At 72.3% G+C, this 174,267-nt stretch carries 175 protein-coding genes and 2 riboswitches; of the genes, 69 read left to right on the forward strand and 106 right to left on the reverse strand.

Going from position 1 to position 174,267, the window contains the following annotated elements; translation table 11 throughout:
* Nucleotides 1–181: 181 nt before the first annotated feature.
* From ACILRH_RS17925 to ACILRH_RS17935, 3 genes are read right to left on the reverse strand one after another with little or no spacing between them, the layout of a single operon-like run.
* Nucleotides 182–625, reverse strand: coding sequence for an SRPBCC domain-containing protein (locus ACILRH_RS17925; RefSeq protein WP_395695419.1), 444 nt, complete (start codon nt 623–625; stop codon nt 182–184).
* Nucleotides 626–639: 14 nt separating this feature from the next.
* A complete protein-coding gene (locus ACILRH_RS17930; RefSeq protein WP_395695420.1) occupies nt 640–987 on the reverse strand; it encodes an ArsR/SmtB family transcription factor in 348 nt (115 codons plus the stop codon).
* Entirely contained in the window at nt 984–1,442 is a 459-nt protein-coding gene (locus tag ACILRH_RS17935) for an SRPBCC domain-containing protein (RefSeq protein ID WP_395695421.1), read from the reverse strand. Before ACILRH_RS17935 ends, ACILRH_RS17930 begins: the two co-directional genes overlap by 4 nt.
* Nucleotides 1,443–1,627: 185 nt before the next feature.
* Here ACILRH_RS17935 and ACILRH_RS17940 point away from each other — a divergent pair, with 185 nt between their 5' ends.
* From ACILRH_RS17940 to ACILRH_RS17955, 4 genes are read left to right on the forward strand one after another with little or no spacing between them, the layout of a single operon-like run.
* On the forward strand, nt 1,628–4,681 hold the full coding sequence (locus tag ACILRH_RS17940) for a hypothetical protein (RefSeq protein ID WP_395695422.1): 3,054 nt from the start codon (nt 1,628–1,630) through the stop codon (nt 4,679–4,681).
* On the forward strand, nt 4,674–5,246 hold the full coding sequence (locus ACILRH_RS17945; RefSeq protein WP_395695423.1) for a copper resistance protein CopC: 573 nt from the start codon (nt 4,674–4,676) through the stop codon (nt 5,244–5,246). Before ACILRH_RS17940 ends, ACILRH_RS17945 begins: the two co-directional genes overlap by 8 nt.
* Before the next feature lie 10 nt (nt 5,247–5,256).
* Entirely contained in the window at nt 5,257–5,985 is a 729-nt protein-coding gene (gene lepB / locus ACILRH_RS17950; RefSeq protein WP_395695424.1) for a signal peptidase I, read from the forward strand.
* 22 nt (nt 5,986–6,007) lie between these two features.
* Nucleotides 6,008–6,529, forward strand: a complete 522-nt coding sequence (locus ACILRH_RS17955) for a VOC family protein (RefSeq protein ID WP_395695425.1) — start codon at nt 6,008–6,010, stop codon at nt 6,527–6,529.
* Between the two features lie 228 nt (nt 6,530–6,757).
* Here ACILRH_RS17955 and ACILRH_RS17960 read toward each other — a convergent pair whose 3' ends face one another.
* Together ACILRH_RS17960 and ACILRH_RS17965 are read right to left on the reverse strand one after the other, a co-directional pair.
* Nucleotides 6,758–7,636, reverse strand: a complete 879-nt coding sequence (locus ACILRH_RS17960; protein WP_395695426.1) for an LLM class F420-dependent oxidoreductase — start codon at nt 7,634–7,636, stop codon at nt 6,758–6,760.
* Between the two features lie 9 nt (nt 7,637–7,645).
* Entirely contained in the window at nt 7,646–8,350 is a 705-nt protein-coding gene (locus ACILRH_RS17965; RefSeq protein ID WP_395695427.1) for a M50 family metallopeptidase, read from the reverse strand.
* A 42-nt stretch (nt 8,351–8,392) separates the two neighbouring features.
* Here ACILRH_RS17965 and ACILRH_RS17970 point away from each other — a divergent pair, with 42 nt between their 5' ends.
* Genes ACILRH_RS17970 through ACILRH_RS17995 form a run of 6 tightly spaced genes read left to right on the forward strand, consistent with a single transcriptional unit; the run spans nt 8,393 to nt 12,388 of the window.
* Nucleotides 8,393–8,605 carry a hypothetical protein gene (locus ACILRH_RS17970; protein ID WP_395695428.1) on the forward strand — a complete coding sequence of 71 codons (213 nt, stop codon included), beginning with the start codon at nt 8,393–8,395 and terminating at the stop codon, nt 8,603–8,605.
* Nucleotides 8,602–9,033 (forward strand): hypothetical protein, encoded by a 432-nt coding sequence (locus ACILRH_RS17975; RefSeq protein ID WP_395695429.1) that lies wholly within the window; start codon nt 8,602–8,604, stop codon nt 9,031–9,033. The genes ACILRH_RS17970 and ACILRH_RS17975 overlap by 4 nt, the downstream gene beginning before the upstream one ends.
* Nucleotides 9,034–9,056: 23 nt before the next feature.
* Complete coding sequence (locus ACILRH_RS17980; protein ID WP_395695430.1) at nt 9,057–9,893, forward strand: aldo/keto reductase; 837 nt, start codon at nt 9,057–9,059, stop codon at nt 9,891–9,893.
* Nucleotides 9,890–10,954, forward strand: a complete 1,065-nt coding sequence (locus tag ACILRH_RS17985; protein ID WP_395695431.1) for an alanine racemase — start codon at nt 9,890–9,892, stop codon at nt 10,952–10,954. Before ACILRH_RS17980 ends, ACILRH_RS17985 begins: the two co-directional genes overlap by 4 nt.
* Before the next feature lie 23 nt (nt 10,955–10,977).
* Nucleotides 10,978–11,658 (forward strand): peptidylprolyl isomerase, encoded by a 681-nt coding sequence (locus tag ACILRH_RS17990; RefSeq protein ID WP_395695432.1) that lies wholly within the window; start codon nt 10,978–10,980, stop codon nt 11,656–11,658.
* Between the two features lie 34 nt (nt 11,659–11,692).
* The gene (locus ACILRH_RS17995) at nt 11,693–12,388 is read left to right on the forward strand and encodes a peptidylprolyl isomerase (RefSeq protein ID WP_395695433.1); all 696 of its coding nucleotides are present in this window, start codon (nt 11,693–11,695) and stop codon (nt 12,386–12,388) included.
* Nucleotides 12,389–12,404: 16 nt separating this feature from the next.
* Here the strand turns inward: ACILRH_RS17995 and ACILRH_RS18000 are convergent, their stop codons facing one another.
* Together ACILRH_RS18000 and ACILRH_RS18005 are read right to left on the reverse strand one after the other, a co-directional pair.
* On the reverse strand, nt 12,405–13,301 hold the full coding sequence (locus ACILRH_RS18000; protein ID WP_395695434.1) for an oxidoreductase: 897 nt from the start codon (nt 13,299–13,301) through the stop codon (nt 12,405–12,407).
* Between the two features lie 7 nt (nt 13,302–13,308).
* Nucleotides 13,309–13,770 (reverse strand): OsmC family protein, encoded by a 462-nt coding sequence (locus tag ACILRH_RS18005; protein WP_395695435.1) that lies wholly within the window; start codon nt 13,768–13,770, stop codon nt 13,309–13,311.
* 112 nt (nt 13,771–13,882) lie between these two features.
* Here ACILRH_RS18005 and ACILRH_RS18010 point away from each other — a divergent pair, with 112 nt between their 5' ends.
* Both ACILRH_RS18010 and ACILRH_RS18015 read left to right on the forward strand, forming a co-directional pair.
* Complete coding sequence (locus ACILRH_RS18010; protein ID WP_395695436.1) at nt 13,883–14,209, forward strand: Fe-S cluster assembly protein HesB; 327 nt, start codon at nt 13,883–13,885, stop codon at nt 14,207–14,209.
* A 171-nt stretch (nt 14,210–14,380) separates the two neighbouring features.
* The gene (locus tag ACILRH_RS18015; RefSeq protein ID WP_395695437.1) at nt 14,381–15,565 is read left to right on the forward strand and encodes a putative glycoside hydrolase; all 1,185 of its coding nucleotides are present in this window, start codon (nt 14,381–14,383) and stop codon (nt 15,563–15,565) included.
* 24 nt (nt 15,566–15,589) lie between these two features.
* On the opposite strand, the gene ACILRH_RS18020 is transcribed toward ACILRH_RS18015, so the two are convergent.
* Together ACILRH_RS18020 and ACILRH_RS18025 are read right to left on the reverse strand one after the other, a co-directional pair.
* Nucleotides 15,590–17,290, reverse strand: a complete 1,701-nt coding sequence (locus ACILRH_RS18020) for an aminotransferase class V-fold PLP-dependent enzyme (protein WP_395695438.1) — start codon at nt 17,288–17,290, stop codon at nt 15,590–15,592.
* Between the two features lie 42 nt (nt 17,291–17,332).
* A complete protein-coding gene (locus ACILRH_RS18025; RefSeq protein ID WP_395695439.1) occupies nt 17,333–19,111 on the reverse strand; it encodes a hypothetical protein in 1,779 nt (592 codons plus the stop codon).
* Nucleotides 19,112–19,255: 144 nt separating this feature from the next.
* Between ACILRH_RS18025 and pepN the strand changes: the two genes are divergently transcribed.
* The 4 genes from pepN to ACILRH_RS18045 all read left to right on the forward strand — a co-directional run bounded on the left by pepN (nt 19,256) and on the right by ACILRH_RS18045 (nt 26,777).
* Nucleotides 19,256–21,703 carry an aminopeptidase N gene (gene pepN, locus ACILRH_RS18030; RefSeq protein ID WP_395695440.1) on the forward strand — a complete coding sequence of 816 codons (2,448 nt, stop codon included), beginning with the start codon at nt 19,256–19,258 and terminating at the stop codon, nt 21,701–21,703.
* On the forward strand, nt 21,700–22,536 hold the full coding sequence (locus ACILRH_RS18035; protein WP_395695441.1) for a formate dehydrogenase accessory sulfurtransferase FdhD: 837 nt from the start codon (nt 21,700–21,702) through the stop codon (nt 22,534–22,536). Before pepN ends, ACILRH_RS18035 begins: the two co-directional genes overlap by 4 nt.
* A 426-nt stretch (nt 22,537–22,962) precedes the next feature.
* On the forward strand, nt 22,963–24,132 hold the full coding sequence (locus ACILRH_RS18040; protein ID WP_395695442.1) for an exonuclease SbcCD subunit D: 1,170 nt from the start codon (nt 22,963–22,965) through the stop codon (nt 24,130–24,132).
* Complete coding sequence (locus ACILRH_RS18045) at nt 24,129–26,777, forward strand: AAA family ATPase (RefSeq protein WP_395695443.1); 2,649 nt, start codon at nt 24,129–24,131, stop codon at nt 26,775–26,777. Before ACILRH_RS18040 ends, ACILRH_RS18045 begins: the two co-directional genes overlap by 4 nt.
* A gap of 33 nt (nt 26,778–26,810) precedes the next feature.
* Here ACILRH_RS18045 and ACILRH_RS18050 read toward each other — a convergent pair whose 3' ends face one another.
* The 4 genes from ACILRH_RS18050 to ACILRH_RS18065 form a co-directional block, all read right to left on the reverse strand.
* Nucleotides 26,811–27,335: an SRPBCC domain-containing protein gene (locus ACILRH_RS18050; RefSeq protein ID WP_395695444.1), complete on the reverse strand. Its 525-nt coding sequence runs from the start codon at nt 27,333–27,335 to the stop codon at nt 26,811–26,813.
* Entirely contained in the window at nt 27,332–27,649 is a 318-nt protein-coding gene (locus tag ACILRH_RS18055; RefSeq protein WP_395695445.1) for an ArsR/SmtB family transcription factor, read from the reverse strand. Before ACILRH_RS18055 ends, ACILRH_RS18050 begins: the two co-directional genes overlap by 4 nt.
* A 63-nt stretch (nt 27,650–27,712) precedes the next feature.
* Nucleotides 27,713–28,192, reverse strand: coding sequence for a pyridoxamine 5'-phosphate oxidase family protein (locus tag ACILRH_RS18060; RefSeq protein WP_395695446.1), 480 nt, complete (start codon nt 28,190–28,192; stop codon nt 27,713–27,715).
* 42 nt (nt 28,193–28,234) lie between these two features.
* Nucleotides 28,235–28,711, reverse strand: coding sequence for a CoA-binding protein (locus ACILRH_RS18065; protein WP_395695447.1), 477 nt, complete (start codon nt 28,709–28,711; stop codon nt 28,235–28,237).
* A 147-nt stretch (nt 28,712–28,858) separates the two neighbouring features.
* Here ACILRH_RS18065 and ACILRH_RS18070 point away from each other — a divergent pair, with 147 nt between their 5' ends.
* Together ACILRH_RS18070 and ACILRH_RS18075 are read left to right on the forward strand one after the other, a co-directional pair.
* Nucleotides 28,859–30,382: a TldD/PmbA family protein gene (locus ACILRH_RS18070; RefSeq protein ID WP_395695448.1), complete on the forward strand. Its 1,524-nt coding sequence runs from the start codon at nt 28,859–28,861 to the stop codon at nt 30,380–30,382.
* Entirely contained in the window at nt 30,382–31,770 is a 1,389-nt protein-coding gene (locus tag ACILRH_RS18075) for a metallopeptidase TldD-related protein (RefSeq protein WP_395695449.1), read from the forward strand. Before ACILRH_RS18070 ends, ACILRH_RS18075 begins: the two co-directional genes overlap by 1 nt.
* On the opposite strand, the gene ACILRH_RS18080 is transcribed toward ACILRH_RS18075, so the two are convergent.
* A complete protein-coding gene (locus ACILRH_RS18080) occupies nt 31,739–32,614 on the reverse strand; it encodes a CHAD domain-containing protein (RefSeq protein WP_395695450.1) in 876 nt (291 codons plus the stop codon). The two genes, ACILRH_RS18075 and ACILRH_RS18080, sit on opposite strands and share 32 nt — an antisense overlap.
* A 156-nt stretch (nt 32,615–32,770) precedes the next feature.
* Between ACILRH_RS18080 and ACILRH_RS18085 the strand changes: the two genes are divergently transcribed.
* Together ACILRH_RS18085 and ACILRH_RS18090 are read left to right on the forward strand one after the other, a co-directional pair.
* Nucleotides 32,771–33,298, forward strand: coding sequence for a hypothetical protein (locus ACILRH_RS18085; protein ID WP_395695451.1), 528 nt, complete (start codon nt 32,771–32,773; stop codon nt 33,296–33,298).
* 163 nt (nt 33,299–33,461) lie between these two features.
* Complete coding sequence (locus tag ACILRH_RS18090; RefSeq protein ID WP_395695452.1) at nt 33,462–34,253, forward strand: Ig-like domain-containing protein; 792 nt, start codon at nt 33,462–33,464, stop codon at nt 34,251–34,253.
* Here the strand turns inward: ACILRH_RS18090 and ACILRH_RS18095 are convergent.
* The 13 genes from ACILRH_RS18095 to ACILRH_RS18155 form a co-directional block, all read right to left on the reverse strand.
* Nucleotides 34,250–35,599, reverse strand: a complete 1,350-nt coding sequence (locus ACILRH_RS18095) for a serine hydrolase domain-containing protein (protein WP_395695453.1) — start codon at nt 35,597–35,599, stop codon at nt 34,250–34,252. The two genes, ACILRH_RS18090 and ACILRH_RS18095, sit on opposite strands and share 4 nt — an antisense overlap.
* Nucleotides 35,596–38,493, reverse strand: a complete 2,898-nt coding sequence (gcvP, locus tag ACILRH_RS18100) for an aminomethyl-transferring glycine dehydrogenase (RefSeq protein ID WP_395695454.1) — start codon at nt 38,491–38,493, stop codon at nt 35,596–35,598. The genes ACILRH_RS18095 and gcvP overlap by 4 nt, the downstream gene beginning before the upstream one ends.
* A gap of 83 nt (nt 38,494–38,576) precedes the next feature.
* A riboswitch (glycine riboswitch) is annotated at nt 38,577–38,672 on the reverse strand.
* 44 nt (nt 38,673–38,716) lie between these two features.
* Complete coding sequence (locus ACILRH_RS18105; protein WP_395695455.1) at nt 38,717–39,313, reverse strand: MerR family transcriptional regulator; 597 nt, start codon at nt 39,311–39,313, stop codon at nt 38,717–38,719.
* Between the two features lie 324 nt (nt 39,314–39,637).
* Nucleotides 39,638–40,105: a bifunctional nuclease family protein gene (locus tag ACILRH_RS18110; protein ID WP_395695456.1), complete on the reverse strand. Its 468-nt coding sequence runs from the start codon at nt 40,103–40,105 to the stop codon at nt 39,638–39,640.
* Between the two features lie 163 nt (nt 40,106–40,268).
* Entirely contained in the window at nt 40,269–41,024 is a 756-nt protein-coding gene (locus ACILRH_RS18115; protein ID WP_395695457.1) for a MerR family transcriptional regulator, read from the reverse strand.
* Nucleotides 41,025–41,031: 7 nt separating this feature from the next.
* Nucleotides 41,032–41,571, reverse strand: a complete 540-nt coding sequence (locus ACILRH_RS18120; protein ID WP_395695458.1) for an FHA domain-containing protein — start codon at nt 41,569–41,571, stop codon at nt 41,032–41,034.
* A gap of 142 nt (nt 41,572–41,713) precedes the next feature.
* Nucleotides 41,714–42,100: a glycine cleavage system protein GcvH gene (gcvH, locus tag ACILRH_RS18125; RefSeq protein WP_395695459.1), complete on the reverse strand. Its 387-nt coding sequence runs from the start codon at nt 42,098–42,100 to the stop codon at nt 41,714–41,716.
* A 69-nt stretch (nt 42,101–42,169) separates the two neighbouring features.
* The gene (locus tag ACILRH_RS18130) at nt 42,170–42,946 is read right to left on the reverse strand and encodes a DUF881 domain-containing protein (protein WP_395695460.1); all 777 of its coding nucleotides are present in this window, start codon (nt 42,944–42,946) and stop codon (nt 42,170–42,172) included.
* Complete coding sequence (locus tag ACILRH_RS18135) at nt 42,939–43,271, reverse strand: small basic family protein (RefSeq protein WP_395695461.1); 333 nt, start codon at nt 43,269–43,271, stop codon at nt 42,939–42,941. The genes ACILRH_RS18130 and ACILRH_RS18135 overlap by 8 nt, the downstream gene beginning before the upstream one ends.
* Complete coding sequence (locus ACILRH_RS18140) at nt 43,268–44,194, reverse strand: DUF881 domain-containing protein (protein ID WP_395695462.1); 927 nt, start codon at nt 44,192–44,194, stop codon at nt 43,268–43,270. Before ACILRH_RS18140 ends, ACILRH_RS18135 begins: the two co-directional genes overlap by 4 nt.
* Complete coding sequence (locus ACILRH_RS18145; protein WP_395695592.1) at nt 44,187–44,732, reverse strand: CDP-alcohol phosphatidyltransferase family protein; 546 nt, start codon at nt 44,730–44,732, stop codon at nt 44,187–44,189. Before ACILRH_RS18145 ends, ACILRH_RS18140 begins: the two co-directional genes overlap by 8 nt.
* A gap of 114 nt (nt 44,733–44,846) precedes the next feature.
* Entirely contained in the window at nt 44,847–45,908 is a 1,062-nt protein-coding gene (locus ACILRH_RS18150) for a hemolysin family protein (RefSeq protein WP_395695463.1), read from the reverse strand.
* Nucleotides 45,905–47,254: a hemolysin family protein gene (locus tag ACILRH_RS18155; RefSeq protein WP_395695464.1), complete on the reverse strand. Its 1,350-nt coding sequence runs from the start codon at nt 47,252–47,254 to the stop codon at nt 45,905–45,907. The genes ACILRH_RS18150 and ACILRH_RS18155 overlap by 4 nt, the downstream gene beginning before the upstream one ends.
* Before the next feature lie 225 nt (nt 47,255–47,479).
* On the opposite strand from ACILRH_RS18155, the gene ACILRH_RS18160 reads away from it, so the two are divergent.
* Genes ACILRH_RS18160 through ACILRH_RS18170 form a run of 3 tightly spaced genes read left to right on the forward strand, consistent with a single transcriptional unit; the run spans nt 47,480 to nt 51,315 of the window.
* Nucleotides 47,480–48,949 carry a DUF1800 domain-containing protein gene (locus ACILRH_RS18160; RefSeq protein WP_395695465.1) on the forward strand — a complete coding sequence of 490 codons (1,470 nt, stop codon included), beginning with the start codon at nt 47,480–47,482 and terminating at the stop codon, nt 48,947–48,949.
* Nucleotides 48,950–48,964: 15 nt separating this feature from the next.
* On the forward strand, nt 48,965–50,215 hold the full coding sequence (locus tag ACILRH_RS18165) for a DUF1501 domain-containing protein (protein ID WP_395695466.1): 1,251 nt from the start codon (nt 48,965–48,967) through the stop codon (nt 50,213–50,215).
* 47 nt (nt 50,216–50,262) lie between these two features.
* Nucleotides 50,263–51,315: a hypothetical protein gene (locus tag ACILRH_RS18170; RefSeq protein WP_395695467.1), complete on the forward strand. Its 1,053-nt coding sequence runs from the start codon at nt 50,263–50,265 to the stop codon at nt 51,313–51,315.
* On the opposite strand, the gene ACILRH_RS18175 is transcribed toward ACILRH_RS18170, so the two are convergent.
* From ACILRH_RS18175 to ACILRH_RS18195, 5 genes are all read right to left on the reverse strand, one after another.
* Complete coding sequence (locus ACILRH_RS18175) at nt 51,254–51,937, reverse strand: TetR/AcrR family transcriptional regulator (RefSeq protein WP_395695468.1); 684 nt, start codon at nt 51,935–51,937, stop codon at nt 51,254–51,256. The two genes, ACILRH_RS18170 and ACILRH_RS18175, sit on opposite strands and share 62 nt — an antisense overlap.
* A 41-nt stretch (nt 51,938–51,978) precedes the next feature.
* Nucleotides 51,979–52,833, reverse strand: coding sequence for an NAD(P)-dependent oxidoreductase (locus tag ACILRH_RS18180; protein ID WP_395695469.1), 855 nt, complete (start codon nt 52,831–52,833; stop codon nt 51,979–51,981).
* Nucleotides 52,834–52,869: 36 nt separating this feature from the next.
* Complete coding sequence (locus ACILRH_RS18185) at nt 52,870–53,076, reverse strand: hypothetical protein (RefSeq protein WP_395695470.1); 207 nt, start codon at nt 53,074–53,076, stop codon at nt 52,870–52,872.
* Nucleotides 53,077–53,217: 141 nt separating this feature from the next.
* Nucleotides 53,218–54,318, reverse strand: a complete 1,101-nt coding sequence (locus ACILRH_RS18190) for an NAD(P)H-dependent flavin oxidoreductase (RefSeq protein ID WP_395695471.1) — start codon at nt 54,316–54,318, stop codon at nt 53,218–53,220.
* A 50-nt stretch (nt 54,319–54,368) separates the two neighbouring features.
* Nucleotides 54,369–56,030, reverse strand: coding sequence for an acyl-CoA synthetase (locus ACILRH_RS18195; RefSeq protein WP_395695472.1), 1,662 nt, complete (start codon nt 56,028–56,030; stop codon nt 54,369–54,371).
* Between the two features lie 47 nt (nt 56,031–56,077).
* Between ACILRH_RS18195 and ACILRH_RS18200 the strand changes: the two genes are divergently transcribed.
* Both ACILRH_RS18200 and ACILRH_RS18205 read left to right on the forward strand, forming a co-directional pair.
* On the forward strand, nt 56,078–56,890 hold the full coding sequence (locus ACILRH_RS18200) for a crotonase/enoyl-CoA hydratase family protein (RefSeq protein WP_395695473.1): 813 nt from the start codon (nt 56,078–56,080) through the stop codon (nt 56,888–56,890).
* A 48-nt stretch (nt 56,891–56,938) separates the two neighbouring features.
* Nucleotides 56,939–57,796 carry a phosphatase PAP2 family protein gene (locus ACILRH_RS18205; RefSeq protein ID WP_395695474.1) on the forward strand — a complete coding sequence of 286 codons (858 nt, stop codon included), beginning with the start codon at nt 56,939–56,941 and terminating at the stop codon, nt 57,794–57,796.
* Between the two features lie 11 nt (nt 57,797–57,807).
* On the opposite strand, the gene fadD8 is transcribed toward ACILRH_RS18205, so the two are convergent.
* The 3 genes from fadD8 to ACILRH_RS18220 all read right to left on the reverse strand — a co-directional run bounded on the left by fadD8 (nt 57,808) and on the right by ACILRH_RS18220 (nt 61,154).
* Nucleotides 57,808–59,439, reverse strand: a complete 1,632-nt coding sequence (gene fadD8, locus ACILRH_RS18210; RefSeq protein ID WP_395695475.1) for a fatty-acid--CoA ligase FadD8 — start codon at nt 59,437–59,439, stop codon at nt 57,808–57,810.
* A 62-nt stretch (nt 59,440–59,501) separates the two neighbouring features.
* Nucleotides 59,502–59,840, reverse strand: coding sequence for a transglycosylase family protein (locus tag ACILRH_RS18215; RefSeq protein WP_395695476.1), 339 nt, complete (start codon nt 59,838–59,840; stop codon nt 59,502–59,504).
* A gap of 21 nt (nt 59,841–59,861) precedes the next feature.
* A riboswitch (cyclic di-AMP (ydaO/yuaA leader) is annotated at nt 59,862–59,983 on the reverse strand.
* A 127-nt stretch (nt 59,984–60,110) separates the two neighbouring features.
* A complete protein-coding gene (locus ACILRH_RS18220; protein ID WP_395695477.1) occupies nt 60,111–61,154 on the reverse strand; it encodes an LLM class F420-dependent oxidoreductase in 1,044 nt (347 codons plus the stop codon).
* 68 nt (nt 61,155–61,222) lie between these two features.
* Here ACILRH_RS18220 and ACILRH_RS18225 point away from each other — a divergent pair, with 68 nt between their 5' ends.
* From ACILRH_RS18225 to ACILRH_RS18245, 5 genes are all read left to right on the forward strand, one after another.
* Complete coding sequence (locus ACILRH_RS18225) at nt 61,223–62,179, forward strand: Zn-ribbon domain-containing OB-fold protein (RefSeq protein WP_395695478.1); 957 nt, start codon at nt 61,223–61,225, stop codon at nt 62,177–62,179.
* Between the two features lie 17 nt (nt 62,180–62,196).
* Complete coding sequence (locus ACILRH_RS18230) at nt 62,197–63,264, forward strand: thiolase domain-containing protein (RefSeq protein ID WP_395695479.1); 1,068 nt, start codon at nt 62,197–62,199, stop codon at nt 63,262–63,264.
* On the forward strand, nt 63,264–64,430 hold the full coding sequence (locus ACILRH_RS18235) for a thiolase domain-containing protein (protein WP_395695480.1): 1,167 nt from the start codon (nt 63,264–63,266) through the stop codon (nt 64,428–64,430). Before ACILRH_RS18230 ends, ACILRH_RS18235 begins: the two co-directional genes overlap by 1 nt.
* A gap of 23 nt (nt 64,431–64,453) precedes the next feature.
* The gene (locus ACILRH_RS18240; protein WP_395695481.1) at nt 64,454–64,675 is read left to right on the forward strand and encodes a DUF2007 domain-containing protein; all 222 of its coding nucleotides are present in this window, start codon (nt 64,454–64,456) and stop codon (nt 64,673–64,675) included.
* Between the two features lie 106 nt (nt 64,676–64,781).
* Nucleotides 64,782–65,108 carry a helix-turn-helix domain-containing protein gene (locus ACILRH_RS18245; RefSeq protein WP_395695482.1) on the forward strand — a complete coding sequence of 109 codons (327 nt, stop codon included), beginning with the start codon at nt 64,782–64,784 and terminating at the stop codon, nt 65,106–65,108.
* A 6-nt stretch (nt 65,109–65,114) separates the two neighbouring features.
* Here ACILRH_RS18245 and ACILRH_RS18250 read toward each other — a convergent pair whose 3' ends face one another.
* The 4 genes from ACILRH_RS18250 to ACILRH_RS18265 form a co-directional block, all read right to left on the reverse strand.
* Nucleotides 65,115–65,888 (reverse strand): maleylpyruvate isomerase family mycothiol-dependent enzyme, encoded by a 774-nt coding sequence (locus ACILRH_RS18250; protein WP_395695483.1) that lies wholly within the window; start codon nt 65,886–65,888, stop codon nt 65,115–65,117.
* A 41-nt stretch (nt 65,889–65,929) separates the two neighbouring features.
* The gene (locus tag ACILRH_RS18255; RefSeq protein ID WP_395695484.1) at nt 65,930–66,544 is read right to left on the reverse strand and encodes a ClpP family protease; all 615 of its coding nucleotides are present in this window, start codon (nt 66,542–66,544) and stop codon (nt 65,930–65,932) included.
* Nucleotides 66,541–67,137, reverse strand: coding sequence for a ClpP family protease (locus ACILRH_RS18260; protein ID WP_395695485.1), 597 nt, complete (start codon nt 67,135–67,137; stop codon nt 66,541–66,543). The genes ACILRH_RS18255 and ACILRH_RS18260 overlap by 4 nt, the downstream gene beginning before the upstream one ends.
* Before the next feature lie 62 nt (nt 67,138–67,199).
* A complete protein-coding gene (locus ACILRH_RS18265; RefSeq protein WP_395695486.1) occupies nt 67,200–68,093 on the reverse strand; it encodes an aldo/keto reductase in 894 nt (297 codons plus the stop codon).
* Between the two features lie 27 nt (nt 68,094–68,120).
* Between ACILRH_RS18265 and map the strand changes: the two genes are divergently transcribed.
* The gene (gene map / locus ACILRH_RS18270; protein ID WP_395695487.1) at nt 68,121–68,888 is read left to right on the forward strand and encodes a type I methionyl aminopeptidase; all 768 of its coding nucleotides are present in this window, start codon (nt 68,121–68,123) and stop codon (nt 68,886–68,888) included.
* 43 nt (nt 68,889–68,931) lie between these two features.
* Here the strand turns inward: map and ACILRH_RS18275 are convergent, their stop codons facing one another.
* A complete protein-coding gene (locus ACILRH_RS18275; protein WP_395695488.1) occupies nt 68,932–70,176 on the reverse strand; it encodes a cytochrome P450 in 1,245 nt (414 codons plus the stop codon).
* Between the two features lie 150 nt (nt 70,177–70,326).
* On the opposite strand from ACILRH_RS18275, the gene ACILRH_RS18280 reads away from it, so the two are divergent.
* Nucleotides 70,327–71,490: a steroid 3-ketoacyl-CoA thiolase gene (locus ACILRH_RS18280; protein ID WP_395695489.1), complete on the forward strand. Its 1,164-nt coding sequence runs from the start codon at nt 70,327–70,329 to the stop codon at nt 71,488–71,490.
* A 91-nt stretch (nt 71,491–71,581) separates the two neighbouring features.
* Nucleotides 71,582–73,855: a glycoside hydrolase family 31 protein gene (locus tag ACILRH_RS18285; RefSeq protein ID WP_395695490.1), complete on the forward strand. Its 2,274-nt coding sequence runs from the start codon at nt 71,582–71,584 to the stop codon at nt 73,853–73,855.
* A gap of 35 nt (nt 73,856–73,890) precedes the next feature.
* Here ACILRH_RS18285 and ACILRH_RS18290 read toward each other — a convergent pair whose 3' ends face one another.
* Together ACILRH_RS18290 and ACILRH_RS18295 are read right to left on the reverse strand one after the other, a co-directional pair.
* Nucleotides 73,891–74,772, reverse strand: coding sequence for an SDR family oxidoreductase (locus tag ACILRH_RS18290; protein WP_395695491.1), 882 nt, complete (start codon nt 74,770–74,772; stop codon nt 73,891–73,893).
* Nucleotides 74,769–75,530, reverse strand: a complete 762-nt coding sequence (locus ACILRH_RS18295; protein WP_395695492.1) for an SDR family oxidoreductase — start codon at nt 75,528–75,530, stop codon at nt 74,769–74,771. The genes ACILRH_RS18290 and ACILRH_RS18295 overlap by 4 nt, the downstream gene beginning before the upstream one ends.
* Nucleotides 75,531–75,577: 47 nt before the next feature.
* On the opposite strand from ACILRH_RS18295, the gene ACILRH_RS18300 reads away from it, so the two are divergent.
* Genes ACILRH_RS18300 through ACILRH_RS18315 form a run of 4 tightly spaced genes read left to right on the forward strand, consistent with a single transcriptional unit; the run spans nt 75,578 to nt 79,117 of the window.
* Nucleotides 75,578–76,348, forward strand: a complete 771-nt coding sequence (locus ACILRH_RS18300) for an enoyl-CoA hydratase family protein (RefSeq protein ID WP_395695493.1) — start codon at nt 75,578–75,580, stop codon at nt 76,346–76,348.
* Nucleotides 76,345–77,262 (forward strand): CoA transferase subunit A, encoded by a 918-nt coding sequence (locus tag ACILRH_RS18305; protein ID WP_395695494.1) that lies wholly within the window; start codon nt 76,345–76,347, stop codon nt 77,260–77,262. Before ACILRH_RS18300 ends, ACILRH_RS18305 begins: the two co-directional genes overlap by 4 nt.
* Nucleotides 77,259–78,029 carry a CoA-transferase subunit beta gene (locus ACILRH_RS18310; protein ID WP_395695495.1) on the forward strand — a complete coding sequence of 257 codons (771 nt, stop codon included), beginning with the start codon at nt 77,259–77,261 and terminating at the stop codon, nt 78,027–78,029. The genes ACILRH_RS18305 and ACILRH_RS18310 overlap by 4 nt, the downstream gene beginning before the upstream one ends.
* A complete protein-coding gene (locus ACILRH_RS18315; RefSeq protein WP_395695496.1) occupies nt 78,026–79,117 on the forward strand; it encodes an NAD(P)H-dependent flavin oxidoreductase in 1,092 nt (363 codons plus the stop codon). The genes ACILRH_RS18310 and ACILRH_RS18315 overlap by 4 nt, the downstream gene beginning before the upstream one ends.
* A 6-nt stretch (nt 79,118–79,123) precedes the next feature.
* On the opposite strand, the gene ACILRH_RS18320 is transcribed toward ACILRH_RS18315, so the two are convergent.
* The gene (locus tag ACILRH_RS18320) at nt 79,124–80,110 is read right to left on the reverse strand and encodes a GNAT family N-acetyltransferase (RefSeq protein ID WP_395695497.1); all 987 of its coding nucleotides are present in this window, start codon (nt 80,108–80,110) and stop codon (nt 79,124–79,126) included.
* A gap of 82 nt (nt 80,111–80,192) precedes the next feature.
* On the opposite strand from ACILRH_RS18320, the gene ACILRH_RS18325 reads away from it, so the two are divergent.
* Together ACILRH_RS18325 and ACILRH_RS18330 are read left to right on the forward strand one after the other, a co-directional pair.
* The gene (locus ACILRH_RS18325; RefSeq protein WP_395695498.1) at nt 80,193–80,684 is read left to right on the forward strand and encodes a hypothetical protein; all 492 of its coding nucleotides are present in this window, start codon (nt 80,193–80,195) and stop codon (nt 80,682–80,684) included.
* Nucleotides 80,685–80,697: 13 nt separating this feature from the next.
* Nucleotides 80,698–81,078, forward strand: coding sequence for a hypothetical protein (locus ACILRH_RS18330; protein WP_395695499.1), 381 nt, complete (start codon nt 80,698–80,700; stop codon nt 81,076–81,078).
* Between the two features lie 63 nt (nt 81,079–81,141).
* On the opposite strand, the gene ACILRH_RS18335 is transcribed toward ACILRH_RS18330, so the two are convergent.
* The 6 genes from ACILRH_RS18335 to ACILRH_RS18360 all read right to left on the reverse strand — a co-directional run bounded on the left by ACILRH_RS18335 (nt 81,142) and on the right by ACILRH_RS18360 (nt 89,264).
* Nucleotides 81,142–83,442, reverse strand: coding sequence for a M4 family metallopeptidase (locus tag ACILRH_RS18335; RefSeq protein WP_395695500.1), 2,301 nt, complete (start codon nt 83,440–83,442; stop codon nt 81,142–81,144).
* A 201-nt stretch (nt 83,443–83,643) separates the two neighbouring features.
* The gene (locus tag ACILRH_RS18340; RefSeq protein ID WP_395695501.1) at nt 83,644–85,482 is read right to left on the reverse strand and encodes a hypothetical protein; all 1,839 of its coding nucleotides are present in this window, start codon (nt 85,480–85,482) and stop codon (nt 83,644–83,646) included.
* 65 nt (nt 85,483–85,547) lie between these two features.
* Nucleotides 85,548–86,711 (reverse strand): acetyl-CoA C-acetyltransferase, encoded by a 1,164-nt coding sequence (locus tag ACILRH_RS18345; protein WP_395695502.1) that lies wholly within the window; start codon nt 86,709–86,711, stop codon nt 85,548–85,550.
* Nucleotides 86,704–87,288, reverse strand: a complete 585-nt coding sequence (locus tag ACILRH_RS18350; protein ID WP_395695503.1) for a TetR/AcrR family transcriptional regulator — start codon at nt 87,286–87,288, stop codon at nt 86,704–86,706. Before ACILRH_RS18350 ends, ACILRH_RS18345 begins: the two co-directional genes overlap by 8 nt.
* Nucleotides 87,281–88,063 (reverse strand): SDR family oxidoreductase, encoded by a 783-nt coding sequence (locus ACILRH_RS18355; protein WP_395695504.1) that lies wholly within the window; start codon nt 88,061–88,063, stop codon nt 87,281–87,283. The genes ACILRH_RS18350 and ACILRH_RS18355 overlap by 8 nt, the downstream gene beginning before the upstream one ends.
* A 16-nt stretch (nt 88,064–88,079) precedes the next feature.
* Complete coding sequence (locus ACILRH_RS18360) at nt 88,080–89,264, reverse strand: acyl-CoA dehydrogenase family protein (RefSeq protein ID WP_395695505.1); 1,185 nt, start codon at nt 89,262–89,264, stop codon at nt 88,080–88,082.
* A 30-nt stretch (nt 89,265–89,294) separates the two neighbouring features.
* Between ACILRH_RS18360 and ACILRH_RS18365 the strand changes: the two genes are divergently transcribed.
* From ACILRH_RS18365 to ACILRH_RS18395, 7 genes are all read left to right on the forward strand, one after another.
* Nucleotides 89,295–90,836, forward strand: coding sequence for a FadD3 family acyl-CoA ligase (locus tag ACILRH_RS18365; RefSeq protein ID WP_395695506.1), 1,542 nt, complete (start codon nt 89,295–89,297; stop codon nt 90,834–90,836).
* On the forward strand, nt 90,836–91,987 hold the full coding sequence (locus ACILRH_RS18370; RefSeq protein ID WP_395695507.1) for an acyl-CoA dehydrogenase family protein: 1,152 nt from the start codon (nt 90,836–90,838) through the stop codon (nt 91,985–91,987). Before ACILRH_RS18365 ends, ACILRH_RS18370 begins: the two co-directional genes overlap by 1 nt.
* Nucleotides 91,984–92,868, forward strand: a complete 885-nt coding sequence (locus tag ACILRH_RS18375) for an acyl-CoA dehydrogenase family protein (RefSeq protein WP_395695508.1) — start codon at nt 91,984–91,986, stop codon at nt 92,866–92,868. Before ACILRH_RS18370 ends, ACILRH_RS18375 begins: the two co-directional genes overlap by 4 nt.
* Nucleotides 92,868–93,827, forward strand: a complete 960-nt coding sequence (locus tag ACILRH_RS18380; RefSeq protein WP_395695509.1) for an acyl-CoA dehydrogenase family protein — start codon at nt 92,868–92,870, stop codon at nt 93,825–93,827. The genes ACILRH_RS18375 and ACILRH_RS18380 overlap by 1 nt, the downstream gene beginning before the upstream one ends.
* Nucleotides 93,828–93,867: 40 nt before the next feature.
* Nucleotides 93,868–94,272, forward strand: a complete 405-nt coding sequence (locus tag ACILRH_RS18385; protein WP_395695510.1) for a cupin domain-containing protein — start codon at nt 93,868–93,870, stop codon at nt 94,270–94,272.
* Nucleotides 94,273–94,361: 89 nt separating this feature from the next.
* Nucleotides 94,362–94,505 (forward strand): hypothetical protein, encoded by a 144-nt coding sequence (locus ACILRH_RS18390; RefSeq protein ID WP_395695511.1) that lies wholly within the window; start codon nt 94,362–94,364, stop codon nt 94,503–94,505.
* A gap of 18 nt (nt 94,506–94,523) precedes the next feature.
* The gene (locus ACILRH_RS18395) at nt 94,524–95,690 is read left to right on the forward strand and encodes an NAD(P)/FAD-dependent oxidoreductase (protein WP_395695512.1); all 1,167 of its coding nucleotides are present in this window, start codon (nt 94,524–94,526) and stop codon (nt 95,688–95,690) included.
* Nucleotides 95,691–96,034: 344 nt separating this feature from the next.
* Here the strand turns inward: ACILRH_RS18395 and ACILRH_RS18400 are convergent, their stop codons facing one another.
* From ACILRH_RS18400 to hsaA, 4 genes are all read right to left on the reverse strand, one after another.
* Nucleotides 96,035–96,697, reverse strand: a complete 663-nt coding sequence (locus tag ACILRH_RS18400; RefSeq protein ID WP_395695513.1) for a flavin reductase family protein — start codon at nt 96,695–96,697, stop codon at nt 96,035–96,037.
* A 61-nt stretch (nt 96,698–96,758) separates the two neighbouring features.
* Nucleotides 96,759–97,661, reverse strand: coding sequence for an iron-dependent extradiol dioxygenase HsaC (gene hsaC / locus ACILRH_RS18405; RefSeq protein ID WP_395695514.1), 903 nt, complete (start codon nt 97,659–97,661; stop codon nt 96,759–96,761).
* Nucleotides 97,658–98,557 carry a 4,5:9,10-diseco-3-hydroxy-5,9,17-trioxoandrosta-1(10),2-diene-4-oate hydrolase gene (gene hsaD, locus ACILRH_RS18410; RefSeq protein ID WP_395695515.1) on the reverse strand — a complete coding sequence of 300 codons (900 nt, stop codon included), beginning with the start codon at nt 98,555–98,557 and terminating at the stop codon, nt 97,658–97,660. Before hsaD ends, hsaC begins: the two co-directional genes overlap by 4 nt.
* A 3-nt stretch (nt 98,558–98,560) precedes the next feature.
* Complete coding sequence (gene hsaA, locus ACILRH_RS18415; protein ID WP_395695516.1) at nt 98,561–99,742, reverse strand: 3-hydroxy-9,10-secoandrosta-1,3,5(10)-triene-9,17-dione monooxygenase oxygenase subunit; 1,182 nt, start codon at nt 99,740–99,742, stop codon at nt 98,561–98,563.
* Nucleotides 99,743–99,876: 134 nt separating this feature from the next.
* On the opposite strand from hsaA, the gene modA reads away from it, so the two are divergent.
* Genes modA through ACILRH_RS18435 form a run of 4 tightly spaced genes read left to right on the forward strand, consistent with a single transcriptional unit; the run spans nt 99,877 to nt 102,938 of the window.
* Entirely contained in the window at nt 99,877–100,647 is a 771-nt protein-coding gene (gene modA, locus ACILRH_RS18420; RefSeq protein ID WP_395695517.1) for a molybdate ABC transporter substrate-binding protein, read from the forward strand.
* Between the two features lie 23 nt (nt 100,648–100,670).
* A complete protein-coding gene (locus tag ACILRH_RS18425) occupies nt 100,671–101,459 on the forward strand; it encodes an ABC transporter permease (protein ID WP_395695518.1) in 789 nt (262 codons plus the stop codon).
* Nucleotides 101,456–102,508, forward strand: coding sequence for a sulfate/molybdate ABC transporter ATP-binding protein (locus ACILRH_RS18430; RefSeq protein WP_395695519.1), 1,053 nt, complete (start codon nt 101,456–101,458; stop codon nt 102,506–102,508). Before ACILRH_RS18425 ends, ACILRH_RS18430 begins: the two co-directional genes overlap by 4 nt.
* Before the next feature lie 34 nt (nt 102,509–102,542).
* Nucleotides 102,543–102,938 (forward strand): molybdopterin-binding protein, encoded by a 396-nt coding sequence (locus ACILRH_RS18435; RefSeq protein ID WP_395695520.1) that lies wholly within the window; start codon nt 102,543–102,545, stop codon nt 102,936–102,938.
* Nucleotides 102,939–102,964: 26 nt separating this feature from the next.
* Here ACILRH_RS18435 and ACILRH_RS18440 read toward each other — a convergent pair whose 3' ends face one another.
* From ACILRH_RS18440 to ACILRH_RS18455, 4 genes are all read right to left on the reverse strand, one after another.
* A complete protein-coding gene (locus ACILRH_RS18440) occupies nt 102,965–104,509 on the reverse strand; it encodes an FAD-binding oxidoreductase (protein ID WP_395695521.1) in 1,545 nt (514 codons plus the stop codon).
* Nucleotides 104,510–104,536: 27 nt separating this feature from the next.
* Nucleotides 104,537–105,808, reverse strand: coding sequence for a DUF222 domain-containing protein (locus ACILRH_RS18445; RefSeq protein WP_395695522.1), 1,272 nt, complete (start codon nt 105,806–105,808; stop codon nt 104,537–104,539).
* Between the two features lie 204 nt (nt 105,809–106,012).
* Entirely contained in the window at nt 106,013–106,732 is a 720-nt protein-coding gene (locus ACILRH_RS18450) for a hypothetical protein (RefSeq protein WP_395695523.1), read from the reverse strand.
* Nucleotides 106,729–107,667, reverse strand: coding sequence for a PAS domain-containing protein (locus tag ACILRH_RS18455; protein ID WP_395695524.1), 939 nt, complete (start codon nt 107,665–107,667; stop codon nt 106,729–106,731). Before ACILRH_RS18455 ends, ACILRH_RS18450 begins: the two co-directional genes overlap by 4 nt.
* Before the next feature lie 175 nt (nt 107,668–107,842).
* Between ACILRH_RS18455 and ACILRH_RS18460 the strand changes: the two genes are divergently transcribed.
* Both ACILRH_RS18460 and ACILRH_RS18465 read left to right on the forward strand, forming a co-directional pair.
* Nucleotides 107,843–108,358: a SigE family RNA polymerase sigma factor gene (locus ACILRH_RS18460; RefSeq protein WP_395695525.1), complete on the forward strand. Its 516-nt coding sequence runs from the start codon at nt 107,843–107,845 to the stop codon at nt 108,356–108,358.
* Nucleotides 108,345–108,893 carry a hypothetical protein gene (locus ACILRH_RS18465; RefSeq protein ID WP_395695526.1) on the forward strand — a complete coding sequence of 183 codons (549 nt, stop codon included), beginning with the start codon at nt 108,345–108,347 and terminating at the stop codon, nt 108,891–108,893. The genes ACILRH_RS18460 and ACILRH_RS18465 overlap by 14 nt, the downstream gene beginning before the upstream one ends.
* Before the next feature lie 58 nt (nt 108,894–108,951).
* Here ACILRH_RS18465 and ACILRH_RS18470 read toward each other — a convergent pair whose 3' ends face one another.
* The 5 genes from ACILRH_RS18470 to ACILRH_RS18490 all read right to left on the reverse strand — a co-directional run bounded on the left by ACILRH_RS18470 (nt 108,952) and on the right by ACILRH_RS18490 (nt 113,800).
* Nucleotides 108,952–109,923, reverse strand: coding sequence for an AraC family transcriptional regulator ligand-binding domain-containing protein (locus tag ACILRH_RS18470; RefSeq protein WP_395695527.1), 972 nt, complete (start codon nt 109,921–109,923; stop codon nt 108,952–108,954).
* An 11-nt stretch (nt 109,924–109,934) separates the two neighbouring features.
* Nucleotides 109,935–110,873 (reverse strand): SDR family NAD(P)-dependent oxidoreductase, encoded by a 939-nt coding sequence (locus ACILRH_RS18475; protein ID WP_395695528.1) that lies wholly within the window; start codon nt 110,871–110,873, stop codon nt 109,935–109,937.
* A gap of 105 nt (nt 110,874–110,978) precedes the next feature.
* Entirely contained in the window at nt 110,979–112,076 is a 1,098-nt protein-coding gene (dmpG, locus tag ACILRH_RS18480) for a 4-hydroxy-2-oxovalerate aldolase (protein WP_395695529.1), read from the reverse strand.
* Complete coding sequence (locus tag ACILRH_RS18485) at nt 112,073–112,987, reverse strand: acetaldehyde dehydrogenase (acetylating) (RefSeq protein ID WP_395695530.1); 915 nt, start codon at nt 112,985–112,987, stop codon at nt 112,073–112,075. The genes dmpG and ACILRH_RS18485 overlap by 4 nt, the downstream gene beginning before the upstream one ends.
* A gap of 3 nt (nt 112,988–112,990) precedes the next feature.
* Nucleotides 112,991–113,800: a 2-keto-4-pentenoate hydratase gene (locus ACILRH_RS18490; protein ID WP_395695531.1), complete on the reverse strand. Its 810-nt coding sequence runs from the start codon at nt 113,798–113,800 to the stop codon at nt 112,991–112,993.
* A gap of 34 nt (nt 113,801–113,834) precedes the next feature.
* Here ACILRH_RS18490 and kstD point away from each other — a divergent pair, with 34 nt between their 5' ends.
* The 3 genes from kstD (at nt 113,835) to ACILRH_RS18505 (ending at nt 117,959) form a co-directional block, all read left to right on the forward strand.
* Complete coding sequence (gene kstD, locus ACILRH_RS18495) at nt 113,835–115,553, forward strand: 3-oxosteroid 1-dehydrogenase (RefSeq protein ID WP_395695532.1); 1,719 nt, start codon at nt 113,835–113,837, stop codon at nt 115,551–115,553.
* A complete protein-coding gene (locus ACILRH_RS18500) occupies nt 115,553–116,404 on the forward strand; it encodes a MaoC/PaaZ C-terminal domain-containing protein (protein WP_395695533.1) in 852 nt (283 codons plus the stop codon). Before kstD ends, ACILRH_RS18500 begins: the two co-directional genes overlap by 1 nt.
* A 97-nt stretch (nt 116,405–116,501) precedes the next feature.
* A complete protein-coding gene (locus tag ACILRH_RS18505) occupies nt 116,502–117,959 on the forward strand; it encodes a glycoside hydrolase family 5 protein (protein ID WP_395695534.1) in 1,458 nt (485 codons plus the stop codon).
* A gap of 18 nt (nt 117,960–117,977) precedes the next feature.
* Here ACILRH_RS18505 and ACILRH_RS18510 read toward each other — a convergent pair whose 3' ends face one another.
* From ACILRH_RS18510 to ACILRH_RS18540, 7 genes are all read right to left on the reverse strand, one after another.
* Nucleotides 117,978–118,682 (reverse strand): DUF6518 family protein, encoded by a 705-nt coding sequence (locus ACILRH_RS18510; RefSeq protein ID WP_395695535.1) that lies wholly within the window; start codon nt 118,680–118,682, stop codon nt 117,978–117,980.
* Between the two features lie 100 nt (nt 118,683–118,782).
* Nucleotides 118,783–119,139 carry a glutaredoxin domain-containing protein gene (locus ACILRH_RS18515; protein WP_395695536.1) on the reverse strand — a complete coding sequence of 119 codons (357 nt, stop codon included), beginning with the start codon at nt 119,137–119,139 and terminating at the stop codon, nt 118,783–118,785.
* Nucleotides 119,136–120,368, reverse strand: coding sequence for a DUF480 domain-containing protein (locus ACILRH_RS18520; RefSeq protein ID WP_395695537.1), 1,233 nt, complete (start codon nt 120,366–120,368; stop codon nt 119,136–119,138). The genes ACILRH_RS18515 and ACILRH_RS18520 overlap by 4 nt, the downstream gene beginning before the upstream one ends.
* A gap of 48 nt (nt 120,369–120,416) precedes the next feature.
* The gene (gene bglX, locus ACILRH_RS18525) at nt 120,417–122,732 is read right to left on the reverse strand and encodes a beta-glucosidase BglX (protein ID WP_395695538.1); all 2,316 of its coding nucleotides are present in this window, start codon (nt 122,730–122,732) and stop codon (nt 120,417–120,419) included.
* A 117-nt stretch (nt 122,733–122,849) separates the two neighbouring features.
* Nucleotides 122,850–123,482 (reverse strand): hypothetical protein, encoded by a 633-nt coding sequence (locus tag ACILRH_RS18530; protein WP_395695539.1) that lies wholly within the window; start codon nt 123,480–123,482, stop codon nt 122,850–122,852.
* 2 nt (nt 123,483–123,484) lie between these two features.
* Nucleotides 123,485–124,087, reverse strand: coding sequence for a hypothetical protein (locus ACILRH_RS18535; protein ID WP_395695540.1), 603 nt, complete (start codon nt 124,085–124,087; stop codon nt 123,485–123,487).
* Between the two features lie 148 nt (nt 124,088–124,235).
* Nucleotides 124,236–124,754, reverse strand: a complete 519-nt coding sequence (locus ACILRH_RS18540) for a hypothetical protein (RefSeq protein ID WP_395695541.1) — start codon at nt 124,752–124,754, stop codon at nt 124,236–124,238.
* A 16-nt stretch (nt 124,755–124,770) separates the two neighbouring features.
* Here ACILRH_RS18540 and ppk2 point away from each other — a divergent pair, with 16 nt between their 5' ends.
* Nucleotides 124,771–125,583, forward strand: coding sequence for a polyphosphate kinase 2 (gene ppk2, locus ACILRH_RS18545; protein WP_395695542.1), 813 nt, complete (start codon nt 124,771–124,773; stop codon nt 125,581–125,583).
* Nucleotides 125,584–125,801: 218 nt separating this feature from the next.
* Here ppk2 and ACILRH_RS18550 read toward each other — a convergent pair whose 3' ends face one another.
* The gene (locus ACILRH_RS18550) at nt 125,802–127,256 is read right to left on the reverse strand and encodes a cryptochrome/photolyase family protein (protein WP_395695543.1); all 1,455 of its coding nucleotides are present in this window, start codon (nt 127,254–127,256) and stop codon (nt 125,802–125,804) included.
* 52 nt (nt 127,257–127,308) lie between these two features.
* Nucleotides 127,309–127,743 carry a hypothetical protein gene (locus ACILRH_RS18555; RefSeq protein WP_395695544.1) on the reverse strand — a complete coding sequence of 145 codons (435 nt, stop codon included), beginning with the start codon at nt 127,741–127,743 and terminating at the stop codon, nt 127,309–127,311.
* A gap of 35 nt (nt 127,744–127,778) precedes the next feature.
* Between ACILRH_RS18555 and ACILRH_RS18560 the strand changes: the two genes are divergently transcribed.
* Entirely contained in the window at nt 127,779–128,516 is a 738-nt protein-coding gene (locus ACILRH_RS18560) for a dienelactone hydrolase family protein (RefSeq protein ID WP_395695545.1), read from the forward strand.
* Nucleotides 128,513–129,310 (forward strand): LLM class flavin-dependent oxidoreductase, encoded by a 798-nt coding sequence (locus ACILRH_RS18565; protein ID WP_395695546.1) that lies wholly within the window; start codon nt 128,513–128,515, stop codon nt 129,308–129,310. The genes ACILRH_RS18560 and ACILRH_RS18565 overlap by 4 nt, the downstream gene beginning before the upstream one ends.
* Nucleotides 129,311–129,534: 224 nt before the next feature.
* Here the strand turns inward: ACILRH_RS18565 and ACILRH_RS18570 are convergent, their stop codons facing one another.
* From ACILRH_RS18570 to ACILRH_RS18600, 7 genes are all read right to left on the reverse strand, one after another.
* Nucleotides 129,535–129,819 carry a hypothetical protein gene (locus ACILRH_RS18570; protein WP_395695547.1) on the reverse strand — a complete coding sequence of 95 codons (285 nt, stop codon included), beginning with the start codon at nt 129,817–129,819 and terminating at the stop codon, nt 129,535–129,537.
* A gap of 148 nt (nt 129,820–129,967) precedes the next feature.
* On the reverse strand, nt 129,968–130,843 hold the full coding sequence (locus ACILRH_RS18575; protein ID WP_395695548.1) for an alpha/beta hydrolase: 876 nt from the start codon (nt 130,841–130,843) through the stop codon (nt 129,968–129,970).
* Nucleotides 130,844–130,885: 42 nt separating this feature from the next.
* Nucleotides 130,886–132,049: a lipid-transfer protein gene (locus ACILRH_RS18580; RefSeq protein ID WP_395695549.1), complete on the reverse strand. Its 1,164-nt coding sequence runs from the start codon at nt 132,047–132,049 to the stop codon at nt 130,886–130,888.
* On the reverse strand, nt 132,046–132,480 hold the full coding sequence (locus ACILRH_RS18585) for a MaoC family dehydratase (RefSeq protein ID WP_395695550.1): 435 nt from the start codon (nt 132,478–132,480) through the stop codon (nt 132,046–132,048). The genes ACILRH_RS18580 and ACILRH_RS18585 overlap by 4 nt, the downstream gene beginning before the upstream one ends.
* Nucleotides 132,480–132,911 carry a Zn-ribbon domain-containing OB-fold protein gene (locus tag ACILRH_RS18590; protein ID WP_395695551.1) on the reverse strand — a complete coding sequence of 144 codons (432 nt, stop codon included), beginning with the start codon at nt 132,909–132,911 and terminating at the stop codon, nt 132,480–132,482. Before ACILRH_RS18590 ends, ACILRH_RS18585 begins: the two co-directional genes overlap by 1 nt.
* Entirely contained in the window at nt 132,908–133,420 is a 513-nt protein-coding gene (locus tag ACILRH_RS18595; protein WP_395695552.1) for a MaoC family dehydratase N-terminal domain-containing protein, read from the reverse strand. Before ACILRH_RS18595 ends, ACILRH_RS18590 begins: the two co-directional genes overlap by 4 nt.
* The gene (locus ACILRH_RS18600) at nt 133,417–135,618 is read right to left on the reverse strand and encodes an acyl-CoA dehydrogenase (RefSeq protein ID WP_395695553.1); all 2,202 of its coding nucleotides are present in this window, start codon (nt 135,616–135,618) and stop codon (nt 133,417–133,419) included. The genes ACILRH_RS18595 and ACILRH_RS18600 overlap by 4 nt, the downstream gene beginning before the upstream one ends.
* Before the next feature lie 102 nt (nt 135,619–135,720).
* Here ACILRH_RS18600 and ACILRH_RS18605 point away from each other — a divergent pair, with 102 nt between their 5' ends.
* Nucleotides 135,721–136,683 carry an alpha/beta fold hydrolase gene (locus tag ACILRH_RS18605; RefSeq protein ID WP_395695554.1) on the forward strand — a complete coding sequence of 321 codons (963 nt, stop codon included), beginning with the start codon at nt 135,721–135,723 and terminating at the stop codon, nt 136,681–136,683.
* Here ACILRH_RS18605 and ACILRH_RS18610 read toward each other — a convergent pair.
* Entirely contained in the window at nt 136,646–138,088 is a 1,443-nt protein-coding gene (locus ACILRH_RS18610; RefSeq protein WP_395695555.1) for a wax ester/triacylglycerol synthase family O-acyltransferase, read from the reverse strand. The two genes, ACILRH_RS18605 and ACILRH_RS18610, sit on opposite strands and share 38 nt — an antisense overlap.
* A gap of 130 nt (nt 138,089–138,218) precedes the next feature.
* On the opposite strand from ACILRH_RS18610, the gene ACILRH_RS18615 reads away from it, so the two are divergent.
* Nucleotides 138,219–139,529, forward strand: coding sequence for an alpha/beta hydrolase fold domain-containing protein (locus ACILRH_RS18615; RefSeq protein WP_395695556.1), 1,311 nt, complete (start codon nt 138,219–138,221; stop codon nt 139,527–139,529).
* Here ACILRH_RS18615 and ACILRH_RS18620 read toward each other — a convergent pair.
* The 3 genes from ACILRH_RS18620 to ACILRH_RS18630 form a co-directional block, all read right to left on the reverse strand.
* Nucleotides 139,507–140,328 (reverse strand): YwiC-like family protein, encoded by an 822-nt coding sequence (locus ACILRH_RS18620; protein WP_395695557.1) that lies wholly within the window; start codon nt 140,326–140,328, stop codon nt 139,507–139,509. The two genes, ACILRH_RS18615 and ACILRH_RS18620, sit on opposite strands and share 23 nt — an antisense overlap.
* Before the next feature lie 85 nt (nt 140,329–140,413).
* Nucleotides 140,414–141,763: a lytic transglycosylase domain-containing protein gene (locus ACILRH_RS18625; RefSeq protein ID WP_395695558.1), complete on the reverse strand. Its 1,350-nt coding sequence runs from the start codon at nt 141,761–141,763 to the stop codon at nt 140,414–140,416.
* 109 nt (nt 141,764–141,872) lie between these two features.
* A complete protein-coding gene (locus ACILRH_RS18630) occupies nt 141,873–143,948 on the reverse strand; it encodes an acyl-CoA dehydrogenase family protein (protein WP_395695559.1) in 2,076 nt (691 codons plus the stop codon).
* A gap of 111 nt (nt 143,949–144,059) precedes the next feature.
* Between ACILRH_RS18630 and ACILRH_RS18635 the strand changes: the two genes are divergently transcribed.
* On the forward strand, nt 144,060–144,725 hold the full coding sequence (locus ACILRH_RS18635) for a class I SAM-dependent methyltransferase (RefSeq protein ID WP_395695593.1): 666 nt from the start codon (nt 144,060–144,062) through the stop codon (nt 144,723–144,725).
* Here ACILRH_RS18635 and ACILRH_RS18640 read toward each other — a convergent pair.
* Genes ACILRH_RS18640 through ACILRH_RS18650 form a run of 3 tightly spaced genes read right to left on the reverse strand, consistent with a single transcriptional unit; the run spans nt 144,684 to nt 147,821 of the window.
* Nucleotides 144,684–145,829: a prenyltransferase gene (locus ACILRH_RS18640; protein ID WP_395695560.1), complete on the reverse strand. Its 1,146-nt coding sequence runs from the start codon at nt 145,827–145,829 to the stop codon at nt 144,684–144,686. The genes ACILRH_RS18635 and ACILRH_RS18640 overlap by 42 nt on opposite strands.
* Entirely contained in the window at nt 145,826–146,578 is a 753-nt protein-coding gene (locus ACILRH_RS18645; protein ID WP_395695561.1) for a class I SAM-dependent methyltransferase, read from the reverse strand. The genes ACILRH_RS18640 and ACILRH_RS18645 overlap by 4 nt, the downstream gene beginning before the upstream one ends.
* Nucleotides 146,565–147,821, reverse strand: a complete 1,257-nt coding sequence (locus ACILRH_RS18650) for a glycosyltransferase family 4 protein (protein ID WP_395695562.1) — start codon at nt 147,819–147,821, stop codon at nt 146,565–146,567. Before ACILRH_RS18650 ends, ACILRH_RS18645 begins: the two co-directional genes overlap by 14 nt.
* 197 nt (nt 147,822–148,018) lie before the next feature.
* On the opposite strand from ACILRH_RS18650, the gene ACILRH_RS18655 reads away from it, so the two are divergent.
* The gene (locus ACILRH_RS18655) at nt 148,019–148,642 is read left to right on the forward strand and encodes a TetR family transcriptional regulator (RefSeq protein WP_395695563.1); all 624 of its coding nucleotides are present in this window, start codon (nt 148,019–148,021) and stop codon (nt 148,640–148,642) included.
* Between the two features lie 2 nt (nt 148,643–148,644).
* On the opposite strand, the gene ACILRH_RS18660 is transcribed toward ACILRH_RS18655, so the two are convergent.
* Nucleotides 148,645–150,342 carry a SulP family inorganic anion transporter gene (locus ACILRH_RS18660; protein WP_395695564.1) on the reverse strand — a complete coding sequence of 566 codons (1,698 nt, stop codon included), beginning with the start codon at nt 150,340–150,342 and terminating at the stop codon, nt 148,645–148,647.
* Nucleotides 150,343–150,450: 108 nt separating this feature from the next.
* Between ACILRH_RS18660 and ACILRH_RS18665 the strand changes: the two genes are divergently transcribed.
* The 3 genes from ACILRH_RS18665 to ACILRH_RS18675 all read left to right on the forward strand — a co-directional run bounded on the left by ACILRH_RS18665 (nt 150,451) and on the right by ACILRH_RS18675 (nt 152,447).
* A complete protein-coding gene (locus ACILRH_RS18665; protein WP_395695565.1) occupies nt 150,451–151,293 on the forward strand; it encodes an SDR family NAD(P)-dependent oxidoreductase in 843 nt (280 codons plus the stop codon).
* Nucleotides 151,294–151,383: 90 nt separating this feature from the next.
* A complete protein-coding gene (locus tag ACILRH_RS18670) occupies nt 151,384–152,064 on the forward strand; it encodes a hypothetical protein (RefSeq protein ID WP_395695566.1) in 681 nt (226 codons plus the stop codon).
* On the forward strand, nt 152,061–152,447 hold the full coding sequence (locus tag ACILRH_RS18675) for a hypothetical protein (protein ID WP_395695567.1): 387 nt from the start codon (nt 152,061–152,063) through the stop codon (nt 152,445–152,447). Before ACILRH_RS18670 ends, ACILRH_RS18675 begins: the two co-directional genes overlap by 4 nt.
* 284 nt (nt 152,448–152,731) lie before the next feature.
* On the opposite strand, the gene ACILRH_RS18680 is transcribed toward ACILRH_RS18675, so the two are convergent.
* Entirely contained in the window at nt 152,732–153,523 is a 792-nt protein-coding gene (locus ACILRH_RS18680; protein ID WP_395695568.1) for an inositol monophosphatase family protein, read from the reverse strand.
* A 36-nt stretch (nt 153,524–153,559) separates the two neighbouring features.
* On the reverse strand, nt 153,560–154,324 hold the full coding sequence (locus ACILRH_RS18685; protein WP_395695569.1) for a hypothetical protein: 765 nt from the start codon (nt 154,322–154,324) through the stop codon (nt 153,560–153,562).
* Between the two features lie 240 nt (nt 154,325–154,564).
* Between ACILRH_RS18685 and ACILRH_RS18690 the strand changes: the two genes are divergently transcribed.
* Entirely contained in the window at nt 154,565–155,254 is a 690-nt protein-coding gene (locus ACILRH_RS18690; protein WP_395695570.1) for a DUF6416 domain-containing protein, read from the forward strand.
* Nucleotides 155,255–155,503: 249 nt separating this feature from the next.
* Nucleotides 155,504–156,286, forward strand: a complete 783-nt coding sequence (locus ACILRH_RS18695; RefSeq protein WP_395695571.1) for a hypothetical protein — start codon at nt 155,504–155,506, stop codon at nt 156,284–156,286.
* Between the two features lie 102 nt (nt 156,287–156,388).
* Here ACILRH_RS18695 and ACILRH_RS18700 read toward each other — a convergent pair whose 3' ends face one another.
* From ACILRH_RS18700 to ACILRH_RS18750, 11 genes are all read right to left on the reverse strand, one after another.
* Nucleotides 156,389–156,607: a hypothetical protein gene (locus tag ACILRH_RS18700; protein ID WP_395695572.1), complete on the reverse strand. Its 219-nt coding sequence runs from the start codon at nt 156,605–156,607 to the stop codon at nt 156,389–156,391.
* 206 nt (nt 156,608–156,813) lie between these two features.
* On the reverse strand, nt 156,814–157,329 hold the full coding sequence (locus ACILRH_RS18705; RefSeq protein WP_395695573.1) for a DUF6924 domain-containing protein: 516 nt from the start codon (nt 157,327–157,329) through the stop codon (nt 156,814–156,816).
* Nucleotides 157,330–157,361: 32 nt separating this feature from the next.
* Nucleotides 157,362–158,009 carry a Type 1 glutamine amidotransferase-like domain-containing protein gene (locus ACILRH_RS18710; RefSeq protein ID WP_395695574.1) on the reverse strand — a complete coding sequence of 216 codons (648 nt, stop codon included), beginning with the start codon at nt 158,007–158,009 and terminating at the stop codon, nt 157,362–157,364.
* A gap of 119 nt (nt 158,010–158,128) precedes the next feature.
* Nucleotides 158,129–158,263, reverse strand: coding sequence for a hypothetical protein (locus ACILRH_RS18715; protein WP_395695575.1), 135 nt, complete (start codon nt 158,261–158,263; stop codon nt 158,129–158,131).
* A 52-nt stretch (nt 158,264–158,315) separates the two neighbouring features.
* Nucleotides 158,316–158,711: a DUF3054 domain-containing protein gene (locus ACILRH_RS18720; RefSeq protein ID WP_395695576.1), complete on the reverse strand. Its 396-nt coding sequence runs from the start codon at nt 158,709–158,711 to the stop codon at nt 158,316–158,318.
* Between the two features lie 33 nt (nt 158,712–158,744).
* Nucleotides 158,745–160,058: a DUF222 domain-containing protein gene (locus tag ACILRH_RS18725; RefSeq protein WP_395695577.1), complete on the reverse strand. Its 1,314-nt coding sequence runs from the start codon at nt 160,056–160,058 to the stop codon at nt 158,745–158,747.
* 98 nt (nt 160,059–160,156) lie between these two features.
* Nucleotides 160,157–160,321, reverse strand: coding sequence for a hypothetical protein (locus ACILRH_RS18730; protein ID WP_395695578.1), 165 nt, complete (start codon nt 160,319–160,321; stop codon nt 160,157–160,159).
* A 234-nt stretch (nt 160,322–160,555) separates the two neighbouring features.
* A complete protein-coding gene (locus ACILRH_RS18735) occupies nt 160,556–161,014 on the reverse strand; it encodes a GNAT family N-acetyltransferase (protein ID WP_395695579.1) in 459 nt (152 codons plus the stop codon).
* 82 nt (nt 161,015–161,096) lie between these two features.
* A complete protein-coding gene (locus ACILRH_RS18740) occupies nt 161,097–161,333 on the reverse strand; it encodes a hypothetical protein (RefSeq protein WP_395695580.1) in 237 nt (78 codons plus the stop codon).
* A 135-nt stretch (nt 161,334–161,468) separates the two neighbouring features.
* On the reverse strand, nt 161,469–161,768 hold the full coding sequence (locus ACILRH_RS18745; protein WP_395695581.1) for a hypothetical protein: 300 nt from the start codon (nt 161,766–161,768) through the stop codon (nt 161,469–161,471).
* Nucleotides 161,769–161,863: 95 nt separating this feature from the next.
* Nucleotides 161,864–162,940 (reverse strand): NAD/NADP octopine/nopaline dehydrogenase family protein, encoded by a 1,077-nt coding sequence (locus ACILRH_RS18750; RefSeq protein WP_395695582.1) that lies wholly within the window; start codon nt 162,938–162,940, stop codon nt 161,864–161,866.
* A gap of 63 nt (nt 162,941–163,003) precedes the next feature.
* On the opposite strand from ACILRH_RS18750, the gene ACILRH_RS18755 reads away from it, so the two are divergent.
* Nucleotides 163,004–163,696: a DUF6989 domain-containing protein gene (locus ACILRH_RS18755; protein ID WP_395695583.1), complete on the forward strand. Its 693-nt coding sequence runs from the start codon at nt 163,004–163,006 to the stop codon at nt 163,694–163,696.
* An 8-nt stretch (nt 163,697–163,704) separates the two neighbouring features.
* Here ACILRH_RS18755 and ACILRH_RS18760 read toward each other — a convergent pair whose 3' ends face one another.
* From ACILRH_RS18760 to ACILRH_RS18770, 3 genes are all read right to left on the reverse strand, one after another.
* On the reverse strand, nt 163,705–164,166 hold the full coding sequence (locus ACILRH_RS18760; protein WP_395695584.1) for an SRPBCC family protein: 462 nt from the start codon (nt 164,164–164,166) through the stop codon (nt 163,705–163,707).
* A gap of 67 nt (nt 164,167–164,233) precedes the next feature.
* Nucleotides 164,234–164,461 carry a hypothetical protein gene (locus tag ACILRH_RS18765; RefSeq protein WP_395695585.1) on the reverse strand — a complete coding sequence of 76 codons (228 nt, stop codon included), beginning with the start codon at nt 164,459–164,461 and terminating at the stop codon, nt 164,234–164,236.
* Between the two features lie 101 nt (nt 164,462–164,562).
* The gene (locus ACILRH_RS18770) at nt 164,563–165,057 is read right to left on the reverse strand and encodes an HXXEE domain-containing protein (RefSeq protein ID WP_395695586.1); all 495 of its coding nucleotides are present in this window, start codon (nt 165,055–165,057) and stop codon (nt 164,563–164,565) included.
* Between the two features lie 521 nt (nt 165,058–165,578).
* Here ACILRH_RS18770 and ACILRH_RS18775 point away from each other — a divergent pair.
* Nucleotides 165,579–166,610 (forward strand): hypothetical protein, encoded by a 1,032-nt coding sequence (locus ACILRH_RS18775; RefSeq protein WP_395695587.1) that lies wholly within the window; start codon nt 165,579–165,581, stop codon nt 166,608–166,610.
* On the opposite strand, the gene ACILRH_RS18780 is transcribed toward ACILRH_RS18775, so the two are convergent.
* The 4 genes from ACILRH_RS18780 to ACILRH_RS18795 form a co-directional block, all read right to left on the reverse strand.
* A complete protein-coding gene (locus ACILRH_RS18780) occupies nt 166,607–168,049 on the reverse strand; it encodes a hypothetical protein (protein WP_395695588.1) in 1,443 nt (480 codons plus the stop codon). The two genes, ACILRH_RS18775 and ACILRH_RS18780, sit on opposite strands and share 4 nt — an antisense overlap.
* Before the next feature lie 637 nt (nt 168,050–168,686).
* Nucleotides 168,687–169,046: a hypothetical protein gene (locus ACILRH_RS18785; protein WP_395695589.1), complete on the reverse strand. Its 360-nt coding sequence runs from the start codon at nt 169,044–169,046 to the stop codon at nt 168,687–168,689.
* 901 nt (nt 169,047–169,947) lie between these two features.
* A complete protein-coding gene (locus ACILRH_RS18790) occupies nt 169,948–170,292 on the reverse strand; it encodes a nucleotidyltransferase family protein (RefSeq protein ID WP_395695590.1) in 345 nt (114 codons plus the stop codon).
* Nucleotides 170,293–171,076: 784 nt separating this feature from the next.
* Nucleotides 171,077–173,506, reverse strand: a complete 2,430-nt coding sequence (locus ACILRH_RS18795; RefSeq protein ID WP_395695591.1) for a hypothetical protein — start codon at nt 173,504–173,506, stop codon at nt 171,077–171,079.
* Between the last annotated feature and the right edge of the window lie 761 nt (nt 173,507–174,267).

The raw sequence follows: 174,267 nt of genomic DNA on the forward strand, positions 1-174,267 counted from the left end.
GCGCCTGCGCAGAGGACGCCTGGTTCACCGAGGGACCAGTGACACTGCCAAGAGCTGGTGCCGTGCAATTGCCCCCCGATGGCCACCACGGGCTCCAGGTTCAAAATACGTCGTGACTTGATACGCAGGGTGTCCACTAAAACGGATCCTAGCGGTCCCCTGTGCCCCTTGGTCCGGGCCCTCAGTCCGGGAAGGCGACGTGGACGTCGCGGGGCGCCGGTGCGCCGACGCCGGACTCCACCAGCGCCTTGAGGCTCATCAGGTAGGTCGCCCACTTGGTGCTGCAGTGGTGCATGAACTCCACCGGCTCGCGCCAGCCCTCGTGGCGGAACAGCACGATCGTCCAGTCGCCGTCCTGGCGCAGCTCCCAGTCGATCGTCGTGCCGACCCATTCGTCGGGGCCGTCGACGACCCGCCAGGCGACGCGCGAGGACGGGACGGCGTCCACGACCTCCATGTCGAAGCCGCCCGGCGGGAACCGGAACTCGATGACGTCGCCGACGGCTGTCGACCCGGTCGTCGTCTCGGTCCACCAGCCGCTCAGGCCGTGCACGGTCGTGAGTGCCTCGTAGACGCGATCCGGGGTGGCGTGCTCGACGCCGATGCGGTGCAGGATGTCCACCATCGCGAGTGCTCCTCTCAGTTCCCGGCCCGGTCGGCCGACTTCTCGATCGCCTCGGCGATCTGCTTGATCCGCCGCAGCCGGGCGTCCCAGGCGGACCCCACGGACTGCAGCTGCGCGACGGCGGCGCCCAGCCGCTCGTCGTCGACCCGGTAGCGACGCTCGCGTCCCCGCGCGGTCGACCGCACCAGGCCGGCCCGGTCCAGGACGCCGAGGTGCTTGGCCACTGCCTGCCGGGTCACCGGCAGCTGGGCGCTCAGCGAGGTCGCGGTCCCCTCGTCGGCGAGCAGCAGGTCGAGCATCCGGCGGCGCGTCGGATCGCCGATGGCCGACCACAGGGCGTCGTCGACGGCCGTGGCGCTCACCGCCGCACCTCCACCGAGGCGGCGTACGCCGGCAGCCGCGCCAGGAAGTGGTCCCAGCCGGCCACGTGGTCGGCGTGGTGTGCGGCGGCAGTCGCGTCGTCCCACCCGCGCTCGTCGAACCCGGTCTCGGTCATCCGCAGCAGCGACCCGTCCCCGTCGGGCTCGATCTCGAACACGACGAGGAACGAGTTGCCGGGCCCGGCCGCGCTGCCCTCGGGCTGCGTCCACCGGAAGGAGAACAGCCGCCCGGGCTGGGCGTCGACGACCTGGAACCGCTCCCAAATCGTCTCCTCGCCCTGACGGAACCCGATCCGGCCCGCTCCCCCGGGCTCCATCGGGTAGTCGGCCTCGTCCGGCCACCACCGGCGGACGTGCGCGGGGTCGCTGACGACGTCGAAGACGACGGCCGGCGAGGCATCGATGTGGAGCCGGCGTTCGATCGAGGTGTGGGACATGGCACTCCTTCGTGCAACGTTCGGTTGCACGTCACCTTAGAACACCAGGGGCGCACGCGCAACCATTAGTTGCGACTGTGGTCCAGTCCGACCGGCAGGCCGTAGCCCGGTGGCCATCCCTCTCGTTGCCTCGGCACCACAGGTCAGCTCGAGCGGCCCACGAGGCCCGGTGCAAGGCGGTCGACATGTTCTGGATCCAGCGACGCGTCGCTCTCGGCGCGAGCCTCGCCCTCGGCGCGGCACTCCTCCTCGTGCCCGCGGCGGGCACCCACGACGCGGCCCGAGCCGCTGACCCCGGGGAGTCGACGCTCGGCGCTCCCCCGAGCGACTCCGCGACCCCGGTCACGCAGCGGGCGACCTGGACGGGCACGATCGCCGGCACCGGTGCCGTCGACCCGTCGGTGTGCGTCGACGGCGTCACCTGTGACTCCGAGACCCTGCACCTGACGATCCCCGCGGACTTCTGGAAGACCCACAGTGGTTCGCTCGCGGCCAAGATCGCCTGGACCGACGCGACCGCCGACCTCGACCTCTACGTGTACGACGCCGGCGGGGCGCTGGTCGCGCAGTCCGCCACCAGCGGCAGCACGAGCGAGGAGGTGACGCTCGGCCAGCTCGCCCCTGGCGACTACACGGTCACCGCCCTCAGCTTCACGGCACCGCCCGCGACGTCGTACGACGGCTCGGTCTCCCTCACCAGCCAGCAGCTGGTCAAGGCGATGACGCTGCCGGAGGACCGCGACACGCTCATGGACGAGCTGACCGTCCGCTACCCGCTGCGGATCGTCTTCGTCGGCCGCCGGCCGAGCGCCGAGCAGGTCGCCGAGCTGAAGAAGTGGGTGCCGACGCAGTACCAGCCGACGGTCGCCAACGTCGCGGGCGCCCCGAGCCCCGACGGCGTCCTGGGGACCACCTCCGGGCTCCTGAACTGGAACCGCGGCGCGTTCGCTCCCGGGCAGGACCCCGCCTTCCTCGGCACCCGGTTCCGCTACGACGTGCACGTCTACTCCGCCACCAAGGCCTACAGCCAGGCCCTGTTCGCGGTTGCGAAGAGCCACACCGCGCAGGACCAGACCTTCCACGACCCGACCATGACCACCCAGCTGGTCAAGTACGACCAGAGCTTCGGCAAGTACCGCCTCGTCGGCAAGCAGGGCACCGACTACCAGGTCAGCGACCCGAGCAAGGTGGACATGGTCGACGCGTATGCCGTCGAGGACTGGATGTGGCGCTCGCGCACCCAGAAGCAGTGGCGGTGTGCGTTCGTCGACCTCGAGACGAAGAAGTGCGCCAGCGCCCGGATCCTGCAGGACACCCCCGGCTACCACGATCCCTTCTACGACCGGAAGGGGCTGGACCTCGACCGGATGCCCGAGGGCGTCAACAAGGGCACCACCTACCTGTTCCTCGACACCTTCACGCCCGCCTGGACGGCGCAGGACTTCCGGCCGAACGCCTACCACACGTGGACGACCGACAAGGTCGTCAAGGGTCAGATCATCGCCAAGCCGGTCGCCGACGGCGGCTCCTGGAGGGTCACCGACCCCGACACCGGCGACTGGGCCGGTGTCGACTTCGCCCGCACCTGGGGCGGCCGCTACCGCTGGCACTTCTTCGACCTCGGCGCGGCTCCCAACAACTACGAGAGCGCCGCCTGGCTGGGCAAGGGCGTGGACGCGATGTCCAGTGACTTCCCGATGGGCGACCCGCCGGTCTGGCAGTACGACAACGACCCGCAGTGGCAGCAGGACCCGTGCCCCGCGAGCGTCAACAGCTACGTCGGCGACCCGACGCCGTGCACGATGATGCCGCGGCTGGCCCGCGACGTCTCGTACGGCCTGTTCTTCCGGTCCACGGCCGGGTACCTCTACCGCCCGATCCCCCAGGGCGACGTCTACTGGCTCGCCACCACCAACTTCACCGACTTCTACTCCCGCCCGCAGTGGGTGAACGGCGTCCCGGTCTCCGGGCCGTACGGCAGCTGGTGGACCGACCCGTCGAAGCTCTACAAGATCGACTCGGTCAAGGCCAGGACGCACGACGACACGCTGCGCTGGCTCTCCTCGGCGATGCCCTACGTGCGCTGGGTCGGTCGCAAGGGCGAGGTGATCCCGCTCTACGACCCGCGCACCGGCAAGAAGACCGGCACCCTGGACACCTCGCCGAAGTACGCCGACCTCCCCGCACCGGAGTACCACGTCCACCAGGGCGCCGCCGGCGTCGACCTGGTGCCCGAGCCCCTCTACGGCGGCCAGCACGTGATCAAGCACAACGCCGACGGCTCGACGATCGACCTCACCGAGTTCCAGAACCAGATCGAGAAGGCCAAGGCGTCCGGCCTGACCGGCGCGACCTACGACGACTCCGTCAACACCGACATCGTCCGCGACTACATCGACGCCCACCGCAGGGGCATGGCCGACGTCGTGCCCGGCCTGGGCACGGTGCCGTCGCTGAACATGACGTTCGAGAAGGCCTACACCTGGGCGCTGCCCGCGATCGTCGGCGGCATCGCGCTCGCCGGCGCGGACGGCAACGCGTGGGGCGTCTTCAACAACGTCAACGACCGGTTCAAGGCGTGCTCGGCCAACTACCCGGTCTACGACCCGACCAGGAACAAGGACGGCGACAAGGTGTCGCTCCTCCCCTGCACGCCAACCCAGGAGTCCGGCACCGGGTTCAGCTACACGATCGAGCACGAGGCAGCACACAACCTGGGCCTCTCCCACCCGCACGACGGGTCGTACGGCGTCGAGCGCTGCCCCGACGGTGACCCGAACGCGGGCAGGTGGGCCTGCTACTGGGCCGGGCTGGGCTGGGTCATGGACATCTCGGCCGCGCCGACGACGTACGCGATGGACTACCGCCCCTACGAGGTGGAGGACCAGGACCAGCTCCAGCGCGGCCACGTCGCGGAGTACCTGCTCGCCGGCCAGGAGGCCCTGAGCCGGCTGCTGGCCTCGGAGAGCGCCGCCGGCCGCACCACCCCCGACCAGCGGTTCGTCCGCCGCTACGCGGCCTTCAAGGCGGCCAAGGCGGTCGCCGTGCGGCTGTTCCGTCGCGGCGACTACCTCCACGCCGAGTACGCCGCGCGCAACGCCGCCCTCGCCGCCCGCGGCGTCCCGCAGACGGCGGCCACCACGATCAGCCCGCGGCTGGTCCAGGCCGGCCAGGTCTTCTACTGGCGCATCGACCCGCAGTCCACCGCCGGGCTCACCTACGGGCGACGGGATGGGTGACCGGCGCCGGCTCCTCGCGGCGCTGGCCCTCGTGGTCGGGGCCCTGACGGCCCTGGCCCCGTGCGCGCCGGCCGACGCGCACGCCACCGCGGTCGCCGCGTGGCCGGCCCCCGGCCAGGTCCTGACGACGGCACCGGACCGGCTGACCGTCGAGTTCAGCACCGAGGTCGAGCCGCAGCTGCAGCTCGCCGTCGTGGGGCCTGACGGCCGGACCCTGGCGGTCGGGCCGCCGGTCGTCGACGGCCGCTTCGTCACCCAGGAGCTGCGCCCCACCCGCCAGACCGGGGCGTTCGTCGCGGCGGTCCATGCCGTCGGGGTCGACCTGCACCCGGTCATCGCGCGGGTCGACTTCCGCGTGGACCCCGCTGCGACCGCCACCGTCAACCCGGCCGGCGACCCTCCGTCGCTCACCGTCGCCGCCACGCCGCCGGTGGACCGTGACGCCGGCCGCTCCCCCGTCCCGTGGCTCGTCCTGGGCGCCGCGGTGCTCGGCGCCGTCGCCGTGCTGCACCGGGTGGCGGCCCGACACCGGGTCCGGGCCACCGGATTGGGGGGCACGCCCTAGGCTCGGGCGCGTGGCCGCCGAATCCGCCAAGAAGCACCGTCCCTGGTGGCAGGAGACCATCCTGCTCCTGGTCATCGCCGTCGTGCTCGCGGTCGTCATCAAGACCTTCTTCGTGCAGGCGTTCTACATCCCCTCCCCCTCGATGGTCCCCGGGCTGGTGAAGAACGACCGGATCCTGGTCGAGAAGCCGTCCTACTGGTTCGGCGGGTCACCGCAACGCGGCGACGTCGTCGTGTTCTCCGACCCGGGCGGCTGGCTCAGCCCCGAGGAGGACGCGGGCCCCACCAACCCCCTCGCCAAGGTGATGACCCGGATCGGGCTGTACCCCAGCGGCGGCCATCTGGTGAAGCGCGTCATCGGCGTGGCCGGCGACACGATCACCTGCTGTGACAAGCAGGGGCGGATCTCGGTCAACGGCCAGCCGCTGGACGAGGACGAGTACGTCAACGACCCCAAGCGCAACCACTGCCGGGGGCCGATGGGACCCGGCAGGTGCAGCTGGACCGCCGGCCCGGTCCCACCGGGGCACATCTTCGTCATGGGTGACAACCGCACCGAGTCCGCCGACAGCAGCTACCACCTGTGCAACGCCGACGATCCGGGGTGCGACCCGGAGGCGGCGTACGTCGACACCGACCTGGTCGTGGGCCGGGTCTTCGCCGTGGTCTGGCCGCGCGACCACTGGGACCGGCTGCACCGTCCGGCGACCTTCGCCGACGTGCCGGACCCGCAGGGCTGAGCGCTGGCGTAGCGTCACCCCCATGTCCGACCCGCTGCCCGCGCCCACCCCCGACCGGGACCTGGACCGGATCGCCGCCGAGCGCGACCGGATCCGGGCGACGTACCTCTCCCCCACCGCCGAGCGGCCGCCGTCGTCGGCCCGCGGCCTGCACCACGTGGCGATCGTCTGCGCCGATGTCGAGCGGACGGTGCGCTTCTACCAGGAGCTGCTGGAGTTCCCGCTCACCGAGATCGTGGAGAACCGGGACTACGCCGGCTCCAACCACTTCTTCTTCGACATCGGCAACGGCAACCTGATCGCGTTCTTCGACTTCCCCGGGCTGGACGTGGGGCCGTACGCCGAGGTGCTCGGCGGGCTGCACCACCTCGCCATCAGCGTCGCGCCCGAGCGCTGGGAGGCGCTGCGCGCCAAGCTCGACGAGGCGGGGGTGGAGTACCTGCTGGAGAGCGGCACCTCGATCTACCTGCGCGACCCCGACGGCACCCGGGTCGAGCTCATCGCCGACCCGCTCGGGGCGATGTACGGCCTCGAGGTCCTGTAGCCGGCTGCCGAAGTACGACGTTTGGTCACCAACCGCAGGTCTGCGGCCCGAAATCGTGCGGTTGGTGACCAAACCGCGGACCTGTGGGCCCGCGGTCAGCGGCCGGCGATGTACGGCCTCGAGGTCCTGTAGCCGGCTGCCGAAAGTACGACGTTTGGTCACCAACCGCAGGTCTGCGCCCCGAAATCGTGCGGTTTGTGACCAAACCGCGGACCCGTGGGCCCGCGGTCAGCGGCCGGCGAGGTGCGGGACGACGTGGTCGCAGACCTGCTCGGTCCACCCGACCGGGTCGTCGGTGGGCGGCATCAGGGTGACCAGCGAGATCCCCAGGGCGGCGTACTGCTCCATGTCGCGCACGAACCCGTCGGGGTCCGCGGCCGGGTCGGGGCCGTCGACCCCGTTGACCATCGTCTTCTCGATCTCGTCGTAGTCGCGGCCCACCTCGTCGCAGTGCCGGCGCAGCACGTCGAGCTTGTGGCGCACCCCATCGACGTCGCTTCGGAAGATGTTGCAGGCGTCGGCGTACTGCGCGACCAGCCGCAGCGTCTTCCGCTCTCCGCCGCCGCCGATGAGGATCGGCGGGCGCGGCTGCTGCACCGGCGGTGGGACGCAGATGGTCTCGGCGAGCTGGAAGTGCTTGCCCGCGAAGGGCCCCTCGTCGTCGCTCCACATCTGCCGCACGATCTGCAGCGTCTCCTCGAGCCGCTCGAAGCGCTCGGCGGTCGGCGGGAAGGGGACGCCCATGCCGGCGTGCTCGCGGTCGTACCAGGCCGCGCCGATCCCGAGCATCGCGCGCCCGCCGGAGAGCACGTCGAGGGTCGTCACGATCTTGGCCAGCAGCCCCGGCCAGCGGTAGGTCGTGCCGGTGACCAGGAGCCCCAGCCGCATCTTCTCGGTCTGCGCCGCGAGGTAGCCCAGCGTCGTGTAGCCCTCCAGCATCGGCATCGGCGGGCCGCCGATCGCCTCCATCTGGAAGTAGTGGTCCATCACCGTGAACATGGCCGCGCCGCCCTGGTCGGCGACCCGAGCCGTGTCGGTCAGCCGCTCGGTGAGGCGGTGCTCCCAGTCGGGGTGGGTGAAGTTGGCGTAGTGGATGCCGATGCGCACGAGGTGAACCTACGCCCCCAGCCACAGCCAGCGGGCGCCGACGACCAGACAGCCCACGGTCAGCAGGAGGAACAGCAGGACCCACACCAGGCCGGGCAGCCCCGTCAGCCGCGCCAGCGTGTCCGCGTCGGAGTCGCGGGCCCGGCCCCTGCGGCGCAGCGCCTGCAGCTCGAGCACCGGCCGGGGCGCGGCCAGGAGGAGGAACCACACGCCGGCGTACGCCGCCAGCGACTGCACCTGGTCGCTCCCCCACCACGAGACGGCGGCGACCGCGGCCCCGGCGACCAGGACGACGTAGAGCCCGTAGAAGTTGCGGACCAGCAGCAGCAGGAGGCCCAGCAGGAGGACCGCGAGCCAGAGCACCGCGAGGGCGTGCCGCTCACGCAGGAGGAGCGCCCCGGCGAGCCCGAGGAGCGCCGGCCCCGGGTAGCCGGCGGCCGCGGTGAGGACCATGCCGGGGCCGGTCGGGCGGCCCTTCGAGACGGTCAGGCCCGAGGTGTCGGAGTGCAGCCGGATCCCGGAGAGCCGCCGCCCGGCCAGCAGCGCGGCGACGCCGTGGGCGCCCTCGTGGGCGATGGTGACGGCGTGCCGGGCGACCTGCCACGCCCGCGGCACGAGGACCACGGCCAGCGCCAAGAGGGCCGTCAGGAGCACGCCGCGCTCCCCCGGCGGCGCCTGCGCCGCGAGGACGTCACCCCAGATCCGATCCAGCACGTCGCAAGCGTGCCGCACGCGCGTCGTGGGTACGACGCCGCCATGAGCGACGAGAAGATGGACGCGATCCAGGCGGTGGTGGACCGGGTGTCGTCCTGGCAGGACGGCGCCACCGAGAGCACCGTCGAGGGCGAGCTGCGCGACGGGTTCGGCGAGGTCGGCGTGGACGTCTCCGACGACGACGTCCGCAAGCTGGCCGACGCGATCCAGGACGAGCACGGGGCGGTGTCGGCGCGCGAGGTGCTCTCCGCGTGAGCACGACCGACGCCGACGGCCTGCGGGACGGCTTCGACGACGCGAGCGTCGAGGCCGTCGGCAAGCTGTCGGAGGCCTTCGAGGTCATCGAGGACGCCCGCGGCAGCCTCTACCGCTTCCACCGACTCTCCGGCACCGCCGACTTCACCCTCGGCGAGGCGGTCGACCTGCTCCGCGACGCCGGCCACGCCGAGCTCGCCGACCGCGTCGAGCGCGAGCTGCTCGGGCGCAACGTGCTGCCGGGCATGTGGACCTTCCAGGTGGTCGAGCGCTACGACGACGGCTACTACTCGACCTTCCGGCGCCTCGTGACCGAGGCGCGCGAGCGGCTGACCGGGGGCGAGCGGCACACCTACGAGGCCCGTCTCAAGGACCAGCGGCGCACGGACGGCGAGCCCGGCCACGAGGCGACGCCGGCCGACGTCTGACCGTTCCTGGGTACGTTGGCCGCATGGCGGTCCCCACCTACACCCTCAATGACGGCACCTCCCTGCCCGCGGTTGGCTTCGGCACCTACCCGCTGACCGGGCCCGAGGGCACCGAGGCGGTCCGCAGCGCGATCCGGGTCGGCTACCGGCTCATCGACACCGCGGTCAACTACGGCAACGAGACGGAGGTCGGCGAGGCCATCCGCAGCAGCGGCGTGCCGCGTGACGAGCTCTGGGTGACCAGCAAGATCCCGGGCCGCCACCACGCGTACGACGACGCCGTGCGCAGCACGCACGAGTCACTCGAGCGGCTCGGCCTGGACCACCTCGACCTGCACCTCATCCACTGGCCCAACCCGAGCGTCGGCAGGTACGCCGAGGCGTGGCGCGCGCTCGTCGACCTGCGCGAGCAGGGGCTGGTGCGCTCGATCGGCGTCTCGAACTTCACCGAGGAGCACCTGACCCGCATCATCGACGAGACCGGGGTGACGCCGGCGGTCAACCAGGTCGAGCTGCACCCCTACTTCCCGCAGGTGCAGATGCGCGAGGTCCACGAGCGGCTCGGGATCCGCACCGAGTCCTGGAGCCCGCTGGGCAAGCGGCAGGCGCCGTTCCACGAGGCTCCGGTCGCGGACGCGGCGCAGCGGCACGGGGTGTCCCCCGGCCAGGTGATCCTGCGCTGGCAGGTCCAGCTCGGCGCGGTCCCGATCCCCAAGTCGGCGACGCCCGAACGCCAGCGCCAGAACCTCGACCTCTTCGGCTTCGAGCTGGACGACGACGAGGTCGCCGCGATCACGGCGCTCGGCAGGCAGGACGGACGCCTCTTCGGGGGCGACCCGGACACCCACGAGGAGATGTGACGACACCGGGCAGCGTGCCCACGCCGTACCTCCGCGTCGACACCGCCAGGCTGCGGGCCAACGTCGCCCGGGCGGCAGAGCGAGCGGCCGCCGCCAGGGTGGGCCTGCGGCCGCACGCCAAGACGCACAAGTGCGTGGAGGTCGCCCGGCTCCAGCTGGCCGCCGGCGCGGCCGGCCTGACCGTCGCGACCACCGGTGAGGCCGAGGTGTTCGCCGAGCACGGCGTGGAGGACCTTTTCGTCGCCTACCCGCTGTGGCCCGACGCGGGCGTCGCCCGGCGGCTGCGCAACCTCGCCGGCCGGGTCGACCTCGCGGTCGGAGTCGACTCGGTCGAGGGCGCGCATCGCCTCGGGTCCACGCTGGCGGGCGCCGGGCTCGCCGTCCTCGTCGAGGTGGACAGCGGGCAGCACCGCACCGGCGTGCCGCCGGCCGACGCCGGTGCGGTCGCGGCGGCGGCGGCCGAGGCAGGGCTGGCGGTCCGCGGTGTCTTCACCTTCCCCGGGCACGCCTACGCACCGGCGGCCGGCGCCACGGGCGCCGCCGACGAGGCAGCCGCGCTGGCCACGGCGGTCGCGTCCTTCCGCGACGCCGGCCTCGAGCCCGACGTCGTCAGCGGTGGCTCGACGCCGACCCTCGAGTCCAGCCTCGCCGGCCCCGGGGTCCTCACCGAGCTGCGTCCCGGCGTGTACGTCTTCGGCGACGCCCAGCAGTGGGAGCTGGGCTCGACCGGCCCCGAGGACGTCGCGCTCACGTGCCGGTCCACCGTGGTGAGCCACACCGGTGGTCGCGTGGTCCTCGACGCCGGCAGCAAGGTGCTGGGTGCCGATCGGCCGCCGTGGGCCAGCGGCTGGGGGCGGCTGCCGGCGTACCCCGCGGCCCGCGTCGTGCAGCTCGCCGAGCACCACGCCGTGGTCGACCTCGCGGGTGCCCCCCTGCCCCCGCTGGGCGCCCGGGTCGACGTGGTGCCCAACCACGTCTGCGCCGCGGTCAACCTGGCCGACGTGCTGTGGGCCGACGACACCGAGCCGTGGCCGGTGGCGGCCCGCGGACGCAACGGGTGACGCGGCCCCCTACGATCAGCGCCATGCCGCGCCGTGTCGCCCTGCCGCTGCTCCTCGTCCCCGCCGTCGCCCTGCTCGCGTCGTGCGGCAGCGACGGCTCGGACACCGCGACCGACACCGGCCCGTCCACGGGCTCGTCGGTGCGGACCGTGTCGTGCGACTACCCGAGCGGCGGGCAGGCCGCCAAGGACGTCGACCCGCCGTCGGCCGACGCCCCGGCGGAGGGGACCGTCGACGTCACCCTGCAGACCAGCGCCGGTGACATCCCCCTGACCCTCGACGCCGCGGCGACGCCGTGCGCGGTCAACTCCTTCGTCTCGTTGGCCGATCAGGGCTACTTCGACGACACGCAGTGCCACCGCCTCACCACGGCCGGGATCTTCGTGCTGCAGTGCGGCGACCCCACCGGGTCGGGAGCAGGCGGGCCCGGCTACTCCTTCCCCGACGAGCTGACGGGCAAGGAGACCTACCCCGCGGGCACGGTCGCGATGGCCAACGCCGGACCCGACACCAACGGCTCGCAGTTCTTCCTCGTGTACGACGACACCCAGCTCAGCCCCGACTACGACGTGATCGGCCACCTGGACCCCAGCGGCACCGCCGTCGTGAAGGAGGTCGCCGCCGGCGGCACGGACGACGCGAACGGCCCCGGCGACGGCCACCCCACCACCCCGGTCACCATCGACTCGGTCACCGTTTCCTGATGTCCCGCTCGTGATCGCCCCTACGATCGGCGCCATGCTGCGCCGCGCGGTCCTGCTGCTGGTCGCCGGTGCCTTCCTCGGCGCGGCGACCGGGTGCTCGGGCGGCTCGTCGGAGGAGCCGAGCGCCGGATCCAGCACCAGCCCCGGCCTCGCGCCGCCGACGTCGGGGCGCACCGTCCCGTGCGCGTACGCCACCGCCGGTCCGGGGTCCAAACCGGTGGAGCCGCCGCCGTCGCGGGCCCCGGCCCAGGGTGAGGTCACGGTCACCCTGAGCACCAGCGCCGGCGAGGTCCCGATCACCCTCGAGCGCGACCGCACCCCGTGCGCGGTGAACTCCTTCGTCTCCCTGGCCCAGCAGGGCTTCTTCGACGACACGCCCTGCCACCGCCTCACCACCCAGAAGACCTTCTTCCTGCAGTGCGGCGACCCGTGGGGCTCGGGCTTCGGCGGCCCCGGCTACACCTTCCGCGACGAGCTCACCGGCAAGGAGAGCTACCCGGCCGGCACCGTCGCGATGGCCAACAACGGTCCCGACAGCAACGGCTCCCAGTTCTACCTCGTCTACGAGGACTCCCCGCTGCCCGCGGACTACGACGTGATCGGGCACATGGACCGCACCGGCGTCGAGACCGTCATCAAGGTGGCCTCCACCGGCACCGACAACGTCCTGGGGGCCGGCGACGGACACCCCACCACGCCGGTCACCATCGACTCGGTCACGGTCTCCTGACCGCGGCGCCGCTCTGCTAGAGCGGGAAGGACGCCCCGGTCAGCTCCTCCGAGCGCAGCCACAGGGCCTTGGCGAGCTCGGGGTCGGTCGCCTTCTGGCTCCGGCCGACGCCGGTGGGCCAGCCGCGCATCTCCAGGAACCCCCCGGGGCCGATGAAGGTGTTGCCGGGCACGTCCATGGTGGCCGCGTACAGCGTGGTCAGGGCCCCCTGCCACGGCGGCATGCCGAACAACGGGTGGCCCCAGGAGCCGACCCAGGTCTTGACCCGGCTGCCGGTGTTGGCGGTGATCCCGGTCGCGGTCGAGCCCGGGTGGGCCCCGGTCGCCCGCAGCGTCGAGCCGGCCGCGGTGAGCCGGCGCTGCAGCTCGGCCAGGAACAGTAGGTTCGCCAGCTTGGACGCGCCGTAGGCGGCGTACGGCTTGTAGGGCCGCCGCTCCCAGGCGAGGTCGGTGAGGTCGAGGTCCGCGTGCCGGTGTGAGTCGCTCGACACGACCACGACCCGGTCCGTCAGCCGGGGCAGCAGCAGGTTGGTGAGGGCGAAGTGACCCAGGTGGTTCGTCGCGAGGTGGGTCTCGAAGCCGTCGACCGTCAGCGCGCGCGGGACGGCCAGGACGCCGGCGTTGTTCACGAGCACGTCGACCGCACCGACCTCGTCGGCGAACTCCCGCACGCTGGACAGGTCGGCGACGTCGAGCCGCCGGACCTCGACCGGCGCGGACCTCGGGCCCGCGACGGCGGCGGCGGCGGCCGCACCCTTCTCGACGTTGCGGACCGCGAGGACGACCTCGGCCCCCGCCGCGGCCAGCGCCCTGGCGGTCTCGAGCCCGAGACCGCCGCTGGCGCCGGTGACGACGAACCGGCGCCCGTCCTGGCGAGGTACGGCGTCCCAGCGGTCCGGGCGGTGGCGCGGCATCGGCGGCTCAGGCCTCGACGTAGTCGACGGGCGCGCCCAGCTGGACCGTCCGGCCCACGGTGCACAGCCGGTCGCGGGACTGGGCGATCGATCGCGGCAGCGCCTCGCGGGCTCGGTCCCCGTCCTCGCCCTCGGGGAAGCGGACCTCGAAGGTGAGCCGCAGGTCGACGAGGTGGTTGCCGCCCTCGTCGCGCACCTTCTCGCCCTCTGCCACCACCGCGAAGGCCGTCGCCTCGGCTCGCTTGCCGGTGATCAGGTCGACGTCGATCGCGCTGCACCCGGCCAGGGCGGCCAGCAGCAGCTCGACCGGCGTGAAGTCGGGGTCGTCGCCGGAGCCGATCGCCACGACGCCGCCGCGCGCGTTGGTCGCCTTGTAGCGCCCGGCACCGATCTTGGTCAGGTCGATGCGGCGGTGCGCGTGGCCCTCGGCCGATCCGGCGGGCGTGACGGGCAGGTCGGGCGTGGTCATGGGCACAGCGTGCCAGACCCGCGACACGCCCGGGATCGGTGGCGGCCTTGTCTCGTCACCGGTCATCGGCAACGGTGGACAGGGTCCGCAACCGCAACCCGGAAGGCGAGCCATGCTCACCCTCACCGAGAACGCCAGCGCGATCGTCAACGAGATCACCGCCCAGCAAGGACTCGCCGACACGGCGGGCCTGCGCATCACCACCGAGTCCGCCGCGCCCGCCACCACCTCCGCCGGACCGGACGGGACCGCCGCAGCGGAGCCGGCCTTCGCCGTCTCCGCCGCGCTCCAGGGAGAGCCGGGCGACCAGGTCGTCGAGCAGGGTGGTGCGACGGTCTACCTCGACGCCGCGGCCGCGGAGCTGCTCGACGACAAGGTCCTCGACGCCGCCGTGGACCCGTCGGGGAAGGTGGAGTTCGCCCTCGGCCTCCAGGCCTGACCCGAGGGGCCGGCCGGTACCCGGCCGGGCACGGATCTGCCGAAATATCGGACTAGACCGGTCTTGCTGTGTGATCCTGCTCGCATGGCGAGTCCCCCGTTCGTCCCTCGGTCGTCCGTGCCCGGTCGGGTCCCCCACGGCCACGCACCGACGCCACGGGGCTAGCGCCCGATGCGCGCTCCGGTCGCCGTGCTCCTCGCCGTGGCGGCGCTGGTCGTCGCCCCAACCACGCCTGCGTCCGCCGCGGCTCGACCGCACGTGCCGGGCACCGGGGTCGTCGCCCTCGACTGGGGTGACCTGGACAAGACACCCGACGCGGCCGCCGGCGACTACGTCGTCATGCAGTCGTGGGAGTACCCCCGGATCCCGGCGTACCGCGCGGCCCACCCGCACGTCCGGATCCTCATGTACAAGGACGTGTCGGCGACCGTCGACCGGCCGCACGAGACGGGCCTCTACCCGACGGGGGTCTCCTACGCCGACGCCGACCAGCACCACCCGGAGTGGTTCCTCACCGACGCGCACGGGACCCGGCTGGAGTGGGCCGACTACCCCGGCCTCCACCCGATGGACGTCGGCAACCGTGGCTACCAGCGGGCGTGGCTGCGCGGGGTGCTGCGGGAGCTGCGCGCGCACGACTGGGACGGCGTGGTCCTCGACGACACCCTGACGTCGCTGAGCCACCCGGTGGTCGACGACCTGCGGTCCACCCGGATCCCCGACGACGCCACCATGTACCGCGCCACGCAGTCGTTCCTCTCGCGGGTCGGCCCGGGCCTGATGGCGGCCGGCTTCCTGGCCATCTCCAACGTCACCGTCCAGTGGAACACCTGGTCCTCGGTGCTGTCGGCCTGGGCGCCGTACGTCAGCGGCTGGGAGGACGAGTACTTCGTCAAGTGGGGCCAGGACACCGGCAGCCGGTTCGTCGGCGCGGACTGGGAGTGGAAGATGCGGCTCGCGGCCTGGTGTGCCGCGCACCGGGTGCCCCTGCTCGCGGTCACCTACAGCAGCGCGTCGGACGCCGCTGCCCAGACCTACCACCGGGCGACCTGGCTGCTCACGTGGAACGGCAGGACCGGCGCGAGCGTCTTCGTGCCCTCCGAGCTCCGGGCGAGCCACTGGCAGCCGCGGGCCACCGTCGACCTCGGCCGGCCGGCTGGGCCCCGGGTCCGGCACGCCGACGGCACCTGGACCCGCCGGTACGCCGGTGGGCTGGTCGTGGTGAACCCGGGGGCGACCAGCCGGTTGGTGGCCCTGGAGCGCGACTACGCCCGGCTGGACGGCACCCGCGTCCGCGAGCTCCGCCTCGGCCCGGCCTCGGCGGCCCTGCTGCGCCGACTTCCCCGCGCCGGCTGAGTTCACGCTCGCCGGGCGCCGGGCTCAGGGCAGCGTGCCCGGCACGCAGCACGCCGGCAGGTCGAACCAGCGCAGGTGCTCGAAGTCGGCGCTGACGTTGCCCGGGTGGGAGGCCAGGTCGGGTCCGTCGGCCGCCGCGAGGATCGCGGCACCGTCGCGGAGGTGCTCGGCGAGCAGCTCCTCTCCCCCGGTCGCGTCGTTGGCGGGCATCGAGACCCGCCCGCCGGCGTACGACACGTCGCGCAGACTCAGTGGCGGCGTCACCAACCCGTCGCGGTGCCGCCAGCGCCCGGTCGCCGGGTCGAACCGGTAGTCGCCGAGCAGCCGCCAGCCGTCCCGGGCGACGAGGCGGAGGGCCTCCACGAGGTAGTCGACCACCTGGTCGGAGACGAAGTAGTTGACGTTGACCCGCACCCAGCCGGGCTTGATGCCTTCACACCCGCCGGTGATCTCGCGCTCGAACTCGTGCGAGCGCTCGATGTCGATCCCGAGCAGCCGGTGGCCGTACGGCCCGGCGCACGAGCACCCGCCGCGCGACTGGATGCCGAACAGGTCGTTGAGCAGCGCCACGACGTAGTTGTGGTGCAGGTAGCGCCCGGACGGCGAGCGGACCACGAACGAGATGATCGACAGGCGCTGCGCGTCGAGGTTGCCGAGCAGCTCGATCGCCGGCTCCGACTGCCAGGCGCGGACGGCGTGGCGCAGGTGCCGCTCCTCCTGCTCGCGGATGGTGGCGGTGCCCACCGCCTGCTTGAGCTGGAAGACCAGGCCCGCCCGGATCGACTCGATGATCGCCGGGGTGCCACCCTCCTCGCGCTGGGTGGGGTCGGCCAGGTAGGAGTGGTCGTCGTCGTTGACGTAGGCGACGGTCCCGCCGCCGGGCACGTCGGGAACCCGGTTGGCGAACAGCTCGCGGCGCGCGACGAGCAGCCCCGGGGTCGAGGGACCGCCGATGAACTTGTGCGGGGAGATGAAGACCGCGTCCTTGTAGGACAGGGGCCGGCCCTCGAGCGCCGGCATCGTGACGTCGACGTACGGCGCCGCGGCCGCGAAGTCCCAGAAGCTCAGCGCGCCGTGCGCGTGCAGCAGCTCGGCGATCGCCGCGGTGTCGGAGACGATCCCGGTCACGTTCGACGCGGCCGAGAAGGAGCCGATCTTGAGCGGCCGCTCGGCGTGCTTCTCCAGCTGCTCGCGCAGGTCCTCCTGGTCGACGCCACCGTCCGCGTCCTGGCGGATCGTGACGACGTCGGCGACCGACTCGCGCCACGGGATCTCGTTGGAGTGGTGCTCATAGGGGCCGATGAACACCACCGGTCGCTGGACGGCCGGGATGTGCTCGGCAAGCGCGTAGGCATCGTCGAGGACGGACGGGATGCGCAGGCCCAGGACGCCGATCAGCTTCGCGATCGCGCCGGTCGACCCGGACCCGGCGAACAGCACGACCGTCTGGTCGTCGCCACCGACCGCGTCCCGGATGATCGCCCGCGCCTCCTCGCGCAGCCGGGTGGTCTGCAGCCCGGTGCCGCTGGACTCGGTGTGCGTGTTGGCGTAGCCGGGCAGGACCTGGTCGCGGATGAAGTCCTCGATGAACGTCAGGGCGCGGCCCGACGCCGTGTAGTCGGCGTACGTCACCCGGCGCCGCCCGTACGGCGTCACCATGACGTGGTCCTCGCCGATCACGGACGCCCGGATCAGCGCGAGCAGCCGCTGCTTGTCGTCCTCCACGGCCCCACCCTAGGCCCGCGCCGGGCGGGACGCTCGGGCGCGTCACCGCACGACGGCGCTGCCCATCACCCGGCCTCGCACCACGCCGTTGACCGGTCCCACCACGGTCTGGACGGTGCGCGGCACGCCCGCACCGCGACCCACGGCGCCGCCACCGGCGGCCCGGCCCTCCCGCGTGAGGGAGATCTGGAGCTGGTCGTTGCGGACCTGGGCGGCCAGCCACTCCTGCACCCCGGCCACGGTGCGCGGCATCCGGCCCGGGTCGACCTGCCGTCCACCGACCACCATGAGGCCCGCGACCTGGCCCGAGAAGCCGGCCGGCACCGCCAGGTGCGCCCCGACGATCCGGGTGGAGTCCGCGCTGGTGAGGGTCACCCGAGCGGTCAGGTTCGAGCCGGCGCGGGCCACCAGGGAGGACCGTCGCGTCACCTGGACCCAGGCGCCGCCCTGACGGACCTCGACCTTGCTGATGGCGTAGGAGCGCGCCGGGTCGGTCAGCGTGCCGTCGATCGAGATCGAGTCGATCGCGATGCCCGGGACGTGGGCGAGGCCGTAGACCAGGTCCCCGAGCGAGAAGCCCACCTCGCCGGCGAGGTCTGAGGACGTGTAGCGGTTGCCCGAGGAGAGCGTGAACGGCACGTCGTCCCCGTCGGTGCCGGCCACGGACCAGGCGACGACCTCGGTGCCCTTCGCCGCGCCGTCGACCACGGCGACGTGGTCGGCCGCGACGCCGAAGAGCGTGCTGTAGGCCATCGTGTCCGGGCTGCGGTCGGCGATGTGCGTGATGCCTGTGCGGGACCGGGCACCGTGGGTCAGGCCGACCGTCAGCTCAGCCGTGTCGGGAAGCGGACCGAGCGTGCCGGCGATGCCGGCGAGCCGGTCGTCGGTGATGGTGCCCACGGGCGGCGCCAGGTTGGCGACCTTGAACCCGGCGACCATGTCCTCCTGGATGTAGACCGCGTCGGCCGGGTGCAGGCCCAGCGTCGCGTCGCCGCTCCAGTTCATCGGGTGGCCGAAGCCGACGACCCGGTCACCGCAGACCGAGGTGACGGTCCCGATGCCTGCCATCGTCACGTCGCCGTAGGTCATCGAGGCGCCCAGGTTGCCGCCGGCGACGATGTCGGTCTCGTCGGCGACCGCGGCCGAGGCCCGTCCGGCCGCGTGCGCCGAGCGCGTCGCCCACCGGTGGTCGGCGGCGTGCCGGTCCAGCCGCGCCAGCGCGGCCGCGCCGACACCGGCGACGCCCACCGGCATCGGCAGCTCCTCGAAGCCCTGGGCCGCCTGTCGCACCGAGACGTCGCTGTGGCGCGCGATCTGCCGCGCCGCCACGGGCCCGACCGGGACGCGGGGGCGCGCTGCGCCCAGGAGGTCGTCCATCTTCTCGAACGGCGTCACTCCGGCGACCGGCGAGGGCCCGGTGGCCAGCCCGTAGGCGACCGCACCGATCAGCCGACCGTCCTCGGCATACACCGGGGACCCGGACATGCCCTGCCAGATGCCGACCTTGTCGATCTCGTCGGACTTCAGGCGCACCATCACCATGTCGACGTCCGGGGCGATGCCGTCCTCGACGACGCCGAGGACCTTGCCCGTGAACGGCTCGGGGTCGGTGCCGTGGGTGACCGTCGACCCGTGCACGAGGTCGTCGGCGTGCACCTCGGCCACGGGGAAGGCGACCGCGCAGTCGCCGCCGGGGTCGGCGGACGCCGCCGGCGCCGCACCGGTGCCGAGCGTGGCGGCGGCGAGCCCCGCGAGCGTCGTGGCCGCGAGCAGCGCGCGGACGCGCCGACTGGTGGTGACCGACCTGGTCGTGGCTGACATGGAGCTCCCCCGTTCCCGAGTGGGGCGGACCTCGCCCTCAGTCCTGGACGCTAGGACGCCGCACCGACGGTCGTCCTGCGACCCGGCGACCGTTACCGAACCGAGACCCCCAGGGGACCCCGCTCAGCGACATAGGGTGGCCGAGTGACCCATCCCTACCGGAGCCTCCAGCAGGCGGAGGCCGTCGCGCGCGCGGACCTCATCACCGTCGAGGAGTACGACGTCCGGCTCGACCTGGCCGCCGACGAGCGCACGTTCGGCTCGGTGACGACCATCCGGTTCCGCAGCGCGGGCGGACCGACGTTCGTGGACCTCAAGCCGGTCTCGGTCCGATCCATCCGCCTCGACGGTCGGCCCGTCGACCCGGGGCTGCTCGACCGCGGCCGGCTCCCGGTCGACACCGCCGAGGGCGAGCACGAGCTCGTCGTCGACGCCGTCATGCCGTTCCGCAACGACGGCGAGGGCCTGCACCGCAGCGTCGACCCGGCGGACGGGCGGCACTACGTCTACGGCATGAACTTCATGGAGGCCGCCCCCACGGTCTACGCGTGCTTCGACCAGCCGGACCTCAAGGCGCCGTACACCTTCCACGTGACGGCGCCGGCGGACTGGGTCGTCATCGGCAACGCCTCGGCCCGCAACCCCGAGCCCGGCGTGTGGGAGCTCGAGCGCACGAAGCCGCTGTCGACGTACTTCGTCACCCTGGTCGCCGGGCCGTACCACGTGCTCCGCGACGAGCACGACGGCATCCCCCTCGGCCTGTCCGCGCGGGCCAGCCTGGCGGCGGACCTCGACGCCGATGCCGACGAGCTGTTCACCCTCACCCGGCAGTGCTTCGACGAGATGCACCGGCTCTTCGGGATCCGGTACCCGTTCGGGGACTACCACCAGGCGTTCGTCCCGGAGTTCAACGCCGGGGCGATGGAGAACCCGGGCTGCGTGACCTTCCGCGACCCGCTGGTCTTCTCCAGCCGGGTCACCCGGGGCATGCGGATCCAGCGCGCCACCACCCTGGCGCACGAGATGGCGCACCAGTGGTTCGGTGACATCGTCACCCCGCGCTGGTGGGACGACCTGTGGCTCAACGAGTCGTTCGCGGAGTACCTCGGAGTCCGGGTGACCGCGGACGTCACGGAGTACGACGACGCCTGGACCGACAACGCCTACGACCGCCGGATGTGGGGTCTCGCGACCGACCAGGGCCCCAGCACGCACCCGGTCGCGGGCAACGGGGCGGCGAGCGCCGGGGCCGCGTTGCAGGACTTCGACGGCATCTCCTATTCCAAGGGGTCCAGCTGCCTCAAGCAGCTCGCCGCCGCGGTCGGCGACGACGTGTTCTTCGGCGGTGTCGTCGACCACCTGACCCGGCACCGGTTCGGCAACGCCACCATGCACGACCTCTTCGGGTCGTGGGAGCGTGCCGGGGCGGGCGACCTGTCGTCGTTCACGTCCCAGTGGCTGCGCACCGCCGGCGCCGACACGCTCGCGCTCGACCGCGCGGCGGGCGTGGTGCGCCGGAGCGCACCACCGGCCCACCCGGCCGACCGGGCCCATACGTTCCGCGCCGCTCTCGCCGTCGACGGCCGGTGGCTGGACCGGCCGGTCCGGGTCGACGGACCGGCGACGCCGTTCGACGTGCCGCCCGGCGCGGCGGTGGTGCTCGACGCGTACGACGAGTCGTGGGCCGTCGTCCACCCCGACGAGGTGACCGTCGCGGAGCTGCCGGCCCTGCTGCCGGCCGTGACGGACGACCGGTTGCGCGCGGGCATCTGGAACGGCCTGCGCGGCGCGCTGCACGACGCCGCCGTCGACCCCCGCGCGGTCCTCGACGCGGTGGTGGCGAGCCTCCCGGTCGAGGACACCGAGGACACCCGGCGCCGCACCCTGACCTGGGTGCTCGGGACCGTCGTGCCGCTGGCCGGTCCTGGCGCGCTGGACAGGGTCCACGGCGCCGCGCTCGCCAAGCTCGACGCGTTGGGCCCCGGCTCGGAGCGCCAGCTCGCCGCGTTCCGCACCGCGATCAGCTCCGCCTCCGAGCCCGAGCGCCTGCGGGACTGGCTCGTCGCGCCGCCGGACGGGATCGCGGTGGACCTCGACCTGCGCTGGCGGATCCTGGTGCGGCTGGCCACGCTCGGCGCCACCGACGCCGGCGAGCTCCAGGCCGCGCTGGACGCCGAGCCGACCGGCAGCTCGCGCGTCGAGCACACCCGCGCGGTCGCCTCGCTGCCCGACCCGGAGGCCAAGGAGTGGGCGTGGGACCGCTTCACCGGCAAGGCCGACGTCCCCAACTACGAGATCGAGGCCGCCGGGAACGGGATGTGGCGCGGCGGGCAGGACACGCTGACGGCGCCGTACGTCGACCGCTACTTCGCCGACCTCCCGGCGACGGTCTCGGTCCGCTCGGGCTGGGTGCTCGCCGACGCGACCGAGTTCTTCTTCCCGCGGACCTCGCTCACCGACGAGACGCTGCGCCGCACCCGCGAGCTCGCCACCGACGACGACCTCGACCCGGCGGTGCGGCGTCGGCTCGCCGACCAGGCGGACGTGCTGGCCCGCATGCTCGCCGTGCGCGCGAGGTACCCGCAGCCGTGACCCTGCTCCCGCCCGACCGCGCGCGCCGTCCCGGACCGACGGTCCGGACCCGGGTGCACGAGCTCGCCGCCGGCAGCGACCGGCAGCGCGAGGACCGGGTGGTGACCGAGGAGCCGCTGGAGATCCGGCTCGCCTGGCCGGGGGCCCCGGCCCGGCGGGTGTGGGTCACCATGCGGACCCCCGGCCACGACTTCGAGCTCGCGGCGGGCTGGCTCGTCCACGAGGGGCTCGCCGCCCCGGCCTCGGTCCACGGGGTGGCCTACTGCACCGACGCCGCCCTCACGCCAGAGCAGCAGTTCAACGTCGTCACCGTGACCCTGGACCGTCCGCCGCTGCGCGACCCGGGGCACCGGCACGACGGCGCCGGGTCGTCGGCCTGCGGCGTCTGCGGCAAGGACAGCGTCGCGGCCTCCCTCGACGCCCCCCGCGGTCCCCGCTGGGTCGGGCCGCTCCCGGACCCGGAGGTCGTGCGCAGCCTCCCGGGCCTGCTGCGCGCCGAGCAGCCGGTCTTCGCCCGCACCGGCGGCGTGCACGCCGCCGGCCTGGCGACGGCCGACGGCTGCCTCGTGGTCGTGCGCGAGGACGTCGGCCGGCACAACGCCGTCGACAAGGTCACCGGCGCCCGGGTCCTCTCCGGCACCGCACCGGCCGAGGCGTGCCTGGTCGTCAGCGGCCGGGCCGGGTTCGAGCTGGTGCAGAAGGCCGTCGCCGCCGGCACCGGCTCCCTGGTCGCCGTCGGCGCCCCCACCTCGCTCTCCGTCCGGCTGGCCGCCGACGCCGGCCTGGTCCTCTACGGCTTCACCTCGGCCGACCGCTGCGTCCGCTTCGCCTGAACCCGCCGGCTCCGCCAGCCCGCCCGCCGGCGCCGAAAAGTGTGTCGTTTGGTCACCAACCGCAGGTCCCGGGCCCGAAAACCTGCGGATTGTGACCAATCCCCGCACGTTCCGGCCAGCCGCCACCGATCCCCCGACCTGCCAGGCCGAGTGCGGGAGGATCACGTCGATTGGTCACCAACCGCAGGTCCCGGGCCCGAAAACCTGCGGATTGTGACCAATCCCCGCACGTTCCGGCCAGCCGCCGCCGATCCCCCGATCTGCCAGGCCGAGTGCGGGAGAATCACGTCGATTGGTCACCAACCGCAGGTCCCGGGCCCAAAAACATGCGGATTGTGACCAATCCCCGCATGTTCTGGGCCGACCGCGGCCGCTGCTCCGGCGTGCCGGGGCGGCGGTGTCGGTGCGGGCTCCTAGCGTTGCGGTGTGCGCATCCTCCACACCTCCGACTGGCACCTCGGGCGGTCCTTCCACCGCGAGGGCATGCTGGAGCACCAGGCTGCGTACGTCGACCACCTCGTCGAGGTGGTCGACAGCGAGCGGGTCGACCTGGTCGTCGTCGCCGGTGACGTCTACGACCGGGCCCTGCCCCAGGTCGACGCGGTGCGGCTGGCCGACGAGGCGCTCGCCCGTCTAGCCGGGAGCCGGGCCCAGGTGGTCATCACCAGCGGCAACCACGACTCGGCGCAGCGCCTGGGGTTCAGCTCCCGGCTGATCGACGCCGCGGGGGTGTTCATCCGCACCGATGCGGGCGGCGTCGGCACGCCGGTCCTGCTCGACGACGAGCACGGCACGGTGGCCGTCCACGGCCTGCCCTACCTCGACCCCGACGCGGTCCGCGAGCCGTGGGGGCTGCCGGCGCGCTCCCACGAGGCCGCCCTGACCGAGGCGATGCGGCGGGTCCGGGCCGACACCGCGCGGCGCCCCGGCGTGCGGACCGTGGTCCTGGCCCACGCGTTCGTCGCCGGTGCGGAGCCGAGCGACTCCGAGCGTGACATCAGCGTCGGCGGGGTCTCCCGGGTGCCGACCAAGGTCTTCGACGGAGTCGACTACGCGGCGCTGGGCCACCTGCACGGCCGGCAGGTCCTCACCGACACGGTGCGCTACTCCGGCTCGCCGCTCGCCTACTCGTTCTCCGAGGCCGGTCACGTCAAGGGGTCCTGGCTGGTGGAGCTCGGCGCCGACGGGTTCGAGCGTGCCGACTTCGTCGAGGCCCCGGTCCCCCGTCGGCTGGCGCGGATCCGCGGCACGCTCGACGACCTCCTCCACGACCTGACCCTCACCGAGCACGAGGACGCCTGGGTGCAGGCGACGCTCACCGACGCGGTCCGCCCGCTGCAGGCGATGGAGCGGCTGCGCTCGCGCTTCCCCCACACGCTCGTCATCGGGTTCGAGCCGGTCGGGGTCCGGCCCGCCCGCGTGCCGGTCGCTCTCCCGCGGGGCCGCTCCGACCACGCCATCGCGCTCGACTTCGTCGAGGCCATGCGCGGCGCCCCGGCGACCCCGGCGGAGGCGACCCTGCTGCAGACCGCCGTCGACGCCTGCTGCGAGGACCCCGACGTCGACGTCCTGGTGACCCGAGCGGGGGTGACGTGAGGCTCCACCGGCTCCAGATCACCGCCTTCGGGCCCTTCGCCGACACCGTCGAGGTCGACTTCGACGAGCTGTCCGACGCGGGGCTCTTCCTGCTGTCCGGGCCGACCGGGGCGGGCAAGACCAGCGTGCTGGACGCGGTCTGCTTCGCCTTGTACGGCGACGTCCCCGGCGACCGCGGCACCGCCAAGCGGCTCCGCTCCGACCAGGCCGCGCCGGGCACCCGCCCCCGCGTCGAGCTCGAGGCCACGCTGGCCGGCCGCAGGTTCCGGATCGTGCGCTCGCCGTCGTGGTCGCGACCCAAGCGGCGTGGGGACGGCCTGACCACGGAACAGGCGTCAGTGACCGTCGCCGAGCGGGTCGACGGCACCTGGACGACGCTGAGCACCCGCCTGGACGAGACCGGTCACCTGGTGACCCGCCTGGTCGGCATGAACGTCGGCCAGTTCACCCAGGTCGCGATGCTGCCGCAGGGACGGTTCCAGGCGTTTCTGCGGGCCCGGTCCGACGAGCGCCACCACCTCCTCCAGCAGCTGTTCCGCACGGGTCGGTTCGACGCGGTCGAGAAGTGGCTGCGCGACCACCGTCTCGCCCTGCGGCGGCGCTCGGAGGAGGCCGGGGCGGTCGTCGGCGAGCTCGTCAGCCGCATCAGCGAGGCGACCGGCGACCCGGCACCGGCCGACCCGCAGTCCCCCGAGTGCTCCACCTGGGCGCACCGCCACCTCGACCAGGCCACCGCCACGGCCGCGGCGAGCGCCGCGACGACCGCCACGTCCGCCGAGGTGGAGGCAGCGGCCCGCACCAGGCTGGAGGACGGGCGCCGGCTGACCGAGCGGCGAGCCCGCCTGGACGCCGCCGCGGCCGACCACGAGCGACTGCTCGCCGGCGCCGACGAGCACGAGGCCGCCCGCGCCCGCCTCGCCACCGCGCGCCGAGCCGCGGGCGTGGTCCCCCTGCACCGGGTCGCCCTGGCCGCCACGCGGGCGGGTGCCGCTGCCCGGGCGGACGCACCGACCGCCGACCGCGACGTGCTCGAGCAGCGGCTCGCGCACGCCGCCGAGGAGGCCACCCGCCTTCAGGCACTCCAGCCCCGCGCCGAGCGCCGGCGGACGGTGCAGGCGGAGGTCGTCCGCCTGGAACGGCGAGCGGCCGAGCTGTCCGCCGCGACCGACCAGGCCCGGCTGGAGGCTCGCGAGCTCGTCGCCTCGCTGACGGTCCGGCTCGACGACGCCCGCCGGGCGCACGCCGCCGCCCGCCAGCACACGCTCGACCTGCGCGAGCACGCCATCGCCCTGCGGGAGCGGCGGGTGAACGGGATGGCTGCGGAGATCGCGGCGGGTCTGGTCGTCGGCGGGTCCTGCCCCGTCTGCGGATCCTGCGATCACCCGCACCCCGCAGCACCGTCGTCCGACGCCCCGGACGAGGCCGCCGAGCGCGTCGCCCAGCGAGCCGCCGACGACGCCGCGGCGACCGAGTTCCTCCGCCACGCCGAGTCCCGTGACCTCGCGGCCGAGCTCGCGGCGGCGACCGAGCGCGTCGACACCGTGCCCGCACACCTCGCGACCGAGTCCGCCGCGGTGGCGTCCGCCCTGCAGGCGCTCGCAGCCGAGGCGAGCACTCTCGACGACGACCTCGCCGACCACGACGAGGCCAGGCTCGCACCCTGCCGACGGGACGAGCAGGAGGCACGGGCCGGGCTCGCGGCCCTGGACCGGCTCGCGGTCGCCGAGACCACCCTCCGCGACGCCGAACTGGCGCTCGCCACCGCGACCGCCGAGGCCGGGTTCGGCACGCCCGAGGAGGCGGTGGCGGCCGCGCTGGACCAGCAGACGTACGACGACCTGGCCCGCCGCCTCGCCGAGCACGACCGCCTGCTCGCGGTGGTGACGGCGGTGCTGGCCGAGCCCGGGGCCGAGGAGCTCGCGGCTGCCGAGCTGCCGGACCTCGCCGCCCTGGCGGACGACCACCGCGTCGCCCTCGACGCCCTCGGACGGGCCCGTTCCCACGAGACGCACTGGTGCGCCCTCGCCCGGCGGCTCGCTCTGCTCGTGGCCGAGCTCGACACCGCCCTGGCGACCTGGGCACCGCTGCGCGAGGAGCTCGACCTGGCCACGTCGCTCAGCGCCTTCGTCGAGGGCAAGTCCGCCGACAACCGGCTCCAGGTCCGGCTCTCGGCGTACGTCCTGGGCTACCGCCTGGGCCAGGTCGTCGATGCCGCCAACCTCCGGCTGGCCACGATGAGCGACCGGCGCTACTCCCTGGAGCACACGGGCCGGCGCGGCGCGGGCGAGACCCGCGGGGGCCTGAGCCTGCTGGTCCGCGACGACTGGTCGGGTGAGTCCCGCGACCCGGCGACCCTGTCCGGTGGCGAGACGTTCGTGGTCAGCCTCGCTCTCGCGCTGGGGCTGGCCGACGTCGTGACCCAGGAGGCGGGTGGCGCCGACCTGGACACCCTCTTCGTCGACGAGGGGTTCGGGTCCCTCGACGCGGAGACGCTCGACGACGTGATGGACACCCTCGACGCCCTGCGCGACGGCGGCCGGGTGGTCGGCGTGGTGAGCCACGTGGCCGAGATGCGCGACCGGATCCCGACCCGCCTGGTGGTCAGCAAGGACCGGCGCGGCTCGACGCTCGCGATCTGCCGCTGACGCCCAGACCACGCCGCTGCCACCGCCGGGCTCTCAGCCGGTGGCCGCCGCCTCGTAGCGGGGGGTGAGCTCGGTCCAGCGCGCCTTCCAGGCCGGGGCGGGTGCCTGGTCGGACCACCCGTCCGCGTGTGCCGGGCCGTCGACCGCCAGCGATCGCCCGAGGTCCTCCAGGTGCACCTGCCACCCGGCGCCGTGGAAGTGGAGCGCGTCGACCGGCAGGCCGCGCTCCTCCACCACCAGGGTGGTCCGCGCGCCGTCCGCGGTGAGCCAGGCCTCGAGCTGCGACTCGTCCTCGGAGCCCGGCAACGACGTCAGCAGCAGGTGGCGGGGTGCGTCGCAGACCTCGATCCGCACCGGTCCGCTCCAGGTGCTGGTGAACACCGCTTGCACGGTGCCGCCCTCGCGGAGGTCGCCGGAGACCTGCGCGATCCACCGGGCGAGACGCTCCGGCGTGGTGCACGCCTCCCACAGGTCGTCGATGTCAGTGTCATAGGTCTCCTCGACCCGGACAGCGCCGCGGCCGTCGGCCAGCGCTCGCATGGTGCCGGTGATCCTCATCTGGTGCTCCTCTTTCCTCGGGCGACCTCGGTGTGCAGTGCGTCGAGCCGGCCCCGCCACAGCCGGCGGTACCCCTCGAGCCAGTCGTCGACCTCGGCGAGGGGTCCGGGCCGGATGGTGTAGATCCGGCGCTGGGCCTCCTGGCGCACGTCGACGAGCCCGGCTTCCCGCAGCACCCGCAGGTGGCGGGACACGCCGGGCCGAGCGATCGGCAGGGCGTCGGCGAGCTCCCCGGCGGTCGCGGGGTGGTCGCGGAGGATCTCCAGGACCGTCCGACGGCTCCTGTCGGCCAACGCGTGCAGCACCGCATCCATGATCAGAGCGTAACCGATCAGTTACGTAACCACAAGGTTACGCAGTACGAGGCACCAGACGGCTCAGACGTCCACGCGGCCGTGGTCGGAGTCGTAGGTGTCCCCGGTCAGCTTCGCCTTCGCGAAGCTGAGCAGGGTGGCGATCCGGCCACCGGGGCTGTCCCAGTACTCCCCGCTGTGGACGTCGACGCGCAGCAGCACGGCGTTCGGGTCCTCGGGCCCACCCGGCAGCCAGGCCTCCGCGAACGTGTTCCAGAGCTCCGCGAGCCGGTCACCGTCGTCGACCACGGCGGCGGTGCCGTAGACGGCCACCCACGACTCGCGCGAGGAGAAGGTGAGCGACACCCGGGGTTCGGCCTGGACGGCCCGGGTGTGCGCGCTGTCGCGCGTGGTGATGAACCACAGCTCGGCCGTCGGCTCGACCTGCTGGCGGGCCATGGGGATGCTGCGCGGCCCATCGGGCCCGAAGGTCGTCAGCATCCCGATCGGGATGTCCTCCAGCAGCTCGAGGAGCAACTTCTCGTCACCGGTGTCATCAGCCATGGCGGTCGGGTACCCCGATGCCGCACCGACGACTCCCGGTCCTCAGACCTGGCGCGGGACGTGCCCGCTCAGGGCGAACATCGGTCGCATCACCTTGTGCCCGACGTCGGCGGTGGGCCCGAACATGCACGGGCAGCCACCCTCGATGACGGTGATGCCCGCGGCGCGGCCGGCCGCCGCGGCCTCCGGCGAGACGCTGCCCGCGCCGGGACCGCGGTGCATCCACACCTGGGTCACCCCGAGCTCGGCGCACTGCCGCACGGTCTCCGACGCGTGCTCCGGGCTGGTCGCGATCACGACGGCCTCGACCCCGCCCGGCACCGACGCGAGGTCGGGGTAGCAGGGGTCGCCCTCGACCTGCTCGGCGTTCGGGTTGATCGCGACGACCTCGTAGCCCCGGTCCCGCAGCCGCCGGTAGACGGCGTTGCTGCCGTGACCTCCCGGGTTGCGCGACACCCCGGTCACCGCGATCCGCCGGTGCGCCAGGAACTCCGACGCGGCCTGCTTGATGGTGGGCATGGAGGACTCCTCTCGACGGTCCCGTCACCGCCACGCTCGTCCCGCCTCGCGGCGTGCGCCAGGGCCGAACGCCGGGGAGCCGGGGAGTCCAACGACCTCACGGAAACCCAGGCAGGACGACCCGGTGGGGTCGGGTAGGTTCGGCGCATGTCCGGTCCGGCGATCGATGCGACCTTCACCGCACTCCCCTATCGCAGCCTCGGCGACGCCGCCCTCACCCGGGCTGGTCAGCTGGGCGCCAGTCACGCGGACTTCCGCTTCGAGCGGGTGCGCTACCAGGAGCTGACGGCACGCGACGGCGTCCTGCAGGGTGCGACCGACCAGGAGGACCTCGGGTTCTCGGTCCGCGTGATCCACGGCGGTGCCTGGGGGTTCGCCGCCGGCGTCGTGCTCACGACCGACGAGGCGGTGCGGGTCGCCGAGACCGCGGTCGCCGTCGCGCGGGTCGCGGCGGAGATGACCAGCTCCCCCGTCGAGATCGCGCCCGAGCCGGTGCACGAGGACGTCGAGTGGGTCTCGTCGTACCGCCTGGACCCCTTCGAGGTGCCGGTGCCGGAGAAGGCCGCGGTCCTGGTCGAGTGGACCGAGCGGTTGCGTACGGGCGCAGCGGTGGACCACGCGTCGGCCCACCTGCTGCAGGTCCACGAGTGCAAGTACTTCGCCGATCTCGCCGGCACCCGCACCACCCAACAGCGGGTGCGGCTCTTCCCCGGGTTCGAGGCGATGGGGGCCGGAGCCGACACCTTCGACTCGATGGCGAGCATCGCGCCGCCGGTCGGGCGCGGGTGGGAGTACCTCGTCGGTGGCCCCGACGAGGCCTGGGCCTGGGACGACGAGCTCGACGAGGTCCCCGAGCTGCTCGCCGAGAAGCTCAAGGCCCCCAGCGTGGAGGCCGGTGCCCACGACCTGGTCATCCATCCGTCGAACCTCTGGCTCACCATCCACGAGTCGATCGGGCACGCGACCGAGCTCGACCGCGCCCTGGGCTACGAGGCGAACTACGCCGGCACCTCGTTCGCCACCCCCGACCTGCTCGGCAACCTCCAGTACGGCTCCGGCGTCATGAACGTCACCGGCGACCGCACCGTGGAGCACGGGCTCGCGACCATCGGGTACGACGACGAGGGCGTCGCGACCCAGCGGTGGGACATCGTCCGGGACGGGGTGTTCGTCGGCTATCAGCTCGACCGGGCGATGGGGCAGCTGCACCCCGAGCTCAACGGTGGCCGCTCCAACGGCTGCGCCTACGCCGACTCGCCCGGGCACGTGCCCATCCAGCGGATGGCCAACGTCTCGCTCCAGCCGGCCGCCGACGGCCCCTCGACCGAGGAGCTGATCGGGCGGGTCGAGCGCGGCCTCTACGTCGTCGGCGACAAGTCGTGGAGCATCGACATGCAGCGCTTCAACTTCCAGTTCACCGGCCAGCGGTTCTACCGCATCACCGACGGCGAGCTGACCGGCCAGGTGCGTGACGCCGCCTATCAGGCCACCACGACCGACTTCTGGCGGTCGATGGAGGCCGTCGGGGGTCCGCAGACCTGGGTCCTCGGGGGCGCGTTCAACTGCGGCAAGGCCCAGCCGGGCCAGGTCGCGGCCGTGAGCCACGGCTGCCCGACCGCGCTGTTCCGTGGAGTCCGCATCCTCAACACGACCGAGGAGGCCGGTCGCTGATGACCACCGCTCCTGCACCCCGGGCCCAGGACCTCGTCGAGCACGCGCTCGCGTGCTCCACCGCCGACGACTGCGTCGTCGTCGTGCGCGAGACCAGCAGCGCCAACCTGCGCTGGGCCAACAACACGCTGACCACCAACGGGGTGATGACATCGGTCGACGTCACCGCCATCTCCTTCGTCGGGACCGCGACGGCCTCCGCCGCCGGCAGCGCCACCACCGCCCGTGACGTCGCCGAGCTGGTCCGCGTCGCCGACGGTGCCGCCCGCGATGCCGCCGCGGCGGAGGACGCGGCCGAGCTCGTGCGCGACGTCGTCTCGACCGACTGGGACGAACCGACCGTGCCCACCGGCATCTCCGTCTACGACGAGGTCGCGCCGGCACTCGGCGAGGCCTTCGGACGTGCCGGCAAAGCCGGACGGGTCCTCTACGGGTTCGTCAACCACGAGACCACCACGTCGTACCTCGGTTCGTCGACCGGGCTCCGGCTGCGGCACGTCCAGCCGACCGGTCACGTCGGGTGCACCGCCAAGTCGGCCGACCTGACCCGCAGCGCCTGGGTCGGGGCCGCGACGCGCGACTTCACCGACGTGGACCCGCTCGCGATCGACGCCGAGCTGGAACGCCGACTGGCCTGGGCCGAGCGCTCGGTCGACCTGCCCGCCGGCCGCTACGACACGATCCTGCCGCCCACCGCCGTCGCTGACCTGATGATCGACGCCTACTGGTCCGCCGGCGCCCGGGTCGCCCACGAGGGCCAGTCGGTCTACAGCAGCCGGGCCGGTGGGACCCGGATCGGGCAGCGCGTGGCTCGCGAGGGGGTGCACCTCTTCTCCGACCCCGCTCTCCCCGGCAGCGAGTGCCTGCCGTTCGTGCTGGCGACCCGGTCGGGCAACGAGACCTCGGTCTTCGACAACGGGCTCCCCCTGGGCCGCACCGACTGGGTCCGCGACGGGGAGCTGAGCGCCCTGGTGCAGACCCGGCACACCGCCGCGATGACGGCGCAGCCGGTCACGCCGTACGTCGACAACCTCGCCCTGTCGGTCGCGGGCGCCACCGGATCCGTCGACGACCTGGTCACCGGCACCGAGCGCGGCCTGCTGCTCACCTGCCTGTGGTACATCCGCGAGGTCGACCCGCAGACGCTGCTGCTGACCGGCCTGACCCGCGACGGTGTCTACCTCGTCGAGGACGGCGAGATCACCGGTGCGGTCAACAACTTCCGATTCAACGAGAGCCCGGTCGACCTGCTCAACCGGTTCACGCACGCCTCGGCCACGGTGCCGGCGTTCAGCCGGGAGTGGGGCGACGACTACTTCTCCAGGACCGCGATGCCGGCCCTGCGGGTCCCGGACTTCAACATGTCGAGCGTGTCGCAGGCTCGATGAACGCGTCCCACAGCGTGGGCAGGGCCGCGTCGAGGGACTCGGCGCGCTCTTGCTCGCGAGCGTGGAGGCGGCCGTAGGTGAACGTCTGCTCGCCGTCGGCCTCGGCCGCCCGCGCGAGCGCGGCGAGGTGGGCTCGGCTGACGATCGTGTCCTGCCGGTCCCCCAGGTGGCTGGTGAGCGTCTTGGCCGCCGCCACCACGCGCGCCGCGTCCGCACCACCCACCGGCTCCCAGGTCTCCGCGGCGTAGCGCAACCGCTTGGCCGCCTTGCGCAGGTCGTGCATCGCGAGGTCGTGGTCAGGGGCGACCGCGAGCGCGTCGTACCGGTCGTGCACGCGCGCGACCTCCCGCCGCACCCGCGCGCGCGCCACACCGTCCGCCGGCCGGTCCGCGCGTGTGGTCCACGGTGGCCGGTCGACCAGGTCCCCGAGGGCCACGCGCAGTGCCCGCCACCGGTCCGACGCCAACGCCCCGGGGACCTCGGTGGGGGCGAGGTACGTCGCGCGCACCCGGGCCTCGACCGGCCCGGCGACCAGACCCACCGGCTCCTCGGCGAGCAGCTGCAGCAACCGCTGGCCGACCACGTAGCGGTCCCGGGCGTCGCTCAGCGAGAGCCCCAGCCACCGCAGCTCCACGCGCAACGGATCGGTCGTCCGGGCGTGGAGCAGCGATCGGAAGGTGGCCAGCGCCGAGCGCAGCCGGCGACTCGCGATCCGCGCCTGGTGCACGCCCTCGGGATGCCCGGCACGGACGGCGACGAGCTCCCGGTCGAGCGCCTCGAGCTGGGCGGCCAAGCGGGCGTGCAGCAGGTCAGCGGCCGTCGTCGGCGGGGAGCTGCTGGCCATGGTCCTGTGTCTACACCCGGCCCGTGACGCGCGGGTGAACACCCGGAGGAACCGGTGTCGCCACCGGCGCTGCGATTTCCCGGCGATCCGTGCAACCGGGGCCACCGCTGCGGCGTACTCCCCCTGTCATCACACCGACCCACAGGAGAGAACGTCATGCGCAGCACCCAGCTGATCACGGGCGCCCTGGCCGTCGTCGCGACCACCGTCCCCCTCGGGATCGGCGGCGCGGCGCAGGCCGGAGAGCCCTCCGCCACGACCACCACCCACGAGCGCGGCATCGTCGTCGAGTGCACCGGCAGCGTCCGGGGCCGCGACGTCTTCGCGAGCCTCTACGAGAACAACCTGTTCGTGAACGAGATGCAGGTCCTCGTCGGCGACGGCGACCAGCAGGTCGGCGGCAACCGCCGCGACCCCGACGGCTTCCTCGACCGCGGCCGCGTGCGCGCGGCGATGAAGGTCGCCGGGCACCGTGTCGTCATCACCGGGACCGCCCGACGGGTCGGCGACCCGATCCCGGTGCAGGAGGAGCTCGACGACGCCGGCCAGCACGTCACCTCGACCGGCTTCCACCGCAGCCTGGACACCGGCCTGCGGCTCACCTGGCGCAAGCAGACCGTGCCGCTCACCTGCGGCACTGCCTTCGCCTACCGGCTGACCGTCACCAAGGTGCCGATCGCCTGACCGGCGCTCCGACCGGTGCTCGGAAACGGTGCAGGTTTGGTCACCAACCGCAGGTGGGAGCGCTCCCGATCTGCGGTTGGTGACCAAACGTCGCACTTCCCGACCGCTCGCCCGGTTCGGAGGAACCGGCCCGGCAGGTCGCTGGGTGCCCTACGGTGCCACCGTGACCCCTCGGCATCTCGGGCTCTCGGCCCTCCTCGCCACCCTGCTCCTCCTCCCGCTCTCGGTGACCGCACCCGCCGGCGCCCAGGGCTCCGACGACGCCCCCGTGGTGGTCGACGACGCTGTCACCATGTGGCCCGGCGGGGCGGCGACGGTCGACGTCCTGGCGAACGACAGCGACCCCGGCGGCGACGACCTCGCGGTGTGCCGGCTCCCGGTCGCCGACCTCACGTCGCCACGGCAGCCCCCGGTGCGCGTCGTCGACGCGTCGACGTGGGGCGGGCCCGCCGGCCAGCTCGTCGTCCTCACCAGCCTCCGCGCGCACGGCACGTACGTCGTGGACTACTACGTCTGCAACCACACCAGGCTCACCCCGGCCCGGCTGACGATCACCGTCCAGCCGACCGAGCCCGTCGACGTCGTCCCCGACCGTCGGGCAGGTCGGGTGCGGATCACGAACCACAACGACCGGACCATCGAGTTCGTCGCCGTCGCCCCCCGCTCCTGCGAGATCGACGCCGAGCGCAGGGTGGGGGCCGGTGCCACCGTGTCGGCCAAGGTCCACCACCGCTCGATCGAGTGGCTCGCCGTCATCCACGACCGGACGTCGTTCGGGATCGTCGCCCACGGCAAGGTCCAGGGGATCCGGCTCGGCCACCGGCCGCGGCACCACGGCTCGCCGCACCACGGGGACTGCAGCTCCGTCCTGCCGGCCATGTGGCCGAAGGCCGCGTCGACTGTCGGACTGCTTCCTGCTCGCTACACCCGCCTCGCGGCCCTCGCCCGCCGCTAGGAGCCCGGCACCCCGCCCGGGATCGGCGCGTCGGGGTCGTACGGCGTGCGCGTGTAGACGAACGTCGCCACCTCGAGGTGTCCGACCGTGCCGTCGGGGCGACGCACCACGTGCAGCTCCTCGCCCGCGTGGTAGCCGGACCGGCCGACCACGCGACCGGCCTCGGTGACCGCGAAGCGGTAGGCCTCGACCGTGCCACGGCGTGCGACCAGGTCACGGCCCTCGAGCGCGAACACGAACGGCGTGTTGCCCCAGTGCCAGACGCCGGGCACGCCGGCCAGGACCGACGGCACCTCCACCGTCGGCACCCACGCCTCCGGCACGGTGGGCTCGCACGCCTCGAGCTCGTCGAGCAGCTCGGTGGCCAGCGCCACCGGCGAGTAGCCGCTCGTCGCGTTGGCGAGCACGACCGCCCCGGTGCGCCGGGCGCGGTCGAGGAAGCAGGCGGCCAGGAAGCCCGGCATCGACCCGCTGTGGCCGACCAGGGTGCCCGATCCTCCGGCGACGAGCTGGAAGCCCAGGGCGTGCGCGGCACCGAGCCCGTCCTCGGGCGCGCCCGCCTGCGGCCCGAACGCGCGAGCGAGGAGCGAGTCGTCCAGCACGTCGGCGTGCCCGCGGCCGAGGAAGACGGCGTACGTCGCCAGGTCCGCCGCTGTCGACCACACCTGCCCCGCGGGGGCCATCGCCCCCGTGTCGGTCGACGGCTCGTCGGCGAGCGTTCCGTCGTAGGGGTGCACGGACCGGCCCTGGGCCGCGGCGCCCTCGGGCAGGTACGACGTGCGGCCCATGCCGAGCGGCTCGAGCACCCGGGAGCGGACCGCGTCCCACCACGTCGTCCCGTGGAGCCGGGCGACCAGCTCCCCGAGCACGGCGTACCCCAGGTTGGAGTAGTGGAAGCGCTCACCGGGCGCGAACACCGCGCCGGCGCCGTCGTTGGCCGCCAGCAGGTCGGCGAAGCTCACCCCCGCCGTCCGCTCCCACCAGGCGCCCGACGGCTCGGACTGCATGCCCGAGGAGTGGGCGAGCAGCGTCCGGACGGTCCGGTCGGCGTACGCACTGCCGCCCAGGTCGCCGAGCACCACCGACACCGGCTCGTCGAGCGACACCCGGCCGTCGCGCACCAGCTGGAGCACCAGGACCGCGGTCATCGTCTTGGTGATCGAGCCGATCCGGTACTGCACGTCGTGCGGGTCGTGGCCGATCGCCTCCGGGGTGCCCCGGAACCCCGACCACGCCGGCTCGCCGTCGCGGACGACGCGCGCCACCACCGACGGGTAGCGCCCGGTCGCCTGGGCGTGCGCCAGCCGCGCGAGCAGCCGGTGGGCGGTGTGGTCGGAGACCGTCACTCCGCGAATGCTTCCAGAGGCGGGCAGGCGCAGACCAGGTGCCGGTCGCCGTACGCCTGGTCGATCCGCGCCACCGGCGGCCAGTACTTGTCAGGGTCGATCCCGGTCGGGAAGACCGCGAGCTCACGCGAGTAGGACCGGTCCCACTCGCCGACGAGCGCACGCGAGGTGTGGGGGGCACCGCGCAGCGGCGACTCCTCCGGCGTCCACTCCCCCGCACCGACCCGGTCGATCTCGGCCTTGATCGCGATCATCGCGTCCACGAACCGGTCGATCTCGCCGAGGTCCTCGGACTCCGTCGGCTCGACCATCAGCGTGCCCGCGACCGGGAAGGACATGGTCGGCGCGTGGAAGCCGTAGTCGATCAGCCGCTTCGCCACGTCGTCGACGGTCACCCCGGTCTCCTTGGTGATGCCGCGCAGGTCGAGGATGCACTCGTGGGCGACCAGCCCACCGTGCCCGCGGTAGAGCACCGGGAAGTGCTCGCCGAGGCGCGCGGCGACGTAGTTGGCCGACAGCACCGCGGCCGCGGTGGCCCGGGTCAGACCCTCGGCGCCCATCAGCCGGATGTAGGCCCACGAGATCGGCAGGATGCCGGCCGAGCCGTACGGCGCCGCGCTGACCGGGCCGATGCCGGTGCGGCCGGACTCCTCGGGGTGCATCGGGTGCGAGGGCAGGTACGGCGCCAGGTGCTCGCGCACCGCGACCGGCCCGACGCCCGGACCGCCGCCGCCGTGCGGGATGCAGAACGTCTTGTGCAGGTTGAGGTGCGAGACGTCGCCGCCGAACTCACCGGGCCGGGCGTAGCCGAGCAGGGCGTTGAGGTTGGCGCCGTCGACGTACACCTGGCCGCCGTGCTCGTGGACGATCCGGCACAGCTCGGTGATCGAGTCCTCGTAGGCGCCGTGCGTCGAGGGGTAGGTGACCATGATCGCGGCCAGCCGGTCGGCGTGCTCGTCGCAGCGTGCGCGGAGGTCGTCGAGGTCCACCTCGCCACCGCGGCCGGACTTCACGACGACGACCCGCATGCCCGCCATCACCGCGGAGGCGGCATTGGTGCCGTGTGCCGACGACGGGATCAGGCAGACGTCGCGGTCGACGTCGCCACGGGCGTGGTGGTACGCGCGGATCGCCAGCAGGCCCGACAGCTCGCCCTGCGAGCCGGCGTTGGGCTGGATCGAGACCCGGTCGTAGCCGGTCACCTCGGCCAGCCAGCCCTCCAGGTCGGCGACCAGCTGCCGGTAGCCGGTGGCGTCCTCGGCCGGTGCGAACGGGTGCAGGTCGGCGAAGCCGGGCAGCGACACCGGCTCCATCTCGGTCGTCGCGTTGAGCTTCATGGTGCAGGAGCCGAGCGGGATCATCCCCCGGTCCAGGGCGTAGTCGCGCGCCGAGAGCCGGCGCAGGTAGCGCAGCATCTGCGTCTCGCTGCGGTGCTGGTGGAACACCTCGTGGGTGAGGTACGGCGTGCCGCGGCGCAGCGCCGCCGGCAGCGCGTCGGCCGGCTCGGTCTCGGCCGGCACCACCTCGAACGCGGCGTGCAGCGCGCGCAGCGTGTGCGGCCCGCTCACCTCCGAGAACGACAGCCCGACGGTGTCGGCGTCGACCAGCCGCAGCTGCAGCCCCTCCGTCCGGGCCGCGGCGACGATCTTCTCCGCGCGTCCGGGGGCCTGGACGGTGAAGGTGTCGAAGAACGCCGTGGTCGGCACGGTGTAGCCCGCGCGTCGCAACGACGCGGCCGCCCGGGCGGCCAGTGTGTGCGCGTGCGTCGCGATCCCCCGCAGACCCTCGGGCCCGTGGTAGACGGCGTACATGCTCGCCACCACGGCGAGGAGCACCTGCGCGGTGCAGATGTTGGAGGTGGCCTTGTCGCGGCGGATGTGCTGCTCGCGCGTCTGCAGGGCGAGGCGGTACGCCGGGCGGCCCTCCGCGTCGACGGACACGCCGACCAGGCGGCCCGGGAGGTGCCGCTCGAGCCCGGTCTGCACCGACATGTAGCCCGCGTGCGGGCCGCCGTAGAACAGCGGGACCCCGAACCGCTGGGTCGAGCCGACGGCGACGTCGGCACCGAGCTCGCCGGGCGACTCCAGCAGCGTCAGCGCCAGCAGGTCGGCGGCGACCACGGCGAGCGCGTCGCGCTCGTGGGCCTGCTCGATGACCCGGCGCGGGTCCCGCACCTGGCCCGACGCGCCGGGGTACTGCACCAGCACGCCGCACAGGCCCTGCTCGAGGATGGCGTCCGGCAACCCGTCGTCGAGGTCGGCGACGACCACCTCGATGCCGAGGCCCTCGGCGCGGGTGCGCACGACCTCGATGGTCTGGGGCAGCGCGTCGGCGTCGACGACGAAGGGGCCGCTCGCCTTGCCCCCCTTGGATCGGGGGAGCGCACGACGCACGAGCGTCATGGCCTCCGCGGCCGCGGTGCCCTCGTCGAGCAGCGACGCGTTCGCGGTCGGGAGCCCGGTGAGGTCGCCGACGACGGTCTGGAAGTTTAGCAGCGCCTCGAGCCGACCCTGGGAGATCTCGGGCTGGTACGGCGTGTAGGCGGTGTACCAGCTGGGGTCCTCGAGCACGTTGCGCCGGATGACGGGGGGCGTGATCGTCGCGTGGTAGCCCAGGCCGATCATGGCCTCGCCCGACAGGTTGGCCGCGGCCAGCGCCCGCAGCTCGCGGGCGGTCTCCTCCTCGCTCAGCGGCGCCGGGAGGTCGAGCTCGGCGCTCGATCGGATGCCGCCGGGCACCGCGGCCGCCATCAGCGCGTCGAGAGAGTCGAAGCCGAGGCGGTCCAGCATCGTGGCGACGTCGGCGTCGCGCAGTCCGATGTGCCGGTCGACGAACGGCAGGGCGCCGTCCGGTGCTGCCGCGTCGGGGTGGGAGGGGGTCAGGTGCTCGGCCATGCCTGGGGGCTCCTCGGAGTCGTCGGACGACGTACGGGTGCCTCCCCCTCTGTCACGTCCTGTCCTGCTCGCTCCAGAGCTGCCTGACCCACGCGGTCCGGGTGCCTGAGAGGTTCCGGGGAGGAATTGCCCCTTCGGCGTCCCCACCGGGCTCGTGGGGACTCTCCCGCGCGGGATAGTCGGCGCGGCCCAATCTACCCGACCGCGCCCCGGCGCCGAACCTTCAGCCGATCTTGCGGGCGGCGCGCCGCGCGGCGAGCTCGTCGCCGGGCGCCGGCGCCTCGTCGGCCTCGGCGGTGCGCTCGCTGGGCAGCTCGGCGAGGGTGCCCTCGATCTCCTGCCAGACGCCGCCGATCGCGATGCCGAACACGCCCTGGCCGCCCTGCAGGAGGTCGATGATCTCGTCGTTGCTGGTGCACTCGTAGACCGAGATGCCGTCGCTCATCAGCGTGACCCGAGTGAGGTCCTCGGTGCCACGGGCCCGCAGGTGCTGGACGGCGGTGCGGATCTGCTGCAGCGAGATGCCGGCGTCGAGCAGCCGCTTGACGACCTTGAGCAGCAAGATGTCCTGGAACGAGTAGAGCCGCTGCGAGCCCGACCCCTTGGCGCCGCGGACCGTGGGCTCGATCAGCCCGGTGCGCGCCCAGTAGTCGAGCTGGCGGTAGGTGATCCCGGCGGCGTTGCACGCCGTCGGCCCGCGGTAGCCGGTGTCGCTGGGCAGCGGCGAGACGTCGTCGGTGAAGAGCAGTCCCTGCTCCTCGGCCGCAGCGGTGGCCTCGGCGACCTCGGCGTTCTCGGTGTGCTGCTCGTTCTCGTTCACACGGTCCTCCGTGGGCTACTCCGTTGTGCGTAACTGCCGGGGGAAGGTGCCGCGCGACCCGAGACAGCCGGGCACCACAGCGGTGGAGTTACAACAGAGACACTTCAAGGTAGGCGCCGATCCCGGGGCCGTCAAAGAGGAGCCTCGGCGTGTCGCAACCCTCACCCTCAGGTTGAGGGTCAGAGTTCTGGCGTCCGTTTCACCGGTCGACCGGGGAAATGTGCAGACACGCCGAGGCGGCCCCCGGCGTGTCTGCACATTTCCCCTGACGACCCCAGGGCGGGGGTGCGTTCGGCCGGCGCGGAAGCTGGCCCGGACGGGCGGTCAGCGCGACTCGAAGTCCTCCGGCGTGACCTGGTCGAGGAACTCGCGGAACTTCTCGACCTCGTCCTCCTGCTCGGCGGGCACGGCGAGACCGGCCTCGTCGAGCACCTCCTCGGCGCACACGATGCGCGTGCCCGTGCGCAGGGCCAGCGCGATCGAGTCCGAGGGGCGGGCGCTGACCTCGGCGCCGGAGCCGAAGACCAGGGTGGCGAAGAAGACGCCGTCCTTGACCTCGGTGATCTGCACCTCGGCGAGCTCGTTGCCGGTCGCCTCCAGCACGTCCTTGAGCAGGTCGTGGGTCAGCGGGCGCGGTGGGACCACGCCCTGCTGGGCGAACGCGATGGCGGTCGCCTCGACGGCGCCGATCCAGATCGGGAGGTACCGCTCCCCCGCGACCTCGCGCAGCAGCACGATCGGCTGGTTCGAGGGCATCTCGACCCTGACTCCCATGACATCGACTTCGCGCACGTGCCCACAGTACCCCCGGGAGGTGGGCCTCGATCCCTGCCGAGCCGGTCAGGGAGAACCTGACGTTGTCAGGCGTTGCAACCCCCGACAACGTCATGAGAAGCCTGACAACCCCGGATGAATCCCCGGCTGACCGGGGATTCATCCACCCGGTCGATCGAGCTCAGCGGGACCGTAGGCCGATCTTGACCAGGGTGGCGTGCAGGCGCACGGAGAGCGCGGCGATCTCGGAGACGGTCTCCTCCGCGCGGGCGCGGGCAGCGGGGTCGCGGCCGGCCTTCTGGGGGGCGACCACCTGCTCGACGAGCCCGACCTCGCGGTCGGCCGCGGTCTTGAAGGCGCGCAGGTGCCGCGGCTCGAGACCGAAGTCGGCGAGCTCGCGCGCCGTCCGGGCGACGACGAGCGCGTCGCTGTCGAAGTGGCCGGTGCCCGGACGCGCCGAGATCAGCCCGAACCGCTCGAGCTCGCCGAGCAGCTCCTCGGAGATCTCGGCGATCTTCAGCAGCTCGCGACGCGAGATCCGCAGCTGGTCGCGCCGCTGGAAGGACTCGGCGCTCGGCAGCCCGTCGGCCGCCAGGGCCACCTGCGGGACGGTCGGCACGACCGGGTCGATCGGCGGCGGCTCGAGGCCGCGGTCGATGGCGTCGAGGTGCTCGCCGATCACCCGCAGCGGCAGGTAGTGGTCGCGCTGCATGCGGAGCACGTAGCGCAGCCGCTCCACGTCGTCGGCGCTGAACTTGCGGTAGCCGGCCGGGGTGCGCTCCGGCTTGATCAGGCCCTTGTCCTCGAGGAACCGGATCTTGGGGATCGTCACGCCGGGGAAGTCCGGGCGCAGCCGATCGAGCACCTCCCCGATGTTCATCCGGGCCCGGGAGGTCGATGACCCGGACGTGGCGGCGGACGCCGAGGCCTCGGTCATCGGGGGCTCACCCGGCCGCGTGCCCCGAGAAGAACACCAGCCGGTACTTGCCGATCTGCACCTCGTCGCCGTCGACCAGCTGGACCCGGTCGATCCGGTCGCGGTTGACGTAGGTGCCGTTCAGGCTGCCGACGTCGCCGACGGTGAAGGTGTCCCCGGTGCGGTGGAACTCCGCGTGCCGCCGCGACACCGTCACGTCGTCGAGGAAGATCTCGCTGTCGGGGTGGCGGCCCGCCGTCACCACGTCGGCGTCGAGGAGGAAGCGGCTGCCCGACCCCGGGCCGCGCTGGACGATGAGGAGGGCGTGCCCGGTCGGCAGCGCGTCCACCGCTGCGGCGTCGACCGGGTTGAGCTGCCGGTCGGAGGTCTCGACCTTGTCGGCGCTGCCGAGGTTGATCGTCGCGGTGGACTCGTCGGCACCCGGCGCCGGCGGGGTCCCTGCCCCGGCCGCGGAGCCGGAAGCCGACGGCACGAGGCGGGTCCCGCACTGGGAGCAGAACCGCGCGTCGTCGGGGTTCTGCTGGCCACACGCAGTGCAGAACGGCATCGCTTCAGTCCTTCGGTCCGGGCGTCCTGACGCACAACCCTCACGGTGACAACCCTCAACGCGGGGTTGAGGTTGATGGTTCTCCCGAACCTATCAGCCGGGCCGGGCCGATCAAGCCACCCCGCCGGGCGGTCGCGCCAGGTCAGGCGTCGAGCGAGGCCTCGTACGCCGCCGCGTCGAGCAGCGCGTCGAGCTGGCTGCGGTCGCTGGGGACGACCTCGAAGAGCCAGCCGCCGCCGTACGGGTCGTTGTTGACCAGCTCGGGGGTCGCGTCCAGGGTGTCGTTGCGTGCGACGACCTCGCCGGAGACCGGCGCGTAGACGTCGCTCACCGACTTCGTCGACTCCAGCTCGCCGCAGGTGCTGCCGCCCTCGACCGTGTCCCCGACCTCGGGCAGCGAGACGTAGACGATGTCGCCGAGGGCGTCCTGGGCGTAGTGGGTGATCCCGATCCGGACCGATCCGGCCTGCTCACCGGGCTCACGCACCCACTCGTGCTCGGTCGTGTACTTCAGGTCGTCGGGGTACAAGGCGTCTCCTCCGGGACGTGGGCTGACGGGCGTGAGGCTACCGGGCCTGCCGCCGATCCGCCGGACCGGTCACGAGGAGGGGGTGGCGAACTGCTGCTTGGCGGGGTCGACGACGCTCTCGATGTCCAGAGAGGTCAGCTGGTCGACGGTGGTGGAGGCGCCGTCGTCGGCGAACAGGTCCCGCGGACCGCCGGGGAAGTTGACGCCGGACTCGTCGAGGGTGTGCGGGTCGCCGATCGCATCGATGACGTACGGCGAGCTGACCAGCTGCCCCCCGACCAGCAGCCCGCCCGGGGCATCCTCGACGGCGGTGTCGGCCACCACTCGCACCTCGCCGTTGACCTGGATCGCCTCGGCTCCGGCGGTGCGCAGCTCCTGGATGGTGTCGACCATGCTCTGGACGTCGACCGCCCCGGTCTCCTCGGTGACGGTCAGCCGGATGCCGGGCCCGGTGACCGGGACCGTCCCGGCGAGGATCGCCAGACTGTCGGCCTGCTGCTGGGCCTGCGCCAGCGCCGCCTCCCGCGCCCCGGTGTCGGACTGGAGGTCGTCGCGGGTGCGCTGGAGCCGCGCGATCTCCGACTCCGCACGCTGGCTGGTGCCGGCGAGGCCGCTGAGGACCTCGACGAGGTCCTGCTCCCGCAGCCCGGCGTAGGTGTTGTCGACGTGGGTGAACCGCACCTGCGTCACCGCGGCGTAGCCCAGCACGGCCAGCAGCACGGCCACCACCAGCTGGCCCCGGGTGGGCCGCACCAGGGCGGTGCGGAGCCGCTCGCGTCCGGAGGGCTGCTGGCCGGTCGCCGGCTCGGCCGGCACCGGCTGGTCGTGCTGCGGCGCGTCAGGCATGGAACAGGTGGCGGCGGATCGCCGCGACGTTGGAGAAGATCCGGATGCCGAGCACGACGATGACGCCCGTGGAGAGCTGCCCGCCGACACCGAGCTTGTCGCCGAGGAAGACGATCGCCGCCGCGATCACCACGTTGCTGATGAACGAGACGACGAAGACCTTGTCGTCGAAGATCCCGTCGAGGTAGGCGCGCAGGCCGCCGAAGACGGCGTCGAGGGCGGCAACGACGGCGATCGGCAGGTAGGGCTCGAGTCCGAGCGGCACATCGGGCTGGAAGACGACGCCCAGGACGATGCCCACGAGCAGGCCGAGCGCCGCGATCACTGCGGTACCCCCTTCTCACGCTGTTGATCGTGCTGGTTCTGCTCGGCCGTACCCTTCACGGCGAAGCGCAGTCGCGCAACTCGGGCCGGAGCGGCCGGAAGCGTCTGCTGGTCCACATTCTCCATGCTCCAGGGGAATCCGAAGGTGTCGGCCGTGTCGCGGAACCGCAGTCCGGTCGTGGTCTCCATCAGGTCTGCCTGGAGCGTCTGCTCGTCGCCGATCGCCGTCACGACGTACGGCGGCGACAGCGACCGGTTGTTGACCCGGATCGCGTCCCCCGAGTTGCGGATGGCGGACCGCGCGGTGAGCCGCTGGCCGTTGACCGCGATCGCCTCAGCGCCGGCCCGCCAGAGCCCGTTGACCACCAGGCGCAGGTCTCGGTCGCGGACCAGCGTCCCGTCGGCGGCGTCGTCGACGGTGACGCGGACCCCCGGGCCCGAGACCGCACCGAAGCCGGTGGCCGCCCCCGCGCGCTGCAGTCGGGTGGCCGCGGCCTGCTGGTCGCTGGTCACCCGGTCGAGCCTGGTCTGCTGGGCGACGACCGCCTCGCGCAGGCGCACGATGCGCCGCTGCAGGTCGGCGAGCCGGTCCTGGCCGGCGGAGATCTGGGCGACCAGCGTGGTCCGGCTGGCGCTGCGGACGTCCTGCCCGGCCGAGGTCTGGACGGCGGCGATCGCGACCATGAGGCCGAAGACGGCGACGACGACGGCGGCGGTCCAGTGCGGGCGTGGCCGCGTGCTGCCCCGCTGGGCGCGCTCCCGGTGCGGCCGACCGGTGGACTCCCCCGGTGGCGCGGCGGACGCGCGGCGGTCGGCGACGACGCGGTAGTCCTCGTCGAGGGCCTGCTGGGTGATCAGCGTCAGCAGCGGGATGTTCGCCCGGTCGACCGGGGTTGCCGCCGGGACGGTCGGCGCCTCAGGCACCGGAGGCCGCCGGCCGTCGCTCGGTGGTGCGCAGCAGCGTCCGTACCTGCCAGGCGTAGAGGATGCCCGCCCACCAGTAGAGACCGATCCCCCAGATCGCGAAGGCCCAGCCGAACACGTCGGCCAGGGTCGCCAGCGTCCCGTCACCGTCGCCCAGCAGCAGCAGGGGGAAGGCGTAGAGGAGGTTGAAGGTCGCGGCCTTGCCCAGGAAGTGCACGGGCAGCGCGCTGTAGCCGCGCGTGCGCAGGAGTGGCACCAGGCCCCACAGCAGCAGGTCGCGCAGGGGCAGCGAGAGCGCGACCCACCACGGGATCACGTCGCGCAGCGCGAGCCCGACGACCACCGCGAGGATGTAGAGGCGGTCGGCCACCGGGTCCAGCACCTGGCCCAGCGCCGAGGTCTGGTCCAGGCGGCGGGCGAGGTAGCCGTCCAGGAAGTCGGTGACGCCCATGACCGCCAGCAGCACCAGCGCCCAGCCGTCGGCCTCGGGGCCGAGCACCAGCCACAGGAACACCGGCACGCCGGCCAGCCGCAGCATGCTGAGCAGGTTGGGCACCGTCCAGACGCGGCTGTCCCGTCCGCGCGTCGAGTCCTCCGCCACTGCCTGCCCGTCTGCTCTCCCGGCCGGTGCGCCCGGCCTGCCGACGCCACCTTAACGGCGGTCCGGGCCCACCGCGTCCTCGTGGTGGGCCGCGTCGCGGATCTCGCCCACCAGCTCCTCGATCACGTCCTCCAGCGTGGCGAGGCCGAGGGTGTGCCCCTCCTCGTCGACCACGCGGGCCATGTGGGCGCCGCGGCGCTGGAGCGTCTCGAGCACGTCGTGCAGCGGCTCGGCCTCGCCGACCGGTGCGAACGGACGGATCCACTTGTCCTCGACCGGCCGCTCACGGCGAGCGTCGTCGGTCTCGAGCACGTCCTTGATGTGCAGGTAGCCGAGCAGCTCGTCGCCGGCGGCCACCGGGAACCGGCTGAACCCGGTCGCCGCGCAGAGTGCCTCGATCTCGGCGCCCGTCGCGCCGCGCTCGACGGTCGTCAGCGAGGCCGGTGGCATCAGCACCGCGGCCGCGGTCTTCTCGGTGAAGCCGAGCGCCCCGGCCAGCCGGTCGTACTCGTCTGCCGCGAGCAGGCCCTCGCCCCGCGACTCCTCGACGAGGGCGGCCACCTCCTCGCGGGTGTACGTCGACGCCACCTCGTCGGTGAGCCGGGCACCGAGCAGCCGCAGCATGAGCGCGGCGATCGCGTTGATGACGACGACGACCGGGCGCAGCACGGTCACGATCGCCCAGATCGGGGGGCCCAGGACGAGCGCGGCGCGGTCGGGCGCCGCGAGCGCGATGTTCTTGGGGATCATCTCGCCGAGCACCACGTGCAGGTAGACGACCACGGACAGCGCGATCACGAACGAGACCGGGTGGAGCAGTCCCGGAGGCAGGTGGAGCGCGTGCAGCACCGGCTCGACGAGGTGGGCGACCGCCGGCTCGCCGACCGCGCCGAGCACGAGCGAGCACACGGTGATGCCGAGCTGGTTCACCCCGATGACGAGCGCGATGTTCTCCATCGCCTTGATCGTGGTCCGCGCCATCCGCGACCCGGCCTCGGCCCGGGGCTCGATCTGGGTGCGCCGCGCCGACACCAGGGCGAACTCGGCCCCGACGAAGAAGGCGTTGCCGAGCAGCAGCAGCACGGCGACGAGGACGGCGGTCGACGGGCTCACGGGGCACCGCCGTCCGCGTCGGGCACCCGCAGCCTCAGCCGGTCGATCCGCAGGCCGTCCATGCGTTCGACCGTGAGGACCGCGAGGCGCTCGCGGACCTCCTCCGGGTCGGTCCGGTCGGGCACGGCCACCTCGGCTCGGTCGCCGACCTCGGGGACCCGGCCGAGCAGCCGCAGCACCAGGCCCGCGATCGTGTCGTAGTCCTCGTTCTCGGGCAGCTCGACCCCGGTGACGTCGTCCACCTCGTCGGGCCGGAGCAGGCCGGACAGCGACCAGGAGCCGTCGCGGTGCCGGCGCGCGTTCGCACTGAGCCGGTCGTGCTCGTCGGAGATGTCGCCGACGATCTCCTCGACGACGTCCTCCAGGGTCACGATGCCGGCGAACCCGCCGTACTCGTCGAGGACGACCGCGAGCTGGAAGCTCTCGTCGCGCAGCTGGGCCAGCAGCGGGTCGAGTCGCAGGGAGTCCGGGACGACGATCGGCCGCGCGACCAGGTGCTTGACCCGCGTCGTCGCCCGCTCGCCGACCGGCAGCGCGACCGCGTTCTTCACGTGCACCGTGCCGACGACGTTCTCCTCGGCGTCGAGCACAGGGAAGCGCGAGTGACCGGTCTCCCGGGTCAGCTCGATGACCGCGGCGGCCCGGTCGTTGGCGTCCAGGCTGACGGTCCGCACCCGCGGCGTCATGATCTCGCCGGCGGTGCGCGCCCCGAACTCGACCGAGCGCTCCATCAGCTCCGCGGTCTCCGCGTCGAGGGTCCCGAGGTCGGCGGAGCGCTGCACCAGCGACGCCAGCTCGGTGGAGCTGCGCGCCGAGCGCAGCTCCTCCTGCGGCTCGATGCCGAGCCGGCGCACCACCGCGTTCGCCGACCCGTTGAGGACCTTGATCGGCCCGCGGACCGCCGCGGTGAAGGTGCGCTGGAACCGTTGGGTGGCCCGGGCGACCGCCATCGGCTTGGCCAGGGCGAGGTTCTTGGGGACCAGCTCGCCGAAGATCATCGTCAGCACGGTCCCGAGCGTCAGGCCTACGGCGACCGCGATGGGCGTCACCGCGTTCGGCGACACACCGGCGGCGAGCAGCGGCCCGTCGATGAGGTCGGCGATCGCCGGCTCCGCGAGGTAGCCGATGGCCAGGTTGGTGACCGTGATGCCGACCTGCGCCCCGGAGAGCTGGGTCGACAGCGACCGCAGGGCCTGCTGCAGCCCACGGGCACTGCTGTCACCGGAGGCCGCGGCCTGCTCGACCTGGCTGCGGTCGACGGTGACGAAGCTGAACTCGGCCGCGACGAAGACACCGCACGCGGCGATGAGGAGCAGTGCTGCCAGCAGCAGCAGCCAGGCGGTCATCGTGGCTCTCCTCGCCCGTCGGCAGGACGACGGCTGGAGAGCTGGGGACTGTGGGAGCCGTCCATGGGGCGGTCGTGGGGTCCTCACGGTGTGGGGTCGGTCCCCTGATCGTAGCGGTCGGGTGCGTCGGGCGCCCTTCCGGCCGAAACCGCCCGCGGCGCGCCCCACGGACCTAGCCTGGACCGACCGCGGTGTCACCGGCCCGCGGCCGACTCGGGAGCCAGCATGACGATCGCGCCAGCCCGCGACACGACCGTTCCGCTGCTGCCCGCCGCCGCCCGGCACCTGGTCGGCCGGTTCTCCTACGGCATCACCCCGGCGCTCGAGCGCGAGGTCACGGCCGCCGGGGGCGCCGGACCATGGTTCGAGCGCCAGCTGACGCCCGGGTCCATCCCCGATCCAGACGCCGACGCGCTGCGGGCCTGGTGGCCGAGCCTGTCGCGGACGCCCACCGACCTGTGGCAGCGCCAGCGGTCCGGAGTCGAGGGTGGGTGGGAGGTCATGCTCGACTACCAGCGCTGGGTGCTGCTGCGCCGGATGCGCTCCCGGCGACCGGTCCTGGAGATGCTCACCGAGCTGTGGGAGAACCACTTCAACGTCCCGGCGAGCGGCGACGCCCAGTGCTTCTGGCGCGTCGACTTCGGCGACACGGTCCGCGCCGGCGCCCTGGGCAGCTTCGAGGACCTGCTGCAGGCCGTGGTGACCCACCCCGCGATGCTCATCAACCTCGACAACGTGACCTCCGACCGCACCCACCCCAACGAGAACCTCGGCCGCGAGCTGCTCGAGCTGCACACCGTCGGCCGGGGCCACTACGGCGAGGACGACGTCAAGGACTCCGCCCGGATCCTCACCGGCTGGAGCGTCGACATGTGGGACACCTTCCGCCCGGAGTACCGCACCGCGTGGCACTGGCGCGGGCCGGTGCGGGTGATGGGGTTCTCCCACGCCAACGCCGACTCCGACGGCCGCGCGGTCACGGCCTCCTACCTGAGCTACCTGGCCCACCACCCCGCCACGGCCCGCCGGGTCGCCCGCAAGCTCGCGGTCAAGTTCGTCCGCGACGACCCCTCCGACGCCCTGGTCGGTCACCTCGCGGCGGTCTACCTCGCGAACGACACCGCCATCGTCCCGGTGCTGCGCGCCCTGGTCCGGACCGACGAGTTCCGCCGGTCCGTGGGCGCGAAGGTCCGCGACCCCGGCGAGGACCTGGTCGCGACGTACCGGGCCCTGGACCTGCGCGTGGCCGCGCCGCCGCCCACCGCCGCCGGCGAGCGGTACGCCGCCAACCAGCTGCTCTGGCAGGCCTCGAACATCGGGCAGATGCCGTTCGGCTGGCCGCGCCCGGACGGGCAGCCGCTCGACAACCGGTCCTGGGCGTCGCCCTCGCGGATGATGGCGTCGATGGAGACCCACGTCGGGCTCGCCGGCGGATGGTGGCCCGACCGCGGCATCACCTACCACCCCCCGGCGTGGTGGGCCCCGCGCCTGCCGGTGCGCTTCGACGTCCTGGTCGACCACGTGTCCCGCCGGATCCTGCACCGCCCCGCGACCGCCCAGCTGCTGCGCGCCTGCTGCCAGGCCACCGGCGCCGGGCCGCGCGAGCGGATCACCAGCGACCACCCCGTGGTGCGCTGGGACATGTTCCGCGTCCTGTCCACCTGCCTCGACTCCCCCGCCTTCCTGACCCGCTGACCCGTGGACCGACCCATGACTCCCACCACCCCGACGCCCTGCTGTGACGAGATGCTGCGGATCTCCCGCCGGACCCTGCTCGGTGGTGCCGCCGCCCTGGCCGGGGCGACCACCCTGATCGGCACCGCGGCGGTCACGACCTCGGCCGCCTCCCCGACGCCGGCCCCTGCCGTGCTGGTCGTGCTGTCCCTGCGGGGGGCCTGCGACGGGCTGTCCCTGGTGGTCCCCCACGGGGACCCGGTCTACTACTCCGCCCGCCCGACCATCGCCGTCCCGGCCGAGCGGCTCCTGGTCGCCGACGAGATGTTCGGCCTGCATCCCCAGCTCGCACCGCTGGTGCCCCTGTGGCAGGCCGGTCGGCTCGCTGCCGTCCACGCGACCGGGCTGCCCACGCCGAATCGGTCCCACTTCTCGGCGATGGAGGAGGTCGAGGACGCCGACCCGGGATCGACCGTGCGCACCGGCTGGCTCAACCGCCTCATCGGCACCGACGCCAGCAGGTCGCCGCTCCAGGGCTTCAACGTCGGCGGTGGTGTGGTCCCGACGTCCCTCTTCGGTCCGCAGGAGGTCATCTCGGCCTGGGGGGTCGACTCCCTCCAGATCTCCGGCGACGACGACGCGAGCACCACGCAGCGACGGCGCACGTCGCTGCACACCCTGTGGGACGGCGACCGCGGCCCCCTGGGCGACGCGATGCGGTCGCTGTTCGACGCGATCGACGACTTCGCCCCGGCGCGCGCGACCTCCGACCACCGCGACGCCTATCCGGACACCGACCTCGGCCGGGCGCTCTCGGAGGTCGCACGCGTGATCCGCGGCGACGTCGGGGTCGAGGTGATCACCGTCGACCAGGGCGACTGGGACATGCACTCCGACCTCGGCCGCGTCGACCACGGCCGGCTGCACGACAACGCCGGTGACCTGGCCACGTCGCTGGCGGCGTTCTTCGGTGACCTCGGCAGCCAGGCGTCGAAGGTGACCCTGGTGACCATCAGCGAGTTCGGCCGGCGCGTGGTCGAGAACGGCAGCGGTGGGCTCGACCACGGCTACGGCAACGTGATGCTGCTCGCCGGCGCCGGCGTCCGCGGCGGGCGCTACTACGGGAGCTGGGCCGGCCTCAGCGACGACGACGACGCCGACCTCCTGGTCACCACCGACTACCGCAGCGTGCTCTCGGAGGTCGTGACCAGCAGGTTCGACGCATCGACGGCCACCGTGTTCCCGGGCTTCTCCCCCGAGCCGGTCGGCGTGATGGCCTCGCGCTGACCGGCCACCCTGGACGAGAACACGTTCTACCTGGGACAGTGACGCCCGTGCGCGTCATCCAGTGGGCGACCGGCGGGGTCGGCAGGGCCGCGATCGAGGCGGTGCTCCAGCACCCCGAGCTCGAGCTGGTGGGCTGCTGGGTCCACTCCGCGACCAAGGACGGTCTGGACGTCGGCGAGATCATCGGCACCGGACCGCTCGGCGTCCGTGCGACCCAGAGCGTCGAGGACATCGTGGCGCTCGAGGCCGACGCGGTGGTCTACGCACCGCTGATCCCCGACCGGGACGAGGTGGCCGCGCTCCTGCGCTCGGGCAAGAACGTCGTCACGCCGGTCGGCTGGTTCTACCCGACCGAACGTGACGGCGCGCCACTCGCCGCTGCCTGCCTCGAGGGCGGCACCACCCTGCACGGCACGGGGATCAACCCCGGCGGCATCACCGAGCTGCACCCGCTGATGTTCTCCGCGCTCTCCTCGGCCGTGACGTTCGTGCGCGGTGAGGAGTTCTCCGACATCCGCACCTACGATGCCCCCGACGTGGTGCGCCACATCATGATGTTCGGCGGCCTGCCCGAGGACGCGATGGGCGGCCCGATGCTGGGCCTGCTCTCCGGCGGGTTCATCCAGTCCGCCCGGATGTGCGTCGACACACTCGGCTTCGCGGCCGACCCCGAGATCCGCACCTCGCAGGAGGTCGCGGTCGCGACGGCGCCCATCGACACGCCCATCGGCGTCATCGAGCCCGGCCACGTCGCGGCCCAGCGGTTCGTCTGGGAGGCCTACGTCGGCGACGCCTGCGTGGTCCGGATCGCGGTCAACTGGCTGATGGGCGAGGAGCACCTCGACCCGCCGTGGACCTTCGGCCCGGAGGGTGAGCGGTTCGAGGTCGAGGTGCAGGGTGACCCGGACTGCTTCGTCACGATCAAGGGCTGGCAGCCCGAGTCCGTCGAGGCCGGCCTGGCGCGCAACCCCGGCGTGGTCGCCACCGCCGTCCACTGCGTCAACTCGATCCCCTACGTCGTCGCCGCCGACCCGGGGATCAAGACCTACCTGGACCTCCCGCTCGTCGCCGGCCGCGCCCACCCCGACCTGCGTCGCTGACGTCGCGGTCCCCCTGCCGGCCCGGCGGGTCGCCCAGGTAGCCGCCCAGCAGGCGGCGCAGCAGCGCCGACGCCCGCTCCGGGTCGCCGGCGCCACCCGGGCCCTCCACGTGGTCGGCCCCGGTCGCGCGGGAGGCGTGCACGACCATGGCGTCGACCAGGTCGGCCACCGCGCCGGGGTCGGGTTCACCCAGGTCGGCCAGCGCCTCTCGCAGCGGGCCCTGGAGACGGACGTGGAACTCCTGCATCGGTCCCCGCAGGACCTGGGGGTCCACCACCCGGACCAGTGCCTGCGCGACCGCCTGCTCGGAGCCGGCGAAGAGCGCCAGGTTGGCTTCGACGTAGGCCCAGACCCGCTCCGCGGGCTCCTCGGCCGCCTCGACGCGAGCCCGCACCTGGGCAGCCCAGTCGGGGAGGACGTCACCGACGACCACCTCGAGGAGCGCCTCGGGCGAGTCGAAGTACTGGTACACGCTGGTGCGTGCCAGACCGGCGCGGCGCCCCACCGCCGCCATCGACGGAGCGGAACCGGTCTCCGCGAGCAGCGCGCGGGCCGCGTCCAGCAGGGACCGGCGCTGGCGGGCACGGTGCTCGGCGACCGTCGGTGCGTCGATCCGCGGCACCTGGCCTCCTGTCAGCTCGTGGACCCGCGACAGTGTGCCAGTCAGTGCGAGCGGTAGGTGGCTGCCATGTCCAGGTCGCCGTGCCCGTCGTCGACGGCGCGGGCGAAGTGGGCGCGGATGCCGGGCATCAGGGCCAGGTCGACCCCGGCGCCCTCGGCCGCGGCCAGGATCAGGTCGACGTCCTTGAGCGCGGTGGCGAGCGCGAACGCGGCCGGGAGCTCGTCGTCGAGCATCGCGGTGCCCTTGAGCTGGACGTACGGCGCGTCGAGCGCACCGCCGCGGACGACGTCGAGGAAGAGGCGTGGGTCGATCCCGAGGTCGCGCGCCAGCGCCAGTGACTCGGCGACGCCCTCGACGACCGTGAACACCCAGGCGTTCGCGGCGAGCTTGAGCCGGGACCCGGCGCCGGCCGGCCCCAGCCACACGGTCCGGGAGCCGATCGCGTCGAAGACGCCGGCGACCGCGTCCCGCGCGTCGTCGGGCCCGGAGGCGAGCACGAGGAGCGCCCCGTCCTCGGCCGGCTTCCTGGTGCCGAGCACGGGCGCGTCGACGTACACGAGACCGAGCTCGGCCGCGAGGCGTCCGAGCCGGTCGGCGCCGTCGACGCCGACCGTCGTGCTCTGTACCCAGACGACGCCGTCGGTGAGCGAGTCGCGGACGGCCGCCATCGTCTCGGCCACGGAGTCGGCGTCGAACAGCATGGTGACCACGATCCCGGCGCCTGCCACGGCGTCCGCGGCGGCGTCGGCGACGGTCGCCACGTCAGCGAGCGGTGCGGCCTTGTCGGGGGTGCGGTTCCAGACCCGGAGCGGGAGCCCGGCGGCGGCGATGTTGCGCGCCATGCCGGCGCCCATCGTGCCGGTCCCGAGCAGGGCCACGGTCGGTGCGTCGCTCATGCGCCCGACCGTACGTCGGCTCGCAAGCCGTCCCGGTCAGCGACCGGCGTGCTGCGTGGTCCGGGTGCCGTGCGGCGCGTGCGGAGCGCCGCCGGTGTCGCTGCTCACCTGCTGGACGACCGCCCGGTCGTCGTGGCTGATCCGGTCCAGTGCCCGGTTGACGTCGCTGACCTGCACGAGCAGGCACAGACCGGCGACGGCGAGCACCAGCACCATCGCCACGGCGTGCAGGATCTCACGCATCGAAGTTCCCCCCAGAAGCTTCGTCGTGCCGGGAGAAGCCCCCTTCTCCCTGTCTCCAGGCTGGCACACGAGGGGGGCGCGGACGAGGCCGAACCGCCGCCTTGCGCAAGTCTGGAGGAACTCCCTCTTGCGCCCTGTGGGTCAGACGATCCCGTCCAGGCGCGCCACGGCCGCCTCGAACTCCTCGACCAGCGAGGCGACCACGTCGGCGACGGGACGCACCTGGTTCATCCGGCCCACGATCTGGCCGACCGGCATCGAGATGACGTCGGGGTCGCCGGAGGCGTTGATCCGGTTGTGAGCGTCGGCCACCAGCAGGTTCTGCAGCGGCATCGGCAGTGGCGAGGGCGCGCCTTCCTCCGCCCAGGCCTCGGTCCACCTCGTCTTGAGCAGGCGCGCCGGCTTGCCGGTGTAGATGCGGGTGCGCACCGTGTCCGAGGAGGTCGCCCGCGTGAACGCCTCGGTCCAGCCCGCGTTCGACTGGAGGTTCTGGTACTCCTCGGTGCCGAGCCAGATCGATCCGGTCCACACCCCCTGGGCGCCGAGCGCCAGCGACGCGGCGATCTGGCGGCCCGAGCCGATGCCGCCGGCGCCCAGCACCGGGACGTCCGGTCCCACGGCGTCGACGACGTCGGGCTGCAGGACCATGCTCGCGATCTCACCGGTGTGACCGCCGGCCTCGTAGCCCTGGGCCACGATGATGTCGACCCCGTTCTCCACGTGGCGCTGCGCGTGTCCCGCGGTGCCGGCCAGGGCGGCGACCTTGATGCCCGCCGCGTGGCAGGTCTCGATGACGTCGACCGGCGGCGAGCCCAGCGCGTTCACGATGAGCACCGGCCGGTGCTTGAGCGCCACGTCGAGGTGCGAGCGGGCGACCGAGTGCAGCCACCCGAGCACCCCCTCACGCCCCTCGCCCTCGGGCAGCGGCGGCACCCCCAGCTTCTGCAGCGTGCGCTCGACGAAGTCGATGTTCTCCTGCGGGATCAGTGACCTCAGGTCCACCGACGTGCCCTCGGTCGGCATCTTCATCGGCATGACGATGTCGACGCCGTACGGCTTGCCGTCGGTGTTGTCGTCGAGCCAGGCCAGGGTCTCCTCGAGCTCGTCGGGGTCGTTGAAGCGCACGCAGCCGAGCACCCCGAGGCCCCCTGCCCGGGACACCGCGGCGGCGACGTGCTGGGACGGGGTGAACGCGAAGATCGGGAGCTCGATCCCGAACTCGTCGCAGATGGGGGTGCGCATGCGATGGCCTCTGCTTCCCGGGACTGGTGTGGCTGGCTGGTGGCGGTGCGTCAGACGGAGGTGGGGTCGACGGTCGGCGCCTTGGCGGCGAACCCGGCCATGGCGATCTCCTTGGCCGCGGGGTACTGCGCCTTGCCGGTGGCGTTGCGCGGGACCCGGTCGACGATCGTGAGCGAGCGCGGCAGCTTGTAGCCGGACAGGTGGGAGCGCAGGAACGTGCGCAGCTCCTCCAGCTCCAGCGTCTGGCCCTCGCGCAGCTCGACGACGGCCGCGACCGCCTGCCCGTACTTCTCGTCGGGGACGCCGACCACGAGGACGTCGTAGACGGCGTCGTGGTGCTTGATCGCCATCTCGACCTCCTCGGGGTAGACCTTCTCGCCGCCGGTGTTGACGCAGTTCGACCCGCGCCCCAGCAGCGTGACCCGGTTGCCCTCCTCGATGCGGGCGAAGTCCCCCGGCACGGAGTAGCGGGCCCCGTCGATCTCGATGAACGTCGCGGCCGACTTGGCCGGGTCCTTGTAGTAGCCGACCGGCACCGAGCCACCCCGGGCCAGCCGCCCGGTGCGGCCGACGTTGGTCTCCATGTCCAGGATCTTGTTGTCCTCGTCGAGGACCACGCTGCCGGGGCCGAGCCCCACGACCGGTCCGTCGGTCGAGATGTTGTTGGGGTCCTGCATGCCCATGCCGCCGAACCCGGTCTCGGTGGACCCGACCGAGTCGGTGAACACCGCGTTCGGGAACGCTGCCATCCAGCGCGCCTTCACCGGCGGGCTGAAGATGGCCGCGCTGCTGGAGATGGCGAACAGGCTGGAGCCGTCGTACGGCGTGCCGGTCGCGGCCTTCTCCTCGTAGGCATCGATGAGCGGGCGGGCCATCGCGTCGCCGGTCATGAAGATCAGCTGCACCTTCTCGCGCTCGATGATCTCCCAGGTGCGGACCGGGTCGAACTTCGGCTCGAGGATGGTCAGGTGGCCGGCGAACAGGTGCATGAGCAGCCCGGCCTGCGCGCCGCCGTGCATGAGGGGGCTGAGCGGGAAGGTGACCATGCGGGGGTCGTTGGCCTGGCTGGACTGGGTGTACTCCTCCAGCGGCTCGCCGGTGTAGAAGTCGATCCCGCCGCCGAGCACCCGCCAGAAGTCCTCGTGGCGCCACATGACGCCCTTGGGGAAGCCGGTGGTGCCGCCGGTGTAGATGATGTGGATGTCGTCGGGGCTGCGCTCGCCGAAGTCGCGCTCCGGGCTCTGGCCGGCGATCGCGTCGTCGTAGTGCACACCGCCGTAGGAGGAGTAGTCCGACTCGTCGGCGGGGTCGAGCGCGTCGTCGACGACGACCGCGACCCGCAGCTGGGCGTGCTTGGGCCAGCAGGCCGCCACGAGCGGCGCGTAGGAACGCTCGTGGATCAGCGCCACCACGTCGGCGTTCTCGAAGATGTAGTCGAGCTCGCTCTCGACGTAGCGGTAGTTCACGTTGATCGTGGTGGCGCGGATCTTGACGATCGCGAGCGTCGCGACGACGTGCTCGATGCTGTTCTTGGCATAGATCGCGACGTGGTCGCCGGGGCCCACGCCCTGGGACTGCAGGTAGTGCGCCAGCCGGTTGGCGTCGGCCTCCAGCTCGGCGTACGTCACGACGCGGTCCCCGACCTTGACCGCCAGGTTGTCGGGAGCGGCATCGACGGCGTGCTCGAAGAGGTCAGCGATGTTGTGAGCCACGGCGCGAGACTAGAACACGTTCTCGTTCTTGGCTAGCATCCCGACCCATGACCGACGCCCCGCCCGAGCAACCGCCCCACGAGCCGCACTGCCTCGTGGAGCAGGACGGGCACAAGCTCGTCGTCACGATGAACCGACCCGAGTCCCGCAACGCCCTGTCCGGCGAGATGCTCGCGATCATGGAGGACGCCTGGGACCGGGTGAACTCCGACGACGAGATCCGGGTCTGCATCCTCACCGGCGCGGGCGGCTACTTCTGCGCCGGCATGGACCTCAAGGCCGCGACCAAGCGCTCCCCCGACGACAGCTTCAAGGCCGGGTTCGACCCGTCGGTGCTCAAGGGACTGCTCAAGGGGTTCCGTCTCACCAAGCCGCTGATCGCCGCCGTCGAGGGCCCGGCCATCGCCGGCGGCACCGAGATCCTGCAGGGCACCGACATCAGGATCGCGGGCGAGTCGGCGCGCTTCGGCGTCGCGGAGGCCCGGTGGAGCCTCTACCCGATGGGCGGCTCGGCGGTGCGGCTCCCCCGCCAGATCCCCTACACCGTCGCCGTGGAGATGCTGCTCACCGGCCGCCAGGTCAAGGCCCCCGAGGCCAAGGAGATCGGGCTCATCGGCCACGTCGTGCCCGACGGCGAGGCGCTGACCAAGGCGCACGAGATCGCCGACCTGATCTGCGCCAACGGGCCGCTGGCCGTCCAGGCGATCCTGCGGACCGTGCGGGACTCCGAGGGCCGCCACGAGGACGACTGCTGGGCCGACGACGCACGGGTGGGCATGGCCGTGTTCGCCTCCGAGGACGCCAAGGAGGGCCCGCGCGCGTTCGCCGAGAAGCGCGCCCCGCAGTTCAAGGGCCGCTGAGCGGGTTCGGCGCACCGCGGGGCGACCCACCTGGCAGACTCGTCGGTGATGCCGTGGCCGACCTGGGACCAAGCCGCCGTGGCCGCACTGATCAGCATCCTGGTGTGGCTGGGGCTGCGAACCGTGCGCCCGGCCCGGCTCCCCCACCAGCAGTCCCACCTCGAGCCGTTCGCCCTCGAGTTCGCCTTCGTCGCCTCGCTGTACGCCGTGTGGCGGCTGGCCCGGATGCTGCCATTGGCGACCACGACCGGCGCGATGGGCCGAGGACGCGACATCGCGTCGCTCGAGCAGGCGATGCACCTGCCCAGCGAGCTCTCGGTGCAGCAGTTCGTGCTCAGCCGCGACTGGCTGGCGTCGGCGACCAGTTGGTACTACGCCACCGTCCACGTCCCGGCCCTGCTGGTCTTCCTCGCTTGGATGTTCTTCCGGCACCGGGACAAGTACCCCCACTGGCGCAACGGCCTGGTCGTCTGCACCGCCGGGTGCCTGGCGATCCGGTTCGTGCGCGTGGCTCCCCCACGGTTCTTCCCCGACCTGGGCTACGAGGACCTCGCCCAGCACTACGGGATCTCGGTCTACGGCCCCGACGTCCAGCGCGGCGTGTCCGACCAGTTCGCCGCGATGCCCTCGATCCACGTCGGCTGGGCCGCCGTCGTCTCGCTCGGCATCGTCGCGGCGAGCACGAGTATCTGGCGGTGGGTCTTCCTCCCCCACGTCATCCTCACCACGCTCGTCGTCGCCGCCACCGCCAACCACTGGTGGCTCGACGGTGCGGTCGCCGTGGTGCTGCTGCTCGTCGGCCTCGCGGTCGACACCGCCGTGCGCCGCTACCGCGCCGCTCGCCGCGTGGCGGCCGCCGAGGACCCGGTGCCCGCGCCGGTCGCGGCCGCCGAGCCGTCCGGCTAGCGCGGACCCGCTCAGCCGACCGCCCGGTCGCCCGTCCAGAACCGCGCGCGCAGCGCCTTCTTGTCCGGCTTGCCGAGACCGGTCAGCGGCAGCGCGTCGGTGACGATGACCTGCTTGGGCGACTGCACCGACCCCTTCCGCTCCTTCACCATCTCCTGGATCTCGGCGGTCATCCGGGCGATCGACTCCTCGTCGGCCGGTGCGTCCGGCCGCAGCACCACGATCGCGGTCACCGCCTCGCCGAACTTCTCGTGCGGCGTGCCGATCACCCCCACCTGCGCGACCGAGGGGTGCGTCGCGACGACGTCCTCGACCTCGCGGGGGAAGACGTTGAACCCGCCCGTGACGATCATGTCCTTGGTGCGGTCGACGATGTACCAGAAGCCGTGGTCGTCCTCCCGCGCGACGTCCCCGGTGTGCATCCAGCCGTCGCGGAAGGTCTCGGCCGTCTCGTCGGGCAGCTTCCAGTAGCCGCCCGCCAGGAGCGGTCCGGCCACGCAGATCTCCCCGGGCTCCCCGACCGGCACCGGCCGACCGTCCTCCCCGAGGAGCGCGGTCCGCAGGAACGCCGACGGCCGTCCGCAGGACGCGAGCCGGCCGACGTCCCCGCCCTCGGCCACGGCCGCGGCGTGGTCGGCGCGAGACATGTAGCTGATCGTCATCGGCGCCTCGGACTGACCGTAGTACTGGGCGAAGATCGGGCCGAACCGCTCGATCGCCTCCTTCAACCGGACCGGGTTGATCGCGGAGGCGCCGTAGTAGACGGTCTCCAGCGACGACAGGTCGCGGGTGTGCGAGTCGGGGTGGTCCATCAGGGCGTAGAGCATCGACGGGACCAGCATGGTCGCGGTGATCCGCTGCTCCTCGATGGTCCGCAGCACCTCGGCCGGGTCGAACTTGGCCAGGACGTAGAGGCAGCCGCCCTTGAGCACCGTCGGCACGAAGAACGCGGCACCGGCGTGCGACAGCGGGGTGCACATGAGGAACCGCGGCGCCTCCGGCCACTCCCACTCCGCCATCTGGATCTGGGTCATGGTGTTCATCTGGCGCGACAGCCCGATGACGCCCTTGGGCTTGCCCGTCGTGCCCCCGGTGTAGGTGATCGACACGACGTGGTCGGGGTCGAGGGTCACCGCCTCCAGCGGCACCGGCTCGAACGACGCGGCGGTCGCGACCAGGTCCTGCCCGACGTGGGCGAGCTCGTCGGGCACGGGGCCGATCGTGAGCACCTTCTCCAGGCGCGGGCAGCGCTCGAGCAGCCCGAGCACGCGCTCGACGAACATCGGCACCGGGTCGATGGTGATGCTGGTGATCTCGGCGTCGTTGATCACGTAGGCGTGGTCGTCCAGCGAGCCCAGCGGGTGCAGCGACGTGCGCCGCAGGCCCTGGGTCTGCCCCGCACCGAGGATGAAGAGCACCTCGGGGCGGTTGAGCGCCAGCAGGGCTCCCGCCGTCCCGCGCCCGGCGCCGAGCGCCTCGAAGGCCTGGACGTACTGGCTCATCCGCTCGGCGGCCTGGCCGCCGGTGATCGTGGTGTCGCCGAGGTGCATCACCGGCTCGTCGCGGTGCCGCTTGAGCGCGGCGACCATGAGATGGCCGTTGTGGGTCCCGAGGCGCAGGTCGTGGGTGTCGGCGTGCGTCATGGCCCTGAGACTAGAACGTGTTCTAGCCCAGGGCCAGCCCTCCGGCGACGTTCGTCAGGAGGTCAGCGCACGCCGGCGCGGGCCGAGCAGGTCGGCCAGGCGCCCCAGCCCTGCCCGCGGCGGATCCGCTCGGCGACCTTGATCTGCTGGCGCTTGGACGCCTTGCTCGGGAGCGAGGCGAACCGGCCGCCGCCGTACCCGCGCCAGGTGCTCCCGCTGATCTGGAGACCGCCGTAGTAGCCGTTGCCGGTGTTGATGTGCCAGTTCCCGCCGGACTCGCACTGGGCGATCCGGTTCCAGGTCCGCGTGGTCGCGGCGCCGGCCGGGGCGTCGAGCACCACGACGGGCGCGAGGGTGGCGGCAGCGAGGGCGGCCGCGGACGCGAGGGTGCGCATGCGCATGGTGAGGTCCTCCGGGGCGCCTGCGAGGTGAGCTGTCGGGTTCGGGCTGGAGCTGCCCGGCCACCGCCGCTGTCGACGGATGGCTTCACCCCGAGGGCCTGTGCGGCCCGTGGAACCTGTGGGTCCCCCGCTCCTGCCCGGAACGTACGTCGTGGGGCCACCCGCCCGGGCAGGACTCGGCGCTCGGATGGCCGTCCCGCGTGCGCGAGACGTCATCGAGGGTGGCCGATCACGCCCTCCCGCCGCAAACCGACGCGCCTGTGGCGCCGCTCACGCGAGCAGCTCGGCCACCGCCCTGACCTCGCCGGCGGACCGGCAGCTGAGCAGCAGCGTGGTCACACCGGTCTCCTCCCACTGGGCGACCCTCTCCTTGACCTCGCCGGCCGTGCCGATGATGTGCATGTCGTCGACCAGCTCGTCGGGGATCAGGGCCGTGGCCCGGTCCTTCTCGCCCCCCAGGTAGAGCTTCTGCACCTCGGCAGCGAGGTCCTCGTAGCCCATCCGGACGAACACCTGGTTGTGGAAGTTCGCCTCCTTGGCGCCCATCCCGCCCATGTAGAGCGACACGAAGGGGCGCATCGCGTCCAGGACCGCTGCCTTCTCCTCGGGTCCGCTCACGACCTGCAGGTGGCAGGTCGCGGCGATCTCGAAGTCCGCACGCGTGCGCCGCGCGCCGGGACGGGCGAAGCCCTCGTCGAGCCACGGCTGGTACATGCCGGCCGACCTCGGGGTGTAGAAGATCGGGATCCAGCCGTCGGCGATCTCGGCGGTCTGGGCGACGTTCTTGGGCCCCTCCGCCCCCAGCCAGATCGGCACGTCAGCACGCAGCGGGTGCACGATCGGCTTGAGCGGCTTCCCGAGCCCGACCGACCCCTCACCGTGGTAGGGCAGGGGGTAGTGCGGACCGTCGTTGGTGACCGGCGCCTCGCGGGCGAGGACCTTGCGGATGATGTCGACGACCTCGCGGGTGCGGGCCAGCGGCCGGCCGAACGGCTGCCCGTACCAGCCCTCCACGACCTGGGGCCCGCTCACGCCCATGCCGAGCACGACGCGGCCGCCCGAGAGGTGGTCGAGGGTCATCACGTGCATGGCGATCGAGGTCGGGGTGCGCCCCGACATCTGCACGATCGAGGTCCCCAGCCGCAACCGGGAGGTCTCGCGGCCCCACCACGCGAGCGGGGTGAAGGCGTCGCTCCCCCATGCCTCGGCGGTGAAGACGGCGTCGAAGCCGGCCTCCTCGGCCGCCGCCACGAGCTCGCCGACCCCCTGCGGGGGCTGCGCTCCCCAGTAGCCGAGCTGCAGTCCCAGCTTCATGTTGCTCTCCTTGTCCGGTGGCCGTCGGGTCTGTTGCCCGATCCTAGAACGTGTTCTACTTTCGGACCATGACACGAACACTGTCAGCACCGGTCACCGTAGCGTTCGACTACACCCGCTCGACGGGACCGGTCCTCGGCGCCTTCCTCACCGGGCTGCGCGACGGACGGGTCGTCGGCGGCCGGACCTCGGACGGCCGGGTCGTCGTCCCGCCGCCCGAGTTCGACCCGGTCACCCACGAGGCGCTGACCGACCTCGTCGACGTCGGCTCGACCGGGACGGTGACCTCGTGGACCTGGGTGCCCGAGCCCGTCAAGGGCCAGCCCTTCGACCGGCCGTTCGCGTTCGCGCTGGTGACGCTGGACGGCGCCGACGCGCCGTTCCTGCACGCGCTCGACGTGTCGTCGCCGGACGAGGTCAGCACCGGGATGCGGGTGCAGGTGCGCTGGGCGTCCGAGCGGGTCGGCGCGATCACCGACATCGCGTGCTTCGAGATGGCGAGCGCGGATGGCTCCGGGGTCTCGACAAGCTCGACCACCGGCGAGCCGGTCACGGGAGTCGTCGTGCCGGTCTCCCTGGACTACCTGTACGCCGCCTCCCCCGAGGAGAGCGCGTTCTACCGAGGCCTCAACGAGGGCCGGATCGTCGGTCAGCGCTGCCCCACCTGCCAGAAGGTCTACGTCCCGCCGCGCAGCGCCTGCCCGGCCGACGGCACCCCGACCGCGGAGGAGGTCGAGGTCTCGCAGACGGGCACCATCACGACGTTCTGCATCGTGAACGTGCCGTTCCTCGGTCAGAAGATCACCCCGCCGTACGTCTCCGCGTACGTCCTGCTCGACGGCGCCGACATCGCCGTGCTGCACCTCATCCTGGGCGTTCCTGCCGACGAGGTGCGGATGGGGATGCGGGTGAGGGCGGTGTGGAAGCCCCGCGAGGAGTGGACCTACTCGCTGGAGAACATCGACCACTTCGAGCCGACCGGCGACCCCGACGCCGACTACGACACCTACAAGCAGCACCTCTGAGCCAGGAGAGCCAGTCCATGAGAGACGTTGCCGTCGTCGGGTTCGCCCAGCGACAGATGGAGGAGTTCGACGGGTCGCCGACCTGTGTCGAGCTGCTCGTCCCGCTGTTCGCCGAGTGCTACGAGCAGACCGGCTGGACCCGCCACGACGTGGGGTTCTGGTGCTCCGGTTCGTCCGACTACCTGGCGGGCCGGTCGTTCTCCTTCGTCTCGGCGGTCGACGCGATCGGCGTCATGCCACCGGTGAACGAGTCCCACGTGGAGATGGACCTCGCGTGGGCGATGTACGAGGCCTGGATCAAGATCCAGACCGGCGAGGTCGACACCGCGCTGGTCTACGCCTTCGGCAAGAGCTCGGCCGGAGTGCTGCGCCGGACGCTCGCCCTGCAGCTCGAGCCGTACACGATGACGCCGCTGTGGGTGGACACCGTCTCCCTGGCGGGCCTGCAGGCCCGGGCCGGGATCGACGCCGGGACCTGGGACGAGCGGGCGATGGCGGAGGTGGCCAACCGGTCGCTCACGGACGCGGAGAAGAACGAGTACTCGATCCGCAAGGGGGGCTCGTCGGTGGAGGAGCTGCTCGCCCGACCTCTGTACGCCGACCCGCTGCGCAAGCACGACTGCTCCCCCGTGACCGACGGGGCGGCGGCGCTCGTCCTCGCGGCGGGAGACAGGGCCCGCGAGGTGCGGGACCGGCCGGCCTGGATCTCCGGGCTCGCGCACCACATCGACCCGATCAGCATGGGCACGCGCGACCTGACCCGCTCACCCTCCGCGGCGCGCGCTGCGGCCGCCGTCGACCTCGACGGCGTCGAGCTCGCCGAGCTCCATGCCCCCTTCAGCCACCAGGAGCTGATCCTGCGCCGCGAGCTCGGCCTGGCCGACGACGTCCGCATCAACCCGTCCGGCGGGGCGCTGACCAGCAACCCGATGTTCTCCGGCGGCGGCATCCGCGTCGGCGAGGCGGCGTCCCGGATCTGGTCCGGCGACGTGACGAAGGCCGTCGCCCACGCGACGTCCGGTCCGGCCCTGCAGCAGAACCTCCTGTGCGTCCTGGACGCCACTCCCGAAGGGGCGAGCAACTGATGGCCAAGCAGCCGGCAGCCGTGGTCGGGATCGGCCAGACGCACCACCGCGCCAAGCGCGAGGACGTCTCGATGGCCGGGTTGTGCCGCGAGGCGATCGACCGGGCCCTCGCGGACGCGGGGATGACCCTCGACGAGATCGACGCGATCGTCGTCGGCAAGGCACCCGACCTCTTCGAGGGCGTGATGATGCCCGAGCTCTTCCTCGCCGAGGCACTGGGCGCCGCCGGCAAGCCGCTGCTGCGGGTGCACACCGCCGGATCGGTCGGCGGGTCCACGGCGATCGTCGCGTCGTCGCTGGTGCAGGCCGGCGTGCACCGCAAGGTGCTGACCGTCGCCTACGAGAAGCAGTCCGAGTCCAACGCGATGTGGGCGCTCTCGGTGCCGCTTCCGTTCAACATGCCGGTGCACGCGGGCGCCGGGGGCTACTTCGCCCCGCACGTGCGGTCCTACATCCGGCGCTCGAACGCACCGACCCACGTCGGCGCGATCGTGGCCGCCAAGGATCGGCAGAACGCGCTCAAGAACCCCTACGCGCACCTGAAGAACCCGGACACGACGGTCGAGTCGGTGCTCGCCTCGCAGATGCTCTGGGACCCGATCCGCTACGACGAGACCTGCCCGTCGTCGGACGGCGCCTGCGCGCTGGTCATCGTCGACGAGGACACCGCGACGGCCTCGCCGAACCCGGCGTGGATCCACGGCACCGTGATGCGCTCGGAGGCGACCACCGCGGCCGAGCGTGACCAGGTCAACCCGCAGGCGTCCCGCGACGCGGCGGCGGCGCTGTGGAAGCAGGCCGGCATCACCAACCCGATCGAGGAGATCGACGCGGCCGAGATCTACGTGCCGTTCTCCTGGTTCGAGCCGATGTGGCTGGAGTCGCTCGGATTCGCCGAGGAGAACGGCGGCGGCTGGCGACTGAGCGAGTCGGGCGCCACCGCCATGGACGGGAGGATGCCGGTCAACTGCTCGGGCGGCGTGCTCTCGTCCAACCCGATCGGCGCCTCGGGGATGCTGCGGTTCGGCGAGGCGGCGCTGCAGGTGCGCGGCGCGGCCGGTGAGCACCAGGTCGACGGCGTCCGCCGGGCCCTGGGCCACGCCTACGGCGGCGGGTCGCAGTTCTTCGCGATGTGGGTGGTCGGGTCGGAGAAGCCCTCCAACTAGCGGCGCGTGCCTAGGCTGGCCGGGTGGCCGAGCTGATCCGCACCAACGACATCGCCCTGGTCGCCGTGGTCGAGGCACTGCTCCACGGCGAGGAGATCCCGGTGCACGTCGCCGATCGGCACTCGAGCGTGATGGAGGGCTCCTCCCGCTTCATCCAGATGCGGGTGCTGGTCCCCGACGACCGCGCCGCCGAGGCCCGCATCCTGCTCCGCGAGGCCGACCTCGGCGAGTGGCTGCGCGACTGAGGCCGGCCCCACCTGGGATCGGGCGGCTGCGGGTTCACCCGGTCGACGCGTTCGCCCTGAGCGAACCGTCGTCGACGCCGGGCCGACGGCGACCTATCGTCGCGCCATGGGTGACGTCCTGGCCTTCCCGTCCCGACCGGAGTCCCGGCCGGCGCCGGAGCCCCACCAGGCAGCAGAGCCGCTGTGGCGCGAGGCGGTGGGGCGCGAGCTGCGCGAGGAGCGTCGCGCGGCCGAGCGCACGCTGGCCGACGTGGCCGGGCGGGCCGGTGTCTCGACGCAGTACCTCTCCGAGGTGGAGCGTGGCCTGAAGGAGCCGAGCTCGGAGATCCTCGGCGCCGTCGCCGGCGCCCTCGGCCTGCGCCTGGTCGACCTCACCAGCCGCGTGACCAGGCGGCTCGCCCGGATCGCCGGCCCGGTCTGCCTCGCCGCCTGAGGACCCTCAGTAGCCCGGGAACACCGCGCGCAGGTCGTCCAGGCCGACGTTCCCCTCCACGGTGACGGCCTGGTCGTACGGCGCCTTGAGGCGACCGCTCAGCAGCCGGACCACCGACCCGGCGGGCCCGTGCAGCGTCGCCGTCGGGTCGGCGAGCGAGGTGACCACGCCGACCGAGTCCTCGACGACGACACCGCCGCCGGGCACCGCCAGTCGCACCGGCGACGCCACGGCGTCGGCCTTGCCCGAGAACCCGAGCAGGAACCCGATCGGACCCGCGAAGAGCTCGATCAGGACTCCCGCCGACTGCTCGGTGACCTCGGCACCCGGGTCGAGCGCGACGCGCACGTCCCAGGAGTGGTTGGCGACCTCGTTGAGACGCATGGCGAGGGCGACCTGCACGGGCACCGGCTCGGGCAGGAAGCCCAGGTCCACCGTCGTGGCGGCGCGCTGCTCCGGCGTGAGCGACTCGGCCGTCTCCAGGTAGCGCCGGTCGTGCTCGACGAAGCCGGCGACCTGGTCCACCGGCGTCGAGGAGTCCCACCGGGCCCACACGTCCTGGTTGTCCTCGTCGTCGACCGCCTCCCCGACGGCGCGGGCGATCGGCTTGCGGAGGATCTCGGCGGCGCTGCCCAGGTGCGACAGCACCTGGGCGACCGTCCAGCCATCGGCGCCGCTGGGCAGCGTCAGCTGGTCGTCGGCGAGGTTCGGGAGCAGCGTCACGAGCAGGTCGTGCTCGGCGCGGAGGGCCGCGACGGTGCGGTCGACGAGGTCGGTCATGTCGGCCCCAACCGCAGCTGCGCCCCCTTTCATCCCGGACGTCAGCCCGCGTGCGGTCCGAGTGGCCCCTTCCGGCTGTCCAGGATGGCGTCGACCAGGCCGTAGGCCACGGCCTGGTCGGCCGACAGCACCAGGTCGCGGTCGGTGTCGACGCGGACCTGCTCGACCGACCGGCCGGTGTGCAGCGACAGGATCCGCTCCATCTCCGAGCGCAGCCGGACGATCTCCTTGGCCTGCAGGGCGAGGTCGGGCAGCGTGCCCTGACCGCCGCCCGAGGGCTGGTGCAGCACCACCCGCGCATGCGGGAGCACCGTCCGGCTGCCGGGTGCGCCGCTGGCCAGCAGCACCGCCGCCGACGAGGCCGCCTGGCCGACGCAGGTCGTGCCGACCGGCGAGCGGACGAACTGCATCGTGTCGTAGATCGCGAGCATCGCGGTGACCGAGCCACCTGGGGAGTTCAGGTAGAGGTTGATCGGCGTGTCCGGGCTGTCCGACTCCAGGTGCAGCAGCTGGGCGATGACCACGTTCGCGACGCCGTCGTCGATCTCGGTGCCGACGTAGACGATCCGGTCGGTCAGCAGCCGGCTGTAGATGTCGACGGCGCGCTCCCCGCGCACCGTCTTCTCGACCACCGACGGGATCGTGTAGGTGCTCACGCCCGCACCCCGAACGTGACGGCCGGCCGGGCCGGCGTGACGGCGGCGACGTCGGTCAGCACCTGGTCGACGAAGCCGTAGTCCCGGGCCTGCTCGGCGGTGAACCAGCGGTCGCGCAGCGAGTCGCGCTCCACCACCTCCCGGGGCTGTCCCGTGTGCTCGGCGATCAGGGACAGCACGACCTCCTTGACGTGCTCGAGGTTCTCGGCCTGGATCTCGATGTCGACGGCGGTGCCGCCGATTCCGGCGGAGCCCTGGTGCATGAGGATGCGCGCGTGCGGCAGCGCGTAGCGCTTGCCGGGGGTGCCGGCGGAGAGCAGGAACTGGCCCATGCTGGCCGCCAGGCCCAGGGCGAGCGTGCTGACGTCGTTCGGGATCAGGCGCATGGTGTCGTAGATCGCGAGGCCCGCGCTCACCGAGCCGCCGGGCGAGTTGATGTAGAGGCTGATGTCGCGGTGGGGGTCCTCGGCGGAGAGGAGCAGGAGCTCCGCGCAGATCTTGTTGGCGATCTCGTCGTCGACCTCCTGTCCGAGGACGATGATCCGCTGGTGGAGCAGTCGTTCGGCCGCGGAGAGGCCGGGAGTCGGTGTCATGGCTCCAGCGTCGACGCCGGTCCGCCGCGGCTCCAGCCGATCCGCCCCGGGCGGATCCGCCGTCAGCGGATCCCGGCGACCAGGGACGCCGACGCGAGCGCCGAGTCCAGCTGCTCCAGCGAGCTCACGCCGACGATGGGGTGCCACCCCTGCGCGACCATCCAGGCCAGCACCAGCTGCGAGGCCGGCACGTCCCGGTCGTCGGCCTCGGCGCGCAGCGCCGCCAGCCGCTCGGTGGTGCCGGGGTGGTCGTAGGCCTCCGGGAACGGCCGGTCCGCACGGTCGAAGCTGCCCTGCACCAGCGGGCTGTAGACCCACAGGTTCAGCTCCGGGTGCTCTGCCAGGTAGTCCCTGGTCTCCTCGGTGACCCACCCGAAGCGGTGGTCCTTGCCCGGCACCTGGGCGCCCGGCCGCGGCTCGACGTACGACGTCGTCAACTGCAGCGCCGTCCAGGGCTCGATCCCGAGCCCCTGGGCCAGGGCGCGGCCGCGCTCGACCCGCCAGGTGGGGTGGTTGGACACCCCGAGCCGTCGCACCCGGCCCGAGGACACCAGCGCGCCGAACGCCGACACCGTCTCCTCCAGGTCGGTCGCGCGGTCCTCCCCGTGCGCCCAGTAGAGGTCGATGACGTCGGTGCCGAGCCGCTCCATGCTGCGCGCGCACTCCCGCTCGATGACCGCCGCCGAGAGACCCTCGGTGCCGCCGTCGTCGGTGGGCTCGACCCCGACCTTGGTCGCGACGACGAGCTCGTCGCGGAGCCCGGGGTTGGCGGCCAGCCACCGGCCGAGGACCGCCTCGCTCTGGCCACCGTGGCCGGTCGGCGAGGACCAGAAGGAGTAGCAGTTGGCGGTGTCGAGCAGTCGGCCGCCCGCCGCGACGAACCGGTCGAGCAGCGCGAACGACGTCGCCTCGTCGGTGCGTGTGCCGAAGTACATGGTGCCGAGAACGAGGTCCACACCAGCACCCTAGATAGGGTCGCTCTCGTGATCGAGCTCCGCACCCCCACCCAGATCGAGCAGATGCGCCCGGCCGGCCGCTTCGTCGCCGACGTCATCACCGCACTGGCCGCGAAGGCCGACGTGGGGGTGAACCTGCTCGAGCTCGACGAGCTCGCCCACCGGATGATCCGCGACCGCGGTGCGGAGTCCTGCTACATCGACTACCACCCCTCCTTCGGGGCGTCGCCGTTCGGCAAGGTGCTGTGCACCTCGGTCAACGACGCGGTGCTGCACGGACTCCCCCACGACTACGTGCTCGCGGACGGTGACCTGCTGAGCGTGGACTTCGCCGCGAACGTGGACGGCTGGGTCGCCGACTCGGCGCTCAGCGTGGTCGTCGGCACCCCCCGCCCGGAGGACCTGCACCTGATCGAGGTCACCGGCCGCGCCCTCGACGCCGGGATCGAGGCGGCGCGGCCGGGCAACCGCCTCGGCGACATCTCCGCGGCCATCGGCGAGGTCGCCCGGGCCGCCGGCCTCGGCATCAACCTCCAGTTCGGCGGCCACGGTGTCGGCCGCACCATGCACGGCGAGCCGCACGTGCCCAACGACGGTCGCGCCGGGCGCGGCCTGAAGCTGCGCCCGGGCCTCGTGATCGCGATCGAGCCGTGGTTCCTGCACACGACCGACGAGATCTTCACCGACGAGGACGGCTGGACGCTGCGCAGCGCGGACGGCTCCCGCGGCGCGCACATGGAGCACACCGTGGCGATCACGATCGACGGTCCACTGGTCCTGACCGCGCGGGACTGAGCCCCGCCCGGCGTCGACCGGCGTCGACCGGCGCGGACCTGCGTCAGCCGACGTAGCTGACCGGCAGCCTCTTGATGCCGTTGACCCAGGAGTGCCGCAGCCGGGTCGGCTCCTCCAGCTTCGTGATGTCGGGCGCGTGGTCGGCCAGGGCATCGAAGAGCACCCGGATCTCCTGGCGGGCCAGGTTCGCGCCGAGGCAGTAGTGCGCACCGTGGCCGCCGAAGCCGAGCTGCGGGTTGGGGTCGCGCAGGATGTCGAACGTGAAGGGGTCCTCGAAGACCTCGTCGTCGAAGTTCGCGCTGCCGTAGAACAGCGCCGCTCGCTGGCCCTTCTTGAACTCGACCCCGCCGACCTCGACGTCGTTGAGCGCGGTGCGCTGGAAGACGTTGACCGGCGTCGCCCACCGGACCACCTCGTCGACCATCGTCGCCGGCCGGTCCCGCTTCCAGATCTCCCACTGCTCGGGGTTGTCGAGGAACGCGTTCATGCCGTGGGTGATCGCGTTGCGGGTCGTCTCGTTGCCCGCGACGGCCAGCAGGATCACGAAGTAGCCGAACTCGTCGTCGTTGAGGCCGCGCTCGCCCTTGTGCGCGTTGATCAACTTGGTGATCAGGTCGTCACGCGGGTTGGCCTGCCGGTCGGCGGCCATCATCATCGCGTAGCCCAGGATCTCGGCCGCGGCGATGTCGTTGTTGCCGGCGTAGTCGGGGTCCTCCCCGGCGAGCATCTGGTTGGACCAGTCGAACAGCTTGTGCCGGTCCTCCTGCGGAACGCCGATGAGGTCGGCGATCGCCTGCAGCGGCAGCTCGGCCGCGACCTCCTCGACGAAGTCGCCGGTCCCGCGCTCGACCGCGCCCTGCACGATGGTCGCGGCGCGCTGGACCATCATGTCCTCGAGCTCGGCGATCGAGCGCGGGGTGAAGCCGCGGGAGATGATCTGCCGGGTCAGCGTGTGCTCGGGCGGGTCCTGGTTGATCAGGATGACCCGCTGCAGCTCGATCTGCTCGCGCAGCATCTCGTCGGGGAACCGGATGATCGCGCCGTTCTCGTAGGTCGACCAGTTCTTGCTGTCCTTGGAGATCGTGGAGACGTCCGCGTGGCGGGTCACGGCGTAGTAGCCGCTGCCCGACTCCGGCGCGAAGCCGGTGCGCAGCGCGGCGTCCTGCTCGATCCACACGATGGGCGCGTGCTGACGCGCGGCCCGGAACTCCTCGTGCGGGATCCCCGCCTGGATCAGGTCCGGGTCGGTGAAGTCGAAGCCCTCGGGCAGGACGTCGGATGCGGTCACGGTGGCTCCCTTGCACGCGGTGTCTGGAACACGTTCTAGTGACGCAGGATACATACCGGAGGTACGGCGGGGAAGGTTTCGAGACGCCTCGTCCCTCGGCTCCTCAACCCGAGGGTTGTTGCGGATGAGAACGTGTTCTAGTTTTGTCCCATGGGCACTCCCGTCATCATCGAGGCCGTCCGCACTCCCCTCGGCCGCCGCCGGGGCTGGCTGGCGGGCGTCCACCCGGCCGTCCTCCTCGGGTTCGCGCAGGCCGAGGTGCTGCGCCGCGCCGGCGTCGACTCCGAGCTCGTCGACCAGGTGGTCGGTGGGTGCGTGACCCAGGCCGGGGAGCAGTCGAACGGCATGGTGCGCCGGGCGTGGCTCCACGCAGGGCTGGCCCAGCGCACCGGGGCGACCGTCGTCGACGCCCAGTGCGGCTCCGGCCAGCAGTCCGCCCACCTGGTCCACGACATGATCGCGGCTGGCACCATCGACGTCGGGATCGCGTGCGGCGTCGAGTCGATGTCCCGCATCCCGCTGGGCGCCAACGTGCCGGCCGGCACCGGCGACCCCCGGCCGGACGACTGGACCATCGACATGCCCAACCAGTTCGAGGCCGCGGACCGGATCGCCCGCAACCGGGGCCTCACCCGTGCCGACCTCGAGGCGCTCGGCCTCGCCTCCCAGCAGAAGGCCCGGGTGGCGGTCGACGAGGGCCGGTTCAAGCGTGAGATCGCGCCGGTCACCGCTCCTGTGCTCGACCAGGAGGGTGCGCCGACGGGCGAGACGCGCGTCGTCGACACCGACCAGGGCCTGCGGGACACGACCCTGGAGGGACTCGCCGCGCTGAGGCCGGTGCTCCCCGACGGCCTGCACACGGCTGGCACGTCCTCCCAGATCAGCGACGGCGCCTCGGCCGTGCTGCTCATGGACGAGGACAAGGCACGGGCGCTGGGGCTGACGCCGCGTGCCCGGATCGTCTCGCACTGCCTGGTCGGCTCGGACCCCTACTACCACCTCGACGGGCCCATCGAGGCCACCCAGCGGGTCCTGGACCGCACCGGGATGGGCATCGACGACTTCGACCTGTTCGAGGTCAACGAGGCCTTCGCCTCGGTGGTCCTGTCGTGGGCCGGCCAGCACCACGTGGACCTGGACCGGGTCAACGTCAACGGCGGGGCGATCGCCCTGGGCCACCCGGTGGGGTCGACCGGGACCCGGCTGATCACCACTGCCCTGCACGAGCTCGAGCGCCGCGACGGCTCGACGGCGCTGCTCTCCATGTGTGCCGGTGGCGCCATGGCGACCGGGACGGTGCTCGAGCGCGTCTAGGCTGAGTCCGCCCTGAGAAGCGGCCCATTCTTTGCCGACGATCCATGTCTTCAACGGACGCGCCCGTCGGTGACCGCCTAGGTTGTGCGCCATGCTCCGTCGTCGTCGGGGCCGCACCGCCGCGGCCCTCACCTGCGCTGCCCTCGCGGTCGCCGTCGTCCCCCTGACCGTCTCCTCCCCGGCGTCCTCCGCCTCCCCGACCCGGGCCGACGGACCGCTGACCGTCGACGCGGGCGGCGCCCGGGTCGTCGTCGAGCAGGACCCGTTCCGGCTGACCGTGACCGACGGGTCCGGGGCGACCGTGCTGCGGGAGGTCGCCCACCCCGCGACCGACAGCCTGGTCGAGTCCCACACGACGGACCCCGTCATGCCCGGCGCGGACAACCAGGACACCCCGACGCTCTACTCCCCACTGTCGTTCCTCGTCGGCACCGAGACGCTCACGCAGTACCCCGACCAGGAGTGGATCGCCAACCTCAAGTCCGGCACGCGCAGCGGCACGTGGTACTCGGCGCAGGGCGTCGAGTCCGCCGTGCCCGACGGCGACGGCCTCGTGCTGACCCTCACCACCAACGACCCCAGCGGTCGCAAGCTCGTCGTCCACATCGGTCCCGAGGGCACCGACGCGGTCCGGGTCCGTGCCGAGGCGGTGCCCTCCGACGGCGTCGCGATGATCGGCGACTCGTTCACCACTCCCGCCAAGCGAGGCGCGCAGGACGGCTTCTTCGGCTTCGGCGGCCGTCACGACCACCTCGACCAGCGGGGTCGCGTCCTCTCCAGCTTCGTCAACCAGGAGAGCCTGGCCAGCAAGCCGGCCCTGACGCCCGGCGCGCCCGACAGCCTCGAGATGTTCCCCAACGGCTCGTCGGCCGCGTACTACCCCCAGGCGATGTTCTGGACGACCCACTACGGCTTCCTCGTGACGCAGCCGGAGCTGACCCGCTTCAAGCTCGCGGCCGGCCGCGCCGACGCCTGGAACGTCGCCGCCTCCACGTCCCACCTCGACTACGTCGTCGCCCCCGGCGAGCCGCGGCGCTCCGTCCGCACCCTGACCGCGCTCACCGGACGCCACCGGATCCCCCCGAGGTGGGCGCTGGGCCCGATGATGGACCGGCTGGTCAAGAACAGCGGCGAGACCTACGACCACTACCAGGCGATGCTCGTCGCCGACATCAAGAACATCGACCGCTACCAGCTGCCGCTCACCGCGTACCGGATCGAGGGCTGGGGCTTCCCCGGCGACGACAACCACGGGCTGGCGCTGCACTCCTGGGTGCACGCCGACGAGCAGGCCGCGATGATCACCGCCCTGCGCGAGCGCGGCATCCATCCCCTCGCCTACCTGCGGCCGTGGCTCGAGCCGGACTCCGCGCCGGTGGAGGCCGGCTACGCCGTCACCGACGCGGATGGTGACCCCTACTACGTGACCGGGTCGAGCGGGCGCAGGTTCGCGCTCGTCGACTTCACCAACCCCGACGCCGTCACGTGGTGGCGTCAGCAGGTCACCGACGTCCTCGACCTCGGCTTCGACGGGTTCATGCAGGACTACGGCGAGCAGGTGCTCTTCGACATGCACTTCTTCGACGGCACGACCGGCTACACCCGCCACAACGACTACTTCACGCTCTACGCCAAGTCGACCAAGCAGGCGATCAACGCCTACCGCGCCGAGCACCCCGACCGCCGTCCCTGGTACTTCACCCGGGCCGGCTACACCGGCCTGCCCGGGACGGCGAGGTACGAGTACGCGAACTTCCCCGGTGACGAGACCACCGACTGGGGACACGCCTCGGGCCTGCGGTCTCTCACGACCGACATGCTCAGCCGAGCGGTCGGCGGCGCGTACGGCTACGCCACCGACATCGGCGGCTACTTCGACTACAACACGCCCCCGACCTCGCGCGAGCTCTTCCTGCGCTGGGCTGAGTGGGCCGCGCTGAGCCCGGTGTTCCGCCTCCACGGGAGCGGCCACACCGGCACGCACACCCCGTGGGGCTACGACAAGCGGGCGGTCGCGATCTACACGACCTACTCCCGGCTGCACCTGCGGGCGCGGCCGCTGCTCGAGCAGCTCTGGAGGCAGGCCGACCGGACCGGCGCGCCGCCGACCCGGCCGCTGTGGTGGGCCGACCCCTCCGACCGCGCCGGCTGGCACCAGGACCAGGAGTGGCTGCTGGGGCCGGACCTGCTCGTCGCTCCGGTGGTCGAGCAGGGTGCACGGTCGCGCAAGGTCTACCTGCCGCAGGGGTGCTGGCAGCTGCACGGCACCGGCGCCCGTCTCGCCGGGCGGCACACGGTCACGGCCGCCGCTCCCCTGGACTCGCTGCCCTGGTTCAGCCGGTGCGGCACCGAGCCGCTGGGCTGAGCCCGCCGGCCCGGCACTGACCTCGCCCGCGGGCCTCAGGCGCCGTACACCGGCTCGGGGGCGGGGGCGGCGGCGAGCAGGTCGCGCAGGGCCGGCCCGACCTCGGCGGCCTCCCACCGGCGGCCGAGGTCGTGGGCCGGTCCGTGCGCCCAGCCGGTCTCGACGGTGATCGCGCCGCCGTCGATCTCGATCACCCGGCCGGTGACGTCGCCGGACTCCTCCGACGCCAGCCAGGCGACGACCGGCGAGTTGTCCTCGGGCAGCGCCATCGCCGAGGTGTCGAAGGCGCCCTCGGTCATCCGGGTCCGCGCCACCGGCGCGATCGCGTTGACGGTGACGCCGTAGCGGCCCATCTCCTGGGCGGCGACCAGGGTGAGGCCGGCGATGCCGGCCTTGGCCGCGGAGTACGTCGCCTGGCCGACCGAGCCCTGCAGCCCGGCACCGGAGGAGGTGTTGACGACCCGGGCCGCGCGCGTGCGGCCCGCCTTGGCCTCGGCCCGCCAGTAGGCGCCGGCGTGCCGCAGCGGAGCGAAGTGGCCCTTGAGGTGCACCCGGATGACGGCGTCCCACTCCTCCTCGGAGGTGTTGACCAGCATCCGGTCGCGCACGAACCCGGCGTTGTTGACCAGCACGTCGAGGGCGCCGAAGGTGTCGATCGCCTGCTGCACCATCGCGGCCGCCTGGTCGAAGTCGGCGACGTCGGCGGTGTTGACCACGGCTCGCCCGCCGCCGGCCTCGATCTCGGCGACGACCGCCTCGGCGGGGGTCTCGCCCGTGGCCTCGCCGGCCAGGGAGACGCCGACGTCGTTGACGACGACGGCCGCGCCGTGCCGGGCCAGCTCCAGGGCGTGCGCGCGGCCGATGCCGCGGCCCGCGCCGGTGACGATCGCGACGCGACCCTCGAGCAGTGCGCTCATGTCAGTCCCTTCGAGACGAGCAGGAAGGCGGGGGGCTCTCCTCCGCCGTGGCAGGCGACGGTCGCCCCGGAGACGTACGACGCCAGGTCGCTCGCCAGGAACGCGGCGACCGCCCCGACCTCCTCCGGGCGGGCCATCCGGCCCAGCGGGATGGTCCGTTCGATCGCGGCCACCGACGCGTCGTCCCCGTAGTGGTCGTCGGTCTGCTCGGTGCGGCACAGGCCGACGTCGATCGCGTTGACCCGCACCCGGGGCGCCCACTCCATCGCCAGCGACGTGGTCAGCGAGTCCAGGCCGGCCTTGGCGGCGGCGTACGCGGCGATCGTCGGAGCGGGTCGGGCGGCCGAGACCGAGGAGATGTTGACGATCGCGCCGCCGGCATCCTGCTGCTGCATGACGGCGTTGGCCGCCTGGGCGCAGGCGAGCGGCGCGAGCAGGTTCAGCCCGACCACCTTCTCGTGGAACCGCGGCGACGCGGTCGCCGCGTCAGCGGCGGGCGCTCCCCCGGCGTTGTTGACCAGCACGTCGAGGCGACCCCGCTCGTCGACCACCGAGCGCACCAGCGACCCGAACGCCTCCGGGTCGCGTACGTCGCAGACCACATGGCTGGAGCCCGGCACCGCCTCACCGTCGGAGCGCGAGCAGGTGACCACGGCGGCGCCTGCCTCGAGCAGGGCCAGGGTGATGCCGCGACCGATCCCCCGCGTGCCGCCCGTGACGAGGGCGACGCGTCCGGACAGGTCGACCGCGAGCGTCATGCTGCTACCCTACCAAGCACTTGCTTGGTTCGTCCCGAGGAGACCGCGTGTCCATCAGCACCGAGCTGCGCCCCGACGGCATCCGGGTCGTCACCATGGCCCACCCGCCGGTCAACGCGCTGACCGTCCAGGGCTGGTACGACGTCGCCGCCGCCCTCGACGAGGCGCGGCACGACCTGGACACCAAGGTCGTGGTGCTGCGGGCCGAGGGCCGGGGCTTCAACGCGGGCGTGGACATCAAGGAGATGCAGCACACCAGCGGCTTCGAGGCGCTGATCGGCGCCAACAAGGGCTGCTTCGCCGCCTTCAAGGCGGTCTACGAGTGCGCGGTCCCCGTCGTGGCTGCCGTGAACGGCTACTGCCTCGGAGGCGGCGTCGGCCTGGTCGGCAACGCGGACTGCGTCGTGGCCAGCGACGACGCCTACTTCGGCGTCCCGGAGGTCAACCAGGGCGCGCTGGGAGCCGCGACGCACATGGCCCGGCTGGTGCCCCAGCACCTGATGCGCACGCTCTACTTCACCGCCCGGACCGTCCCCGCGTCCCAGCTCGTGCAGTTCGGCTCGGTGCTGGAGGTGGTGCCGCGCGCGGACCTCGACGAGGCCGCCTTGAAAGTCGCCGGTGAGATCGCCACCAAGGACACCCGGGTGATCCGGGCGGCCAAGGAGGCCCTCAACGGCATCGACCCGGTCGACGTCAACAGGAGCTACCGCTTCGAGCAGGGCTTCACCTTCGAGCTCAACCTGGCCGGGGTCAGCGACGAGCTCCGGGACGCCTTCGCCGGCACCGACAAGGCGACGTCACGTGAGGGGGGGCGATGAGGGCCCCGCGCGACAAGCGGATGACCGTCGACGAGGTGGTCGCCGAGCTCGAGGACGGCATGACCATCGGCATCGGCGGCTGGGGACCGCGTCGGAAGCCGATGGCGCTGGTGCGCGGGATCCTGCGCTCGGACCTGCGGGACCTGACGATCGTCAGCTGGGGCGGGGCGGACGTCGGGCTGCTCGCCCGGGCGGGCAAGATCCGCAAGCTGGTGTTCGCGTTCGTGAGCCTCGACTCGGTGCCGCTGGAGCCGAGCTTCCAGCGCGCCCGGCAGCAGGGCACCATCCCCGAGGTCGTCGAGCTCGACGAGGGGATGTTCCAGACCGGGCTGCGCGCCGCCGCGCAGCGGCTGCCGTTCCTCCCGATGCGCGCCGGCCTCGGCTCCGACGTGCTGGTCAACCAGCCGTGGATCCGGACGGTCACCAGCCCGTACGCCGGCCCCGACGGCGTGGCCGAGGAGCTGGTCGCCGTGCCCGCGCTCGACCTCGACGTCGCCCTGGTGCACCTCAACCGCGCCGACCAGCACGGCAACGCGGCGTACCTCGGCCCGGACCCGTACTTCGACGACCTGTTCGCGATGGCTGCCGACCGGTGCTACCTGAGCACCGAGCAGGTGGTCGACACCGCGGGACTGACCGTCGACTCCCCCGTCCAGCGGCTGCTGCTCAGCCGGATGCTGGTCAGCGGCGTGGTCGAGACCCCGAACGGCGCGCACTTCACGACCTGCACGCCCGACTACGAGCGGGACGAGCCCTTCCAGCGTGCGTACGCCGCCGCGGCGTCCGGCAGCGACGAGGACTGGGACGCGTTCCGCGCCCGGTTCCTCGCGGGCGACGAGGAGGCCTACCAGGCAGCGGTCCGGACGTGGCACGAGGAGCGCAGGAGCCGGGAGCAGAGCGGGGAGCGGGCATGACGGACGTGACGAGGGCCGATGTCTGCGCCGCGGCCATCGCGGACGCGTTCAGCGAGGACGGTGAGATCTTCGCCAGCCCGATGGGCCTGCTGCCCACGCTGGGCGTCCGGCTGGCCAAGCTGACCAGCAACCCCGACCTGGTGATCTCCGACGGCGAGTCGCTCTTCCTCGCCGGGGTGCCGCCGCTCTTCGCGAAGGGAGACGTCGTGGAGGGGTGGATCCCGTTCCGCCGGGTCTTCGACGTCGTCGCCCACGGGAGGCGGCACGTGATGATGGGGGCCACCCAGGTCGACCGGCACGGCAACCAGAACATCTCGGCCATCGGTGACTGGCGGCAACCCACGCGGCAGCTGCTCGGGTCCCGGGGCGCGCCGGGCAACACGGTCAACAACCGCACGTCCTACTGGGTGCCCAAGCACTCGACCCGGGTCCTCGTCGAGCAGGTCGACGTCGTCTCCGGGGTCGGTCCCCAGCGGGCGAAGGAGGCCGGACCGGCCGCCGCGCGCTTCAACGACATCCATCGCGTCGTCACCAACCTCGCGGTGCTCGACGTCGGCGGTCCGGGCGACACGCTGCGGCTGCGGAGCGTCCACCCCGGGGTCACGGTCGACCAGGTGCGCGAGGCGACCGGCTTCGACCTCGACGTCCCGACCGACCTCCCGACCACACGCGACCCGAGTGCGGAGGAGCTGATCCTCATCAAAGAGATGCTCGACCCGAAGGGCCTGCGCTTCAAGGAGGTCCCACGAGACGAGGTCGCCCGGTGATCGAGCAGCTGCTGCGGACCCCGTTCACGGACCTCGTCGGGGTGCGCCACCCCGTCGTCCAGACCGGGATGGGCTGGGTGTCGGGACCCCGCCTGGTGACCGGGACGGCGAGCGCCGGTGGCCTCGGCATCCTGGCCAGCGCGACCATGACGTTCGAGGAGCTGGAGCGCGCCATCGTCGAGGTGAAGGGGCGCACCGACCAGCCGTTCGGCGTCAACCTGCGCGCCGACGCTGCCGACGCCCCGGCGCGGTGCGAGCTCCTGATCGAGTACGGGGTCAAGGTGGCCTCGTTCGCGCTCGCCCCCAAGCCCGAGCTGATCGCGCGCCTGAAGGACCACGGCGTCGTCGTGATGCCCTCGATCGGCGCGGCCAAGCACGCGGTGAAGGTGGCGTCCTGGGGCGCCGACGTGGTCATGGTCCAAGGTGGTGAGGGCGGGGGGCACACCGGCCCCGTGCCCACCACGCTGCTGCTCCCCTCGGTCCTCGACGCGTTGGCCGGCGCCGGCAGCGACATCCCCGTCGTCGCGGCGGGCGGCTTCTTCGACGGTCGCGGGCTCGCCGCCGCGCTGTCGTACGGCGCCGCCGGCATCGGCATGGGCACCCGGTTCCTGCTGACCCGGGACTCGGCCGTGCCCGACGCGGTCAAGCAGCTCTACCTCGACCGCGGCCTGACCGACACCGTCGTCACCGCCAAGGTCGACGGGATGCCGCACCGGATGCTACGCACCGAGCTGGTCGAGGAGCTCGAGGACTCCAGCGCGCTGCGGCGGCTGGGGCCCACCGCGCGGCGGACCCTGGAGTTCAAGCGCACCAGCGGGATGTCGTGGCCGGCGCTGCTCAAGGACGGCCGGGCGATGCGCAAGGCGCAGGGTCGCACCCTGGGCCAGATGGCCCTGGCCGCCAACACCCCGATGATGCTCAAGGCGGGCCTCGTCGACGGCGACACCGGCGCCGGCGTCCTCGCCAGCGGCCAGGTCGTCGGCATCATCGACGACCTGCCCAGCTGCGAGGAGCTGCTCGACCGGGTCGTCACCCGCGCCGCCGAGGAGCTGCGGCGAGCCGCGTCGTACACGCTCGGCCCGTCGTAGCGAGCGTCAGATCCGGCGCTGCCAGTGCAGCGCCCGGCCGAGCACCTGGTAGCCCAGCAGCTCGTTGACCCCGACCATGTGGCCGTTGGACTCGGCGTTCCAGGTGTCGATGGTCGAGACCTGAGGCTCGGCCTCGGCCAGCCAGCGCACCATCTCGGTCTTGAGCAGCAGGCCGAGCCGGTGTCCGCGGTGCGCCCGCGCGACCGACGTGTCGTGCTGCTCGGCGATCTCGGGCCGCTCGCCCTCGACCACGACCACGGTCTGCCCGGCCGGCTCGCCGGACGCCCGATGGCGGGCGACCACCCGCAGCAGGCGGTCGCCGCGGTCGAGCCAGGCGCGCTCGTACGCCGCCACCCGCTCGGGCGGGAACGCCTCGTCCTCCATGTCCAGGTCGCCGGCGGGCGCGTCGTTGATCGCGGCGGTCAGCTCGGCCAGGGCGGCCAGGTCGGCCGCGGGGGTGGCCCCGCTGCGCCGCTCCAGGAGGTAGTCGCCCGCGTGCCCGAGGGCGTCCGCGTGCAGCTGCTCGAGGACGCCCGGGTCGACCGCTGCGAGGACCTGGCGCCGGTTGACCTCCACGAGCCCGACCTCGAAACCGTGTGCCGCCGCGAACGCCCGGGCGGGGCCCGAGTCCCAGCTGGTCCCCCCGGCCGACGTCCGGCCCTCCGCGCGAGCACGGTCCAGCAGCGCCTCCACGATCGACGTCCCGTGACCGCGCCGCCGGTGCGCCGGGTGGACCTCGACCGTCAGCCAGGCCAGGTGCCGGTTGTCGTAGGTGGTCACCTCGTACTCGGCCGCGGCGACGTCGACGCCGTCCACGCTCGCCAGGAGCCCCAGCGCCGGCTCGCCGTCCCAGCCGTGGCGCAGCATCGCGGCCGTCCGGCTGGCGAGCACCGGATGGCCCCACGGCTGGTCCGAGGCACGGACGGACTCCCTGACCGCCGCGAACCGTCGCACCCGGTCCTCGTCGGTCCAGGCGACCTCGCTGATCTCCACGCGTCGAGGATGACCCGGCAGGCGCCGCGCCCGCACCCCGGTTTCCCGGCGACCGGCCACCGTGCTGCCCTACGGTTCACGCGTGCACACCCTGGGTCGCGTCACTCTTCTCGCGATGGTCCCCCTCAACGTCGTCCTGGTCCTGTGGGTGTGGATCGGTCGCATCGTCTTCGGGGTCGGCGGCTGGTTCTTCCTGATCTTCCTCGTGTCGGTCGTCCCCGTGCTGCTCGTCGCCCTGACCCTGACCACCGTGCTGGCCTACACCCAGCACGGCCGGCCACGATCCCTGACCGCCGTCCAGACCTGGGCGCAGCTGGCGACCTGGCTGTGCCTGCTGCTGCTCGGCGCGTTCACACCCGACTTCGGGGACGCTCCGGGCAGCGAGACGTCGCTGCTCACCCAGGCCCTCGGCTGGAGCCAGGAGCGCTACGACCTGAGCTTCGACCTGATGGTGGGCTTCGCCGTGGCGTCCTGCGCCGCCTACCTCGTGCTGCTGGTCGCCCTCGTGGTGGGCCGGCGGCCCGCCCCCACCGCGGTCGGAGGCACGCCGGTGTCGGCGCCGCCTCCCTCCTGAGGACAATGGAGGCGTGTCCTCCCCCACGACGCCCCCGTCCGGTGCCCCGCAGAAGAAGCGGCCACGGCACCTGATGGACCCCGCCAACCCGCGGCGCGAGGTGATCTCCACCCGCGACTCCGGCCCGATGCACCTCGAGCCCGTGCAGAAGTGGGTGCTGTCGGTGCTGGCGTTCGTGACGATCATCCACCTGTCGGGCGGCCTGGTGATCGGGGCGCTCTACATCGACGAGGACCGGCCGTCGGCCCGGATCGGGCTCACCGTGATCGCGGCGGCCTTCGGGGTCATCGCGGTGGCGGTGTTCCGCGCGATCCATCAGAAGAAGCTGGCCTCGCCCTGGCTGCTGGTCGGGCTGGTGCCCGCCGTCGTCGGACTCATCCTGGTCCTGCGCTGACGCGCCGGACCGGCGCGAGCCGTGCGGCCCGCGCCGGTCGGTGGTGTGGTCAGCCCGACCCGGTCAGCTCAGCGTGAGCGCCGTGTCGTCCACGACGAAGCTGGTCTGCAGGCTGCTGTCCTCGGTGCCGCTGAAGCTGATGGTGACCGTCTGGCCCGCCAGCGACGACACGTTGAACGACCGCAGGGTGTAGCCCGAGGCCTTGTTCAGGTTGGAGTAGGTCGCCAGCGTGGTCGAGCCCGCCTTCACGGTGAGCTTGTCGTACGCCGTCGACGTGGTCGTCTCCGCGCTGTCGATGTGCAGGTAGAACGACAGCGTGGCGCTGCAGCCGGCCGGGATGGTGACCGACTGGCTCAGCGTGTCGGTGTGCGTCGCGCCGTACCCGTCGAGCCAGGCCTTGTAGCTGCCGGCGTGGGCGGGCTGGCCGCTGTCGGTCGTGATCACCCCGGAGCTCGCGCTCCAGGACGTCGCACCCGACTCGAAGCCCGGGTTGAGCAGCTTCTGTCCCGAGCAGGACCCGCCGCCACCACCGCCGGAGATCGTCCACGTGAAGGTGGCCGAGCCGGTGGCGTTGGTGGTGTCCTTCGCCGTGACGGTCGTGGTGTAGGTGGCCGCCGTCTTCGGGGTGCCGGAGATCAGGCCGGTGGAGGCGTTGATCGAGAGCCCGGCCGGGAGCCCGGTGGCCGAGTAGGTCAGGGTCTGGCCCGAGGCGGAGTCGGAGGCCGAGATCTGCAGGCTCTTGGCGGTGCCGACGGTGCCGGTCTGGCTGCCCGGGTTGGTGACCGTCACCGTGTTGGTGCCGGTCGTCGAGCAGGTCGGGTCGGCGGTCTGTGCCGGCACACTGACGGCGTTCCAGGCGGCCTTCACGGCGTTGAACTCGGTGCAGGAGCCCGGGTAGAGGTTCTTCGCCGCGGTCAGCGTCCAGGTGCGGTACTTCAGGTAGGACGACGACGAGGTCTTCATCAGCATCGCGTTGTACATGATCTTGATGGCCTTCGAGATGCCGAGGCCGGTCAGGCTGGTGCTGTTGCACGTCGGGCTGGTCGGTTGGCCGTCGGACGGGCTGGTGCCCTCGGCGAGCAGGTAGAACCAGTGGTTGCCGGGGCCGGCGGCCGAGTGCACCTCGCTGGTCGGCGTGGACGACGAGTAGCAGTTGGCGTCACCGGCCAGGGACGGGTTGTACATGTAGCGGATCGGCCCGCTGCCGACCAGGTTCACCTGCTCACCGACGGTGTAGTCGGGGCGGTCGACGCCGTTGTTGGCGTACCACTCGGTCGCGGCGCCGAAGGTGTCGGCGACGAACTCCTGGGTGCCCCCACCCGAGATCCCGCCCGGCGTGTGGTCGTCGACGCCGTGGCCGAACTCATGGGCGACCACGTCGATCGAGCCGATCCACTTGCCGCCGGTCTGGGTGTGACCGATCTGCACCTGGGTGCCGTCGTAGTAGGCGTTGACGTCGTTGAGACCGACGCGGATCGGCACCCAGCCGCCCGAGCCGTCCATGCCGCTGCGACCTAGCCAGGTCGACAGCATCTGCCGCTCCTGCTCGGCGGAGTAGAACGCGTCGACGCAGCCGGTCTCGCGGTTCGCGGCGTCGCCGTTGCCCCAGCTGTCGTCGGTGCCGGTGAACGTCGTGTTGCCCGAGGCGTTCTGGCACTTCAGGGTCGGGGCGTTGGCGTTGGTCATCGAGTAGGACGACCTCGAGCCCGTGGTCGGGATCGAGACGGTGCCGGCCCACGCGGAGCTGCCGGTGCCCTCCATCACGTGCTCGCGGGTCGAGAGCACCCGACCGGTGCGGGCGTCCACCTCGACGGTCAGCCGCGAGGGCTCACCGGCGCGGGTGCCGACCACGGTGGTCTCCCACGCCAGCCGCGACGCGCGCTGCTGGAGCACCACCAGGCGGGACGGGCCGTCGTACCGGCCCTGGCGGACCTGTCCGAGGGCGGTACGCCGCGCGGCAGCCTGCGCCACCGTGGGGTGCACCGAGGCCAGGGCGACCGGCCGCGTCTGGGCGACCGTGGTGGTCAGCAGCCGCCCGGCGGCGTCGGTGACCACGACGAAGTCGCCGCCCACGACCGGGAGGCCCCGGTAGGTGCGGTCGTAGGGGACGTACTGCAGGCCGCGGGAGGAGACCACGGCGTGCCGCTGGAAGGCGTCGTGCGCGCTGGCGTGGAGCGCGGCCGGCGGGGTCGCCACCAGCTTGGCGGCCGTGGCGGCCGCCTCCTTCTTGGGCGATCCGTGGCCCGCGACGGGCTTGACGGACGGGGTGGACGGGGCTGCGGCACCGGCGCCGGTGGGCACCGAGACGACGGCCAGCGCCGAGACGAGGGCTGCGGTGAAGCCCCCCGCGACGAGTCGTTTCACTGGTCACTCCTGGGAGGTGGGGCGGTGGGAGGGAGGGCCCCGAGGACAGGAGGGACGAGGTGCGCCCGCCCGAGAAGGGAGCCTCGCGAACTCTCGCCCCGCCGCAAAGATCACGTCAACGGATGTGACCTGCGAAATGGTGCAGTGCGAACTTGTGCAGGAGTCGCACGATCTGCGGACGGGCGGGCCGGTCGCCGGACGTCACCTCGTGAAGACGTGCAGGTCCGACACGTCCCACCGGCCCGGCTCGAACGTGGCGACCCCGAGGTCGAGCGACTGCTGGAAGTCGGTCACCAGCGGGCCGGTGCCGGCGGCGACCAGGCCCTTGATCGAGTCGGCGTCCTGCTGCCACTGCCAGACCTCGTGGTGGTCGAGGAGGGCGGCGACGTCCAGGGTCTGCTCCAGCCCGAGCTCGTGCGCCTTCTGGGCCAGGCACCGGCCGAGCGCGGCGATGCTCTCGGGGTGCAGCCCGGTGAAGCTGCCCGGCGGGGTGAAGGTCGCGACGGCGTCGACCCGGGCCGTGGTCCCGACCGCGGGGTCGCTGGTCGACACCGACGCGGCCACCTCGATCGTGTAGGTCTCCCCCGGCTCGGAGAAGATCGCGAGCTCGCGGGTGGTCGGGTCGGTCGCGCAGGTGACCTGCCGGAGCACGCCGTCGACCGAGGGGACCTGCATGCCGGTCGACCCCACCGGGACGGGGACCCCACCGGCCGTCCAGTCGACCGCCACCACCGGCGCCGTGACGTCGGGCTCGAGGCCGGTCGTGGTGACCCGGCAGGTCCCCTTCGTCCTCGTGTACCAGGTTCCGGTGGTCACCGTGTCGTGGCACGGCGTCTGGCGGCGCGAGGTGATGGTGCCGTGGTCGATGGTGTCCTCGCTCTCGACCGTGACGGTGGCGGTCTGGCTCGTCGACGTCGTCACCGTCAGCTCCACCCAGTGCTCACCGTCCGCACCCCGGTCGCTCACAGTGACCACCAGCGGCCGGGTCGCCAGCCGCAGGTCGGCGTCCGGGTCGCCGTCCGCGATGGACCCGCGGTACCAGGTGCGCGGGCCGACGTTGGGCACGTCCTCGAGCGTGTGCACCACGACGCCGGCGCGGGCAAGGCCGGAGCCCGTCTGGCCGAGGCCGCGGTCCCAGCCGTCCGCGGTGCGGTACTCGACGTACACCCGGCCGGCGCCGGACGCGGCCTCGTCGGCGGGGTGCAGCACCAGCAGCGTATGGCCGGACGTCGACGTGGCCCGGGCGATCCGGTGCACGCTGCTGGTCCCGGGTGCGGGGAACGGCGCGTCGATCGTCGACGCCGCGATCGCGTCGGGCCACCACCGGTGCAGGTTCGCGCGCGAGAGCGCGGGACCCGCCTGGCTCGAGCCGACCCACGACGTGCCGACCGGACCGGCGAACGTCGGGTCGGCCGAGTACGCCGGGCCGCCGCCGACGCCGCTGCGGCTGCCGAACGTCGCCGAGGACATCAGGTCGTACGGCGACCCGTACTCCGGCCCGACGGCGCCGCTGTTGGCGTAGTCGATGCCGCTGCACTCCAGGCCGAACGAGTGGCCGAGCCCCAGCGTGTGCCCCAGCTCGTGGCAGGTGAAGGTGTGGTCGGACGGCATGGTCGGGACCAGCGAGAACGGGAACGAGCCGATCGAGCTCGACCCGCCGTCGAACCCGGTGTTGGTCAGGACCGCCGGCTGCCCGGGCTCGGCAGCGCGCGGGTTCGCCACGTCGCCGCGTCCCGGGTGCAGCAGGACCAGCGCCCCGTCGAAGCCGGCCAACGGGTCCTGGCCCGGGTTGGCAGCACGGACGGCGGCGATCGCGGCACTGGCGGTCGACACGCGGTCGGTGGCGTTCGGCGGCACGGTGATGCTGACCCACGGGAAGACGGCGCTGTCGGCGAAGTCGAGCCAGTCCCCGGTCACGTCGGACCAGTAGGAGAGCACCGACTGGGGGTCGGTCATCACGTAGTCGAGGAAGTCAGTGGGCGACCGGTAGCTGTTGTCGTGCACGGCGCGGAGGACGGCGAGCCGGAAGGGTCTGGTCATCTGTCGAGACTGCGATCCCGTCCCGGCACCCGGCAATGGCCGGTTCGGGCCATGCCAGGGTCAGGTCAGAGCCGCTCGATGATGGTCACGTTGGCCTGGCCCCCGCCCTCGCACATGGTCTGGAGGCCGTACCGTCCGCCGGTCCGCTCGAGCTCGGCGAGCAGGGTCGCCATGATCCGGGTGCCGGTCGCGCCGATCGGGTGACCCAGCGCGATGCCACCACCGTTGACGTTGACCCGGTCGTGGGGCGCGCCGGTCTCCCGCATCCACGCCAGCACGACCGACGCGAACGCCTCATTGCACTCGAAGAGGTCGATGTCGTCGACGGTGAGGCCGGTCCGCTCGAGCGCGTGGTGGGTCGCGCGGATCGGGCCGGTGAGCATCCACACGGGGTCGTCGCCCCGCACCGAGAGGTGGTGCACGCGCGCCCGCGGCGTCAGGCCGTGCGCGGCGACGGCCGCCTCCGAGGCGACCAGCACCGCGGAGGACGCGTCGCAGATCTGCGAGGCGACGGCCGCGGTGATCCGGCCACCGGGCGCCAGCGGCTGCAGGGCGGCCATCTTGTCCAGGCTGGTCTCGCGCGGGCACTGGTCGGTGTCGAGCACCGAGCCGTCCGGCAGGGTGACGGGCTCGATCTCCCCGGCGAACCGTCCCTCGGCGATCGCGGTGCGGGCCCGCTCGTGGGAGGCGAGGGCGAACTGCTCCATCTCCTCGCGGCTGATGTCCCACTTCTCGGCGATCATCTCGGCCGACCGGAACTGGCTGACCTCCTGGTCGCCGTACCTGGCCTGCCAGCCCGGTGACTCCGCGAACGGCGTGGAGAAGCCGTACTGCTGGCCGACCAGCATCGCGGCCGAGATCGGGATGGCGCTCATGTTCTGCACGCCGCCGGCGACCACGAGGTCCTGGGTCCCGGACATGACGCCCTGCGCGGCGAAGTGCACGGCCTGCTGGGACGAGCCGCACTGGCGGTCGATGGTCACGCCCGGCACGTGGTCGGGCAGCCCCGCCACCAGCCACGCGGTGCGCGCGACGTCGCCGGCCTGCGACCCGATCGTGTCGCAGCAGCCCAGGATGACGTCGTCGACGGCACCCGGGTCGACGCCGGTACGCCGGAGCAGCGCGCTGATCGTGTGGGCCGCGAGGTCGGCGGAGTGGACGCCCGCGAGCGCACCACCCCGCTTGCCGACCGGGGTGCGCACGGCGTCGACGAGGTAGGCCTCAGGCATGGTGGATCCCTTCGAGCAGGATGGACAGGTACTGCTGCGCGATCTCGGTCTGCGTGCGGCGGCCGCCGGGGCGGTACCACGCGACCGCGACCCAGACGGTGTCGCGGATGAACCGGTAGGTGAGCTCGAGGTCCAGGTCGTCGCGCAGGACTCCGGCGTCGATGCCGCGCCGCAGCAGGGTGAGCCAGACCTCCCGGGACTGCCGGTTGCGGTAGGCGAGGTAGGAGAACCGGTCGAACGTCAGCAGGTAGGCCGCGTCGTTCTGGAAGATGGCGACCTCGTCGTGGTGCCGGTCGATCGCGTCGAAGGAGACCAGCACCGCCTGCTCGAGCTGGGTGAGCGGGTCGTCGCCGCTCGCGAGGATCTCGTCGTACTGGCCGAAGAGCTCCTCCTGGAAGGTCCGCAGGATCTCGTCGACCATCGACTCCTTCGAGTCGAAGTGGTGGTAGAGGCTGCCCGAGAGGATGCCGGCCGCGTCGGCGATGTCGCGCACGGTCGTGTTCTTGAAGCCCTTGTCCGCGAACAGCCGGGCGGCGATGGCCAGCAGCTCGTCGCGCCTCGATCCCTCGTCAGGCATGCTGGCTGCTCACCGAGACGACCTCGCCGGTGAGGTACGACGAGTAGTCGCTCGCCAGGAACACCATCACGTTCGCGACCTCCCAGGGCTCGGCGGCGCGCTTGAACGCCTCCCTGCTGGTCAGCTCCTCCAGCAGCTCGTCGGAGGTGACCTTGGCCAGGAACGGGTGCATCGCCAGGCTCGGCGACACGGCGTTGACGCGGATCCCGTGCGGGGCCAGGTCCATCGCGGCGGACCGGGTCAGCGCCATCACCCCGGCCTTGGCCGCGGCGTAGTGCGCCTGGCCCTCCTGCGCCCGCCACCCGATGACCGAGGCGTTGTTGACGATCACGCCACCCTTGCCGGCCGCGACCATCCGCTGCCCGGCCGCCCGGATGCACCGGAACGTGCCGGTCAGGGTGATGTCGAGGACCCGGGACCACTGCTCGTCGGTCATGTCCAGGACGCTGGCGGTGCCCCCGAGGCCGGCGTTGTTGACCAGCACGTCCACGCCGCCCAGCTCGTCGGCGGCGTCGAGGAAGCGCTGCACCTGGGACTCGTCGGTCACGTCGCACACGAGCTGGCGGACCCGGTCGGCGCCGAACTCCGCGGCCAGCGTCTCCTCCGCCTCGGCGAGCCGGCGCGCGTGGGTGTCGCTGAACACGACGGCCCGCGCGCCCTCCTCCAGCGCCCGCCGCACGACGGAGGCGCCGATGCCGGCACCGGCGCCGGCGGTCACCGCGACGACCTTGCCGGCCAGCAGGTCGTGCCCGGGGACGTACTCCGGAGCGGTCATGGGCGTGCCTCTCTGCTCATGGGCTTCCCTTCGGTTCGCGGGGAAGGCCGAGCACCCGCTCGGCGAGGATGTTGCGCTGCACCTCGTCGCTGCCGCCGTAGATGGTGTCGGCGCGCGAGAAGAGGAAGAGCCGTTGCCAGCGGTCGAGCTCGTAGGAGCCATCGGCGGACGCGCCGGCGGCCAGCCCGTCGGGGCCGAGCACGTCCATCGCCACCTCGCCGAGCCGCTTGTGCCAGTTCGCCCACACGAGCTTGAAGACCGAGGGGCCGGCGGCGTCCTCGGTCGACAGGCCGCGCAGCGCCTGGAACCGCATCACCTCCAGCTCCACCTTCAGCCCGGCGAGCCGGTCGCGCAGGACCGGGTCGTCGAGGGCGCCGTTCTGCCTCGCGAGGTCGACGACGCCCTCGAGCTCGCGGGTGAAGCCGACCACCTGGGCGAGCACCGACACCCCGCGCTCGAAGCCGAGCAGGGCCATCGCCACCCGCCAGCCGTCCCCCGGCTCGCCGACGACCAGGTCCGCTGAGGTGCGGGCGCCGGTGAGGAACACCTCGTTGAACTCCGACCCACCGGTCAGCTGCTCGATCGGCCGGATCTCCACGCCCTCCTGGTCCAGCGGCATGAGCAGGAAGGACAGGCCGTGGTGGCGCTGCGACCCCGGCTCGCTGCGGCACAGCACGAAGGCCCACTGGCTCAGGTGGGCGTTGGACGTCCACACCTTCTGCCCGTCGACCACCCACTCGTCCGCCTCCCGGCGCGCCTTCGTCTGCACGTTGGCCAGGTCGGAGCCGGCGTCGGGCTCGGAGTAGCCCTGGGCCCACAGCTCCTCGACGGCGACGATGGGCGGCAGGAACCGGGCCTGCTGCTCCGGGGTGCCGAACGCCATCAGGGTCGGCCCGAGCAGCTCCTCGCCCAGGTGGTTGACCCGCACCGGCGCGTCGGCTCGCGCGTACTCCTCGTGGAAGATCACCTGCTGGACCAGGCTCAGCCCACGTCCGCCGTGCTCGACCGGCCAGCCGACGCAGGTCCAGCCGTGCTCGGCCAGCAGCCGGTTCCAGGCCAACCGCTCCTCGTGCGCCTCGTGGTCCCGCCCCGCGCCGCCGAGCCCGCGCAGCGCCGCCCACTCGCCGGTCAGGTGCTCGGCGAGCCACTCCCGGATCTCGGCCCGGAAGGCCTCGTCCTCGGTCGAGTAGCTCAGGTCCACGTGCGCTATGCTACCAAGCAAATGCTTGGTTTGTCCGACACCATCCCCGCCCTGCTCCGCGAGGCCGCGGAGCGCTTCGGCGACCACCCGGCGTACGTCGAGGGCGAGCACACGCTGTCCTACGCCGCACTGCGCATCCGAGTCGAGGCGGTCGCAGCGACGTACGCCGACCTCGGGGTAGCGCCGGGCGGCCGCGTCGTGGTCTGGGGACCCAACAGCATCGACTGGGCCGTCGCCGCGCTCGCGGTGTCCTACGCCGGCGGCGTGCTCGTGCCGGTCAACAGTCGCTACGTCGGGCCCGAGGTCGCCGACGTCGTCGAGCGCACCCGCGCCGCCGTGGTCGTCGTCCACGACGGGTTCCTCGGCCGCGACCAGGTCGGCGAGCTCGCGGCAGCAGGGGTCGCCGCACCCGTCGTCCGCCTGCAGGACCTCGTGACCCGCACGCCGCGCAGCGAGCCGTTCGCCCACGAGGACGTCTCCCCCGACGACGTCGCGGACATCCTGTTCACCTCGGGCACCACCGGCCGGTCGAAGGGCGCGATGTCGGCGCACCGCCAGTCCATCGGCGTGGCCCGCGCCTGGGCGGAGCTGGGCGGGGTCCGCCAGGACGACCGCTACCTGGTGGTCAACCCGTTCTTCCACTCGTTCGGCTACAAGATCGGCATCCTGGTCGGCCTGCTCACCGGCGCCACGCTCTACCCGGTGCCCACCTTCGACCTCGACGAGACGATGCGGATCATCGAGTCCGAGCGGATCACGGTGCTGCCGGGTGCGCCCACCATCTACCAGTCGCTGCTGACCGCGCCCGGCCGAGCCGAGCGCGACCTGTCGTCGCTGCGGCTGGCCGTGACCGGGGCAGCCGTCGTCCCGGTGGTCCTCATCGAGCGGATGCGCGCCCCGGCCCCCGAGGGGCTCGGCATCGACCAGGTCGTCACTGCGTTCGGGATGACCGAGGCGGTGGTGGTGACGATGTGTCGCGAGGGCGACTCCGCCGAGACCGTGGCCACGACCTGTGGCCGCGCGATCCCCGGGATGGAGACGCGGATCGGCGACCCCGACGACACGGGGGCGGGCGAGCTCCTGGTGCGCGGCGAGCACGTGATGCTCGGCTACCTCGACGACCCCGCCGCCACTGCCGAGGCCATCGACGAGGACGGCTGGCTGCACACCGGCGACGTCGGCGTCCTCGACGAGCAGGGCAACCTCTCGATCACCGACCGGCTCAAGGACATGTACATCTCGGGCGGCTTCAACGTCTACCCCGCCGAGGTCGAGCAGGTGCTCGCCCGGATGGACGGCGTGGCCGACGTCGCCGTGGTCGGCGTGCCGGACGAGCGGATGGGCGAGGTCGGCAAGGCGTTCGTCGTCGCCACGGACGAGCACGGCGTGGCCCCCGAGGACGTCATCGCGTTCGCCCGCGAGCGGCTCGCGAACTTCAAGGTGCCCCGGCACGTCGAGGTCGTCAGCGGCCTGCCGCGCAACCTGTCCGGCAAGGTGCTGAAGACCCAGCTGCGTCTCGATACGCCGCCTCGTCCCTCGGCGGCTACTCGACGACCGAACCCGGAGGACTGATGGACCTCGACCTGAGCGAGTCCGAGCTCGCGTTCCGCGACGAGGCGCGGGCCTGGCTGGCCGCCCACGTGCCCGCCGAGCCGCTGCCCTCGATGGACACCGCGGACGGCTTCGTCGCCCACCAGGAGTGGGAGCGCCGGCTGGCCGAGGCGCGCTGGTCGGTCGTCTCGTGGCCGCGTGGCTACCACGGCCGCGAGGCGTCGCTGGTCGAGTGGGTGCTCTTCGAGGAGGAGTACTACCGGGCCGGCGCCCCCGGCCGGGTCAGCCAGAACGGCATCTTCCTGCTCGCCCCGATCATCTTCGACCACGGCACGCCCGAGCAGCAGGACCGCTTCCTGCCGACGATGGCCACCGGCGAGCAGGTGTGGGCGCAGTGCTGGTCCGAGCCGGAGGCGGGGTCCGACCTGGCGTCGCTGCGGTCGACCGCGCGCCGCGACGAGGCTCGGGGCGGCTGGCTCCTCAACGGCCAGAAGACCTGGTCGTCGCGGGCGTCCTTCGCGCACTGGGGCTTCGGGTTGTTCCGGTCCGACCCGGCGGCCGAGCGGCACCACGGCCTGACCTACTTCCTCTTCCCGCTCGACGCCGACGGCGTCAGCGTGCGACCGATCGCCCAGCTCGACGGCGAGGCCGGGTTCGCCGAGATCTTCTTCGAGGACGTCTTCGTGCCCGACCGCGACGTACTCGGCGCCCCGGGCGACGGCTGGCGGGTCGCGATGTCGACGGCGGGCAACGAGCGCGGGCTGTCGCTGCGCTCCCCCGGACGCTTCTGCGCCGCCGCGGACCGGCTCCTCGACCTCTACCGGGCACACCCGGACCCGACGGCGTCGGCCCGCGTCGTCGACGCCTGGACGAAGGCGCAGGCCTACCGGCTCTACACGTGGGGCACCGTGACCCGACTGGCGGCCGGCGGCGACCTGGGCGCGGCGGGGTCGGTCAACAAGGTCTTCTGGTCCGAGCTCGACGTCGCCCTCCACGAGACCGCGCTCGACCTCCTCGGGCCCGATGCCGAGGTCGGCTCCGCCTGGCTGGACGGCTACACCTTCTCCCTCTCGGGCCCCATCTACGCCGGCACCAACGAGATCCAGCGCAACATCGTCGCGGAGCGGATCCTCGGCCTGCCGCGCGAGCCCCGAGGGGAGGTCCGGCGATGAGGTTCGAGCTCGACGCCGACCAGCGCGACCTCGCGGGAGCCCTCGACGCCCTGCTGTCGTCGGCAGGCACCGTGGCGGTCGCCCGCGCGTGGGCGGACGGCGACCACGCCCCGGGCCTGGCACTGTGGTCCCGGCTGACCGACCTCGGCGTCCTCTCCTTGGCCACGGAGGCGACGCCGGTCGAGGTGGTGGTGGCGTTCGAGGCGCTCGGGCGCCACGCGGTCCCCGGCCCGTGGGTCGAGTCGGCGGCCTACCTGCCGCTCGCCCTGGGCCGCGAGGTCACCGGCGTCGCGACGGTCGCGCTGCCGCCCCTGGTGCCCTACGCCCTGGACGCCGACGTCGCCGACGAGGTGTACGTCGGCAGCACGCCGGTCGCCTCGGTCGGCGACCGGGTGGGCTCGGTGGACCGGACCCGGCACCTGTTCCGGATCGGCGACGCAGGCGACGCCGAGGTGCACCCGGAGCTGCCCGGGGAGGCGTTCGACCTGGCGGTGCTCGCGACCGCGGCCCAGCTCCTGGGCGCCGGCGAGCGGATCCTGGCCGACTCGGTGTCCTACGTGAAGCAGCGCCGGCAGTTCGGCCGAGAGATCGGCTCGTACCAGGCGATCAAGCACCACCTCGCCGACGTGCGGATCGCCCTCGACTTCGCTCGGCCGCTCGTGCTCGGTGCGGCCCTGGGTGCGGTTCCCGCATCGGCGGCCAAGGTGGCGGCGGGCGACGCGGCGTACCTCTCCTCCCGCACCGGCCTGCAGGTGCACGGCGCGATCGGCTACACCCAGGAGCTCGACCTCAGCCTCTGGCTCACCAAGGTGCGTGCCCTGGTGACGGCGTGGGGCACGCCGGCGTACCACCGCGCCCGCGTGCTCGAGGGGCTGCTCTGATGGACTTCTCCCTGTCCGAGGAGCAGCAGGAGCTGGTCGCCACCGTCCGCGCGGTGCTGACCCGGCACGGTGACCCGCGCGCCGAGCGGTTCGACGAGACCCTGTGGCGGACGCTCTGCGACCAGGTCGGGGTGGCGGCCCTGGCCGTCCCCGAGGAGAACGACGGGTTCGGCGCCTCCCTGGTCGAGAGCTCGCTGGTGCTGGAGGAGCTCGGCCGGGCGCTGGTGCCCTCGCCGCTGCTGTCGAGCGTGGTGACCGCGGAGGCGCTGCTCGCGGGGGCCGACGAGGACGCCCGGGCGCGGCTGCTCCCCCGCATCGCGGCGGGCGAGGTCGCGGCGTTCGTCGACGGCGCCGGGCCGGTGCTGGACGGCGACCTGGCCGCCATCGTGGTGGTCGCGACCGACGACGGGCTCTTCGAGGTCACCGACACCGAGGCGGTGTGGGTCGCGAGCATGGACCAGACCATCCGCCTGGCGGAGATGACCGCCGACCTGGCGTCGGCCGTCCGGATCGGGGACGGCATCGCGGCCCGGGACCGGGCGCGCCTGGTCGGCGCGGTCGGCTGCGCGGCGCTCGCCACCGGTGGCGCCGCTCGCGCGCTGGAGATGACGGTGGCCTACAGCAAGCAGCGCGTGCAGTTCGGCCGGCCGATCGGCTCCTTCCAGGCGCTCAAGCACCGGATGGCCGACATGCTGGTGCTGGCCGAGATGTCCCGGTCGGCGTCGTGGGCGGCGTCGTACGCCGTCGCCATGGACGCCCCCGACGCAGCGGAGCTCGCCCACGTCGCGGCGTCCTACTGCGGCGAGGCGTTCGCGCGGATCGCCGCCGAGACCGTGCAGCTGCACGGCGGCATCGCGATCACCTGGGAGCACGACGCCCACCTGGTCCTCAAGCGCGCTCACGCGCTGCAGCACCTCTTCGGCTCGCCGCGCGAGCACCGCGCGCTCCTGACGCTCTGACCTGTTCCACTGCGTCCGCGGGCTGTGCCACCCTGGGGACGTGAGCCTGGAGCTGCCCCGCCCGGTCCGGGTCCTCGGACCTGCAGACCTGGTCCCCACCGACCCCACCCCGGGCATGAGCCGCGAGCGCGCCTTCGAGGTGCCGCTGCTGTGGGCCGGCCAGGTGGAGACCGCCCCGGGCGCCGTGTCGGGCTGGCACCACCACGAGCGCAACGAGACCAGCCTCTACGTCGTGCGCGGCGTGCTGCGCCTGGAGTTCGAGGGGTACGACGGGTGGCTCGACGCCGTCGCCGGTGACTTCGTGCACGTGCCGGCGTGGACCGTGCACCGCGAGAGCAACCCGACCGGGCAGCCGTCCCTGGCAGTCATCGCCCGGGCGGGCGGCGGTGTCCCGACGGTCAACGTCTCCCCACCGGGGGACCCGGCGCCGGACGACCGGGCCTAGGCACGTCGCCCGAGCCGTTGCCGAACTATGGACGACTCGTCACCGCGCTGTGGACGTCGTGTGTCCCACGGCCTCCTAGCGTCGTGGACATGACCAGGTTCCCGCCGCCGGTGCCCCGGCGCCCGACGCCGAAGCCGTACGACCCGGCGCGGGATCGCGCCGGCCGGGTCCGGGTCTCCGCGGGCGACCGCCGCCGTGCGCGCGTCGGCGAAGCTGCTGCGCGACCGCGCTGACGCCGCTAGCGTCCCTCCATGCGGGTCCTCATCCTGGGCGCTGGCTTCGGAGGACTGGAGCTGGCCACGGCCCTCGACGACGCGCTCGGGGCAGACGTCGAGGTGACCGTCGTCGACAAGGCGGACGGCTTCGTCTTCGGCTTCTCCAAGCTCGACGTGATGTTCGGGCGGACCACCGCCGACCACGTCGTCCACCGGTACGCCGACGCCGCGCCCTCACGGGTCCGCTTCCTGCAGAGCACCGTGCGCAGCATCGACCCGGTCGCCCGCCGGGTCGAGACCGACGCCGGGCCCGTGGACGGTGACGTGCTGGTCGTCGCGCTCGGCGCCGACCTGCACCCGGACGCGACCCCCGGCCTGGTGGAGGCGGGGCACGAGTTCTACACCGTCGCGGGCGCCTTCGCGCTGCGCGAGGTCCTCGACGCCTTCCCGGGGGGCGACGTCGTCGTGGCAGTGACGTCGACGCCGTTCAAGTGCCCACCCGCGCCGAGCGAGACGGCCCTGCTCGTGCACGACCACCTGCGCGACCGCGGGCTCCTGGACCGGTCGACCGTGTCGCTGGTGATGCCCCTGGGCTCCCCCATCCCGCCGTCGCCCCAGGCGTCCGCCGCGCTGCTGGCCGAGTTCGCCGAGCGGGGCATCGTCTGGCGGCCCGAGTCCCTCGTCCGCTCCCTGGACCCGGAGCGGAAGGTGGCCGCCCTGGCCGACGGGTCCGAGATCCCCTTCGACCTGCTGCTCGCCGTCCCCGTCCACCGGGCGCCGCAGGTCGTGGTGGACTCCGGGCTGACCGAGGACGGCTGGATCCCCGTGGACCCGTTGACCCTGCGCACCCGCTTCGAGGACGTGTACGCCGTCGGCGACGTCACCAGCGTCGGCACCCCCAAGGCCGGCGTCTTCGCCGAGGGCCAGGCCGCCGTCGTCGCCGCCCAGCTGGTCGCCCGCGCGCGCGGGGCGACCACGGCCGTGACCTACGACGGCCGCGGCATCTGCTACCTGGAGTTCGGCGACGGCGAGGTCGGCAAGGTCGACGTCACCTTCCGCAGCGGTCAGGCACCCACCGGCGACCTCGCGGGCCCGAGCCGTCAGCTCGCCGGCGACAAGGCCACGTTCGGCGCCGACCGGGTCGGTCGCTGGTTCGGCCGGGAGTGGACGCCGGTGCCTGAACGGGCCCTGAACGAAGACTGAGACGTCGTTGTCCGGCGCTTGAGGAAGACCTGAGGTTGGCGGTCCAGGCTGGTCACATCAGCCCGGGAGATCCCCGGACCAGCCGCCGAAGAACTTCTGTAGGAGACCGTGATGAACGCCAAGGCCACCGCCCCGAAGCCCGCCGCGACCACCCAGATGGTCGCGAACCCGCGTCGCACCCGGATCTCCTGACCCGCTCCCCCCACCACTCGGGCAGCCACGCTGCACCGACCCGTACCTGTCCTGTGGGGGGACACATCGGGGGAGGACACCGACCCGCCGGCCCGCCGGCGGGTCGGTGTCATTTCTGCAGGTCAGTTCCGCGGGTCCGCTCAGCCCGCACGTCAGCGGGCGTCGGTGGTGCGGTACTCGCCCCGGTAGAACAGCAGCGGGTCCTGGGGACCGTCGTCGCGGGTGATCAGGTCGACCACCCGACCGATCACGACGTAGTGGTCCCCGGCCTCGTGCACCGCGTGGATCGAGCAGTCGATGTGCGCCAGCGCCCCCTCCAGCACCGGCGACCCCGTCACCGGCGACGGGCTCCACTTCACGTCGGCGAACTTGTCGATCCCGCGGCTGGCCATCAGGTTGGACAGGCCGGCCTGGTCGGCGGCCAGGAAGTTGACGCAGAACTTGCCCGAGCGCTGGATCAGCGGCCAGGCGCGCGAGGTCTTCGCGGGGATGAACAGGACCAGCGGCGGGTCCAGCGACACGCTGGAGAAGGACTGGCAGGTCAGGCCCACCGGCTCGTCGTGGCTCGTGCCGGTGACGACGGTGACCCCGGACGCGAAGCGGCCCAGGACGTCGCGGAACCGGCGGGCCGCGGCGACGTGCTCGGGGTCGTCGTGGACCGGCAGGTCCTCCCCCGGCCGCCACTCGAAGTCGATGTCCTGGTCGCCCAGCCAGGAGCTGATCAGCTCCGGGCTCGGCCAGGTCTCCCGGGCGTCCGGGCTCATCCCCTCCGGGATCTCCCGGCTGGGTCCCTCGCCGCGCGGCTCCGAGCTCATGCCGACCAGTTTCCCACCGACGCGCCCGGCAACCGTGTCACCGTCCAGGTCACCGGCCAGGTCACCGGCCGGCAGCGCCGAAGTCGTGGCCCCAGTAGGACACCGCGGTCGACTCCCGGGCCACCCAGCGGGCGTCGTCGACGGTGAGGCCGTCGGTGCCGAACTCGACGTCGAACCCGCCGGGCGAGCGGACGTAGAACGAGATCATCTCGTCGTTCATGTGGCGCCCGAGGGTGGCCGACAGCGGCGCCTGGTGCCTGCGGACCCGCTCCAGCGCCCGGCCGACGTCGTCGAGCCGGTCGACCTCGAGCATGATGTGGACGCACTTGGCCGGGTTCGGCATCGGCAGGAACGCCAGCGAGTGGTGCCGCGGGTTCACCCCGAGGAAGCGCAGCCACACCTTCGAGCCGGGCTCCTTGCCGACGAACTCCCCCGGCATGCTCATCGAGTCCCGCAGCCGGAACCCGAGCACGTCGGCGTAGAAGCGCAGCGCCTCGACGTCGTCGCCCACCGGCACCACCACGTGGCCCATGCCCTGGTCGCCGGTGACGAACCGGGCGCCGTACGGCGGCACGACCGGTCGCGCCTCGTAGGTGATGCCGTGGAAGAGCTCGAAGACGTTGTCCCACGGGTCGCGGAAGCGCACCAGGTCCTGCACCCGGCGCTCGTCGAGCTCCTCGCGGGTGCCATCCTCGACGACGACCCCGGCCTTCTCGAGGTGCTCGCGGGCGTCCTGCAGCGCGCGGTGGTCGGCAACCTCCCACCCCACGCACTCGAGCTGGTCGACGTCGGCGGGCACGACCACGATCCGCGCCGACACCTCGTCGATGCGCCAGTACTGGTGGGTGGGGTCCGGGCCCCTCCCCTCGGCCAGCCCGAGCACCTTCCCGGCGAACGTGCGCCACTGCTCCGGGTCGGTGCTGGCCACGCGGACGTAGCCCATGGACCTGATCTCGATGGTCACGACCGGCTCCTCTCGACGTGGCGGGCCAGGAACGCCGTGGAGATCTCGGCGAACTCGTCGGCCGCCTCGATCTGGGCCCAGTGCCCGCAGTTGGGGAACACGTGCAGCTGGGCCCGCGGGATGAGCTTGAGTGCGGCGAACGCCCCGTCGAGAGGGTTGACCCGGTCCTCGCGACCCCAGGTCAGCAGCGTGTGCTTGCGCAGCCGGTGGGCCTCGCGCCACAGCATCCCGTCCTCGGCGGTCTCGGGGTTCCAGAAGGACATCCCCATCGACCGCATCGCCTCCTGCGCACCCGGTGCCGTCGCGTCGGCGAACCGCTCCTCGACCAGCTCGTCGGTGACCAGGGACTGGTCGACCACCATCGTGGAGATGAAGGCCCGCAGCCGCTCCCGCGTCGGGTCCGCGCCGAAGTCCATCAGCCGCTGCACGCCCTCGGTCGGGTCGGCGTGGAAGAGGTTGAGCGACAGCCCGCCCGGGCCCATCAGGATGAGCCGGCCGACCCGGTCCGGGTGCTCGAGGCTGAGCCGCATCGCCGTACCGCCGCCGAGGCTGTTGCCGAGCAGGTGGATCCGCTCGATGCCGAGGTGGTCGAGCAGTGCGACCACGTGGTCGGTCGCGTGCCGGTAGTAGTTGCCGACCACCGCGGGCTTGTCGGAGCCGCCGAAGCCGGGCTGGTCGACCAGCAGGGTGCGGAACGACGCCGCGAAGTGCGGCAGCGCGCGGCCGAAGTTCGACCACGCCGAGGCACCCGGCCCGCCGCCGTGCAGCATGACCAGCGGCAGCCCGCCGCCGGTCTCACCCGCGGTGCCGGCCTCGTAGTAGTTCAGGGTGGTCTCGCGAGCCCCGACGGCGACAGCGGCCGAGCGCCGGGTGCCCTCCTGCGAGAAGTCCGCCATCGATCAGTACATCCCCGGGTCGACCTTGTGGCCGAACTCGTGGGCACCGAACATCTGCAGGGCCCGCTCCGGGTCGTTGGCGGCGTGCACCCGCCCCGCGTGGGCGTCGCGCCAGGCGCGCTGGAGGTAGGTGCCGGTCGCGAGCGCCCGCCCGCCGGAGGCCTCGAACAGCTCGTCGATCGCGTCGATGGCGCGCTGGGTCCCGAGCACCTGATCGCGCCGCACCTTCAGTCGCAGCTTGAGCGGGATCTTCTCGCCGCGCTCGACGTGCGCCTGCTCCTCGCGGATGTTGTTGACCAGCAGCGCCCAGGCGGCGTCGATCTCCGAGGACGCCCTCGCGATGCGGACGGCGGCGAACGGGTCCAGCGACGCCTTCTCGCCCAGGTACGCCGCGCGCACCCGCTTCTGCTGCATCTCCACGTGCTCGGCGTACGCACCCATCGCCATCCCGATGATCGGCGTGGTGATGGTCCCGGTGAAGATCGAGTGGAACGGCAGCTTGTAGAGGTCGGAGGGGTTCTGCTCCTGGCCCGGCCCGTAGCAGCGGCCGGTGTCGCCCATCGACAGCGTGAACGCCTCGGGGACGAAGACGTCGTCGACCACGATGTCGTTGGAGCCGGTGCCGGACAGGCCCACGACGTTCCAGACGTCGACGATCGTGTAGCTCTCGCGGGGCACCATGAACGTCTTGAAGTCGACGACGTTGCCCTCCTCGTTGAACACCAGGCCGCCGAGCAGCACCCAGCTGCAGTGGTCGCATCCGGAGGAGAAGCTCCACTTGCCCGAGAGCGTGTACCCGCCCTCGGTGACGACGGCCTTGCCGGTCGGTGCGTAGGACGAGCTCAGGCGGGTGTTGGTGTCCGAGCCCCAGACGGCCTGCTGGGCCTCGTCGGGGAAGAGGGCGACCTGCCACGGGTGCACGCCGACGACGCTGGCCACCCAGGCCGTCGAGCCGCACGCGGTGGCCAGGTCGCGCACCGCGGTGTAGAAGTCGACCGGGTCGGCCTCGAAGCCGTCGAAGCGGCGCGGCTGCAGGAGCCGGAAGTAGCCGACCTCCTCCAGCTCCTTGATCGAGGCGTCGGGCACCACTCGCAGGCGCTCGGTCTCGTCGGCCCGCTCCCGGATCCCGGGAAGCAGGTCACGGACGCCCTCGAGAACGGCCTGGGATCCTGCGTTTCCTGTCACGGCATCTCCTGTCACCTGAACCGACCCCGCAATACTAGAACACGTTCTTGTTTTCGACCACAACGAGCCATCGCCGGGTGTCGTGCCGAGGTATTGCCTAGGAAATCCCGCGGCGCTCGGGCATGCTCTCCGACATGCGACTCCGAGTGACGGGCCTGGCCCTCTCCCTCTCGCTGGTCGCCGCGGCGGTGGCGGCGTGCGGCGACTCCGGCAGCGCGGGCGACGGCGGCGACACGACCCTCACCGTCTACGCCGCGTCGTCCCTGACCGCGACGTTCGAGCAGCTCGGCCAGGAGTTCGAGGCGCAGCACGACGGCGTGCAGGTCGAGTTCGCCTTCGGCGGCTCCTCCGACCTGGTCGCGCAGATCCAGCAGGGCGCCCCCGCCGACGTCTTCGCGTCGGCCGACACCGCGAACATGGACAAGCTGACCGCCGACGACCTCCAGGCCGGCGACCCGCGGGACTTCGCCACCAACACCCTCGAGATCGCCACCCCGCCCGACGACCCCGCCGGCATCGCGTCGTTCGCCGACCTGGCGAAGCCCGGCGTGAAGGTGGTCGTCTGCGCGCCGGAGGTGCCGTGCGGCGCCGCGACGGCCCAGATGGAGCAGGTGACCGGCGTGACGCTCGACCCGGTCAGCGAGGAGCAGTCGGTCACCGACGTGCTCGGCAAGGTCATGTCCGGCGAGGCCGACGCCGGCGTCGTCTACGTGACCGACGTCCGGGCCGCGGGCGACAAGGTCGCCGGAGTGCCCATCGCCCAGGCCGACCAGGTCGTGAACACCTACCCGATCGTGGCGGTCAAGGACTCGGAGAACGCCGACCTCGCGCAGGAGTTCGTCGACCTGGTGCTCGGCGCCCAGGGACAGGCGATCCTGGAGGACGCCGGGTTCGGCACACCCTGATCGCGGCTGGGTAGGGTCGCGGCGTGTCGACCGTCCGTACCGCCGGCGTCCCGCGCTGGGCGTACGTACCCGCCCTGCTCGGCGCGAGCTTCATCCTGCTGCCGCTCGTCGCCATCGTGACGCGCGTCGACTGGTCCCACTTCCTCACGCTGATCACCTCGGAGTCGGCGACCGACGCGCTGGTGCTGAGCCTGAAGACGTCGTCGGTCAGCACCCTGCTGTGCGTGCTCCTCGGCGTCCCGATGGCGCTCGTGCTCGCCCGGCGCGACTTCCCGGGGCTCGGGGTGCTCCGGTCGCTGGTGCTCCTGCCCCTCGTCCTCCCGCCGGTCGTCGGTGGCATCGCGCTGCTGTACACGTTCGGGCGTCGCGGCCTCCTCGGCGGCACGCTCGAGGCCGCCGGCATCGAGATCGCGTTCACGACGATCGCGGTGGTGATGGCGCAGACGTTCGTGGCGCTGCCCTTCATGGTCGTCTCGCTCGAGGGTGCCCTGCGCACCGCCGGCCAGCGGTACGACGTCGTCGCGGCGTCGCTCGGCGCCCGTCCGACCACGGTCTTCCGCCGGGTCACGCTGCCGCTGGTGCTGCCCGGGCTCGTCTCCGGCGCCGTCTTGGCCTTCGCCCGCTCGCTCGGCGAGTTCGGCGCCACGATCACCTTCGCCGGCAGCCTGCAGGGGCGCACCAGGACGCTGCCCCTGGAGATCTACCTGCAGCGCGAGACCGACCCCGACGCCGCCGTGGCCCTGGCCCTGGTCCTGGTCGTCGTCGCGGTGCTGGTCATCGGGCTGGCCCGGCAGAGCAGCGCCGCCCGATGACGCTGCAGGTGAGGGCGCGGGTGGACGCGCGCGACGTCGAGGTCTCCTTCGACGTCGCCGACGGCGAGACCCTGGCCCTGCTCGGCCCGAACGGCGCCGGGAAGTCGACCGTGCTCGACGTGGTCGCCGGCCTCCTCGTCCCCGACTCCGGCCGGGTGACCCTGGGCGACCGGGTGCTCACCGACGTCGGCGGCGGGTCGTCGGTGACGGTGGCCCCGCACGACCGACGGACCGCCCTCCTCGGCCAGGAGCCGCTGCTCTTCCCCCACCTCAGCGTCCTGGAGAACGTCGCGTTCGGGCCGCGCAGCCGCGGGGTCTCGCGCACCGACGCCCGGCGCGCCGCCCAGCAGTGGCTGGACGAGGTCGGGATCGGCGAGCTCGCCGCGCGACGCCCCTCGGAGGTGTCCGGAGGTCAGGCCCAGCGGGCTGCGGTGGCCCGGGCGCTCGCCGCCGAGCCCGACCTGCTGCTGCTCGACGAGCCGATGGCCGCCCTCGACGTCGCGGTGCAGCCGGCGCTGCGGCAGGTGCTGCGGCGCGTGCTGGCCGACCGCACCGTCGTGGTCGTCACCCACGACCCCCTCGACGCGCTCCTGCTCGCCGACCGGGTCGTCGTGCTCGAGTCGGGCCGGGTCCAGGAGACCGGTGCGAGCGGCGACGTCCTCGCCCGGCCACGCAGCGCCTTCGCCGCCCGGCTGGCCGGCCTCAACCTGGTCGCCGGCACCTGGCGCGACGGCCACGTCGACTCCCCCGACGGCCGGCGGGTCGCCGGCCAGGTCGAGGGCGAGCCGCCGGCGCCCGGCGCGCCCGTCGTCGCGACCTTCCGCCCGCACTCCGTGGCGGTCTTCCGGCAGCCGGTCGGCGGCAGCCCGCGCAACTCCTTCCAGGTCACGGTGAGCGAGGTCGAGCCGCGCGGCGACCTGGTCCGCGTCCGCGCGGACGAGCTGGCCGCCGACGTGACCGTGCAGGCCGCCGCCGAGCTCGGGCTCGAGGTCGGGCAGCCGGTCACGTTCTCCGTCAAGGCGACCGAGGTCGCGGTCTACGCGCTGTGAGCGCCCCGTGCCGACCGGCCTCTATGCTGGCGCCGTGGCGGAGTACCTGCGCATCGGTGAGGTCGCCCAGGCGCTCGGGGTCAGCGTCGACACGCTGCGCCGGTGGGAGTCCGCCGGCCGGGTCACCTTCGAGCGCCGCGGCAACCAGCGGGTGCTGCCGGCAGCCGACCTGGCGCCTCTGATCGCCTCGCTCGCGGGGCCGGACAAGGTGTCCAGCGCCCGCAACCGGTTCGCCGGCGTGGTCGTCTCCGTCGAGCGCGACGGCGTGATGGCCAAGGTGGAGCTCGCCTGCGGCGACTACCGCGTCGTCTCCCTGATGAGCCGCGAGGCCGCCGACGAGCTCGGCCTCGAGCCCGGCGTGCCGGCGACCGCCGTCGTCAAGGCGACGAACGTGGTCGTCGAGGCGGCCCCCCGGTCGGCGCACGGCTGATCCGCGGCCGCCGGGTCGTCCGGCGCTCAGAAGTCCTGGGGCTGGGTGAAGAACCCGTGCGGGTCGTAGGTGCTGCGTGCCTGCGCCAACCGGTCGGCGTTGGCGCCGAAGTAGGCCGGCAGGTAGTCCGTGATCGTCGGGTCCGCGTAGTTGACGTACGCGTGGCTGCCCCAGTGCGGCGTCATCGCAGCACGGAACCCCCGGACGTAGGCGTCCGCCGCCTTCGCGCTGCCGGGCGGGAACGTCGCGGTGTACTGCACGGTCGCGAGCGCCGTGCGGTGCACGAACGCGGTGTCGCCGGGGGCGAGATCCCGCACGCGCCCGCCGAGGGCGTCGATGGAGATGCCGGCCTCCTTCAGCCCCGAGGACTGCGCCGCCTGGACCTGGTCGACCAGGTCGCCGATGCCCGCGGAGTCCAGCGGGTCGTAGGCGACGTGCGAGGTCGCGCCGAACGCCTCGCGCTGCAGGTCCCCGCCGGGGCCGGTGTGGCACTTGTCGGCCGGGATCGAGGCGCAGCCGGCGTACGACATCATCGCGTCGCGGTAGCCGAGCACCTTCGTCGAGCGCGTCGACGGTGCGGGCACGTGGTCGAGGAGCCCGGCGAGCTGGCCGTCGAGCGCCGAGGACGGACCGGTCCACGTGCCGGAGAGCAGCAGGGTCGGGCCGGACGGGTGGCTCTGGCCGCCGAGCCCCTTGAGCGTCGACCACAGCCGGTGGTCGGCGGACGGTGCCCACCCCTGCCACGCGGCGACCACGTCCGGCGCCGCGTCGAGGGACCACGCGAGGTAGAAGGTGCTGAGCGTGGGTGCCTCCTGGGTGTCGAGCACGAACGACGTGACCACGCCGAGGTGCCCCCCGCCTCCGCCACGCAGGGCCCAGTAGAGGTCCGGCTCCTCGTCGGCGCTGGCGGTCCGGATGGTGCCGTCGGCGGTGACGACCTGCATCGACTGCACGGCGTCACAGGTCAGCCCCATCGCCCGGGTGAGCACGCCGACCCCGCCGCCCAGGGTGAGCCCGGCGATCCCGACCGTCGCGCACGACCCGCCGGCGATCGCGCGGCCGGACCCGCCCACGACGTCGTAGACGTGCGCCAGCGCCGCGCCGGCGCCGACCGTCGCGGTCGACCCGGTGACCTGCACCTGGTCGAGGGGCCGGACGTCGACCACCAGGGCCTTCGGCTTCCCCCCACCCGACCACCCGGGGTAGCTGTGCCCACCCGAGCGGATGGCCACCGGCAGCCCGTGGTCCTGGGCGAACGCGAACCCGGCCGCCACGTCCGCCGCGGACGCGACCGACAGCACGGCGAGCGGGTGCTCGCCGTCGTACCGCGGGTTCTCCAGCAGCCGGACCTGGTCGTAGTCCGGGTCTCCCGGCAGCGTGAGCGTGCCCTGGACGGAGCGCTGCAGCTGGCTCCACGGCGGCTTGCCCGACGGCGTCGGCGAGGTGGTGGCGGACGAGGCCGAGGACGGCGCCGGCGTGGGTGCGGACGACGAGCCGCCGTCGGACGTGCACGCGGTCAGGGCGCCGAGCGCCCCGGCACCCAGGACAGCCCGCCGGCTCCAGCTCGTCACGGGCACACCGTACGACCCCGCACCTCCTCACGTCCGCCGGTGGAAGGTGAGGCGTCCGTCGGCGTGGCGTTGAGTGCGGTAGCGGTGGTCGTGGGCGCGGTGGTGGTGGTGGGCGCAGAGCAGGGCGGCGTCGGTGAGGTCGGTGCGGCCGCCGGCGGCCCAGGGGTCACCGGCGTGGTGGGCCTCGCACCAGGCGGCGGGGATGTCGCAGCCCTCGGCGCGGCAGGTGGGTTGGGTCACGGCCAGCGCCTTGCGTTGGGTGGGTGAGTAGAGGCGGCGGGTCCGGCCCGCGTCGAGGACCACACCGGTCCCGCCGAGGACCACCGGGATGATCCCGGCGGTGCACGCGAGGCGCCGGGCCTCGCCTGCGGAGAGCGGCTGGTCGCCGGTGTGGGCGACCCCCAGGACCTGGCAGAGCTCGGCGAGGGTGACGGTGATGATCACGGTGGTCGCGTCGCCGCCGTGCAGCGGCAGCCGGGCCGGGTCGACGGCCTCGAGGAACGCCGCGAACGCGGCGCCCATCCGCTGGTCGTAGGGTCGCCGGTCTGGTGGCTGCTGCTGGTGGTCGGCGGGCTGGTCCGGTTGGTCTGGTTGGCGGTCAGGGCGGCGGGGGTTGGTGAGGGCTTCGAGGTAGGCCATCAGCCGGTCGCAGACATGGTCGGGGCCGCGGAAGACCAGCTCGCTGATCCCGGGGCCGACCCGGCGGCGGCGCAGGAAGGTGCCGCGGCGGGCGCGGGTCTCCTCGTCGGCCAGCAGCCGGCCCTCGTGGTCCTCGGCGACCTCGGGCGCGACCACCTCCAGCACCCGGCGGCCCAGCACCCGGAGCTGGCGGGGCCCGAACCGGGCCGCCTCGTCGACCAGCCGGTCCTCGGCGGCCGCCCGGACGCCGGCGTCGACCTCGTCCGGCAGGGCGTCGACCGCGGCGGTGAGGACCTCGGCCTGGGCCAGGTTCACCGCACCCGACCGCAGCCCAGCACTCACCTGGGGATGGTCGGCCAGCGCCTGGGCCAGCCGGAGCCGGCGGCGGCACTCGCCCCGGTCCCGGCGGCCGCGGTGCGCCAGCCACGCCGCGGCGTCCCGCGCCCCGTCCCGGTCCGCCACGTCGCCGGACGCGGCCAGGACCCGCACCCGCAGCTCCTCCAACCGGTCGATCCCGCGACTGAGCTCCAGCAGCGCCGCCGCCTTGTCCTCGACAGTCATGAACACCGGGTCCACCCCACCCACCGACGACACCGCCGACGCCACCGCGGCGGCAGCAGCCAGCACCGGGTGCGAGGAGACATCGGGAGCAGCAGACACGGACACACCAGAGGATCGACGGACGCCCGGGGACTGAGAACCACACGGGACTGCACGAACGTCGATGCCAGCGCGTCACCAGACGAGCAACGGATCCACCCACGAGCGGACCGCAGGACTACTGCATCTACGACTATTAGAACACACGTGCGATCCGGGGTCAAGCTTCTCCACACCCACGGCGAGGGCGTCACGGCCGGTGATTCAGCCCTCGACATCCTCGGGCAGCAGGGACTCGCCGGACCGCCATGCCCAGACCTGCCGGACCACGAGCGCCAGGACCTGCCAGGCGAGGTAGCAGGGTGTCCCGACGAGGAACCCGAAGAACACCGCCATCCACGCGGCGGCCGCCCAGCTCTGCCCCGGATCCGGGCTGAGGCCGCTGAGCAGGTCGGACCACAGCAGGCACGCCAGGAGCCACGGCCCCACCCAGGTGGCCAGCTCCTGCCGTCTGGTCAGATTGGCCCTGGCGTACATGAACGCGAAGAACACGCTGACGGCACCGACGTAGGCCGCACCGAGCAGGAACAGGCCCAGGCCGCCGAAGCCGTCCGACCACGGGGGCGTCAGCAGGAGCAACCATGCCGCCCCGGACGCCAGGTTGCTGATGAGGATCCGGCGGTCGAGGCGCCCGGTGCCGGGGTCCACCCTGCGGCCCGAGGGCTCGGCGGAGGGGGCAGGCATGCCGGCATTGTGCCGCATCCGAGCTCGCCACCAGGTCCTGCGCGCCACCCACTGGCAGGTGTCGTCGAAGTTCTGCATCCGCACGCCAATCTCCGGGTGCCAGTCGGCCACGTCTCGCGGATCCGACGTCTCGATCAGCGACCCGAGCTCGACGAAGCCCTGCTCGACGAAGGTGAGCGCCTTGATGGCGTCGGCATCGAGTCCATCCCCGTGCTCGTCACCATCGAGAGAGCCGATCACCCCCGGAGTGTCGCGCAGCCACCGGCCGCCGCCGGAGGCTTGACGACCTCGCGCAGCGTGCCGATCGCCCGGCCGACGGTCTCCCGGGCGGCCTCGAGCCGGGGCAGCAGCCCGGGTCCCGCGCGGAGGAGCACGCGGTCGAGCTCGAGGGAGGCGGCGAAGAGGTCCTGGAGCACCTCGGAGTGCACGGCATCGAGCAGCCGCTCGCGCTCCTCGAGGCGGGCCAGCCGCTCGCTGCGCCGGATGTTGCAGACCTGGGCGCGCACGTCCGGCGTCGTGTAGAGGTCGGTGACCGCCACCTCGACCCGGACCCAGTCGTCGTCATGACGCACCCGGAGGTCGTCGACGCGCTCGGCCCCGGGGGCGTCGTCGTCGACCAGCTCGACGAAGGCGACCCGGTCCTCGGGGTGGATCCGCTCGTCCAGACGCGCTCCGACGAGCTCGGCGACCGGCCAGCCGAAGATCGTGGTGACCGCCGGGCTCGCGTAGCTGACGACGTGGTCTTCGTTGAGCACGACCGCCGCGTCGCTGGAGCGCTCCATGAGGTGTCGCACGGCGGCGCCGAGGTTGAGCGACTCACCGACGATGCCGATCAGGACGCCGTCACGGTAGATACCCGCGTCCGTCACCAGCGCGTGCAGCACCTCCCCGTCGCGCCGCTGCACCGCGAAGCCGCCCGACCACGAGCTGCCGTGCCGCAGCGCGTCCATGATCTCGGCCCCGGCGGTCGCGGACATCTGCGGCACCGTCACCTCGGCGATGTCGCGACCGAGCACCTCCGCCGCCGTCCAGCCGTACATGTCCTCCGCCGCGGCGTTCCAGAACACGATCCGCCCCTCCGGGTCCGTGGCGATCACGGCCTGCCCGAGGCCGTGCAGCAGCTCAGCCTCGGAGGGAGGGGCGGCTGGACTTGGTGAGCCCTGGGTCACGGTCACGTGACCAGCATGGTGCGCAGCGGGCAGGGTCGGAGGAGTCCACGGACCCGAGCACGGGGTGCCGAGGTGCCCGGGTCCTCGCCTAGCATCGCCGGCGAGCACCCACGAGCCCACGGCATGACAACCCCGGAGCACGGTCCGGAGTTCTTCAGGGTGTGACGACACGGAGAGAGCGATGATCCCCGGCCGGGACCGACGGGCGTTCGAGGAGTTCGTCGCCGCCTCGGCTGACCGGCTGGTGCGGTCGGCGTACCTGCTGTGCGGTGACCGCGGTGACGCCGAGGACATCGTGCAGACGGCACTGCTGCGGACGGCGCGCCGGTGGCGGGTCGCCCGCCAAGCGCCCGAGGCCTACGCACGCCGCGTGGTCGTGAACCTGGCCAAGGACCGCTGGCGCAACCTCGCCCGCCGGCCCGTGGTCGCCCCGATCGACGACGTCGACCCGCCGGCGGCGGTCAGCGTCGTGGACGGGGTGCTCGACCGCGACGAGCTGCTCCGGGCCGCGGCCCAGCTCCCGCCGGGGCAGCGGGCGGTGCTCGTGCTGCGCTTCTTCGACGACCTCCCGGTCGACGAGACCGCCGCCGCGCTGGGCTGCTCGCCCGGCACCGTCAAGTCACAGACCTCACGCGCCCTGGAACGTCTCCGGGCCGCGCTCGTCCCCGAGAAGGAGAACGCCGATGTTGACCGATGACGACCTGACCCGCCAGCTGGGCGGCGCCTTCCGCGAGGCCGCCGCGGACCTCGCGTACGCCGGCCGGGTGCCCGCGCCGCGCAGCGCAGCAGCCACGTGGGGCGTGCCCCTCGCCTCGACCGCCGCCGTAGCCACGACCCTGGCGGTCGTGTGGACCGCCTCGACCGCACCGGAGGACGCCGGTGCCCCGCGTGCGGAGTCGCCGGCCACCTCCGCCGCGCCCGTCACCACCCCGCGGGTGGTCACCCGGACCGTCGAGGTCGCCGGCTTCACCTTCAGCTATCGCAGCGGGGCCCGGGCGGCCCACGTCGACGACCTCTACGTCCAGAGCCAGGTCAGTGTGCCGGCGGACGCGACGCGGATCGACTCCCCCGAGGGCACCCGCGCCTGGGTCGGGGTCGACCCGGCGAGCGGCGACCACGCGCTCTACGTGGAGGCGCCCACCCGCAACGACGGCCGGGTCTTCGCCGTGCTCTCGCCGACGTGGACGCGAGACCAGCTGGTCGACCTGTTCCGGCACGGCGACCGGCCGTGAGCGAGGGCGGCCGGCCGGCCGACGGCCGCGCTGGTCGCGGCCGCGACGTGCCCCGCGCTCAGCGGCTCGCGGCCCGCGGTGACGTGCCGGTCCAGGCCCGGTGCGCCCGGTAGAAGGATCCGGGGTCGTCGTACCCGAGGAGGAACGCGATCTCGGCCACCGAGTGCCGACCCTCCCGCAGGTAGTGGGCGGCGAGCTCGGCGCGGGTGCGGTCGAGGACGTCGCCGAAGGTGGTGCTCTCCTCGGCGAGGCGACGCTGGAGGGTGCGCGGACTGGTGCCGAGGCGCCGCGCGACCTCGGCCGTCACGGCCCGACCCGCGGGGAGCAGCTCCATCAGGGCAGCCGCCGTGGCGTCCGACGTCCGCCCACCACCCTGCTCGGCGAGCCTGCGCCGCAGGACGTCGTCGAGGGAGGACCTCAGGGCGTCGTCGGCCGTCACGAAGCGGCGCCGGGCATCGGCACGGGAGAACGTGACCGACGTGGTCGCACCGCGTCGCACCGGGGCGCCGAGCACCTCGACGAGCTCGTGGACGACACCCGCGGGCGGGAGCACCGGCGCAGTGAGCGCGACGGGCACGACCCGGGTGCGCGTGCCGGTCCGCGCCAGGCGCACCCAGAACGCGAGCTCGACGTGCAGCACGACCGGCGGTGGCGTCGGGACGTCGGGGAAGCCGACGGTCAGCCGGAGCCCGCGCTCGTCGTCCTCCACCGCGAGGGTCAGCGGACCGAGCAGGGCCTTGTGCGTCGCGATCCGGTGAGCAGCGGCGACCAGGTCCTCGCTGCACAGCGCGGCCAGCACCGCCGGGTCGACCGACTCCAGGCGCAGCAGCTCGGCGACCCGGACGACCAGGTCCGGACCCGTCTGGTCCTCCAGCGCCTGCCACAGCCGGTAGTAGTCGGCCAGCGGCATCGTCCCCGCCCCGGCCAGCGCCTCCGGTGGGAGACCGGCGCGCCGCAGCAGCACCCGGGGGTCGACTCCGAGGTCGGCCAGGAGTGTCCGGGCCGCCGGACCGACCGCGATCTCACGCACGCCCGGTCCGCTCAGCGGTGCGGTATGACGGCGCCGGGCTCGACCGCCAACCCGGTCTCGCGCTCCGCCACCTCCCACAGGCGCCGGATCGCCTCGGCTGAGCCCGGTCGCACCAGCGGCTTGGCGACCGGGGGGCCGCTGACGGTGAACAGCGGACCGTAGATCACACCCGGTCGCGCGTGCGGGTCGGTCGCGGCGCGCAGCTGGCTCAGGGCGCCCCGGGGGACACTCATCCCGACCAGGTCGGCCAGTCGGTCGTAGAACCGTCCCAGGCGGCCGCCCCCTCCGGCGTGCGCCGTCGTCGACTGCAGGTCGGAGTTCGTGTAGCCGGGGTGTGCCGGCACGGCGAGCGCGTCGATCCCGGCCGCCGCGAACCGTGCCTGGAGCCCCTGCGCGAGGTGCCGCATCGCCAGCTTGGTCGTGCCGTACTGCGTCCAGGGGTCGTAGCGGCCGGCCCGGTGCGGGTCGGCGGGGTCGATGCGACGGCCCTGGTGCTGGGCGATGCTCGAGAGGGTGACGACGCGAGCGCCGGGCGCGGCGACCACCGCCGGCAGCAGCCGCGAGAGCAGCGCCCAGTGCCCCAGCACGTTCACTCCCAGCTGGGTCTCGAAGCCGTCGACGGTGCGGCCCTCCGGCATCGCCATCACGCCGGCGTTGAGCATCAGGACGTCGATGCGGTCGTGGTCGGCCAGGATCACCCGGGCCGCCCCGGCGACCGACTCCAGCGAGCCGAGGTCCAGCGGCACGATCGCCAGGGACGCGCCCGGATGCGTGGCGAGGACGTCTCGCCGCGCCGCCTCGGCCTTCTCCTGGTTGCGCGCCGCCATCACCACGTGCGCCGCGGCGCCGGCCAGGGCCCGGGTGGACTCCAGGCCGAGGCCGCCGTTGGCGCCGGTCACGACCACGGTGCGACCGGTCTGGTCGGGGATGTCGTCGATGGTCCAGGTCACGGTCGGAGCTCCTGTGGGTCGGGGGTTCGTCCCTCGAACCTAACGACCCGCCGGCTCGACCGGTATGGCAGATCGCGCCAGCACAGTGCCGGATCGCGCCACGGCTCAGGCGCCGGCGTTCGCCGCCGCCTTGTCCTGCTCGCGCCTGAGCATCAAGGCGATGTCGATGAGCTGGTCCTCCTGGCCGCCGATCAGCTTGCGCCGGCCGGCCTCGAGCAGGATCGCGGCGCCCGAGACGCCGTAGCGGTCGGCGGCGTTGCCCGCGTGCTTGAGGAAGCTCGAGTAGACGCCGGCGTAGCCCATCATCAACGTCATCCGGTCCAGCTGGCACTCCTCGGGCATGGCGGGCTTGATGACGTCCTCGGAGGCGTCCACCACCTGCAGGAAGTCGACCCCGGTCACCCAGCCGAGCTTGTCGCAGACGCCGATGAAGGCCTCCAGCGGCGTGTTCCCCGCACCCGCGCCGAAGCGGCGCACGGAGCCGTCGATCTGGGTCGCACCGGCGCGAGCGGCGATGACGGTGTTGGCCACGCCGAGGCCGAGGTTCTCGTGGCCGTGGAACCCGACGTCGGCCTGCGACCCGATCTCCGCGACGAGCGCCGACACCCGGTCCGCTGTCTGCTCCATGATCAGGGCGCCGGCCGAGTCCACGACGTACACGCACTGGCAGCCGGCGTCGACCATGATCCGGGCCTGCCTCGCCAGCACCTCGGGCGGCTGCGTGTGGCTCATCATCAAGAACCCGACAGTCTCCAGGCCGAGGTCGCGGGCCAGGCCGAAGTGCTGGACCGACACGTCCGCCTCGGTGCAGTGCGTCGCGATCCGGCAGATCTGGCCGCCGTTGTCCTGCGCGGCACGGATGTCGTCCTTGGTCCCGACGCCCGGGAGCATCAGGAAGGCGATCCTCGCCCGCTTCGCGGTCTCCGCCGCGATCTTGATCAGCTCCTGCTCCCACGTCCTGGAGAACCCGTAGTTGAACGACGAGCCACCGAGCCCGTCGCCGTGGGTCACCTCGATGACGGGGACGCCGGCGCCGTCGAGGGCCTCGACGATGTCGTGGCACTCCTGGGCGGTGAACTGGTGTCGCTTGTGGTGCGACCCGTCGCGCAGGCACGTGTCGGTCAGCCGCAGGTCGAGGTGCCCCCACGGGTCGTCCCCGTGGGCGCCGGACCAGGTGCGGGCGAGCGCATTGATGTCCGTCACGAGAGGCTCCTTGCGATGTTCTCCGCGACCTGCGTGGCGGCGGCGGTCATGATGTCGAGGTTCCCGGAGTACGGCGGCAGGTAGTCGCCCGCGCCCTCGACCTCGACGAACACCGACACCTTGAGCTGCCCGCGGGTGGCCTCGGACGGCTCGTCGAGCTGGGGCTCCTGGAGCAGCCGGTAGCCGGGCACGTACTCCTGCACGGCCTTCTCCATGTCGAAGACCGACCGCACGATGGCGTCCCGGTCGGCGTCGGGCGAGACGGCGCAGAAGATCGTGTCGCGCATGATCATCGGCGGCTCGGCCGGGTTGAGGATGATGATCGCCTTGCCCTGCTCGGCCCCGCCGATCTCCTCGACCCCGCGTGCGGTGGTGCGGGTGAACTCGTCGATGTTGGCGCGCGTCCCGGGCCCCGCCGAGACCGACGAGACCGAGGCGACGATCTCGGCGTACGACACCCCGCCGAACGCAGCGGCGGCCCGCGAGACCGCGGCGACCATCGGGATGGTGGCCTGCCCGCCGCAGGTGATCATGTTGACGTTCATCGCGCCGAGGTGGTCGCGGCCGTTGACCGGCGGGATGACGGCCGGGCCGACCGCCGCGGGCGTGAGGTCGACCGCCCGGATGCCGGCCTCCTCGTAGCGCGGGGCGTACTCGCGGTGCACGTAGGCCGACGTCGCCTCGAAGATCAGGTCGGGCAGCTCGTCCTGCTTGAGCAGCCAGTCGACGCCCTCGTGGCTGGCGACCAGGCCCCGGTCGGCGGCCAGCCGCAGGCCTTCACTGCTCGGGTCGACGCCGATCATCCAGCGCGGCTCGATGCTCCCCCCGTCCTCGGCAGAGCGCAGCAGCTTGTACATCAGGTCGGTCCCGATGTTGCCCGGCCCCACGATGGCCGCGGTCAGCTTGGTCATGCGCTACTCCTCGAACTCGACGGACAGGGGCGCGAACCCGCTGATGGACGCCACGACCCGGTCGCCCGGCGCGAACGGCACGAAGGGTCCGAGCGCACCCGACAGCACGACCTGGCCGGCGCGCAGCGGGTCACCGAAGCGGTGGCACTGCACGGCGAGCCAGCGCAGCGCCTCCAGGGGGTCGCCCAGGCACGCGGCGCCGGTGCCGCTGGAGCGGACCTCGCCGTTGATCGTCAGCGACATCTCGACGTCGACCGGCTCGACCCCGTCCGGGTGCGGGGCCAGGGGACGGCCCTCGGCGCCCACCACGTAGAGGCCGCTCGAGGCGTTGTCGGCGACCGTGTCGGTGAAGGTGATCGCCCACTGGTCGATCCGGGAGTCGACGATCTCGAGCGCCGGCAGCGCCACCTCGACGGCGGCACGGACCGACTCGAGCGTGATGTCGTCCGCCGACGCCGGCGCGACGTCGCGGCCGAGCCGGAAGGCGACCTCCGCCTCGACCCGCGGCTGCAGCAGCCGGGCCATCGACACCGGATGCTGGGCGGAGACGTCCATGTCGTCGAGCAGGTAGCCGAAGTCGGGCTGGTCGACGCCGAGCTGGTCCTGCACGGCCTTCGAGGTGGCGCCGATCTTGCGTCCCACCACGGTCGCCCCGGCCTCGAGCCGGGCCCGGACCAGGCCCTGCTGCACGGCGTACGCCGCCGGGAGGTCCTCGGTGCCGATCAGGTCGCGCACGGGCGCGCACGGGACGCCGGTCGCGGCGGCCTCGGAGAGGCGCGCCACAGCGGCGTGGACGGAGTCGGGTGTGGCCACCGGACCACAGTAGAACCTGTTACAGTTTTGCGCCATGGCGACCCCCCTCCCCGGCCCGCCTCCGGCCGCCCTGCCCGAGAGCGTCGACGTCGTCGTCGTGGGCGCCGGCGGGGCCGGCATGACCGCGGCGCTGGCCGCGGCCGCCCGCGGGCTGGAGACCGTCGTGGTCGAGAAGAGCGCCTACTTCGGCGGCTCGACCGCACGCAGCGGCGGGGGCGTGTGGATCCCCAACAACTACGCGCTCGAGGCGGCGGGGCAGGGCGACGACCCCGCACAGTCGCGCCTCTACCTCGACTCGATCGTCGGCGACGTGGTGCCCAAGGTGCGCCGCGACACCTACCTGGACCGTGGCCCGGAGGTCATGGACTTCATCCGGGCCCGCACGCCGCTGCGGTTCGTCTGGGTGCCGCAGTACGCCGACTACCACCCCGAGGCGCCCGGTGGCCGCACCGCGGGGCGGTCGGCCGAGCCGGTCCCGATGGACGCCCGGTTCCTCGGCGACGAGCTGGCGCGGCTGCACCCGCAGTACACCAAGGCGCCGGCGAACATGATCGTCACCCAGGCCGACTTCCGGAAGATCAGCCTGGGCCTGCGCACGGTCCGCGGCCCGGTCACCATGGCCAAGGTGCTGCTGCGCCGCATCGTCAGCCTGCTGCGCGGCCAGAAGATGTACGCGATGGGCAACGCGATCGCGATCGGGCTGCGCAAGGGGCTGATGGACGCGGGGGTCCCGGTCCACTACGAGACCGAGCTGACCGACCTCGTGATCGAGGACGGCCGCGTGGTCGGCGTCCGGGTGCGGCAGGGCGACGAGGAACGCGTGGTCCGAGCCCGCCGAGGGGTCGTGCTCGGCAGCGGTGGCTTCGAGCGCAACCTGGAGATGCGGGAGAAGTTCCAGCCCCAGCCGACCTCGGTGGACTGGACGACGGGCTCGCAGTTCAACACCGGCGGCGGCATCCTCGCGGGCATCGCGGCCGGCGCCCAGACCGACCTGATGGACGACGCCTGGTGGGGCCCGACGATCCCGCTGCCCTCCGGGCCGTGGTTCTGCCTCGCCGAGCGCAACCTGCCGGGGTCGATCATCGTCAACCAGGCCGGCGAGCGGTTCATGAACGAGGCGCTGCCGTACGTCGAGGCGGTGCACGAGATCTACCGCGGCGAGGCGACCGGCGTCGGCCACGTGCCGGCCTGGATGGTCATCGACCAGCGCTACCGCAACCGCTACCTGTTCGCCGGGCTCTCGCCGCGCCAGCCCTTCCCGGGGCGCTGGTACAAGAACGGCACCGTCGTCAAGGCAGCGACCCTCGAGGAGCTCGCTGCCGAGATCGGCCTGCCGCCCGGAGCCCTGACCGAGACGGTCACGCGCTTCAACGGCTTCGCCCGCAGCGGCGTGGACGAGGACTTCCACCGCGGTGAGAGCGCCTACGACAAGTACTACTCCGACCCGACCGTGAAGCCGAACCCGTCGTTGCACACGATCGACCAGGCGCCGTTCTACGCCGTGAAGATCGTGCCCGGCGACCTCGGCACCAAGGGCGGGCTGGTCACCGACGAGCACGCCCGGGTGCTGCGTCCGGACGGCTCGGTGATCCCCGGCCTCTACGCCGCCGGCAACTGCTCCAGCGCCGTGATGGGCCGCACCTACGCCGGCCCGGGCGCCACGATCGGGCCGGCGCTGACCTTCGGCTACCTCGCGGCCGAGACGATCGCCGGCGAGGCCGCCGCTGCGGACACGAACCGGGAGACCGCCTGATGCCCATCGACCCCGACGTCGCGATCGGCGCCGAGCTCGGCTCGCTGGAGTTCACGTGGACCGAGAGCGACGTCCTGCTCTACCACCTCGCGATCGGCGCCACCGACCTGTCGTACACACTGGAGACCGCCGGCCTGCAGGTGCTGCCGTCGTTCGGCGTGGTCGCGCCGACCTTCCACGCCAGCGACCCGCCGCCGCTGGACCTGCCCGGCTGCGACATCGACCTCGCCCAGGTCGTGCACGGCTCGCAGTCGATCGCGGTCGAGGGCCCGCTCGCCACCTCGGGGTCCGCGACCGTGACGACCCGGATCAGCGAGATCTGGGACAAGGGCAAGGCCGCGGTGATCTGGCAGGAGGGCGTGGCCACCGCACCGGACGGCCGGCGGCTCTGGACCACCCGGTCCTCGATCTTCGTGCGCGGCGAGGGCGGCTGGGGCGGCGACCGTGGCTCGTCGGCGCCGGTGGAGCTGCCCGACCGGGCGCCCGACCTGGACGCGACCTACGACGTGCTGCCCCAGCAGGCGCTGCTCTACCGCCTCTGCGGCGACCGCAACCCGCTGCACGCGGACCCCGAGTTCGCGCGGCGGGCCGGGTTCCCGGCACCGATCCTGCACGGCCTGTGCTCCTACGGCATCGTGCTGCGCACCCTGACCGACGGGGTGCTCGACGGCGACGCCAGCCGGGTCGCCGGCTTCGGCGTGAGGTTCTCCGGCGTCGTCTTCCCCGGCGAGACGATCCGCACCCGCGCCTGGCGGGAGGGCGACCGGATCGTCGCCTCGGCGTCGGTCGCCGGCGGCGAGCGCGACGGGGCGCCGGTGCTCGGGGACGTGGTGCTCACGACGTCAGGCTGAGGACCCGTTAGCAGAGCCGGCAATCTCCAGACATCGCGCGTCCGGTATGGCTAGCATCACGCGACCTCCCGTCCCTAGGAGCCACGAGGAGCAGCCGATGTCCGGTACCGCACGCCTGGCGACCGCCGTCGCCGGCCTCACCGTCGCCATGATCGCGACCCTGGCCCCGGCGACGCCCGCGGTGGCCTCCACGCCGCAGCTCGAGACCCAGGTGTCCTTCCCGACCCGCACCGTCCGCGACGCCGCCGGCAATACGTTGCTCGCCGACTCGTCGGGGCGGGCCCTGCAGCTGCACGGGGCCAACCTGGGGAAGACCGACGACATCACCGAGGACGACGTCGCCGACCTCGGCGCGGCCGGCTTCACGCTGCTCCGGCTCCCGATCCAGTGGAGCAAGCTCGAGCCGGCGCAGGGCTTGTACGACGCGGCGTACCTGCAACACATCGAGGACGTGCTCGCCTGGGCGCACGAGTACGGGCTGCTCGTCCTGGTCGACTGGCACCAGGACGTCTTCGGGCCGGCGTTCCCCGGCTTCGACGGTGCCCCGACGTGGGCGACCCGCACCGACGGGCACGTCTTCACCCCGGACCCCGGCAACTGGTTCATCAACTACTTCGACCCCGCGGTGAAGGCCGCCTTCACCCACCTCTACGGCGATGCCGACCTCCGGCAGGCACAGGTGGACGCCTGGACCTACCTCGCCGACCAGCTGGCCGGCTCGCCGGCGCTGCTCGGCTACGACCTCTTCAACGAGCCGTTCTGGACCTCGCGCACGTTCGAGCAGGACGAGCTCCCGGCGATGTACGACCGACTCGTTGCCGGGATCCGCACCGTCGACCAGCGCTCGTGGCTCTGGATCGAGCCCACGGTCCTGGTCGGCGAGGGCATCTCGCCGGGACTCCCCGGCATCGACGACCCTCGCCACGGAGCCCCGCGCATCGGCTACGCGCCGCACGCGTACTCGACCGCGGTCGAGGGCGGCGACGACTGGGACCCCTCCAGCGGCTGGGTCGGTGCCTACGAGTCGATGATCACCCGCTACCCGCGCCGCCACCACCTCCCGGTGATCATCGGCGAGTGGGGTCCGAGCAACGCCGACGCCGCCCACCCCGGCAACGTCGCGCTCGTGAAGCAGCAGGTGGCCAGCTTCGCGCGGTTCGCCACGGGCTGGGCCATCTGGTACGGCTGCCGGTCGGCCACCGGCTCGGGCTACTGCCTGCTGTCGGACGACCAGGGTCACATCGGGTCCGGGCACGCGGCCGCCGGCCGGCCCTACCCGCTGGTCCTCGGGGGCGCCACGGTGTCCGAGCGCGCGACGCCGGCCGCCTACGACCTGCGCTACCGACCCCGGCGCAACCTCGCGACGCAGGTCGTGGTGCCGACCGGGTTCGGCGACCGGCTCCGGGTCCGCGTCACCGACACCCGGGGGCGGCCGGCCGCGGCCCGCGTCGTGGTGTCGCCACCGTCGCGCACCGGCGCCCGGACGGTGACGGTGACCCCGCGTGCTGCCACCCGGGCCACCTGGGAGCTGCGGATCACCCCCGGCCACCGTTGAGTCGGGAGCTGGGCACCGTCAGGCGGCCACGCCCGCCGCGGTGAAGGCAGCCGCGACGACAAGCGTGACCGGCACGCTGAGGAGCGCTGCTGTGGCAGCGACCGCAGGACGCCGTACCGAGGCGGCCAGCATGAGGACACCCAGCACGGCCAGGCAGGTCGCGATGCCGGGCGTGGCGCCGGGCGGCTGCGCGACCCAGACGTGCACCGCGTCCCCGAGGAGCACCGACACCCCGAGCGCGGTGGCGATCGACGCCGGCAGCCAGCGGCCGCGCACGGCCCACGTCCCGGCGGCCCCCAGCACGCCGCCCACGGCGACCGAGAGCTGCAGCCACGTCTGCGTCGACGCCGACGTGAGGACCGATCGGTCGTCCCCGGACCACCAGATCCCGGCCGCGTAGTACGCCTCGACCGCCACGACGAGCATCGCGGCGCCGGCCACCGCACCCGTGGCCGGACCCGTGCGGAGCACCACCGCGAGCACGGCGCCCAGCACGTAGGCCGCCCCTGCCCAGACCGCGCAGGAGTTGGCCGCGGCGGACCAGGCCGACGGGTCGGACAGGTTCCAGGCCAGGTCCACCACGCCGAGGAGCGCGCCCGTGACGAGCGCGAGGCCCAACGCGAGGGGCAGCGCGAGGGGCAGCGCCGCCCACGGCGGCGTGTCGGCAGGGGCCGACCGTGCAGCCGTGGCCGGCGGAGGAGTGGGGACCGCGGAGATCGTCATGCGTCCAGCCTGTCGCCGGGCCGGCGCGCACACCTCCGCCTGAAGTACCGGCGTGCTGGCGCCAGGTACCGCCCGGTCTCCCCATCTGGCGCGCCCGTGCCTAGCCCGCGAGGAGGCCCCGGACCCACCGGGGCGCGGGGTTGGTGTGGGCCTGCTGGCCGACGAAGACCGTCGGCACGGTCTCGTCGCCGTCGTTGACCGACCGGACGCGAGCAGCTGCGTCGGGGTCCCGGCGGATGTTCACCCACACCGCCCTGCCGCCCGCGGGTCCGAGAGCGAACCGCATGCGGAGGCAGAACACGCACCCGGGTCGCCAGTAGATCAGGGGGACGCCGTGCTCGTCCGCGCGCACTCGGCCGGCAGCGTCGCCGGGGGATCTCGGGAAGGCGACCGGCGTCAGCGTCACCACCAGGTAGAGGCCGGCGATGACGAGCAGGACCGCGGACAGCACGCTCACGCCCGGTGCCCCACCACGTAGAGCCGGTCGCTGACCTCACCGCGGGCACCGAGCCGGCCCCGGAGGTACCACTCGACGTCGACGAGCCCGGCGGCCTCGACCGCGGCGACGACCCGTTCCCGGTCGTGCTGGGCGAAGTCGAGGTCGACGGGGACGTCGAACCAGGTGTCGTGGTGGGCGGCCGGCAGCCCGGCGTGCAGGGCCAGCACCAGCCAGCCGCCGGGCAGCAGCGGCCGGGCGAGGGCGGCGACCGCGTCGGGGAGTTCGGCGGGCGCGAGGTGGATCAGGGAGTACCACGCCAGCACCGCCGACCACCCCGGCGCGCTCGTCGGGCGCATCAGCCGGCGCAGGTCGCCGACCTCGTAGGAGCCGGCGGGGAAGCGGCGCCGCGCCTCGGCCACCATGCCGGGCGACAGGTCGATGCCGGTGGCGTCGGCGCCCGCGTCCGCGAGGTACGCCGTCACGTGGCCGGGGCCGCACCCGACCTCCACGACCGCTCCCCCGCCGGCGTGGGCGGCGACCCGGTCGAGCAGCCACGTCTCGAACGGCAGCCCGTCGAGCTCGGTGAGCAGGCTGTCGGCGTACGCCGGCGCGACCGCGTCGTAGGACGCCCGCACCCGCTCGTCGCGCGCCGCAGCGCCCCCGGCCAGCACGTCGAGCACCGGGGCAGTCTCCGGAGCCGTCGCCTCGCCGGGTGCGTCGCCCAGCAGGTGCACCCAGCGGGCGTCGCGGTCGCCGCCACGTCGGGGCAGCTCGCGCACCAGACCCCGAGCGGCCATCGCCCGCAGCGTCACCTCGACCGCCGTCCGGTCGGCGAACACGTGGAGCCGGTCCGAGCGCGTGCGCAACTCCCCCGGCGCCTGCGGCCCGCGCAGCAGGAGCACGGTCAGCAGCGCCCGCTCGTCGTCGCCGAGCCGGAGCACCTCCCCGAGCGTCTGGTGGTACTTCAGGGTCCGGCGGCCGGAGTCGGACCACACGATCCGCACCAGCCCGCGGTCCTTGAGCCGACGGCCCACCTGCTCGACGGTCTGCTCGTCGTAGTCGGTCACCGGCTCGCGGCTGCTGGTCTGGTTGCAGGCGGCGCGCAGGGCATTCAGCGTCAACGGGTAGCTCGCGGGGACGGTCACCTGCTTCTCGAGCAGGCTGCCGAGCACCCGCCGCTCCTCGGCGTCCAGGGGCGCGTCCAGGGGTGCGTCCAGGGGCGGGTCGAGCGCAGGGAGGTCGGTCACGCTCCGACGGTACCGACCTCCCCGCGCCCCCTGGCCGTGACGCGTCGCTCAGCGGGTGACGCGGAAGGTCCTGCGCAGCGTGGCCGTCGAGTCGTCACCGGCATAGACCTCGATCGTCCCCGGCTCGACGACGAACTTCCCCCGGTTGTCGTAGAAGCCGACGTCACTCGCGTCCAGGGTGAACCGCACGACCTTCGACTCCCCCGGCTGCAGGGCGACCCGCTCGAACCCGCGCAGTCGCCGCACCGGCTGGGAGATGCTGGCGACCGGGTCGTGGAGGTAGAGCTGCGCGACGTCGGCGCCGGCCACGTCACCGGTGTTGGTCACCTTCATCGACGCGACGACGCGGCCCGTGCGCGGCATGGTGGTGCGGCTCAGCCGGAGGTCGGACACCGAGAACGTCGTGTAGCTCAGCCCGAACCCGAAGGGGAACAGCGGGTCGCAGCTGCGCAGGTCGCGGTAGCGCGAGACGTACTTCTGGGTGACGTCGCAGGGCCGGCCGGTCGGCTCGTGGTTGTAGTAGATCGGCACCTGGCCCAGCGTCTGCGGGAACGACACCGGCAGCTTGCCGCTCGGGTTCACCTTCCCGAACACGACGTCGGAGACCGCGTGCCCGGCCTCGGTGCCGGGGAACCAGGCCTCGAGCACCGCCGGTGCCGACGCCACGACGCCGGACAGCGTGAGCGGACGACCGTTGAGCAGCACGACCACCACGGGCTTGCCGGTCGCCGCGACCGCGTCGACCAGGTCCTCCTGCCGGCCGGGCAGGTCCAGGGTGCTCCGCGTGGTCGCCTCACCGCTCATCTCGCGGGTCTCCCCCACGACCAGCACGACCTGGTCGGCCGCCTGCGCCGTCGCCACCGCGTCGGCGAACCCGGAGTCCGAGGCGCAGTCGTCCGCCGGGTCGTACGCCGGCGGCTCCTCGTTGCTCAGGCTGCACCCCTTCGCGTACGTCGTCGTCCCGGTCGATCCGTCACGCACGCCCTGCAGCACGCTGACGGCGTCCTCGTCGCGGCCCTGGCCCCACCAGGGACCGAGGACGTCGTGCTGGTCGTCGGCCAGCGGGCCGATCACGGCGGTGTCGGCGGACGGGTCCAGCGGCAGCGTCGCGTCCTCGTTCTGGAGGAGCACCATCGAGCGCGCCGCCGCGGTGCGCGCCGTCCGCCGGTCGGCGGCGGTCAGGAAGCTCGCCGGGTCGGAGGCCTTGGACTGGTCGACGTACGGGTGCTCGAAGAGCCCGGCCCGGAACTTCACGCGCAGGATGCGACGCACGGCGTCGTCGAGCCGGGACTTCGTGATGCGGTGCTGGGCGAGCAGCTGCTTGCCGTAGTCGCGGATGTAGGTGCTGACCATCTCCGAGTCGGTGCCGGCCATCAGCGCGGCGGCGCCGGCACTCGGCCCGTCGGCCGCGGTCCCGTGGCCGCACGGGCCCTCGTCGGGGGTGCGAGGCGGGCACGCGCGGGTCTCCGCGACGGCGGTGTAGTCGCTCTCGATGAAGCCGTCGAAGCCCCACTGCTTCTTGAGGATCGTCGTCTCGGTGTAAGGGTTCGCGCATCCCGGGACGCCGTTGATCGAGTTGAAGGAGCACATCACGGTGTCCGCGCCGGCGTCGATCGCGGCCTTGAACGGCGGCAGGTAGAGGTTGCGCAGCCGCTGCTCGGACATGTCCGTGGTGTTGTAGTCCCGGCCGCCCTCGGGCTGCCCGTAGCCGACGTAGTGCTTGACGCTGGTGACGACCCGGTCGGGCGCGCGGTAGCTGCGCCCCTGCGCCCCCTTGACCCGGGCGGCGGCCATCACCGAGCCGAGGTAGGGGTCCTCGCCGTTGCCCTCGACGATCCGGCCCCACCGTGGCTCGTGGGAGACGTCGACCATCGGGCTGTAGACCTGCTTGATGCCGACGGTCGCGGACTCGCGGGCCCCGATCCGCGCGTCGGCGCGGGCGACGTCGGGGTCGAACGAGCTGGCGGCGCCCAGCGGCACCGGGAAGATCGTGCGGTAGCCGTGGATCGTGTCGTAGGCGAAGAGGATCGGGATGTGCAGCCTGGACTGCCGGACCGCGATCCGCTGGAGGCGGTTGATCTTGGCGGGGTCCGTCAGGCTGAAGACGCCACCGACGCCGGCCTTGGCGTCGGCGTCGGTGACCTGGCCGTCGGACAGCAGCTGGACCTGCTGCAGCTTCTCCGCCGTGGTCATCTTGCGCAGCAGCTGGTCGATCCGCTGCTCGATGGACCGGTCCGCCGGTCCGCGGGTGGGCGCCAGGGCCGCTTCGTCCGGCGCCCGGCCGGGCGCGAGGACCGTGCTGGCGGTCGCCGTGCCGGTCAGTGTCAGCGCCAGGACCGCGCCCGAGATCGCGAGTCGTCGCATGAGAGCTCCTCCGCGGGCACCGGTCGTGGCCGACCGGCGGGGGTGACGGTCGGGCCCGCGCGGCGACCACGTGCCCGCACCCGCGAGGGCATCACGTCCGTGCCCGCGTGACCGGTGTCACAAACCCCGCCCGGCCCCTCGGGATCGGTCACCACCTCCGGAGACCCAGTACTTCTGCTCGACCCGACCGAACCAGAACACCACCTCAGCGGTCTGGGTGAACGCCATCCGGTCGTAGAGGCGGTACATCCGGTGCCCCGCGGTGCCACCCACCCGGTAGCCGGGGTAGCCGATCACCGCGGCGACCTGGCGTGCCGTCATCCCCCGGTGGATCCGGGCGAACTCGGCCTGCGAGACGGTGCGGCGCGCCGTCTTCTCGGTGACCACCAGCGTCTGCGCCCGCTCGGCGAACGTGCCGGCGCACGCGGCACGGATCGTGCTCCAGTAGCGCCCCGGGTCGACCCGCGGGAAGCGGGTCCGATGGTCCGCCCCGGCCCAGTGCCAGCGGCGGCTGGCGCCGGTCCCGAGGTCGGTCAGCACCCAGGTGGCACTCGGCTGCGTCGAGTAGTCCGAACACGTGACGTACGGCGCGAGGATGCCGCCCTTGCCACCCTGCGGGGCGGCGTACGCCCTGGCCCGGTCGATGGTCGGGTGCACCGCGGCGCTCGCGCTCGGCGCGACCAGCAGGCTGCCGGCGAGGGCCAGAACCAGGGTCGGGCCGGTGAGCAGGGCTCCCAGCTTCGTCCGCACGACTACCCCCCGACGCCCTCGACGACCCACTCCTTGACGGTGACCCGGCCGTCCCGGTACTGGATCTGGCACCACTGCGCGAACGGCATCTTCTCGTAGGTGCGGTAGGTCGTCCCGTCGAAGGTGCCGATCAGGTCACCGCGGTAGCCGACGATGTCCGCGACCCGCGACTCGGTCATGCCCTTCCTGATCCGGTCGAACTCGGCCCGGTTGATCGTGGTGGCGTCCGACTTCTCACGCACGAGGATGGCGTCGGTCCGGGTGTCGGTCGACTCGCCGCACCGCGCCGTCGTCTCGCCGACGTAGCGTCCGGCGGGCACGCGGAGCATGTAGTAGGCACCGCCGGTCCAGTGCTTGCGGATCACGTCGTCCGTGCGCAGGTTGGTGACGCGCCAGGTCACGACCGGGCTCGTCTCCTCGTCGGAGCAGTAGACGTACGGCGAGCCGATGCCGCCCTTCGCGCCAGGCAGGGCCCCGTACACGCTCCCCCGGTGGATGACCGGGTGGACGGCGTCCTGAGCACTCGCCCCCACCGGGGCGAGGGCGAGCACCGTGCCGGCTGCCAGCGCGGACACCGCGATCCAGGTGGCGCTGCGTGGTCTCATGACGACCTCCTCCGTCGAGCCGCCGCGGTCTCGGACGAGAGCCGCGGCCGGGCCGAGGTGGACCGCCGAGCCGGAGCACGACTCGTGCCCCTGTGCCGACCGTAGACCCGGACTCACCGGCGGGCCGTGCGGTCGGGAGTGACGATCGTCACGCGCCAGGTCGCGCCTCGGCGACGACGGTGACCCGGTCCCGGTCGGGGTCCCAGCGACGCAGCGTCGTCAGGGACAGCTCGACGTCGGCGTGGCCCAGGACGTCCACGGCACGCTGCGCGATGGCCCGGTCCAGCCGGCGCGCCAGCGTGAGGTGCGGCAGCCAGCCCACGTGCTGGCGGTCGGGGACGTGCACGCGGACCGCGAGCACCCGGCGTACGACGTCGTCCTCGATGTCGACCGCGCGGGCGACCGTCAGCCGCTCGCCGCCGAGCAGCAACAGGCCGGCGGACCGGGCGCGGACCGGCAGCAGGCTGCCCAGCCGCACCCGCGCGAGGTCGACGACGTCCTCGGGGAGATGGGGTGCGGAGACGACGGTGACGTGCGGGGCGTTCGAGTGGCCGGTGTGGTCCAGCTGCGAGGGCAGCCCGGCGTCGCGCAGCGCCTGCCAGTCCCGGCGTACCGCCTCTTGGCCCTCCAGGTCGGGCACAAGGTCCAGCGCATGCAGCCTCACCACGTGCTTAGGCTGCCTCATGGTCAAGCCGCAGAAGCGCCTGGGGGCGCGTGAGTACGAGGCCGAGCTCTTCCGCCTGCAGGCCGAGCTGGTCAAGGTGCAGGAGTGGGTGCGCGCCAGCGGCACCCGCCTCGTCGTGGTCTTCGAGGGTCGCGACGCCGCCGGCAAGGGCGGCACGATCAAGCGGATCACGCAGTACCTCAACCCGCGCGTCGCGCGGATCGCCGCCCTGCCCCAGCCCAGCGAGCGTGAGCGCGGCCAGTGGTACTTCCAGCGCTACGTGGGCCAGCTGCCCAGCCGCGGCGAGGTCGTGCTCTTCGACCGCTCCTGGTACAACCGGGCCGGCGTCGAGCGGGTGATGGGGTTCTGCACGCCCGAGGAGCACCGGCGGTTCCTGCACCAGTGCCCGATCTTCGAGCGGATGCTGGTCGAGGACGGGATCCTGCTGCGCAAGTACTGGTTCTCGGTCAGCGACGAGGAGCAGCAGCGCCGCTTCCGCGACCGGCTCGACGACCCGATGCGGCGGTGGAAGCTCTCCACCATGGACCTGGAGTCGATCACGCGCTGGGAGGAGTACTCGCGCGCCAAGGACGACATGATGGTGCACACCGACATCCCCGAGGCGCCCTGGTACGTCGTCGAGAGCGACGTGAAGAAGGAGGCCCGGTTGAACATGATGGCCCACCTGCTCTCGACGATCCCCTACACCGACGTCGACGACGAGGCACCGACCTCGATCCCCGAGCGGCCGGCCGCGACCGGCTACCAGCGGCCGCCGCGCGAGCAGCTGACCTACGTCCCCGACCACGTCGCGAGCATGCTGGGCGGCTGACGCGGTCGGTCAGTCGGTGAGCACGATGCGCACGCTGTCCTCGCGGCCGGAGTTCTTGGTGGCGATCTGGAGCCCGCCGGCCCCCCGGGGACGTCATACGAACCGGTCACCCCGGCAGCCACCACGGATGACCTCCCGCCCGCGCCCCCAGGACGTCATACGAACAGGTCGCCCCAGCAGCCACCTCGGATGACCTCCCGGCGGCACGGCGGAGCCGGTCAGGCCAGCCACCCCTGGGCGCGCCGCGTGTGCGCCGCCTTGCGGGCCGGGTCGAGCCCGTCGTACAGACGGGCGACCTGGCGGCTGCGTGGGTTCCCGGCGAAGACGTCGTGGTGGTCGCGGACGAAGGTCCAGTAGAGCGCGTCCCAGTCGTCGCGCCACTCCCCCGGCCCGAAGTCGCTCATCCGGCGCAGGTAGTTGGAGCCGGAGACGTACGGCTTGGCCGTGATCGCGGAGCCGGCGCCGAACTGGCTCATCGCGTGCACGTTGGGCACCATCACCCAGTCGTAGGCGTCGACGAACATCTCCATGAACCACTCGTGCACGGCCTCGGGGTCGGTGCGCAGCAGGCACATCGCGTTGCCGAGCACCATCAGACGCTCGATGTGGTGGGCGTAGCCGGTGCGCAGCACGCGGCCCACGACGGTGTCGACGGGCAGCAGGCCCGTCTCGGCGGTCCACCAGCCGTCGGCCAGCGCCCGGGTGTGGCCGAGGTGGTTGCGCGAGCGCATCCGGCGGCCCCAGCGGACGTACGTCGCCCGCATGTACTCGCGCCAGCCGATCACCTGACGCACGAACCCCTCGAGCGACGCGAGCGGCACGCCGTCGGCGGCCAGCGCCCGGGCGAGCACGTCGCGGGGGTCGATGAGCCCGATGTTGAGCCCCGGCGTCAGCATGGAGTGGAAGAGCGTGCCGTGCGCCACGGAGATCGCGTCCTCGTAGGGTCCGAACTCGGCGAACCGATGGGCGAGGAAGTCGTCGTACGCCGCCGCGGCCTCCTCGTGGCTGGTCGGCCAGGCGAACTCGTCGACCTCCCCGGGGTTGTCGAGGAACGCCTCACGCACCCAGGCGATCGCCTCGTCCACGGCGGGGTGACGGGCGGGTCGCGCCACGGTGGGCACGGGGTGCCCGCGCGGCAGCTTCTTGCGGTTCTCCTCGTCGAACGACCAGCGTCCGCCGACCGGTCCCGCCTCCGGACCCGTCCCGTCGAGCAGGACGCCGAGGCGGCGGCGCTGCCAGGTGTAGAAGTGCTGCATCCGCACCTGCCGGCCGGCACCGGCGAACCAGCCGTCCACCTCGGCCCGGCTGGTGAGGAACCCCGGCGTCTCGAGCCACCGGTCCACCATCGGCAGGTCCCGTTCGAGCCAGTCGTCGACGACGTCGTAGGACTCGATGACCGTGGGGTCGAGGTGGCGCAGGACCCGGTCGAGCTGGTCGCGGGAGGCTCGCCCGGGGTCGGTGCGGACCACCTCGACGGCCCGGCCGGCCGCCCGCAGCCGATCGGCGAAGCGGTCCATCGAGGCGCGGTGCAGGACGAGCTTCTGGCGGTGGAACCGGTAGTGCCGGAAGAGCAGGTCGTGCTCGACCAGCACGAACGCGGTGCCCGCGGGCGCGTCGAGGTGCTCGGCGAAGAGCTGGTGCGGCAGCACCAGCCGGACCCGTCGTTCCCTCATGACCCGATCTGTCCCCGGGACCGGGGTGCGGCACTCCTCGTCCGGTCCACCCCTAGCTCTCCTCGCCGAGCAGCCGGCGCACGCCCGCCCGGGAGAGCAGCAGGCACACGACGAGCGCGGTGACCGAGACGAAGCCGCCGAGGCTGACCCGGTCGCCGAAGACCAGGTCGACCAGCCCCAGCACGACCAGCTTGCTGCCGGCGGCGACGACCCAGAGAGCCAGGAGCGCCAGGACCTTGCCCACGGCGGTCTCCGCGCTCCGGTGGCGGTCCAGCACCGCGGACTTGACCCGCAGCACGACCTCGAGCGCCAGCTTGAGCAGCACCGCGGTGAGCAGCGACAGCGTGAACGTCTCGCTGATGACCGCGGGGAAGTACTCCACCGCGAGGTTGAGCACGACCACGTAGACGAAGACGTCGACGACGTCGCCGGGCCGGGCGGCCAGCCACGCCCACGCCGGACGGCGTCGCCGCTCGCTCTGGGTCACGCCCCCGATGGTCGCGCATCCGCGATACTCGGCGCATGCCACTCCTCGACACCTGGACGCCCGGGCAGCACACGGCCGACGGCGTCACCCACCCGACGTACCGCAAGGGCAGCGGACCGGGCGTCATCGTCATCCACGAGATCCCCGGGCTGACCCCGACGGTGATCGGGTTCGGCGAGGAGGTCGTCGCGGCCGGCCACACTGTCGTGATGCCGCACCTGTTCGGCAAGCCCGAGGCTCCGCCGACCGGCGGCGCGATCGCGAAGGTGCTCCCGCGCGTGTGCATCAGCAAGGAGTTCACCACGATGGCGGTCGGTGAGACCTCGCCGGTCGCGACCTGGCTGCGCAGCCTGGCCCGGAGCCTGCACGACGAGCTCGGCGGCCCCGGTGTCGGCGCGCTCGGGATGTGCTTCACGGGCGGGTTCGCGCTGGCGATGATGGTCGACCCCTCAGTGGCCGCGCCCGTCCTCGCGCAGCCGTCGCTGCCCTTCCCCGTGGGCAAGAAGCGGGCCGCGGACCTCAACCTCTCCCCCGCCGACCTGGCGGCGGTCAAGGAGCGCGCCGCCGCCGGCTGCCAGGTGCTGGGCCTGCGCTACGCGAAGGACGTGGCGGTCGGGACCCGGTTCGAGACCCTCTCCCGCGAGCTCGGCGACGCCTTCCTGCGCGTCGACCTCGACGGCAAGGGACACTCCACGGTCACCGAGCAGCGGTCGCAGGAGGCGGTCGACCGGGTGCTGGCGTTCTTCGACGAGAAGCTGCGGCCGTCCGCGTGACCGCACCGCCCCCGACGTCCCGGCGGGGCCTCTTCGTCGCGCCCTTCGACGCCCTCGCCGACCCGCGCGTCATCGGCGACCTCGCGGCGCGCGCCGAGGACGCCGGGTGGGAGGGGTTCTTCCTCTGGGACCACCTGCAGTACGGCGACCGGGTGGCCGCGATCGCAGACGTGTGGACCTGCTGTGCCGCCGTGGCGATGCGGACGTCGCGGCTGTCCTTCGGCCCGATGGTCACCCCGCTGGCCCGCCGCCGGCCCCAGGTGCTGGCCCGCCAGGCCGCCTCGCTCGCGACGCTCTCGGAGGGGCGGTTCGTGCTCGGGCTGGGCCTCGGCGACGACTGGGTCGGCGAGTTCAGCGCGTTCGGCGACGAGCCCGACCCGAAGGTGCGCGGCGCGATGCTCGACGACGGGCTCGCGGTGCTGACCGGGCTGCTGTCGGGTGAGCGGGTCGACCACGACGGGCCGCACCACGCGGCGCGCGACGTCCGGTTCCTGCCCGCACCGCGGGTGCCGATCTGGCTCGGCGGGCGGTCCGGCAACGCCGCGCCCCTGCGGCGGGCGCTGCGCCACGACGGCTACTTCGTCATCGGCCTCGACGGGCCGGACGACCTGTCCGCGCTGGCCGCGCAGGTCCCCACCTCGGACTTCGACCTCGTCGTCGACCTGCGCGCCGACCAGGACCACGGCCCCTGGCTGGACCGCGGCGCCACCTGGGTGCTGACCCGCGTCGGCCCCTTCGACCTCGACCTCGCCGAGGTCCAGCGCCTCGTCGACCTGGGCCCCAGTCACCCATGAGTCGGGCCGGAATCACCCGCGAGCTGGGCCGTGGTTCGGTGGGTACGGTCGCTGGTGCGGTGTCGTGGTCGCTTCGACCGCGGTACACGTCTGCGAATGCGACCACAGCACCGCAGGGGCACCATGACCACGGCGGGCCGGTGAGCCGCGTCGCGCCATCCCGCGCGGGTCTGCGGGACCGGGTTGACGCGTCGGGGCGGGGGTCGCGCCGGGTGGAGCGAGGTCTACCCGAGCGACGAGCCGAGCGACGCCAGGGCCGCCAGCACCCACACTGACAGGACGACCGTGCTCACCACGAGCGAGAGCAGCACCGCTGCTCCCAGCCCACGCGTACCAGCGAAGAACAGCGGCGCGACTCCGAGGATCGCGGTGACCGCGGCGAGAGAGGCGACGTTCCAGAACGCCTCCTCCAGTCCGCCGAAGGCCAGTCCGTACGCGACCGCGACCTCGGCCGCCGACATGAGGACCACCAACAGCACGAAGTACCAGCGCTGCGCAGGCTCGTCCATGTGCACAGCCTCCCCGATCCACGACCGTCTGTGACGCGAACGAGGGCGGACGCCTCCATCGCCCAACTCGACGGGCAACAAGGCCCGACTCAACCGGCAACAACGCCCAACTCAACCGGCAACCAGGCCCAACTCAACGCGGGCGGGGTCAGCGGGTGACGTCGTGGAGGAAGGCGACGCTGCTGTCCAGGGCGGACCGGGCAGCCGGCAGCGTGAGCTTGAGCTGGTACTCGTGCATCAACGGCGGCTCGTGGTCGGCGGGGTAGAAGACCGGGGTGACCGGCACACCGAGGTCGGCCAGCCGCGTGGCGAAGGCCCGGCCCTGGTCGGTCAGCGGGTCGGCGTTGCCACCGGAGATCCAGGTCGGCGGGAAGCTCCGCGACACCTGGCGCGGCAGGTCGACCTCCTCGAAGACCGGCGCGTCGAAGTCGGTCGTGCCGAGGTAGGACATCGCGATGGTGCGCACCAGCCAGCCGCCGAGACCACGCGCGTCGCGCCCCAGCGACGGGGCATAGATGCCGCAGTGCAGCAGGACCCCGGCCGGACGCCCGGCCTGCGGGGACAGACCGACCCGCGCGGCGTACGCGGGCTCGGTCAGCAGCGTCGCGACCTGCGCGGCCAGGTGCGCCCCCGCCGAGTCGCCGGCCAGCACGTAGGGCCGCCCCGAGCCGGCCAGCACCACCTCGAGGGCCCGGCACACCTGGCGCAGCGCGAGCGGGTAGCGAGCCGCCGGCGACAGCGTGTAGTTGACGACCACCACCTCGAAGCCGCGGTCGGCGAGGATCTTCGCGTACGACGCCAGGTGCGCCTTGTCGCCGCCGATCCACCCGCCGCCGTGCACCCAGAACACGACCGGCCGGTCAGTACCCGAGCGCCAGACGTCGTAGCGCTCGTCCGGCCCGGACCCGTAGGACAGGTCGGTCTCGCCGGTGACGATGTCCGGGACGAGGTCGTGCAGGGCCGCGTCGGTGCGCACGCCGTCGCGGTCGAAGGCCTGCCTGACGAGCCACGCGGCGACGGACACGAGACGATCCTGCCAGCCGGCCCAGCTCGACGGGGGTGACCGTCAGGCCGACAGCACCAGCCCCGAGGTCGGCACCCCGGTGCCGGCGGTGACGAGCACGTGCTCGACGTCGGGGACCGGGTTGACCGACGTGCCGCGGACCTGCCGCACCGCCTCGGCGATGCCGTTCATGCCGTGGATGTACGCCTCGCCGAGCTGGCCGCCGTGGGTGTTCAACGGCAGCCGACCACCGAGCTCGATCGCGCCGTCGGCGACGAACCCCGGCGCCTCCCCGCGACCGCAGAAGCCCAGCTCCTCCAGCTGCATGAGGACGTACGGCGTGAAGTGGTCGTAGAGGATCGCCATCGCCATGTCGTCGGGACCCAGGCCGCTCTGGCGCCACAGCTCGCGCCCGACCACGCCCATCTCGGGGATGCCGATGTCGTCGCGGTAGTAGGACGTCATCACGAACTGGTCGACGCCGCTGCCCTGCGCGGCCGCTGCGACGTACGCCGGCCGCTGCGCCAGGTCGCGCGCCCGCTCGGCCGAGACGATGACGAGCGCGACCGCGCCGTCGCTCTCCTGGCAGCAGTCGAGCAGGTGCAGCGGGTCGACGATCATCCGCGACGCCTGGTGGTCCTCGAGGGTGATCGGCCGCTCGTAGAAGAACGCGTTGGGATTGGTCGCCGCGTGCCGCCGGTCGGCGACCGCGATCCGGCCGAAGTCCTCGGAGGTCGCGCCGTACTCGTGCATGTAGCGGCGCGCCTGCATCGCGACCGTCGCGGCCGGCGTGCCCAGGCCCATCGGGTAGGTCCAGGCGTTGTCGAGGCCATTGGTGTTCACCTGCGTCGCCGCGGCGACCGAGAACTGCCCGAACCGCGACCCCGACCGCTCGTTGAAGCCGCGGTAGGCCACGACGCAGTCGGCCACGCCGGTGGCGACCGCCATCGCGGCCTGCTGGACCGTCGCACAGGCACCGCCGCCGCCGAAGTTGATCCGACTGAAGAAGCGCAGCTCGCCACACCCCAGCTCACGTGCGACCGCGATCTCCGAGGAGGTGTCCATGGTGAAGGTCGTGAAGCCGTCGACGTCGGCGGGCGTCAGTCCGCAGTCGGCCAGCGCGTGCTGCACGGCCTCGACGGAGAGCTGGAGCTCGGACCGACCGGACTCCTTGGAGAACTCGGTCGCCCCGATGCCGGCGATGGCTGCCTTGCCCGACAGGGTCATGCGTCACTCCTGGGGTTTCGAGACGGTTGCTGCGCAACCTCCTCAACCACCGGGGGGGCGACCACCTTCACGGTGCCGGTGACGTGGTCGCCGAGCGACACCCGGCCGACCACCGAGATGGTGGCGATGCCGTCCTCGACCGACTCCACGGTCCCACTGAAGGTCAGCGTGTCGTAGGGGTGCGCGGGGGCGCCGAGCCGGATCGCGATCCCCTTCAGCTCGGTGTCCGGGCCGGCCCAGTCGACGACGTACTTCTCGACCAGCCCGTTGGTGGTCAGGATGTTCATGAAGATGTCCTTGGACCCGGCCGCCTGGGCGACGTCGCGGTCGTGGTGGACGTCCTGCCAGTCGCGCGTCGCGATCGCGGTGCTCACGATCGTGGTCGGCGTCATCGGCAGCGACCACTCCGGGATGGTGTCTCCCGCCTTCATCACACTTCCTTCGGTCGTCGAGTAGCCGAGGTACGAGGCGTATCGAGACGCCAGATGGGCAGGGTCAGCTCGTCGTCGACCCGGTTCCAGTCCACGCGCAACGGCATCCCGATCTCGATCTCGTCGTCTCCGACCCCGACGACCTCGCCGACCATCCGCACGCCCTCGTCGAGGTCGATCAGCGCGATCACGATCGGCAGCTCCTTGCCGGGCACCGGCGGGTGGCGGTGGACGACGTACGAGAAGACGGCGCCGGTGCCGGCGGCCACGACCCAGCCCCGGTCCAGCGCGTGGCAGACCGGGCAGGCCGGCCCGGGCGGGAACCGCAGGTCGCCGCAGGCGTTGCACCGCTGGATGCGCAGCTCCCCGGCCGCGGTGCCGTCCCAGAAGAACTGCGAGTCGCGCCCGATCATCGGGCGGATCACGGTCACGACCGCTCCCCCTCCTTCTGGCGAGGGATGAACTTCAGGACGCGGAACAGCATCGTCGCGACCCGCTCGGCGCGCCCATCGGGGTGGTCGACGTACCAGGTGTTGCGCGAGGTCACGAAGTAGCCCTCCCCCATCGCCGTGCTCTTCGGGCCGGCGACCGAGTCGAGGGCGGTCGTGACCCGCACCCGCTCGCCGACGCGCAGGTAGCGGTCGTAGGTCTGCTCGCAGTTGGTGCCGAGCACGGCGGTGTAGCCCGCCGCGGTCAGCACCTCCATCATCCGGCTCAGGGGGTCGTCCGACGGACGCCGCCGGCCGAGGCCGGGCATCGTCCACACCTGCGCCATCGAGGGCGGCGCCTCGCCGGTGCGGAACCGGTCGTTGTCGTAGCCCATCGCGTCCAGCCAGGTGCCGATGGTCGGCTGGTTCACCTCGTACGGCGCCAGCGACTCCGACGCCTCGCCGAGCGCCTGGATCCGCTCGGCCTCCGCCATGATCTGCTCGTGGGTCATCGCGGCACCCTCGGCAGGCCCATGCCGAACATCGCGATCAGCTCGCGCTGCACCTCCTGGACCCCGCCGCCGAAGGTGAGCACCAGGTTGCGCTTGGCCTGGCCGTCCAGGTAGCGCATCAAGGCGTCGGTCTCGGCGTCGGACGGGTCACCGTAGCGATGCACGATCCCGCCGAGATCGGCGGCGAGGTGCTGCACCTGGTCGGCGGCGAACACCTTGGAGGACGACGCGTCGCCGACCGAGATCTCGCCGACGGCCGCCGCCCGCGCCACCTCCCAGTTGAGGAGCTCGTTGACCCGGAAGGCCGCGGTCACCGCGCCCATCACCCGGCGTACGTCGGGCCGGTCGACCACCCCCGCCTTGGTGGCCCAGTCCGCGACCCGGTCGCGCAGGCCCTCCAGGCGGCCGGCGGGACCGAGCATCACGCGCTCGTGGTTGAGCTGCGTGGTGATCAGCTTCCAGCCCTGGTTCTCCTCGCCGACGAGCATGTCGACCGGGACCCGGACGTCGTTGTAGTAGGTGGCGTTGACGTGGTGGGACCCGTCGGCGGTGATGATCGGCGTGTGGCTGTAGCCCGGGTCCGTGGTGTCGACGATGAGGATCGAGATGCCCCGGTGCTTGGGGGCGTCGGGATCGGTGCGGACGGCCAGCCAGACGTAGTCGGCCTGGTGGCCGCCGGTCGTCCAGAGCTTCTGCCCGTTGACCACGTAGTGGTCGCCGTCGCGGCGCGCGGTGGTGCGCAGCGACGCCAGGTCGGTCCCGGCGTCCGGTTCGCTGTAGCCGATCGCGAAGTGCACCCGTCCCTCGAGGATCGGCTGGAGGAACATGTCCTTCTGCTTCTGGGTGCCGTAGCGGATCAGGGTGGGCCCGACCGTCTGCAGGGTCACCGCCGGCAGGTGCACGTCGGCGCGCTGGGCCTCGTTGGCGAAGATCGTCTGCTCGATCTCGCCGAGCCCGTGGCCGCCGTACTCCTGCGGCCACCCGACGCCCATCCAGCCGTCCTCGCCCATCTGGCGCACGACCCGCTGGTAGGTCTCGCCGTGCCGGTCCACCGCCATGTCGCGGTGCTCGTTGCTGTCCGCGAGGCCGGTGAAGTAGGTGCGCAGCTCGGCCTTGAGCGCCCGCTGCGACTCGGTGAGCTCGAGGTTCTTGGTGGTCGGGTCCTCGATCGCGACCTCCTCGGCCCGCCCGTCGAGAGCGTGCACGATGTCGGTGACCCAGGAGAAGTAGCGCGACATCGGGTAGGTGATGTCGACGCCCATCCCGCCGTGCAGGTGGTGGCAGGTGCGCATCGCGGGCGGCGCCTCGTGGCAGATCCAGTAGGAGGCGACGGCCAGGTCGTCGGTCACGTCCAGGCCGGCGGCGATCCGCCAGGCGGCGTTCTGGGCGGCGAGGTCGACGGTGCGGGAGGTGATGTAGACGTCGGCGATCTGCATGGCGACCGCCTGGAACTCCGCCAGCGCGCGGCCGAACTGCTCGCGCCCCTTGATGTAGGCGGCCGTCAGGTCCCGCGCACCCGCCACCAGCCCCGCCGCGGTCAGGCAGTGGCCGGCGACCGCGAGCTCGTGCAGCACCCGCGCCGCGTCCGGGCCGGGCAGCAGCTCGGCCGGGGCGGCGTCGAGCACCACCGTGTGCTGCACGGGTCCGAGGCTGGACATCGACTCGAGCAGCTCCACGCCGGGTCCCGCCGGGTCCACGAGAGCGACCACCGGCTGCCCGTCGGCCGACGCGGTGACCAGCAGCCGCGCCGCCCGGTCGGCACAGGTGACGCCGATCTTGCGCCCGGTGATCCGGCCGTCGGCGTACGCCGTCGCCGGGCGGTCGGTCAGCCCGGCGCCCACCTCCCGCAGGGCCGGTGAGAGCAGCACGTCGCCGGTCGCCACGCCGGGCAGCAGCGCGCCCTGCTGCTCGGCCGATCCGGCGGCCGCCAGGGTGAGCACGCCGCAGCACAGCGTCTCCCAGACCGGGAGCTGCTGGGCCCGCAGGCCGGTCTCGTGGAGGAGCACCGCGACCTCGGGCAGCCCGAGGCCCTCCCCGCCGTGCGCCTCCGGCACCGGCAGCGCGAGCAGCCCGGCGTCGGCCAGGGCCGCCCAGGTGGCATCCTGGTCGGCGTCGGGGCCACCGGACCGCTCGAGCACCTCGCGCACCACGGAGCGGACGGCCTCGGCCGCCTCGGCGGTCTGGACCTCGTCGATCACCTGCATCTCCCTGCGCCGTTGGGGTACCTGACGTGCGAAACTGTAACCTGTTCTAGTCTGATTGGACACGTCCCTCCGACTCACGGGACGGGAGGGAGCTCCATGCGTCCGGTCTCGCCACGCGCGCTGCTGCGGCAGCGGTTCCAGGTGCCCGACGTCACCATCCCGGCCGGCCGGATGGTGGAGCTGCCGGGCCGCGGCGCGACGTACGTGACCGACTCCCCCGGCCCGACCCCCGACGCACCGACCGTCGTGCTGCTGCACGCGGTCGGCTGCACGGGTCTGCTCACCTGGTTCCCGTCGATCGGGCCGCTGTCACAGCGCTTCCGCGTGGTGACCCTGGACCAGCGGTGGCACGGCCGTGGCATCCAGTCCGCCGAGTTCTCCCTGGCCGACTGCGCCGACGACGTCGCGGCGCTGCTCGACGCGCTGGGGATCGGCGAGGCGATCGTCGCCGGCTACTCGATGGGGTCGATCATCGCTCAGCGGGTCTGGCGCCAGCACCCGGACCGGCTCGCCGGGCTGGTGCTGTGCGCGACGACCGACCGGTTCCGGTCCACCGTCACCGAGCGCGTCTTCCACCAGGGCATGGAGGTCACCATGCTCGGTGCTCGGGAGATCTCACGCTCGCGGACGGCCGCGCGGGCGGCCCGGGCCGCCGGGCGCGCCACGAACGACGCGCTGGACATCGCACCCCGCGACATCCACGACTGGGCCGTCGAGGAGTTCCGCAGCACCTCGCCCTGGGCGGTGGCCCAGGCGGTCGCTGCGCTGGGCCGGCACCACTCCCGGCCCTGGCTGAACCGGATCGACGTCCCGACCGCGGTCGTCGTCACCCTCCGCGACCGGGTGCTGCCTCCCGACAACCAGCTCGCCCTGGCCCGCCGGATCCGCGGCGCCACGACGCACCCGGTCGACGCCGGCCACGCCGCGTGCGTGATGCAGGCCGACCGCTTCGTGCCGGCCTTCCTCGAGGCCGTCGGCACCGTGCACGCCCGGCGCCGCGACTTCCCGCCGCGCGGGCGGCTCAGCGAGCCGCCGAGGTCTTCCTCCGAGACCGCTTGATCGGCGTCGGCTCCTCCTGACCGGAGACGGCCGCCTTCAGCGCCGCGAGCTCGGCCGGGAACCGGCTCACCAGCCCGTGCGCGTCCGGGAGCGACTCGCGGCACGCGATCACGCCGACGTTCACGCGGCCGTTGTTCGACATCACCGTGATGTTGAGCCCCGCACCGTGGAAGACCGGACCGAGCGGGTAGAGCCCGTCGATGCGGGCGTCCATGAAGTAGAGCGGCACCGGCGGGCCCGGGACGTTCGAGATCACCAGGTTGTGCACGACCGGGTGCCGCTCGGGCAGCCGCAGGCCGGCGTACGCCCGCACGGCCAGCCCGAAGGTGCGCGGCGCCGCGAACTCCGCCCAGTCCTGCAGCGAGTCGGCGCTGATCGCCGCGTGGTGCTCCTTGGCGTGCCGGGTGTGCTCGGCCATCTCGTGGAGACGCTGCAGCGGGTCGGCGATGTCGGTGCCCAGCTTGGTGAAGAGCGCCGAGACCTTGTTGGCCCCGTCCGAGCGCTGGGACTTCTCGCGCACCGACACCGGCACGGTGGCCAGCAGCGAGCTCGAGGGCAGCTCCTCGCGCTCCTCGAGGTAGGCGCGCAGCGCGCCCCCGGCGACCGTGAGGACCACGTCGTTGACCGTGGTGCCGGTCGCGTTCTTGACGTGCCGCACGTCCTCGAGGTCCATGTCGGCCAGGGCGATGCTGCGGTGGCTGGTGATGGTGCCGTTGAACGACGTGCGCGGGGCCGAGAACGGCGCGGCCATCGCGGTGCCGGCCCGGGCCCGGCCGATCGTGCGGGTGACCATCTGCACCGACGGCGTCACCAGCCGGACCGCGTTGAGCGGCCGGCGCATCAGGTCGGCGACCGCGCGGCCGAACAGCTCGCCCTGACCGGGCTCGCGGCCCGAGCGCTGCGGGTCGGGCGGCACGATCGGGTCGGCACCGGGCTCCAGCGAGCACAGGTGGGAGATCAGGTTGGCGCCGGACACCCCGTCCACCGTGGCGTGGTGCATCTTGGAGAACACCACGACGCGGTCGCCGTACCCCTCGATCACCCACATCTCCCACAGCGGCCGGGAACGGTCCAGCGGCAGGCCGGCCAGGTGGCTGGTGAGCTCGACCAGCTCCTCGTAGCCCCCCGGCGAGGGCAGCGCGAGCCGGTGCACGTGACGGTCGATGTCGAAGTGCCTGTCCTGCACCCAGATCGGGTGGTCGATGCCCATCGGCACCTTGCGCAGCTTGCGGGTGAACTCGGGGACGTCGCGGACCCGGCGCTCCAGCTCGTCGCGCAGCCCGGAGAACGTGTACCCCTCCGGCATGGTCGACGGGTCGAGCAGGATCACGCCGCAGACGTGCATCAGCTGCGCGGGCGTCTCCAGGTAGAGGAAGCTCGCGTCCAGCCCGGACAGCCGCTCCATCGCCACCCCCTCGCTGTCGCGCTCAGCAAACTGCAACCTGTTGCAGTTCGTCAACGACAGGTCAGGACCAGGGCTACGCGTGACCCGCGTCTCGCCGCACGCCGCCCAGCGCGCGTTCTACATTTGTCATATGGGCCTCCTCCGCCGCCAGCTCGTCACCGCCGCGCTCACCGCCAATGCGATCCGCCCGGTGCCCGGCTTCCGGGCCGGCATCCCGGCGTTCCTCGCCGGCTGGCTGACCACCGAGCTGGCTCCGCACCTGATGGCGCTCACCGCGACCGACGCGACGCTGCATGCGGTGCGTCCTCGCGGCGGGCGGCGCAACCGGGCCGGCCTCGCGCTGGCCGCCGTCAACCTCGCCGGACAGGCCTACCTCGTCGACCAGGCGCGACGGGTGCAGAAGAACGCCGAGGACGCCCTGGTCGAGGGCATCGGCGCCGACTACCTCGAGCAGCTGGACGCGCTGCCGACGCCGGCGGACCTCGCGACGCCGTGGCGCCGGCTGGTCAACCCGTTCCGGATGCGCGACGTGGACGTGGTCGTCGAGCGCAACATCCCCTACGCGCCCGAGCACGGCAAGCGCGGACTGCTCGACGTCTACCGCCCGGCGCATGGCACGGTCCAGGACGCGCCGGTGCTGCTGCAGGTGCACGGCGGCGGCTGGACGATCGGGTCCAAGGACGAGCAGGGCATCCCGCTGATGCAGCACCTCGCCGCGAAGGGCTGGGTCTGCGTCGCGATCAACTACCGGCTGGCCCCGCGCGACCCGTTCCCGGCCCAGATCATCGACGTCAAGCGGGCCATCGCCTGGATCCGTGAGCACGTGGAGGAGTACGGCGGCGACCCGGACTACATCGCGATCACCGGCGGGTCGGCCGGCGGGCACCTGACCGCGCTCGCGGCCGTGACCCCGAACGACCCGGCGTACCAGCCCGGCTTCGAGGACGCCGACACCGGCGTCGCGGTGGCCGTGCCGCACTACGGCGTCTACGACTTCGCCGGGTGCACCGGCCTGCGCAGCGCGGTGCAGATGCGCGACCTCTTCCTCGCGCCGCGGGTGGTGCGCCGGACCTGGGCGGAGGACCCGGAGGTGTTCGAGGCCGGCACGCCGCTGCTGCGGGTCACCGAGGACGCGCCGGACTTCTTCGTGCTCCACGGTGCGCACGACTCGCTGGTCTCGGTCGAGCAGGCGCGCCTGTTCGTCAAGCGCCTGCGCGAGACCTCCGGCGCCACGGTCGTGTACGCCGAGCTGCCCGGCGCCCAGCACGCCTTCGACGTCTTCCCCTCGATCCGCAGCCAGCACGTGGTGCGCGCGATCGACCGCTACCTGCACTGGCACTGGAACGGCTGGCGGCGCGCGCGGGCGGCCGGCGCCGAGCCGGCGAGGGCGGAGACGGCGGAGACGGCAGAGCCGGCCGCTACAGGAACAGGAACGCCGTAGCCGCGACCACCACCAGGCCGCCGAGCTCGACCAGGCCGATCCGGGCGGGGCGCCAGGTCGGGTCGTGCCAGCGGACGGCGCGGGCGGCGAGCAGGACGAACGGCGCGGCGAGCCACGGTGACAGGCCGGTGCCGACGGCGACCAGCGCGACGACCACGGGGCAGGCCAGGGCGAACACCCGCGACCCCGTGGTGTAGGCGGGGTTGGCGCGCTCGCGGATGAGGGACTTCACGTGCAGCGTGGAGCCCACCAGGGTCAGGGCGGTCAGCAGGGCGGCGACGAGCACGTCGGTGCTCGTCATCGCCTGCACCGGCAGGGCGAGGCCGGACGCCCCGTCGACGACCCCGGCGACGACCGGGACGAGCAGCACGCACTCCAGCACCAGGACCAGGTCGTTGGTCAGCGAGCGCTCGCGGCGGCGCCGTGCCTGCACCAGGTTGACCGCGAAGAGCGCGAGGTAGCCGAGCAGCACCCAGGCCAGCCACGGGTGCGTGACGAGCAGCGGCAGGCCGGCGGCCACGCAGACCGGCGACCACACCAGGGCAGCGCGGCGGAACCGGTCGCGCCGACGCGCGGTGAGCAGGCCGGTCAGCGCCCAGCTCGACGGGTAGGCCGCCACCCAGGCGACCGCGAGGACCGCCACCCACCACGACCAGCCGGCCGCGGCCACCCCGAGCAGGAGCGGCAGCGCGAGGAACCCCCAGGCGCCGTGCTGCGGCGGGATCACCGGCGACCGGCGGCCGCGTCGCGCGGGTGGGTCGGGGCGCCCCGGGCGGGGCGGGACGGTCCGGGTGGGCACGTCCTCCAGCCTGCGCGCCGAGGTCCGGGACTCCCCCGGTCCGGCGGCCCGACCTGACGGGACGTTGGTCCCGGCGCGGCCCGGGTCAGCGCCCGGCGTCGTCCCCGTCCTCGACGTAGGCGAGGTCGTTGATCTCCAGCACCTGCGCGACCTCGTCGTCGGCCTCGGGGACGGTGGCGAGGACCGTCACCTCGGTGCCGAGCAGGCCGGCGACCTCCTCGGCGTTCGTCTCGGTCGTGCCGTCGGCGTCGAAGTCCGCCAGCGCGGTCGCCGCGAGGTAGTCCTCGTCACCGAGGTCGACGACCGTGTCGTCGACGCACCAGGCGGGCAGCTCCTCGGTCCCGCACTCCTGCAGCGTCCCGGTCAGCTCCTGGGTCGTCGGCGTCGGCGGGTCGGTCGGGTCGGTCGGGTCCGGTGGCACCGTCGGGTGGGTCGGCTCGTGGGACGGCCCGCTGTTGTGGCCCGAGCCCTCGTGCACCGGCGGCGCCGACGGCTCCGGATGAGCCGGCGGGTGGGTCGGCTGGTGAGCAGGCTGCTGGTGCTGGCCGGGGTGCTGGCCCTGCTGGTGTCCGGCTGCGGGGTCCGGGGAGTGGCTCCCGCCCGAGGAGTGCGGCGACGAGGTCGCGGTCGGCAGCGGGCCGACGGCGCGCACGGTGAGCGGCGTCTCGGGGAGGGCGTCGGGCTCGGCGTAGCGGCCGGAGCTGTACTCGTGCTCGAGGGCGATCACCCGCGCGGCGTACGACGTCGACGGGTTGTAGCGGTGCAGGGCGGCCCGGAGCCCGGTCGGGGTGTCCAGGGTGCCGGGGGCGGCGCACAGGAACACGGCCGCCCCGAGCGCCGCGTCGTCCAGGTCGTCGGCCGACCGGACCCCGTCGCCGTCGGCGTCCACGCCGAGCGTCGCCCACGTCGAGGGCAGGAACTGCATCGGGCCGACCGCGCGGTCCCAGCGCTTGTCGCCGTCGACCTGGCCCGCGTCGGTGTCGGCGACCTTCGCGACCCGGCCGTGCCCGTTCAGCTCGACGCCGCGGATCAGCGGGCGGGACACGCCGTCGGCGCCCAGCACCGACCCGCCGACCCGGCCGTGGTCGGACTCGACCCCGCCGATCGCCGCCAGCAGCGTCCAGGTGAGCCCGCAGTCGCGGTCCACGCGTCCGGCGATCGTGGTGGCTCGCTGGTAGGCCGACAGCGCCGCGATGGGGATGTCGGCGACGTCCGCGGCGGTGGCGGCCTGCCGGAGCGTGCCGCGAGCGGCACTGCCCTGCACCTTCGGCAGCACCGGGACCACCGGGTCGGAGGTGGTCACGATGGTGTCGACCGTCGCGGGCGCGACCTTCTGGATCGGAGCGGGCGTCCGCCAGGGCTGACTGACCACGACGAGGCTCGCGAGAGTCACCGTCGCGGTCAGCGTGAGCCGGAGCGGGCGGACCGTGATCATGGTGCGTCCAGCGTAGCCCCGGAAGGGCCCACCTGGGGGGTGAACTTGCGGAATAGTCGAGTCGTTTACTTCACATTGGGTACGACGTCGTCTCCCGGTCGCCCGGCGGTCACCGGGGCAGCCCCAGGATGCGCTCGCCGGCGACGTTGCGCAGCACCTGGGTGGTGCCTCCGGCGATGGACAGGCACCGGGTGTTGAGCAGCTCCCACAGGTCGCGGCGCACCTCCTCGTCGGTGTCGACGAGGATCCGGTCCCCGTGCAGCTCGGCGACCAGCTCGGCCGCGTCCTGGCGGTTGCGCACGCCCAGGAGCTTGGCCACGCTCGACTCGGCGCCGGGCCCCTGGCCGGCGAGGGAGCGCATCGTCGAGCGGACGCCCAGCAGGCCGCACACCGTGGCCAGCGCGACCGCGTGTCCGACCCGCACCCGCTGGGCCGGGGTGACGCCGCGGGCGGCCAGCTCGACGGCCCGCTCGGTGCTCTGGCTCAGCCGGGACGACCCCATCGCCACCCGCTCGTTGGCCAAGGTCGTGCGCGCCAGCCGCCACCCGTCGTCGATCTGGCCGACCACCATCTCGTCGGGCACGAAGACGTCGTCGAGGAACACCTCGTTGAACAGGGCGTGACCGGTGATCTCGCGCAGCGGGCGGACCTCGATGCCGGGGCTGGTGCGCATGTCGACGAGGAAGTAGGTGATCCCCCGGTGCTTGGGGGCTTCGGGGTTCGTGCGCGCCAGGCAGATGCCCCAGTCGGCGCGCTCGGCGACCGAGTTCCACACCTTCTGCCCGGTCAGCCGCCAGCCGCCGTCGACGCGCACCGCGCGGGTGCGCAGCGAGGCCAGGTCGGAGCCGGCCTCGGGCTCGGAGAAGAGCTGGCACCACACCAGGTCACCGAGCAGGGAGGGCCGCACGAACCGCTCGCGCTGCTCGTCGGTGCCGTGCTCGAGGATGGTCGGCAGCGCCCACCCGGCGATCACGATGTCGGGGCGGGTCAGCCCGGCCGCGGCGAGCTCCTGGTCGATGACGACCTGGGTGACCGCGTCCGCGCCGAGCCCGTAGGGCCGGGGCCAGTGCGGGGTCAGGTAGCCGGTCTCGACGAAGGCCGCCCGCCGCTCCGCCTCGGGGGTGGCCGCGATCCGCGCGACGACCGCGCGCACCTGCTCGCGCACCGCGTCGTCCCGGCCGTCCAGGTCGAGCCGGACGCGTCGCCGTACGCCGGCCACGGTCGTCGCGGTGAGCCGTTCCGCGGCCTCGTCGGCGTCACCGACGAGCGCGCGCAGGGCCAGCGCCCGGCGCAGGTAGAGATGGGCGTCGTGCTCGTAGGTGAAGCCGATCCCACCGAGCACCTGGATGCACGACTTGGCCACCTCGACGGCGCCGTCGAACGCGACGGCGGCGGCCACGTCGGTCGCGAACGCCCACTGCTCCTCGTCACCGGCGTCGGCCGCGACCGCGGCGTCCCAGGCCACCGCGGTGACCGCCTCCGCGGTCTCGAGCATCTCCGCGCACAGGTGCTTGACGGCCTGGAAGCTGCCGATCTTCTGGCCGAACTGCTCGCGGACCTTCGCGTGCCCGACCGCGGTCGCCAGGCACCAGCGCGCGACACCCGCCGCCTCGGCGGCCGCGAGCGTCACCAGCGTGCGCCGGACCCCGGCGGTCGTGGTGTCGACCGGGACCCCGGCCCCGGCGTCGACGTGGTCGAGCCGGCCGTGACGACGGCTCAGGTCCAGGCCGGCGGCCGGCGTGACCCGCACGGACTCCCGGCGCACGAGCTGCCACTCGCCGTGCACGGGGAGCAGGAGGTGGCTGGCCGACGGGCCGTCCCAGACCAGCCCCTCGACACCCTGCGGCGCCAGGCCGACCACCGAGTCTGCCTGGAGGTGGGACCACTGGTCGCCCAGCACGGCCGCGGCCACCGCCGGGCCGAGCAGGGGGCCCGGCACCAGCTCGTGGGCGCAGGCCTCGAGCGCGACGGCGACGTCGAGCAGCGACCCGCCCCCGCCGCCGGACGCCTCGGGCAGCCCGATGGTCGGCACCCCCATCTCGCCGAGGGCCTCCCACGCGGTCGCGAACGTCGCCTCGGGGTCGTCCTCGGCGCTGCGGGCCAGGTCGCGCCCGCCCAGGTCGGCCGCCCACTTGCGCAGGCTGGCCGCGAGCTCGACGTGCTCGTCGGAGATCCCGATCGACATGGCCACTCCTCCACGCTGGTCCAACGCTGGTTGAGGTGCGAGCGAAGCGAGCCTCGAAACCCAGGAACTAGAACGTGTTCCAACCCTACTAGAGTCACGCGGGTGACCGACATGGCAGCCGACCCCGACCGGCCGACCCCCGACTGGCTGCGCCACGCCCTCGACGCCAAGGGCTTCATGCCCGAGGACGAGGGGATGCTCCTCCACCGGTCCGCCCGCGAGCGCCTGCCGCACGGGCCGCTCCTGGAGGTCGGCACCTACTGCGGCAAGTCCGCGATCTACCTCGGCGCGGCGGCTCGCGAGCTCGGCGGGACGGTCTTCACCGTGGACCACCACCGCGGGTCGGAGGAGAACCAGGCCGGCTGGGAGCACCACGACGCGTCGCTCGTCGACGCCGAGTCCGGGCTGATGGACACCCTGCCGGTCTTCCGCCGGACCATCGAGCGCGCCGGCCTCGAGGACCAGGTCGTCGCCGTCGTCGGGCGGAGCACGACGGTCAGCGCGCACTGGCGCACCCCGCTGTCGCTGCTGTTCATCGACGGCGGGCACGCCGAGGAGCACGCCCAGAACGACTACAGCGGTTGGGCGCCGTGGGTGATGCCCGGCGGGCTGCTGGTCATCCACGACGTGTTCCCCGACCCCGCCGACGGCGGGCAGCCGCCGTACCACGTCTTCCTGCGCGCGCTCGAGGGCGGCGCCTTCACCGAGGTGGAGGCGCTGGGGTCGATGCGGGTGCTACGACGGACGGCCGGAGCCGCTGGGGACCCCGTCGGTTGACGCGTGGTCGGCCGACGGGCACCCGCACTCCAGGCCGAGCTCGCTGAAGTGGGGCGCCAGCGAGGTGCCCCGGTAGATCCCCGACCCGGCGGTGCTGTGCCCGGCGACCTCGCCGAGGGCGTCCACGGCCAGGATGACGGCCGCGGCGGTGTACGTCGTGTGCTCCACGGGCCAGAAGACGTTGCGCGGCTCGTCGGTCTGTGTGGGGTCGCCGTAGACCCAGCCGGTCCAGTAGCGGCCGTCGTCCTCGCGCAGGTGCTGCATGTCCGCGATCAGCCGCAGGGCACCCCGGTGGTCGCCGAGCAGGTCGAGCGCCATCGCGAGCTCGCAGGTCTCCGCGCCGGTCACCCACGGGTTGGTGTCGACGCAGTGGATGCCGAGGCCGGGCACCACGAAGTCGTCCCAGCGGGTGTCGAGCAGGTCGCGGGCCGCCTGGCCGCGCACCGCCCCGCCGAGGACCGGGTAGTACCAGTCCATCGAGTAGGTCGACTTGTCCTCGAACAGGTCGCGGTGCTCCCGCACCGCGTGCCCGAGCCGGCCGCCGGCCAGCTCCCAGCCCGGCTGCGGGTCGTCGAGCAGCTCGGCGAGCGCGACGCCCGCGCGCAGCGAGTGGTAGATGCTGGAGTTGCCCGTGAGCAGGCAGAAGTCCTTGGTGGGGGTGTAGTTGATCCCGCCCCACGAGACCTGCTGCGCGACCACCCAGTCGAGGGCGGCGCGCACGGTCGGCCAGAACTCCCGCACGAAGTCGATGTCGCGGCGCACCAGCCAGTGGTGCCACACCCCGACCGCGAGGTAGGCGGTCATGTTGACGTCGCCGCGGTCGTCCTCGGCGACCCCGCCCACGATCTTCATCGGGAACGATCCGTCGTCGTGCTGCATCGTCGGGACCCACGCGTAGGCGCGCTCCGCCGCCTCCACCTCGCCGCCGACGAGCATCGCCATCGCGCCCTCGACGTGGTTCCAGATGTCGACGTGCTCCCCCGTCGTCCACGGGATCGCGCCCCACGGCTCCTGCATCGCCGCGATCGACGCGGCCGTCTCGCGCACCTGCTCGGCGGTGAGGATCCCGTCGACGTACGGGATCCTCGCGAGCGCGGGGCTCATGCGTCGGCGTCCGGCTTGCGGAAGTAGAGGACCATGCTCTTGCCGATGACCGGGTCGATGACCCGGGAGGCGAGCTGGAGCACCCTGGGCTGCTTCATGATCTCCCAGACCAGGAGCTTGTGGTAGGTCCGCGCCAGGAAGTGCTCGTCGTTGCTGACGCCCACCGCGCTCTTGATCCACCAGTAGGGCGCGTGCAGCCCGTGGGCGTGGCTCTTGCCCTCGAAGATCATCGCGTCGCCCGGCCGGCCGTCGTTGGGGCGCCCGGCCTTGGTGACCTTGTCGATCAGCTCGTGGTCGGTGTAGATCCGGACGTGGCCGCCCGGGGCGTTGTGGTAGTCGTCGGAGAGCCGCCAGTTGATGACCTCCGGCAGCCAGCGCGGCACCGAGATCGCCATCGTCCCGCCGGGACGCAGCACCCGGACCAGCTCGCGGATCGCGTCGACGTCGGCGTGGATGTGCTCGAGCACCTCGGCCGCCACGATCCGGTCGAACTCGCCGTCGGCGAACGGGAGCTCGAGGGCGTCGCCCTGCTTGATGTCGGCGTTGGCGCCCTCGGGCACCTCGCCCTGCTCCTTCATCGCCCCGAAGATCTCCAGGACACCGGCGAGCTCGTCCGCGTCCATGTCGAACGCGACCACGTCGGCACCGCGGCGGTACATCTCGAACGCGTGCCGTCCGCCGCCCGCACCCATGTCGAGGACGCGCTCCCCCGGGCGCAGGCCGAGCCGGTCGAAGTCAACGGTGAGCACGCAGGCCCCTCTCGCTCTCGTAGTCGTCGATGACGACCTCGTACGCCGCCGCGACCTTCTGCGCCACGGCACGCCAGCTGAACAGCTCCTCCACGCGGGCGCGGCCGGCGGCGCCGTACCGCGCGCGGCGCTCGGGATCGTCGAGCAGCGCCGCGATCGCCGCCTCCAGCTCACCGACGTCACCGGGCGTCACCAGGTCGGCGCACAGCCCGTCGGGGCCGACGACCTCGGGGATCGCCCCCGCGTCGGAGGCGATCAGCGGGGTCGCGCAGGCCATCAGCTCGGCGGTCGGCAGCGAGAAGCCCTCGTAGAGGGATGGGACGCAGGCCAGCTCGGCGCTGCCCATCAGCTCGACCAGCTCGGCGTCGCTGATGCCGTGGACGAAGTGGACGTGCTCCTCGATCGCCAGCTTCTCGATCAGCCGCTCGGTGCGGCCGCCCGGCTTGGGCTTGGTGACCAGGAAGAGCTCGACGTCGCGCTCGGTGCGCAGCTTGGCGAACGCCTCGAGCAGGGTGGCGATGCCCTTCATCGGGGCGTCGGCGCTCGCCATCGCCATGATCCGGCCCGGGACCCGCGGCGTGGTCGGCGGGACGAACGCGTCGTCGACGCCGAGCAGGATGACCTGCATCTTCGCGGGGTCCACGCCGAAGTCGCGCGCGATGTCGCGCTTGGAGGTCTCCGACGGGGTCATGATCAGGCGCATCTGGCGGGCGACCTTGGCCTGCATCCGCACGAAGCCGTACCACCGGCTGAGCGTGAACTTGCGCCACGGGTTCTTGGTCGCGGCGATGTCGATGCGACGGTCGTAGCTGATCGGGTGGTGCAGCGTGGTGATCAGCGGCAGGCCCAGCTTCTCGATCTCGAGCATGCCGTAGCCGAGCACCTGGTTGTCGTGGACGATGTCGAAGTCGTCGACCCGCTCGGCCAGCGCCCGGACCGCGCGCAGGCTGAAGGTCTTGGGCTCGGGGAAGCCCGCGACGCACATGGTCGCGAACTCCTCGACGTCGATGCGGTCGCGGAACTCCTTGAGCTTGGGGACCCGGAAGGGGTCCGGCTCGCGGTAGAGGTCCAGGCTGGGCAGCTTGGTGAGCTGCACGCCCGGGTCGAGCTCGGGGTAGGGCTGCCCGGAGAACACCTCGACGCTGTGGCCCAGGTTCGTCAGCTCCCGGCTCAGGTGCCGGATGTAGATCCCCTGCCCCCCACAGTGAGGCTTGCTCCGGTAGGACAGCAGAGCGACCCGCATCCTCACCTCTTCTCTTCGCACGACCTGGCCGACGGGTGTGCGGCCGAACTGGAACGTGTTCCTATTCTAGGTCACGCGTTGCTAGCCTAGTGCGCCTTCCCCACCGGACGACGAGGGGTTCCCTAGACTGAGGCGTCCGGAGCTTCGTCCGTACGACGGCGACCGGCCGTCCGAGTCCACCTCATGAAGGGGTCCGTGTGAGCACCGCCAAGGCCAGCCCGGAGCAGGCCAGCTCGCTGGCGGCCGACGACCTCGGCTCCGCCGCCCAGCGCGACCGGCGCAAGCGCATCCTCGACGCGACGATCGCCCTGGCGTCCCAGGGCGGCTTCGACGCCGTGCAGATGCGAGCCGTCGCCGAGCGCGCCGACGTCGCGCTCGGGACGCTCTACCGCTACTTCCCCTCCAAGATCCACCTGCTCGTCTCGGCGCTGAACCGCGAGTTCGAGCGCACCGAGATCGCCCTGCGCGACAAGCCGGTCGAGGGCGACACGACCGCCGACCGCGTCATCAACGTGCTCAAGCGGACCACCCGCGGGATGCAGAGCGACGCCCAGCTCACCGAGGCCCTCACCCGCGCGTTCATGTTCGCCGACGCCTCGGTCAGCGCCGAGATCCACCAGGTCGGCATGCTGCTGACCTCGATGCTGACCCGCGCGATGTACCCCGGCGGCCACGAGGTCACCGAGGAGGACGTCCAGATCGCCCGCGTCATCGGCGACGTGTGGCTCTCCGCCCTCGTCGGGTGGGTCACCGGCCGCAACTCCGCCGCCGAGACCGGCCAGCAGATCGAGGTCGCGGTCCGCCTGCTGCTGCGCGACTGAGGTCACCGCTCGCGCGCGAGCCACTCCTGCGCCGCCCGGTAGGCGTCGAGGCTGGACTCCCCCAGCCTGCTCGTGGCGGGGAAGACCCGCACGTCGCCGGCCTGCTCGACCGTCGCGTTGCGGTGCAGCTGCTCGAGGACCTCGGGCGCGACGCCGCTGAGGTAGAGCCGCCCGCCGACCTCGTCGAGCCGGCGGGCGTAGTCGGAGAGGACGACGTAGGCCGTCGCGCCCAGCATCGCCCGCCCGCGTAGCCGCAGCACGACGGCGGCGCGGTCCGCGTCGGACGGGTCGGGCAGCCGCGCCTGGAGGGTGCGCGCGCCGGCGTAGTAGAGGCTGCCGTAGACGTCGATCATCGTGACCGTCCGCGGCGTCAGCTCGGCGGGAGCCTCGTGCTCCTCGAAGCGTCCGGCCTCGTCGGGGACCAGCACGACGAGGCGCAGGTCGAGGGCCTCCTGGTTGAGCTGCATCATCAGGGAGAGAGCGACGCCGAGACCGACTGCGGCGGCCACGGGCAGCAGCAGGGTGGCCACGAGGGTGGTGATGCACGCGACCTGCGACACCCGCCCGGTGCGCAGGATCGCGCGGAAGGCGCCGGTGCGCAGCGACCCGATGGCGGCGGCGATGAGGACCGCGGCCAGGGTCGGCATCAGGACCTGCCCGACGATGCCGGAGAACGCGACCAGGATGAGCGCGAGCCAGACGCCGGCCGCGACGGCTGCCCACCGGCCCCGGGCGCCGGCGGAGACGCTGATCGCGGTCTGGCCGACCGAGCCGCCGACCGGCTGGCCGCGGAAGAGCCCGGAGAGCACGTTGCCGACGCCCTGGGCGAGGAAGTCGCGGTTGGCGTCGGACCGCCGGCCGTCCGGGTTGGGGGCGGACTCGCTGACCCCGGCGCCCTGGATCAGCACCAGCGCCGCCACCGCCAGCGCACCGGTCACCAGGTCGAGGGAGAGATCCGAGAGGCGCGGGAGGTACGGCGTCGGCAGCCCGGTCGGGATCGGGCCGACGTCGTCGACGGTCTCGATGGACGTGGCGCGCAGCGCCAGGGCCAGGAGGGTCGGGACGACCAGGGCGATCAGCGAGGACCACGCCGACAGGCGGGTCCGGGCCAGCCCGAAGAGGATCGCCAGGGCCAGCAGCCCCGCGGCCAGCGACGCGGGCTCGATGAGGCCGGGGTGCGTGACGAGGTCCCACGCCTTGGCCAGCGCGAACGGGCCGCTCACGTCGGCGCCGGTGAGGTCGCCGAGCTGGCCGAGCACGATGTTGGCCGCGACCCCGGTCAGGAACCCGATCATCACCGAGTGCGGGACGAAGCGCGTGTAACGGCCGAACCGGAGCAGCCCGGCGGCCACCATGACGGCGCCGGCGAGGACGGTCAGCAGGAAGAGCGACTGCGGCCGCTCCTGCGCCGGCACGGACGCCAGCGCCGAGCCCGCGGCGAGCGCCGAGGCGCTCGTGGTCGTGATGACCATCAGCCGGGTGCTGGCGGTGAGGCCGCCGCCGACCGGCCCGAAGATGCTCGCGTAGAGACCGTGCACCGGGTTGACCCCGGCCAGCACGCCGGACGCCATCCCGTCCGGGACGCTGCTGATCGCCCCGGGGACGCCGGCGACCAGGTCGGCCTTGAGCGTGCCCTTCTCCGGGGCGAGGGACCGCAGCGCGCGGCGCACCGAGGCCGTCGCGGACCGGGGGGACGTCACGGGCCCCAGCGTCTCGGCTGCGCAGCCGGCGTACCTCGTCCGAGCCGGGTGAACCGGCGTGGCCGACGTCTCACCCGGGGCGCCGGTCGGCCGACCTAGGCTCGCAGCATGGGCGACCAGACGATGGCGGGCCGGACGGTCCTGGTGACCGGGGCCAGCGACGGGATCGGGGCCGAGGCCGCGAAGGTGCTGGCCGAGCGGGGCGCGAGCGTCCACGTGACCGGCCGGTCGGCCGACAAGCTGCGTCCGGTGGCCGAGGCGGTCGGGACCGAGCCGCTGGTCGCGGACTTCTCCCGGCTCGACGACGTACGCCGGCTCGCCGACCAGGTCCGGGAGCGGGTGCCCCGCCTGGACCTGCTGATGAACAACGCCGGCGGCACGTTCGCGACCTCGCAGCGCACCGCGGACGGGCACGAGCCGAACTTCCAGGTCAACCACCTGGCGCCGTTCCTGCTGACCAACCTGCTGCGGCCACAGCTCGCTGCCGCGGGGGCGTCGCTGGTCGTCAACACGTCCAGCATCGGCAACCTGATGGGCAAGGTCGTGCTCGACGACCTCGACTACGAGCGCCGCCGGGCGATCGAGTTCCTCGCCTACGGCACCGGCAAGCTGATGAACATCTGCTTCACCCGCGGCATCGCGCAGCGCTGGGCCGACGACGGCATCCTCTCGGTCGCCGTCCACCCGGGCCCGGTCGGCAGCTCCTTCGGCCGCGACTCGTGGCTGGTCGGCCTGGCCTACCGCTCCCCGCTGAAGCGGTTCTTCACGATCAGCGTCCCCGACGGCGCCGCTCCCCTCATCGCGCTCGCCGAGCGCGGCCCCGACCCGGAGCTCAACGGGCGCTACTTCAGCCGGTTCAAGATCGACGGGCCGGAGAACAAGCAGGCGCACGACCAGGCGGTCATCGACGGGCTCTGGGAGCGGTCCGCCGAGCTGGTCGGCGTCGGCTGAGCGCATCGGATCGGCGCGGATCGGGACACCGACCGGCGCGTCCGGCGTACCCTTCCTCGTGGTGGGGGCTGATCACGAGGTCGGTCGACAATGGGGAGCAGGGACGAGCGCGGCGTCGTCGCGCGTGGGTGGGAGATCCGAGGTGGGGACCTCGATGACCCCGCGGTCGCGCGAGCCGTCCGCGAGGACGTGGCGCCGCGCGTCGCCGACCACGAGGGCTACCTCGGCGGGCTCATGCTGCTCGACCGCGACCGCCGGATCCTGCGCAGCCTGGTGCTGTGGGACGGGCTCGAGGCTGCTGACGACGCGGCCGGGGACGGGGTGCGGGTCGTGGCGGCGCTGGTGGCGCTGACCAGCGCGCAGGTGACGGCCCGGTGCACGTTCGACGTGCTGCTGACGCGGTTCGACCGGCTGCCACCGATCCTGGCCGGGCCCCAGGAGGGCCGCCGGGTCGTCGTGCGGATGGGACGGCTCGAGGGATCCGGCGTCGCCCACCCGGCGACGACCACGCGGCTCGGAGACCTCCTGGACCAGCAGGTGACCGGGGCTCCGGGCTGCGTCGGCGGGGTCCTGCTCCTCGATCGTGACCGTCCGACGGTCACCGGCGCGTCGTTCTGGGCGGACGCCGCCGCTGCCGCGGCGAGCAGCGAGCTCGGCGAGCGGGCGTTGCAGTCTGTGGCGGACCTCGCCGAGGCGACCTCGGTGGGCGTGGGCGGCTACGAGCTGCTGGTCGCCGACCTGGCTTCCTGGTCCGGGACGGCTGAGACATGACCACCGGGCGCGCGGCCCGAGGCCGGACGCTGCTCCTGGCCGCCCTCGGGGTGTTGGTGGTGGCGCTCCTGCTCGTCGTCGGGTCGCCGCTCGTGGACACGGACGTTGTTGCCGACCGGCAGCAGCAGACCAGTGTGAACCTCGGCCTGCCCCTGCCCTGGGTGCACCAGGACCAGTCCGCCGCAGATCCGCCGCTGCCCACGCAGTCGGGCCTGTCCTCCCCGTGGGAGCACGTCACGTCCATCTCGCCCGGGGCGTTCCTCCTGGACGCGGTGGTGGTCTTCCTGGTCCTGGCGCTGGTGGCCGGGCTCGCGGTGGCGCTGGTTGGTAGGGTCAGGTCCGCGCACCGAGCCTCAGGTCGAGCCGTCGAGGAGGTCCCATGAGCAAGCGATGGACCACGACTGCCGTGGTGGCCGCGACGGTCTGTCTCGCCGTGGTGGGCAGCACCGGGCCTCCCGCCTCCGGCTCAGCCGAGCCACGAAAGCCCGCGTGCGACCGTCATCCCGACGACATCCCACTACCGCCGGGGGCGTTCATCGACTGCACGACGGGCGAGACCGTGGGCGTGATCGTCCACGTGACCCGTCGCGACCTGCGGTCGATGGGCGTCAAGCACTACGCACACCACACAACGACGTCTCGCGGGACGGGATAGCCGGACACGAACTCACGCGGTGCGGTGCCGCGCGACCAGCTCGAGCAGGTGTGCGTGGGTGTCCGGGTCACGCGCCGCGACGATGCCGGGCCCGGTGTGGACGGGGTTGCCATCGAAGTCGGTGATCGGGCACCCGGCCGCCTCGCACAGGGCGATGGGCGCGGTGAAGTGGACGCTGCCGCGGTGTCGTCCGTCGGTGACGTAGCCGAGGCGCTGCCCGCTGCTGACCCACGCGAGGGCCAGGGTCGTCGACTCGACCCGGGGGCTGAAGCGGCGGCGGAGCTCGGGGTCGGCGGCCAGCTGCGCGCCCACGAACGGCTCGTCGAGGGGGCCGTCGGCGTTGATGTCGACCAGCGCGGTCTCGGGAGGCGGGGTGACCTCGTCTCGCCCCAGGATCCCGAACTCGTCGTGGTCGGCCCAGTAGACCTCCCCGCTCGGCGGGTGGCTGACGGCCGCGACAGTGGTCCGGCCGCCGACGGTGAGGGCGACGTTGACCGAGAAGTGCGTGGTCATGGCCGCGAAGTTAATCGTCCCGCAGAGTGGGTCCACGAGCCACACCCTCGCCGAGCCCGCGCCGGTGACGCGTCCCAGCTCCTCGCCGACGAACCCGTCGTCGGGCCGCGCCGACCCGATGACGTCCAGGATCACCCGCTCGGCCGCGAGGTCCGCGGCGGTGGCGAAGTCGGTGGCCGTCTTGGCCTGCCGGTCCAGAGCGGTGCCGTACATCCCACGGAGCACCTCCGCACCGGCACGCGCGGCCGCTATTGCCACCTCGAGGTCAGCCTGGCTCGGCGGCGTCGTCACGGCCGTATCGAACCACGTGGGGATGCACTGGCGACGCTAGGAGAGCTTGTCGACGGCGGTCGTGAGGAAGGTGCCGATGTCCTCGGTCGTGAACGCGGGCTCGACGCCCTCACCCATCACGATGTCGACGACCTGCAGGTCCATCAGGACCGGGCCCTGGCGCACCACGGAGTTGTGCAGGAGCCAGTACGCCCCGCCGCCGGCCTCCTCGATGGTCGTCAGGTCGCCGTACCGGTCGTCGCCGACGTCCGGGATCGTCATCGGCTCCGTCATGCCGGGACCCTCCTCGCCGGCCGGGATCTTGCCCTGGCAGGCGCGCATGCCGTCGCTCAGTGCGTCGAAGGTCTTCTCGATCTCGCCAGGGTCGCCGGACAGGAGGAACTCCTGGACGAAGATCATGTGACCGACCCGGTCACCCGCGGCCATGTCGATGGGGTCGTCCTCGGACTGGTCGAGCTGCCGGAACGCCTGCCACCGAAGCGCTTCGGCGGCAGCACGCGACTCCTCGCTCGCCCGGTCGCAGAGCTCGATCCTGGGCAGCAGCTCCTGCTGCGCCTCGGACAGCACACCAGGAGTCGCGGACGCAGCATCCGGTGGGACGTTCACGGTCCACTCGCCGTCGAAGTCGTCCACCGTCACGAGGTCGGTGGCCAGCTGCTCCGCTGTCGGCACCGCCTGCTGGGAGGACGTGGTCGCGTCGCTCGACGAGGGCGTCGCGGACTCCGACCCGTTCCCGGCGCAGGCGCCCAGGAACAGGATCGTGGAAGCGGTCAGGACCAGGATCGAACGAGCGCCACTCATCGCCATGCCCCTCTTCCGGAGATCGGCTCGCCGAGAGCTCAAGCCTCCCGCGCTCGCCCTCCGGGTCGCTAGAGGCGTACGTCCCCGTATGGACCTATACCGACCTCGGGACGGTGGCTCACAGACTGCTGACGGTGGGGCTGCTCGGAGCCCTGGCGTCGCCGTCTGTGGCGATTACCCCGTGTCCGATCTCAGGGGGACGGTTCCGCCTCGGGCTGGGTAACCGCCATCCACCGCTGTGTGGAGGTCTGGTCGAAACGGACTCTGCTGGCCGGAGGCACCTGCTCTGGCGGGTTCTACAAGTCGCGCTACACGCTTGGCCGGGTTGGCGATCTAGCGCTCCCTGGGTTATCTCTAGAGGCTCTTGACTTATTTCAGAGGCAGAGTAACGTTCACGTTGCCGAAGCAAAGAGTCTCCGGAACCTAACTAAGGAGAACATCCTGACCGACATCACCGTCCCGGTCCCGGACGACCGCACCGCCGAGTTCTACCAGTTCTTCGGCCTCTGGCTCGCCGGCTCGCTCGACATCTCTCAGGGGATCTCTGGAGCCCCCGAGAGCCCCTCCAAGGCCCCGACGATCAACTACGAGGACCTGCCGAAGTGGGGTCACGGCGACGACGACTTCGACATCGCGGTCACGCTGTGGAAGAAGTACTCGCCGAACGCCCGCAAGATGTTCAGCCTCCTGATCGACAACCCCGACAAGGAGTACACCGGGGACGAGATCGCCGAGGCCATCGGGCTGGCGAACGGGGCTCACGGCGTCGCGGGGGTCCTGGCCTGGCCGGGCCGCTACGGCTACAAGGTCGGACGCCGCCTGCCGAACGACTGGCGGGAGGACGCCGACACCCTCCAGAGCTACTACTGGATGCCCGCTGAGCGGGCCGAGATGTTCAAGGAGGTTCGGGCGCAGGTCGAGGGCGCGTGACGCCCTCGGCGGCCCGGCCGCCCCCAACACAACCACCCGCCGTCATTGCGACGGCGGGTGGTCTCGTTTCGTGCTATCCGAATAGCTTGATCAAGCCACCGATGATGCCGAGGACCGGCGAACGCGCCGAGTACTCCCACCTCGAACTGGCTCGCCGCGACCTCGCCTGACCCTGTGAATGTCGGCCCCCGACTGTCGGTGGTCTCGCGTACCGTTTCAGGCGAGAACAAACGTTCGAGGGGGCACCGAATGAAGACGGTCCACGAGGTAGCCGAGCGTTACGGCGTCACTGATGCATTCATGGCGCTCGCGCTGGACAAGATCGGGTTCAGCCACGCCAGGCCAGACACCCCGCTGTCGGCGGCCACGATCCACCGCTTCGAGGCGGAGTGGGGCGACAAGATCCGCGCCAAGCGACCTGCCGCCCAGCCCGGGTTCACAAGCGAGACCGACATAGCGCCGACCGCTGCCCGTGCGGCTCGTCAGCCCAAGCCGCACGTCATGCGGGTTGCCCACTCCAAGGTCACGGCTGGACGAGACGCGTCGGGCCGCGTGGTGAAGCGGCTTCTGGACTATCCCGTCCGCATCCACGCGATTGACGCAGCGGGAACCAACGACGGTGACCCGTGGAACGGGGAGGTTGTGCCCGGTGCGGTGCACTTCTACGACGGGGGGAGTGAGACCGGCCCGCCTGCCGCGTGCGGCTGGGTGAGGGTCCGTGCGGTCCTCGGAGACGAGTTCGTGCCCGCCGACGAGCCAGAGCTCGAGAACCAGTGCAGCCTCTGCGCTCAGATCGTCGCGGCAGGCAAGGGCTTCCGCACGCCGCCGCACGAGCGCTCGTACCGCTCTCCGTTCTGCGAGGACTACCTCCGCGTGCAGATCGACGGCGCGGTTGCCGTCAAGAACTGCAGGCTGCGTGACTTCCACGACGGCCCGCATCGTGCTCACGACGGCAGCGAGTGGTCTATCGGCGTGGACGACTACGTGCCCGCTCCCGACGAGTTGGGCCGCCGCATCACCAAGGCGTCCTAGGAGTCAGTCCGCTCGGCCGCGTTCGCCCTACGCGTCTTGCGGCCCCTGCCCCAGCCGCGGTCCCGAGGTTGACCGACCGTCACAGACCACCCGTGCCCGGCGTCAGGGTCCGCTGACTCCCCCGCTGCCCAAGTTGTTCCCGCCTGGCCGAGTGGTCGAGATGTTGTGCTGCAGTCGGGCCGAGTTGACCCCGTCGCTGTCCATGGCGGCGTTCTGGCCGATGAGCTTGCCGGGCTTGCGCCACGTCCGGACCTCGTGAACCGCGATCACGAGCAGAGTGATGCCGGCGAGGACGACCAGGCTCCAGGTGAACCAGTTCATGGGTGCCCCAACTTCTGTTGAAGTGACCGTCGGTCAGGAAGACAGACGGGCCGACCAGACTTCCCGGCACACCAGTTCGCGCTCTGACCGTCTCACGGCCAGTGCCCCCTGTCGAGCATCCGAGTTCGTCGGCGAGGCGCGCGGCACGAAGAGGTCGACGTCCTCACCCGGACGATCGGCTCGAGCGCCGAACGACGTACCAGACTCTAGGCGTCGTGGAACCCTCGGAAGACCCCGTCGGGATCGGTGTTGTCGGCGAACTCGCCGAAGTCCATGTTCGCGATCGAGAGGTTGGCCTCTATCGAAGCGATCTCTGAGACCGCACACCGGAAGGTGCGTCCGAGGAACGAGTCGAAGAGCTCGGCATCCTCGGGGCTCGAGACCGACAGGTCGACGTAGTCGACGGTGAGCTCGCTGCCGGCGCGCAGTTCCTCCATCGAGCGAGCGTCGGCCAGCAGGACGTAGCCCGCCGTGCCGTCCGTCACGGTGACAGCCTCGCCGAGCGAGGAGCCGGTCACGCCCTCGAAGGTCCGATCATCGATCGCGACCACGTAGAGCGCGTACGCGTCGTCTCCGGGCTCAAGATTGTCCGGGTCATCGAAGTCCACAGGCTTGGAGACTGCCTCGATGACTCTCTGCCACGCGTGATCATCAGCGAAGTCGGTCCTGATCAGCGGCGTGCCTTCATCGGCCATCACCTCAGCCAGGCGCTCTACATCCATGGCGGGAGTCTGCCAGTCAGGCGCCTCCGGGGTTACGACGACAGCAGCTTCCAGCTGCCTTCGGAGACGACCTCGACCGCGCCGTCGGCGACCGTGATGGCGGACTGGTCGTCGAGGGCGTACGCCGGCAGGCCGATGTCGGCCGCCCAGCGTTCCGCCTCGGCCAGGGTGTTCTCCGGGAAGACGTCCAGGTGCGGGAAGATCGCGAAGTCCACGAGCCCGAGCGTGCGGTCGTCCGGCGCCGCCGGCCACTCCACGAAGTCGTCGCCGATGCGCGGGGTCATCACCAGGCTCCCGGCGCTGACCCCGACCCAGACGGTGTCGCTCAGGGAGGGCAGGAGGTCGGCGAGGCCCGACTCCCGCATCCAGTGGCACAGGTAGGTCGCCTCACCGCCGGCGACCAGCAGCACGTCGGCCTCCTGCACCCAGGGCACCCATGCGTCGGCACCGATCGTGGGCAGGGCCGTCAGCTCGACGACGCCCATCGACTTCCACTCCAACGACGTCATCCCGCCCCATGCCCGCCCGCTGACGAAGGAGGGCATCGGGATCGGCCCGGACCGGTAGCCCCACAGCGCAGTGGGGATGCAGAGTGCGGACGCCTCGGCGACCGGTTTGCCCAGGAGGTCGACCAGCGCAGCACTGATGCTCTGGTTCGTGATGCCTCCGGACGTGAGCAACAGCCTCAAGGGTCCTCCAGGGTCGGGCGTCGTCGACGGGTCGGAGGTACCGACCTCGCCCCGCGGCGACACTCATCGGTCCGGAACGCAGGCGACGCGGCCAACCCGAAGGGCCGCGATCAGCGCCGTCGTGACCGGAGGAGGAGGAAGCTGCCCACGGCGACCAGCATCACCATCGGGATGAGGAACACCCCGATCAGGACCACGTACGACGCGGAGGGCACCAAGAAGTTGCTCTCCCAGATCACGATCACGCTGGTGACGATATCGACCGTGCGGTCGCGCGAGGGGCGCGAAGCTCTCGCTTCACGTGCGGCGGCCGCGACGACGCGACACCAGGTGCACGACCCCCCGCCAGCCCAGCATCGTGACGGCCAGGAACACCGCGGCGACGACGAGGAACCCCGGCGCCAGGCCGCGGCCCGAGAGGGCGCGCATCAGCATGCCCAGGACGTACGTCACGGCCAGGACCGTCGCACCCTCCGGCCACACCCGGGTGGCCGGGCGGTCCCGGAAGGCCAACCAGGCGTGAGCCATGCCGGCGGCCACGGCGAACGGCCACACGATGACGAGGACCACCCACTCGGACTCCCCCGGCTCGTGCGAGCTCTTGCCGCCGGCCGCGAGGGCGAGGACGCAGATCAGGTCCGCGAGCAGCGGAGCGAGCCATCGCGAGGTCGTCCGCCGTTCGGTCAGTGCCACGCGCCCAGGATCGCAGGCGCGGGCCGCGGCTGATCAGGCGGCGTACTCGATCGGGAACGGCGCCCGCCACAGCTCCACCATCGGCGCCCGACGTGCGGGCGCGCTCGGGACCCGGCGGGTGCCGGTGTGGTCGACGACGTAGAACGCGCCGTGCGGGTCGCGCCAGACGTAGATGCCGGGGAACGGTTGCTGGACCTGCCATCCGCCGTGGGTCTTGATCCGATGGTGCGGGATCGTCATCGGACCGTAGTTGCCGATGCCGGTGACGCCACCCTCGTCGTAGGGGACGGTGTGGTCGACCTGCATCGACCGTGAGGTCGAGGAGGCGAAGGGGAAGATGTCGGCCGGCGTCATCAGATGCACGGCCCGGCGATGTCGGTCGGGGACCTCGTAGCCGTCGACCGGGGCCTGCCCGGCGAGGTCCATCACCGGCTGGATCGTGAATCTCGCCCGCGGGCCCAGCAGCGACCGGACCCACTCCTCGGTGACCGGTCCGTGGCCCTCGAGCCGCATGACGCCCTCGGCGTCGGGCCCAGCGTAGGTGTGCACGACGAACTCCACGTGGATCACGTCGGCGAGGTCACCGTCCGCGTCGAGCCCGGTCGCGGCCAGCAGGACCGCCCGGACCCGCCGCAGGTCGTCGGTGGCGAGGTCGGGGTCGTCGGGCCGCGACTCCTTCAGGGCATCGGCCTGCCGGGCGAAGCCGGACTCGATCGCCTCGATCGTGGCCACGTCGGCGCGCACCAGGAACGACGCCATCCCGTGCGCCTCGCCGCGCAGCCGCTTGGCGAAGACCGCCTTCTGGGCCCGCTCCTCCTTCTCGCGGGCCCGCTCGGGCGCCGCCTGGGCGACCGCGCCCTCGACGAGCCCCTCGAAGCGCGACCAGGGGATCCGCCCGTCCGCGGACTCCGCGACCCGGGCGTCGACGTACGCCGCCTCGTCCGGCTCGAGCTCGCGCGTCTTGCCGACGACATAGCATGCGTACGACGCCTTCACCTCGCCCGCCTCGACGCGCGCCCAGAGCTGCGGGTGCCGGTGCACCAGGTCCTGCGCGTCGGCGATCAGCATGGCCGCGGAGAAGGTCGAGCGGCCGATCCGCGCGCCCAGCTCGGCCGCGGCGAACTCGGTCACCTCCGGCACCCCGGGCCCGCCGAGCAGCTTCGACCGCTCCCGGCCCGGCAGGTCCCGCTCAGCGGGGTCCAGCCGGTCCGAGGAGTGCAGGACCGCCCACTGGAAAGCCGCGCGCAGCAGGTCGGCCTCGGCCCGCCGCGCGGTGTCGACGCAGTCGCCGGCGAAGCCGAGGACCTCGTCCTCGGTCATCTCCTCCAGCGCCGCCCGATCGACCATGGAGACAGTGAAACAGAGGGCACCGACAGTGCCTCGCTACCGGCGGGGCGGTGCACATCAACCTGTGCAGAAGTCGCGGCAGATCCGGAAGCGTGTGCTCAGATCACGTGTCGTCGGCGCAGGACGTGGAGCACGAGCCACGTGCATCCGGTCAGGACGAGGAAGATCCCGATGGTGCGTCCCGTGCCGTCGTCGTCCACGAGCAGGAGTGCTCCAGCGCACGTGTAGGCGAGGACGATCAGCAGACCCAGAAGGCGCAGCACGTGGACATCTTCCACCCAATCGAGATGCGCAGCCGGAGATCGATACCGACTGCCTTCTGGTCAGCGGCTAGGTGAGTGCGCCACCACTAGGCGTGCACGGGTGTCGAGTCGTGTACCTGAGACCTACCCCTAGGTCGGTGTCAAGCACACGACCCGCCTGAGCGGGTGACCGCTCCGCGGCAGACCTGTATGCCCCCAGACGACTGTGCTCAGCGCGCTCGGCCGGCAACCCTGTCAGGCGAGCCGGTACGTGATGAACGGCTTGTCGTACGGACCCGGCCGCGATGTGGTCGTCGCCGTCCATCCGTGCCGACGGTAGAACTGGATGGCCCGGTGGTTGCCCTCCCAGACCTCGAGAACCCCCACCTCGTCGGCCCTGAGCTCCGACACGAAGACCCGGTGCAACCGGGTGCCGAGCCCCCGCCCGAAGCGGTCCGGCAGCACGTAGAGGGCCAACATCTCCAGAGCGGCCTCGGGACTCCGTCGGCGGCGGGCGGACAGGAAAGCCACGACGACGTGATCGTCCTCGACGACATGAGCCACGACGTCCGGCAGGCCCAGGAGGTGCTCCCACATGGCCTCTCGACCGTCGCTCGCGTCCGGCGCGTCCCCGTAGTACGCCGCCCTCGACTCGCGGTGCACCGCTGCGATCGCAGCCGCGTCCGCGACGACGGCCCGCCTGACGTGCTCCACGCTGTGATTCAAGCAACCAGGTGATCGGTCGTCGCCCGACCTCCGGGCGATTCGCCTCGCGCACAGCGCGGACATCTGTCACTCACTCCTCGGCGCCGGCTTCGACTCCGCCGTCGGCTTGGGCGACCGCCTGACCGTCGCGCGCTTTGTCGCGATCGCTCTCCTCCGACCAGCGGACCAGGTAGACGAACGCCACCAAGGTGGCGGCACCGCACGCGATGCCGAGCAGCCGCACCGCCGCATGGTCGGCTGGAGTCACCGCGTGATCGAGGTAGATGAAGAACGCGATCCAGGCGTAGATCGTGACCGCGCCCCACATGAGGGCGGGGAACCTCGAGGGCCGAGGCGGCCGAGGCGGGTTGCTGGACGGCGCTGGAATGAAGACGGGGCGGGGCTCGGTCATGAGTGCCTCTCCGAGAACGACGGGTGTCCGATCGTACGAAGATGTCCCGGGCTAGAAGTAGTTGTCGTTCATCTGCGCCACCGCACCCCACACCACGAGCACGGACGGGAGGAGGGCCAGCGCGGCGAAGATCCCGACACCACGCGCGACTGCAGCGGCGTCTGCTCGCCATCCTGGAGCGAGAGCGGCCAGGCCGGCCCCCACCAGCATCACGACCGGCACGGCGACCCAGAGCATCACCGCGAAGACCACGAACCACGGCATGACCAGCGACGCGACAGCGAGGATCGCCCAGACGAGTCCACAGAAGACCACCGTGGGCCAGTGGCTGAGACGTCCAGCACGGGTCATGGTCCGATGGTGCCGTTCCCGCCGCCGGCGCGCACGCCCATCCACCGATCCGGTACGCCGGCACGCGGTCCCTGGGCGGCCAGGAGGAGACCCCGTCAGAGAGCGGCGAGCTCCTCGGCGCTGAGCCCGTCGAGACCGAGGCTCGCCAGGGTCCGCGCGCCCTCCGCGCGGAAGTCCCGGTCGAGCACGACCGACGCCATGGTGATGACCGCGTCCATCATCGGCGTCGCGACGCCGAGCCGGCGGGCCAGGTCGGTGAGGAAGACCAGCGAGTAGCCGACGTCCTCGGTCAGGTAGCGGTTGTCCAGCTGGCTCTGCGCGCCGATGCCGAGGAACCCCGGGGCGGTGGAGTAGCCGGTGGAGTAGTTCGCCTCGGTCATGTAGCCCTGCACCACGCCGAGGTCGGGCTCGGAGAGCACCCGTACGCCGAGCGCGTCGGCGATCGCCAGCCGCTCCCGGTCGACCGCCTCGATCGCCCGGCCGACGGACTCGGTCACGCCCTCCTCGTAGAAGAGGAACCCGCCCGTGGTCCGCTCGATCAGACCGGCGTTGAGCAAGGTGACGGCCGGGTGGATGACCGGGTTGCCGTTCTGCAGCGTCGTCTGGAAGACACTGTCGGCGGCGCGGGCGCCCGGGTAGACGTCCTGGATCATCGACAGCAGCCGGCCGGTGCCCGACCGCGGGAGGCCCGCGACCAGCACGCCGTCGGGGAGCTTGTGGAAGACGTTGACGTGGCCGGGTCCGACGATGCGGACGGCGTACGGCAGCGTGCTGGTCTCCCCCACCGTGATCGTCTCGTCGTCGAGCGCCAGCCCGGCGGCGCGCTTGAACGTGATCGCGCCCGCGCACGACGCCGGGCAGATCAGGACGGCCTGGCCGGACGTGAGGTGCGGCGCGACGAGGGCCGCCTGGTGCTCGGTGCTGTACGCGGGGCCCACGAGGACGACCAGCTCGGCCCCGTCGAGGGCCACCGCGGCGTCGTGGCCGGCGTACGCCAGTTCGGCGAAGCCCTCGAGCTCCCCGGTGGCCCGGATCCCGCCGGTCACCGCGGCCTCCTGCACGTGGTCGGGGAAGTGCGGGCTGTCGTAGAGGCGCACGGAGTGCCCGTGGTGCGCGAAGTCGAAGGCGGTGGCGAGACCGCCGTTCCCAGAGCCGACGACGGTGACGTCCATGCCAGCACCGTAGCCTCGCGCCGACCGGCCCCGCAGGGAATGCGGCACCGCTACCTTGTGGCCGTGACCACCACGCTGGCTGCCACCGGCCGCGCCTCCCGCCGGGGTCTCGGGCCGGTCATCGGCGTCCACGCCGGGCTCTTCGTCGGCGGCGCGGTCGCGCTGTCGCTGGACCCGCCCGCCCAGGGGTGGTGCGTGCTCGCGGTCGTGGCGGCGTACGCCGTCGCGCTGCTGTGGGTGTGCCGCGCGACCGGCCGCGCCGACCTGGCCGAGCTGGCCGGGTTCCTCGCGATCGTCTCGGTCTTCCAGGTGCTGCCCGACTGGGTGCTGGTCGACGTGGTCGGCACGCTGCGGTTCCCCGACACGGGCGGGCCGCGGTTCGACGACGCGATCCCGCTCGCGATGGCCGCGATGTGGCTGCCGCCGCTCTTCATCGCCCTCACCCTGGCCGGCGGCCGGCCCGGGCGCGCGGCCCTGCTGTCGGCGCTGGTCTTCCTCGGCGCCGAGATCCTCGCGCCCACGCTGGGCCTCTGGGAGCCGGTCGGCGGCACCCACCGCTGGGCCGGGGTGGCGCTCTACGTCGTGCCGGCCGAGGCCGCGCTGGGGTGGGCCGCTGCGACGGCGTACTCGCTCTCCCGTCGCAGCCCGCTCCTCGCGCGCGTCGGTGCGGCGCTGGCGGTCTCGACCTTCTACCTCGGCGCGCTCGTGATGACGTACTTCGTCATCGACGTCGCGACCTGGCGCCTCACCACCTGACCGCGTCGCTACGACGTGGCGAAGTGGTCGCGGATCCGCGTCAGCATCGCCGTGTGCGCGGCGACCGCCTCGCGGACGGTGATGCCGGCCAGCGGGCGGGGCGCGGTGATCTCGAGCCGCTCGGTGAGCCGGGTGCCGCCGTCGACCGGGGCGAAGGTGACGGTGCCGCGCAGGCGGACGCCGGGCTTCTGGTGCGCCTCGGTGAGCACGTCGCCGGTGACCGGGACCCGCAGTGTGGCGCGGTAGGCGGTCTTGAACGCGACCGGTCCGAGCCGGATCCGGTCGACCACGCGGTAGCTCTGCTCGTAGCCGTCGGCCGTCTCGTGTCGGTCCAGCCGCTCGACCGACACGATCAGCGGGTGCACGACCCGGATGTTGTCGAGGTCGACGTAGAAGTCGCGCACCGTCTCCGGGGGCGCAGGGACGTCGTCGCTCAGCGTCCGCTCGACCCGCACCGTCCACCAGCCCATGGGCTCACCCTGCCGCACGCAGGCGGCGGAGTGGACGTACGACGCGGGACGCGCCGTGCCCGAGCAGTCAGGCCGCGCGCAGTGCCGCCACGTGGGCGGCCAGCTGGCGCAGCGGGTTGCCCCCGCCGGCCGGACGCCGGCTGCCGTCGCGGTCGGCGACCAGGAGCAGGACGTCGCGCTCGTGCTCGGCGGCCATCTCGGTCGCGAGGGCGAGGTCGTCGTGCGCAATTGCGTTGTTGATCGCCTCGACGTACCACTCGTGCAGCGTGTCGAGTTCTTCGTGCAGGCGGTTCATCGTGTTCCTCTCATCGCCGTACCACCAGTATGGCGCCAAAATTGGATCGATCCAACCGTTTGCGGTGTGAGGTCGGCCGCACCCGAACAATCGCCTCCGGATCAGGCTCTCGCCCGCGCCAGCCGGAGCACTCCTCGGGCGAGCAGGTGCGCGCCGAGGGTGGCAGCGACGGCACCGGGTACGGCGGTGCGCAGCTGCGCGACCTGCTCCGAACCGCTCCACTCCCCCGATGTCCGCAGCCGGTGCAGCGCCCACCAGCCGCGCGGCGCCACCACCGCGGCCGCGGTGACCACGCCCGGCGTGTAGCCCCGGACGACCACCGATGCCCCGACATGCCACGCGCTGTGCGCCGCGTGCGCGAGCAGCACCTGCCGAAACAGCCACGACCGCCCGCCGGTCGCCGCCCCTCGCGCCGACGCCGCCGCGACCACCACCCCGACCGCGCCCACCGCGACGGCCAGCTGCTCCGGCGTGACCGGCAGCGGCCGCCCGAACCGCCGCTCGGACGTCTCCGCGAACCCCGCGACGGTCGCCACCTCCTCGATGTCGTGGATCACCCACGACGCGAGGAGCCCCCAGGTCACGGACGCGGGCACGAGCGCGACGGCGGCCGCGGCCCCGCTCCCACGGCCGACATCTCGCACTGTCTCCGCTTGCGCTCCGCTCACAAGCCTCACTGTGCCGCAGAGCCGGCGCCACAACTGGATACCGCCCCTTTGAGCCAGGTGCACAGCGCCCAGATAGACACACTTTCGGCGTCGCCTCGGTCAAGACGAGTGGGCACGACCATCGGCAGATCCAATAACTCGTGAGTACGCCATACGCGGCGGATTCAGCTCTTCCGGCCTCCTTGCCAATGGACCGGCGCGAGGTTCCTCGAACGTTCAGTCTTCGGTCCGGTCGACCATTCGAAGTCGCTCAAGCACCTCAGACTTGGTCAGCCGTTCGATCTGGTCGGTCCGCAGGCTGAGGTCAAGACTGCTCGAGGTGATTCCGCCGATGGCCGTGACGGGCGCGTCGAATACGGCGGGATCCTCCGGAATCTGAAACTGGCAATCAGCAGGGTCATAGCGTTTGGCTGCCGCCGTCTCAAGTCCCGGTGTTTGATGGTCTCCTTATGGACAAGCTGAGGAGGGTGTGGACAGCACTAAGTCGCGGTCTTGATCGGGTCACACCCGCTCGACTCTCGCTCGCCGCGCTCGTTGTCCTGCTGATCGTGTTGCACGGGCTCGCACCGGATGCATTCGTGGTCGATTCGATGAGCATCGCCCTTCTCGCGGTGCTCCTCATTCTCATTCTCGCCCCGATGTTAAAGTCGGCCACCCTCCCTGGCGGGGCGGGATTCAATTTCCGAGATGAACTGAGCCAGCTGGACGCCGAAACGCAGGCCGCGCAGCAAGAGGCTGGAAGCTCAGCCGCGCCACCAGTAGCGCCTCCGCCGGTCCCGAAGGCCAATGGTCCGAACGAGACGACAGCGACGTCTGCGACTGCGGGACCTGGTCCCGAAGATGCGGAGTCTTCAACTGAAGATTTGGTCGATGAGATCCTCGAAGAGGCGAGCCGTGCACCCCGGGTGGCCCTGATCCTGTTGAGCGCCCACCTAGAACGAGCGGTCCGCGAGTTGCTCCTGACCACCGGATGGGGGACCGGGCCGTGGAGAGGGCTGCGAACGGGCGTCGAGCGTCTAGTCGAAGTCGGAGTCATGACCGCAGGCGCGGCGAGCGCGCTGAACAGCTTCGCGCGAGTGAGGAACGGGATCGTTCATGGATTCGCAGGGGCAACGGACGACGAAGTGATCGCCGCGATCGACTCCGGCATCGCCTTGCTGAGGGTGGTTCGAGCCATTCCCCGGGAGCGCCACTTCGTGCAGCACGTGGGTGTGCCCGTGTTCGCAGACGAGAACATGTCGAAAGAGCTTGATGTCAAAGCAGTCATTCTGAAGGCTGTGAGCCCGGGCGCCGCGGCCGTGACTTTCCGCATCTTCCCCACGAGTCGGATGCACTTTGAAATAGGCATGGAGGTTGCCTGGGAGTGGAGTGGTCCCACCCATGGGGAAGCCTGGTACGCCGATCCTGAGGACGGCGGCCATATCAAGCAGGCATGGCTCGGATCCATGGAATTCGTCGGGCGCAACATCGACGACCTCTAGACGGGGCCTTCATCGTTTATGTGACCGAGGCGCGTCAGGATGACGTCGTCGAGACTCGACGGTGTCCACGGAGTCGGCGAGAGCAGGTAGTTGCGCAAAAGGTTGCGCAATAGGAATACGCCCATATGGTTCGTCCAGAACTCAACGTCACCGAACTTGACCTTCGAGTTCTTCAGCGTCGTTCCGTGGACGATCTGCGATCGCTGACCGTAGACCTGCTTGAGAATCCGATAGATCGCGTCAGCGCGGAACTCTCCCGCAAGTGCAGCAGCCGCGCGTTGCGACATTCGGTGCGTCAGTTCGTCTCGGTCCTGGCTGAGGAGAGCCTCGATTCCGATCGTCGCATCAAGAATCTCATCCTCGATGTCGTCACGAAATGTCGAGCGGAAGCATCGTCGCGACGCCAGGCGCACGTTCTTGGGGCTGGCGAGCAGGGCGGGCAGAACGGCGACGATCTCCTCGACTTCTCCGGCAGAAATCGGATCCTTAGGTCGGAGCCAGCCTCGATCGAATGAATCTGGGTACGCCTTCACCGACTGTGCCTTCCATACGTGTGGCAAGTCGGCAATCCAGCCTGACCAGGAGACCCACGAATCTGATCGCACCAGGATCTGGGAGTAACCGGTCTTCTTTCCGGTCACGATGTGAATGCACTCAAGAATCCGGTGAACGGTGTCGAGTTCGAACGGCACCCGATTCGCGCCGGCGACGTACGCATCGCTCCAGACGGTGTTCGGAAAGGTTTGATCCCGCTGGACGATCGCGTGGGTTGCTGCTGCCGCAATCATCGGCGAGACCGCATGGGCTCCGTTGTCGTCGAGTGCACGCGACCGTTGTATTGGCTCCTCCAGTGGCTCCAACCAGAATGAGTCCAGCAACTGCACTGGCGTCGCCGTCTCGAAGGTTGTGAGTACCAGTGGGACGACGATGTCCCCGGTGAGTTCGCTCGAAAAGCGTCCTCGTTCGATCTGCTGGTAGAGGTCGAACAGTGATTCGTCATCCTCAAGTCCGAGGTCTTCGGCTCTCCCGAGGATGTCACCGACGACCGAAAGGAACTCGATCTGCGCGAATAATGTGCGACGCTCTGGATCGGTCATGACCGCATATGTCAGGTCGAGGCCCTCGGCGAAGGTTGAGTCCTGTTCTGCGCGGGCGACGGCTGCATTCATCCCGTCACGGAGCTCCGGAACGTCATCGACCAGAACCTTCGAAAACTGCCCGGCCTTCACCGAAAACAGAGAACGCCATCTGGGGGCGCCTTTCGGGAACAGGCGGCTGCCCGTGACCAGAGGCCACCCTTCGTTGCTCTCCGTGTACTTCCGCTCGTCGGAGCGTTCCACGAACTTGCCGCTTGCGATGTACGCGCGCCCTGCTTCCCGAGCGGGAGCCAGTGTCGGGCGAACAATCTCCCAGAAGTCTGGTCGCAACGGATCAGGCACGGCGGAAACCTACTTGATCGACCCGCCGGGAACGCAACGTTCAAAGGGTTGCCGGAGTCTGGGCTGGTTTGCGATTGCCGTTCGATCCGGACCTGATCCTCGATGATCAGGGCTGCGATCGTGATCGTTCGAAACCACGTCTTATGCCTCCGGATCGAGGACATGACCCGAGCCCGCGGGCAACACGGTGAGCCGCATCATCACGCCGAGAGCGGCCCGCTGGACGTCGAGGGGTGCTGCGTCCCACTTCGACCCAGCTGGTGTCCTCGCCACCACCGACCACATCGGTGAGGAGCCCGCGTCGCCGTCGACTGCGCGCCAGTCGCTGTGTAGACGTACAGCCTCTGCAACAAGTCCGCAGTCGTCCGCGGATGCTTCGTACCTTGGCCACGGCCCAGAGATGCCACGGGCAGGCCATCCCCCAGCAACGCCGTCACTAATGGCGCGTCTATCTGGGCAGAAGGCATTATCCGGATCTGCCGAGGTGAGTGCGATCCGCCGCCCGGTCCCTCCACGCACCCGACGTATCTGTCGCGGTCGCGCCCGGTGCACAGCAGTTGCGTCAGGTGCACGCTGCCGACGGACCTCACGCGGTGGTTCGTATACCTGACAACGCGTCCTTCCACCGCGAGGCGCCCTATCTCGATGCGCCGGGCATCGCGGTTAGAGACTGGTAGGCGGCGAGCCAAGATGGCTTCGACTTGGCGCGTCGGAGACGCACAATGTCTCCGACGACTGGCTCGGCTTGACCGAGGGCGACGGCTCCAGCGAAACCTACCGGGCCGACCCAGTCCAGCGTGATGGCACCGACGACGCTACCGACCAGCAAGCCTCGTAGATGCGTTTTGGCCAAGTCGCGCACGGTCGTCTTCGCCGTCGTTGCCACACTCGCCAGATAGCGCTCGAAGGCGTGGTGGGCGGCCGCTTCCAGATCACCGCCCGCGGCCTCGTCAAGAGCCTGCTGCTCGACCTCACGCAGCACCTCCCGGAAGGCCACCATCCCAGGGTGTCTCCGAAGAGCCGCAATGTCCTCCCAACCGAGTGCCGAGACAGCGGGCACAACGACTGGGAGAACGAATCCCTCTGGGCGCCACTCAGAATCTAGGCGGAATCGCGATTCATAGACCTGTCGATGGAGGGGGTCGAGGGTGACCGCAACGTTGCTTGCCGCAGCCACGACCAGGTCGCGATTTACGTGCTTGACGATCTCTGAGCGGACGATGTGGTTGGGCCACTGTCGGCGGAGCGCTGGGCTCTCCATGTCGTGTCTTGTCCAGTCACTGATGAGTCGGCTCGTGTCCGAGGTCAGGGGCGGAACGGTGGCCCATGACATCCAGTCGCACCCAGCCGGCATCTCTCGGGCGAATGGTGCGAAGGTCGCATCCCACCGATAGGTGGTCTCAGACTCGAAGAGTGGGGTCGTTGACTCGAGACTGACGCCCTGTGGGGTTGTCGGATCGTGCTCACAAAAGCTGATCGAGAAGCGCTCGCCACCCTTGACTGACCGGGCTGCAGGCGTCTGCCATTGCGCCAGCGGATCGTCCGGGATATTGCTAGTGAATCCACCGTGAGGGCCGACGGTAATCCGCACCCGACCGCGCTCCAAGTACACCCGGTCATAGATGAGGGAGGCGGCTTTCAGTCGTCGCCGCATCGCCGCAACCCCAGGGCCTGCGACGAGAGAATACGCATTCGAACGCAAGGGAACGACGAGCACCTTGGTCTCGGGCGACGGCTGAGCCATGGACGGAACCGTACGACCGGCGACGGACAGTTGCGAACGTCACGAGTGGCCGCCACGCGCGCCGGCCGCGGGTCTGCTGCACCGAGGTGACACGCTGCACTTGTCGCGCTCCGCCTGCGAAGCGAAACGGAGCCGCGAAGGCCGGTCGTACGCCTCAGATCAGCGAAGCAAGCGGAATCGCATCCTTGGTCATAGCAGCATGGTGCTCGGGCCCTAGCAGCCAACCGGGCAAGGGCCGCAGGTCTACCCGGAATGGATGTAGGCACTCTCGGAACGCCTTCACCATCTCGTCAGCACGAGCCCGAGATACGGACCCGTCGTCACCATCAAAGTGCCCGACCAAGAAATCAATGTCACTGTCGTCCCGATCCTCACCGCGGGCGACCGAGCCGCAAAGCGCGACGTCACTAGCGCCGCACGTTCTTGCGATCTCGATCAGCTCTGACGCGTGAGCCTTGACGGCCTGCAATCTGGCGCTCTCGCTCCCGGTGAGATTCACGTACCAACACTTTCAAACGTCGTGCGAGCACGATGCGAACCCGCCCCATTCCGCCGCCTGCCGGTGCACGGCCCACGCCGGACAGGTATGCGTTATCCATCCGCCCCGGGCGCTAGTCAGAATGCAGACCATGGTGGAACGCGAGAGCGCCACGGGGACCGCTAGGACGACATGCCGCAGACCGTCGATGAACTCCTGACGGCAGCGGCCGAGGACGAGGTGGAAGCGGTCACGATGCACGAGCTGGGTCGCTGCCACGAGCTCGAAGGACCGTGCATCTATTGCTCCGAGCAGAATCGCTCCTGAAGGGCTCGCGGTGCTCCTGCGCCGCCCAGAGATCGGGTAGATCGACCCGCGTCCTACTGCCGCCTGCCCGTCCCCCGGACCTATTCGCGCGGAACCGTCACCAGTTGGCGGCCGGTCCAACTGGTCGAGGCATGCCAATCAACGGCGAGATGATGTGCCAGGCCTCCTCGGGAATGATGCGGAGGGGCTCGCATGCGTCTCTAGGAGGTCAACACTCACCTGGCCGGCTGTGGCGCTCTTCAGCACGGACCTCGAAGCGACCCAGCAGTCGGGCTCTATGCCGGGAGGGCGCGCGAGAGGAGCGGCGACGTATGCCGCCGGCGGCGCCGGTCGGCGGCGCTGTTCGCACGCGTTCGCGCCGCTGCGCTGCGAAACCGGGAGGCGCTGAGGACTGTCAGGCCGAGGGAGCGCCCCGCGTGATGAACGCCGGTGACTGGGAGGCCGGGAGTCAACGTCTGCCGGACGTGCGGTCCTGGGGCTACTTCAGTCCCAGGAGACTGTCCAGGGCGGTCTCCTCCGGATCGGGGAGGCCAGCGTCAACGCAGCGTTCAAGGATGGCGGCCCTGATCGCAATGGCGCGCGTCGGATCCTGGACAACAGTCCCGAGTGCCTCGATGTTGGTGACCTTGGCTTTGTGTAGCACTTCTAGGACGTCGACGGGATGAGTCGGTACGCATTCGGTCACCCTCGCGGCGAGACGGGCATTGACGAGGAGATGCGTCGCCGTCGTCATGTTCGTGCCGATGAGTCGTTTGAGCCGCCATGGACCCAACTGGGCGATGTCGGCGGCATTCGTCAAAGCGGCAGCCTTCAACTCAGACGCGCGGTTCTTGAAGGGCTCGATCGCCATGATGTCTGTTTGAGGCTTTGCGCCGAACCTGCGACGGAAGGCGGTCGTCCTCCTGAGCTCTTCGAAGGTCTGGTCACCGTCAACCTGTTCTCTTACGTCGGCGTCACCGTGCGCGAACTGGAGGAACCGGAGCGCCTGGTCGTATTTCTCTTCACGTCGTTTAGGGTCGGTCTCCTTTGACGCTTCAACGGCGCTCCAACATGCCCAGGCGTAGGCCATCGTCAGGTCGGTCAAGAGCCATTCGCGTTGGGTTACGCCGCGCCCGAGTGTCCCGCCTGCGGAAGCTGGCTCGTAGTCGCTTGGGAGAGGAATGACCTGGGGCCCCGCGGGGGCAGGTCGCGTGAGCGCCACAGCGGCGATTGAGATGCTTTCACGGAAAGACGAGTCGAGCTTCGCGTCTGCGATGGCGGCGTCCAATTCTTCGCGGATACTGGCCGCGGCGGGCGGCGTTACAGTCTTGGTTGCGTTGGCGCCAGCGGTCCGGGCGACGAAATCGTAGTTCTGCACGGTTGCGTAGCTTGCGAACAGCATCCGAGCCTTCAGTGCCTCATCCCCCTGCCCTTGGACTGCGGCTGCTTCTCGAAGCCAGCTGGCGAGGCTGGCCAGCGTGTCGAGGTCGGTGGAGTTGAACTGCAACTTCATGCGGTAACCCATCCGGGCAGACCAGTTCTGCGGGTCGAGTTCGACGGCCTTGGCGAGGAGAGCGCGTTGCTCAGCGGGAGAGTGCTCGCCGGTCGTCGCTTCGTACTGCAGGCCCACGCTTCGCCAGTTCCGGGCGCCCCCGAGGCCGGCGTAGTCATCCTGAGTTCGAAGGATCGACATCAGTGCCCGCGCTGCGACCATCTTGTAGGGATTTACGCGAGGGCTGGTCGGGGTGTCCAGCCAGGGTCGAATGATTGCACTATCGACGACGCGACCGTGGTGGGACACCATCACGACGGTGACGTCGACCGTCTTCGAATCCGCGCCCACTGACCGGGCAATATCGGTCGAGCTCGACTTCGTCTCTGCCCCAGTTTCGGCCCCGCTGGCAGGAATAGACACGGTGTCGACGAGAATCCGCCAGGGAGTGATGGCCAGCGCGGCTTGGAGCAAACCGACCAGGGTCGCCAGAATGCCCTTGACCGAGGACGTGATGTTCGACCCGGTGAGGGTTTCGGCGTCGGTCCCGAGCGGCGCTTCCAAGCCAGTCGGCGGAGCCGCTCCGAGGTCGCGCAGGTGGGTGACGATCGCCGCTGCACCAGCCTTCGCTGCGGCACCCTTTTCTTGCATGTCGATGCGGACGCGCAGACGGTGGTACAGCCAACTCCATGTGAAGAAGACCGCCGACCCTACGCCCAGAATGACAAGGGCGCTCCATACGATGCCGCATAGATCTAGCTTGCTGACATCGGTGCCTAAGCCTTTGGGAACGAGCCAGACAACTACGGCGACAGCGACCGCATTGGCGATCCCGGCTGCCCAGGGATAGCGCGCCCACTTCGCTGGAGTCCTACGAGGGCGCCCATTCCCTCTCTTGCGCGTAGACGGCGGTACTAGCAACAGCAGCCTTGCCAAGAACAGCGTCGCAGTAAGGGTCGCTATGACGATCGCAGCAAGGGTCGCCAGTTTGGCACCTGAGTCACCCGTTGCGTCGGCCCAGTCCTTCGCTTTGGACTGCAGGGTGGTGCCGATGGTCGCGTGCTCGAGCGCAGTGTCGGCCTTCTCCTTGAGGTCAGTCGCTCGCTGGTTGTCCTGGTCGAGCTCAAGCACCTTCTCGGCGTCAACTTGAACGTCCTGCCACTGCTCGACTTCGGCGTCCGACGTTGGGTCCTTTGGGAGACCGTCGGCACGTTCGTAGGCATGGCTGATGAGCACGTCGACCTCTACGAACCGGGTGCCGACGGCGGCTGCTTCATGCGAACAGGCCGTCGGGTCGTTTGTTTCGATGCGAATCGTGTCTATCAACTCGGCCGCTTGACGCGGTTCGCCCTCGTCGAGGAGTGCCGCCGCCGTCCCGCACCGCGGGCTGCCCCCGGTGAAAGAAGTCCCTGAACTCGGATTGAGTACGATCGACATCGGGGCTGAGTACACAGTTCCGCTGCCGACTGGCGGCGCGGCTAGCGCACGGGTAGTCAGGCATAGAGTCGCCGCACTGAGAGTGACCGCGACCGCGACCACAACGCCTCGCGCAGTCACAGCAAACCTGCGCCGCGGTCTCTCCAGAACGTTGCAGGGCACCCAAGATCCCCCTCTCCTAGTCCAGAAATCGAACACGCGAAGGTGCCATACGTCCATGACTAAAGCGGCCTATTCGCGCGTCAAGCAGCCTTGCAACCGCCCTGCGCAGCCGCTGGCGCCCTGCGGCCGCGCTGCGTCCTTTCGCCGCTTGTCATCGGGCTGCAAGCGAGACCTATGCCGCCGCCGGCTGACCGGGACAAACTCTTTGTCGCCGTGATTGCGACCCGATTGACTGGTGTTGTGACCACAGATCCGCTCGTTCCAAAGGACGCCACTTTCCTGGGTCAACAGGACTTCGGAGTCAGGGTTCTCCCAATCCGGCGCGCGCTGCTGGTACGGGACGGCGATGCTGAGCAGGCACGCCAAGCGTTCAGGGCGGCCGCAGCAGTTTGGGGCGGCGCGCGGTCTCCAGTCCTGCCCGTCAGCGACGATGGCACTGTTCCTGGAGCCTGGGTACAACTGATATGTAGTGGCCGCCTGTCAAGAGCAGGGTGAGGCGCCCGTCCCGATCGTTGCGGGGCGGGCGCCTCGTGCTTCGCCGTCGTGGTTGCTGGTGAGCGTGTCGTTGGCGACGCGCGGTCAGACTGATATGCGCGGGT

Source organism: Nocardioides sp., assembly GCF_044226765.1.
Taxonomy (GTDB): Bacteria; Actinomycetota; Actinomycetes; order Propionibacteriales; family Nocardioidaceae; genus Nocardioides.

Excerpts from the sequence above, each read along its gene's own strand:
- ACILRH_RS17925 (WP_395695419.1), bottom strand. The coding sequence starts at position 625 with ATGGTGGACATCCTGCACCGCATCGGCGTCGAGCACGCCACCCCGGAT.
- ACILRH_RS17935 (WP_395695421.1), bottom strand. The coding sequence starts at position 1,442 with ATGTCCCACACCTCGATCGAACGCCGGCTCCACATCGATGCCTCGCCG.
- ACILRH_RS17940 (WP_395695422.1), top strand. The coding sequence starts at position 1,628 with ATGTTCTGGATCCAGCGACGCGTCGCTCTCGGCGCGAGCCTCGCCCTC.
- ACILRH_RS17945 (WP_395695423.1), top strand. The coding sequence starts at position 4,674 with ATGGGTGACCGGCGCCGGCTCCTCGCGGCGCTGGCCCTCGTGGTCGGG.
- ACILRH_RS17955 (WP_395695425.1), top strand. The coding sequence starts at position 6,008 with ATGTCCGACCCGCTGCCCGCGCCCACCCCCGACCGGGACCTGGACCGG.
- ACILRH_RS17970 (WP_395695428.1), top strand. The coding sequence starts at position 8,393 with ATGAGCGACGAGAAGATGGACGCGATCCAGGCGGTGGTGGACCGGGTG.
- ACILRH_RS17980 (WP_395695430.1), top strand. The coding sequence starts at position 9,057 with ATGGCGGTCCCCACCTACACCCTCAATGACGGCACCTCCCTGCCCGCG.
- ACILRH_RS17990 (WP_395695432.1), top strand. The coding sequence starts at position 10,978 with ATGCCGCGCCGTGTCGCCCTGCCGCTGCTCCTCGTCCCCGCCGTCGCC.
- ACILRH_RS17995 (WP_395695433.1), top strand. The coding sequence starts at position 11,693 with ATGCTGCGCCGCGCGGTCCTGCTGCTGGTCGCCGGTGCCTTCCTCGGC.
- ACILRH_RS18000 (WP_395695434.1), bottom strand. The coding sequence starts at position 13,301 with ATGCCGCGCCACCGCCCGGACCGCTGGGACGCCGTACCTCGCCAGGAC.
- ACILRH_RS18005 (WP_395695435.1), bottom strand. The coding sequence starts at position 13,770 with ATGACCACGCCCGACCTGCCCGTCACGCCCGCCGGATCGGCCGAGGGC.
- ACILRH_RS18010 (WP_395695436.1), top strand. The coding sequence starts at position 13,883 with ATGCTCACCCTCACCGAGAACGCCAGCGCGATCGTCAACGAGATCACC.
- ACILRH_RS18015 (WP_395695437.1), top strand. The coding sequence starts at position 14,381 with ATGCGCGCTCCGGTCGCCGTGCTCCTCGCCGTGGCGGCGCTGGTCGTC.
- ACILRH_RS18025 (WP_395695439.1), bottom strand. The coding sequence starts at position 19,111 with ATGTCAGCCACGACCAGGTCGGTCACCACCAGTCGGCGCGTCCGCGCG.
- ACILRH_RS18050 (WP_395695444.1), bottom strand. The coding sequence starts at position 27,335 with ATGAGGATCACCGGCACCATGCGAGCGCTGGCCGACGGCCGCGGCGCT.
- ACILRH_RS18055 (WP_395695445.1), bottom strand. The coding sequence starts at position 27,649 with ATGGATGCGGTGCTGCACGCGTTGGCCGACAGGAGCCGTCGGACGGTC.
- ACILRH_RS18060 (WP_395695446.1), bottom strand. The coding sequence starts at position 28,192 with ATGGCTGATGACACCGGTGACGAGAAGTTGCTCCTCGAGCTGCTGGAG.
- ACILRH_RS18065 (WP_395695447.1), bottom strand. The coding sequence starts at position 28,711 with ATGCCCACCATCAAGCAGGCCGCGTCGGAGTTCCTGGCGCACCGGCGG.
- ACILRH_RS18070 (WP_395695448.1), top strand. The coding sequence starts at position 28,859 with ATGTCCGGTCCGGCGATCGATGCGACCTTCACCGCACTCCCCTATCGC.
- ACILRH_RS18075 (WP_395695449.1), top strand. The coding sequence starts at position 30,382 with ATGACCACCGCTCCTGCACCCCGGGCCCAGGACCTCGTCGAGCACGCG.
- ACILRH_RS18080 (WP_395695450.1), bottom strand. The coding sequence starts at position 32,614 with ATGGCCAGCAGCTCCCCGCCGACGACGGCCGCTGACCTGCTGCACGCC.
- ACILRH_RS18085 (WP_395695451.1), top strand. The coding sequence starts at position 32,771 with ATGCGCAGCACCCAGCTGATCACGGGCGCCCTGGCCGTCGTCGCGACC.
- gcvP (WP_395695454.1), bottom strand. The coding sequence starts at position 38,493 with ATGGCCGAGCACCTGACCCCCTCCCACCCCGACGCGGCAGCACCGGAC.
- ACILRH_RS18115 (WP_395695457.1), bottom strand. The coding sequence starts at position 41,024 with ATGACCGAGGCCTCGGCGTCCGCCGCCACGTCCGGGTCATCGACCTCC.
- ACILRH_RS18120 (WP_395695458.1), bottom strand. The coding sequence starts at position 41,571 with ATGCCGTTCTGCACTGCGTGTGGCCAGCAGAACCCCGACGACGCGCGG.
- ACILRH_RS18130 (WP_395695460.1), bottom strand. The coding sequence starts at position 42,946 with ATGCCTGACGCGCCGCAGCACGACCAGCCGGTGCCGGCCGAGCCGGCG.
- ACILRH_RS18145 (WP_395695592.1), bottom strand. The coding sequence starts at position 44,732 with ATGCTGCGGCTGGCCGGCGTGCCGGTGTTCCTGTGGCTGGTGCTCGGC.
- ACILRH_RS18155 (WP_395695464.1), bottom strand. The coding sequence starts at position 47,254 with ATGACCGCCTGGCTGCTGCTGCTGGCAGCACTGCTCCTCATCGCCGCG.
- ACILRH_RS18160 (WP_395695465.1), top strand. The coding sequence starts at position 47,480 with ATGACGATCGCGCCAGCCCGCGACACGACCGTTCCGCTGCTGCCCGCC.
- ACILRH_RS18165 (WP_395695466.1), top strand. The coding sequence starts at position 48,965 with ATGACTCCCACCACCCCGACGCCCTGCTGTGACGAGATGCTGCGGATC.
- ACILRH_RS18180 (WP_395695469.1), bottom strand. The coding sequence starts at position 52,833 with ATGAGCGACGCACCGACCGTGGCCCTGCTCGGGACCGGCACGATGGGC.
- ACILRH_RS18185 (WP_395695470.1), bottom strand. The coding sequence starts at position 53,076 with ATGCGTGAGATCCTGCACGCCGTGGCGATGGTGCTGGTGCTCGCCGTC.
- ACILRH_RS18190 (WP_395695471.1), bottom strand. The coding sequence starts at position 54,318 with ATGCGCACCCCCATCTGCGACGAGTTCGGGATCGAGCTCCCGATCTTC.
- ACILRH_RS18200 (WP_395695473.1), top strand. The coding sequence starts at position 56,078 with ATGACCGACGCCCCGCCCGAGCAACCGCCCCACGAGCCGCACTGCCTC.
- ACILRH_RS18205 (WP_395695474.1), top strand. The coding sequence starts at position 56,939 with ATGCCGTGGCCGACCTGGGACCAAGCCGCCGTGGCCGCACTGATCAGC.
- fadD8 (WP_395695475.1), bottom strand. The coding sequence starts at position 59,439 with ATGACGCACGCCGACACCCACGACCTGCGCCTCGGGACCCACAACGGC.
- ACILRH_RS18215 (WP_395695476.1), bottom strand. The coding sequence starts at position 59,840 with ATGCGCATGCGCACCCTCGCGTCCGCGGCCGCCCTCGCTGCCGCCACC.
- ACILRH_RS18220 (WP_395695477.1), bottom strand. The coding sequence starts at position 61,154 with ATGAAGCTGGGACTGCAGCTCGGCTACTGGGGAGCGCAGCCCCCGCAG.
- ACILRH_RS18225 (WP_395695478.1), top strand. The coding sequence starts at position 61,223 with ATGACACGAACACTGTCAGCACCGGTCACCGTAGCGTTCGACTACACC.
- ACILRH_RS18230 (WP_395695479.1), top strand. The coding sequence starts at position 62,197 with ATGAGAGACGTTGCCGTCGTCGGGTTCGCCCAGCGACAGATGGAGGAG.
- ACILRH_RS18235 (WP_395695480.1), top strand. The coding sequence starts at position 63,264 with ATGGCCAAGCAGCCGGCAGCCGTGGTCGGGATCGGCCAGACGCACCAC.
- ACILRH_RS18245 (WP_395695482.1), top strand. The coding sequence starts at position 64,782 with ATGGGTGACGTCCTGGCCTTCCCGTCCCGACCGGAGTCCCGGCCGGCG.
- ACILRH_RS18250 (WP_395695483.1), bottom strand. The coding sequence starts at position 65,888 with ATGACCGACCTCGTCGACCGCACCGTCGCGGCCCTCCGCGCCGAGCAC.
- ACILRH_RS18260 (WP_395695485.1), bottom strand. The coding sequence starts at position 67,137 with ATGACACCGACTCCCGGCCTCTCCGCGGCCGAACGACTGCTCCACCAG.
- ACILRH_RS18280 (WP_395695489.1), top strand. The coding sequence starts at position 70,327 with ATGGGCACTCCCGTCATCATCGAGGCCGTCCGCACTCCCCTCGGCCGC.
- ACILRH_RS18285 (WP_395695490.1), top strand. The coding sequence starts at position 71,582 with ATGCTCCGTCGTCGTCGGGGCCGCACCGCCGCGGCCCTCACCTGCGCT.
- ACILRH_RS18290 (WP_395695491.1), bottom strand. The coding sequence starts at position 74,772 with ATGAGCGCACTGCTCGAGGGTCGCGTCGCGATCGTCACCGGCGCGGGC.
- ACILRH_RS18295 (WP_395695492.1), bottom strand. The coding sequence starts at position 75,530 with ATGACGCTCGCGGTCGACCTGTCCGGACGCGTCGCCCTCGTCACGGGC.
- ACILRH_RS18305 (WP_395695494.1), top strand. The coding sequence starts at position 76,345 with ATGAGGGCCCCGCGCGACAAGCGGATGACCGTCGACGAGGTGGTCGCC.
- ACILRH_RS18310 (WP_395695495.1), top strand. The coding sequence starts at position 77,259 with ATGACGGACGTGACGAGGGCCGATGTCTGCGCCGCGGCCATCGCGGAC.
- ACILRH_RS18340 (WP_395695501.1), bottom strand. The coding sequence starts at position 85,482 with ATGACCAGACCCTTCCGGCTCGCCGTCCTCCGCGCCGTGCACGACAAC.
- ACILRH_RS18345 (WP_395695502.1), bottom strand. The coding sequence starts at position 86,711 with ATGCCTGAGGCCTACCTCGTCGACGCCGTGCGCACCCCGGTCGGCAAG.
- ACILRH_RS18350 (WP_395695503.1), bottom strand. The coding sequence starts at position 87,288 with ATGCCTGACGAGGGATCGAGGCGCGACGAGCTGCTGGCCATCGCCGCC.
- ACILRH_RS18355 (WP_395695504.1), bottom strand. The coding sequence starts at position 88,063 with ATGACCGCTCCGGAGTACGTCCCCGGGCACGACCTGCTGGCCGGCAAG.
- ACILRH_RS18370 (WP_395695507.1), top strand. The coding sequence starts at position 90,836 with ATGGACCTCGACCTGAGCGAGTCCGAGCTCGCGTTCCGCGACGAGGCG.
- ACILRH_RS18375 (WP_395695508.1), top strand. The coding sequence starts at position 91,984 with ATGAGGTTCGAGCTCGACGCCGACCAGCGCGACCTCGCGGGAGCCCTC.
- ACILRH_RS18380 (WP_395695509.1), top strand. The coding sequence starts at position 92,868 with ATGGACTTCTCCCTGTCCGAGGAGCAGCAGGAGCTGGTCGCCACCGTC.
- ACILRH_RS18390 (WP_395695511.1), top strand. The coding sequence starts at position 94,362 with ATGACCAGGTTCCCGCCGCCGGTGCCCCGGCGCCCGACGCCGAAGCCG.
- ACILRH_RS18395 (WP_395695512.1), top strand. The coding sequence starts at position 94,524 with ATGCGGGTCCTCATCCTGGGCGCTGGCTTCGGAGGACTGGAGCTGGCC.
- ACILRH_RS18400 (WP_395695513.1), bottom strand. The coding sequence starts at position 96,697 with ATGAGCTCGGAGCCGCGCGGCGAGGGACCCAGCCGGGAGATCCCGGAG.
- hsaD (WP_395695515.1), bottom strand. The coding sequence starts at position 98,557 with ATGGCGGACTTCTCGCAGGAGGGCACCCGGCGCTCGGCCGCTGTCGCC.
- modA (WP_395695517.1), top strand. The coding sequence starts at position 99,877 with ATGCGACTCCGAGTGACGGGCCTGGCCCTCTCCCTCTCGCTGGTCGCC.
- ACILRH_RS18430 (WP_395695519.1), top strand. The coding sequence starts at position 101,456 with ATGACGCTGCAGGTGAGGGCGCGGGTGGACGCGCGCGACGTCGAGGTC.
- ACILRH_RS18460 (WP_395695525.1), top strand. The coding sequence starts at position 107,843 with ATGATCCCCGGCCGGGACCGACGGGCGTTCGAGGAGTTCGTCGCCGCC.
- ACILRH_RS18465 (WP_395695526.1), top strand. The coding sequence starts at position 108,345 with ATGTTGACCGATGACGACCTGACCCGCCAGCTGGGCGGCGCCTTCCGC.
- ACILRH_RS18485 (WP_395695530.1), bottom strand. The coding sequence starts at position 112,987 with ATGACCAAGCTGACCGCGGCCATCGTGGGGCCGGGCAACATCGGGACC.
- kstD (WP_395695532.1), top strand. The coding sequence starts at position 113,835 with ATGGCGACCCCCCTCCCCGGCCCGCCTCCGGCCGCCCTGCCCGAGAGC.
- ACILRH_RS18500 (WP_395695533.1), top strand. The coding sequence starts at position 115,553 with ATGCCCATCGACCCCGACGTCGCGATCGGCGCCGAGCTCGGCTCGCTG.
- ACILRH_RS18505 (WP_395695534.1), top strand. The coding sequence starts at position 116,502 with ATGTCCGGTACCGCACGCCTGGCGACCGCCGTCGCCGGCCTCACCGTC.
- ACILRH_RS18510 (WP_395695535.1), bottom strand. The coding sequence starts at position 118,682 with ATGACGATCTCCGCGGTCCCCACTCCTCCGCCGGCCACGGCTGCACGG.
- bglX (WP_395695538.1), bottom strand. The coding sequence starts at position 122,732 with ATGCGACGACTCGCGATCTCGGGCGCGGTCCTGGCGCTGACACTGACC.
- ACILRH_RS18535 (WP_395695540.1), bottom strand. The coding sequence starts at position 124,087 with ATGAGACCACGCAGCGCCACCTGGATCGCGGTGTCCGCGCTGGCAGCC.
- ppk2 (WP_395695542.1), top strand. The coding sequence starts at position 124,771 with ATGGTCAAGCCGCAGAAGCGCCTGGGGGCGCGTGAGTACGAGGCCGAG.
- ACILRH_RS18550 (WP_395695543.1), bottom strand. The coding sequence starts at position 127,256 with ATGAGGGAACGACGGGTCCGGCTGGTGCTGCCGCACCAGCTCTTCGCC.
- ACILRH_RS18560 (WP_395695545.1), top strand. The coding sequence starts at position 127,779 with ATGCCACTCCTCGACACCTGGACGCCCGGGCAGCACACGGCCGACGGC.
- ACILRH_RS18570 (WP_395695547.1), bottom strand. The coding sequence starts at position 129,819 with ATGGACGAGCCTGCGCAGCGCTGGTACTTCGTGCTGTTGGTGGTCCTC.
- ACILRH_RS18580 (WP_395695549.1), bottom strand. The coding sequence starts at position 132,049 with ATGACCCTGTCGGGCAAGGCAGCCATCGCCGGCATCGGGGCGACCGAG.
- ACILRH_RS18585 (WP_395695550.1), bottom strand. The coding sequence starts at position 132,480 with ATGAAGGCGGGAGACACCATCCCGGAGTGGTCGCTGCCGATGACGCCG.
- ACILRH_RS18595 (WP_395695552.1), bottom strand. The coding sequence starts at position 133,420 with ATGACCCACGAGCAGATCATGGCGGAGGCCGAGCGGATCCAGGCGCTC.
- ACILRH_RS18605 (WP_395695554.1), top strand. The coding sequence starts at position 135,721 with ATGCGTCCGGTCTCGCCACGCGCGCTGCTGCGGCAGCGGTTCCAGGTG.
- ACILRH_RS18610 (WP_395695555.1), bottom strand. The coding sequence starts at position 138,088 with ATGGAGCGGCTGTCCGGGCTGGACGCGAGCTTCCTCTACCTGGAGACG.
- ACILRH_RS18615 (WP_395695556.1), top strand. The coding sequence starts at position 138,219 with ATGGGCCTCCTCCGCCGCCAGCTCGTCACCGCCGCGCTCACCGCCAAT.
- ACILRH_RS18625 (WP_395695558.1), bottom strand. The coding sequence starts at position 141,763 with ATGATCACGGTCCGCCCGCTCCGGCTCACGCTGACCGCGACGGTGACT.
- ACILRH_RS18630 (WP_395695559.1), bottom strand. The coding sequence starts at position 143,948 with ATGTCGATCGGGATCTCCGACGAGCACGTCGAGCTCGCGGCCAGCCTG.
- ACILRH_RS18635 (WP_395695593.1), top strand. The coding sequence starts at position 144,060 with ATGGCAGCCGACCCCGACCGGCCGACCCCCGACTGGCTGCGCCACGCC.
- ACILRH_RS18640 (WP_395695560.1), bottom strand. The coding sequence starts at position 145,829 with ATGAGCCCCGCGCTCGCGAGGATCCCGTACGTCGACGGGATCCTCACC.
- ACILRH_RS18650 (WP_395695562.1), bottom strand. The coding sequence starts at position 147,821 with ATGCGGGTCGCTCTGCTGTCCTACCGGAGCAAGCCTCACTGTGGGGGG.
- ACILRH_RS18665 (WP_395695565.1), top strand. The coding sequence starts at position 150,451 with ATGGGCGACCAGACGATGGCGGGCCGGACGGTCCTGGTGACCGGGGCC.
- ACILRH_RS18670 (WP_395695566.1), top strand. The coding sequence starts at position 151,384 with ATGGGGAGCAGGGACGAGCGCGGCGTCGTCGCGCGTGGGTGGGAGATC.
- ACILRH_RS18675 (WP_395695567.1), top strand. The coding sequence starts at position 152,061 with ATGACCACCGGGCGCGCGGCCCGAGGCCGGACGCTGCTCCTGGCCGCC.
- ACILRH_RS18685 (WP_395695569.1), bottom strand. The coding sequence starts at position 154,324 with ATGAGTGGCGCTCGTTCGATCCTGGTCCTGACCGCTTCCACGATCCTG.
- ACILRH_RS18695 (WP_395695571.1), top strand. The coding sequence starts at position 155,504 with ATGAAGACGGTCCACGAGGTAGCCGAGCGTTACGGCGTCACTGATGCA.
- ACILRH_RS18700 (WP_395695572.1), bottom strand. The coding sequence starts at position 156,607 with ATGAACTGGTTCACCTGGAGCCTGGTCGTCCTCGCCGGCATCACTCTG.
- ACILRH_RS18705 (WP_395695573.1), bottom strand. The coding sequence starts at position 157,329 with ATGGATGTAGAGCGCCTGGCTGAGGTGATGGCCGATGAAGGCACGCCG.
- ACILRH_RS18725 (WP_395695577.1), bottom strand. The coding sequence starts at position 160,058 with ATGGTCGATCGGGCGGCGCTGGAGGAGATGACCGAGGACGAGGTCCTC.
- ACILRH_RS18740 (WP_395695580.1), bottom strand. The coding sequence starts at position 161,333 with ATGTGGGGCGCGGTCACGATCTACGCCTGGATCGCGTTCTTCATCTAC.
- ACILRH_RS18745 (WP_395695581.1), bottom strand. The coding sequence starts at position 161,768 with ATGACCCGTGCTGGACGTCTCAGCCACTGGCCCACGGTGGTCTTCTGT.
- ACILRH_RS18750 (WP_395695582.1), bottom strand. The coding sequence starts at position 162,940 with ATGGACGTCACCGTCGTCGGCTCTGGGAACGGCGGTCTCGCCACCGCC.
- ACILRH_RS18760 (WP_395695584.1), bottom strand. The coding sequence starts at position 164,166 with ATGGGCTGGTGGACGGTGCGGGTCGAGCGGACGCTGAGCGACGACGTC.
- ACILRH_RS18765 (WP_395695585.1), bottom strand. The coding sequence starts at position 164,461 with ATGAACCGCCTGCACGAAGAACTCGACACGCTGCACGAGTGGTACGTC.
- ACILRH_RS18775 (WP_395695587.1), top strand. The coding sequence starts at position 165,579 with ATGGACAAGCTGAGGAGGGTGTGGACAGCACTAAGTCGCGGTCTTGAT.
- ACILRH_RS18795 (WP_395695591.1), bottom strand. The coding sequence starts at position 173,506 with ATGTCGATCGTACTCAATCCGAGTTCAGGGACTTCTTTCACCGGGGGC.